Origin of the sequence: Natranaerofaba carboxydovora (assembly GCF_022539405.1) — a bacterium.
Taxonomy (GTDB): Bacteria; Bacillota; Natranaerobiia; order Natranaerobiales; family Natranaerofabaceae; genus Natranaerofaba; species Natranaerofaba carboxydovora.
Map to the genome: position 1 here is coordinate 2,501 of NZ_CP054394.1, position 230,686 is coordinate 233,186.

Genomic DNA, 230,686 nt, shown 5'->3' on the forward strand with positions numbered 1-230,686 from the left:
AGGTCAGTAGGCCACCTTGAATAGTATGTAGAGTGGAATCAGACTGGAAGGTCTAGCCGTAGAGGGTGAAAGCCCCGTACACGTATATGTATTATTCAAGGTAGGTATTAGCCCGAGTATTACCGGGCCCGTGAAACCCGGTATGAATCAGGGAGGACCACCTTCCAAGGCTAAATACTACCCGGCTACCGATAGCGTCAAGTACCGTGAGGGAAAGGTGAAAAGCACCCCTGACGGGGAGTGAAATAGAACCTGAAACCGTATGCCTACAATCAGTGGGAGCATCACTTATGTGATGTGACCGCGTACTTTTTGCAGAACGGGCCGGCGAGTTACGGTCTATAGCGAGGTTAAGGGCCACAGGTCCGAAGCCGCAGGGAAACCGAGTCTTAACTGGGCGCATAGTTATAGGCTGTAGACCCGAAACCGGGTGATCTACCCATGGCCAGGGTGAATCTCGGGTAACACCGAGTGGAGGCCCGCACCCACCGACGTTGAAAAGTCGGGGGATGAGCTGTGGGTAGAGGTGAAATGCTAATCGAACCCGGAGATATCTGGTTCTCCCCGAAATAGCTTTAGGGCTAGCCTCGGGAGTTTAATAATGGAGGTAGAGCACTGATTGGGCTAGGGGCCCTATCCGGCTACCGAACCCAGTCAAACTCCAAATGCCATTATTTAAAATCCCGGGAGTCAGACTATGTGGGATAAGCTTCATAGTCGAGAGGGAAACAGCCCAGACCGCCAGCTAAGGTCCCAAAGTATAAGCTAAGTGTAAAAGGATGTGGGTCTACTTAGACAACCAGGATGTTGGCCTAGAAGCAGCCATCATTTAAAGAGTGCGTAACAGCTCACTGGTCGAGTGGACCTGCGCCGAAAATGTAAGGGGGCTCAAGCTTATCACCGAAGCTGCGGTACGTGCATAGCACGTAGGTAGGGGAGCGTTCCTATTGGGTAGAAGTCAGGCTGAGAGGTCTGGTGGACTGATAGGAAGTGAGAATGCCGGCATGAGTAACGAAAAGGCAGGTGAGAAACCTGCCCGCCGAAAGCCTAAGGTTTCCTGAGGAAGGCTTGTCCACTCAGGGTAAGTCGGGACCTAAGCCGAGGCCAAATGGCGTAGGCGATGGATAACCGGTTGAGATTCCGGTACCACCATATAGCGTTTGAGCGAAGTGGTGACGCAGGGGGATAGGCCGAGCGCAGTGTTGGTTATCTGCGTCCAAGCGTACGAGGCAGCATAGCCAGGCAAATCCGGCTATAGCGATGATCTGAGTCGTGATGGGGAGTGAAATTTAAAGTAGCGAAGCGGCTGTGTTCTAACTGCCAGGAAAAGCCACTAGCGAGTTATATGGTGCCCGTACCGCAAACCGACACAGGTAGGCGAGGAGAGGATCCTAAGGCGTCCGGGCGAACCCTTGTCAAGGAACTCGGCAAAATAGCCCCGTAACTTCGGGAGAAGGGGTACCCCGCGTAAGGTGTATGGCTACATGCTGTATGCCTGAGGGGGTCGCAGTGACCAGGCCCAAGCGACTGTTTACCAAAAACACAGGCCTCTGCTAAGTCGAAAGACGACGTATAGGGGCTGACGCCTGCCCGGTGCTGGAAGGTTAAGGGGAGAGGTTAGCACTTATGGTGCGAAGCTTCGAACCTAAGCCCCAGTAAACGGCGGCCGTAACTATAACGGTCCTAAGGTAGCGAAATTCCTTGTCGGGTAAGTTCCGACCCGCACGAAAGGCGCAACGACTTGGGCGCTGTCTCGACAAGGGGCCCGGTGAAATTGTACTACCTGTCAAAATGCAGGTTACCCGCGGCAAGACGGAAAGACCCCGTGGAGCTTTACTGCAGCTTGATATTGGATTTTGGTGTCACATGTACAGGATAGGTGGGAGGCTACGAACCCGGGGCGCCAGCTTCGGGTGAGCCGTCCGTGGGATACCACCCTTGTGTCACTGAAATCCTAACCACGAGCCGTAATCCGGTTCTGGGACATTGTCAGGCGGGCAGTTTGACTGGGGCGGTCGCCTCCCAAAGAGTAACGGAGGCGCCCAAAGGTCCCCTCAGCGCGGTTGGAAACCGCGCGCAGAGTGCAAAGGCATAAGGGGGCTTGACTGCGAGAGGGACACCTCGAGCAGGTACGAGAGTAGGGCTTAGTGATCCGGCGGTTATTTCGAGTGGAAGAGCCGTCGCTCAACGGATAAAAGCTACCCCGGGGATAACAGGCTTATCTCCCCCAAGAGTCCACATCGACGGGGAGGTTTGGCACCTCGATGTCGGCTCATCGCATCCTGGGGCTGGAACAGGTCCCAAGGGTTGGGTTGTTCGCCCATTAAAGCGGTACGTGAGCTGGGTTCAGAACGTCGTGAGACAGTTCGGTCCCTATCTGCCGCGGGCGCAGGAGACTTGAGTGGAGCCGTCCCTAGTACGAGAGGACCGGGACGGACAGACCTCTGGTGTATCAGTTGTCCCGCCAGGGGCACAGCTGAGTAGCTAAGTCTGGAAGGGATAAGCGCTGAAGGCATCTAAGCGCGAAGCCCACCACGAGATAAGGTCTCCCTCCCTCACAGAGGGTTAAGACTCCAGATAGAACATCTGGTAGATAGGTCAGAGGTGTAAGGGGAGCAATCCTTTTAGCTGACTGATACTAATAGGTCGAGGGCTTGACCTACCGGTTCAAATTTGGATCTACACTATGTGCAGCTTTCAGAGAATAAATGTGGCTGTATCTAGTTCAATTTAAAAATCAAGCGGCTTTTATTGATACATCTAAGGCTCATACCTTCGCCAAGATGTATTAGCAAAAAACCCTAAAGATTTTAAATTGAACTAGATACAGCCTGAAAAAAAGCCAAAAACAAGACAATGTAATATTGATATGACCTTTGAATCTAAGGGTCCGGTGAAAATAGCGGAGGAGACACACCTGTTCCCATTTCGAACACAGAAGTTAAGCCCTCCTGCGCCTATGGTACTGGGAGCGAGAGCTCCCGGGAGAGTAGGTCTTTGCCGGACCCTTTAGTTATTTCTGAGATTTTGTTATTGATTAAATTCTTAAACCATCAAATATAAGTAGTTAAATAAGAATATTAGTTAAAGGGTTAAAGTGGCGGAAGGTAGAAGACTATTAAGGGTATTAGTTAAAGCTGTTGAAATAATAGAATCTAATTGGAGGAATCCTGTTATGTCACTCTATTTTAATAAAAAAGATAGTGCGGTTTTGGTTATTGATCTGCAAAAATCAGTTAGTTCTGATAAAGATTCTTGGGCTGTTGAAGATTATGATACAGTGCTAAAAAATGCAGAGACTTGTATAGATGCTTGCAGAGAGGCTGACATTCCTATCATTTATGCAGCCTATGAGTTAGATCCAAATGGAATGGATAAGATGAAATACGAGCCTGTAGATAGCACTGGACGTCCCCTTCACAGTGTACGTGGAGACAAGGAAACAGAAATATGTGATGAAGTTAAGCCTGAAATAGACGATGTTATTTTTACAAAACAGAAATTTTCTGCCTGGTATGGTACCAAACTAGATATTATTTTAAGTAACTTGGGTATAAACCATCTTATAGTATTTGGCATTTGGACAGAGGCCTGTTTAGAGACAACTGTGTGGGATGCAATCTGGAGAGATTATCAAATTACTTTGGTTAAGGATGCATGTGGTTCTGCGACTAATGATATGCACAAAATTGCTGTACTAGATATGGCAAACTGGCTTTATGGTGGCTCAATTATTAATTCTACAGAACTTTCTAAAGCTCTTAATGGGCAGGATTATAAAGTGTGGCATTTTGAAAAGCCGGCCCAGTTTTTGTATACTCTTGATACCGTTAACTCGATGTACAAATCCTTGGATGACAGAATTAGTTTCCAATGATTATATTACTTGACAAATTATCAAGAGCAGATATTACGCTAAGACAAGCTAAATGGCTTGTCTTATTATTCTGTGGGCTTGGGAGATTGGATATTTTTAATGTACAACTCCCGAACTGGCCTGAGATATCTACTTCATGAATGTTGTTTTTTACATTTGGGTCACAGATTACTTTTACCTTTGTTTTGTCAGGTCCTAGGCCGGCAAGGGACAAAATAGCTGCTACATTAACATTTGCCGGATAAGCCTTAACTGCTTCTCTAGCACTTCCATTGAACACTACTTTTTCCTTTGCTTCTTTTGCTGAAGATTCAACATCTAAGCTTTTTGGTGGTTTTCTTGTTGTAAGTTTAACAGAGTTTAGACCTGTTAACTTTGCTGTTTTTATAAGGTCTATCCCTCCAATAGCCCCGGAAGGGATATAGATCTTAGAGTTATTTTTATTGCTTATGTCTTTTAGGTTAGAGTAGAGCTTATCATCAGTTAAAGCTCCAACGCTCATAATGAGTAGGTCAATATTGTTATTTAGGATAATTTCAGAATATTTATAGACAGCATTTTGTGAAGCTGCTTCTACTACTAGATCAAGGGGTATTTTTGTAAAGTTATAAATTTCTGAGGTTGCAGAACAGCTATGCTTGTCTGCAAGTTTTTTGGCTCCTTCTAAGTTGTGGTCTCCAATGATTTTTAAATTTAACCCCGAAATTCCCCCGTTTATAATTGCATCCGATAATGTTTGTCCAATAGAACCTGCACCAATTAATCCTACTTCTATCACGTAACTTCACCTCAACTTAAATAAGTAATTATCAATTAAAAAAGATTATCTCACTGCCATTCTGTAATGTCAAGTGTCTTGACACTAGTGTAAATAAAAAAAGTCACAGTTTGATAAAGGCTGCGACTTTTGTAGGGAGATCTCTAATTTTAAATTTATAACCCTAATTGGTTCAAATTATCTTCTAGTTCAGATGAAATGTTATCATCGATAAGAAGTCTATCCTGAAAATATGGATGCCTCTCATCTTGATAAAGTCCTACAAATACGTATTCGCCGTCTGACTTCTCATCTTGATGGCGAAGAAGTGAAAGAATTTCTTCAATCACTTGAGGGTCTCTTATTTCTACCTGTTTTTGTTCTAGGTCTGGAGATCTGCGTGTATTTTCTAAAACCACATAGTTTATATCATCGGGTGAGACGACGAATCTTTCGTAATAATTATTTTCTTCTAGCCACTTAAAGATAGAATTATAACTTTCTTTTAGGCTGAGCCGAGTTGGGGTCCCATCTGGTTTTGTAATTGTGGCATAAATATATTCTCTACCACTATCTATCAGGTCTTCATAAGATAGTCCTTTTATTTCTTCTTGTAAAAGGGTTGCAAATTCTTCTGTTTCTTCATCATCCAAAAATAAAGTTTTCTCATCAGGGGCCCTTGTATCTCTAAGTTCAATTCTGTTTATGTGGGCAGGGTCTTGTTCTAACATTGGATACCTGTTTATTTTGTATTCCATGGACTCGTAAATTGGTTTTAGTAATGAAGCATGCCTTTGGTCGTCTATTCTATATTCCCTGATTAGATGACTTCCATCCTCTAAGGTGTAGATAATATGCCTGTAACCTCCTGAATCGGTTTTTCCTTCTTCTATCAATTCCTTATGGAGGTTAATGATATTATCAATATTTTCTTTTTCTTTATATAAGTTTTGAAAATCCTTTGACTGCTCTTTTTTTACATCTTGAAAGTGATGTAGGCCATGACCAAAATAAACTGACTTTACTTCTTCTGGCTCTGGCACTCTACCTACAAAACCAATTACGTCAGCTTGAATACCAGTAAATGCTAATAAAACTATCACAATATAGACCAAATAACCTTTGTAAGCACTTGATACTTTATAAGATTTTTGGATTAACATCTCCGCTATGAAATAACCAAGTAATGAACTAAATATATAGCCAAAGAATACGGTTATGAAACCTCCTGTGGAAATGCTTGTAAAATAAGCCCCGCCAAGAAGCATTGAGCATAAGGTTACACCGTATTTGAAAATTGGTTTTACAACCTGAAAAGATATGACATCTCCTGCCACTTCAATATTTCTGAATTTATAGCTGTAATATGAACCTATAAAGAAAATTGTTGTAAAAATCAAATACCAAATAATTAATTCATTCAGGTCTTTACTACTAGTAATGGCGGCAAATGGTATATTTTCTAAAAAAGAAGGTTCATTTAGTGAACTTCGACTATAGCCGTGAAGTATATGGGTTATATTAGCCTGAAATAGAATGAAAACACCCAAAGGAAGCAGGTGTAATATATAATTAAAAGCTAGTTGAGCGATTGAATTTCCTGTAAACATTCCTATAAAGACTGAAAAGTTATACATTAAAAGTAGAAAGAGTAGACTATACCCTGCCCAGCTAAATACATCTGAGCTTGAGTAAATTTCACCCAGGCTTGTAGTTGCCTGAAAGATAAGCAAAAAGATTCCATTAAAAATTATGGGAAATGCTATTAATACAAGGCCAGAGAAAGCCTGGTTGAAAAAAATGTCCTTTCTTGTAAAAGGTAGACTATGAATCATTGAAGCAGCATAGCCCTGCTGTAAATAGCGAAAAACTAATACACCAACAATCACAGGCACTATAAAAATAAGTAGAATTTGAATTTGGTTTTGGGATAAGGTTAGATCTAGGGAGCCTTGAATATTTCTTCTTACCCATTCTTCATGTATAACATCTAACTGCATTATAAGTCTTAAGGGAAGTGCGAAAAACAGTAGTATAGTATATAGTGCACTGACCCACCAAAAACGTTTTAGATTACTTGTTATAAGCCCTTTATTAAACGAATTATATAATGACGTTTTGTGCTTCATAACCCATTCCTCCTAACTCATAGATGAAGATTTCTTCAAGGGTAAGGGGGAGGACATCAAGGACGATGGGATTGGTGCTATTTAAGTTAGAGAGGACATCTTCTTTGTTTCCCCTTACAATAAGCATAGTAACGCTGCCGTTTTTGGAATTGTGTAATACCTCAAATCCGTCTAAAAATATTTCGGGTACTTCACCTTTATAAGCTACCTGGATTTTGTGGATGTCGGATTTAAGGTTGTCTAATTCTCTTTGAACTACAATCTTTCCATTGTGAATAATCCCGATATGATCGCAGACATCTTCAAGCTCTCGCAAATTATGTGAAGATACAAGGATTGTGGTGTTTCTTTCGGCAACATCCTGCAGCATTAGGTTCCATACTTTTTTTCGCATGACAGGATCAAGGCCGTCGACGGGCTCGTCTAATATCATTACGGCGGGCATAGTGGATATACCTAACCAAAAAGCTACCTGTTTTTGCATGCCTTTTGATAGCTTGGTGATTCTCTTCTTGATATCTATGGGGAAATAATCCCTTAACCTTTGAAATCTATTTTCATTCCAGCAAGGATAGATGCTCTTATAATAATATGCTGCTTCTTTGATACTGTACTGAGAGAAAAAGTATAAGTCGTCTGGAATATATATTAAGGACGATTTAATTTTAGGATTTTCAAAGACAGGTTCTCCTGCTATTTTTACTTCCCCTTTATCCTGGCGATATACCCCTACAAGATGTTTTATAAGGGTGGTCTTCCCGGATCCGTTAGGCCCTAAAAGACCGTAGACAGATGACTTTTTAACTGTAATACTTAGATTATCAAGTGCATTAAAATCTCCAAAATTTTTAGTTAAGTTTGTAACTTCAATCATCTAATGCCCCCCTTTGTTGATAGACCTCTTCAATATATTGATGTAGCTCCTCTTTTGGTACGTTTAAGTATATTAGTTCTAGCGCAGTTTTTTTGAATTCTGTTAAAAGCTCATTCTTTCTTGCGAGGTTTGAAGTTTCATTTAAGGGAGTTACAAAACTACCCTTGCCGCGGATTGAGTAGATAAACCCTTCTGTTTCTAAATCTTTATAAGCTTTTTGTATTGTGTTGGGATTTATAGTAAGCATCCCGGCAAGCTCACGGACAGAAGGTATCCTCTCGTCGGGTTTTAAGGCGCCGCGTATGATCAAAAACTTTAGCTTTTCTTTGATCTGTTCGTATAGTGGGCGACCGTCTGTTAAGTCAAGTTGGATCATGTTAACCTCCTGACTGTATTATTTATACTAATACACTTATTACACTTAGAATACACCAGGTCTTATAATAAGTCAATAAAAAAATTCTCCGTTATGGAGAATATAATTAGAGGATAATAAAAGGTGAATAATTATGCTGTTAGTGCGTTTTTAATTTATATTTTTTGCTTTAGATTCTCAAGGAGTTTGATGTATTTATCTCTATTTGCTTGATTTTCAGAACTGTTTTCAAATTTATCAACCTGATTATTAAATTCTTCCAACTTATTTGGTCCTAATGTATTTTTAGAATGTTTAAATAAAGCATTATCTTCTTTATCAATATGACGCACTAATAAGTTTGTATATCCTACTGCATTACCTATAATGTCTAGCTTAGCAGCTTTATTTCCTTTGTTATATTCATCAAGGGCCTTTTCTAAATCCTGTAGAAGCAACCTTCCCCAGTTATGTTCTATTTCCATTGCATTTATCAAATTCTTTTCTAAATCTCCACCAGCTTCTTTTAGATAATCAAACAGAATCTCCTCTTCTTTGCCATGGTGGTGTTTGTCTGCATAATTTCTAAAAAATATTAAGGCATTGTTAAAAAAACTGGTGTCAACAAAATTTTCATCAACTATTTTTAAACACGCCTTTCTAGTAAGTTCTATCCCTTCCTTGATATATTCGTGTTCTTTAACCATCAAGTCAATGCCATCCATGAAAATCACCCCTTAAATTATTTATAAATCTCTGAAATTATCTAAATCCGTTTAACATATCTCAAAATGCTTATGTGAAGTACCGCTAAGTAATAAGCTTTCATAATATAAAGAAACTTAAAGAGGAGGAATTGTCATGTCATATTGGAAAAAGCCTAATTCTAATATTGAACACAACCATCACCCCGATCCACCCCAAAATGATTGTCCAAGGGAACCAGGTACTTTAATTCGCATTTATATTCCTGCGGGAGCTGAAATAGATCTTGGACCACTTAGAATAAGCTCTCCCGATGGGATTTGCCTGATTATAAGTATACCCTTTCTTGGCGAACTGACTGGATTAAATATTAACGAAATAATGGATGCAATTCAAAACGCGGGCGGTAGTGTTCAAGTTGAAAAAACAGAAAACCAAGGTTAAGGTATAAAAATTATTGTTGTTATTTTTGCCGGGGGACTATAAGTTTCCCGGTTTTTTGTATTATAACCTGCTAAATAAAATAAATGTAAATGTCTTCGGCAATATTAAAAATAAAAAAGATCTTGTATTTAACAGTATTAATAGCAAACCAATGGTTATGGTTTATTTTATGACTTCATCTGTCTCAGGGTCTTTAGTTGTAAATAAGATAACATCAAGCGGCAAACTTAATACTCCACGAACACAGAGAGCTTTTTGGGCAATATTAAAATAAACTAAAAATAAAAGTATTGAAGTATTGCAGAATAATCTTAAAGTCTTTATTAAATAATAAAAAAAAACAATATGAGGAGGTTTAATAAAATGGCAGTACTAGAAATTAGCATTTTACCCCTTGGAACTGATTCTCCAAGTATTAGCAGTTACATACAAGATGCAGTTAGAGAAGTTGATAGAAATGGTTTTAAGTACACTATCACACCTACTGCTACTGTGATAGAGGGTGATGTGGATACCTTGATGGAGATATCAAAAACTCTTCATAAAAAGACTCTTGAAAGAAGTGATAGAGTAGTAACGAATATTCAAATAGATGATAGAACTGACAAAGATGTTACCATTGACCATTTAGTAGAAACAGCCAAACTTGGAGAATTAACAGGTTCTAATACTTAGTCAGGGCAGCTAATCTGACAGTTCCAGCAATAATAATAACAGCCAGTCATGAAATTTTGCCAGAGTTCTCTTGTAGTACCATCTCTAAGAAGATTCTTTCTTTTGTCTGGATTAGAATTTATAATATTTTCCATTTGGTCAGAATATTTTCTAAGTCCATAAGCAAAGATATAATCTCCACATAATTTTTTGTTGGTAGAATAATCGCTTAAAGCTTCTTTTGGACAATTTTTCTGGCAATTAGTGCAAGAATTACATTTTGGATGTGTTAACAATTCTCTATTTTCACTTTTAGTATTGATGGGGGGATGTTCTGTAAGTAGTCCTCCTATTCTTATTCTAGGGCCAAAAGGTTCTGTTATTAACAGATTGTTTTTACCGATTTTTCCAAGTCCTGAAGCTACTGACGCTGTTCTCCAGCAGATTTCTCCTTTCATTCCCTTTCTTTCGCTCATCACGTCTAAAGGGATAAAAGCCGGGACAGCAGCGGCATTGTAGTCCTCAAATTCCAATTCTCTTGTTAGCTTCATCGAAATATCTCTTACTCTTTCATAGGTATAAATGGTATCGTACTGTTTAACCTGATTATTATCCGAAATAAGGGCCCCCTTGCTGTGAGAAGCTATAACCACTATAAGTGATCTTGCGGAAGGTAATATTTTGTTTATATTATCCTGAAAACTATCTAAAAGAGGGTTATCTATTGAACATACACCTACTAGAAGGTCTTTTTCGTTATTTGTATCCTCTAATAAATTACTTAATAAATTTGTCACCCTAACACTCCTTTATAAAAATTAGTTTGAGCTAGTGCTAGCATGCTGATAATCTTTTAAAGTTTGATAAGTAACAGTAGAAAGTATAGCTCCTACTATAGGTGGAAAATCATCAAGAGTTAGGTTGACATTAACTCCTATGATTTTGCCTCCTAGGCGGCCGGTTATACTTTCTTTTCCTGGGGATAGTTCTTGTGAGATAGATAGATTGACATCAAAGCCTACTCTTTTCCCACCTACACGGCCTGTTATTTCGTTTTTTCCTTCTAGCTTGATGTCATTACCTATAGTGTCTCCACCAAGTCGCCCTGTGACATTATAACTGCTGCTTTCATCTTCTTTTATGTCTGCTTTTAAGTCGTTTCCAATAACGTTACCGCCGATTCTACCTGTTAACTTTTCACCATCAGGAGATAGAGTTAGGTTAATATCATTACCAGAAAGCTTTCCGCCAAGCCTGCCAAATATATTTCTACTAGAGTCAATCTCTGCACTTAAAGAAAATCCCATAAAAGTCCCACCGATTCTTCCTTCTATATTTCCCAATTATATCACTCCCGATAGATTTGGCATATTGATAAATTCAATACTGTTTATCTTTCTACCTTTAAGTATATGAGAATATGTTTGTCATGTCAGTGATTTCTTTTTTTAAGAACTACGTTTAAGAAGGTTAAATAAACTAATTAGAAAGAGATTAATGAAAGGGGTAGATAAATTGGGTGCATATTCTAAATACGAATTTAAAAGTAAAAAATCAAATTGGATGAAGAGAAGAACAACTTCCTATTCTTCTCTTGATATTAAGACGTTAAAAGCTGCTATTGATACTGTGTTTCCTGGTGCAGTTAAAGCCAATGTTAATAACTATATTGAGGGGTTACTAAAAAGCTCAGATGAAGAAAGTTTAAAAACTTATGAAGAAGGACTTAGAGATTTAAATAGGCTTTCCTGGAGTTATTATGAGACTTTGTTTGCTAATCTTACTGTAAAAAATCGTATGGTTATACTAGAGACGATCGAAGAAACTAATTTTTTTGAGCAATTAAGACAGCATACAATGGAAGGGATGTTTGCCGATCCGATATATGGAGGTAACAAGGATAAAATAGGTTGGAAATTGATAGGATTTCCAGGGGCACGCTTTCATCCGATCACGCATCTTAGTAGTGGGTGGAAAGCTTCTAAATTTGTTAGTCTAGAAGATAAGGAGAGGTTAAGAGAAAATGAGCGTTAATAAAAAAGATGCTAATGTAATTATTGTTGGGTTTGGATGTGCAGGTGGGATTTTGGCTAGAGAACTTGCTGAATCTGGGTTGAAAGTCATAGCCTTAGAAAGAGGGCCAAATATATCTTCTGCACAGTACTCTATGGATGAATTGAGGTTTCCTATCCGAAATAAAGTGTTATGGGGACCTCAGAATGAACCTCAGTATACCTGGCGTCCTAATAAATCGATTGAAAGAGAAAGAATTATTGAAGGTTTAGGAGGTTGGGGACCAGGTGGAGACCATCTTCACTGGGGAGCTAATTCCTGGAGATTTCAGCCGGAAACTTTCAAGGCAAAAACAGTTTTTGGTCAGGTAGAAAACGGGGCTATGATTGATTGGCCAATATCATATGAAGATCTTGAACCATATTATCAACTTTTTGAAGAAAGAATAGGGGTTAGTGGTGATCATACTAAAGACCCTTATCATCCACCTAGAGACAGATCTTATCCAATGCCTCCAACTGTTCCGGGGTATGCTACTAGACACTTTGTAGATACAGCAAGTTCTATGGGTTATCAACCTTTTCCAGTGCCTGCAGCTATAAATTCAGTTGATTATGATGGCAGGCACGCGTGTGGATACTGTGGCTTTTGTCAGAGCTTTGGTTGTGTTGTTGAAGCTAAAGGAGATGTTGGGCTTACTGAAATCAGAAAAGTTATGGCTAACCCTAACTTTGAACTTCGCACAAATAGTACTGCGACAAAGATAACTGTTGATAATACAAACCGTGCTTCAGGTGTTAATTATATAGATAGTGAAGGGTGTAATCGTTATGTTAGTGGAGATATAGTCATAGTTGCATCTCAGTACCTTCAATCGACCAGATTACTTCTCATGTCAAAGTCATTTAGTTTCCCAAATGGGATAGGAAATAATAATGGGCAGGTAGGTAGATATTTTGTTCATAGGGCAATTAATCAAATAATTGGACTTTTTGATGAACCTATGAATGCTTTTCTGGGCCCTACACCTAGATATGCTGTTAATGCTTTTGCTGACAATAATTTTGATCCCAGGGATTGGGATCAAAACTTTATCATGGGAGGAAATATGACAGGGGCAGAACCTTATGGCCTTGCCGGCCAGCCAATAGAGTTTACCCAGGCCCCTACTCCTGAAGGGATTCCTTCTTGGGGAGAGAAGTACAAAAAATTTATAAGTGAAGCATATACGCACCACTATACGATAAGGTTTTACACAACTGAACCACCTCAGTTAAATAGCTTTATTGATTTAGATCCAAAAATAAAAGATAGCCTGGGTTTACCTGTTCCAAGGGTTACTTTTGATTGGCATCCTCAGGCTAAAGAACAGTTTAGTTTTTTACAAAATAGAGCTTATGAAATTCTTAGTGCAGCAGGAGCAAAAAAAATATGGGGAGAAGAGATGCAGGAGCCATGGGTGCTATCAAGTCATGCAGGAGGTTCTACTAGAATGGGTGAAGACCCAAACAATTCAGTTGTTAACCGATACTGCCAGTCACATGAAGTCCCTAACCTATTTGTAGTGGGAAGCTCTTCAATGCCAGTAATAGGTGCTTATAATCCTGGCGAAACTGTAGGTGCCTTAGCTTACTGGGTTGCAGATTTTATCCAAAAAGAAACACGAAGCGGTAAACAATTATAGGTTTAAAATGTTTAAAATAAAAAGATTAATACACTTCCTGCCATTACTACTAAGCCACCTATTAATAAACGTGGGGTGATTATGTCATGTTTTTTTAGCATGACTGCACTAAAGATAATTGCACCAAGGGGTTCCATTGAAGCTAATGAGTTTACTATTGATACAGGGGCAAGGTTTAGTGCTGCAAAGATGGTATATAATGCAAGACTGCTCCATACCCCAACTTTGACATAAGCCCAGCTTATGGTTTTTGGGCTAAGAGTGTATCCAAATCTGATATTTATTTTTTTGACAAAAATGAAAATATAACAAGAGTGATTAATGAAACAGCACTGCCGATTACCACACCTAGAAAAGGACTGCCATAAAAGTCGGTTCCTAATTTTCGAAAAACATTACCGGAACCAAGGGACAACCCTGCAAGAATCCCTAAAATTATTCCGATCTTAGCCTTGCTATAATTAACACTATTTAATTTAACTTTTTCTTTATTATTATCGTTCTGCTCACTGGATTTATTTTTGTTCATAAACCTCTGTGTATCCTGTGAAACAACTAAAACCCCGATTAACACTACAGCGATGCCTAAAAGTTCAAACGGACTAAGGTTTTCGTTAAGAACCGTGACGCCTAAGATTACAGTAAATACTGGAGCGGTTATCTTTAGAACTGTTGCTCTAGAGGCCTTAATCCTTTCTATACACTCAAAAAGAAGGTATCTTCCTAAAAATGAGGTTAGAAAACCCGCGATTATATATGCCATTATGCCATGAAAATTATAAGATGGAACTGACATAAACAAAATATAGAAAGGTAGAATAGCTAAGTTTAATATATTATTAACTACTACACTGACAAATAATCCTTCATATCTGCTGTAATCACTTTTAATCATGCCCTGATTAGCGAATATATTACTTACCGCAAATAAAAAAGCTGCAATGATTGCTAAAAATTCTCCCATTTTTTATCACCTATTGTTAAAGAATTTGTAAGATAATACGTCCAAACCATTATATCAGTTTTTTATGGAGTGGAAAAATAATTGTTTGACTTGTAAGAATTAATTAAATGATTACAGCTTTGCCCATCTCTTAACATTATGTTAACAAAATGAAGATAATAGAAGAAAACAACTAACGCTAAGTCTCTAGTTTGCTCATGCTAATATAAAAAGTTTGTGCAATATAGTACTAACTGCTATAATCCACGATGTTGAGATTATGTAAACTAATCGGTTAAAAGGAGGCTTTGATTTGTTACAATCAAACAGAAAAATTCACTTATTTAAAGTTACTAAAGCTTTAGGAATACTTACATTAGCGTTAGTTATTCTTGTATTACCTATTATGAGTGGGGGAGTAGGTGCTTCAGACGATTATAGGCGACTAGAAGTATCAGATTATGAAAGAGATCTTATGGCCAAAGCAGTTTACAGTGAAGCAAGGGGAGAGCCTTATGAAGGACAAGTGGCCGTAGCAGCAGTGGTTATTAATAGAGTGCTAGATGATCGGTGGCCAAATGATGTTGAAGGAGTAATTTTTGAGCCCTGGGCTTTTACTGCAGTTCATGACGGACAGTTTTGGTTAAGCCCAGATCAAACTGCTCATGATGCAGTAGAAGATGCCATAAAAGGATGGGATCCTAGCAATGGTGCGCCATTTTACTATAATCCTGTGACAGCGACATCACAGTGGATTTTTACAAGAGATCCTGTAACAAGTATTGGAAAACATGTTTTTGCATATTAACAAAGGCTGGCTTTGATCGGACGGCCTAAAAGTGATAAACTTCACTTTTAGGCCGTCCTTTTTATTTAATTCGACAAAATAAGACTATAGTCGGTATTAAAAATATATTTTACATGGTACTATATGAAAGTATAATTTCAATAAGAGAGGTTTGAAGCTTGTTCAAACATTTATTTAAAGGACAAGCTTAAAGTAATTTAAAGAATAAATTGTCCCTCAAATTAACAATAGAAAATTAGTAATTTTTTACTCCTAAACGTTGAGAATAAAGTGCTTTTCTACTAATTGTTAGAAAAGCCTATTTATTTTTAGATCAAAAATTAATAATGTTCAGTAGGTTAACAAAATAAAGATAAGTTTTAATAATTAATAAGGAGGAGTTTATTTATGAGTATAGGGAGGAAGTATTCAATATTAGTAGTTGTATTACTTTTAGTAGCCTGTGTTTCTATAGCTATTTATAGTTATATTACAAGTAGTAATACTGTAACAGAAGCTTCAGAAAATACTTTGTATAGATCGGCATACATAGCTTCTGAAAGGCTTGACGAGTGGCTTGATAATAGAGTTAATGTTCTAAATGAGCTTAGCAGAATGGAAGGTCTAGAGGACATGGATATTGAGGAGCAGAGAGAAGCCCTTCAGGGAGAGGCAGAAAGGCTTGGCTTTCTTGACATTGGAATAGTTGAACCTGACGAAACTGGCTATACGCAGTACATAGAGGACGAAGAAGCTGATGCTGAGTTAGGAGATAGAGATTATGTTCAAACTGCTTTAGAAGGTGAACCAAATAGTTCAAATGTAATTATTAGTAGGGTGATCGATGCACCTGTCTTGATGCATGCAGTTCCTATATATGATGAAGCCGAAGAAATAGTGGGTATTATGATCGCTAGAGATCTTGCGGAAACAATTCAAGAAGTTACAGATGGTTTAGGTTACGGTGAAACAGGGTATTCTTATATTTTTGGTGAAGATGGAACTTTTTTTGCACATCCAGATATGGAGCTTGTAATGGAGGAAGTTAATATTTTTGAAGATGAATCTACTCAAGATTTTGGAAGGGCAATCGAAGAATTAGACGGTGAAGATGGTGTGGTTAGCTATGATTATGAAGGAATTACTAGATATCAAGGTGTCTCTAGGATGGATAATGGCTGGTATGTTGCTGTGGGCATGGAAGATGTAGAGTTTTTGGCCCCAATTTATACTATGAGAAACGCAGTTATTGTCTTTACAGCTATATTAATAATTGTGGCAACAGGTATAAGCTTGTATGGAGGCAGAAAGATGATTTCTCCAATTAGCAAACTAGATAGTATGCTAAATCAAATGGCAGATTATGATTTTTCTCTGAATAGTGAAGAACTTTCGGGATTATCAAATAAAAAAGATGAAGTTGGTTCTATTGCAAGCTCTATGATAAAGATGCAGAAAAATGTGGTTAAATTAATAGACAATATTAATGACAAATCAGAACAGGTAGCTGCATCTTCACAAGAGCTTAGTGCAAATACAGAGGAAAACAAAAATGCTGCTGATGAAGTTTCTAAAGCGGTAGAACAAATTGCTGAAGGGGCTAGCAATCAAGCAGAGAGAACAGAGCAAACTTCTATTAGCACTGAAGAATTTGGAAATATGATAAACAATGAACAGCAATATGTAAAAGAATTAAATACCAAGGCTGATGAGACAGATGAATTAAAAGAAGAAGGGCTTAAAGTAGTTGAGAATTTGTCTAAAAAGACAGCAGAGAGCAATAAGGCTTCTGAGTCAATTTATAATACAGTTATAGCAACGAAAGAAAGTGCAGATAATATAGGCCAAGCTGTGGATACTATAAAAGACATTGCTGAACAGACAAACTTGCTGGCTCTTAATGCAAGTATAGAAGCCGCTAGAGCAGGAGAGACAGGAGCAGGTTTTGCTGTAGTGGCAGACGAAATACGTAAACTGGCTGAGAATGCTAATGAAAATTCTGAAAAAATTTCGGATATTGTACATGATTTAAATGAAAAATCCAATCATGCAGTAAATACTATGAAAGAAGTTCAGGGAATAGTTACAGAACAGAACCAAGGTGTAGAAAATACAAGATCTAAATTCAATGATATAGCTAATAGTATACAAAATGTAAAAGAGATTGCAAAGGTTTTAACTGAAACGGGACAACACATGCAAGAGAAGAAAAAAGAAATAATTGATGGATTGCAGGATTTAGCGTCTGTTGCAGAAGAGAACTCTTCAAGTACAGAAGAAATTTCTTCTTCGGTAGAAGAACAAACTGCTTCGATGGAAGAGATATCAAGGGCTAGTGAACAGTTGGCGAATCTTGCTGAAGGAATGCAACAAGAGATATCAAAATTTAAATATTAAAAAAAAGAACCCGGCGTTTTGCCGGGATGGTGGTAACCTTGTATACAAATTAACCCCCTGGTACAAGGCAGGGGGTGAGTTTGTATACAGCAGTTAAAATAAATGACAATGATAATATTCCTGAATACAGGAGTGTATAAAAATTAAATCCCCGGCATAGTCGGGGATAATTTTTTGGTATACAATATATCACCTTCTCTATACCTCGTAGAGCGGTAGTGAACCTTAAAACAGGCAGGTGTCCTGGCTTGAGATCACAGCAAAACCTTGCGCCTTCCCGGGGTTGTTTATTTAGTACCCAGTGGCATATTGCAAGCTTGCTCCCTCTTACAGTGGCGGGACCGCACCGGAATTTCACCGGTTTCCCTATTAAGTCCAAAAATGGACCACCTGTTTTTAAGCGCTATTTACTTTTGTTAAATACTATCAGAACCTGGATAGAATGTCAAGTGAAACAAAATAGGAAATAAACTAGATAGTAAAATCAACTTTGACATTAATTTGAATTTGTTTCTGGTTCGATTCCCGCTAATTTCATTAAATATGCTGCATTGGTAGTAGGTGACAGTCCTTTTCGAAGAATATAATCAAATTTTATTTCATCGTTTTGGTAGTATTCTCTAAAGTGATAATTTTTGAGTTCTGATTGTTCTTTTTCTAAATTTCCAAGCTCTAAGTCATGGGTGGAGACAAGGCCTATGGCATCTTCTCTTTGAAGTTTTTTTATTACTGCTTTAGCCCCGGTGTGTCGATCCCATGAGTTAGTACCTTTAAATATTTCATCTAATAGATAAAAAACTGGTTCTTGTTCTGCTAGCTTTATAATACTTTTGATCCTTAATAGCTCAGCATAAAAAGATGAAATATTTTTTTCTAAGTTATCACTAATTCGCATACAGGTATAAACATTCATCAACGATGCTTTGAAAGATTTGGCACAGATTGGTGCTCCTATATAAGCCATTACGAGATTAATTCCTGCTGTTCTAAGTAACGTGCTTTTTCCTGACATATTAGAGCCGGTAATTAATAAGGTGTTAACAGGTTTTTTGAGCTCAAGATTGTTGCAAACCCTATTTTCAGTAATAAGCGGATGTCCAAGATCTTCTGCTTCAAAAAACTTTGGCTCTCCTGTAATTTCAGGCATCACCCAGTCAGGATTATCAAAATTGATATTACTTAAGCTTGATAAGGCCTCGATTTCCCCAAGGATATTAAACCATAATTCTATATCTTTTCCGGATTGTTTTTTCCACTTTTCTAAAGCAATTTGCCATCTGTAATCCAAAAGAAATAGGATATTAAAAACTAAATATAGCTGATTAAAACGATGAGATATTGCATCAACTATTTTTTCTAGTTGATTAATTTGCTGTGAAGCATTTATCTTTTTATTATGATTTGTATTTGTTAGACTATTTAAAGTAAATTGTAGTTTTTTAAGCGGCTTTGACTTAAAGTTTTCTGATTCTACTAAACCTAGCATTTTTTTGTATCCTTTAAGGATGTCGATATATGCTGTGATAGCCATAAAATCATTTATGCGCCTTGAATAGTCATACACCAGGATACCTATATGTAAAGCTATCATTACAGCAGGAAAAAAGTAAGACATATCCGTGAAGAAAGCCGATAATAAAAGCGCTATAGTAATCAAAGGTAAAACCTTTACTGCTAAATTTACAAAAGGGTAAAGATATATTTTATTTTGATTTTTGGCCCATGAAAAAAGTTTTTCGGTGTTTTTATTTTGTAAGCTTGTTTTCTTGTTATCTTTATCATTTATTTTCCTACCTTCAGTCATTAATTCTTGTCGCCACTTGAGCTTTTTAGAGAGTTCTTCTATAGCTTCTTGACGGTTATGAATATCTTCTATTTTCTCGCAAGGTTTTTTTAGGAGCTCTTTTAGTTTTTTACGTCCGTTGAAAGTTGTTGTGGTATTTATCCATTGAAATAGTGATCCTTGACCAAAGATATCTAAGTCATGAGTATATGGGTGTTCTTCATCTATGAATTCGCTTCCTTTATCTTCAAAAGAGTCCCAGTTTCCATTTGATCTAAGTATGGCTTCCTCGTTTATTTGACTTAGGATAAGGGCGTGGGTTCTCTTATCTTGAAACTGTCGATGCTTTGCCACAAGTATAACAAAAATTATCAAGAATATTGCTAGGATAGCTATGCTAGCAAAAATATTAGCAGACATATATAAATATATTGCTCCTGCTATACCTATTAGTGCTGTTAATAGTCTTAAGTTTGATGTTTTGTTAGCTTTTTTAAGGTATTCTTGTGCGGTTTTTGATTGGTGTTTTATTCGGTTATTGTATAGTTCTTTTGCAGTTTGGGGTTTTTTGTCTTGCATGTCATCTTCCTTTCTTCTAATGAAAACTAAAAGCCCTTAAAGAGTTTTTCCTTTTTCTTTGGCCATTTTAATAGTTTGGTCTTTTTTATTTTTTGGTGGAGTATAAATTTTGTCTCGTCTAACTAGAAGGATAGCGTTTTTATTACATCCATCAATACAAGCTCCACATCCGATACATAAGTCTTCAATTATTTTGGCTGTTTTGCCATTTTTATTTGCTTGTGATTGTTCGATAATCTCTACAGCGTTTATATGACATTTTTTACTACAATTCCCACAGCCATTACAATTTTGGCTGTCAATATGAGGAATGAAATTACTCGGAATAACAGAATGCACTTCGTGTTCGTTAATTGCACGTAATACTCCGCAGCAGCAGCCGCAGCAGTGGCATAAATAAAAAGGATTTTTTTCTACATTATCAACTAGATGAACAAGTCCTTTTTCTTGTGTTTCGTCTAAGATCCTTAAGAGCTCATCAGTCCCTGCAGGACGGCCAAAGCCTTTTTCAACAACCCATTCTGCAGCACTTCCAAGAGAAGTACAAACATCCATTGGAGCATCACAATTTTTCCCTAAGTGCCAAGCTTTGTGACGACAACTGCATGTAGTTATTGCTCCCTTGCCAGCATCTTTTATTAAATCAGCAGCTTTTTCATAGTCAAAAACTTCAGTCTCTATCTCCAAAGGAATATGCTTTTGATGAGTAGAAGCCCTGAAGAATTTTGTTTCCCCGCCAAAAATTTCTTGGACTACTTCTTTGTTAGTTAGATACTCTTCGAATAGCTCTGACAAATCCTTAAGAGGAAGGTTAGAAGTGGTTCTCATAAAAGTGTATTCAAAAAAACCTACAACCATTGGAGTTAACATGTAATACTGATCATCCTTACCTTCAGCATTTAGATCTGTGACTAGCCCCTTATTAATCATGTTGTTAAGGTGCTTTTTTAACTCGCTTTGACTTAGAGAAGTTTTTTTCTGTAGGCTGTTAAAAGAGCTAATGAATCTAGGGAATTTAGCACCTAAGCTAGCTTCCTCTTCGGTGTAAAGGCATTTTAAGATATGTAACAAAGTTTCATTATTAGGTGCTCCCGGTGGATGACTGTCTATTTTTTTGGCTAGTGCTTTATATACTGCTTCTTTATTAGTACCTAAATGACCCATAACTATTCTCCCCTCTCCCCAAATTTTTCATGTTTTATTTAATAAGCCTGAAGTGTAATTTCAATACACTGAGGTAAAAACCTGCTAATTTAACAATCTGAATTCCTCTATGAATTCCTCTAAGATACGCTATTAATGCCTGCAACATATCCGGTGGAAAAAGCTATTTGTAAGTTATACCCTCCAGTTAAGGCATCCACATCCAAAATTTCACCGGCAAAATAAAGCCCTTTAATTAACTTTGATTCCATGGTTTTGGGGTTTACTTCTTTAGTATTGATACCACCTGAGGTGACAGTCGCTTCTTTAATATCTCTTAGACTTTTGACTGTGATGTTGAAATCTTTTAGTGAGTTGATTATTTTCCCTCTTTCCTTTTTGGTTAGCTGGTTTAAACTAGTATTATTATCGACTTCTAGGTTTTCTAGTAGTTCCTTTACAAAATTTTTGGGTAGATAATCGGTTAGGAGGGTAGAGACTTGTTTGTTACTATATTTTGAAGAAGTGAAGATTTCTTTTAATTCTTCATGAGGTATATTTGGCACAAAGTCGATACTTATTGAATGACCAATTAATTTTTGCTTGCGAGACTTTGTGCTTGATGGATCTAACTTGTTTAAATAAGAGCTTAGTTTTAACACTGCTGGTCCAGAGATTCCGAAATGAGTTATCAAAAGGTCCCCCTGTATTGTTTTTAGCTTATTTGCGATTTTGGTCTTAACCGCAACATTTTCAAAAGACATGCCGGATAATTTTGTTATCCATTTTTCTTTTATCTCAATTGGCACCAGGGCAGGTTTTAATGGGGTGATGGTATGGCCCAAATTATTTGCTATCTTATGTCCAAAACCTGTACTACCGGTGCCGGGATATGAGACACCTCCAGTAGCCAAAATCACACTATCACAGGCTATAATGTTATTCTCGTTAATTTTAACACTTTCGATCTTATTATTTTTTATCAAAATCTCTTCTGTACTCTTTCCAAGATAAAGCTTAACATTGTTTTTTTTAAGCAAATTATAAAAAATATTTATAACGTCGCTAGAATTATTGCTTTTGGGAAAGACACAACCATCATCTTCAATTATAACAGGGCAGCCATTATCCTCCATAAACTTAATCAAGTCTTGGCTTGTAAAAGCCTCTAAGCTTTTATATAAAAACTTATTATTTGTAATAACCTTGTCTATAATTTCAGCTGGTTCTTTGTCATTTGTTAGGTTACATCTGCCTCCACCTGTTATTTTTAATTTTTTACCCAGCCGAGAATTTTTCTCTACTAAAATCACGTTATTACAATGTTCTCCTGCTGTAATAGCTGCCATCATGCCAGCAGGGCCACCGCCAATTATAACTACTGTTTTATCCTTCATAGATTCAACATCCTTTAAAAATATTTCTACTTATTTTCTACTTATATTTTAACTCTTTTTCATAAAAAGAAACACCAAAAATTCATTTCTACATAAAAAAAGCTCCTTTTTAAGGAGCAACTAGTTAAAGAAATTAAAATATTAAGACGTCTGCCAATTCTTTATTATCTTCTTTAGATAAATCTATTATCTCATGATCGGTTCTTATCACAGGGTTATGTAAATCCTCTTTGTAAAAATAAACTATTTCACCTTTTTCCCCCGTATTTAAAACAACATTAGAACCCACAAAAAACGATAAAATATTGTCAATAAATAACAGAGATATTTTGGGATCTAAATTTTTAAAAGCACCAGCTTTTATTTCATTTAAAGCATCGAAGGGTGAGTACCGTTGGTCGTAACTACGTTCAGAAGTCATAGCATCAAAAGTATCTGCAACAGCTATGATTTTAGCGAAATCAGTTATTTTGTCTTCTTTTAATCCTAAAGGATAACCACTTCCATCGGTCCTTTCATGGTGTTGAAGGATAGCAAAAGCTATATTTTTCCCTAATCCTTTAGTATTAAAAATAATTTCGTAACCATACTCAGGATGTTTTTTTATCTGTTCGAATTCTTCGTCACTTAGCTTGGTTGGTTTATTCAAAATTGTTTCAGGCACTTTCATTTTTCCGATATCATGTAAGAGGGCAGCCATACTCAATTCTTTAATAGTATCAAGGTCGTAGTTTAACCATTTACCAATTAAGGATGAATAAACCGCTACATTCATGCTATGCTGAAATGTGTAGGAATCTTTAGATTTCATTTCATTGATTAAGCTAGCATGATTTCTTGTTGATAGTGTATATGTAAGTAATTCTTCGGTTATATTTTCTATTTTACCTATTTCCAAATCATCAGAGTATTTTATCTTTTTCATGAAATTAGAAATTAGATCCTTTGAGGCAGAAAATTTTTTTCTTAATTCTTTTTGGTCCATGAAAAAATTTTTGTCCTTCTTTACTTTTTCTTTTGCATAAACAATACCCCAGGATTGCAATAATTCAATATGTTTGGGTGTTAACTCAGTTTCTTTTGGGAGTATTATTGCTCCATTTTTGTTATAGACATCTGTTTCTAATTTCATACCTGAAACAAAATCTTTAACACTTAACTTTTTCAAAATATCCCCCCTTTATCTAGTTAAGTCTTTCTACAGTCCAATTTATATAATATTGTTATAAATACTAATTATCATATATTTCTAATTTTATCTAAATGAAATACAAAATGCTGTCGTTTATTGTCGAGTTTTAAAAGAAGTTAAAAGTAAATTTTTATATAGGTAATCTGGACGATGTAATGATTGGAAGGGTAAGAGAAGAAAATGTAGAATTAAAAAGTATAATTAAATTAGAAACTATTTAAGTTAATGTAGTGTTTACTATTGACGAAATTATATAAACAAAGGGGGAGGAATAGTGAAGATATTAGCTATTTTTGAAGGGGCTTATGGAGAGAGAATAATAAATAACATTGAAAATAATATGCCAGAAGATTGGTGGGTAACAAGCTTTACACCACCGGATATAGCTGAGCCAGTGGTTGATTACCCTGAAGAATACTTGCCACAAGAACTACCACAGGTAGATTTAATTTTACATATGGCAGAAAACAGCCAGGCGCCTCAGCTTTTGCCTGAAATTGTAGATATGAGCGGGGCTAAGGGAGTGATAGCTTCAATTGATGATTCTTCCTGGATACCACCAGGACTTCGTAACCAACTAGAGAAACAACTTGGCAAAAAAGGGGTTGCCATAGTGTTTCCAAAGCCTCTTTGTTCAATAAATGAAGGAAGTTGTGGATTTGAAGATAGTTATTATGAATATGAGAGCGAAATAATAGAAGAGTTTTCTAGATATTTTGGCAGGCCCAAATTTGATGTGACCTTGGATGAAGAAAACAAAATAAAAAAGGTTGAAGTACTAAGGGGAGCCCCCTGTGGAGCAACTCATTATACAGTAAAGAAGATAAAAGGAATGAGCGTTGATGAAGTGACTCCAAAAGCTGGCCTTATGAGCATTCATTACCCATGTCTTGCTTCTATGGAATTTGAAAAAAAGAAAGAAGGTAATATTGATACTATAATGCACATATCGGGTAAAATTTTTAATGAAGAGTTGGATAAGGCTATGGGGAAAGATTGATTTTTAGAACACATCCTCACTCAAAACAATTGATGAAATTAACGGTGTTGTCATCACAGCACCGATTTTTTTCTTTTAATATTTAATTGAGCCCCCAAAAATCAAAGTATTTTTCGAATTTATATTTAAGAGGGTGAAATATATGGAGAGCTGGCAGCTAGATCTATTAAAAACTGCCAAAACAGGAAACGAAGAAGCTAGAGAAAAGTTAATTGAAAGCTATACATCGTTTATTAAACAAGCTGCCTCTAATTATTGCAAGCGAAAACTAGAATGGGAAAATGATGATGAGTTGAGTATTGCAATGCTTGCATTTAATGAAGCCATAGACAGTTATGATCTTAATTCTGAGAAAAAATTTGAAAACTATGTTCGGATGGTGATGAAAAACCGTTTGATAGATTTTTACCGCAAGGAGTCAAGACACAACAATTTGTCTCTAGAAAATAATAATGAAGAAGGTATAGATAATTCTACAAATTCTAAGCAACACTCACAAGATACTAGCTACTTGGAAGCAAAAGTTTCTCTAGAAAGATATCGAGAAAAGAAAGCCGTAGAAAATAGAAAAGAAGAAATGGAAGAATTTGAAAAAGAACTTAATAAGTTTGGTCTTTCGTTGGAAATGCTAGAAAAAAGTGCTCCAAAACACGAAAAAACTAGGAATAAACTTGTTGAAATAGCCCAGTACATAGCTTCGCAGTCAGATCTTTCTGGATATGTAAAAAAGAAAAAAAAGCTGCCATTAAAAGAAGTGGTTCTTGCTACAGGGATAAGTAAGAAGGTATTAAAGAGAGGACGTCAATATATATTAGGGATAATGTTAATAATGATGGATGAACGCTTTAGTTACCTTCGCTCACTTTTTACATTGCCTTTGATTGGAAAAGATAATAATGAACATAATATAAGATCCTTTTATAGCCGAGGCGAAAGTGCGGCCTCGAAAGGAGATGGTCAAGGTGAATAAAAATAAAATAAAGGCAGTGGTGATGAGAATAGAAGGAGATTATGTAAAAGTTGCTACAGAGGACAGAAGATTTTTGACACTATCTCTTCCAAATGAAGGGACTGAGGTTGGAGAAGAGATCTGGATAGATCCCGCTGAAGTAGACAACAAGAAAAAAACTTCACTACTTGGGCATACTAGAGCTATTAGTGCTGCTGCAGTTATCTTAATTATGATAGTTGGCATTGTCTATTCAACAGTAGCTCCTACCAGCCCTACCGGGGAGGCAGCGGCTTATCTTGCTATCGATATAAACCCTAGCATCGAACTCGCTATAGACTCTGAAAACCAGGTGGTTGATATAATTTCTTATGATACGGAAGCTGAAGAACTAACAAGAGATATTTCGCTAGATGAACTAGATAACAAAAATACTTTTACTGTATTAAAGGCTTTAGTTAATAAGGCAAAAGATAAAGGTTATATACATCCCGGGGATGAGAATTTATTTTTAATAACTCTTGTAGGTGCTAATAATGATAGTGAAAATATAGATTCTGTTGCTTTGGCTGAATTAACTTCAAGGATAGTAAAAGAAGAGCTAACTAGCCACCTGCAAGATTTGGAAATATTCGGCAGAGTGGGAGTGCAGCAAGCTACTTTAGATGATAGGGTAGAGGCCAAAGGACAAGAAAGAAGTATTAACAATTATGTTTTACAAAAAAAAGCTTCTAAGGAAGTGGGAGCATCTAAAGAAGAGCTTAGAAACCTTGAAAACAGGGAGTTAATAGATGAAATTGCCAAAAGAGATTTGCCTGCTAGGAGAGTTTTTGATGAATTTGATGAATCAAAAGGGCCTGAAGGTGAAGGACCACCTGAGGTGCCACCGGGGCAAAGAGAAAAACCCCCGGGTCTAAGAGACGAACCTCCTGGTCTAAGAGATGACCATCCTGGTCGTGGAGAAAAACCTCCTGGCCAAAGAGATGAGCACCCAGGAGAAAGGCCTGATGATGATCGCGATTCTTCGGGTAGGGAATTTGAGCCAGGTCAAGAAGAGCCTCCTGGACAAAAAGATGCGCCAGGGCTAGAGGAAGACCCATGGGAAGTAGATCCTTCGGAGAAAAATCAGGAACATGTTCCTCCTGGTCAAAAAGAGGTACCTCCTGGAAGAGAGGATGAAAGACCTGAGAAAGATGATGAAATATCTGAGCAAGATGACGATGAACTCCTCGAGAAAGAAGATGGTGATACTAGGGAAAAAGATCACCCCAGAGATAAAGTGCCCGGACAAGAAAAGCCTCCGGGTCTAGATGAGGATCTGCAGGAAGAAGATTCTCCAGAGAAGGGCCAAGAAGATATTCCTCCAGGTCAAAAAGAAGTACCACCTGGAAAAGAGGATGAAACATCCAAAAAAGGGCATTAAGCGGTTGCTAGCCAAAAGGAGTTCACAATCGTATGTAGAATTAAATAAAAATATAGAAAAGATCACAAAATGAGGAGGAAAAATATTGAAAAAAGCGACTATTGAAACAGAGAAAGGAACAATGGTAGTGGAATTATACGAACAGAATGCACCAGGAACAGTAGAAAATTTTGTTAAATTGATTAAAGAAAACTTCTATGATGGACTTACATTTCACCGGGTCATTCCAGGCTTTGTAAATCAAGGTGGCTGTCCTAAAGGAACAGGAACGGGCGGACCAGGATATACAATTAAATGTGAAACTGAAAATAACCCCAATAAACATGAAAGAGGGAGTCTTTCCATGGCTCATGCCGGTAAAGATACAGGAGGGAGTCAGTTTTTTATCTGCCATGCCTCTCAGCCTCATTTGGATGGGAAACATACTGTCTTTGGTAAAGTGATAGAAGGAGACGAGGTAATAGATAAGATATCAAAAGGAGATAAAATTATTAAAATGACAGTGGAAGAAAATTAATAAATTAGCTAGAAAGGCAGGTTATTAGATAATTGCTTCAGGAATTTAATTTAGGTGGACGGATATTAAAGACAGCTGTTGCCGTTACTATAGCAGTTTTTGTAGCCCAACATCTTGTGGGATACAAAGAAGTAAACTTAGCTGCTATAGTAGCGCTATTTACGGTTCAGAAAACTTTTTATCTCTCTTTGATGCAAAGCATTGGTAAGGTGGGTAGTGTCCTGCTAGGGGCACTAGTTGGGACAGGCCTAGCAGTGTTATTAGGGAACCATGCTTTGACCTTTGGTCTTGTTACACTGATAGTTATACTATTGTGTTTAAAACTTAATATTCAGTCCCAAATAACAATCACTTTTGTTATAGCTGTTTTTATGATTATGCCTCAGGCAGATAGTTTTGAAGTTCATATAATTATTGAGCAGGTATCTTTGGCTTTGATAGGTTCGGTCTCTGCATTAGGAGTAAATTATTTTTTCACCCCTGATCATAAACAAGAGATTAAAGAAAAAGTCAAGCTAATTGACGGCGAATTAAGGGACAAACTCGAGGAGTTATCCGAAAAGATAATACATCCAACATATGAGATAGACTCGAATTTTTTGGATGAACTTTCTAACCTAAGAAGTGAAGCCTCTGAAGGTTTACAGCTAGCTAAATCATTTAGAGAAGAGCAAAGATTTCATTTTTCTGAGGATACTTTGTCGGATATATATAGGGCTCAATTTAGAACATTTAAATCTTTTATTGATTACATGGAAGAGATTTATAGGCTTACGGTTAGGATGACTAGCGAAGTGCCTCAATCAATACAGATAGCAAAGCTTACAAAAGTATTAAAAAGGATGCAAAAGAACGCAATTTACAACAGAAAAAATCCATACGAAGTTGTTGATAAAACTATTAAAAACTTAGAGAGAGAATATGAGAAAATGGATCTGCCTACGACAAGGGAAGAGTTTGAAAACAGGGCGTCTCTCTATCATATCTTTAAAGAGTTAAAGAGGTATTATAGGAGAATCAAAGAGCTTCCCTCGTTAAAAAGGTCTACTTTTTAAAAAACTTAATATCGGAGGTAGGTTATTAATGATGATGAATATTTTGGTGGGAGGGAAAATTTTTGATGGTGAAGATGGACTGATAAAAGATAATGAGATAATAATAACTAGAAACAATAAAATATTTAAAATCATTAAAAAGAAAATTGATATAGAAGGGCTGAAGAAAGTATACCCACATGGAAACTTTATATTTTTGGATGACAAAAATGTAATAATGCCCGGACTTATTGACTGTCATGTTCATGTAGGTTTAGAAGGTTTGCCAAATACATATGAAGAAAATTTGGTGGATGATAAACTTCGAACTGTTAAAGCCGCCTCCGATATGGAAAAAACTTTGATGGCTGGATATACTACTGTTAGAAATGCCGGCAGCGTAAACTGGATAGATTTAAGTATTAAAGATGCGATTAAAAAGAGGTATATCCTAGGGCCCAAAATTATTACTGCTGGCAAAATAATATCTATTACAACTGCTGGAGCAGAATATTTTGAAGGCCTATATGAAGAAGTTGATGGCCCTGAAGGTTTTAGACATGCTGCAAGAATACAACTCAAAAAAGGTGCCGAATTAATAAAAGTGATGGCTACCGGAGCGATAATGAATCCAGGTAGTGTACCTGGTGCTGTTCAGGCTGACGAAGATGAGATAAGAGCTGTTGTTAAAGAGGCTAGAAAATTAAATAAACGTGTTGCAGCCCACGCCCATGCTGCTGAAGGTATTAAAAATGCGGTTAAGGCTGGAGTTAATACAATAGAGCACGGTACCTTTGCTGATGAAGAAGCCCATGACTTAATGTTAAGTGAAGATGTATATTTAATACCGACATTGTCACCGGGGTATTATATGGATAAATATGGCTCGGCGGGTGGAATTGCTCCTCATATGTTAAAGATGATTAAAAAAAGAAGACAAACACGCATTGAGGCTTTGCAAAGAGCTATAGAAAAAGGCGTAAAAGTGGCCTGCGGTTCTGATGCTGGTACACCTTATAACTATCACAAAAATAATAACATTGAAGCGCGTCTTTTTGTAAGGTTAGGGCTTATGACTAGCGCTGAGGCGTTAACTGCTAATACAAAGTATTCTGCTGATGCCTGTGGGTTACTTGACGAAATAGGAACAATCAAAGAAGGGAAAAGGGCAGATATCATAGTTGTTAAGGGAAATCCAGTAAAAGATATTCAGTTACTAGCAGATGAGAATAATGTTCAGGTGGTTATTAAAGAAGGTGAAATTGTTAAGAATTTGATTTAAAAAATTGAAATCAAGCTGAAAATTTGATATATATTTATGGGGACCCATTAATATTTACAAGTATAAGGAAGGAAGGGGGAAGCTATCTTGGCTACAAAAGAATTTCAGGCGGAGACGAAAAGGCTATTGGATATAGTGATTAACTCGATTTATTCAAATAAAGAGATTTTTCTGAGAGAGTTAATTTCTAACTCTAGTGATGCAATTGACAAGTTATATTATAAGTCTTTGGCAGATGATACGGTAACTTTTAACAAAGACGATTATTACATTAAGATAACTTCGGATAAAGAGAATAGACTTCTTAAAGTCTCTGATACAGGAATTGGTATGACAAAAGAAGAACTAGAAGATAATCTGGGGGTTATTGCTAGGAGTGGTTCTCTTGACTTTAAGCAGGATATAGAAGTAAAAGACGGGCATGATATAATCGGTCAGTTTGGAGTTGGATTTTATTCTGCATTTATGGTAGCTGATGCAGTTACTATTATAAGTAAGGCCTATGGAAGTGATGAAGCTTATAAATGGGAATCTACTGGTGTTGAAGGTTATACCATTACCCCCTGTGAAAAGGATTCAGTTGGTACAGATGTTATCTTAAAACTTAAAGAAAGTAGTGAAGATAATGATTATGATCAATTCCTTGATGAACACAGGATAAAATCTATTGTTAAGAAGTATTCTGATTTTATTAGATACCCTATCAAAATGGATATGCCAAAAACCAAACCTAAAGAGGAAAACGAAGAGGAATATGAAGAGTATATAGAGGAAGAAACAGTTAACAGCATGGTTCCTATCTGGGATAGGAATAAGAACGAGCTGACAGAGGAAGATTACAATAACTTTTATAGAGAAAGGCACTACGGATTTGATAACCCTATAAAGCACATTCATATTAACGCTGAAGGAACAGTGAGCTTTAAGGCTGTCTTATTCATCCCAGAAAAGCCTCCATTTGATTTTTATACCACAGAATATGAAAAGGGGCTAGAGCTTTACTCTAACGGTGTTTTGATCATGAACAAATGCCCTGAACTTTTGCCTGATTATTTTAGCTTTGTAAAAGGTGTAGTGGATTCAGAGGATGTGTCTCTAAATATTTCAAGAGAAATGTTACAGCAAGATCGCCAACTTCAATTAATTGCAAAGAATATCAAAAACAAAATTAAAAAAGAATTAAAAACACTGATGGATAATGACCGAGAAAAATACGAAACGTTTTTTAGTTCCTTTGGAAGACAACTAAAATTTGGAATACAAAGTGATTTTGGACAAAACAAAGAAGACTTAGAGGATTTACTTTTATTTTATTCCTCAAAAGAGAATAAAATGGTTTCCCTTGATGAGTATTTGTCGAGAATGAGTGAAGATCAGGAGTATATCTACTATGCTACAGGAGAATCCGTAGATAGGATAGATAAACTTCCACAAACTGAATTTGTAAAAGATAAAGGTTATGAAATACTCTATCTAACTGAAGATGTAGACGAGTTTGCTATTAAGATGATGGGCACATACCAGGACAAAGAATTTAAGTCGGTTTCAAGTAAAGATCTTGGTATAGATTCAGAGGAAGAAGAATCTAAAGAAGAAACCGAAAAAGAACATAAAGAAATGTTTGATAAAATGAACGAAATCCTATCAGATAAAATAAAAGCTGTAAGAGCATCTGAACGACTAAAAAACCATCCGGTTTGTTTAGCAAACGAAGGTGAAATATCAATCGAGATGGAAAAAATACTAAAGTCCATGCCTAATAACCAAAACGTAGAGGCAGAAAAGGTCTTAGAGATCAATGTTAATCATGAAGTTTTTGATTCTCTAAAAGAAGCTTATGAACAGGATGAAGATAAATTTAAGCTTTATACCGATCTATTATACAATCAAGCCTGTCTAATAGAGGGATTACCTGTAGAAGATCCAGTAGAGTATACAAATAACATATGTAAGATAATGAAATGATTTTATGAGAAAAAATAATTTCAAAATACCGGGGGATATGCCTCGGTATTTTTTTGTGGTTTTAAAGGTTTGTCACTAAAAGGGGTTAAAATATGTCGAAAAGTCATCTGGTAACATAGATTAATTTAACCGTGAAGGTGGAGGTGAAGTGTCATGGCAAAAACACCAGATGAACTAAAGAAATTAGAGAATAATATAATAGAATTACGTACCGAATTGGAAAATACTAAAGAGTTAGTAAAAAAGCATAATGAGATTAGAAAAGATATGATGGAATTATTCGAGAGATTAAAAGCAATTGAAATACGAGAAGAAGAAAAAGAAAAACAAATAAGTTCTAGTAGAGCAGAAACATCAATCAAGCAGGAATGGTTTGCTGTAATTATATCAAGTGTTGCGGTGCTTATAACATTAGTTAATGTAATTTGGGGATAAGCAAACATTCATAACAACAATAGATTCTATAATAGCTTTTGAAATTTTTATAAAAATAGGCCTGATTTATCTAGGTCTATTTTTAATATTCTGCGCCATGCATTGAGGGAGTATAGAGACTACAACAGGGATTGTATATAATCCTGGCTATACATTTGTGCCAAAAGGGTGTAGAATAGGATGAGCACAGTCTTATTTTTAAGTACAAAAAAGGAGTAGATTATTTATGGAATTACCTTCGCTAAACATTGGAGAACTACAGGCTAAAGTACCAATAATTCAAGGGGCGATGGGGATTGGGGTTTCGTTATCAAATTTGGCAGCAGCAGTAGCAAATGAAGGAGGAGTAGGGGTTATATCAGGGGTCCAGATAGGCTTTGATGAGCCAGATTTTAAAGAAAATACTGAAAGTGCCAATGTTAGGGCATTAAAAAATCATATAAAAAAGGCAAAACAATTGAGTCATGACGGACTTCTAGGTGTAAACTTGATGACTGTCATAAGTAATTACAAAGAAATGGCAAAAGCAGCTGTTGAGGAGAAAATAGATTTAATCTTTTCAGGTGCGGGGTTACCAAAAAATTTACCTGAAATGGTAAAGGGGTCGAAAACCAAAATATCCCCTATAGTCTCATCTGGTAAGGCAGCTTCTTTAATAGCCAAAATTTGGGACAAAAAGTACGATTATACACCGGACATGGTTGTTGTTGAAGGTCCTAAAGCAGGAGGACATTTGGGATTTCATGTGGATCAATTACAACAAAATCATATGCCAAGCCTGGACAAAATAGTTATGGAAGTTATTGAAGTGCTAAAACCATATGCCAAAAAGTATAACAAATCTATTCCAGTAATTGCAGCTGGCGGGGTTTTTACTGGGCATGACATTTCTAGAGCTATTGAGATGGGGGCAAGTGGAGTACAGATGGGTACAAGATTCGTTGCGACAGAAGAGTGTGATGCTAACTTAAAGTTCAAAGAAGCATATATAAATTCCGTCCAAAACAGTATACAGCTGATAAAAAGTCCTGTAGGTCTGCCAGGAAGAGCGATTAATAATAATTTTATTAAAAAACTAGAAACAGAAAAAGTACCAATAAAAAACTGTTACAATTGCTTGAAAGCTTGTAAACCAAAAGAAGCTGATTACTGTATATCAAATGCGTTGATAGATTCAGTTCAAGGCAACGTAGATGATGGTTTGATATTTGCTGGTAGTAATGCTTATAGGATAAATAAGATGACTACCGTCAAGGAATTGATGTCAGAGCTAGCTGCTGAAGCAGCAGTACCGAATGAAATTAGATCTGCTACGTACTGAAAGCATAAGTATATTGCTTTTGATTTGATCTAATAGCATTTATTTCAAAAAAGTAGTGTATCCTCATATAGTAGTATTAGGGGCTGACCTAAGAAAGATATTTTAGTACAGCCCCTCGTTAGTTAATATTACTAGATATTGCTTTTAACTTGGAGGTGGTTTTGGCAGTGGATTTTGTGGGTTGTTCTTTAGGTATGGATATGTCTTGCCTTCTTTGATACCCCATATATCACTAAAGCCCCACCCTATAAATGTTTCCTGTTTTAGCATTTCCGAAGTTTCTTTGCCCTCTCCGTTAGTGCCGTCTATCTTACCTGAAGTACCTTTGTCCCAGTAGCTGTTTATGATTGTTGGATCATCGCCGCTACCTCCAATTAGACCGCCGGGACCTATCACACGACCTGTACTATAACTATTTTTGACAACGAAATTACTGTTATCCCCTACAAGTCCTCCGGCAGCAATAGTCCAAGCACCACCTCCAGTTACAGAACCTGTGTTGTAGCTATCTTCTATTCTACCCTCGTTACGTCCTGATAGGCCTCCAAGAAAGGTATCACCTGTTAATGCCCCGGTGTTATAACATTCTTTGATAGTACCGTTATTGTCACCAACTAGTCCTCCCACATGTCTAATATGACCTGTCACAGCACCAGTGTTGTAACTTTTTTTAATAACTCCGTCGTTTGCGCCAACTAGCCCTCCTATGTAACCAGGATCACGATTACTTGTATAAGTGGTTTCTACATAGTTTGCACTATAGCTGTGTTTGACTGATCCAGTGTTTTGTCCAGCTAGGCTTCCTACGTACTGCCAGCCCTTTATGTCGATGTTTTCTAATCCAATATTTTCAATTACTGCATCTGCGGATGTTGAGGCAAATAAACCTATATAATTATCCTTCGGAAAATCAATTGTGCCATTATGAATTTTGTATCCTCTTCCATCAAAGGTCCCGCTAAACTCTGTAAAACCATTCCCACTTTCATATCCAATGGGTTCAAAATTTATTTGGTTTAGGTCGATATCGTTTACCAGGAAATAGTTTTTGTGATATCCTCCCCTGTACTGGCGTTGATAGCTTGTGCCATAGCCGAAAGTGTTTTCACTGTAGCTTTCAATTTGTTTTAGCTCATCTGCGGTGGCGATGGGGATTAATTCTACATCAAAGCCAACTTTTACAATCAGGTCTGAGTCGAGCTCTTTAATGGTTAAAACATCCCCTATTTCATCGCTTACTTCATCATTTATAGTCCAGTGGGCGGCTTGAAGTCCGGCATCAGGAGATGCAGTGAAAATAATAGTGCTGCCTTCTGCTATAACATCGCCAGAATTAATTGTTGTACCGTTTATGCTAGCTTCTATTAAACCTCCTTCACCTTCAGTATCAAAGTTCACCTTATGGACGGGAATTACAACAATATCCTGAGCTGTGGTTCTGTCACTTTCTGGGTGGGTGATGATTAATTCTTTTATTCCCCTAATAAGTGGTGTGCCATCAGCCAAATCCGTTGCTATACCTTTTGTGTCAAACTCCCAAAACTCAACCACCTCTGTACTGTCATCAGTCTTGTTTAAAATTACTGTTAGGCCATCTAACTGAAGATTTTCTCCTTCAATGTAGACAGTTTTGTTTGGAGGAGAGGAAATTACTATATTTTTCACAATTACTTCTTTATACTCGGCGGTGATTATCATATCTTGGGTAATGTTAGTTAAGTCAGAAGGTTCCCACCTATAAAACACATACCCTTTTCGATTAGGTAGAGGTGGTGGAATAGCATTATCTCCATGTTTTACCTTTTTTGCTTTGAGTTCTGTATTATCATAATCTTTAAAGACAACAGTGTATTCCTGTCTAACGAAGTTTGCTGTTATGTGTTTAGTTTCATCCATTGTAACTATTACTTCTAACTCATCACTTTCCAAATCACCCTGCCAGCCGTCAAACTTCCAACCTTTTAGAGGGGTAGCCAAAAGCGCTATCTCTTCACCATTTTTATAGGTATGTAATATTCCCGCTTCTAGGTTGGCTTGGCCTTGTCCGTTAATTGTTAGAACCAGATCATAATACTGATGATTAATAACTTTTTCTAAATCTATCTCTACATAAATATCTTTGTCAAGGTTTTCATGAGTTTCAAAAAATTTGCTATAATCCTCTGCAACAGCTTTTATCGTGTAAGTACCAGGGTTTAACCCTGATACATAATAAGTTCCATCTTCCTTTGTTATTGTTTCGATATTAGACCCATTAGCATTTTCAATGTAGATGAGGGCACCTTGAATGCCATTGCTTGTTTTCTGATCTACAACTTTTCCACTAATGCTTAAAGTGATTGGCACGTATTCCTCTTTTTCTTCTTCTTCAACTTCTTCTTCTGTCTCTTGAACTGTTTCTTGGAAAATTGCCGTTATTGTTACAGGCTTATCTGGCATTTCAAAAGTCGAAGCTAGTGAAAAATTATCACTAAAAAAGACACCGTCAGAATTCCACTTTGAAAACTCAAAGCCTTCTTTGGGTTTTGCTTTAATTGTTACTAGCTCGCTTTCTTCAAATAATCCAGGACCTTTGACTATTAAGCCTGTTTGTTCCGGGAAGGTCTGTCCATTTACTGAATACAAAAATGTGCCTATGACATTATCACTTCTATAGTCGTTACCATTTCCAGTTATTATCACATTTCTCCCAACGCTTGAATTGTTAATTTTGTTATTACTTCCCTGTAAAGTTAGGTCATTTTGAATAACGGTGTCCTTAACTGTACCGTTATTTCCGGCTAAGATTACATTACCGCCTGGACTATTGGAATTAACACTAATATTTTCCATCGTGTTGCCGGTGCCATTATCCCTTAAGTTGCCTAAAACGTTTAAGTTTTTTATGGTGATGTCATCTGCTTCTATTGTAAAATCACCGTTAAGTATTTTGCCATTTCCTTCAACAGTCTGAGAACTAACAGATACTGTAAAGTCATCATTGCCTATATCTTCTTTAAAGCTTATAATCTTGACATCAATGTCATTTAAAGCATTCTTTAGTGAATTTTTATCTTTTACTTCTGTTATTTTGGCAATGTAAGGGTTATGTTTCCTGGCAGTTCTTTTGTTCCTAATAGACCTTGGTTTTTCTTCAGATATTACAGTACCGACAGGAATTTTCAAAGAGGAACAGCTATGATAATAATTGAAGAAATGATTTAACTGGGAAGGAACTAACGAACTTATAAATGAATAGGGGATAAAAGAATAACGGTACCCTAAAGAGCCCATTATGTAAGGGGTTAAAGAAGGAAAACTTTTATTGATGGTTTCATTGCTGCCATCTTCTAAAGTCTCAATAGAAGACGGTGCCGAAAGCACTGATGAAAAACTAAAAATTATGGTTATAACTATGATTTTTAAAGCAAACATTACTTTTCTAGATTTTACTATGTTCACCTATGCCTCATCTTCCTTTCTGTTTTTTCTGTCCAACTTCCTATAAAATACACCCCCTATCATTTTCATAGTAACTAGCCGCATAAGTGACATTGCTCACAATTTTCTGCCTTTAATACATAAGGCCGGATGCTCAAAGTCACTTTAAATATTATATAATGTTTTGAAGTAGTTTGGCAATATGGTTTTAGAAAGTTAATTGGAGTGACCACTCTAATATTGCTTCTTTAAACTCTTCAGAATTATAACAACAATATTATTGTAGGGCTTGATTACCACTTTCTCTTCATGATGCTTTAAAGTCACATCAAACATGGACTTCACCAAATAAAATAGAAAACTAGATTTTGTACTATATTCACTTAAAGAAGGGTCTTTTAAATGTCTTTTATTCGGCAAAAAGGTTAAAAACTGACACAATATTACGACTGCAGTTCTACTATATCTCGATCCTCTAAGACATGGTCCTTAGCCACTGCCTGTCCATCGAACCGGGCAGAACCCCAGACCAGAGCACTTTTTAATTTTTGAGGAATATCCTTGTGTATTGCTTCAGCAAAATCCAAAACGGTGCTTCCTTTTCTCAGTATGAAGGGGTTATCCCTATCGGCTGGTTTGCCGGCAGGCTTACCATAAACCCTGATGACTTGCAGAATCCTGAAAAGCTCTTCTTTTAGTTCCTCAAGCCCTTCCCCGCTAGCAGAAGCTTCAAGAATTCTTAAGTCAGGCTTGTAGTCCCTTAATAGCTCTAAGTTTTCCTTAGCTTGTTCAAGGTCTGTTTTCATAGCTAGCACAAGGAAAGGAATAGGAGCAACTATTTCACCTTCCTTGGATAAATCAATAATACTTTTGTCTAGAAGTAACTCCAGGGATCCATCTATTTGTTCTAGGCAATCGTCTGAAGAGGCATCAATTACGATTAAAATCGCATCGGCACTTCTAATTGTATTAACTAGTTCTGAAGGAGTACTTCCTAGCATGATAGGTGGTGTATCTACCAATTGAACCCATGTATCTTCGTAGGGCATCATACCGGCAATAGGAAGAGAGGTAGTATATGGATAGTCGGCAATCTCAGCTTTCGCTCGGGTCAAAGATGTGATAAGAGATGACTTTCCAGTATTAGGATATCCAACTAAAACAACCTGCCCGGCCCCTTGTTTATCAATTTTAAAAGGATTATAAGTACTTTTAGAGGACTTCTTTTTCTTTTCTTCATCTTCCCGGAGGCGAGATATCCTCTTTTTTATATCAGCTTGAAGTTTTTCTGTGCCCTTGTGCTTGGGGATCTCTTTTAACATCTTTTGAAGGGCTTCCATTTTATCTTCAGGTGTACTTGCCTTTCGGTATTTTTCTTCAGCTTCTTTATACTGGGGTGTAAGATTAGCAGACATTTTAAATTCCCCCTGAGAAAATAAAAATACTTTATAATAAATTCTATAAAAGTAGACTCAGTAAATCAAGAAAACTCAATAGTATTATAAAAAAGGTTTTGAGGGATAAAAGATGTTTATACCAGTGCATAGAAATGTAAATAAATTAATAATTTTAATATATATTGATTTAAAATATTTTAAATGTTTATGTAAATTATATCAGAATAATAAATGAGGGGAGACTTGATTATGAGAAAGTTGGTCAGCTTTGAAGATTTTCTAGAGGAAGCTTCAGAACTTCCCCCTTTAAAGACGGCCTTGTTGGCTCCTGAAAATGAAGAGGTAGTGACAGGGGTGAAAAGAGCAGTTTTGAATAAAATTATCGAACCGGTTTTTATTGGTAACAAAGACAAAATACAATTAGCTGCCCAAAAAATAAACTTTGATATTAGTAAATTTAAAATTCATGAAATAGAAGAAAGAATGGAAATAGCAAGAAAAGGTATAGAACTTTATTATAAAGGTGAAGTTTCCCTGGCTTGTAAAGGGCAAATTCCTACAGCGTACATTTATAAAGCAATAATCAGAAAAGAAAAAGAGCTTCAATTAAATAATCGGATTGCAGTTTATTCTGTCTGGGATTTAAAAAATCCAGAACAGCTTGTATTGTTAACAGATACAGGGGTAAATATTTATCCTGATTGGCAGGCAAAAACAGAAGTATTAAAAAAAGCTGTAAATTTTATGAAGTCACTAGGTTATAAAGATTTAAAAGTTCTTGCATTAAGCGCTGCCAGGGAAATAAATAAAGAGGTTAGCTCGATGAATGATATCGAAAAAATTAAAGAAGTTTTCGATAGAGAACAGGTTCCTTGTCGATTTAAACATGGTAAAAATTTGCAACCCTTCTTAGATACTACTTCACAAGATAGTTTTCCGGATATCATTTTAGTACCAAATTTAGAAACTGGAAATATAACAGTTAAGCTTGATTTTCTTTTGGATATTGAAAGATATTCTGCAGTAATTTCTTCTAAAGGGCCTGTTATAGTGCCTTCTCGCTCTGATAATGCCGAAAAAATATACAGGCAGCTTGGTTTTGGAGCAGTGATTTCTAATCGGCTCCACCGTCAGCAGGAATCAAGTAAAAGGAGTGAAGTATATTGAGAGCAATAAGTAGCTTTTCTGAGATGATCAAATCTGCCCCAAGAAAAAGAATTATAGCTGCCCCCGAGCCAGGTGAAAAACTAGATAAAGTTTTTGCTGAAATGGATAAAGATGGTTTTAATATTGATTGCCAAAAAGATGTCGATTCAGAAGAAGCGGTAAAAAATGCTTTTATCAAAATGAATAATAGAGAAGGAGACATATTAGTGCAGGGAGATATTTCCCTGGAGCTATTCTGGACATTGATGCAAAAGGAAGGGCTGATCACAGAAAAAACAAGCTATGTTTCGATCTTAGAAAGTAAAAAGCTTAAGAAGCTTCTCATGGTTACTGATTCGTATGTTAATGAAAATCCAGACTTAAAGAAAAAAATTAATATTCTTGATGAAGTTTTAGCCTTTGCAAAAAATCTTGGCCTTGATAGCCCAAAGGTAGCGGCTCTCTCGGCAATAGAAAGTGTGAACCCCGCAATACTTTCAACAATAGAAGGTGCTGCACTTTCCAAAATGGCGGACAGAAAACAGCTTAATGGAGATATAGAAGGACCACTCGATATTGATACTGCCCTGTCTAGTGAAGCGGCTAAAAGAAAAGGAATAGAATCTCATGTTCCTGGAGAAGTTGATATATTTCTCACCCCTGATATTGAGGCAGGCTATGCTCTGTCTCAGTTTATGAGTTTTCTAGGCAAAATGCCCATTATTGGAGTTTTGCTCGGGACACCTTATCCAATTGTGATTCATCCATCTTTTGTTCCGATTAAATACAAAAAAGCAGAAATATGTGCCGCAGCTTTTAATTTATAGCCATTAGTTAATTAATTATTTAGTTCTTGGTAGAGATGACAATTTCATACCTTACAAATATCTATCTCATTCTCAGAATATTCTTTATGTTTTTTAATTAATCTTCTAACTCTGCACCCGGTTTTGATAACCTAACTGACTTATCAAATTCATCAAGGATCTCTTCAGAAGGTTCTTTATCAATTAAGCTAAAGATTATAATAGCTATAAATGAAAGGATAAATCCAGGCACAATTTCATAAAGTCCCAGTGGTGTTCCGATAATATCCCACAATATAACGGTTAGACCACCAACAATTATACCAGCTAACGCGCCATTTCTAGTAGTTCTTCTCCAAAATAAAGACATAATAATTAAAGGACCAAAAGTAGCTCCAAAACCAGCCCATGCATAAGCCACAAGCTCTAATACCTGCCCTTCAACCCAAGCTAAAGCATATGCTATTATAGTTATTATTAATACGCAAATTCTTCCTCCCCAAATCAGTTCTTTTTCACTTGCTTCTTTTCTTAAAAATCTTCTATAGAAGTCCTGAATTAAAGCACTAGATGAAACTAATAACTGAGAATCTACTGTACTCATTATTGCAGCCAATACTGCAGCTAGTAAAATACCTGCAATTAATGGATGAAAAATCAACTGTACAAGTTCAAGAAAGACCCACTCTGAATCGGGAAGGGGATTGTCCATACCAAAGACACCAATACCCATAAATCCTACCATTGAAGCTCCAAGTAAAGTTAAAACCACCCATACTATAGCAATTAAACGGGAACTTTTAATATCTCTAAGAGAGCTAATTGCCATAAAACGAGCTAATATATGAGGTTGGCCAAAATAACCTAGCCCCCATGCTAGAGCCGAAATTATACCTATAAAGCCTATGGCTCCGGTAGAATCCCAAAATACACCTTCTGAAAAGTTATAACTAACTCCTCTTGTAATGTCTAGTAAATCAATATTAATACTACCAACTTGTGTTAAAACACCCTCGAAACCTCCAAGATGGTTAATAACACCTATTGGGGTAATTACTAACGCTAAAAACATTAAACTTCCATTGACAAAATCAAGCCATGTAACTGCGATAAAGCCGCCGATTGCAGTATAGATTAGAATAACAATTGTACCTATAGTTAAAGCTACTAAGTATTCAACTCCTAAAAAGGATTCAAATAACTTTCCTCCTGCAACTAAACCAGAGGCGGTATAAAAACAGAAGAACACTACAATAAAAATGGCCGAAACTATTCTTAACACTTCACTATTATCTCTAAATCTATTTGAGAAAAATTCGGATAATGTAAGGGAATTTCCAGAAAGCTCTGTATAAACACGAAGCTTTTTGGCTATATACTGCCAGTTGAACATTGTTCCTGTAGCAAGTCCAATACACATCCATATACTCCATTGTCCCATGCCTGAGGCATAAGCAGCGCCTGGTAGACCTAAAAGAAGCCAGCCACTCATGTCACTAGCCTGTGCTGATAAAGCAGCGACCCATTTATTAAGTCCTCGACCTGCTAATACATAGTCATCAAGAGTATGAGTCTTTTTATAAGTTATGATACCGACAACAATCATGAATATTAAATATGCCAAAAAAGTAAAAACAATAGAATTCACTGCTCATGCCTCCTTTCTATAAAATAACTGATGATTGCCCAAACTATTAATAACGGCATGGGAACCAACAACCAAAACCAAGTTGCCGTAGTTAAGGTGTATTCCATCAAACCACTCCTTTTTTTGATTTGTAATTATTATCACAAGACATTAAGACACAAGCTAATTTTACTTTGGTAACCAACAAAATGTCAATTAATAATGATAAAAAAGTAATGGGCTTCGTAATGTTTAAAAAAACAGTTAAATCACCCATAAGGGTGATATTTTTTTTAGTAACCAATGCTACGATGAGAGAAAGTGATTTCAGTTAAACTGAAAAGAGGGTGGGGAAAATGCTATGGCAAAGGAGCCGTAAGAAAATACTAATGGCAGCAGGTCTAATGGTAATATTTTTTACCCTATTAGCAATAATTATATTGCCAGGATTTGGAGATAGAACCAGAATAGATGAGATATATCCTTTAGAAGGGCCGGTGGGAACCACAGTTACTGTTACAGGCAGGAACTTTGGTGATTCACCTGAGTCAAACATCGTATTATTTGGTGATACCGAAGCACGCACGCTATCGTGGAGTGATACGAAAATTCGTGCCAAGGTGCCCCGAGATGCACAAAGCGGCCTGGTAACAGTAATAAAAGATGAAGAACATATTTCGGGGGAAACTTTCAACATACTGGCGGTAGAGGTGGAACCCCTGGGAGAAAAAGCTATTATCCCTACCGATGATTACCAGGAATTGCTCCAGGAAGAGATAGGAGTATTTTTGCCGTCGGGTTTTACGGAGGAAGAACTCCATCTTAAAATCGGTCGAGTAGCCAACGCACCGGGTTATGATGAAGAAATGTATGCAAAAACACCCGTATACCAGATCACCATGGGTGAAAAGAGACAATTCGACGACCACATAATGATCCGGTTGCCTTTGGACGAGGAAATGGCTGGAAATGGCCCCGTGAGGTTAACTTACTGGAATGAAGATACCTTGGAATGGACCCCCCTGCCCACTGAAGTGGATGAAGAAGAGGGCTTTGTTTACGGTTATACTGATCACCTGAGCTTATTTAGAACCACTTACATGATTAGAGGGTATTGGTTTGTTGCAAGCAATCATTTTATGGTGGGTGTTGACCCGAATGATGCCATTGACCTTAAAGATGGGAGCATGGACAGCTTGCAAGATCTTGCAAGAGAAACAGGAAAACTGCTTGATCAGCAGTACCTAAGATACAAAGATGAACTCGGGGAGGATTACTCACCGGATTACTTTTATGGCGAGCGGAGCTGGTGGGACCGGGCTACTGGTGGTAAGACTGATACGAGGCCCATTGTTTGGCTTTTGTCTAACTATAATGAGGATGGGGCCGAATATAGCTGGAAGACAAGGCGCATCTATTTGCCCACCCAATATACTCACTACGAGGAGCTTGCGACTACGATTGGGCACGAACTGTTTCATGCATTTCAGCACGATGGACGCAATAGAAGTAAAAGGTTAACGATTGCAGAGATGGCCGGGGAAAGGCGCTGGCTTATGGAAGCTACTGCTGAATATGCTGCTCACTATGTGGCCACTGATATAGGGTTAGACAAACTTCATCGACATGCAAGGCCGTATTACCATTTAGAATATTTTAGCAACCGGGGCCAAGGACATGAATATGCTATGGCTGCTTTTATTCACTTTTTGGTAATAGAAAAAGGAGCAGATTTTGGTGCCATGTGGCGTGAGATCGTTGATAACAGACCCATGCTACAAAAAGCTTTTCAAGATTATACCCTTAGAGTATCAGGTGGTATTACTGTCACCCTTTACCGGGAGTTCTGGCATCATGTACTGACAAACAGTAATATGCCGGATGTAGATCATATGCGAGATCTCAGTGCGCCTATGGCTTTGATCCCTGCAGACGATGAAAATCTTTCTGTCAATAGATCCATGCGTATTAGGCGGGACTATTCTATGGATTTACTTTGGTTTAATCCGGTTACCCTTAATTATGATGATGACGGCAAAGCACTGATAAACATAGAGCCGGCAAACCAAATACCAGAAGGTGTAAGGATAGATGCATTTAAGCTTAGTGACTTTGCATATTATACGGATGATGATGGCAATCCTTTTACTACCTACAAAAGAGTGCAAGGGGGAAAAGAACCGCATGGTTCAATGTTTGATGATACAGTAAGGGAAGCAGCACGAATGGAAGGTAGCCCATACTTGCAGTTTGAGATGGACGAAGAAGCTGATGAGATACTGGTTATTACCGCATACGGTTCTCGAGGTGGATCCTCCTTTGATATTAAAATAAGCCAGATGGTACTGGGGCTAGCTCCCCACGAACTGACAGAAGTAGACCCGGAAGAAGAATATGAATTCACCGCCACCATAAAAAATGTCCCTGGTGGTATCTCCGATATTACTTTTAGATGGAAACTTGAAAACGGAGAAACCATAAGCGTGGAAGAGTACAGCAACGACAAGGATCAGATAAGTGACACTATAGAATTTAGCTTTGAATATACTATGGGCCCCACAGAGAAACAAAACTTGGAAGTAGAGGTGCTTAACTCACAAACCGGAGAAGTTATTAAAACAGGTACTGTAATTCTAGAAGAAGATCCTGAAGTTATTATTTTGGGAGACAGAAAATACCAGATTCCTTTGCGCAGTGCTGGGGATGAAGACGAAGAGAGCTTTGAATATGAACATAATTTTGAGGCCATAGTAGAGCCCGGAGATGGAGAGGTGTATCTATTTGACTGGGATTTCGATGATGGTAATGTATACCAAGAAAGAGGAGAAAACTCTCGTTACACTCATACCTACAGGGATATAACAGAAGAAGATGTATTTAACCCCAAGGTTAGCATCACGCCGGTCAAAGAAGGAAAACTAGCAAGAGAAACTGTATCTGAAGATAGTATTCGTATCGAATTTAGCACAGAACCGGAAGGCCTAGAAGGGGATTTCTCTGGCTATCTTGTTATAGAAGAAGCAGACAAAATTAGGGAGTATGCTATCGACTTGTTTACTCCGTTTGGTGTTATAATTGCTCGAGCTTTTGGGAGTGATATCAGCAGGGAAGAGGTTCGTGATATTGTGGCCGATTCCATTGAAGAAACCGGTATAAATCGACAGATTGGTTTGTCCATCAATATAGAACTTCAGGAAGACGGCAACTACCTAGTGCGCGGTTATATACAGGGAGAGGAAGGATGGGTAGAGTACTCAAATATTGGTGTTTATGAGAATGAGGTACTTTCTTTTAACCTGGATGATGAAGACGGTAGCACGCTCAAAATGGAAGGTAGATTAATAGACGAAAATCATATAGAAGGGACTCTAAGTATTGATGCCTGGAGTTTCTGGGGTTTGTGGAGTTTTCTAGATAATGCAGCTAGCGGTAGCTGGTGGGTGGAAAGAGAGTAATGAGTGTTTTTGTGGCAGTTGCAACCTTATTATCCGTTCCTTTTATGGTCATCAACCTTTTTATTGCTGCGATGGCTATAAGCTAAAAACAATCCAAACAGCAAAAATGATATTGATTTGTGTGTTGTAGTAGATGTTGACACAAAAGAGTTTTTGTTAAAAGAGTTTGAAAAGCCTTAGAGGGCATTAAGAAAATACAAAAATAAAGACCTAAGACAAAAAGAAAATGGTGCCTGGGCAAGTGCGGTGAAAGAAAAACATGAAAATAGCTGATGCAAATATAATTTTGAGACCCTCTTAGAATCTTAAACATAAAACATTGTTTTAGAAATTATTAATAACCAGCCTTGTAAAGGTTAACTTTATATAGGCTGGTTATTTTATGTTCAGTTACAAAATCATCAAAGTAATTAGGATAATCAACTTGTGGAGCAATTCGATCAAATAGCAAAAAAGTTATGATTCCGTTACTATAGCCCTTAATAGAATTTATCTCCAAGTATTTGTCCATACATCTTTTGGGGAATTTTCATTGACACTAACATACTGATTGAAACAAAAACCATGGTCAAATCTTTGTCGTGGTATTTACAGCGCTAGGTGACGCATGATTAATGATATTGCAACATTAGTGATATTTCATTAGTTGATATTTCATTTTTTTCCTAAATTAAGAAGGAAATTAAAATGACAGAACGAAAGTAAGCTAGTATGATTAATTGTAATAATAACTTCTTTTATATTAAAAAATGCAGTAGTGCAAACGTAGAAGTGCTCGGAACTAATCCTGTTAACGAAAAAGGAGCTACTATGGCTAAGAAAGTAGGTATGGTATTTCAGGCCGGGTTAATATGTATTTTATTAATAAAAAAATAGCTAAAAGTGATTGACTAAAAGGAGGTGGTTTCAATGTTCTCAAGCTGCGAAAATAATAATTCTTGCCGGGGCCAATTTATGCTTGATTCTTTAAGCGCTATGGTATGTCTTCTGGATAAAAATAAAAATATTATCGGGTTTAATAAAGCTTGGTCTGAATTTTTTAAGGGAATTGGAGAAAGTATAAGTGAAGGCGATAATAGCTATAATTATTTGGACATTTGCTTAAATAACAAACTTATGGGAGAAGAGACAGTTCAAAAAATTAAAATGGGAATTGAAGCTGTGGTTAATGAAGAACAAGATTTTTTTGAATGTGAATTTACTTATGAGTTTGATAAGGAACGTTGGTTTGTAGCCAGGGTAACACCATACCTTGCTCCTAAAGAGGGGTCTTACGGTAGAGAAGTGGTAATAGCGCATGAAGAAATTAGTGACAAAAAGAAGACCAGCGAAAATCAAGCTAAAGCTGATGATTTTTTGGATAATGCAGTAGAGTTAATTACTTTTCAGGATAATGATTTGAATATAGTTTGGGCTAACCGTGCTGCTAGAGAAGCTTTTAAAGAAAAAACTGACGAATTGATTGGTAAAAAATGTTATGAAATTGCACAAGGAAGATCTACCCCATGTGAGGATTGTCCTGTTATACGGGCGATAAATTTAGGTCAACGCTGCACTGAAGAGAAAGTTACACCTGATGGACGATATTTTAGTATCATAGGCTCACCTGTAAAAAATGAAAATGGTGAAGTGATTGGCGCTGTAGAAACTGCACTAGAAATAACTGAAAAAAAACATTTAGAGATCAACTTAGAAGAGCGTAATAAAATTTTAGAAGGTATAGTAAACAGTGTTGATGATGGATTAACGGTGCAGTATCCTGATTTGACAAGGGAATTCTGGAACCCTGCTGCTTATAAAATTTTTGGTTTAACAGAAGACGATTCTGTTGAAGGTGAGAAATGCTACAAAGCTTTAGGTTATGAAAATGAATGTAAAATCTGTGCTAGTAAAGAAGTATTAAATACTGGTGAAGCTGCTGAAGTTGAGAAATATCATTCACACCTTGATCTTATATTGAAATGTAAAGCCCATCCTGTTTATGATAAGAAAGGAAATGTCATCAGGATAATTGAGCATTTGAAAGATATTACTGAGCAAAGGACATGGGAAAAAAAGTTAGAAGAATATCAAAATAGGCTTAAAGATTTAACTAAAGAATATGAAACAATTTTGGAGAATACTTCAGATGCCATTTTTTTCATTGAAGTGGAAGAAGGAATAGTGGATAATACTTTTAAGTTTTTAAGAAATAACGTACAGCATCAAAAATTAACAGGCCTTTCCATGGAAAAAATTAGGGGCAAAACTCCCTATGAGGTGTTGAATAAAAAAACTGCTGACTTTGTCATCTCAAATTATAAGCACTGCTGCCAAGTAAAAGAAACAATAGAATATGAGGAGACTCTTGACCTTCCCAACGGAAAGCGCACATATCATACATCTTTAACTCCGGTCCTCGAGAATGGAAAGGTAGTTAAAATTGTAGGATCCAGTAGGGATATAACCAGGCGAAAAGATATGGAACGAGCGTTAAAAGAAAGTGAAGAAAAGCTAAGAACTTATATTGAAGAAGCACCGGTAGGAATATTTGTTATCGATGAAAATGGCTATCATCTAGAAACTAACCCTGAAGGGTGCAGGTTAAGAGGGGCTTCAAGAGAGGAATTAAAGAAGTATAAAAACTTTGATTTCGTGCACCCGGATTATAAAGATAAAGCATTAACTAATTTCAAGAGAATAAAAGAAGAAGGTCGAATTCACGTGGAACTATTGGGTATTAAGTTTGATGGGACACCTATTTGGTTGAATATACTTGCCGTTAAATTGAGTGGCAACCGTATTATAGGTTTTGTGACTGATATTAGCAAGCAGAAAAACACTGAAGAAAGGCTCCGCCAAAGCGAGCAGTTTTTGGAAGGTATTTTGAACTCTATCCCCGATGTTATAGGCATTCAAAGACCAGACCATACTGTGGTCAGGTATAATGAAGCCGGATATGAATTTTTAGATATGTCCCATGAAGAAGTTTCGGGAAATAAATGCTATCAGCTTATTGGTAGAACAACTCAATGTAAACCCTGTGCGACAAGTAAAGCTCTTGAAACAAAAAATCTAGAGCAGGTAGAAAAATATATACCGGAATATGATACTTATCTTGAAACCCGGGCCAACCCTTTGTTAGATGAAAATGGGAATGTACACTATATAATAGAACAGCTTAGAGATATAACAGTTTATAAGAAGACTTTAAATGCTTTGAAAGAAAGTGAACAGAGGTTTAGATCCATTATAGAAGCGGCTAAAACTGTTTCTCTTATTGTTACAGATTTAAACTCCAATGTAGTAGAATTTAGTCCAGGTGCTGAAGAAATTTTTGGCTACAACAGGAATGAGATTATAGAAAAACATGTTGGGATGCTTCATACAGCCGAAGACATAAAGAAATTTCCTGCTTTAATTGAAAAGTTAATCAAATTTAAAGAAGGGTTTACCTTAGAAACTGAACTGGTAAAAAAATCAGGAAAAGTTTTTCCTGCCCTTTTTTCTTTGCAACCCCTTTTTGATTTTGAAGGAAATGTTAGCGGGACCCTTGGAATTACAGTGGATATTACAGAATTGAAAGAAACTGAGGAAAAGCTGCGCAAAAGTGAACAAAAGTTTAGAAGCTTTGTTGAAAAAGCATTTGACCTTATATTTACAGTTAATGAAAAGGGCGAAATAACTTATGTTTCACCGAACTGTAAAGAACTGCTTGGTTACGAGCCCGAAGAAGTTTTAGGAGGTAATTACTTAACAGGTATTCACCCGGAAGATTACGATAAAACAGTTCAACACTTTTATAATATTTTGAAGAAAAATTATATTGAGGAAGAAATTGAAGGGAGGATTTATCATAAGGATGGTGAATGGCGCTGGTTTGCCACCAGAGCCGCTGTTATAGATAGAAGTAAGGAAGAAACAGTTATTTTAGGGATTTCCAGAGATGTAACTGAGCGTAAACAGTTCGAAAGGGCACTAAGGAATAGTAATGAATTATTAAATGGTATTTTTGAAAGTATACAGGATGGCATGAGTGTTTTAAATCCTGATCTTACTATACGTCATACCAATTATATAATAAAAAGCTGGCATGAAAGTGAGCTGCCCCTGGAGGGTAAAAAGTGCTATCAAGCTTTTCATGGGCTTAGTAAACCGTGCAAAGATTGTCCCACTTTGCGATGCCTTGAAACCGGTGAAATGGAAAATGAAGAGCTTACTGTAAAAACTGAACACGGGGAAAAATGGATTGAACTTTATAGTTACCCTATGTTTGAAGGAGAGAACAATGAAGTCTCCGGTGTAGTTGAGTTCATTCGTGATATCACTCCAAGAAAATTATATGAGATAGAACTAGATAATCAGAAAAATCAGTTTGAAGCTTTATTTAAAAATACTTCTGATGCAGTAGCGCAGATAGACCATAACAATAGTATAGTAGACATTAATGAAAAATTTACTGAACTATTTGGTTATACTGTTGAAGAGGCAGCAGGAAAACAGTTAAGCGAATTAGTTTTAAAGAATAAAAATGAAAAAAACCTTCAGAAAGAAGTTTTATATGAAGGGAAAACTGCAGAAGATGAGGCCACCAGGTACAAAAAGGACGGAGAACCGGTAGAAGTAATAGTAAAAGGAGTACCTATATTTATTGATAATGAAGCTGTGGGTGGCTATGCGGTTTATACAGATATAACCCAGCGTAAAAAGGCGGAAGAAAGAATACGTTATCTAAGTTTTCATGATAGTTTGACTGGACTTTATAATAGGGCTTATTTAGAAAAAGAAATGGAAAGATTAGATACCAAGCGTCAGCTCCCTGTAAGTATTTTAATGGCTGATGTAAATGGCCTGAAATTGCTTAATGATACTTTTGGTCATGATGCAGGAGACGAACTTTTAATGAAATCTGCTGATATTTTGACTAAATCATGTAGGAAAGAAGATATAATAGCCCGCTGGGGTGGTGATGAGTTTGTTATTTTACTCCCCCAGACAAATGGAAGTGAAGCTGATGTGATAGCAGAAAGAATAAGGGAAGAAAGTAAAAACTATTACGTACACTCAGTACCGGTTAGAATAGCTGTTGGATGTTTTACCAAATATAATCCTAAAGAATCAATGGAAGAAGTGCTAAATGAAGCAGAAGACCGTATGTATAAAAATAAGCTTATGGAAAGAAGTAGTACCAGACAGGATATAGTATCAGCATTACTAAAGACCCTAAAGCAAAAAAGTAATGAGACTGAAGATCATTTAAAGAGAATGGGTGAATTAAGCTATGAATTTGGCCGGGCTATAGGATTATCTGAAGAAGATTTGGAAAGATTATACCTACTAGCGACTATGCATGATATTGGTAAAATAGTTATCTCGGAAGAAATACTAAAGAAGTCATCGTCACTTAATCAAGAAGAATGGACCTTGTTAAAAGAACACCCTAAAAAAGGAGAATATATTGCCCGGGCTTCTGAAAATTTAGTCCATATTGCTGATGAAATCGGAGCTCATCATGAAAGATGGGACGGCAAGGGTTATCCATGGGGATTAAAACAAAAAGAAATACCTTTGCTATCTAGAATTATTGCAATAATTGATACTTATGATGTGATGACTAATGGCACTTATTATAAAAATCCTGTGTCTAAAGAGGAAGCTTTAAAGGAGATAAAAAACTGTGCTGGAACCCAATTTGACCCTGAGTTGGTGGAGGAGTTTTTGAAAATAGTATGATCTCATAAAACAGTGTTTTAGAAATTTTTAATAACCAGCCTTTGTAAAGGTTAACTTTATTTAGGCTGGTTATTTTGTGTTATAACGGTGTATTATATTTTAAATAACAGTATAATGGTGCCGAAGGTGGGTATGATGGATATTTAATAAACTTTGAGTTTATCAGTGAATCTGAAAAGTTTATTTTATCTAAGAAAGCGAATTTTAGTTTGACTTGAAAAAAACAATTAGATACTGATATAATTATGTTACCTAAAAATGTAAATATGTGAGGTGCTTCTTTTGTCAATTAAAGAACGAACTAAAAAGGATATAGATAGATTAGTTAAAGGGATTAGAGAAAAATTTGGACCCCAGAAGATTATTCTGTTTGTCTGGACTTTGAAAGACCGGTAGATTTAATTTTATATACATCAGAAGAATGGGAAACTAATGTAAAAGATTCTGCTACTTTTGCAAGTTTAATTGAAAAAAAAGGTGTGAAGCTATATGGATGGTACAAAACCTGGAGATTGGCTATATAAAGCCAAACAGGACCTAGAATCTTCATGGATATTACTTCAAAACGATGGTCCAGAAGAAACAATTGCTTTTCATGCTCACCAGGCTATATGGAGCTAATATGAGGGGAGGAGAATAGTATGCTTTGAAACTATAAAGTTGCGATCCCACTGTTAGTGGTGATTGGTCTTTATTTGGTTGTGAGTAATATATTGGGGTAATGTATTACTTAAATGGTTTTTTTTTCTTGTTAACGAGAGAAGATACAAAGGCTGCAGGATTCAAAAAGATGGATTTTCGAATTTAAAGGAATAAATGTTAGTCTGTGGTATAATTTAGGGAGTTGTTAAATTTGTATAAGAACCTGGAGGTGTATAGCAATGAGTACTACCGAATCAAAAGAGTTTTTGTTAAAAGAATTTGAAAAGCTAGATGAAGAAGGCCAGAAAAAAATCCTTGATTATGTTAAAAGACTATCTCGTGCTCAGGAATATACTAATAGTAAAACTCCGAAAATCCTTAGGGGTGCATTAAGAAAATATAAAAATAGAGAGCTAAGACAAAAAGAAAAAGGTGCCTGGGCCTGCAAATATAATAATTTTGAGATACCTGCTAGATGATGATGAACTATCCAATAAAGCTGCTGACTTAATAAAAGATAATAAAATATTTAATAACCAGCCTTGTAAAGGTTAACTTTATTTAGGCTGGTTATTTTATTTTGCAGTTTTATATTATATATTAAATAACAGTATAATGGTAATGGTGCCGAAGGTACGTATGGTGAAGAACCCACACTGGAAAATTACATGATTAAGATTTTGAAAGATTTTACTTTCAGGATTGAATAGAGACGTTAGTCCAGCCCAGCAAGGTGATGTACCATCAGTGCATCGGAGTAAACGTTTATTAAACCTACAAAGAGATCTCTTTATATAATCTTTGATTTAGGAGAGGAATTTTTTGTTTGTAGGCTTTTTTTAAGAACTGACAAGACTAAAGATAGCTCCACTCACATTCTCCCTCTGCCACAGATATAATTAGGCAGTGGCTACGATACAAAATAATCACTGCTTAAGTTATTAGAAATAAATCGTTCAAAAATAGAACTGTTTAAAGCTATTTTATTGAGATTGAAAATATTAACTATAAAAAGAAAAATATGAAAATTGATTGTTTGATCTTGCTCATGTTACTATATCATTTGTTTAATATTTAAGTATGAGAACGCTAACTTTAAATGAACTAATTTAGATACTATAACCTCTTTTTAGCTTAAGAGCTAATTAGGTAGCATTCCTCAATTTACTTTTAAATCTTCCTTATACTATTCACTTTCTGTAAACTTTCCCTATAAGAATTAAAATATAAAAGAAAATAAAAAATTAAAACCAGATTGTAACGTAAAACATGCTCTTAAGTCTCCCTGGCATGTTTATTATTTTTCGCCCAAGGGGCCTTTTAAATTTTCTTAAGGGAGTGATTTTGTTGAGGGTTATCACTAGAAAAAGAATGGATTGGGATACTTTTTTGGAAGAGATAGTATTGAAGGTAAAGCGAACTTCTCTTCCTAAGGTGGTATGGAAAGACAGAAAGCATGTAAGTTTCGAAGAAGTAGAAGATTTTATTCTTGGAACTAGGAATAAAAAATGGATGGTTGTATATTATGACTGCATGATTAAGGCAAAGCCTTATAACTTAAGTAAAATAGTCGTGGAAATTTGGTTTTAGCCCCGTAGCCTGTGAAGGTTACGGGGGATATTTTTTGGCAACAAAATGTAAGCGTCATCGTGTGTCCTGAAAATTGATCGGCAAAAAAGTAACATGATTTTTGTTAATGGGATTTATAGGTTTTCTATGTCTAAAGTTGATAATGTAGTTGACAAGATAAATAAAGATTAAAGTCATTAAAACATCAGTGGAATAGTATTAAAAATCATCAACGTAATCAGGATAATCAATTTGTGGAGCAATTCGATCAAATAGCAACTATCAAACTTATAATCTTAATACCAGGATTTTCACTCATGTAAGACCTCCTAAGTCATTTTTACACTAACTAATTCTCATTTTTACTTTCTATTAAAATTATACTATACCTATACATTTTTCTTTAAAAGGTTCTAATGAATTTAGAAATGTTTAGCAGAATTAATAAGTAGCTGATATTTTAAGTGAATAATAAGTATAGAGTTGCTAAAATAGTGATTAAAGAAAAGGGGTGTAACCTCCGGCTGGCATATAAGGAGGGGAGGCTACACCGTTTGTTTTATCGTACTTTTGTATCGTTATAATAGTGGCGGTTATAAAAACGATAACCTTCCATATTGTTGGCTTTATCTTTTGTTGCTTTACTTATATCTTGAATTAATCTTTTTACTAAAAACCCGTATCTATGTTTATATTCAATTTTTTTTGTAATTTTACCGTGAATAAGTAGATAATCATTAAGCATTACTTCCCAATTAATTCTTTCCATAGGGATAAATACATCGACTAAATAGTTTACAGTGCCTTCAATCAACTCTTCCATCATTCCTTGGTCTCTCATATCCTTGACTTTTTCACCTACATATTTGTCCGCTTCATCTTCTGTGTAAATTTTTTTGTTTCCTTCATCTTTATAACCTAAAACAAAGATATGATTCTTTTTCGGACTAGGTATTCTTAATTTCAAACTTTCGTCAACCCAGTATCTAACCGGAAAAATTCCATTTTCATATATGACTGTTTTGTCAAGTACAACTTGAAAAATCCCAGGTTTATTTGAAGTTAGAATTTCCACTGCTTTTTCAACAAAAACTTCCCTGGTAACAACAAAAGGGCTATTTAAATCCATTAAAAAAATCACTCCTTACAGTATTATAAAAGGTGACTTTTTACCCTTCCTAACCCCATAAAGAGTTTGTCGTCTTTTTAGATAAAATGTTTTAAAGCTAATGAGTAATAAAAAACTTTGTGACGGGATAGCCGAATTTTCTGAAACAAAAATGAGAAATAATCTTTTAAGTTAACGGGGTTTCATTATTAAAATAAAAGGAATGCTCCTTTGTTAGTAGAAATAAAGGCCAAGGAGTCGTCTGCTCATTTCTTATAGCTGAAAAGCTATTCTTTTTAGTTTAGTTGTTTTTATTTAGGAAGTATTAAATCAAGATACTTGCTTGAGTAAAGAAAAATTATTAGAGAGGGAACATTAGTATTTCTAGGGAAGTTATTACTTTGAAATTCTTTTAGGAGAAATTTAAGGTGTATGGCTTATGATAAGTAAATCGCCTGACTATTTTACCATTAAAAAGTTAATTTGGCAATATTTTTATAGTAAAGAAATTTACTTCTAAATTTTTGGGTTGAAAATTTAATTAGTTTGAAGGAAATATTATACAAATTATAGAACAAAGAACACTGATAATTTTGAATTTATAGTATGTATAATATTAGCTCAAATTGCTAGAAGTATTACTAAGATTAAATTAGGAGGAGTGAAATGAATTTTATCGATTGGCTAGATACTTTTAAAGAAAAATTTTCAAAGAATTTAAAAGTTAAATATGATACTGAAAAGGAATATGCAAGAAAAAATGAGGTTTTAATTGGCTTAGGAAAGAAGGATTATGGAGGAATAATTATCAATTATAATTTAGATGAATCAAATTCTGAGAAATATAATTCAAATAGTAGTTTAATATACAAAAAAAGTAAAGGAATATTTAATAATAGACTTAACAAAGACATGGAAAAAGTAATTTATTATATTAAGGATCTTTCAACGGATACTTGTTTAAGTTATATTTTATTTAATTATTTTTCTGAATATCCTGAGAAAAATTTACAGAGTTTTGATAAAGAATGGTTAGAATATATAGATAGATGGAAAATTGGCGACTGTAGAAGTACTGGAAAGCTGTTTGATCATGGGGAAGTTTACATAATGCTTTGTCTCATGCTTACATTGAATATGATGATAAAAGCGGAGATATAAATCAAGAAAGAATAAAAGAAGGTTTTATTAGATGTGTTAACTTTGTTATTCAATTAATCCTAAAAGGAATTAAGCCGTATAAAGTTCCCGCTTTACCTTATGTTGATGAATATCATAATGCAGTTGCTTTTTTAAAAGAAGAGTACAATCAGTATAAACAGTCTTTTAGTTATGCAAGAACACTGCAATTGGAACTACCTTTAAAAAAATCAAGTAAAAATAGACTTGTTGATGCTTATTTTGTTTCAGAAAATGATCCACTTGGTTCATTAAAGGTTTTTTTAAGAACTGATGACGAATACTCTTTTTTAAAAGACGGTTATGCTCTAATGGGAATTCATCGCCCTCAAAAAAATGATCAATATCATATAACAATTTCTGTTGATCCCAACAAAAACATACACCTTGAAGATTTGTGGTATAAATTGGAACATTTAGAAGAAGTAAAGTGGAAAAATAAGTACCCACCTGCAAGAATTGCAGAGAGAGGGAACTGGCATGATGAAAAAGGTAAATATACTATTATAGGTTCTCCTGATACAGGTACAGAAATTTCGTGGGGAGAAGTTCTTGAACTTATTTGGGAGCTATACAATCCTGTTAAAGCAGTAAAGGTTCGAGAATTTAAGAAGGACAGGAAGGATGAAATAAAGTTTATACATGAATGTTCACCAGATGTTGAAGAAAGTGTAATTGAAACGAAAAAGAAATTTATTGCTGCAAAATGGGACGCTTCAAATGATAAAAGGGCTTTGTTAGTTACTCCTACTGTATTAAAGTATTTTGCTGCTTGTATCGAAAACATAAATCCTGGAAATATGCCTGGAATCAAAGACTTGCCTTCTATAAAAAGCTTTGATTATATGGAGATGCCTGGTGGGTTAGCTGTTATTCACACTAAAGGTGTATTTTTATTAGATGATTGGAGTAGTTTTACATTACCAGTGGAATCTTATAAATCTGAATTTTGTAAAATTCTTAAACGGTACAAAACCATTTGTAAAAACCAAAAAGAGTTAAAAGGCAGAATTAAACAAATTAAAAAAAATTTAAACAATAAAAAGATATTTAACAGGAAAGAAGTCATAAATCTTAGTGACGAAATGGCTGAAATAAAAATGGAGTTGAGACAAATTAATTTAGAAACAATGCAAGAAACTGGAGATTATAACGTTAAAAAATTTAGAGATTTGTTAGAAAAAAGATGGGGAATAAACACTCAATTAGAAGATTTATATGATTCAGTGCAAGAAATAGAACAAATTATTAATAATTACACAGATACTAGAATAAATCGTGCGATCAATAATATTTCGATATACGGATTTCCTGTATTACTTTTTGCTAGTTTATTTCAGTTTATATTTGCAAAAATACCAAGGCCAATAGATTGGTTTGGGGTTCATTGGTTAGGTTTGTTTTTATTTTTAGCGTTAATAATTATTGGTATTAAAGTTGTGAAACTTTTTTTAATTGATGATACAACTTAACATGTATAGTTTATTTGTATCTAAATCAGTAAAGGCTAACATCAAATTAGTAGCTAACTTTGTTTGTGTAAGTGGAGGTGTGGTAATAAGTAAACTTCCTAATCGAGAAGAGTTGATTAGCTCTCAACCAGATACGGAAGTCCTGGAGATAGCCAAAGTATAGACAAAACATCAGTTAAACTAAATGGTAAAAAATATAAAAATTAAATACAACCTTATCGTAAAGTTCACTGTATGATTAACTTGTATAAGATTATTATGAAAGCACTTGGTTTTATAACGGGGAGTTATTTAAAAGGGGGGTAATGTATGATCACAATAGGTCTTGATGAAGTTGGTCATTTTAATCCAGAGATAAGTGATAACAATAATGTGAATTTTGTAGCAGGTTTTATCTATAAAGGTTTAGATTATGAAAATGAAAAAAGAAGAATTGATTTATTCCTAAAAAACATATGTAATGAATTTAATATTCGATATCCAAATGATTTACATTATGATAGAAGAAAAACAAACAGAACTAATGTAGAATACTTTGAAAATAATATTGAAGGACACTTGAAAGATTATCTAAGAAAAAATGGGAACTATCATCTTACATGTATGATAAAAAGTAAGGAAGAGAGAAAAGATTTTAAAAACATTAGTAATTTATTGGATGACAGAAAAGCAAATAATTTATATGAGCATATGATATGTGGTTTACTAAACAATTTAATTTTTAAAAATTTAGATATGGAAAATGAAAATGAAGTAAACTTAGAAATCCCTACCAGAGTTTCGGTGCTGTCCTCTGATGACCCTAAAATAAATGAATATTTTCAATTTGGATATCCGTACAAAGTTAATCCAAATGGCACTTATAGATTTTTTTCTACAGATCAAAAAACATTTAAAACAGCTTTGGCTTATCAAACAATAAACTCTAAAAAAAGCTCAATTCTAAAATTTTACAATATCAATATTCAACCAATAAATTATAATGAAGCAAGTATGGACATGCCTTTTTTATATTTAGCAGATATAATATGTAACTGCTTTAAAACCAAATTTTTAAAATATACTTATCAAAACGATTATGGTATTAAGAAAGTACATGATTGGGCTTTCGATTTCACAGGTGACTTTCCTTATTTATGGGCTTATGACGACATAGACAGCATTTATAATGATTTGTTAGATAAATTTTTAGGCAAAGAATTTATATCAACTGTTGAAACTCTTTATAAAGCTAAGGATTTTAAAAGTGATTTTACTAATTATTATAACGAAAATTGGTTTGAAGAAGTGGAGAGTAAATTGGATCATGCATTTGATTTGAATAAAATCGATGTTTACACTTCGGAATTGGATAATTTTTATAAACAAAATGTTATAAATTTTGACAAAGGTCTTGAAATATTTGAAAAATTATGGGATATGGTTGAGAAATACAATGATGACATTTCCAATTTGATTAAATATAAAATAGCAGACATAGGAATAAGAGCTAATAACCACACTGGCAAATCGACATATAATAATTCTTTTTATGAAATAGTTGAAGAATTAAAAAATGAGGTGCCTATTGAAATGTATCTGGATACTTTAAACAGAAAAGTTCAAACACATGCCAATGAATTTGACTTTGATAAAGCTATAGAGCTTCAGGAATATAACTTAGAATGTATTAATATTTTAAATGAAGCCAGAAAAGATATATCTAAATTACAAGAAGCAGATAATATAGAAACTACAAGGCTAACTGCTAGAGGAAGAGCATTGAGCTCTCTCGGTCAAATGTATGCTTTTAAAAGAATGGATGATGCACTAAAATACTTTGAAGAGGCTTTAAAAGAGTTTCATAACGATCCAGGAAACAGAGAGATTACCATCTCACATATATTAAACTATGCTAGTGATCATAATAATAGATATTTATATAAAAAATATGCTAAAGAATATTATAACGGAGCTTCAGAACTTAACGACCAATTTAACTTTGTTTTGTCTAGTAAGGATCCGTTTAAAGTTTATACGTTTTTTAAATCTATTAATAATCTCTATATAACTGAGATAAGTAATGATTTTCTAAACAAAATTAATTCAGTTGATTTTGATGATAAAGGGTTTAAAGTAAATAGACACCCCTGGGAGCTGATTTATAAGAATTTAGGAATTATTTTCTATAAAATTAATCTGAACAAACAAGCGAGAAAATATATGAAAAAAGCAGTTAACTGTGTTGAAAATCGTAATGAGACTATTGAAGCCATTAATTATTTTACTAAAATTCAAAATGCATACTACCAAAATAACGAAAAGGAAATGGAAGTTCATATTAATGAATTTAGAGATTGGATAAAAAATAATGAAGCAATATATAAATATTTTCAAAATGCATTTTGTGAAGAACTAAATAAAATTTATTTTAATTTATGTGATAAGTTTACTTTTACTTATACGTAATAAAAAAAATAATATATTTGGCAATAAATGGTTGAAATAGACTTGGAGTGAGGCAAATTTATGTAGAAATAAATTTATTAGAATTCTTAATTAGTGATTTAACTTATAGTATAACAGAGGGAGGTTAAAAATGATTAATTGTAAATGTGAGTATCCCACCGATATTTATGTGTTAGAAAACGATATTCTTTGTAACGGTTGTGGTGGAAGGGTAGGTATTAAAACTAATATTGGATATAACGATATGATGTTGTTGGAAGATGATAATATATGGTATTCGGAAATATTGGACAAAAACAAGGAAAATGATTTCCCTCCAATATTAGCACATGAATACCAGCGGTTATATTCATTATTTAATGAAAAAAATGTTTTTGGTTTAATGTTACAAGTGAAAGATGTATTTGAACTGTTATTAAAAATGCCTGTTCTCTTAGCTGGAAACATAACGTATCATAAAGTAGATAAAAGTATTGATGAAAAAAAATTTTTATATAAGTTTTTCAAGCCATTAAGCTTGAATAATTGGCTTGAGGAGCTGGCTTCAGAGATATTAAAGCATGAAAAGTTACCAGATTTATTAAGGAATCCATTGGAAGATATTAAGCAAAAATATGAAGATAATAAAATAGTTGAATGGCGCAACGAAACAATCGGTCATGGTGCATTAAAGTTCGAAAATGATTCAGAACTAGCAAAAGATATTAACGAAAAATTAAAGATAATAAGTGAACATATTAAATCTTATTCTAAAAACTATAAATTGTTGAAGATTTATCTCAAAAACACACCAATAGTTGGGCCAAAATCAGTTTTAGAGTTGAATAACTCTAGTTGGAATGAGCTTTATTTTGTAGTAGATGATGAATTTGAACCCGCTTTTCCTTTTGTAATTTCTGAGAAGGAAAGTATATATTTTTATGACAGTTTTAAAAATTCTAAAGCTTACTTTCTTAATTATTTAAATGGAGATAAAATTGAAAATACTGCGGAAGTAAATATAACACTTAAAGAAAGCCATGCTAATTTAAAGAAAGAAATCGGAAAATATAAAGAAGTAGAAAATAAAATAATAGATGACAAATCAGCTGTAATTCAAAAAACGGGGACATTTAAGTTGTCTACTGAAGATAAATATCTTAAAAAATTAGATGTAGATGATTACCTAACGCCAGATCATATTTTAAACTGGTTGAAAAAACAAATTAAAGATAATAGCAAGGGTATATTATTATTACAGATGGCTGGAGGGTTAGGAAAAACAACTTTTGCTCGTGCATTAGATCCAATCGGGTTGAATAAAGAAAATTTAATAGAGCACAAATGTTCAATTAGGACCTATTATATCAATGAAATCTATTCTTATGATATAGAAAACTTTATGGCAAAATTGTATGATGTTATGCGAGCTAAGCCAGATCTCAAGAATCCAGATATAGAGATTAACAAGTTATATTTCCCTAATTTGAAGATTGATCCTAAAATAGAATTTGCCAAATTTTTAGAGAGCTGCTTAAAAGAACATGACAATCATTTTAGAAAATTTAACAAAAATAGGCCCGTAGAAAAATTATTATTAATAATTGATGGAATTGATGAAATCCCCAAAACTAAACAAACGATTTTAGATATTATTCCTGAAAATGACTCTCTACCAGAAGGTGTATATATACTTTTAACAAGCCGTTTAGATAATGAATTAAAAGAGAAGAATAAGACTTTTAACTTAAAAAAATTACAACGGCTTCGTAATACTAAAACAATAACTAATGAGTTGCACATAAAACACTATGATGATAATAATATAAAGCTACTTAAAAAATATATTAATGAAAGTATATTAGATAAGGAAAATGATAAAATTTCAACTTATTTAGTTGATAAAGCAGATAAACGTTTTCTATACTTAAAAGCTTTAAAAGAGATACTAGATATAAGTAAAGAAGGTGTTGATTTAGAAAACCTAAATGATTTAGAAGATTTATTTGTTGAATATCTTGAAAAACTTAAAGAGATTTATGGAGATAAATATTTTCAGTATTTATTGAATATTTTAATAGTAGTAGCGACTGCTCCCGAGCCTTTAACTATTTCAGAAATATTATATTTGATTAATGAACCGCATGAGGAGGAAACAATAAACTTTAAACTGTTGGGTTGTTTATCTGATATAAAAATGTTTTTAAAAGAGGATCGGACTGCAAGGGGAAGTTGCATATCAATTTCCCATCATGAATGGAGAACAGCTATTGAAAATAATTATCACAAAAAAATAGATGAATTAATACAAAGTTATTATAATAAAGCTTTAAACTGTAATTTAGAAGAAGAATTAAAAAATCGAGAAAATGAAAGTTTAAAGAATTGGGATGGAGAAACTTATATTTTATCATGGTTAATTTTCTACTTTCCCTGGCCATTCCAACAACAAAAGGTAAATGAAAAGGATGTTATAAAAATAATTAATAATTTTAAACAAAATGGTATTGTTTTATATAGTCGCATAAGTCACCCAAAGTCTGCACCTATATATTTAAGAGAGAGATTAGAGAGAATTTTAACGTATCCTATAATGCTAATTGAAGAAGATATACAACTTATCCCAGATAAAATAGTGACTAGTGAGATCTACTACTTTAGAAGTTTAGTTAGAACAGATTTAAAACGTTATGAAAAAGCGTTGAAGGATATTGATGAGTGAGCGTCAAATAGCGCCCACCTTGAAATAAAGATTACTTTTGGATTTTACACTCTGAAGGGATAGCATCAGACCATGGTAGTAACTCATCAATAGCTTCTTGGTCTTGAAGATCAATATTAGGAAGGTTTTCAAACAGGAATTTGAGGTATTCAAATGGTTTCAAACCGTTTTCTTTGGCTGTTTCTACAATACTGTAAATTGTAGCACTGGCCTTAGCACCCTTAGGAGTATTGGCAAACAACCAGTTTTTTCGACCCACTACAAAAGGCTTGATGGAACGCTCAGCTCTGTTGTTATCTAACTCTAAGCGACCATCTTCTAAAAACTTCACAAGTTTAGGCCACTGATTTAAACAGTAGTTGATAGCCTTACCAAAGGCACTTTTAGGAAGAACTTTAGGTTTTTGTTCTTTAAGCCATGCGTAGAACTCTTCTAATACCGGCAAACTACGCTCGTGCCGAATTTTGTGACGCTCTTCGGGCGTTTTATCCCGAAGGTCATGTTCTATGGCAAAGAGTTGGTTGCAAAACTCCAGTCCTTTCTTAGCACTTACTTGAGCATTTTGTTGGTCTTTTGGGAGCGCTTTTAATGCTTCATCAAATTTACGCCTAGCGTGAGCTAAACACCCAACAAGGCTGATATCAGATAAATCATTGTACCCTGAGTAGCCATCAACCTGTAAGAATCCTTCAAAATCAGCCAAGAACTTTCGGGGGTGCTTACTTGCCCTGGTGGTTCTGTAGTCATAAAGTATTATTGGTTCATCTTCTCGTCCGGTACGGTAAAGCCAAAGAAATGATTTATTCTTTGCAGACCTACCATCTTCACGAAGTACCTGAAGATTGCTCTCATCAGCATGCAAAATGTCTTTTTCAACTAATAGTTCATGTAATCTATTGTATAAAGGAGTGAGCCAGCGATTTGAGCATTCTATCATCCAGTTAGCCATAGTCTGTCTTGACAGTTTTATACCCAAACGAGATAACTGTTGTTCCTGACGATAAAGGGGCAGAGCATCTACGTATTTTTGGTTCATGATATGAGCTACGGCAGAAGAGGATGCTACACTGCCGGGTAAAACCGGGTTAGGCATGGAAGCTGTAATTATGGAGTTCTCAGTGCCTTCCTTATCACAGCGGCGACAAGCATAAACATAGCGTACATGTTTAACTACGCTTGCCTTAGCAGGAATGATCTTTAGTTCTTTTCTCTCTTCTGTACTCATTTCATGAAGCTCGTCACCACAGCAGGAACACACCTGCTCCTCGGGGGAAAGGCGGTGCTCGATAGTCTCTTCAGGCAAACCGTCAAGCTGGTCTTCACGGTGCCCTTTACTTTTACGGCGCTTGTATGTAATTTCCTCCAGTTCGGGTTCTTTAGAATTAGAATCAGATTCTTTTTCAGCTTCGTTAAAGAACTGCAGCTGATCTGGAGGGGTGGCTTCACTAGAACTTCCAAACTGCTTTTTTTGCTTAAGACGAAACTGTTCCTTTAGCCAGTCGTTTTGTTCTTTTAAATCAGCATTTTGGCGTTCCAGTTGGTCACATCTATTTTTTAATTGGTTAATGGTTTCTGATTTATTTTCCATATTTAATTAATTCTACTTAAATGGTAAAAAGCCCTTTAATATCAGGGCTTTTTGGAGAAAAAAATTTATAATATTGTTCTTGCCTTTACTTCTTTATGGGCATCACCCTGATCAAGGGAGAGGCCATCCAACAGCCAGCGTAGCTGGCGGTAGGTTATTTTCATAGGAACAGGAGAACCTTCATCTGGCCATTTAAACTTGCCTTCTTCTAAACGCTTATAATATAGCCAAAAACCGTTGTTTGACCAGTGGAGTATTTTTAATTTATCTTTTTTCCTGTTGCAAAAGACAAAAAGGCAGGGAGAGAAGGGATCTAAATCAAAGGATTCTTTTACAATTACTGCTAAGCCATCAATTGATTTTCTAAGATCCGTTTTGCCCCTTGCCAGGTAAACTCGTTCTATGGTAGCTTCATTTAACATAGTCCAGACAATGTATTAACTAAGTCTTTTAAAAGACTTTTATCATAGCCAGGTTTTACTTCTATTGAGGCTTTACCTACTTTTACTGTAATATTACTTTCATCTGAATAGTCTACTTCTACTGGTGACCATTTAGTTTCTTTGGAAGGAGCATCTTCTTTGTATTTTCTACACCAGTAGCGTAATCGATTGAGTTTAACACCATTAGCCTTGGCCCAATCTTTTGCTGTTTGGCCGCTGGCCCGAAATGCTGAGACTCTCTCTTTCCACTCAGCTCTTAACTGTTCATTTGTTTTTGCCATAAAAAATCATCCCCTTCGTGGTTATTTGGGGAAGATTATGGCATATTGTATGAAGAAAATCTAGGTGGGTACTGTTTGACGCTTACATTGATGAAGCTATCTATTTAACTGATGAATCGGAGTGGCGGTTCCCAGTTTTTTTGAATCAAAGAGGTGAGATTTTACTTCAACAAAACTATACTGAAAAAGCAATAGAATTTTTTTTAAAAGCAAAAAAAGAATTAGAAAAGTCGAATGACAAAGAAAAAAGGATACCTATGAGTGAAATAGATCAAAACTTAGCAAGAGCATTAGGTGATGTCGATAGAACTGATGTCGCATTGACTTTATTAAATGAATGTGCAGACGTTATAAAAGGACGAGAATTAGATGAATTAATATATTACTATAATTATGCAGATATATTTTATAGAGACGGTGATTTGCCGAATGCAGAAGATAGTATCAAAAACGCTATTAAAACTTGTGATCAAGACAAAGAGGAATTCAAGCTTATTTTTGCGTTAGTTTGTCGTAAATATGCTGAAATATTAGTAGCTAAAAACGATTTTGATGCTGCTTTAAAATACTCAAATAAAGCAGTAAAACACCTCAGAGAATTAGTCGAAGAGGGTAAACCGGATCAAATTAAACTTGCTTTTGGATTAAGTCAGCAAGGGTTGATTTATTATGAACTAGCTTATTATGAAGAGTACTTTAATTACGAAAAAGCACAAGAAGCCCTGAATAAATTTGAAAAAGCTTTTGAAATAATTAATTCTTTTGATTTATCTACTTTAACTTTTACAGATAGAATGGTAATAGCAAGCTATTCATATTACAAGGGGGTTCTCTATGCAGAATTATCAAGAAAAGAGGGTTCAGAGTATTATATCAATTGTTTTCTGAATGATTTTAAAAGAGCTATAGATATTTATTCTGAAATGGTGATTGAAGAAGCTAGTACTGCAAAGGAAATTATTGAAGAATTAAAACTAATCTTACTAGAGCTATGGAATTTAAATAAAAACAAAGAAGTATTTTTTGATAATGTCCTAAATATCTATGAAAACATAATTTATATCTTGGAAAATCTAAAAGAAAAAAAATTACTTAAAAATGAATTAATTTTAGCAGAAACTTACAGCCAATTGGCTGTTGAATTGTCAATGCATGGTGATCCTAATCTAGGCAAAAGCTATATTGATAAAAGTGTTGAAAATTTAAAGGAAACTGATGAAAACCAAGGGTTAAGTAACCGTTTAGAGTTGGCTAAAACATTAGCAGATCGTGCAAATATTGCTAAAGAAATAGATTTTGAGCAACATAAAAAGAAAATAATTGAAGACTATGAAGAAGCACATAATATATTTAATGAACACAGTTTATCTGATTCCATAGATTTACTATCTAAAGCTAATGTTTTATGGGAAAAAGGGAAATTTTATGCAACTCTTTCTCTTAATAATTATAAATATGATGATGAAGCATTAAGAGATATTAATGAATCTGCAAAAATTAAAGATCGTTTGATAAAAGAAGGCATAGTTGAGAAGAAAAATATGGTGACAGATTTTTTAAATATTGGAAATATAATATTTGACCTAGGTTTTAAAAAGCGGCAAGAAAATTATCTTTATAAAGCTATAAATTATTATAAAAAAGCATTACAATATAAAAATGACATAATTCAAAGCAAAGATAATGACCCAATTGGTTTCTCGTATATTCATGTGAAATTAGGTGAGATTCATAACCTCCTAGGAGAAGTTAATGATGCTTATAAACAATTTAGTGAGGTGATTTCATTAAATGAAAATAAAAAAGATGAAAATGGAAGAGATAAATTACTAATAGAAGCGTATCATGGCAGAGGGTTAACTAAGTACGAAAAACGTGACTTTAACGGTGCTCTAGGTGATTTTGAAGCTCTTATAAAAACACTTAAATTTAGTAACTGTAGTGAGTTGAAAACACAATTTTCGTCAAGTGATAAGTTTCAAAATTTGATCATAGTCATAAACGAAATTTTAGAGCGGACTTTAGAAGAAAATGTTAGACAAAAAGCAATTGAAAGTTTAAGGGAGATTTTGGACCTTTAAAGATTATCCCTAAATAAAACCAAAATTTAAATTACAAGAAAAGAGATAAAAGATTTAATTGATGAACTAGAATAAAAATTAATATTACCTGTACTATAGGTAATTTCAGCGGACACCATGAACGAGATTTTAGGAACGTCAATAAATTAAGCTCCCTGAAGGGAGCTTAATTTTTGAAGGCTTCATTTTCATAGTCTTTTAAATCTGTGCTAAACTTTTTTCATCACTTTTTTCTCTGGATTTTTTTAATCTTTTTGCTACTGCGTACTTAATTATACTTTCTATATTCTGTTCCATGTTAATAAGATCTATATTTAATGCATAATAGAAATACCGAATTGCAAAGTAGAAATCCCTGTAGTTGCAAACTAAAATTCCCTGTTATTGCAGAAAGCCATTGCAGTATCCCCCCAAAACCCTTACCCTTGTAATGTGTGAGAAAACGAGGGGAGGATCAAAGGAGGATGCTAACAATGGCTCAAGTAAATTATATCAGGGAAATGTACTATGAGAAAGGCATGAGTTATGCAGAGATATCAAGAGCAACAGGTCATGATGCAAAAACAATAAAGAAGTACATTAATAAGGCAAATTTCAATACACCACCTAAACCGCCAAAAAAGTTAGGCTCAAAACTAGACCCTTACAAAGAAGAAATTGATACATGGCTTAAAGCAGACAAGCATGAACGCAGAAAACAGCGTCATACTGCCAAAAGGATTTACAACCGGTTAAAAGACATTTATGCCGAAGAGTTTGATTGCTCTTACCGCTTAGTAGCAGCATATGTAAAAGAAAGAAAACTAAAGATTTACAATGGAGAAGGAGATTTTTATTTACCCCTTCAACATATACCGGGGGAAAGCCAGGTAGATTTTGGACAAGCAGACTTTTATGAAAGAGGGATTCGCCACATGTGGGAAGAAAACGATATAGTGTTGCTAAGTGTTTGTCGCAAAGAAAAAAATAAAACTCCCAAAAGGGATATAAAAGCAAAAAATAGAATGAATGATTGGATTAAACATGGGCACGAAAGACAAAAAGATCTTTAAAAGGAGGGTAAAAATTTTGAACTGGAAAGATCATAAAGAAGAAATCAAGGAATTTATGCCGGAGATAACAAAAGAAATGGATATTATAGTTGAGCTCGTTGCACGCAGAAAAGAATTAGGTCTAACACAAAAAGATTTAGAGAAAAAAACAGGGATACACCAACCAGCTATAGCCACGATAGAAACAGAAGGAGTGGCCCCGGGAAATTGATACTTTAAATAAAATTGCAAAAGCACTAGGCATGGAAATCAAACTAGAAACTAAAACATAATTTAAATTTAATGAGTAACTAGTTTTTAAAAACCACCTAAAATTTATAAGGTGGTTACCCGAAGACAAAAGGTTTTGGTTTTTGATTGAAGAAAAGTATAGAGAGATTAGGAAACTCTTGCTGTCTGATTATTTTTATCAAAATTATATGTAGTGCCAGGCCATGGGCCTGGTTTTTTACATAATCTTTTTTAAAAATTTCAGTATTTTAATAAACTGCTTTCTGTTGATAATGACTTCTTTGAATTATTTAATTATAGTTTTAATGTCTAATTTTGGGGTTAATGTTCAATATATTTTTAAATGCTGCAGTTTAAGACACGTAAATCAGATGGTGGAAAATTTAATCAGGTTTTTTTGACTCACCCTTTAAAAGTTCAATTATTTTGTCTTGCTTTTTATCAATCTTAAATATGGTAAAAGTTATTTTTACAATGGTGTAACTGATAAAATCAAATAGACAGATTTCGTTAAATAGTACTGTACAGAATATACCATAACCTTCCTCCATCTGTTAAGATGAACTGGAAATATTACTAACAGATGGAGAGGAGAGCTTATGGAAGAAAGGAAAAAATGGCTTATGTATGCAGAGATTCAAAGATACAATGAAATGGGGTTAAAGGTAACCCAAATAGCTAGGAATTTGAATATTACAAGAACCACCGTTTACAAGTACTTAGAACTTACCCCGGAGGAGGTGTTATCCCTAAACGAAGGAAACAGAAAAAAGAAATTAGATGAATATGAAGACATAATATTGGAGTGGCTAAAAAAATTCCCTGACCTTTCAGCAGCTCAGATTAAAGATTGGCTATTAGATAATTACGAATATAGGGATGCCTGTGAAAGTACCATAAGAAATTTTGTTAGGAACTTACGAAAGACTCACAACATACCCAAAAAAGCAGCACCAAGAAGTTATGAAGCTATTGTAGACCCTCCTATGGGAAAACAGGGGCAAGTAGATTTTGGTGAAAAGAAGTTTATTGACCAGTACGGAAAAACTGTTAAGAAGTGGTTTATAGCCTTTGTCCTTTCCCATGGCCGGCATAAATACGTAGAGTGGTCGGACAAGCCCTTCACTACTGCCAGCACCATTAAAGCCCATGAAAACGCATTTAAGCACTTTGAAGGGATGCCAAAAGAGCTGGTCTATGACCAGGACAGATTGGTACTGGTAAACGAAAACTACGGCGATTTGATTCTAACTTATGAATTTGCTGCCTACCAAAAAGAAAAAGGCTTTAAAATCCACATGCTGAGAAAAGGTGACCCAGAAAGTAAAGGTAGGATAGAAAATGTGGTAGGTTTTGTGAAAGACAACTTTGCTAAACACCGTACTTTTTACAGCATAGAAAAGCTAAATGAGGATTGTCTGGCATGGCTTGAGAGGACTGGTAACGGCAAGGTAAATGAAACAACAAAAAAAATACCGGCTGAAGTACACCAGGTAGAAAAACAGTACTTACAGCCAGTAGGAAAAAATTTCACCATAAATTGTAACTCCAGTATAACAGCCTTGATAAGAAAAAACAACACCGTACTTTACAAGTCTAACCGTTATAGTCTCCCTTTCGGGACTTATGATGGTACCACCAGATATGCACAGTTAGAAAGAGATGGTGAAATTCTCATAATTAAAGATGAAGCAGGTGAAGAAATTACTAAACACCAAATCTGTTACGGTAAAGGTGTATTGATTAAAAATAACAATCATGAAAGAGACCGTAATAAGGGAATTAAAGAATACAAAAAAACAGTAGAAAAAATGCTGGGTGGCGGAGAAAAAGCTAAAGAATATCTTTCAAATATACACAAGGAAAAGCCCCGTCATATACGTGATCAACTGCAACTGATCAAACAATTGATAGAAGCTCAAGATATAACAGTTATTGAAAAAGCTCTAAACTACTGTCAAAAATACAGGCTCTACAGTGCTTCATGCTTTAAAGATGCACTGTCACATTTTCAAAAAGATGAACCAACAGTAGAAGAATCATCCCCCATAAAACCTTCAAATGAAGGTTCTATTAACTTAAGAACCAGGCCACAGGTCAGGGATTTGAAGGTATATCAAAACATTGCATTGGAGAGATACCATGAACACTGATGAATTAAAAACTAAGATGAAAACTCTTAAGATAGGTGAAGCTGCAGATATCGTTGATGATCTTCTCATATCCTCAAAAGAGAAAGAGCTAACCTACAAAGAATTCTTAGAAAAGCTTGTAGACCATGAAGTAAAACGCCGGGAAGAAAAAGATTTTCAAAAAAGGCTGAAATGGGCAGCTTTTCCGGAGAAAAAATACCTGGATGATTTTGATACTAAGTTTCAAGATTCCATTAGCCAAAAAGAACTAAACCAGTTAAAAGAACTAGTGTGGCTGGATCAAGTTTATAATCTAATACTTTTAGGGCCGCCGGGCGTGGGGAAGTCGCATTTAAGCATAGGGCTTGGACTTGAAGCTATTCACAAAGGTTACAAAGTGAGCTTTGTGCAAATGGATGATCTGATTAAATTACTAAAAACTGAGGAGATCACTAGAACATCCAGGACAAAAGTTAAGAGAATAGTATCTTCAGACCTGGTGATTATCGATGACCTCATGTTTATGGCCATGGAAAATGAAGAAGCAAACCTATTCTTTCAGTTTATCAACAAACTGTACAACCAATCTTCTATAATTGTCACTTCTAACAAAGGCCCAAAAGATTGGGGCGATATTTTAGGAGATCAAGCTATCACAACAGCTATTCTAGATAGAATCATGCATAGGAGTGAAGTGATTAACCTTACAGGGAAAAGTTACAGGATTCAAAACAGGGAAACCATTTTTGGAAAATCGTAGGTGTCCAAAACTATTTAACGAAAATTGTTCAAAACTACTTGACGGTCACAAATGGCAAATACTACAACTATTAATGCGATAATATTTAACAACATAAAAGGAAACCCAGGACCGAATTCGACCATTCTATCCCTTCTTTAATACTCTGTAAATATAAACTTGTACTACATACATCAGATAAGTGGAAATTTATTTCAGTTATTTAATGATAAATACAATTAACCACTTTGATTTTCAAGAAAACTTTTTACTGCAGTTTTAAGTTCGGGCAATTTATTTTGAACTACATCCCACACAATCACTAAATCTATATTTGCATAATCATGAATTAAAACATCTCTAAATCCAGCAATTTTACGCCATTCTATATGACTTTTCTTGTTTTTTACTTCATCAGGAAGCTTCTTAACGGCCTCACCAATCACTTCAAGATTTCTGATTACTGCGTCCTGAGCCATCATAAATGATATAAATTCATCAAAATTTAAATCCTTGGTATATTCTTCTATTCGATTTATAGAATCAATAATGTCGAGTAAATATGCTTCATGATCACACATATTCTACACTCTCCATAATGGTTTTATTATAAGCGGGCTTTATTGATTCTCTGGTTACTAAATCTATTTCTTTTTCAAAAGTATCTTCCAAAAAAAACTTCAAATCCATAAAATTATCAAATGTTTTGTGCCCCTCCATGAATTCTACTATAAAATCTATATCACTTTCTTCATTTTGAGAATCTTTTACATAAGAACCAAACAATCCTATTTTTTTAACTCCGAATTTTTTTAGTTCACTCTTATTTTGTTTTAGTTTTAATAAAATTTCATCTTTTTTCATTGAATCACTCCTCAAAATAAATTAAACAAATCAAATACTGTTCGCTAATTTGCAGTATATTTATTATTTACTACTTCTATATAAGTTATATTTTTCCTCTTGCCCCTACATTATAACCTTTGAAGAGAGTAATAAAATATTTTAGTGCAAAATGCTTTGGTTTTATCAAATTGAGAAAAATACAAGGGAACTAGGGAACTTTTGGGGTACCAGGCTATAAACAATAACCAAAAGTTGTTCTTTATAATTTAGATTTTACTGTAACTCTAAATTTTTAAAACTCAGTATTATCAATTTGTAAGGCACATGGACCGCAATATATCTTATAATCACTATCGAAATCTAATAAATCTTCGGTTAAGTCAGTTTGCCAGCACAAAGTTCCACATTTATGGCACTTAATTTGTTTTGTAGCTCTATTTGGCTTGTTTACTGGCAGACTTAAAATGTTTTCGTCGCTTTATATTCTACATTTATGCTCACTATACTTTTTTACTTGATCCTGCCAAGAAACCTGACCTTTAGAATTAATGTATGTATCTAAAGCTATTTTAGGGATAATATACCTAGTATCTCTTTTAGTGTATAATACTTTTTCGTCTTTTAATAACTGGGATATTTTTGCTGTACTAATTCCTAAATATTTAGAAGCTTCTTTTTTATTTAATACTTCTTTTTCTTCAAGCTTTTTCTCATGTTCCTTAGTTTCAAATTTTTTTGAGTTTTCATTTTTGCTTAATGATTTTGCCATGTTTTCAGCCTTGCTTTCTCTTACTTTCTGTGTATGTCTTTTAGAATCTTCCGAAGCTACGTTTTCTTTATAGTTATTTATTCCTCCATTTTTAATCCATTCTACAAATTTGTCCCTTGGTATCTTAATTTGATTACCTATTTTAAAATGTGGGAAAAACTTGCCGTGGTAAACTCTGCACATTTCATAGACGGTATGCGTGCTAACTCTTAAAAATTCTGCAGCTTCTTTTACTGTTAAAATGGGAGGTAAGTCAAAATATAAGTCATCATTTTCCTCTGTATAAGGTTCATCTTGAGATTCTTCTACTTCGCCAGCTAAAAACACCCCCTGAGGTCATGAATTATTATCACGAGAGGTGATTTTTTATTTTTGAGGATCGAAGTACATAGTGATTCTCAGTATATATACCTTAACTATACATGGTAAAAAGACTTTTGTATCGATACAGCAAAATTTTCTTTTGGGAGGTTAAAAACAGCCTAAAAATATCTACACATTTTTAGAAAAAACTAAGAAAATCTGTATTTTTTTCTGAATTTAAGTTGATTATCCTGGGTAAAAACAGTATAATATATATAGAACATTAGTTCGCAAACACTAACCGCCATAATAAAATTGGAGGCTACAAAATATGAAAACCACCAGGATGCTCAAACTTAAAAACATTTCCCCGCAGTTCAAGGTTCGGTTAGATAATTTAATGAGGGAATTCTGTGCAGCAAAACGCTACAGCTATAACAGGTTAATAAATGGCCTAGATCAAAACGAGACAAACAAATTACTTCAGCGGGTTTTTCGCCTAAACAAACGCTACTCAGAAGATGCTACCCTTCAGGCAAAAACTATCATAGACAGCCAAAAAGAGCTTTTGGCTCTGTATCTAGAAGAAACCAAAGCCAAGTTAATAAAAACCCGCCGTAAAATCGAAACTTACAAAACCGGCAAAAAAACACCCCAAAAAGTTGACTTAAAAACCTGCCTAGAAGGACTAGGGTTTAGAGTAAAAAAACTAAAACAAAAACAAACAGAACTTCAAAATCATATAGATAATCACACTATCCCACCAGCTATTTTTGGTGGCAAGAAAAACTTCCGTGCAAGAACAAAAGGCCATATAACAAACCAGGAATGGAAAGACCTTCGAACTAACCAGCTCTACTCCAGGGGTGACAAAACTAAAAAAGGTAACCTAAACACAAGAATAACTGAACAAAACGATAGATTCTACCTTGAAATAGCAGACTCTCTAAACATAAAACCAAACAATAGAAGTCCGCGTATCAAAGCTGAACTAGAAATACCAGACAAATATTTTGATGAAATCTTAGACGCTACCTATCCTGACTCCAAAGGCAATTATCATCCCTACAGCATAGAAATCAAGCGAAAAGATGGAGAATACTATGTTTATCTAACTTACGAAGAAGAAGTACCAGGGTCATGCTTAAAACCAAAACAGCCAATTAATGCTCATCTCATAGCCGGGATAGACGTAAATATTGACCGTACAGCCGTTACCATTATGACAAAACAGGGTAACTTCATAAAATCCAGGGTATTTTACTGCCACGAGATGGAGTATGTCTCATCCAACAAACGAGAAAACTTAGCAGGAGAGCACTCGAAAGAGATAATAGACTACCTACTCCACGAAAATGTAGGAGCCATAGTAACTGAAAAACTAAACTTTAGAAACGACCACGACACAAACAAAAGATACAACCGTCTAACTCATAATTTTACCAGGAAAAAACTCCTACAAGGGATTACAAGAAGGAGTCTTAGAAACGGATTTGAAGTAAAACAAATAAACCCTGCTTACAGCTCGATTATTGGCAGATTTAAATACTCTAAAAAATACGGCCTCTCAGTTCACCAGGCTGCAGCCTTGGTAATTGGCCGCAGGGGTCTAGGCTACAGTGAAAAGCTCCCGGTGGAGCTAATTCAAAAATTACAAGAACTAAAACCATATTTGCAAAATCTTATTGGATCAAAGGAAGAATCCAACAAGATAAAATATTTAAAAGATATTATCCAAAAGATAGATAACTTTAAACATTATCATCTCTGGACATTGTGGAACATGGCAAATAAGTTTTTGGAATTTAATCTGAGCGATCATAAACTAAAAAGACAGGAGGTGAAACCCCTGAGTTACTAAAATTCTTTTACTGCGATAGGTTAATACCATGGGAAGGAAAGGCCTATCGCATCTGCCGTCCCTAACAGGGAGTCGCCGGTTTGTCTTCTACTTTAGGTAGATGAACCTATACTGGCGAAACAGAGTGAAAATCTCTGCGGTAAGTCGTCTTTTCTTGGTTCGGCGGCGGTGGTTTTAGGGCACAATGTTTAGTTTTGTGCATATTTTAGTAACCAGGTATTAGAATGGCTTCTTAAAGGAAGATTTCCAAAAAGAACTCAATAAAATATTTAGCTCGGCAAAAGAGGCAGGAAAATCAACCATTGATATAAAGTCGGGAGATTTACACAGAAGAGCTGGAAATTATTCAGGTAATCACAGGATGCCTGTATGCTGCGATGTCATGAGGGAAAATATGAAATCTAAGATGAAATTATAGAACAACCACCTAAAGGAAATGGTGCTTCTCTAGTTGTCCGTTATAATTTACCAAATTAACAGTTACTGAAAAGAGTGGTTAACTTTCTTGGTCCGCCTCCTGTTGTGAAATGCTTTGGATTTCAAGGGGGGTGGATAGGAAATTGGTTTAATTGGAGAGAAAAGTTAAATTCTAATAAAGATATAATATGCGATGATGAACGAGGAAGAGGTTTGATAATAGCGAAAATGTTCTGTAATAATTATTTTATAATAAAAAAGGCAATAAAGCTTTTTGATTTTAAAATTTGATTTTAAAAGATAATAAAATATAACCAGCCTTGTAAAGGTTTACTTTATATAGGCTGGTTATTTTATTTTGGAGCCGTATATTATATTTTAAATAACAGTATAATGGTATAATGGTGCCGAAGGTACGTATTATGGAGAACCCACACTGGAAAATTTTTTGATAAAGGTCTTTAAAGATTTTACTTTCATGACCTGGATCTATAGTTTGCTTAATGGTGAACAAACTCAATTTGTTCCATTAAAAGTCTAAGTTTTAATATACCTCTTTTCTACAAAATATTGATAGGACTAAACTTTGATGCAGGAGTAGAGGGAACCTCTAACCTTGCATTTGCAGCTTTTACAGCTGTTTTTAGAGTTGAAGTACATGTCAAGATTTTCTAAAAATCCAAAAGAAAGTAATATTATGATTTTATAAAGGAGTATTAAAATGAGTGACTTAAATTACTAACATGTTTAATTTTTATTCAATGTCAAATGAATAAAAACATTTAATTTCTTACACTATTTGATGTAAATAAAGGTTTGATTTTAAGTTAGAAGTTAAGCAAATATTATTTTGAAAATTTTACTTTGAAGATGAGGTGTTATATTAATTTTTTCGATAATAATTATAATATCTTTGATTTTAGGATTTTTTATATATATCGGCTGGAGCATTCTCATGAAGAAGCTGTTTATGCAGTGGATGAAATTGAAGTTGATTGGAAAGAGCAAGCGGCATTAAAAGCTGAGGATTACTTGGATTATTCGTCATTTTCACGAGAGGGGCTAATTGAGCAATTGGAATATGAGGGATTTACCCGTGAACAAGCTGAGTATGGTGTGGAAGCTGTTGGATATTAAATGGTGAACTTCAAAAAACAGTATAACAAAACATATTGTGTTAAACCCATTAAATTAAAGTCTGGGCTATTATTTTCTAAGGGGTTTGATTTTTTTGAAGTTGAAATTTAAAAATCACAAGCAAAATTACACTAAAATTCACATGGTAAATCACAAGTTTTACACATTAAAAAAATGGGCAGTTCTCTTTATTAAAATTGAGAACTGTCCCATTATCATTAAGGCACATAAAATCGGAAAATGTTCAATACTATGTTAAAGGCTATTTGTTAGTCGTATTCTATTATCTCCATCAAAGCCTATTACTCTTTCATCTCCAATAATTACCTCCGTCCGGAAGTCAATTTTTTAGCCATAATACCAGCCTAGTAAAAATAATAAACTTTTGATAGGCTGGTTATTTTGTTAAAAGCCATATACTTGATTATTATGTTCTATATTAATGGTGTAATGGTAGAAGATTACAGGGATAATTTTCTAATAAGATTTGATTAGTTTGACTTGAGAAGATATAATAAACATATAATGGGTTTTTAAAATTTAGGGTGGTGGTTAAAATGTCTGACCTGGAAATATCTAAAAAAGAACTAAAGGATTATAAAAAACTTACAATTATTGAAGAATTAACTCCGCTTAAAGAGTATGTAAAAATTTTGGAAAGCAAATACAAATGCAGCTTTGAAGAATTCGAGAAAAGAGTGAAAAAAGAGACCGAAAATTATGAGTTCTGGGACGTTTATATTGAATGGAAAGCCTATCATGAAAGGATAAAGGAACTCGAAAAGGAACTTGGAGCTGTCAACGATGCAGAAGATATTAAATTTACTAAATAGTTCCAGGATTGTGGTGAACTATGAAATTTTTGATTTTAAACAGGGGAAAAATTTTTATTTTGTAAAAGCCAGGGCAGAAATTATCGATAACTCATATCTGCACATAAAAATATTCAATTCTACAGGTGAATATTTTTATTCTTTTCATTGGCAGGATTACAATAACGACTTAATAGTTAGATGGGACAATTCACCGCACCATGAGTATATTAAAACTTTTCCTCATCATAAACATATCGGAGGCAAAATAACAGAATCTAACGAAATTACCTTAGGTGATATACTAAAATATATTGAAAGAGAGTTTGCTTAGCAGAGATTTTTGGATGCTAGGTTAAATTTGTATGAGAACCTGGAGGTATATAGCAATGAGTACTACCGAATCAAAAGAGTTTTTGTTAAAAGAGTTTGAAAAGCTTGATGAAGAAGGCCAGAGAAAAATCCTTGACTATGTCAAAAGATTATCTAGTGCTAAGGGAGATACTAATAGTAAAACTCCTAAAAGCCTTAGGGGTGCATTAAGAAAATACAAAAATAAAGATCTAAGACAAAAAGAAAATGGTGCCTGGGCAAGTGCGGTGAAAGAAAAACATGAAAATAGCTGATGCAAATATTATTTTGAGATCCTTTTAGAATCTTAATCATAAAACAGTGTTTTAGAAATTATTAATAACCAGCCTGAGTATTTATATCTAGTTTAGAATAAGCTGGTTATTTTATTTTGCAGCTGTATATTATATTTTAAATAACAGTATGATGGTATAATGGTGCCGAAGGTGGGATTCGAACCCACACGCCAATGGCACACGATTTTGAGTTTATTCTAAAAACTTGCCGCCCGCCACCTAGCACGGAAACAGATTTATAGGGAATACATAACTTGGCGACCTTATAACTTTATTTATCAGTTATCTATATTTTAGCGTGGTATGTATTGGTAGTCAATAGTTTGATAAAGACATAGTTTAATAGAGTTAGAAAATATAATTTATTCAATTTGAAGATACAGAAAAGTGCATTTAACCTGACTCAGTTCAATTAATTGATTATATCATACATATATTTACTTGTTGAGTTATAAGGTATATATCCTATTCTATAAGATAATAAAATGTTTATATTATTAAAAATTTTAATAAATAACTTATCTTTATTTGTAACTAAAGCTTTTATCCAAACATTCCTACTAATTAATATGCCTTTTATTTTATCTTTTCCTGACTGAACTTTTCCGTAAGCTTTGTGATTTCCATCAATAATAAAAAACGGCAAACCACTTGGATTTAGTAAAGTAAAGTCTCCGCATATAACTGGATCCTCTTTGTTAACACATTTCATTGCATACGTTTTATCTATTTTACTTTCATCCATAATTCTCTTTAAAAATTCTTTATCGAATTCTATATTAATCAAATCTTCTTCTATGTTAGATAGTTTTGCTTTAAAAGCTTTCTTATAATCTTCATCATTTTTGTTGATTGTTTTTGTGTCTCTATATATAAGTTGGTTAAGCAAGTCAATATTAATTCCAATTACATAACTATCATTTCCATAAAGCTCAAATGGTAAAGAATATACTTGCTTTCCTAGCTTTGGTGTTTCCTTTCTATGGTTTTTTAATACTGCCTGATATTCTTTAATTATCTTTTTAAAATTAGGGTATTCATATTTTAATTGTAGGTCGGCTTCAATATTTGAAGATAATAAATAATTAAAAAAATTTTGTAAGTTGTACATAATTACCCCCATAATATTTTATATATAAATTTATATTCAGTTATTTTAAAAATTATAAATAAAATAATTCTTAAAGTTTAAATTTCTATCAAATAAAAAAAGGAGGCAATGCCTCCTGGTATGAATAAAATTTAAATTTATGTTATTATCATAAAAATTCCTTAACTATTAAAATGAGATCACTGCTTTTCCTCCATTAGATTTTCGATCATACGTCCTATAGGATCTGCAATTCTAAGTACGGTATGCCCATTATTACTTTCTATATTGCTACAAAATTTCAAGTATGCTTTTTGTCCAGGATCTACTAATAAAATATGATCTATAATAGTTTCTACCCCTTCATTTTTAAATTTGTACATATTTGGTCCCACATGGCTAACATAATACCTTTTTAAATCTTGTTCAAATTCTTTGTTTAATTTAATTTCTTTTTTGGAAACAGGTGTGATATCCTTGTTTTCTAAAACACAATCTAAAGATTTATTATCTTTTATTAAATCAAATGAAATATCAAAGCCTGCTTCAGTAAGAATTTCATAAAGGGTGGAGGGACCTGTTCCAGAATAACCTGTTGCTAAGCCACATTTAATTTCCATTCTTTCTTCATCACGACTATATAAAATTAAAACTGTTTGAACTATATTATATATTTCCTCTTCTTTAATGTGAGCTTTATAAAATAAGTCGAGATGTTCTTTGTTATTTCTAAAAAAACCTATTGCATCAGAGGAGGTTCCTCCTTTAATAACTAACTCCATATTGTTCCTCCTTATAAATTGAGATATTAATATTTATTTACTTATTGTAGAAATATGATAGCATTTATTTAATAAATAAAGAGACGATCACAAAATCTTATTTTTGTTTAGTACTATAATTGGGTTGTAACTAAGTTAACAAAAATTTAATTTTTTACTATATAACTTAAATTTACAATTTTAGTTTAGTAATGTTACTTAAGTTCTTTGAAGAAGCTATAATATGATGTCTCACCATACAACGTAAGGGGGAGAAGGGCGCAAGGATACTTGTTTGAAATACCTCCAGACTTGGCAAGTTATTTAATATCTGTAATTAGATAAAGAAAATTTATTAAATGAGAAAACAAAGCTAAAAAATGAAAAAAAGAAGAGTGAAGAGATATCTATAGAAGAATTAAGTAATCTTTTGAATAAAGTACTCGGAACACTGAAAAAGAACGGATAGTAAAGGGGCGAATAGGTCAAGGATTATTTAAAAACAAGTTACTGGCATTATAAGATAAATGTGTGATTTGTGGTTTATCCAAAATAGACTTATTGATTGGTAGTCATATTAAACCTTGGAGATATAGCAACGATGAAGAAAAATTGGATGAAGATAATGGGTTATTGATGTGTAATGTCCATGACGCCCCTTTTGATAAAGGTTATATTTCATTTGAAGATTCAGGAAAGATTATAATTTCTTCAAAACTTAATAAAAAAGATTGTAATTTACTAGGAATAAATGAAAATATAATAATAAAATTACGGCCAGAACAAATCAAATATATTAAATGGCATCGTGAAAATATATTAAAGAGTTAAAATAGTGTAGGGGCGGAAGCTATTATGATCTAAATGAAAAGTTTTATTTTTTACACTTTTTCAAAACAATTAGATTTATGCCAATCCAAATACTTTTTACTCTCAGTTGGTAAATTGAAGAGCAAACTATCATTATCTTTTATGTTCATTAAATTTTTAGTTGTTTGATCTAAATTGTTCGAGACAATTATAGAGCCGTTGTCTTCAAAAGAAATAAATCCATTATCAAACAGAGCATCATGGGTCACACAAAGTAATAACCCATTATTAATATCTAATTTTTCGTGGTTATTTGAATGTGACCAGGGTTTTATATGACTTGCAACTAATAGTCTTTCTTCATCCAGGCCACATAAGCAGCACTTTTTATATTTATTTAACAATTTTTTTCTAAATACACCTTGTTTCACCCTATTTTTAGTTATGGATTCAATCTCAGGATTGCTTATATATTCTAACTTAGACTCTCTAACTTTTGACGTTTCTGTGTTTTCAGGCCAGGAATATATATGATTATCGTAATATAAAACTTCGAAATTGTTTTCAGTCAATAGCTTTTCTATAAAATCTTCGCTAGAAATATACGGTTCTAATTTCCATTCTCTAAACATATTATATCCCTTATGCCATATCCTTGAGTCAACGCCTTTTAAATTAGATACTATTTCATTTTTTTTACTTAATTGAAAAGGAGGCGTAAGCTTTATAAATTTATCAAATATGACAATATTCTTATATTTTCTCTCGCCCCAAAATGCCATACTTAAATTTTCGTCAACAATTTTTTCGCAAACGTATCCAATTCCATCTATGGCTTGGTAACCATAAGTATCATTAATCCTGAATAATATTAAATCATTGGCTTCAATATTTTCATATTGTCTTAAGTTATATTCTCCATCTTTAACTCCCCAGGCTCCTCTTTTTTTTGTTGTATTATTTAAAACCTTTTCTATAGCTATATCATCATGAGCTTTTCCGTTTACAACTGAATTATTATAGTTTTTTAAGGTTTCATTGTTTGTAACTGGGAAATAAAATACTTTGATAATAATCCCTCCTTTATGATATTATCTACAGCTTTATTTTTGTCTTTCTATAGTTAGTTTTTGTATTGCTTTTTAAATCGTTTTCAATGAGACTATCATTTTCTAAGTAGTCTTTATTGTTATAAAAAAAATTTGTTTTTGAGTTTTTGTTTTTTCTTGGTGCATGTACTGGTTCTACGTAAAATTTCCCTTTGTTTTCTATATGTTCTTTCAAAATTTGTTTTAGTTTAATAGAGTTAAAGTCATTTTTGTCAAATTTAAACATCTTTTCAGCAGGTATATCTGGACATTTAATATTAAAGTGTTCACTATGATAAAAACCAAGGACTGGATCAATATTGAAGTTTTTGTGTTTATTAGGTATTAACTTATTTAATCCTTCAATTTGGTAATAAAAGTTATTATAAGAACCATTATTTTGTAAGGCGTAAAATTCATTTGTGTTCAGACCTTTTAAGGATAATAACATCTCGACTTTAATTTGCTTAAAACTATTTAGTAACAAAATATCCTCTTCTTTTATTTCACGTTTTCCAATAGTAATTCCATTGGTAAATATCTTTACTTTAAACTTATCATCCGTTTTTAAAAATCTTAAGTTGTCCCTTGCTAGTTCATTATTTTCAATAATATATTTATCTAACTTATTTAAAAAATTTACTAAAAAATGAAAACGCTCTTTATTTAGTAATGGTTCTCCTCCAACTATCTGTAACCCCTGTATTTTAAAGAGTTCTGGATCTTTTTTTGGGGGATTGATTTTTGTAATATATTCTAGATTAGCATGGAGACACTGGCTAAAATACTGTAAACATTGATCTTCGCTTAACAATTGATAACTATTATTATCATTTGACCAACAAAGTTTACAGTTTAAATTACATTTATCGAAATCTATTCTAAGTTCTCGCATACTTTTGTATAATTTATTAAATCCAAGTATACATTTTTCAGCGAATTTACAGTTAGTTTTTTTACAAAAATGGCCTGCTGAATTGAAATCATTAGGAAATTTTAACTCCTGCATTTAACCAACAACCCCTTTTATTAGCTATTTTTTTATTATAACTTACTGAGTAAAGGTAAAAAAGATAATTATATGATATAAAAAAACTCTTAGTTACAGATCAATTATGTAGTTTTGTATAGAGGATGGTATAAAAATATTTTGGACTTATAAGAAGCTTTGGATTGTAACACTTAATTAGACAGTTTTTTTATTTTCTCACTAGGAGAGATTTTTGTCAGTTGTGAGGAGCTATAAATGATGAATTCCCCCAGTAGACGAAAGTTTCTCTTTATTGTGAAGAAATGGGGAGTAGCGTTTTATGTAACAAAAATTTTGCGAAATCTGGTGCGATTTAAGGAGGGGGTAAATGGTTCATACAATATTTCTTATTAAACTGTATAACACAAAGGCAAAAATATATGTTTAATTAAATTTATTTTCAAACTCTTTACCTCCCCACCTTTAAACACCTGCCGATAAAATAGTCTATACAATAAAAATATACCTCCTAATCGGAAGTATATTGAAAATTACCTAAAATATGATAAAATTTCCATTAAGGAGGGGGTGACATGAAACTTGTTATAATAACCTCAATCATATTAACTATTCTAATGACAATTCCCACAATCTATTATGACGACATTTTTGAAAGTGATGCTGGATTTATAATGTCAACATTAACTGGGTTCATTGTTATAACAGTAATAGTTACAATTTACCTTATTCCTACCCTAGTAGCAGAATATAGAAATCATAGAAATGTAAAAGCAATTTCAGTATTAAACCTCTTTCTAGGATGGACTTTCATATTTTGGGTACTAGCTCTTGTTTGGGCTTTTCTAAATAACCAGGAAGAACCTGCTCAAGAAACCTAAACCATTTGCCTATGGAGGGGATAACATGGAAACGATAATGTCTATTATAAGTGCATTAATTATTATAACAATTGCTGTTTTAATTTATTTTGCTCCTGCTTTTGTAGCAGAATATAGAAATCATAAAAATGCTAGAGCAATTTCAGTATTAAATCTCTTTTTGGGATGGACATTTGTATTTTGGGTACTGGCTCTTGTTTGGGCTTTTCTCAGTAATCAGGAAGAATCAACTGAAGAAACCTAAACATTTACCTATGGAGGGGTGGTATACATTGTTAGACATTATTACATCTGGATTATTTATAATATTCATTTATTTCCTTCCTACTATATTAGCAGTATCTAGAAAACACAAAAATGCTTATGCTATCTGGCTTTTAAATTTCTTCTTAGGATGGACTTTTATATTTTGGGTATTAGCTCTTGTTTGGGCTTCCCTCAATAGTCAAAAAGAATCAACAAAAGAAACTTAAATTATTCTCCTATCATCTTTTTTAAAATATCGCCTTATTCTATTTAAAAATGTCATAAATTCTGCCCTGCTCGCCCAAGCGTCAGGTCTAAAATGAATAACAGAGTCTCCGTCCCTGGTAAAAACAGTAATAAGACCTAATAATTTTTAGAGATAACAGGTGAAGACCGAGAAACTGTACCTAAATGGATAAGAGCTATAACTTTTGTGACTTTGGATATAGCTTTTTGATTGCAGGTTGACTATTGATGATTTGGTGAACCTGGCTATTGTTAGTGGCGGAGGAGAAAATATATATTTTAGTTTACTTGGGAACAACAGCTTGGCATATTTATTGGTTGTTTATACATTGAAATGTATCTCCTATCTTTATTAAAGGATGGGAGATTTTTTATGTTTTTAGATCACCTATTAATTCATATCCTCTCACAATTAAAAGAGTTCATAAAAATCTCTAAAAAAGCCTTTTAATAATCTATAAAGGTATAACCATAACCCTCCCTCCCCTCCGAAAATCCAATACAGCCAAATTACTAAAGCCTATTGATACACTCAAATTAATATATTAGAATATTTGTAGAAGTTGGCTAAAATCCAACCTTAAAATTATGCAACAAGGAGGGGTTATTTGGCAAATAAAGTTATTGCTTATTTGATTACCGATGGGAAAGTGTCAAAGATTAGTTTAAACAATATGGGTAAAACAAAATACCCAGAAATGGCTGGTAAAAGTGCTTTGATTGTTTGCATAACCTTTGAAAAGGAAGAGTCATTTCAGTTAAAAGATGTTGACATTATATCTACGATTTTTGACAATGAAGGAAGATGTGAAATTGACAAAAATCAAAAAGAAAGACTGAGGATGTTTGTTGAAGAAAATTTGCCTTTTTTTGAAGAGAAAAGTATGGGTGATGGAAATGTAAAGTATAACTATTTTAGTCCAAGACTAAACACAAAACAGAAACAGATGCTAAAAGAAAGGATAGTAAAAGACTTTAATAAGACTTTTTAGAGAAAGTTATCAGGATTGTATAAAGAGATCTTTGTTTAAACATTTTCTCCCGCCACCTTTAAGATTTAAGGTGTGCGGAAATTTTTTCAACTTAGAGTTCCTATAATATGAATTATGAGAACTAAAAAGCTAACGTAGGACTCCTTAAAAGAAAAGGAGTTTTTTTAATTTTTCACTAGGAGAGAAATTTGCCAGTTATAAAGGGGTTGTGACTGATAGTACCTTTTAGCCGCCCCCCAGTAGACGGAAGTTAACTTTTTAAATGCTAAAAAACGGGGAGTGGCATTTTATGTACACAGGAAAATTTCTGAGAACTGGTGCACTTACATAGGGTGGGCGGGGCCTAATTGGCCTAGCTGAAGTATTTTCTAAGGAGGAGTAGGATGAAAAAAAACATGGGAAAAAGGATTAGAATGGAAAGGGAAAGACTAAAAATGAACAGAAAAAAATTTTCAGAGCATACAGGACTATCAGAATATTACATAGGTCAAATAGAAAGAGGAGAAAGAAAAATGAGTATAGACAGCCTGCTTAATATATCAAACTGTCTTCACCTTTCAGCAGATTATATTCTAAAGGGTAAAGAAAGAACAGAAGAGAAAAAACATGAAAACGAAATATACCAGCTGCTTAATAGATGTGAAGATAAAGACTTAGAATTAATCAAAGATTTAGTAAAGCTTATTTTACCCTATCTAAAAAATTAAATCCCCCCGCCCCCTCTTTTACGGATAAGGGGGGGCGAGAAAATTTAAACTCATTACCCCTTAATTTTTAATATACAAACAAATAAAATAGCATCTTCTTTTTTAAAATTCTTTAGTATCTTCTATATTATTATCTTACTTTAATTAACATCAATGTACGTTATTCCCTGCTTTAGGTTTGGGCAGGGATTTTTATATTGCTTTTAGTGAAGATAAACCCTGAGTTCATTATACCTATTATTTAAATGAGATAAAAATCGGTGCGAAAAATTAATTATTTACTAAACAACTATAAGCCTGTTTCGTACATGAATTATAGGAAGCGATAAAGGATAAATAAAATTTCCCCTAAGGAGGTCTTAAGTCATGAAAAAATATGTAAAAGACTACTTGAATTCTGGTTATTCAATAATTCCAATAAATCCAAAGTCTAAAACTCCAATTATTGAATGGAAAGAATATCAAAACAAAAGACCATCTGAAGAGGAACTTATAAAATGGTGGAGAAAGTGGCCAAATGCTAATATAGGTATTGTTACTGGCAAAATAAGCGGAATATTTGTACTTGATGTAGATGGAAAAGAAGGAGAAAAATCTTTAGACGGATATGAACTACCAGATACTGCAGTAGCAGAAACTGGTGGTGGAGGTAGACATTATTTCTTTGAACACCCAGGATTTATATGTAAAAACTTTACAGGCATATTACCCAATGTTGATATTAGAGGAGATGGTGGCTATATTGTAGCACCCCCCAGCCTCCATGAAAGCGGTAATAAGTATAAATGGTTAAATAAATCTCAAATTAATAAAGCACCTGAGTGGTTATTAGAAAAACTAAACTCAGTTAGTAAAACTTACAGAAAAATAACTGCAGAAGATTTTGCTAAAGAAATCAAGGAAGGGGCAAGAAACAATGAGCTTACAAGTATAGCTGGTTCCCTTTTAGGGCATGGTGTATCTTTGGAAGAAACTTTAACTATACTGAAGTCAATAAATCAAACAAATTGCTGCCCCCCACTTCCAGAAAAAGAAGTGGAGAAAATAGCTGAAAGCATAGCAAAAAGAGAATATGGAAATGATCATATGCCTGTAACAAAAAACAACTATAACTATGATGTTTCCAGGTTTTTTGATGGAAGTACGTTTATTCCTAAAAAAGTTGCTAATGAAATAACCACTAACTACAGTATTATTAAAGCATACGGCAAATTATACTATTATCAAGATGGAATATACAGAGAGGGCGGGGAAGAATTAATTAGAAGAAAAGTTAGAGAATTACTAGACGATAAAGCAAAAAATAACCGAGTCAATGAAGTGTTACAACATATAAAAGACACCAGTAATCAAGTTAGTGATTTTCACCCCCACCCTGAATATATCAATGTAACAAATGGAAGACTTAACTGGCATAAAGACAATTTAGAAGAACACAATCCAGAAATATTTGAACTTATGCAGCTACCAGTTCAATACAATCCAGAAGCTGACTGTCCTAGATTTAAAGGATTTTTAAATGAAGTATTAGATGACGAAGTTATTTCGCTAATACAAGAAATGTTTGGGCTAACCATCGCCCCAGATATTACTGAAAACGGCAGCAAAAAATTTCACAAGATGTTCATACTAACAGGCGAAGGAAGAAATGGTAAATCAGTCTTATTATCGACATTAGAAACATTACTGGGTAGAGATAACGTAAGCAATATATCACTACAGGAACTAGAACACAATAGATTTAAAAAAGCGGACTTACTAGGTAAACTTGCAAATATATTTGGTGATATAGATAGTAAGTCACTAAACTCCACAAGTGCTATTAAAACACTTACGGGAGGCGATACAATAGCAGGTGAAAGGAAAAATGAGCACCACTTCTACTTTAAGAATTATGCGGAGCTAATTTTCTCAGCCAATGAACTTCCAAAAGCCAATGATAAAAGCAAAGCTCTTTACAAGAGATTAATAATTGTACCATTTGAAAGAACATTTAGTGAAAACGAAGCAGATAAAAATCTTCTTAGTAAACTTACTACAGATGAAGAACTAAGCGGAATACTAAACTGGGCTATAGAAGGCAGGAAAAGATTATTTCAAAAGGGCAGCTTTACTATTTCACACCAGGTGGAGGCTTTATTAGAAAAATATAAACAAAAAAACAATAACGCACTAGAATTCTTGAATAAATTCGTTGTAGAAGACACAGATGGAATAATAAGTAAAAGCGATTTATACCAAAAATACCATACCTGGTGTGAAGAAAACAATATAATTCCAGAATCACAGCAAAGTTTTAATCAAACTATCAAAGAAAATTTCAATGCAAAAGAGTATAAACCTGGAAGTATTAGACTTTGGAGAGGGATAGCTATGAGTGAAATATAAATACACCAGGTTTTTACCAGGATTGCACCAAGTTTGTTACCAGGTTTTTGTAGTAGTTACCTATATGACTCTAGGAATACCAGGGTTTATAAAATCTTAAGTGAAAAAGTAAAAGTATAATAATATATATCATAAAAAGTTATTATGATAAAACCCTGGTAAAGTTGGAGTTATGAAGGTGTTAAGTATAAAAAGTCTGGTACTAATCCTGGGCTAAACCTGGTATAACCCTGGGAATAAACCTCCCCCCTCCACTCGAAAGTGGGCGGGGGCGGGTTTTATTTATGATCCTGAGCTTCTTCAATAATCTTATCTTCAAACTCAGAATTTAAAATTTGTTTGCAGTATTTAATTAATAATTATCTTATACATAACCAATCCAAACTATGACAAGAAAAATAAAGAATTGGATAGAGATAAATAGGTATTTCCCCCGCCTGCCATAAAAGGATAGAGTTAGCTTAGGAGTAGGGAGTGTTGGATTAACTAAGAAGGAAAATGTGGGAAGGATTCTAGAGTTATCGCCCCCCACTTTTGCTGGCGGGTGCGAATAGGTAGTATACAAATTATGCAGGGAGTATGCCCTGTTTTTTTAGTTAAATCAAAGGTTGCCTTAGTTTATCTGCTTTTCTAAAAAAAGAAAAAATTAACAGGGATAATTTGTTGATGTATAGAATAATAATATTGGTTATTTATAAGAGTTTTAAATTGGGAGGTGATATTACAAATAGTATGATGTTAAAGCAAATATTCCATCAAGTAATACTTTACTTACATGGAGGGAAAAACATATGTCAGGAAAGAAAATTATATTATTAGTATCTGTTTTTGTAGTAATTTTCGCTGTTGCTGTTGCAGGGTTTACTGCATTTTTTATTTCAATGCAAACATCTACTCCTCAAACTCAAGGAGGATCACAAGTTAGTAATGAAAGTGATAATGATACAGAAGTATCAGCATCTGAAAAAATAATTGGAGTTTGGCGGGGCGAAGAAGTTGATATCGAACTTTTAGAATTTTATGATGATAATAATTTTCAGTTATATTACGAAAATGAAGAAGGAGGGGGCACTTACTTAGAAGGTAACTATTCTATGAGTGGAGATAGCAGGTTGCGTATCGAGCTTGATGATGGAAGAGTAGAAGGAAAGACAGGAGATATTGATTTAAGAAGTGTTTCAAGTCAATATACGATTGATATAAATTTAGAAGAAGATACATTAGAATTTTTAGATGAAGTTGATTTAGCAGCAAATACAGTTTGGAAAAGAGAGTAAAGTATTAAAAGCCAATGGGGATACCTTTGTATGCTGTCCGCCCTTAATAGCGGGGGCGAATATATTTTTAAACTAAACTTATTAATTATTGTTAAATATCCCTGCAAGAGTGATGATGGGTATAAAAGAGGCTCTTTAGTTAATAAAGTCCACCAGGGTTATGATATGCTCCTCCTTATGATAAACAGTTTTTCTTATTTAAACTGTCTACCACAAGGGGAGCATATCAAAATATTGGTGGGCTAATATTTATATTACGATTGTAGAGAACGATAATGAGAAAGTTTGAGACATTAGAATCTTATGTTTATTATATGGCTTTAATTAAACCAGCTACCACTTTGCTTTAGGTGTGGATGGGCGGGGACTTCATTTAGATTTCTCCACATCTTCTATTATTTCATCCATAAGTTTAGGGGTGACAATCTGTTTCACATTATTTAATTCTCTGATCAATATATCTATGTCTTCTCCGAAAGTATTAAATAATATATATTTCATATCTTCCTGCTTGACCCTGCCAGCTTTTCCCATAGCTAACACAGACATTATTATTTCAAAAGGTTTGTAGTTGTTGTTTTGGTAATGCTTTTTTAAAGTTTTACAAATAGTTTTTATATTATAAGTTTTAGGCATATTACACTCCTCCTTTGTTAACTTAATAAAATTTTGTGTTAAACTTTATTAATTGGGTTAAATATCGAGATGATTTAAAGGATTATATTTTTCGTTTTGTTCTTTTAGATTAGTCCCATAAATGTTCACATAGTTTTTTGATATGCTAATGTCCTCGTGTCGGAGAAGACATTGCAAGGTAAAGGCATCACATCCTTGTTTTACTAAATTAATTGCAAAGGTGTGGCGAAATCTATGGCAATTTACTGATAGATCTTTAAAATTCATAGCTTCGTTTAACCTTTTAAAGATACTTTGAGCTCCATACTTACTAAGCTGCTTATTATTTTTGTCTACAAATATAAATTCAGATACTTCACCAAAATATTGCTTACAGTAGCTTTTATAATATGCGATTTCTTTTTGAAGTTTTTGGGTGAGGGGGAGGGTCACAGCTTTATCTCTTTTGCCGTAAATGTAAATAGTACCTTTTTCAAAATCTATATCCTCCCATTTAGCATTTCTAAACTCATTTAATCTAGCTCCAGTACCCAACAAATAAAGTAATAAAACATAATTTCTCAGATTAGTAAAAGAGTTTCTACGTTTAATTGACCTTTTATAATAATTTAGCATTTGTCTAATGTGGTAATCTGAAAAAGGTTTTTTCTGACTTTTAAATTTTATTGGTTTAATATCTTTAATCGGGTTATTTTTAGGGTCAATAATATCTTCTTTTTCTAAATAGTTAAAGAAAACTTTTAGGTGTTTTAGTTTTGTATTGAGGGTGGCGGGGGCGTTTTTTCTTTCTTTTTTGCAATAAGATAAAAATGATTTAATCAAATTAGGCTTAACATCTTGTACATTTAAAACTTCATTTTCCTCACAAAACTTCATAAATTCATCTAAGTACTTCCTGTAATGGTTTACCGACCACTCTGCTAGATTTTGAAGCTCCTTTTCATCTAAAAACTCATCAGCAGCAAATCTTAACAACATAAAAAAGACCACTCTCCTTTTTTAAAAATTAGGGAAGTGGTCGCCATAGTTATGTGTCTCCCGAAAGAGTTTTTGTGGTCATTCAAAACCACATGACTCCAATTAGGGATCATTTTGTTTATGGAAGTCTATTCCTATTCGTGAACCCCTGTGTGGGCGGGGGTGAAATTATTTTAGAAATAAAAAATGGTGCCGAAGGTGGGATTCGAACCCACACGCCAATGGCACACGATTTTGAGTCGTGCGTGTCTGCCAGTTCCACCACTTCGGCACATCTTAATTGCAATATAGATTATAACAGATGTGATTTAGCTTATCAAGCTCTACTCCAAAGTAAATTTAACCTTAAAATTCCTCAGTTTGATCCTCCATAATTAGATCCTCTTCGCTTAAATCTTCTTCGTTCTTATTTTCTTCATCCATTTCATCCTGGGGTTTGTTTAATGCTTCATTGGCATCTGCAAGAATTTTGTAGCCTTTGTCAACGCTTAAACTATAATTGTACATATTAAGCTTATCAAAGTTATCCTTTGCTTCTTTTATGACTTTGTTTAAAGCATTTTTGGGTGCTACCACCGGGTAATTAACTTTGTAAAAATGATCTTTTAACTCATTCAAATAAGCGTTATCAAAGGTTATGCATGACCTGCCCCAGTGGATTACATGGTGGCATTTTTCGCAGACACACAATATATCTTCAAGTATTTGTTTCTTATTTTCCCTATCAAACTCCCATTTTTCATGAGCTTGTAATGACTCCGGTTCTTTTTTGTAGTTTCTGTTACAAAGTTGGCATGTATAATTATTTTTTTGTCTCAAATAATGTGTTATTCTACTCCACTGAACATCAGAAATTTCGCTTCTAAAATTTTGCCCCCATGCTGTCCTAGGAATGAGTTGTGGTTTTAGTGGTATGTAGTCACTATTGGGAACAGCTTCTTTCACTTGTTTGTGGCGCTCTAGCACAGGTTTCCCCCAATGATAGACAGCGGTTCCAGCGATGAGAAGGAAAACAGCTAGAAAATCATCTAAAAAGTGAAACGCAAGAAAAAAAAATAACAATAGTCCAACAAAATATGCCCTGTCCCCGGATTTTACAAAAGGGCCTTTTAAAATATCTACCATAACTTATCACCTCTGAAGTCTAAATTAACAAAATGAAAAATCATAACAAATTTATGTTTATTTTTATTATAGCGCATTTAATATTATCTTTCTACATTATATGTTTGAATCCTTTTGTTTGATTCGCTTAATTTTAAGAAAAGAGAATAATAGAGTTTATAACGGCCTGGTCAAAGCTAGAAAAGATAAACTATTTTTATAAATATTTACAATCTACATATTTTATTTTAAACTTCTTCTGGTTATGGTAAGATATATTTGAGTAAGATGGAGTAAGGTAAAGGAAGAGGGGTCTAGCCTTATGAATTATCCTGGAGATGAATTGCTTGTACAGCGATGCAAAAAAGGCCAACTTGAGGCCTATGAGAAACTTATAAAAAAATATGAAAACAAGGTGTATTCACTTTGCTATAGATATTCAGGTAACTACGATGATGCTAATGATCTTGCACAGGAGGCATTTATAAAAGTTTTTAATTCTATAGATAAGTTTAAGGGAAAATCTGCTTTTTCTACCTGGCTATACAGGGTGACAGCAAATGTATGTCTTGATGAGATGAGAAAAAAGAAAAAAACGCCAATATCTATTGATAAACCACAGGAAACGGAAGAAGGAGAAGTATATTTTAACCTACCTGATCAAAAGTATAATCCAGAAATAATTGCTGAGAAAAATGATTTGAAACAACTAGTACATAAAGGAATCTCTAAGCTACCCAAAGAGCAAAGAATCATAATTATCTTACGCGAAATGGAAGAATTAAGCTATGAAGAAATATCTGAAGTATTAGAGATTTCTATTGGTACTGTAAAATCAAGACTAAATCGTGCTAGAAAAAATCTTAAAGAAATTTTGAGCCATAATGCGGAACTTTTTCCAACAAATACACATCTAAAGAATAAGGAGGTGTGATTATGGACTGCAATAAAGTATTAGATAACTTGTCGTTACTGATAGACGGACGTCTGTCTAATTTGGATGAAAAACAAATAGAAAAGCATTTGAGTAATTGTTCTGAATGTAGGGAAGAATATAACACGTTAAAGGAAGTAAGTGAACTTGTTAGTTCTTTAGGCGAAAAAACCCCTCCTGAGGGTTTCTCTGATAAAATTATAGAGCGTGTAAAACATGATCAAGAAGCTGCAGAGAAAGATGAGGTTGTAGATGCTACAGGCGAGGTTTCAGCTAAGGATACAGTTAGTATTTATACCTTGAGAAAAGTAGCCGTAGCTGCTGTGGTATTTTTCTTTTTACTTGGAAACAGTTTCATCTGGGCTATATCAGATGGTGCAATGGCAACAGTTGAAGAAGATGAAGACGTTAATATTAAGGTAGATATGAGGCTTGCTGGTCCAACAATCCAGGTGAGAGATGCTGGAGAGGATGTAGAGAAGTCCACTACGGAGGGTTTAACGAACGAAGTTGAAGAAGATGGTTTGCTCTCATGGATCGATGAGTATTCTTCTTTTTTAGTCTTCAATGGCATATATGTTCCGGTTGCTGCCGTGGCAATATTATTTATGAGAATGAAGAATGATGATGTAGAAGATGAAGAGGCTGACGACTAAAAGCTATAAAGGCTATGATACAAAAAAATTAGGAGGATCAGAAATTGAACGATAGACTAGAAAAAGAGAAATTTGTACTCATTGATGGTAACAGTTTGATGAACCGCGCTTTTTATGCCCTGCCTTTGTTAACAACAAAGCAGGGCTTTTTCACAAATGCGGTCTATGGTTTTGTATCGATGCTTGTTAAAACCATAGAAGATGAAAAACCAAATTATCTTGCAGTCGTATTTGACAAAGCCCTACCCACTTTTAGGCATGAAAGATACCCTGAATATAAGGGCCATAGGGAAAAGACCCCTGAAGAATTGAGGGGTCAAATTTCTTTGTTAAAAGAACTTTTAGAAGCGATGGATATTTTCTTTTATGAGAGAGAAGGTTATGAAGCTGATGATTTGATTGGAGCAATAACCAAAGAAGTTGAAGAAGAAGAGGACAAAGAAGTTTTGATTATAAGTGGTGATAAGGATTTATTTCAGCTTCTCTCTAATTCTACTAAGCTGCTGCTAACAAGAAAAGGGATAACTGAATTTGAGCTTTATGACAAAAATAAAATCTCTGAAATGTATGACTTGGATGTAGAGCAGTTTGTAGATCTAAAAGCATTAATGGGAGATAAAAGCGATAATATCCCGGGGGTTCCTGGTATTGGAGAGAAAACAGCTTTGAAACTTTTAAAGGAGTTTAATAGCCTGGAAGAAGTAATGGAAAAAATTGATGAAATCTCAGCAAAAAAAGCGGCGAACCGCTTAAAAGAACATTCAGATAAAGCATATTTGAGCAAAGAACTAGCAAAAATATATCGTGATGTGCCTTTGGAGTTAAACTGGGAAAAGTTAAAAAACTTCAATATTAGTTCAGATGAAGCGCTAGAACTTTTATCCGAGTGGGAGATGAAAAGTATAATAAAGCGTCTCTCGAACGAAGAAAGTGAATCAGATTTATCAAAAGAGAATCGTCAGGCAGAAAATGTATTTAATGTGGATTATAATTATATTGAAACTGACAATTGGGACTACAAAAAAGATGAACTAATTGAATGTCTCAAACACTCAGGTGAAATAGCTTTATATTATTATGACCATGATGAAGCCCCTGTTCAAAAAACAATAGATTCCGGAGAGTTTGGCCTTGGTGTAGTATTCTCGCCTTCAAAATGCTATTTTGTAACAGAGGAAATAGTATCTGATTTTATAATAGAAGTACTTCATCCATATTTTCCAAATAAAATTGTAACTCACAGAGTTAAGAAGCTATGGCACTTGTTTTATGACGAGACAGGTGTAGACTTATCGAATATTAATGATTTAAATATTAATAATCTAAAAATAACAGATACAGAGATTTGTGGCTATATATTAGACCCTACAGGAGCGCCCCATACACCAAAAGACCTTTCTTTTCAGTATCTTGGCTATGAACTAAAAAACAACAATGAAGGGTATCAAGGTGTAATTGAATGGGCATATTCTCTATTGGAACTAGAAAATCATTTGAGAGAAAAATTAAAAGAAGAAGATCAGCTTGATTTGTATGAGGGAATTGAGCTACCCCTAACTTTTGTCTTGGCCAAAATGGAGCATAGAGGAATAACCGTTAATAAAGATGAATTAGATAGAATGGAAAACGAAATAGACGTTAAGGTAGAAAATTTTAAAAATAGGATTTTTGAGCTTGCAGGAGAAGAGTTTAATTTAAACTCGCCCAAGCAGCTAGGTAGAATTTTATTTGAAAAACTTAACCTACCGGTTATAAAAAAGACAAAAACCGGATATTCCACCAGTGCTCAGGTTCTTGAAACATTAGCTAATGAACACGAGATCTGTCGTTTGATTTTGGATTATAGACAACTTTATAAGTTAAAAACGACTTATTTGGTCGGGTTAAAAGATTTGATATCAAAAGAAACTGGCAAAATACATACAACCTTTAATCAAACAATAACCGTTACAGGTAGGTTAAGCAGCACAGAACCGAACTTACAGAATATACCTATAAGACTTGACGAAGGCAGGAAAATCAGAAAAGCTTTTGTTACAAGTAGTAAAAGCTATAATTTCTTGGCATGTGATTATTCCCAGATTGAACTGAGAATATTAGCTCATGTTTCACAAGATGAAAAGTTGATTGATGCTTTTCTTAAAGGGGAAGATTTTCATACACAAACTGCTTCGCTTATCTTCAATGTACCTGCTTCAAATGTAGATAGTACCATGCGTTCTCATGCTAAGGCTGTAAACTTTGGTATAGTATATGGTATAAGTGATTACGGTCTTTCTACCCAGCTAAATATAACTAGAAAGCAGGCAAAAAGTTATATAGACAATTATTTTTCTAGGTTTTCTGGGGTTAAAGAATATACAGATAGTGTAATAAAAAAAGCAAGAGAAGACGGATATGTCAAAACTCTTTATCATAGAAAGAGAAAGCTCCCAGATATATTACATAACAATTTTAACATAAGGACTGCTGCAGAGAGAACTGCAATAAATACCCCCATTCAGGGGACGGCAGCTGACATCATAAAAAAGGCTATGGTAGAGGTAGAAGAAAAATTAAAGGACGAGGGATATTTGGATCAGGCAAAACTATTACTACAAGTGCATGATGAACTTGTCTTGGAAGTAAACAATGAAATTTTTGATGAAATTGCTTTGCTTGTAAAAGATATAATGGAGGGTGTAATTGAACTAAAAGTTCCTCTGGATGTAGATTTAAAGAGGGGGACTAACTGGTATGATATGTATGACTATGAAATAAAAAAATAAAAATAGTAAGAAGAGGGTGGTCACTTGCCTGAACTTCCAGAAGTAGAAATTATAAAAAATAGTTTGGCTGAGAAAACAAAAGGAAAAAGGATTTTGTACGTAGAAATTTATAATGAGAAAATGGTTCAGCATCCTAATAAAAATAAACTTGAAAATGAGGTACTAGGAAGGAAAATTGAATCTGTTGATAGAAGGGGAAAATATCTTATCATAAACCTTTCTGGGGAAAGATACCTGGTGCTTCATTTGAGAATGACAGGTCAAATTGTAGTTAGAGAAAAAAAGGAAAATGATAAATATTTAAGAGCCAGATTCAAATTATCCGGAGAGCATTATATGGATTTCTGTGATAAGAGAAAATTTGCTACAATTGCTTTTTTGGACAAAAAGGAGTTAAACTCCTGGAAAAGTATCTCAGAGCTCGGACCAGAACCATTGTCAAAGGAGTTTACTTTTAATTATTTTAAGAAAAGTTTATTAAAATCTAAACGCCCGATTAAGACCTTAATTTTAAATCAGAAGGTGATAGCAGGCCTTGGTAATATTTATGCAGATGAAGCACTGTTCAAAGGAAAAGTAAATCCATGTAAAACTTCCCGTGATTTAACAATACATGAAATGAGTGCTTTGTTTTTTGCTATAAAAATGGTCCTAAATGAAGGTATTAAGTTTAATGGAACTAGTTTTAGTGATTATATCGATGCTAACGGTCAAAGTGGAAAATATCAAGAAAAACTTAATGTTTATCAACAAAATGGCAAAGAATGTGTAGATTGTGGGGCAGAAATTAAAAAAATTAAGCTTTCTGGCAGAGGAACTTTCTTCTGTCCGAGATGTCAACCCGAAAATGAAGGCGGTTAAAAAAAACAGTTTTTTCTTTCTTCACTTATTCTTTTTTCCTCCCATATATTGAAATTAGGCTAAACTATGTTTAGATGGGAGGAGAAAAGTATGGGGACTTTATCATTAATAATTTTGGCTTTTGCTGTAAGTATTGATGGGTTTGCTGCGGGGCTTGCTTACGGCATCAAAAGAATAAAAATTCCTGTAAATTCATTACTGTTAATAAGCATAACATCTGCTCTTGCTATATGGGTTTCAATGTCACTTGGAAGAATAGTTGCAGTAATTGTTACACCTAATTTGGCAGAGATTATAGGTGGAATTATACTTGTCATCTTAGGGGGTTGGTTAGTAGCACAAAATATAAATATCTTAAATTTCAAGGGTGACGATAACCCGCCAAGTAACAAACTACAAGAAATTTTGTCTGAGCCAAGTAAAGCAGACTTTGATGGTTCTGGAGTGATCTCTGGCAAGGAAGCATTGATACTGGGTATAGCCCTTGCAATGGATGCTATGGCTGCCGGTTTTGGTGCTTCGCTTATTGGTTTTCATTCGTTGTGGACTCCTCTTTTTGTTGGGGCTTGCAAATTACTTTTGATACCTTTAGGCATAAAACTAGGCAGAGAATTGATATCAGTAATATCAAATAAAGTTATAGTATTTTTACCTGGATGTATCTTGATACTTCTTGGAATAGTTAATTTTGTAGCTTAAATTAAATAGAATAGAGGTTTGATAATATGCTTATTGGATTGACCGGAGGAATTGCATCAGGAAAATCGCTTGTTGCGACAATTTTGTCTGAGCTGGGAGCAAAAATAATCGATGCTGATTTGATTGCAAAACAATTCACCTCTCCCGGCTCTACGATATTATTTGAGATTTGGGAAGAATTTGGTGACGAAGTCATGACACCAGATAAAACTTTGGACAGAGAAAAACTGGGTAATATTGTTTTCTCATCGCCTGAGAAAAAAAAGAAGCTAGAATCCATTCTTCATCCTTACATAATCACAGAGATAAAAAGAAAAGCAAATGAATTCAAAGAAACAGATCCTAACACAATTGTAGTAGTGGATGTTCCATTATTATTTGAGGTTGGCCTGGATTCTTTGTTTGATTATGTTTGGGTTGTCTGGGTGGATGAAGAGACCCAATTAGAGCGACTAAAAATGCGCGATAATCTTGAAGAAAAAGGAGCACTTGATAGGATAAGGGCCCAAATGGATTTAGATGAGAAAGCTAAAAAAGCTGATATTGTAATTAACAATACGGGATGTCATGATGAGACTAGAAAACAAGTTGAAAAAGCTTGGAATAATTTATTCGTCAATTGACGCAATTAGTCAATTGACATAGGCGAGTGTTCGGGTTATAATCTATATTGCTTTTGGTATATCGTTAACATGCGGAAGTGGTGGAACAGGCAGACACGCAGTCTTGAGGGGGCTGTGCCTTATGGGCATGCGGGTTCGAGTCCCGCCTTCCGCACCATATATTTTGGTTAAGACATAAGTTACCTCGGGTGAGCTTGTGTTTTATTTTTATATGGAGGTTTTAATTTTATGAAAAAAATATATAAATTAAAGATTTCTTTTTTAATAACCTTATTAGTAGTTATGACACTAGCTACTGCCTGTGTTTTAGGGGATAAAGGATTGGATAAATCTAAAGGCATATTTTATGAAGTTAGTGACGGGAATAATAAGGCGTACTTATTTGGCTCTGTACATGTGGGTTATGAGGATATGTATCCTTTAGATGATACTGTGTATGATGTTTTTGATGAATCAGAGGTTCTTGCTTTAGAAGTGGATTTGACAAATATTACAGACATTCAAATTGGGGAAAAGTTTGCACAATATGGTATGTATCATGACGGTAGGCAGATGACCGATATCGTTTCTGAGGATACCTTTGAAGAAGTTTCAAAACTAGTACAAGATTTAGGAATTAATCCTCAAATGTTAAACCAGTTTAAGCCCTGGTATGCAGGATTGATTGTTTCTGAAATATCAGTGGAAAAAGCGGGGCTATCAGAAGAATACGGAGTTGAAAACTATTTTATAGAAAAAGCAGAAGATGAAGATATGAAAATTATTGGGCTAGAAACGGTCTCTGATCAGATTGCACCATATACTAAGCTATCTAGCGAATCCCAGGTTTTGTACTTGGAAGAAACTTTGGATGAAGTGGACGAAGCAGAAGAGAACTTGGGGGAGTTAATTGATTTTTGGAAAAAAGGTAAAACTGATATCTTTGAAGAGAGTAGATATGAATTAATATACGAGGCTAAAACTGACTCTTTAGGGGAATACCAAAAGGCAATGATGGATGGACGTGATAAAGAGATGGCAGGGGAGATAAGTGAGATTTTGGAAGAGGAAGATAACTATTTTTTGGTCGTAGGTTCTTTACATCTAGCTGGAGACAACAGTATAGTCTGTCAGTTAAGAGACAAAGGATATGAAGTTGAAAATGTTTATTAGGAAAAAATATTGCAAAAAATAAAATGAAGGACTGTCCCTCATACAATATATAGACTTTGATGAGAGACAGTCCTTTTTTGGTTTCAAATTCAACTCACAAATACCTCTGCAAAAAATATTATAGAATGAAGAAATAAATAAAGGACTTTGGGAATCATATTAAATGACAAATAAAATATTATTTGATTTCAGAGGTGGTCATATGTATGAAGAAGATTATGAAGTCTATAAAGCAACGACTACAAAGAAAGCGATAATATCTCGTCTTCTTCAAGATGAATTTGAAACCATATTTGTAAATAATTCAGATTATAGTATTTTTGATACAATTAACTATTTAGAATATCTAGGTGAAACGAAATGGAAACTAAAAGACAACGGACTGGTTTGTAAAGCTGTTAATTATCAACCAGCACTATCGGAAGTTACTGTTATTGAATTATGGCGATAGCCCTGTTTATTAAGGTTTAACGGCTTTCAATAAATAGTTTTACTGCAGTTCTTTCTTCGCCTTCTATCTCTACATCAGTAAATCCTGGTATGAAAATTAGGTCGATCCCGCTTGGAGCAACATATCCTCTTGCGATTGCTATAGCTTTAATTGCCTGGTTTACAGCCCCTGCACCTATGGCTTGCACTTCAACTTTCCCCTTTTCTCTCATCGATCCCGCTATAGCTCCTGCTACTGAGTTTGCATTAGACTTAGCTGAAACTTTTAATACTTCTGTCATTAATAGCACCTCCTGATTTAGTAACTCTAAATGTTATAATACTACATTCTACCGGTTTATGTAAAAATTCTTCATTAAATTAATTTTTCCTTTATTAAACAAAAAACTTTTAGAAAAATTTTATTCTGGTAATTTTAGAATTATAACTAACTTAGCTCATTTCTTTTTCCACAATTTCAATTTCTTCTTTGTTTAACCCATATAGATCATAAACCATTTGGTTTAACTCATTATTAGTATTCTCAATTTCTTTTTTTATGTTTTCTCGTTGGTTTTGATTTAGTGTATTACCATAAAAATTTTTATATAGGTCTATCATTTTTTGAGACTTCTCTGATATAAGTTTATTTTGTTTTTCATTAGGACAGACAAATGGTAGCGTACGTAGATATTTGATTTTTACCTGAGGGAAAGTTCTTTCTTTTTCAAGTACCTTTTGCTGGTAGATGAAATTTATATATTTCGAGTTTAACAAAGCAAGGGCGTAAAGCAGGCTAAAATCAACATTACAATTAACACTACTTTCTTCTTTCTTTATTGCCCCATGCAAACTTTTGCCAAAAAACCCTTCGAAGTCCATATAAGCAGCTCTTATTTTATCTGAAGTTTGCCTCCAGATGATTTTTTCGGGAGCTTTAAATATTGTTTCATTAAAGCGAACCCATTCTTTACCCTGTAAAATATTTTTGTACGAACTTCTAAACCATTTAGTTATATTATTGTCTAAATACCATCCTTCTGGTTTGATATTTTTTCCTATGTAAAAAGGAGTGTCATATATATCATCTTTATACTCACTAAAAAGCCTTTGCGGTAGATCGCTTTTTCCTTTGCCTGCTTTGCCGGCACCGGGTGATGCATATTGAACGCCTGCATCTTTGATTAAAAGTACATCATCGAAGGTTACACCAGTGTTTTTTATGACATCCATTTTTTTCTTTACATCATATTTTTGACTATAATCTATATTTAAGATTAAATCAGGCAATTCTTCTCTTGGTTTAATACTGTAATCAATTATCAATGGAATAATAGTATTATTTGCAGTTTTTTTAAGAGTCATAATACAACAGGGAAGTTCTACATTGCTAAAAATATCTTCCCCGAGGTTAACTATGTAATGTTCATACTTTAGTACCATTTCTTTTATATCTTCATATTTAGATTGGTACAAAAATGAGTTTGGAATTACAAATCCCAAATAACCAGAGTCTTTAAGCAGTGATATAGAAAGATCGATAAAGATTTTGTAGGTATCTTTGTGCCCTCTGGTAGACTTTGGGTATCTTTTCTTGAGCCAGCTGCTTATATTATCAATGTTGGCTCCCCAGGGGGGGTTGCCAATCACTACATCGAATCCTTTTTCCCCTATATTAGAAAACTGTTTGTTCCATTCAAAGGCTTTATCCCCTGCTATTTCCTGGTCATCAACTAGAGCATCCCCGCATTTTATGTTAGCATCAAGGGTTAGAAGTTTTTCCCGGGTTGGAAGTTTTTCTCTATTATTGGCTATCTTTAACCAAAATGTTAATTTAGTTATTTCAACTGATTCTTTGTTTACATCGACTCCATAAAGGTTATTACAGAGAATAATATCCTGATAGGCGCATGTATTAAATACACTTGAGTGATCCTTTTGCAATCGAGAGACCTGCTCATGTATCCACCTATACTCTTCTAAGAGAAAATCAAAAGTTTGAATCAAAAAGGCACCTGAGCCACAGGCTGGGTCAAGTATTTTAACCTGTTTTAACTTTTCTTCGTAATCTTTATAAAAATCAATTAGCTGCTTTCTATAATTTTCTTTTGTTTGCAAACAATCTGTCGATTCAAGTTTTAGTAGAAGCTTTTCTAAGCCAAGATCTTTTTTGATTTCATCAAGATACTTGCCAAGGGAATTTTTTACTATATATTTGGTTATGTATACAGGAGTGTAATAAATACCGTCTTTTTTTCGCTTTGATTGCTGTTTGTCGTAATCTTTGTTTTGGATATCAGCTTTAAGCTTTTCTAGATCTGAAATAGATTGCTCAAAAATATGTCCTAATACATCAACATCAAGGTCATTTTTAAAATCATAGTTTATAAGGGTATCTATCTTATTGAAATATCGGTCTCCATCATTTATATTTAATTTGTTCAAAGCTTCATCGGGTCTAAAAAGTTTAAAAGCGCTATTATTAAGTGCCCCTAGATCCTTGCAAAAGCTAAAAAATATTGATCTATCTAAATATTTTTGTGCCTTCTCAAGAAGAAGAATTTCGTTGTAGTCCGGGTTATTTTCCTTGAGCTCTTCAAACAGTTTGATTCTTAAATCCCTATATCTGTTGTAAAATTTGACAGGTATGCTCATATTTGCACATTTTGCTCCTTTTTATCTACCTTTTTGGTATAGAGACAGCTAGAGACAGCTCGCGTTTGTCTCAACTTGCTATTTAGCGGTAGTTTTCTATTTTCTGCTGGTTTTAGATAATTCTATTATTATATGTCATTTTCCTCTATGTTTTTTGTAAGCTGATAAAAAAAATATTAAAAAAAAGCAGCAGTTTAAATCATGGGATTTTACTGCTGCTTTTAAATATTTTTTGAGTTTTTATGTTGGAATTATAATGATTTTATGATTAGGACTTTCTTTTCTTTGGGAACCAATCTTGAGTTTTTAGACATAATTGAACTAAAATCAGCATAATTGGTACTTCGATTAGCATACCCGTTACAGCTGCAAGGGTTGCCCCTGAATCTATACCAAAGATAGATATAGCCATAGCAATAGCTACTTCAAAGTGATTACTAGCAGCAATCTGGGCAGTAGGTGCAGCATCTTCATAGGTAAGACCAATTTTCTTAGAGACAAAATAACCGATCCCGAATATAGCAAATATCTGAATAGTTAATGGAATTAAAATAAACAGTACAAGCATTGGACTAGAAAGAATGATCCCTGATTGAGGTGCTATAATTGCTACAATAGTAAATAATAAGGCCGCAGGGGATACGTAGTGGAGTTTATCTGTGAATTCTTTAAAGGCCTTTTCACCTTTTGTGTACAGCAACCTTTGCCTGGTATAATATCCTGCAACCAGGGGTATACCTACATATGCCAAGACGCCAAAGGCCACCCTGGCAATCGGGACTGGAACATCAGCTACTGGTAGCAATAAAAGGGCAAGAGGTCCGTAAAGAACCACCATTGTCAGTGAGTTGATAGCAACCATTACTACCACGTGACCCATGTTACCTCTTGACAAGTACCCCCATACCAGAACCATGGCTGTACAAGGGGCTATCCCCAAAAGAATCATTCCTGCCATGATTTCGCCGCCTAGCTCATAACCAACAACTCCACTTAACAATACTCTGAAAAAGAACCAGGCTATAAAAGCCATTGTAAAGGGTTTTACTAACCAATTTAGAATCAGGGTAGTGGTAAGGGGTTTGACTGATTTGCCAGCCTTGATAATTTCCTTAAAGTCCGTCTGGACCATAATAGGATAGATCATTAAAAATAGTGCAATTGCTACTATAGCAGGGTAGCCTGCTATTTCAAAAGCCTCAAAAAATGCCGCTATCTGTGGAAATGTTTCTCCAAGGATTAGTCCTAATATAATACATATACCAACCCAGACAGTGAGATATCTTTCAAAAAAAACCTAAGCCTTTTCCTTCAGACATTTTTGATCCTCCTTCGCTAGTTATTTTTGTATTTTGAGAGTTAAGAGTTAAAACACACCTTGCCGTTTTTTAAGTCATCGCAGGTATATCCTTTGTCCTTGTAACTAGATAGCCTTTTGTAATCTTCTTGACATTGTTCAAGCTTGCTAGAGGCAGAATTTAAAACTTGTTTGACAAAAGGATATTCTTTAGTCTTTTCTTCGTTTATGTTGTAATAGACATATTTGGCCGCTTTGTAATATTGAAGGATACCTGCATTGGTCAGCTTGTTAAGATGTCTTGATACATTTGACTGGCCTATCTCCAACAAAATTTCTAGTTCACAAACACAAAGATCACCGTATTGTAGCAAATTAAGGATACGTAAACGATTTTCATCTGACAAAGCTTTCAATATTTTCATTAAATTTGATTCCATCACATACCACCCCTCGTATGATCGTTTGATCATATTGGCCTCTGATAATATATTACTACTAGTCTTAGTCTGGTGTCAACCCCCCGTTTGAAGCTTGTTTTATTGCTCCTTTCCTAATCCTCATACAAATGACAATTTTTGAATTGAATCCACACCAGTCTTTGTGTTTACACACTGGACATGGCTGATCTGAAGAAACTTTTTGCAACGGTTCCCTAATGAGTTATGTATGAGGGGGCAAAGGTATGTAAGCGGAGATTTTATATGAAGTTAAAAGAATTGTTACTATTTCGTATGTAATTTATAATATTATTGATATATTTTTAGGGGGGAGTGTAATGAAAAAACATGAAGTAGAGACAGAACTTATTCTTGAAGGCAACATAACAACTAAAGAATATATAGAGTTTCGTTATTTTAATCAACGACGACTTCTTTTAAGTGTAATTGCAGCTTTTACATTATTAATATTTGTTTTATATTTATTATCAACTGCAGGCTTATTTAGAAGTTTAATGATTTCAATTTCTTGTATGGCAGTTATGTATATTGCCATGCGGTTACTGTTTTTATATGTTCCAAAAAAGGAACTAGAGAAAGATAAACTGTTACGAGAAAAAATGCAATATGTGATTAACAAAGATGGAATAATTCAAAAGGTTAAGGATAAGTCTCGTACTGATTTAACCTGGAAAGATCTTAGTTTTATTAAAGAACTATCAAATTCTTTTGTAATATACTTACCAAGAAAACAGGCTTTTTTAATACCTAAAAGTTTTTTTAAGTCGAAGCAAGAAGAGGATATTTTTAGAGAAATTGTTCAAAGAAATTTAAAAATTATGTAAGCCACCACGTGTCTTTTGAGTAGAGGAAAGGTGATAACAATAAAACAATAAAAAAGAGACGGTTCTAAACCGTCTCCCTCTAGTATACTATGTATTTATTTTTGTGCCATATTTGTGGCATAGTTTCACTGAAGAATATCTTCTTAACCCCTATTTTTTTACAAAAAATGCGAGCCTCAAATCGGTTTGAAGCCCACCATAATAGACTTTATCATGGTGCGCCTGGGAGGATTCGAACCTCCGACCTACGGATTAGGAATCCGGTGCTCTCTCCCCTGAGCTACAGGCGCACTGGCATTTCTCTTCATATTATAACTACTCCGTATATAGTTTGCAAATAAGACATAAGACCACTTAACTTTGGTGCTTAACTTTGCTATATCAGTCAATGTTTTTATTATCTCACTTTTTTTGTTCGCTGGCATATTCTATAGTGAAACCAACAAAGTGGAGGTGTAATAAAATGAGTTATCATAAGAAGCGCCCAAGAAAATGCGACGGATTTTTATATACAGTGAAACCAGGAGACACATTGTTCTTAATCGCTAAAAAATTTAGTGTTAGCTTAAATGATTTAATCAAAGCTAATCCTCAGATAAAAAATCCTGATATGATTTTCCCTGGGCAGGAGATTTGTATACCTAAAGAAGAACCAGAACCGGATGAAGTGCCAGAAGTGCTGTCTGTCGAATTTTTGGATAGGAAGGGAAGGGAACTTCCTGAAAGAAGAGGTTTTGTAAAATTAGATAAAAGAACCACCGTTGTTGTAGAATTCTCTAAACCTGTAGACGAAGTGTTCTTCCTCTTCATTCCTAAATATGAAGACAATATTGAAGAGATCGTACTTCTTGAATCCGTAGATGCTATGGGCGAAGAAGTTGTAGAATTTGAATGGGAAGTTCCTGACAAGATCAAAGGATATTTATTCGTGATTGGCTGTCAGGATGATGTATGTGGAAGATCAGAAAACTTTGGAGTAATAAGAAAGAGGAGAAGAAAAAGAAGGAGAAAAAGAGATAACCCAAGTGGATTAGAAGAAGATGTAATGGACGACTTTGATTACGAAGATGGCCTTGACTACTAAGATGATTATTAAAAATTAGTTCAAAAATAAAGCAGTTACTTTATCCAAACCGCTTTTATATTAATTTTAATATAAAAGCGGTTTTTTGTTGTTTAAAATTGATATTATTAACCTTTTTAAAAAAGGAATTTCTAAAAAAGTGCAGAATAAGTTATTTAGTCTATATTTATCTAATCAAAAACTAATATGGAAAAGGAGGAATAAGATGCCGAGTAAAGTGTTAAAACCTTCGGTCATAGCTGGCCTTATTTTGGTCTTCTTATTTAGTAGTATGGGATTTGCACAAACGGGAGCAGATTTAGAGATAAGGCTTGATGGGGAAGTATTAGATGTTGAGGCAAATGTAACAGATGGTAGAATGTATGTTGACAGCGATCAATTAGCCGATGAAACAGGCTTAGAAGTCGACGAGCAACCAGAAGTAGCACTAAGAAGTTTCTTTGAGGACAGAGGAGCTATAGTTGTTTGGGATTCAAGAGCAAGGGCAGCTAATATTTACTATAATGTAGATGATTATAGTGCAACCGAGCTTTTGGCTGCTAGCTCTGAAACAATGCTAGCCAAAAACACATTCCAGATGAGTTCAGAAGGAGAAATAGACTTTGAATTTGACACACCTACGGAAGAGTTATCTTGGCCTCAGGACTCAGCAGGATTTAGCCTTGATGCTTCCTTTAGCTATGATCCCTTTGAGATGTACATGCAGCAAGGAATTAGTCATAACGAATTTGGTGATATCTCCTTGGAAGTTGCTTATGAAGACGGCATTTCTTATCAGAGAAGTCCGATGTTGACAGGTGACGTGTGGTTAGCTAGTGAAGACGATACTGATGAAGTTATGGAAATGATGGAGTTAGTAAACCAGATGGACCCAAGAGTTCTTATGCAGTTGGCAGAAGATTTTGGAGCAAATGTTTATTTTGGTGACTCTGAAGAGATTGATGGTGTAGAATATAAGGTTGTTAATGTAGAACTTGATGAAGGAGTAGTAGAATCTATAATTGATGAAATGATAGAAGATGATGAACTGGCAGAAGTTCACAGAGCGATGCTAGAAAATTTAGATATTACATCTTATGATGAGTATTTGATAAACTCTGAAAATTTAGTGGTAGATTATATAAGGGAAGATGCTGAAGTAAACTTTTCCTTTGACGGTTCTGATCTAGAAGAGATGATGGGAGCAGAGCTTGGCTTAGATGGAGATGTTACAGGTTACTTTGGCATATCTGCCCAAAGCGAGATATTTGGTGTAGGAGATCCAATTGAGATGCCAACTTTTAGAGATGTAGTTGATGCTGAAGATTTTGTTCATGAGGTAGAATAAGCAAGACTAGTAAGTTAAGTAAAAATATAAGTGAAAATTTAATAATTGTGTCAATATAAAGTCCTCGTTTCATAGAACGGGGACTTTTTTTGTCTTATTTTACCTCGACAAAGGAAAATACTAAATTTAAAAGAAAATATAATATTACTTTTAGAACTGCGTTCTAAGAGTCAAGCATGTATACCAGTCATGCGCATTAATAAAAATAAAACTATGCAACAGTGTGTTGTAAAAATGATAGGGGGGGTAGAAACTATGATTGATTCAATTAAAAATCTTTTGAATGAAAGGTTAGGCTTAAGATTAATGGTTATGCTAATCTTTATTTCCCTGGTTATATTTTCAGGAAACTTTGTAATTTCTAAGTTTTGGTTATCTGTTGCTGAAGCTGATGGCCAGAAAGAACCTTTTGGAGAAAAAGATATAGAAGCTGTCGGAGTTGAAATTGGTATGGAAAGCGAAGACATAAAAAACAATCTAGGTACTCCAAAGAGTATAGAAATGTTCAATTATCGGCTTGGGGAAGGAGAGATATGGGAGTATGAGTTTGGTGAGCTGATCCTATATTACTGGGAGGATAATATTATTTTAAATAATATTATAGTAAACAAACCAGGGTTTGAAGGGCCAAGGGATATACAGGTAGGAGATCACAAAGATGAAGTAATTAACAGATTCTTGCAGGACGGCTCTAACTCATCAGCAAATACCAAAGATTTGCCATCTACCAAAACTTTGTATGGCGACAGTGCACATAATTCTACAGGAGGAACTATATATTATGATGAAGACGGTATAGTAGATAAAATTATCTATGTAAAAGCAAATTCAGGGGAATGGCCATATGCTTTAATTATTGACTTTAATGAGCAGGAAAAGGTGAATTCATTTACTATAAATGTTGAGGTGATATAATATCTGACATAATTGAAAATAAGTTTACAATTGGGGTAAAAGATGGTAAAATATAAACAACACCAAATTTTGATTCCTCAGGATTAATATCTATTCAAGGGTTTTCCCAAGATAATTTTAAAATTAAATATACAGAAAATATAGAATACTCCACCGATGTTATTAATATATTATTCTCGTAATCAAGTATTAAACAGGTTATAAGATGAGGCCACTCCTCATCTTTTTTTGTCTTCAACTCTTAGTAGGAAAGGGGAGTAGGAATGTGGTGGTGCATATTACCTCCAGTTTTGAAGTTGATGTTGGTAAGCTAGAAGAGGTAAGTAAGATATTTACTTACTCAACGGGAATTAATAGTAAGGTGTTTAATTATAAAGGAGAGGTGCTTGCGGCTACCACATACAGAGATCAGATTAATTTTTGTGATTTGGTGTGGAACCAGGGAAAGGATAAAGAAGTATGTAAACATGCTTATATACATGGTGGTTTTCAAAGTGCAAAAAAAGGAGACGTATATGTATATTTTTGTCCATATGGTATGGTTAAACTTTCTGTAGCAGTCTTAAAAGGGGAGAATATGTCATATTTCCTTTGTGCAGGTCCTCTATTAGTACATCCTGTTGATGATTTGATGGTTGAAAGGGTAATAAATAGAAACAATAAGTTAAAAAATTATAGTACTTATGTTAGAAATTATCTTCAGGAAATAGACTATGTTGACAGTGACAGGATATACTGGCTGGCAAAGCTTTTGTACAATTTGGTACAGGGTTCTTGCTTTGAGGAGTCACAAAGACTAGAGAGCAGCGAAAAGCCAAAAGCTTGGGTCAATTCAAGGCTTTACCAACACGAGGAAGAGAATATTAAAAAAGAGGGTTTTGATGATAATTTTTTAAAAAGCTTATTGTATAGAGAGAAAAAGTTGTTAGAAAAAATCGAGTTAGGTGACAAAAAAGGGGGTGAAAAGCTTGCAGATTGGCTAGTCAATAACTTTGCTTCTTCTGATGGTGATATAGAGCTTTTGAAACTAAAGGCAGTTGAACTGGTAGTTATATTATCAAGGAAGGCCATAGAGTTGGGCTGTGATATAGAATTGATTTTTGAAAAAGAGTATGTATATTTTCAAAAAATACAGAAATGTGAGGATAAAAATGAACTTTGCGGTTGCTTGAATGAGATTATAATGTTTTTCGTAAAAGAAAGTAACTTGGATTCGGGGAAAAGAAAAAGTAAGGTAATGATAACTAAAGCTATTGATTACATTGAAAAGAACTACAAAAAAGAATTGAAACTAGAAGATGTTGCAAAGGAGGTAGGACTTAGCTCTGCTTATTTTAGCAGGATATTTAAGCAGGAGACGGGACTCTCTTTTACCGAGTATGTTAATAGAGTTAGAGTTAAGCTTAGCAAAGAAATGCTAAAAGATTACAGCTCTCTTGCAGATGTTGCATTGAATGTAGGTTTTAGTGACCAAAGTTATTTTTGCAAAACCTTTAAGAGAATAACTGGTCTTTCACCTGGTAAGTACAAAAATGCAATTTATAGCAATTTGCCAGATGAGATATCTAGAGAAAGTAAATAAAATACAAATATATCAAAAGAAACTACAATAAAAAAAATGGTTTATCTGCTAATATCTTTAAGGGTAGGATAAACAGACCAAATTAAATAAGTTTGGAGAAACAAGGAGGTAGATTTTATTGACGAATGAGAAAAATGGAAATGAAAAAGATGTTCTTCAAGATTGGCTAAAGACTCAAGAAAAGCTTTTAGATACTTGGAAAGAAAGTGTAGCTTCTTTTCAACCTGAAAGCGTTAAAAATACTTTTGGGGAACCTTTTGAGAAAATGCTTGAAGAATGGCAAAACAATCAAGAAAAAGTCCTTGAATTATGGAAAGGAACATTCTCTGATTTTGGTCCGGATAAAATGTTTAATCCATTCGATAGTGAGATAACTAAAAAAATAAATGACTTTTATGAGAACTGGTACGAAAATTACGAAAAAATGTTTAACGACATGACGAAGATGTTTCCGTCACAGGTAGGAAAAGAAACATTTGAAAAAATGTTTCAGGGAGGAAAAGCATACTCCAATCTTTTTGACTTTTGGAACAAATATGTAAGCAATTTTGTACAAATGCCCAATTCTTCGATGCCAGAAAAATTTAGTGAAATGCCAAAAGAGTGGATGGAAGACTACAATAAAGTTTTAAGAAGTTTTTTTCAGCAAGGTTTGGGAGAGCCATTTAATGACTTTATCAAATCTACGACTGAATTAGCTGATGCATACAAGCAAACTATGGAAAGCTTTATTGGTCCCTGGATGGAATCCTCTGATGAACTGAAAGAGAAAGCTATGGAAGCAATGAAAGGCGACAAAGAAGCCTATATGGAATTTTTAAAGGACTGGAATGAAGCTTTTCATGAATCATATGGTAGATTATTTAAAGCTCCTGGGTTTGGCCTAAGTAAAGAGCATTCAGAGAAATTATTACAAAGTATGGACGCATATATGGAGTACACAACAGCTGTAAATGAATTCTCTGCTTCTTTATACAAAGTTGGCTATGATGTTATGGATAAGATTATGAATAAAATAATGGAGCAAAAAGAAAAGGGTGAAGCTCCAGAGACATTTAAAGAGTTTTATGATATGTGGATAAGCACCAATGAAGAAGCTTTCCTTGAATTATTTAAGGAGGATAGCTTTGCCAAATTGCTAGGAAGGGTAGTAGACGCTGGAGCTACTTTTAAGAAAAAATATGACGAAGTCATGATAAAAGGACTTAAAGATTTACCTATTCCTACTAATGAAGAAATGGATACAGTTTATAAGAATATGTATGAGCTAAAAAAAGAAGTTAGGGAGCAGAAAAAAGAAATAGAGGAAATAAAGAAAAAGCTGGATGAAAAATAGTAAATAAAGTGAGGTGAATGTAATTAATGTTTTTTCCGATTGACTATAAAAAATCCATGGAAGAATTAGTGGATTTGAATAAAAAAATGATTAAAGGTACTGATATTATGCTTTCTCTTGAAAAGAAAGATGTAGATGTTGCTCCAACCCCAAAAGAACTTATCTATCAAGAAGATAAAATGAAACTATATCATTATAAGCCAATAAAAAAGGATGTAAACACCATCCCAACAGTGATTGTCTATGCCCTTGTAAATCGCCAGTATATGATGGACCTTCAAGAAAAGAACAGTGTAATAAAAAGATGGTTAGAACTGGGATTAGATGTTTATATAGTAGACTGGGGTTATCCGGACAAATCAGATAAATATATAACAATGGAAGACTATATTTATGGTTACATGGATAATGCTATAAACAAAGTAATGGAAATAAATAATGTAGATGAAATCAACTTACTTGGAGTTTGTCAGGGTGGAACTTTTAGTGCTATATATTCTGCGCTTTTCCCAGAAAAGATCAAAAATCTAGTTACAATGGTGGCACCTTTTGACTTTGATACAAAAGATGGACTTTTATTTCACTGGAGTGACTACATGGATGTAGATAACTTAGTAGATGCTCATGGTGTTATTCCAGCAGATTTTATGAATTTTGGGTTTTTGATGTTAAGGCCTTTTAGTTTGACTATGGATAAATATGTTGGATTTTTAGATAATGCTGATAATCCAGAAGTGGTTAAAGATTTTCTGAGGATGGAAAGGTGGATTTTCGATAGCCCAGATCAAGCTGGTGAAGCTTTTCGAAAATTCATCAAGGAGCTTTATCAGGAAAATAAGCTAATCAAAAATGAGCTGCAGCTTGGTGGCCGCACCGTAGATTTAAAAAATATTGATATGCCCCTTTTAAATGTTTATGCTGAAAAAGATCACCTTGTTCCACCTGCGGCAAGTAAGCCATTAAATGATGTAGTTTCTAGTAAAGACAAAGAATTAGTATCTATTAAAGGTGGTCACATAGGAATCTATGTAGGTTCAAAATCTCAAAAAGAGGTGGCGCCTAAGGTTGCCGACTGGTTAAATGAGCGTTCTACAAAAAAAACAACAAAAAAATCAAGTTCTAGCGCTAGTTCTAGTGGAAGTTCAAGTAAGGCAAAATCTACTTCAAGCAAATCCACTTCAAGTAAATCAAGTTCTAGCAGCAGTAAATCTACGAGTACAAATAGTTCTACTAGCAAAACTAGTTCAGGTAGTAAATCTTCAAGTTCCAAGAAAGGTAGTGAGGAGGAAAAGTGATAGTAACGTAGGGTGAGTTTGGCAGTTAAATATTTTATTAAATAAATTGATTTTCTAAAAAAGATTTCATGAGGAGGTTAATGCAAGATGGCAGTTTTAGAAAGAGTTGACTATAGTCTTCGCCCGATGCCTTTGGAGGATAAGGTGGCGATTGTAACCGGAGGAGCAAAGGGAATTGGTGCAGCTGTCTCAGAGCAGCTTGCTACCTTAGGTGCAAAGGTGGTTGTTAACTATAATAGTAGTTTTAAAGAGGCGGAGAAGATAGTTAACAAGATGAAAAGTAAAGGAGGTCAGGTATGTTGTTTGCCAGGCAATGTAGCTGACGAAGAACACATGGAAAGAATTGCCAAACTAACCCGAGAAAGATTTGACAAGATAGATATACTAGTAAACAATGCTGGTATCACACAGGATAACTTGATGGTTAACATGACTTCTGAAGAATGGCGAAAAGTAGTAGAAACAAACTTAAATGGTGTATTCAATAGTACCCATGCTGTACTGCCTGCAATGAAAGAGCAAAATAGTGGTTGTATAATTAATATGAGCTCAATAATCGGTCAAATGGGTGGAGTAGGCCAGGCTAATTACTCTGCTGCTAAAGCGGGAGTAATTGGCTTTACTAAAACATTAGCCCAGGAGATGGCACGCTATAATATCAGAGTGAACGCGGTATGTCCAGGATTTATAGATACTTCAATGACAGAACAAATACCAGAAAAGGTAAAAGAAAAACTCATGAAGAAAATCCCAATGGGAAGATTCGGAGAAACTCAGGAGGTAGCCAAAACTATAGCTTTTCTAATATTACATGGAACTTATATAACAGGTCAAACGATAAATGTTAACGGCGGAATGTACATGGAATAAAAAATATAGCGAAACACCTTTTCTCTATCTAAATCGAGGAAAGGTGTTTTTTTGTCAAATCAAGTTAGATTAAAAAGATAGATAAAATATGTTATAATTTAGAAAAAGGGGTGGCAAATTAATGCAGTTAAAACATATTAAAGGAAAATGCTTTTATATTCCAAACCCTGCTAATATAGGTGTTATAAAGGGCGAAACTGGTGTAATACTTGTTGATACTGGCTTAGATGACGATACAGGCAGAAAGATCATTAAAACCCTTGAAGAAAATGACTTATCTCCTTCTGCAATAATTAACACACATTCTCATGGAGATCATTATGGTGGCAATTATTTTATCAAAAACAAAACTAATGTCCCGATTTATGCCCCCTTTTTGGAAGCAGATATAATAGAAAATACCTACCTTGAGCCATATTTTTTATTTTCTGGTGCTCATCCTATAAAAGACCTTCAAAATAAATTTCTCATGGGAAAACCAACATGCATAGAAAAAGTCATAAAAGATGAAGAAGCAACGATAGATGGCGTGGAATTAAAGATTTACTTTTTGCCCGGCCATTCTCCAAACCAAATAGGTGTTAAAGTAGACGATGTTTTTTTTATTGGGGATGCTGTTTTTTCTACTGTTGCTCTAAAAAAGCACAAAATCCCTTTTTATATAGATATAGATAAGCAAAAAAACACCCTTGATTTTCTTCGTCAAGTTAATGAAAGTAATGAGTGTGATTACTTTTTGCCTGGACATGGTGAATTATCAGAAGATATTTCCCTTGAAATAGAAGCAAATCAATCAGCAATAAATGATATTGAGAAGGACTTAATCAGTTTACTTAGTGACAAAAAATCTATTGAAGAGACGATGAAGGAGATTTTTTCGAAATATAACATCAAGGTTAAAAGTGTGTATCAGTATTTTTTAATGAAGACAGCAGTTATGGCTTATCTAAGTTATTTCCATCACCTAGGTAAGGTTAGTACAATATTAGATGACGGGTCGTTATACTGGCAATCTTCAGACTAAATAATCAGATGATTAGATAATAAAAATGATCTAATAAATAATTTAAGCGTGTTAGGGGGAGGAAATATGCTAGAAAATGAGTTAAGAAAAAACTGTGTTGAAGAAAAACTAGCAGACAATAGTCCAATCAACCTGTTATCAGTAACAGATGAGGCAAATATTTCTAAAAAAATGAATGTAAGCCACAAAGATATTCAAAAAAAAGCTTTAGAATCAAAGATTTTTCCAACAAGATATTTAAGAAACTATGGTACTGTTGGTTTTGATGGTCAGCTAACACTTCTTAATTCCACTGTAGGGGTAGTTGGGGCAGGGGGTCTTGGAGGGTATATTGTTGAGTTTTTAGCGAGAATGGGAATAGGTAATCTTGTTGTTATTGATGATGATACCTTTGAAGACAACAACCTGAATCGCCAACTTCTTTCGACTGAAGAGAACCTGGCAGAATATAAAACCAGTGCCGTGTCTCCCCGGGTCGATATGCTTAACAAAGGAGTGGATGTAAAAACAATAACTAACAGATTAACTGAAGATAATGGGGAAGAACTGCTTGGGGAATGTGATGTTATTGTTGATGCCCTTGATAATTTGCCATCAAGATATGCCTTAGAAGAAACTGCAAAATCAATGGGAGTGCCGATGGTACATGGCGCGATAGGAGGATTTATTGGGCAGGTTATGACAATTTTCCCTGATGATACAGGTTTGTCGGCTATTTATCCCAAAAAAGAAGATGCTCCTGATAAGCTGATTGAGGTAAGTCTTGGTAATCCAACTGCAACTCCTCCTATGATAGCATCCTGGCAAGTGCAGGAATGTGTTAAGATTTTAACGGGGTTAGGTGAGCCTCTTAGAAACTGTCTTCTTTACTTTGATGCATTAGAGGGTCAGGTAGAAACAATAAAAATAATTTGACTGAACTTAAGAAAGGTGTGTTCATTATGGTTGCTGATAGGTCTTATACATCAATTAATATTGGAGATAAAGAAAGTTTTAGTAAAACAATAAGCGAAAGTGACATATATAATTTTGCAGGAGTTACAGGGGACTTTAATCCTTTACATGTTGATAAAGAATACGCCAAAAATACCAGGTTTAATGACAGGATATCTCATGGGATGCTTTCTGCATCCCTAATATCTACGGTAATTGGAACAAAACTACCTGGAGCAAATACAATATATTTGTCCCAGGATGTAAAATTTGTTGCGCCTGTCTATATAGGTGACACCCTTACTGCTGAAGTAGAAGTTACAGAAAAAAGAGATGATAAACAGATAATTGACCTAAAAACAGTTATATATAATCAAGAGGGTACTATAGTAGTTGATGGTACGGCGAAAGTTATGAAGATGAAAGAGAAAGTTGTAAAAATGACTAGTCAATAATTACTATTTTTGGGGAGGAAAATATTATATGAAACTTAAAGATAAAGTGGCAATTATTACAGGTGGTGGAAGTGGTATTGGCAAAGAGACTGCATTATTATTCGCCAAAGAAGGAGCCAAAATTGTTATAGCAGATTATGAAGAAGAGGCTTCACGACAGACATTAAATGAGATAGTTGATAATGGCAGCAGCGCAATTTTTGTAAAAACAGATGTGAAAGAAATTGAAGAAGTAGAAAAAATGATAGAAAAGACCTTGGAGGAATATGGCGAGGTAGATATCCTTGTTAATAATGCCGGAATTACCAGGGATGGACTACTTAAAGACATCTCTAATGAACAGTGGAATAAAGTGCTAGAGATAAATCTTACCGGAGTTTTTAATTGTACCAAAACTGTTTCACAGGTAATGACAGAAAAGGAAAGTGGCGTGATTATTAATGTTTCCTCAGTAGTAGGGATATATGGTAATGTTGGCCAAACAAATTATGCTGCTACTAAGAGTGGTGTGATAGGTATGACTAAAACATGGGCAAAAGAGCTTGGCAAAAAAGGTGTCAGAGTAAATGCAGTTGCTCCTGGTTTTATAAAAACAAACATGACGGCTAAAGTACCAGAAAAAATATTAAATAAGATGGAGCAAAATGTGCCCCTTGGAAGACTTGGAGAACCTATAGATGTAGCTAAAGTATATTTGTTTTTGGCATCCGATGAAGCGGATTATATCAATGGTGCAGTTATTGAAGTTACAGGAGGACTAACTTTATAATATTATTGGAGAAAGGTAGCTAGCAGTAATGTAATAAAATACATTTATTTACTAAAAATATAACTTCAAGAAAAGAGGTGATAGGGATGATGGAGATTCTTGATCAAAAAACTTTGGAAAATTTGATCAAAAAGAGGGGGGAAGGGCCCTGTGTATCTATTTATATGCCTACTGTAAGGGCTGGTGATGTTAGTCAAAACCCAATAATGTTCAAAAATTTAATTTCAAAAGCTGAGGAAAAGTTAAAAGACAAAAACTTACGGACACCTGAAATCAAAAAGCTATTGGAGCCTGCTGAGAAGTTAGCTGATGACAGTGTTTTTTGGAATAATCAAAGTGAGGGCCTTGTGTTATTTCTCTCTGATGAATTTTTTGAGTATTACAGGATGCCAATAAAATTTGATGAGACTGTAGTGGTTACTGATTCCTTTCACTTAAAACCAATTATTCCTGTGCTGGTTGAAGATGAACAGTTTTATGTTCTTGCACTGAGCCAAAAAGATGCCAGACTTTTACGTGGGACCAGGGACTTTGTAGAAGAGATGGACCTTAGTGATGTAATCAAAAGATTTGAGGATAAGTTTGGGGAAGAGCTACCCGAACAATACTTACAATTTCATACAAGGGCGCCCAAAAAAGGAGAGACCAGGGCGGCAGTATATTTTGGGCACGGTGGAGATATTAGTAGTATTAAGAAGGAAAGGTTGATGCATTACTTCAGATTTTTGGATAACGAACTTTATTCCATGTTATATCATGATGGTTCTCCATTAATACTAGCGTGTGTAGACTCTTTATCACCTCTTTATAGGGAAGCTAACAATTATCCGAATTTAATTGATGATAGGATTAAAGGCAATCCAGAAAAAATAAGCAACGGAGAACTGCATAAAAAAGCCTGGGAGATAATAAACCCTATTTTCAAACAAAAAAGAGAAAAACAAAAAAATCGCTATGATGAACTAAAGGGAACAGGAAAAACTTCAAATGAAATTAGAGAGGTGTTGCCAGCTTCCTTTCAGGGTAGAGTTGAGACACTTTTTGTTCCCTTAGGAGTTAAAGTTTGGGGCAAATATAATTTGGAAAATGATAGTTTAGAAGTTAGAGATAGTGAGCCCATGCCTAATGATGAAGATTTATTTGACCTGGCTGCTGTTGAGACTTACTTAAATAATGGAAATGTTTACGCTGTGAATAGAGATGAGATGCCCCAAAAGGATAAGATTGCAGCGATATATCGATATTAGAAATATATAGAATTTAGACGAAAGTATGGATTTATGTAAGCCGCTGATTTATAATACGAGATATGAATAACTAATAATGGAGGCCATTTTGATGACAAATAAGACTAAGCTCATATTACTTTTGTCAGTTTTTGCTGCATTAATTCTAGCCTGGAATGTAGTAATAGAAGATAACTATCACTTACTTATATCAGAGGAAGAAGATAAAGAAAAAGAGGAAAAAAATATCGAAAAAGTTGACCCAGTAGATAAAAACGACGAAAACGAAGATGGTGAAAAAGAAGATGATGAAATAGAAGATGAACTAGACAATGAAGAAGAAAAAGACACACACAAGGATGAAGCTAAAGAAGATAAAGCAGATGAAAAGAAAGAAGAAAAAGATCAAGATGTAAGTTCATATGATTCTAAATATGAAAGAGAAGAACTTATAGAAAAACTAGAACACCATGAATCCCCCGTTGAAGGGGCTAGTATAACCAGGCGTGAAAGCCAACTGCCAGGTGCACCGCGAGAATACAGGAATGGAATACACGAAGGGGTGGACTACTATCACGGCTTTGTTGATGTTCCAATTGAAATGGGGACCCCTGTACTTGCTTCGGCAGATGGTAAAGTTATAAGAGCAGATCATGATTATCAAGAACTTACTAAAGAAGAGCGTGAAGAGATACTAAATGAAGCTAGAGCTGCTGAGATTACACCTGAGGAGATTTTGGACAAACTAAGAGGGAAACAAGTTTGGATAGAACATGAAGATGGTATTGTTACAAGATACGTTCACCTTGACTCTATCCCTGAGGATATAGAAGAAGGTGTTGAGGTCTTGCAAGGTGAGCATATTGGAGGAGTAGGTAATAGTGGTACAAGCCACGGAGCAGAAGGGACAAACGGTGGAGCGCACCTTCATTATGAGATATGGATAACTGATGATTACTTTCTCGGTAAGGATATGGAACCGATGGAAGCGAGAAATATTTTGGTAGAAATCTTTCAATAATATTTTTCGATAATAATGAAGAAATAATGAAAAATTGGGGACTATAAAGGTATGGATTTTCATGATTACTTGGCTAAATATTACGGCGAACTGTTTAACCCGAGCAAAGACAAAATCGATCTAATAGCAAGATATTTTTCAAACATACCAGGTAATAAAGTTTTGGATATTGGTTGTGGTACAGGTGAGTATATTGAAGGTCTATTAGCTCGTGGATTTGATGTTTACGGAATTGATTTTAGCTACAAGATGGTTGATATTGCTAGATCAAAAGTAACGGGAGATAAAAAAGATTGTATAAAGGTAGGTGACATGAAACAGCCCTATCCTTTTAATTTGAACCTTTATTTTGATGGGATATATTCTATAGGGAATACACTAGTACATTTAGATGATTTGGATCAGGTGAACGCTACTATTGGATTAGCTTATAGTAGACTAAATAAAGACGGTAAACTTCTTATTCAGATTATTAATTATGATCAGCCGGAGGTTTTGTACAAAAAATTCCCAGTACTCGAGGCTGAAGAAGGACTGGTTAAGTTTTATAGAAGCTATGAACCAGCTGATAACCCAAAAGATGTTTACAAAGTTTTATTTAAAACAAAACTAGAACTCACAGAAAAAGAAAGAAATGACAAAAAAGTTTTAGAAGATACTAATAAACTGTTAATGTTAAAAAGAGGCGAACTAGAAAATATTTTAGAAGAAGTTGGATTTAGGGATATAAAATTTTATGGTGATTTTGATTTTAATACATGGAGTAAAACTTCGAACAATACAATAGCACTAGCAACTAAGTAAAAACTGCCCTGTAGCAAAATAGGGCAGTTTTTACTTTTTATTGTGCGCCATGCATGGCGATTAGCTAGGTGGTGCAAGTCCACTATGGGGGTTTGTAGTTACCAACCATTAGCCAAGAGCAAGGGTGCCCACCGTGAGGTGGGATCTGAAGGAAGCTTAAGGCAAAATTCCGACCCAAGGCACACGAACATCATCAGGCACAAGGTATGGGATGAGTTTGCAATACAAAACGAAGTCCAATTAACTACACGGACATACCAGTGTAAATGATGTGGGTACATGGAATGAAAGTTAATCGTCTTACCGTGGGAGGTCTCATGGACGTGGTAAGATGAATTTCGAGCCACGGTTGAAATAAGATTTGTCATGAGAAGTCAGCAGATACCATAGTACTTGATGAGGTCGACATCATCAAGGAAGGGTTGAACCTAGGAGGAGATCAGTAAATGACTGTTACCAACAAAGGAGCGAAGTGCCGCCAACTTCTGACAGGCGAAAGCTGTAAAGAAGGCTCACCGCAGAAGAATAGTGCGGAACACGAAGGATATGCGGGAGTGCACAGTCCTTTAAGGATAACTGAAAACAACATCTCCAATGCAAACTTGTCGAAGGAGAATTTGCTAGAGGAAATTTTGGATAGAGACAACATGAATAAAGCATTCAAGAAAATAAAATCCAACAAAGGCTCTCACGGGACTGATGGGATGAAAGTAGATGAACTTCTACAATATCTCAAAGAAAACGGAGACCACCTCAGGCAAAGAATCCTGGACGGTAAATACCGTCCTAATCCCGTCAGAAGGGTAGAGATACCCAAAGAAGATGGGAAGAAAAGAAAATTAGGCATACCTACAGTGGTAGACAGGGTAATCCAACAAGCAATAGCCCAAGTACTATCTCCAATATATGAGGAGCAATTCTCAGATAGCAGCTATGGCTTTCGTCCTGGACGCAGTACTCACGATGCAATTAAGAAAAGTCAACAAAACATAAATGAAGGATACAAATATGTAGTAGATATGGACTTGGAGAAATACTTTGACACAGTAAACCAGAGCAAATTGATAGAAGTACTATCTAGGACAATAAAAGATGGTCGAGTAATATCTCTTATCAACAAATATCTAAGAGCAGGAGTAATGATAAAGCATAGCTTTGAAGAAACAGAAGTCGGTGTACCACAAGGCGGACCGCTTAGTCCTATTCTTAGTAATATAATGCTTCACGAACTAGACAAAGAACTTGAGAAAAGGGGGCACAGATTCGTCCGCTATGCGGACGACCTGCTAATCTTTTGCAAAAGTAAAAGAAGTGCCAGACGCACCTTGAAGAACATACTACCCTTCATCGAAAATAAGCTATTTCTCAAAGTAAACAAAGATAAAACTGTAGTTGCCTATGTAGGAAAGGTAAGATTTCTTGGGTTTGGCTTTTACAGACATAAAGGAAAAGCCAGATTAAGAGTTCATCTTAAATCAGTTGCAAAGATGAGAACTAGAATAAAAGAACTCACATCTAGAAGTTATGGAATAAGCAACGAAGCCAGAGCAAAGAAACTTAGCCGATACATTATGGGTTGGGTTAATTACTTTAAACTAGCTGATATGAAGAACATGTTAATAAATACTGATAGATGGATGAGAAGGCGTATTCGCATGATTTACTGGAAACAATGGAAGAGAGTGAGAACAAAATTTAAAATGCTCAAATCCCTTGGAGCCAGTAAATATAAGGCATGGGAATACGCAAACACAAGAAAAGGCTACTGGAGAATCTCCAATAGCCCTGTCTTATCCAAATCCCTTGGAAATGATGTAATCAAAGGATTTGGTTTCCTATTCTTTTCGGAATATTATCGACAAGTTAAAGCGTAAACTAGGAACCGCCGTGTACCGAACGGTTTGCTCGGTGGTGTGAGAGGTCGGTAGATAAAATAATTATCTACCTCCTACTCGATTTAGTTTTTATGATTTTAGGTCTTTATTTATCACCGGCCTAAAATTATCAAGCACACCGAGTGCTACGTGTGCAAGACCAAAACCTGTTATTACAGATCCTGTCCTTCCACCAATTAATGCACCAATTCCTGTAACTGCTGCGCCTATCCCGGCTATCCAGATTCCAGTAGAAGTTTTCAGCTGCATTTTCTTCACCTCCTAAGTTTTAGTGTATCGCTGGTAACCTATACTTATGATTTGATTTTAGTAGCTTTTGGATACACTAAATAGAAAATTGAATTTATATTTAATTTTCCAAGGAGGTAATTTATATATGAAACTGGCAATTGCTCTCGGAGGAAATGCACTGATTAGAGACAAGGAAGGAAATTCTTATGGTAAGCAGCTAAATAATATTTGGCTGGCAGTTACACAGTTGGCAGATTTGATCGATAAAGGCTACGATATAATCTTGACTCATGGTAATGGGCCGCAAGTAGGTGATCTAGTGATGCAGAATGAAATCTCTAAAGACCGGGTCCCAGAGATGCCCCTTGATGTTTGCGTTGGAATGACGCAAGGACAGATTGGTTATATGCTTCAGCAGCAATTAATTAACGAATTAAATAAGAGAAAAATTAAAAGAAATGTAGTTAGTCTTGTGACACAAACAGTAGTAGATAAAGATGATCCATTATTTAAAAAAGCTACAAAGCCTATAGGCCCTTTCTTTTCAAAAAGTGAAGCTTATAAATTCATGAGAGAAAAAGGGGAGACTTTGGTTGAGGATTCTGGCAAAGGATGGCGAAAGGTTGTGCCCTCACCTGAACCAATTGACATAATTGAAAAGGAAACTATCAAAAAATTGTTTGAGCAGCTGTATATAGTAATAGCCAATGGAGGAGGAGGTATACCGGTAATTAAAAAAAATGGTGAATATAAAGGTGTAGAAGCTGTGATTGATAAAGATCTGTCCGGAGCTTTGATAGCCGAGATTATAGGAGCGGATTTGTTCTTGGTACTAACTAATGTAGCCTCTGTATCAATCAATTATGGTAGGTCCAATGAAAGAAAATTAGACGATGTTGATGTAGAGGAATTAAAATATTTTGAGCAAAAAGGCCACTTTGGTCAGGGTAGTATGGCTCCTAAAGTGAATGCGGCTATTAATTATGTTGAAAATACGGGTAAAAAAGCGATAATCTCATCTTTAGATGATGTATATTCGGCTCTTCAAGGTAAAACAGGAACCCATGTGAGACTTAGAAAAAAGGTGCCAGAAAGAATAAGATGATAGGAAATAAAATGATGATTTTATAACTAAATGAATTTAATAATAACTTTTTGCTTGTGTAGCCGTCTGTATTTATAGAAAAGTGTGCCAAGTAAAATTTGAGATTTGGGGAGGCTGGCTTTTTATGAAAAAGATTTTGTTAATTAGTATTATGGCTGTTTTAATACTTTTTAGTTCAGTATTTGTTTTGGGAGGATGTGAGGAAGATTTAGAAGACAACAAAACAGAGGACGAGATAAACAATGAGAATGATGAAGAGAACGGTGAGAAAGATGAAAAAGAGAAAGGAAATGGTGCCAAAAACAAAGACAGTAAAGAAAATGGTAAAAGTGAAGGAAGTGACGAAGATAAAGAAAGTGATAGAGGAAAAATTGAATTTGAAAGTTCTGAAGAACTTGTAGAAGAAAACATGGATAGAATTATAGAGGCTCTAGAAGAGAATTGGGAAGTTAAAGGAGGAAAAGATCTTAGCTATCCTGAGGATATTGAAATAGACCCTGATGATTTTGATGAAATTTCATCTACATTTATTTCCCCTGATGAAAATTATGTAGGTTTTGTCCTGCTTGGTCCTTATCATGTTTTGACGGATAGTTCAGCTGCAGGCTTGATTGATCTAAGAACTGATGAGATAATAATAACAAACATTTTTAACTGGCAGTTAGCTATGGATGAGCCACTTTTTGATAATGAGGTTAATTATTTTGCTTATACTGTTGTTGAAGCCTCTAGTGCAGGGAGTCTTCATATTGATAGCATTAAAGAAGAAAAAAATATAAAAACAATCGATAGAGAAAAACTAGATGTGGATGAAGAATTGATAGCTTTTGCTAATTTGGAATGGAATGACGATAATGAGCTGTTGTTTTCGACTTATGATGTCGACTATCAGTTAGATGATATTAAGAAGGAAGACAGTATGATGGAGTGGAAGTATAACCCAGAAGAAGATGAAGTCAAAAAACGTTAAGTCTGAGACATAAAAAAGCTTATTTAGTAATAGTTTTGAAAGGAGAAAGAAACTTTGCAAAAAGATTCCTTGAAAGCTAAAGTTACAATATTAGAAGAAGTACTACACAGTTTGAATAATTTTGTGCTGGCTTTTTCTGGGGGAGTTGATAGTAGTTTACTAGCTGTAATGGCAAAAGAGGTACTTGGTAGGGAGAATTTTTTGGCGGTTACTGCAGCTGCACCAATCTTCCCTCAGTTTGAGATTAATGAGGCAAAAGAATTTGCTGAAATCATTGGTATAAAACACCAATTTGTATACCCTAAAATCCTTGAAAAAGCTAGTTTTGTAGAAAATCCTCCAAATAGATGCTACTATTGCAAAAAAGTTATTGCAGAAGAGCTGTTAAAAATTGCAGCAGAAGAGGGGTATAATCATGTTGTTGATGGCACAAATGCAGAAGATGCTGCAAGTGATTTTAGACCGGGGATAAAAGCTGCAAAAGAATTAAAAATAAAGAGCCCCCTTAAAGATGCTGGTTTTGATAAAGAAGATATTAGACAGTTATCTAAGGAAAAAGGAATTGTCAACTGGGATAAGCCATCAAATGCCTGTCTTGCTTCTAGGGTTCCTTACGGTTCAATAATAACCAGTGAAAAATTATTAAAAATTGAAAAAGCCGAGGATGTTTTAAGAAATCTAGGTACCTTTCAGGTTAGAGTTAGGCATCATGATAATATAGCTCGGATTGAAGTTTCTAGGGAAAACTTTGAAACAATTTTAGAAAACAGTAATAAAATAACTGTTGAATTTAAAAAATTAAACTTTAAATATGTAACACTAGACTTAGAAGGTTATAAAACAGGAAGTCTCAACACAGAGGTAAAAAATGACAGTGAAAAATGAATTAATTAGCTCTTTTTTCAGAAGGAAATCAGATTTTTTGACAGAACTATAATATTACATCAAGATTGGATTGCTCATTATATTCTTAATATTTTTAAAAATATTATTTGAATTAAGGTTAGTTTAAGGGAGGGATCTATCCTGTTTAATAAGGACTCATTTTTTCAGACGGCGTTTGTTTTTGTTGATAGTATTCCTGAATCAAAGGAAAAAGGGGATAAGGAAGAACAAGATTCTAGCAAAGAGGCAGATTTTGATACTATAGAAGAAGGGGAAGTTTTCATGGTTGTAGGTGATAAGCTATATAGATTTTCATTTGATGAGATGATCTAATATGTGATTAGTAAGACTAGATGGAATTTGGGTAGTTTAAATTAGTTCCAAAAGGGTTTATCTTTTGTGCTACAGACAAAAGATAAACCCTTTTTTATAATACAGCTTCTATTTTACAGCGCGCATTTTTTTTGTTAAATTAATATTAACAAAATACAACACTGTATCCAAAATTTTAAATTAAATAGGGGATCGGGGGAGAGCTGTAGAATATGGGAATCTTAGAGTTTTTAGAAAAAAAAGATATACAATTTTCACTTCGTAGATACGGCATAGATGCACTAAGTTATATGGCCCTTGGCCTTTTTGGGACATTAATAATTGGACTTATATTGAGAGTCATAGGTGAAAGAACAGGGATAGGGTTTTTGGAAGAAGTGGTTTGGCCGATGGCCAACGATATGATGGGGCCAGCTATAGCTGTTGCAGTTGCTTATGGTCTCAAAGCTCCGCCGCTTGTTATATTTTCATCTACTGTGTCAGGTATGGCAGGGGCAGATTTAGGAGGGCCTGCAGGTGCTTTGATTGCAGCAATTATTGGAGCAGAATTTGGTAAGCTTGTTTCTAAAGAAACAAAAGTAGATATAATTGTTACCCCGGCAGTGACAGTAATAATGGGAGTGCTGGCAGGAACCCAGATTGGACCTGGAGTTAATTGGGTAATGTTAAGATTAGGAGATTTTATTATGCTTGCGACAGAACTTCAGCCAGTACCAATGGGTATTATTTTGGCAGTTGTTGTTGGGCTTGCTCTTACTTTCCCAATAAGTAGTGTTGCCCTAACCATGATGCTGCAGTTGGAGGGGCTAGCAGCTGGTGCAGCAGCCGTTGGGTGTGCTTCTCAAATGATAGGTTTTGCTATTATAAGTTATCGGGAGAATGGATTCGGAGGCCTTATTGCCCAGGGACTTGGGACCTCTATGCTTCAGATACCAAATATAATCAAAAATCCTTTAATACTTATACCTCCTACAATTACAGCTGCTATTTTGGGGCCTCTTGTTACTACAGTTTTTATTATGACTAATGGACCGGAAGGAGCAGGGATGGGCACAAGTGGACTTGTAGGACAATTTGGAGCCGTTGCGGCTATGGAAGGGATGAATCTAGGTGGACCTGATATGTTTATTAAAATAGCCATGTTTCACTTTGTGTTGCCTGCTCTTATCAGTCTTATTATAGGCATTACAATGAAGAAAACAGGATTGATTAAAGAAGGTGACCTAAAATTAGACGTATAAACGATGTATAAACAAAAAACTTCCAGCTGGCTCAGGAAGCAAACTGAAAGTATATTTTATAAAAATATAAAGTGTTTTTATTCTATACATTGATATCTAAGTTACTACCAAGATGAGGGTTAACTAAGGAATCTAGCTCTTTAATTTGATCCACAGTTGCGCTATCTAGTAAGTCCAAAAACTGATCTTTTGAATTTTCCATAAGATCCATGGACATCTTGGTGATAGAAGCATTGACCTCCCTATGAAGTTCGGCCTGGCTTAGAGCAGTAGACAGTGCAGGTATATCCATTTCATTCATCCCCTTATCTCCTTATTAGCTTTAGTATAAAATACCTCAATCTTTATACCTTACTACCCAATATCACAATCTGAGTTCTAGTGTTAGTTATAGTTATTTTAATTGTAATATTATTACTTCATTACTTCTAACTTGGACTTTTTAAATCCTTCTTTTGGTTAAACTTTTTTAATAAAACGACAGAGATTTTTTAAAGACTAAATATAAAGTAAGTAATTAATCCACGGGAGTGAGTTTACTTGAGAGACCAATTTAGACTAATGAAGATTACAGTTACATTATTAATTATTTGTGGTTTGCTTGCATCAAGTATTTTCAGCAGTAATACTCTTATAGCAAACAATGAGAACGATGTTGTAAATACTGATGAAAATTCTCGAGAATTTGATTTGGTTGTTATTCCCATTGAAGGGACAATAACGGCAGGCACGACAAACTTTTTGGAATCAAACTTAGAAAAAGCAATAGAAGGTGAAGCGGATGCAGTATTATTAAAGATCAACACTCCCGGAGGCTTAGTGGATGCTACTATGGATATAATAGAAAAGATGTTAAATTCTCCCACCCCTATAATTACCTACGTATCACCTTCTGGTGCTATAGCAGCATCAGCGGGAAGCTTAATAATGTCTGCAGGCCATATAGCTGCTATGGCACCGGGGACTACCGTTGGAGCTGCTATGCCGGTGACAATGGCACCAACAGGAGAAGAACCACAGCAAGCCGATGAAAAGACTGTAAATTTTTTGGCTGAATATGCTGAGAGCATCGCAAGAGAAAGAGGTAGACCAGAAAATATAGCCAGAAGATTTGTGACAGAAAATTTGACTTTGAGTGATAGTACTGCAGAAGAAAAAGGGTTTATTGATGTTAGGGCTGCCAATATGACAGGTCTATTAGAGATGCTTGACGAGAAAGAGATAACAGTTAATGGCGAAGATGTCACTTTGTTAACAGAAAACGCCAATATAAAGGAAGTCGAAATGGACACCAGGGACAGACTCATTCATTTTGTTAGTAACCCTCAAATAGCGTTTTTGCTTTTCTTAATCGGGTTGTACGGCATTATATTTGGTCTTAATATGCCAGGAACTTTTATTCCAGAAGTAGGAGGAGCCATAGCTTTAATTCTTGCTTTATTTGGTCTTGGCATGTTTGAAGTTAACACCCTTGGTTTGATTTTAATAGTTTTATCAGTAGCTTTTTTTATCATAGAAGTGTTTACCCCGACTTTTGGAGTTATGACGACCTTTGGAGTGATCACATTAATAATAGGAGGATTAATGCTTCCCTTTGAACCTATGCTACCTACGGAGTGGTTTAGGGCTTTTAGGTTAACTGTAATAGGTATGGGCCTTGCTACAGGAGGGTTCTTCTTCTTTGTTATTGCTAAAGTTGTTAAGTTAAGAAAGAAAGAACCGTATATGACTAAGCACGGCATGTTAGGTTATACGGGAAAAGTAATTAAGGAATTGGCTCCAGAGGGTCTTGTCAAAATAAGAGGAGAATTATGGCGGGCAAGGAGCAAATCCGGGGAAATAATACCTATAGACGTTGAAGTAACTGTAAAGGAGGAAGACGGGATAGTTTTAGTTGTTGATAAAATAGGAAAAAACACACAAAGGGAAGATTAAAAATATGATTAAATCAGGAAGGGGGACATTTGATGTTTGGTAATCAGATTGGTATTCTTGGAATATTAGTAGTAGTAATACTCCTCTTAATAATGGCGATCAGAATTGTAAAAGAGTATGAAAGGGGAGTAGTATTTAGGCTTGGAAGACTTGTAGGTGTTAAAGGGCCAGGGCTTATCTTCATTATTCCTTTCATTGACAAGATGATAGTTGTTCCACTTAGAATTGTGACTTTTGATGTTCCTGTGCAGGAAGTTATAACAAAGGATAATGTAACCTGTAAAGTAAATGCCGTTCTTTATTACCGGGTGGTAGAACCCTCAAAAGCTGTAGTAAATGTTCAATATTATCATGATGCAACTACGCAATTAGCTCAAACTACACTTAGAAGTGTAGTAGGCCAGGCAGAGCTAGATGAACTTCTAGCAGAGCGTGATAAGCTTAATCAAAGGCTGCAGGAGATAATTGATGATGCGACAGACCCTTGGGGTATAAAAGTTACCACTGTAGAGATAAAAGATGTGGTTATACCAGATAATATGCAAAGAGTAATAGGAAGACAAGCAGAAGCCGAGAGGAGAAGAAGATCTATTGTTATCCAGGCAGAAGGGGAAAAACAAGCAGCGATCAAACTAGCCAAAGCAGCTGAGATATTATCAAAACAAGCAGGAGGACTTACCCTTAGAACACTTCGAACAGCGTCAGAGATATCTGCAGAAAAAAGTTCAACGTTATTTTTCCCTTTACCAATGGAGATAGGAGATATATTTTCTAAACACAATTTAGGAGATTTATTAAAAAATAACCCGGATAAAGATGCAAGTGCAGAGGATAATGGTAATGAAGATACTGGTGATTCTGTTGATGAAAATATAATACCTGAAGCTGGGGAAGAGTTAATTGAAGATGACAATATGCTAGATAATGAAACAAATATTGATGATAAGACGGATGACAAATAGTGTGAACCTCCCATAAAAATATATATTAAAAGTACATATGTTGATATTTGACAGGAGGTTTTTATTATGAGGATTTTGCTAATTCAGCCGCGGCGTTTAGGAATTGGCTTTAGAAGTCTTATGCATATTGAACCTCTTGGACTTGAGATGTTGGCAGGAGCCTTGGAAGGTCATGAGCTAAAGATTCTAGATTTCATGAGTCCTGAAGAAATAATTAGGGAAGCAATTACTTTCGAACCGGATATGTGTGGTATTTCGTGTTCATTTACTGTAGATTTAGAAAATGCCTTGAGTATTGCTAGAGGTATAAAGGAAAACTTGCCATCAACATTGATTTTTGTAGGTGGTCACCACGCAGCAACGAACCCTCAACATTTTAAAGATTTGTCTGTAGATGTGATAGCTTTGGGGGAGGGAGAAGAGATAGTTAAGGATTTAGCAGAATATCATGCTGAGGGTATAGATCTAAAAAAGGTTTCCGGGATAGTTTTGAATGAAGATGACGGAGACGGGATAAAGCAGCGTTATACAAGTTCTAGGCCCTTGATTTGGGATTTGGATAGACTTCCCCATCCACGAAGAGATCTTGTGTCAGCTTATAGAAAGAATTACTATTTAGGTTTAAGACGTCCTGTATATGCTCTAGAAACCGCACGCGGATGTCCTTATAAATGCAAATTTTGTAGTGTATGGCATTTTTATCGAAGCAGTTACAGGATGAAAAGTGCAAAAAGAGTGTTTGAAGAAATTGTAGACATACCAGGGGATACTGTATTAATTACAGATGATAATTTCTTTGCAAATATAGATCGTGCTTACAAAATTGGTGAACTTCTAAAAGAAGCAGGGGTGAAAAAATATTATAATGTTCAAGCTAGAAGCGATGACATAGTTTCTAATTTAGAACTAATTGATTTGTGGAGGGAAGTAGGCTTATCTTCTGTGTTTATTGGTTTTGAACAGATTGATCAAAAAGGATTAAATGATCTTAACAAAAGAAATAGTATAAAAAACAATGAAAAAGCTCTATACGAGTTAAGAAAAAGAGGGATGGGGGTTACTTCATCCTTCATAGTTGATCCATCTTATGATGAAAAAGATTTTGATGTAATGCTAAGCTATATAAAAGAAAAAGGAGTAAAAACACCATCTTATTCTATTTTAACTCCCCTACCAGGTACCGTCCTCTATGAAGAAATGAAAGACAAAATAGTAACAGAAGACTGCCAGTTATATGATCTACTTCATGTTGTTTTACCAACTAAACTTCCCTTAGAAAAATTCTATAAAGAATTTGCCAAGCTGTGGAAAAAAACCTATATTGAAGGTGTGAAAAAACCGTGTGTTAGATCTGTAAAAGACGTGGCTTTTAATCCTGCTATGTGGTTTCATTCACTAAGTTTACTAAAAGGCATGAACCGCTTCTTTAAAGCAGAAAATTATTTAAAATCCCATGAATACAGAAATATTTAAAATAAGCGATAAGCATAGTTGATAATATTATCTATATTGTTGACATATAATTTTAATCGGGAAAGAGGTTAGAGGTTTTCAGATTGATTGGAGGTTTTCCCGGTTGAATTATATTGAAGCTATTATTTTAGGGATTATTCAGGGGATAAGTGAGTTTTTGCCTGTATCTAGCACTGCTCATTTGATAATTGCTGAAAATGTATTAGGAATTACATTTCCAGGCCTTGTTTTTGAAGTTTTTTTACATTTCTCCTCAGTTTTGGCAGTAATAATATACTTTGCTAAAGATTTAGTCAAACTTATTAAAGGGTTTATTAGTTATACTTTTTTGGGTAATAAAAATTATATTTTTGAATTTAAACTTGGATTATACTTGGTATTAAGTACAGTTGCCACTGGTGTATTAGGGATATTACTAGAAGGGATTTTGGATGAGCACCTTAGAGGAACGGTTTTGATCTCATTAGGCTTATTTGTAAGTGGTATATTATTATGCCTGGTTGAAAGACATCAAAATTTTTCTATTAAAAAAGGTAAGAACCAAAAACATATAGATGAGATAGGATGGATAGATTCAGTGATCATTGGGATATGGCAGGGTTTTGCTGTGATCCCGGGGATATCACGCTCAGGGGCGACAGTTGTTGGGGCTCTCTGGAGAAGCTTAGAAAAAGAAAGCGCCCTATTTTACTCTTTTTTTCTTTCTGTCCCTGTTATAGTAAGCTCTTCAATTATCAAACTTCCTGATATAGATGGGGCTCTTTTGAGTAATTACCCCGGTGAAATGTTTATTTCCTTTGTTACTTCTTTTGTATGTGCTTTGCTTGGAATAAAATTTTTGATCTATCTAGTAAAGCAGAGTAAGCTAACCCATTTTTCTGTTTATTTATTTATTCTTTCGAGCTTAACTTTAATTTTTATTTAGTCGCAAGAATTTGCTAAAATTCTAGCAAAGTAAAAGCTCATTTATGGTAGCAAGGCAGGTGTTTTTAATAAATATCAATAATGAACTGTAACAGAGCTCTTATTTAATAATAGTAGTAAATACTAATGCTATACTCCTAAATAAAATGACTAAGATTAGTAAATTAGAAGGATAAAATATAGGAAGAGTGCATCAATAATAATTATTCTTTTTTGTGTTAAAATTTGTTATAAGAACATTAATAATAACAACATTCATTAGAAGCACCTCAGAGGTGCTTCTAAGTTAAACAAAAAACATTATAAAAATATTGTTATACTGGGGGAATTATTGATGAGCAAGATTTGAGAGAAAAAGAAAATTTTAGTATCGATGGAGATATTGTAGAAAAATGTACTAAACTAGACAAAAGCTTTTATATGAATTTAATGAATAATTTAGGCTGTTTTTCTTTTTCTTTTGATAAGATCTGTAAAAGCCTCAAGTCTTGTTACAGTACCTGCTTCACCTGTCTGTTCATCAAATATCATTGACAAAACAGGAAGATTAAAGTCTTCGCTTACTATAGGGAAAACACTTTGAGCTGTAGTTTCTGGCATACAGGTAAAGGGGGCAACATGAATAATACCATCATAACCTTCGCCTGCGTATATCACTGCTTCTCCTATGGATTCTCTTCCGTGTCCACCGACAAAGTGTTTGATGTATGGTTTTGCTTTTTCTTCGATTTTCTTTTTCTTTTGTTTATATTTTTGCCTGCCAAGCGGATGAATGTTTTGGCTGACCCACTCACTCAAATACACACTTCTTTTGACTTCACATCCCATTTCACCAAGTCTTTTCTCAATATCAAAATTAGCAAAAGATTCGAGAACCATGTATATTTCTCCAACAATAGCTACTTGAACAGGATTCTTTGGTCTTGGGGCCAGGCTTAGATTGTCTATTCTGTGGTCAATTTCTTCTTTGACTTGATATATTTTATTTAAATCCTCTTCTTTATCAACCATTTTTACTATTTGATCTTTAATATTATCGCAACCATCTTTGTTTTTAGAACTTATAATTTCATATGGACGAGTCTTGCTTAATTTTTTGTCTAGGTAATCTAACACATGCATTTTTGCCCAGGCTTTTTGAAGCGCTGTTTTCGTGTTTTTTATAGAAGAGCCATTTTTTACTTTCCATATTTTTGATAGCATATCACTAATACTTACCACCGGAGGATCAATAATAACTGCATCAATATCATATCCTAGGTCATTAAGTATCTCTTTTTGGATGTGTCCGTATAAACCAAATCGACAAGGGCCACCGCCACCCGCCATAAAAATTGTATCTGCTCCCTTCTCAGCTGCCTCAATAAAATTGCCAAGGGTTACTTTTAAAGGGAAACAGGCGAATTCAGGGGCATAGGTAGTACCTAGTTCTAGGGTTCTCTTTGTATTTTTTGGTGGCACAATAACTTCATGGCCCAAATTTTCAAACAGGGTTTTCCCCATGACAGATATATTGCCCATGTGTGGGAAAGCTATCTTCATTAGTTAGTAATCCTCCTTTCTAGAAGGTCCATAAATGCTTCTAGTCTTGTAAACATACCAGCTTCCCCTGTATGTTCATCGAGGGTAAGGGTAAGATTAGGTATAGAACTTATTTGTTTTACTTTTCTTTCGATTAATTCACATACTATGGAATCAGGCCCACAACCAAAAGTGATAACCTGCACAATTCCGTCTACAAATCCATTGTTTGCTAAGTAAAGAGCACTCCCAAACAATCTTCTGTTTAAGGTCCAGTATAACTTTTTGTCAATATGTTTGTTACCTTCATCGATATCTTTGTTACCTATCATATTAGAGGTGATTATATCATAACCTGCTCCTTCGATTTTCTTTTGTATGCCGATTCCTGTAATTTCGTCGTTAATTATATAATCGCGGCCGATAAGGGCGATCTTTTTGTTATCTTTATTTAACTTATCTTTTAGCTCTGCCTGTTGGTTTTTAATAGTTTGTTTATGTTTAAGGCTTGCTTTCAGAAATGCCTTGTAACATTTTATGTAAGGTATATTGAGTTGATTACCAACTTCTAGGGCAGCACTTTTCCAGGTTTCTTTGTTATTATAATTTATTGTAGGAACAATTAAAGGTGGAAGATCTGAAATATTTTGCTCAACTGTATCTGGCAGCCCCATAAACCTTGGACACAAAAATTCTTTTTTATTTATACTAACCAACCTGGGTACAAATATATAGTCTACTTTGTCAGCTAATTCTAATACATGTCCGTAATAAAACTTAACTGGCAAACATGTTTCAGACAAAGCAAGCTTAGTCCCTTCATTTAGGACTTCTTTATTAGAAGGACCTGTAACCTTTACTTTAAAACCTAATTCTTCAAAAAAAGTTACCCAACCATCATTAAACAAATGAAAAAATAAGCCTCTTGGTATTCCTATTACGGTATTAATTTTATCATACCTCCAAGTTTAGTTGAAACACTTTGTTAAATTATATCTCATTTATCACAAAATAACTACTTCTATAAAGTTGTGGAATTTCCTTTGTATAATTTTATAAAAAGTAATCAGATTTAACATACTAAAAAAGTAAGTAAATATGACAAGGAGGTAATTCTATGATAAAATCCAAAAATATGGTACATAGAAAAGATGGCAGAATTAGTGTCCATGATTCTGTGCAGGAGATGTATGAGAAGCTTTCTAAGGAAGGTCTTACTAACACCTTTGATAGATTTGACCCTATGGAAAGGATAAGGTGTAATTACTGCAGGCAAGGTATAAGCTGTCAGTTATGTACGAATGGCCCCTGTAGAATTTCTGACAAAGCTGACGTGGAGCTAGGGGTTTGTGGAATTGACAGAAATGCTATGTCCATGAGAGATATGCTTCTTAGAAATGTGATGGGAGCTTCAACTTATGCTCACCATGCTTATGAAGCTTTTAGGACCTTGAAGTCAACTGCCAATGGGAAAACACCTTATGAGATAAAGGACACAGACAAACTATACAATCTGGCAGAAATCTTTGGCCTTAATACTTCAGGCTCAAAAGAAGATGTGGCTGTTAGATTGGCTGAATTTTTCATGGAAGAATTGCATCATGATTATGATAGACCAAGTGAAGTTGTAGAGAAATTTGCCCTAAGGTATAGGAAGATAAAGTGGAGAGATCTAGGTATTTATCCAGCAGGATTGATGCATGAGATAAAAGATGCTACAGCTAGCTGTTTGACAAATGTTGACGGGGATCATGTGTCTATGGCAAAGAAAGCTATGAGGCTTGGAATTGCTACTATATATGGGGCACAGCTTGGATTAGAGATGGTTCAGGATATAATGTTTGGAACTCCCATGCCTCATGAGGTTGACGTGGACTTTGGGATAATGGATCCTGATTACGTTAATCTAGTGTTTAATGGCCATGAACCCTGGATGGGTGCTGCAGCAATAAAAGCTGCCAAAGACCCAAAGAATCAGCAAAAAGCTAAAGATGCAGGTGCCAAAGGAATAAGAGTTGTTGGTTCTATAGAAACTGGGCAGGAACTGCTTCAAAGATTTCCTATGGATGATGTTTTTGTAGGACATATTGGAAACTGGCTAGCCATTGAGCCCCTCCTTGCAACGGGTACTGTAGACGTATTTGCTATGGATGAGAACTGCTCTCCACCTGCTCTTAAACCTTATGCGGATAAATACCAGGTGACCCTTGTGGCAGTCTCTGATTTGGTTAGAATGCCCGGTGTGGAAAAGATATTAGATTATAAGCCTCCAGAAGTAGCCCAGATGGCCCAGCAGTTAATTGATTGGGGTATTGAAAATTTCCAAAAAAGAAAAGATACAGTGACTCCTCATGTTCCAAATAAAGTGACAAAGGCTACAGCAGGTTTTTCTAGTGAAGCTGTGTTAAATGTCCTTGGTGGATCAATTGATCCACTGCTAGATGTGATTAAAGAAGGTCACATAAAAGGAATTGTAGCTATAGTAAACTGTACGACCCTTTCGAACGGACCTCACGACTATATGACTGTTAATCTGGTTAAAGAGCTAATTAAAAAAGATATACTTGTAATTGCAGGTGGATGTGGATGTCATGGACTAGAAGTAGCAGGATTAACGAATACAGAGGCTATAAACCAGGCTGGTGAAGGGCTAAAAGCTGTCTGCAACAAACTTAATATACCTCCTGTCTTGCCCTTTGGAACATGTACAGATACCGGTAGGATTTCAATGCTTGTGACACATATAGCTGATGCTTTGGACGTTGATGTTTCTGATCTACCAATTGCTGTGAGTGCTCCTCAGTATTTAGAACAAAAGGCTACAATAGATGGAGTGTTTGCTCTAGCTTATGGGACATTAACACATCTATCTCCAACCCCTCAGGTCACTGGTGCACCTGACCTGGTAGAACTTCTCACTGATCAAGTAGAAGGACTTACAGGCGGAAAGATTATGCTTGGCGACGAACCTACTGAAGCGGCCAAGAAGATAGCTTCGCATATTAATAGCAAACGGGAAAAACTTTTGGCTCCACAGGGAAGTTAGTTTCTCCGTGAGAAGTTAGCCTCAACAGATATTAGATAATTTTAATAGTAAGATAATAAACTTCAGCCCCCCTGTTGGGGGCTAAATTGTTTATTTTGATGATTCTACTGCAAAAAGTCATATGAGCATGTGAGTAGACTTTTTGCGGTAGAATCAATTTTAGTTAAACTTCAAAAATTAATTAACAAGTGGTAGAATGTTATACAGGCATATAATATAGTAGTGGTGATCTAATGGTTAATAGAATAAATGACCTTAAAAATAGAATAATCAACATAATGAGTATGACCGCTACGCCTCAAAAAATAGCAATAGCAGCAGCTATCGCAGTTTTTTGGAATTTCATCCCTTCTTTAGGAGTAGGGCCTATCTTGACTTTTATGGCAGCTAAGCTATTAAAAGGGAATGTTGTAGCTGCGGTAACCTTAAATATTGGAACAGGTTTTTTTATACCACTCTTTTATACCTTGAATTTGATTACAGGCAGAGCTATTACCGGAAGGTCTGCTAATAATAATGCTTCGAGTCCGGGTGAGGGAGAGTATGTGGATTTAGACACTTTTTCTATAGATAGAATAAGAGAACTTTTTGAAGCACCAAAAGGTGTGATTTTGGATACAGTTCAAACATTATCTTATGATTTTGTTATTGGTTCTGTTATTAATGCTTTTGTTGCCGGGGGCTTTTTATATATTTTATTTTTATTTATTCTTAAAAGAAGAGAAGCTAACAAAAAACAAAATATGGATGGATGATATTTGGATTTTATGATAATTTTTAAGTAAGACATTGAAAGGGGATGAAAGGAAATTGAAAATTACTCTAATTGAGCCAAAGTCACCGGGAGTGCACGTGTACAGCAGGGTGATGTTACCCAGGTTAGGGCTTCCGTTGATTGGAACAATTTTAAGAGATTTGGGCCATGATGTTAAGTTATTTGTAGAAGAGATTGAGCAGGTTGATATGGAAAGGGTCAAAGAATCAGATCTAATAGGCTTTTCGTCAACAACTTCCACTGCACCTAGAGCATATCGCTGGTGTGATGAGATTAAATCAATTAATCCTGAAATACCAATTGTTATTGGAGGAGCCCATGTAAGTTTTTTGGTAGAAGAGGCATTAGAACATGCTGATTACTGTGTTATGGGAGAAGGTGAGGCTCCAATACAGCAGTTGGTTAAAGCGTTGGAAAATAATGAAAAACCAGTTGATATTCCAGGGCTTGCGTATAAAGATGAAAAAGGTGAAATACATAAGCCAGATAGAGCAGCCTTTGCTGAAGTTAATAACTTTCCCCATCCTGATCTGAATTTAATAGAAGGCAGCGAGAAGATGAGTATTAAGCCTGTGATTGGTTCAAGGGGATGTCCTTATGGATGTAATTTTTGTTCGGTGATCCAGATGTTTGGTCGAAAATACAGGTTCTGTGATATTGATGGTGTGATAGATCAATTAGAAAATACCTCGGCAAGGCATGTATTTTTCTACGATGATAATTTTGCAGCTAATGTAGAGAGAACCAAGGAAATGCTTAGGGAAATGATTAGAAGACAGATTAAAGTTAGCTGGTCTGCTCAGGTTAGGGTTGATATAGCTAAGGATCCGGAGCTTTTGGATTTAATGAGAGATGCGGGCGCTAGCATGGTTTATATAGGTTTTGAAAGTGTCAACCCGGAAACATTAAAAGAATACAAGAAAGGCCTAGAAATTGAACAAACGATAGAAGGTATTAAAGCAATTAGAGAAAGAGGTATTATGATTCACGGAATGTTTGTAATAGGTGGAGATAATGATGACATAAATAGCCCTAAGAAAACTGTAGACTTTGCCTTGGAGCATAAGATAGACACTATTCAGTTATTGACGTTAACTCCACTGCCTGGGACACCCTTTTTCGAACAATTAAAAGAACAGAACAGATTAATAAACACCGACTGGGAGTATTATGATGGACATCATGTGGTTCATATGCCAGCCAAAATGACCCCTTATGAACTACAGGTTCAGCTTATGAAGCAGATGGCCAGGTTTTATTCACTTAAGCGCTGTATGCAGGTGGCATGTCGTTTGAACTTGATAAGATTATTTTTTAGGTTTTATGGATTCAGGACTGTAAAAAGATGGATATCTGATAAAACCAGCCAGGACTATGTTCAGTATTTGAAGGAGAGTTATTCTACTTAATAATTTTATACACATACCAAAACTTACTTTGTTTGCAAAGGTCTATTCCGCATTAATAGGCAGACGGGGATGTTTTTTCTCCGCCTGCCTATTTTTAATATTTTTACCTTATTGTTTTTTTAAAGATGTCCTTCTCAGCGCCACATTATCGGTAGTCCTTTAGTACTATTTTATAATTATCAAATTATCAGAAAAAGCTTTGAAGGATAATACTTATTAAAAAAAGAACAACTATATATTAATACAAATTGTAATAGGAACAAAACTAAAAGAATTTTTTTTGAATACTTAATAACTAAAGAAAAAGGAATGTGGGGGTTATCTTTAATAGTAGCATTCCTAATAATATTTAGCTTTTTAATAACTGCAGATTTCCTAATAATAGCTAGAATGAGTTTAGTTTTGTTGTTAACTTTTGTTATAACTTATTACTTTAATTGGTTTAGAAAGAAAGGTTAAATGAACAAAACTGTTTGATGTTATTTCTAGAGGGGGGACATCGAGTGGTTAATACTTCACTTTTAAAAGATAACATTTCAGATGCATATGCTTATCATAAGGTGGTTTTAGATAATGGACAAGTAGTAGACTATATTTTTATAGATATAAATGATAAGTTTACTGAATTTACGGGGTTAGGTGAAGAAATACTAAACAAACGAGCAACCGATGTTCTGCCTGGTATAGAAAATTCAAGTTTTGATTGGATAGGCATATATGGTGAAATAGCTCAAAATGGTGGCAAAAAAACCTTTAGTGCTTATTCAGAACCTTTGGGGAAGTGGTATGAGGTTAAAGTATACAGTGACAAACAGGATTATTTTGTGACACTATTTCAAGATGTCACCTATCATGAAGAAAAAAAATTATTAGATAAAATTCTAGACTATACTATTAAATGTCAACATTTATCGGCAGAGGATTTAGATTATGACTTTTTTACCAAGTCAATTAAAGAAATAACAGGAGCAAAATATGTCGTTTTAAACCTGGTTTCACAGGAAGACTATAATGTAACTATAACTAAGTCTGTCAGTGGTATTTCTGATAAAATAAAAAGATCGCTAGAAAATTTTGGGTTCCAGCCTAAAGGGGCAAAATGGAAAACTAATCACGAAGGCTTAGGTATTAAGGATAAGCTAAGTCGCGTTAATGATATTGTTGCTTCTGAATTTGTAGGAGATTATTATACTATGGAAATGAGTTATTTAGATGACATCCTGGGTTCTGTATCAATTATTATGCCTAAAGGTGCTAGTTTAAAATATAAAGAGGCAGTTGAGATGTATATCAATCATATAGCATCAACGCTTAAAAGGTTACAATTAGAACAAGATTTAATTGAAAAAGTTAAGGAACAAGAGCTGCTGTTAGATAATATAGAAACTCAAGTATGGTATCAAAAAGATATAGAAACATATGGGAATATAAATAAAGCACATTCAGAATTTTTGGGTATTGAAAAACACAAACTAGAGAACAAATCATTATGGGAAGTACTGTCTAAAGAAGAAGTCGAAGTTTGCTTAGAAGGCAATCGGCAGGTCTTTGAAGAGAAAAGACAGATTAAAACTGAGGAATGGGTTGCCAATAAAAATGGTGAAGAAAGACTTTTAGCAATTACTAAAACTCCCAAGTTGAATAAAGACGGTGAAGTGGAATTTGTCATATTTTCAGCTGAAGATATAACAGATAGAAAAGAATTAGAAGAAGAATTAAAATTACAAGCCCAAATGCTCGATATAGCTCCGGGTGCTATCATGGTGCATGACTTTCAAGGAAATATACTCTATGCAAATCAAAAGACATTTGAAATACACGGTTATGCTGAAGAAGAATTTATGAATAAGACTCTACATGAAATAGATACACCTGAAACCCAAGAGCTTATTCCTTTGCGTATGGAAGAGATTAGAAGAAAAGGGGAGGCTTTCTTTGAAGTAGAGCATTACCGTAAAGATGGCTCAACTTTTCCTATGGAAGTATATGTGAAACTAATAAACTGGCATGGAAGGTCAGCTATGATCAGTGTAGGTTCTGATATTAGTGAACGAAAAAAGGTAGAAAAAGAACTGCAAAAAAGCAAAAAGAAATACGAAAAATTAGCTGAAGAGGCTCCTATTGGAATAATGACTTGCGATAACCTGGGTGATTTGAATTATATAAACAACCAGATGTTAAGGTACCTGGGTTCTCCTGATGAAAAGAAAACAAAAGAAATAAATCTTTTGGAATTTCACTTGTTAAGACAATCTGAATTTTCAAACAGGTTAAAGGAATGTCTAAACAGCGGAGAAATAAAAGATTTTGAAATGGAATATACATCTTTTTGGGGTAAACATTTATGGGTTAAAATCTATATCTCTCCTCTTCTAGAAGATAACGTAATAACAGGTGCCCAGATCATTGCAGATGATATAACTGAACGTAAGCAGTACGAAAACAAAATACAATTTTTAAGTTTTCATGACAGCCTTACGGGTCTTTACAACAGGGCTTATATAGAGGAAGAAATGAAGCGGCTAGATACTAAAAGACAACTTCCTATTTCTATGCTTATGGCTGATTTGAATGGATTAAAATTGGTTAATGATGCTTATGGACATAAAACAGGAGATAAAATGATTAAAAAGGCGGCAGAAATATTAAAAGATTCTTGCAGAAAGGAAGATATAATTGCCCGTTGGGGTGGAGATGAGTTCGTTGTATTACTACCAATGACATCAAAGAAAAGCGCTGAAGAAATTGCTAAACGAGTTTTGTGTAACTGTGAAAATAGTTTCATTAAAACAATACCTGTTTCAATGTCTTTAGGGTATGCTACTAAAGATAGCTTTGAAATAGATTTGGAAGATGTTTTAGTCAAAGCGGAAAATTATATGTACAAGCAAAAAATTGCTGAAAGTAAAAGTAAAAGCGGCAGCGTTCTGCTTGCTTTGCTGAGAACTCTACAAGCTAAAAGTTTTGAGACAGAAGAACATGTTCAGCGTATGCAGAAAATCGGGCTTAAGATAGGCGAAAAGATAGGGCTGCCTAATGAAGAATTAAACAGGTTGAAAGTTGCAGTTAAATTGCATGATATTGGCAAAGTTAATTTGCCTGAGGAAATTTTAGTAAAACCAACTTCTCCTACTGAAGAAGAATGGGAAAAGATTAAGGAACATCCAGAAATAGGTTATAAGATAGCACGAGCAACAGAAGAATTTAGCTATGTAGCTGAAGAAATCTTAGCTCATCATGAACGTTGGGATGGCAAGGGCTATCCCAATGGGTTGAAGGGGGAAGAAATTCCTTTATTGGCGAGGATAATTGCAATTGCTGATACATTTGATGTAATGGCTAATGGAAGACCTTACAAAAAAGCTGTATCTGATGAAGATATTTTAGCCGAATTTAGAAGATGTTCAGGGACTCAATTTGACCCTAATTTAGTTAAAGTGTTTACCAATATTTACAAAGACGTTTGAAATAAATTTAGTAAAAAGATTATTAATGAAAATTCCAATTAATATGTCACAGTTGATTTTTGTGAATAATTGTTTTGAGAAGGGTTGCATTTGGGTATTGACAATTGAGCATAATAGTAGTATGCTTTGAAATAACTAAAATAAAATAATTAACACCCTGGTTAAAGGCGAAGACTGGGAAGAGTAGCTGATAAGTTTTCTTTTACAGAGAGCCGGGCTTGGTGAGATCCGGCAAAGAAATTTACAGTGAATGGCCCCGGGAGCTACAAACCGAAATCTATATATCATAATGACGTAATGGTAAATGGAGAGTAGGCTTTGTCGGAGAGCTCTACCGTTAAAAGGAGCAGGGTATCGGATAGCTATTAAAGTGATTTTTTAGATGTATGTTAGTTGTCCCGTACCTCCAAGAGGGGATCGCTTTAATAATATTTTGGACTTAATTATATTAAAGCGATTAATTAAGGTGGCACCGCGAAAGTAAACCTTTCGTCCTTATATTTATATAAGGATGAAAGGTTTTTTTATTTTATAAAATTATGCTTATAGAAAGCTTATACAAAAAAAGGAGGTTAAAAAATGGTTAGTCCAAATTTTGAAGAGTTTAAAAACTTAGCAGAAAACTACAGGATTGTGCCTATATATATCTCTGAAGTAGCCGATAGAGAAACTCCTATTACTATCTATGAGAAGTTAAAAGAAGAGAACCCGGTGTTTTTACTTGAGAGTGGTATGGGAAGAGAAAAGCTCGCGAGATATTCTTTTGTCGGTTGTGATCCTTTTATGGCTTTTGAAAGTTATTCTGATGAAGTTATTATAACCCAAAATGGCGCCAAAACAAGACAAAAAACTAATCCACTAACGGCTCTAAAAGAACTGTATAAAGAGTATACTTCTCCACAATTAGAAGATTTGCCTAGATTTTTTGGTGGGGGTGTAGGTTATTTTGGCTATGAAATGATTAACTTTATTGAAGAAAACAAAAGCTTCTCCAAAAGTCAGGAAGATAGGCTAGAAACCCCTGATATTAGTCTTTTGTTTCCAAATTTTGTGATGATATATGATCATTTGTTTCATAAACATACCGGGGTGTTAAACATTGATGTCAAAGGACTATCAGTTGATGAACTTAAAAAAACCTACTATGAAAAAGTAGATAGGCTTAAAGAAATTATGAAGAAAGCTACTACTAATGAAATTAAAAATAATCCGCAAGATGCAGAAGATGTAGTAAAGGAAAATAAAAGTAAAACAAAAATGAGCAATAATTCTAGTGATCGTAACTTTATACAGTCCTTTTATTCTCCTGAAAAGTTTAAGGAAGATGTGAAAAAGGCTAAAGATTACATCCTAGAAGGCGATATCTTTCAGGTGGTTTTGTCTAGATGCTTAGAGATAGAATTAGATCGTACCTCCTGGGATATCTACCGAGTGCTTCGTACAGTTAATCCTTCCCCTTATATGTACTATATGGATTTTGAAGAATTCTCTGTAGTTGGGGCATCGCCGGAGATGCTTGTAAGACAGGAAGGAAGGGATGTGTATACCAGGCCGATAGCAGGTACTAGACCAAGAGGCAAAAATGAAAAAGAAGATCAAAAGCTTGCAGATGACTTAGTTAATGATCCTAAAGAAAGAGCAGAACACCTGATGCTTATTGATCTTGGCAGAAATGATATCGGCAAAATATCTTCCTATGGAAGTGTCAAGGTTACAGAGGAATTTGGAATTGAAAACTTTTCCCATGTGATGCATATGGTTTCTGAAGTTCAGGGTGAAGTCGATGAAAGTTACGATATGATTGATGTGTTGAAAGCCTGCTTTCCTGCTGGGACCGTTAGCGGGGCACCAAAGATACGTGCAATGGAAATCATAGATGAACTAGAGCCGGTCAAGAGAGGCCCTTATTCAGGTGGTGTTGGGTACATGGCCTTTAACGGCAATATGGATGTAGCCCTAACTATAAGAACTTTGGTTATTAAGGATAATAAAGGCTTCATTCAAGCTGGAGCGGGGATAGTTGCTGACTCGGTACCCGAGAAGGAGTATCAGGAAACTCTCTCTAAAGCTAAGGCACTATTAAAAGTAATAGAAAAAGCTCATGGGGGTGAAAGCCTTGATATTGGTATTGGATAATTATGATTCATTTACGTATAACCTGGTGCAGTACCTGGGACAGATTGATAGTAATATAAAGGTTATTAGAAATGATGAAATAACCTTAAAAGAAGTAACGGAATTAAATCCAAGCAGGATTATTATCTCTCCTGGTCCTGGTAGACCCGAGGATACAGGGATAGTGCCAGGTGTAATAGATCATTTCTCAAAGAAAGAGGTGCCTGTTTTGGGGGTATGCCTGGGGCATCAGGCTATAGGCCTCGTATTTGGGGCCAGTGTAATAAAGGCTGATAGATTAATGCACGGCAAAATTTCTACTATTAATCATGATGAAGTTGGGATTTATGAAGGAGTATCGCAAAACTTCGAAGCTACCCGTTATCATTCTCTAATAATTGATAAAGAAAGTGTACCTATGTTTTTGAAAATAACTGCTAGTACTGATGAGGGTGAAATCATGGGGATAAGGCATCGTAACTATCCTGTGGAGGGAGTTCAGTTTCATCCTGAGTCATTAAAGACTTTTGAAGGAAAGAAGATTCTTTATAACTTTGTCAAGGAAGGGGTGAACTGTGATGAAAGATCAGTTGGAAATTAAAGGATGTATCAAGAAAGTAACAGAAGGCTCTAACCTGACAGAAAAAGAAAGTGAATATCTAATGCGTAAAATTCTTGCTGGAGAACTTACTTCGGCTCAGCTAGCTTCGCTGATAGTAGCTATGAAAATGAAAGGTGAAACAGTTGATGAAATAACGGGTTTTGCCAGGGTGATGAGGGAGAAAAGTAAGAAAATAAACTTAGATCATAAAACTTTTGCTACAAAAGAGGCTGATGTAGAAGGTGGTCTAAGTGACAGTGTTATTGATACATGCGGTACAGGCGGAGATATTAGTTCAACATTTAATATTTCAACAGCTTGTGCAATAGTTGTCTCTGGTTGTGGCCTAAAAGTTGCAAAGCATGGCAATAGAGCGGTTTCTAGCTCGTGCGGAAGTGCTGATATTTTGGAAGAATTAGGGGTAGAAATCACAACTTCTCCTGAAAAGACGAAAGAATGCATTGAAAAAGTTGGACTGGGATTTTTGTATGCCCCGATTCATCATGAAGCGATGAAACATGCCAAAGAACCTCGCAGGGAAATGGGGATAAAGACTGTATTTAATGTTCTTGGTCCCCTGACAAACCCAGCCGGAGCCAAAAGGCAGCTAATAGGGGTTTATGACGAGAGTTTGACAGAGGTAATGGCTGAGGTGCTAAAAAAATTAGGTTCCAAAAAAGCATGGGTAGTTCACGGACTTGATGGGATGGATGAGATTACAATGTGTGAGAAAACCAAAGTGACAGAGCTAGACGAGGGGGAAATCACTACTTTTTATCTAAATCCTTCTGATTACGGGAAAGATATGGTTTCTCCAGAAGAACTTGCAGGAGGAGATAAGAATTATAATGCTGGCTTAATATTGGATATCTTGAATGGGAAAAAAGGCCCCTCAAGGGATATAGTTGTCTTAAACTCTGCGGCAGCTCTTGTGGTTGGAGAAAAAGCCAAAGATCTAAAAGAAGGAATGCAAATTGTAGAAGCACAAATAGATAAAGGCGCCCCCCTTGAGAAGTTAAATATGCTAAAAAGCATGAGTAAGGAGCGTGGAGTGGTTTGATCCTAGACAAAATAATCGAGAAAAAGAAAGAAAGAGTAGAGAAAGCTAAGATGAAAACAGGCTTTGAAGAGATGAAGAAAAAAGCAGAAGAAATGATTTGTAATGCGGAGCAAAAAAACAAAAGTGAAAAAAATAAGAGTGAAAAAAATAAGAGTGAAAAAAATAAGTTTTTATTAAAAGAGCATGAAGAATTTATTATTATATCTGAAGTAAAAAAAGCTTCACCTTCTAAGGGGAAATTTGATTTTCAGTATGATATACCAGAACTTGTTTCTCATTATGAAGAAGGTGAAGCGGATATCATCTCTGTGGTTACTGAAGAAGATTTTTTTCTCGGAGGTGTAGAGCTGTTTGAAGAAGTAAGGCAAAGTACTAAACTGCCTCTTTTGAGAAAAGATTTTGTCATAGATTCTTATCAAATATATGAGAGTAAAGTACTTGGAGCGAAATTTATTTTGCTTATAAGCTCAGTCCTCACTGAAAATAAGCTAAAGGAGTTTATCAATATAAGTCTTAGCCTGGGTATAGAGCCCCTTGTAGAAGTTCATACAAAAGAAGACTTGCAAAAGGCCCTTAATGCAAATGCCAGAATGATTGGGATAAACAATAGAAATCTAAAGGAGTTTAAAACTTCTTTAGACAATACAAGAAATATCTTGCCTTTGATCCCAAAAGACAAAGTAGTCATAAGTGAAAGTGGTATAGAAAATAGTGAAGATATTTTGGAGCTTAAAAAAATAGGGTCTGATGAGGTTTTTGTAAATGGGGTTCTAGTTGGAGAAGCCCTTGTTAAAAACAAAAACCCGGCAGAAAAAATAAGAGAACTAAAGTTAACAGATAAAATAGATAAAGAGATAACTTCAGGGGGTGGCAAGGAGGGCAGAAAGAATGGCTAGAGTTAAATACTGCGGCATCACAGACTTAGAAACAGCAAAGTATGCCCAAACTCTAGGGGTTGATGCCCTTGGTTTTGTATTTGCCAAAAGTAAAAGGCAAGTTTCTACAGATAAAGCAAAAGAGATCGTAGGAAGCCTTGGGCCTTTCGTTAGTGTGGGTGGAGTATTTGTGGGTGAAAGTGAAAATAAAGTAGCAGAAATTGCTAGTTACTGCAGATTAGATTATGTTCAGCTGCATGGTGATGAAACTGAAAGTTATATCAAAAGCCTTTGTAAGATATTTGACAATCTTAATTTGAATGTTGATATAATCAAAGCTTTTAAAGTCAAGGATGAGAGCAGTGTTTCGGAAATAATAGATTTTGCTAGTGAAAAGTATTCTTGTAGGTATCTAAGTGGCTATCTTCTTGATGCTTACAGCAAAGATGGGCACGGGGGGACAGGTAAGACCTTTAACTGGGAGTATTTTGACAGGGTCAAAGATAATATAGATAAGCCCCTTATACTGGCTGGAGGTCTTAACCCGGATAACATTTATGAAGCCCTACAAAAAACAAGTCCTTACGGGGTGGACGTTAGCAGTGGTATAGAATCAAATGCAAAAAAAGATAAAGAAAAAATGAAAGAATTTATTACACAAGTGTGGAGGTGGCAAAAAGATGTATTTCGGTGAATTTGGCGGCAGATATGTGCCAGAGACTTTGATTGCTCCCCTTAATGAATTGGAAGAAGCTTATAACAGTCTTAAGGATGAGCCTGATTTTAAGAAAGAACTGAATGAAGTTTTGCAGAACTATGTAGGTAGGCCAACAGCTCTATATTATGCCAAGAGGTTTTCTGAGGCTCTAACAAAAGATATAAAAGAAATGGATAATAATATTGATAGTGATTTTGATATTAATCCGAAAGTATATCTAAAAAGAGAAGACCTCTCCCATACAGGGGCTCATAAGATTAATAATACTGTAGGCCAGGGAATCTTGGCCAAAAAAATGGGCAAAAAGAAGATAGTTGCAGAGACAGGAGCCGGCCAGCATGGTGTTGCAACTGCTACTGTAGCTGCAAGGCTTGGTTTAGAATGTACGGTATTTATGGGTGAAGAGGACATTTCCCGTCAGGGGCTAAACGTGTTTAGGATGAAACTTCTAGGTGCCAATGTAGAGCCTGTCAAGACTGGCAGTAAAACACTTAAGGATGCTACAAATGAAGCCATCAGATACTGGGTGAGTAATGTATCTGATACTTATTACTTGCTTGGATCTGCTGTAGGGCCTCATCCTTATCCGACAATAGTTAGGGATTTTCAGAAAGTAATCGGCCACGAAACAAAGACACAGATAAATGACGTGGAAGGAAGAAATCCTGATTATATCGTGGCCTGTGTTGGTGGAGGCAGTAATGCCATTGGCATAATGCATCCTTTTATAGATGATGATGAGGTAGAACTAATAGGAGTAGAGGCAGGAGGCGAAAAAATAGAAAGAGGCTGTCATGCAGCTGTATTAAATTACGGCACTGCAGGGGTTCTTCACGGTAGCAAAAGTTATCTGCTTCAAGATAGGGAAGGTCAGATTGAACCTGTTCATTCTATCTCGGCAGGTCTTGACTACCCTGGTGTTGGACCAGAGCATTCATATCTAAAAGATATCAATAGGGCTAAATATGGTGTAGTTGATGATAAAGAAGCTTTAGATGCCTTCAAACTTCTTTCAAGTACAGAAGGGATAATCCCTGCCCTAGAAAGCGCTCATGCTATAGCATATACCAAAAAAATGGTTCAAAGCAAAGAATTTTTAGATGAAAACCTGTATAACAAGAAAAATAAAGAACCTTTGATTGTAATAAACCTTTCAGGCCGTGGTGATAAAGATGTAGAACAAGTCTCAGATATGGGGGTGTTACTAGATGGATAAATATATTGAGTATGATAATAGTGTAATCGAAAAGTATTTTGCCACCAAAAATAAAAACAATGAAAAAGTTCTCATACCTTTTATTATGGCAGGAGATCCGGATCTATCGACAACTGAAAAGCTAGCACTAGAGATACTAGATAATGGAGGGGACATATTGGAGATAGGACTGCCGTACTCTGATCCCCTTGCAGATGGCCCTGTAATTCAGCAATCGGCTGAGAGGGCAGGCAATGTAAAAATCGCACAAGTACTTGAACTCATAAAAAAAATAAGAGCCAAAACTGACAAGCCCTTGGTTTTACTGGCTTATTTTAACCCAATATATAATTATGGCACAGAGAAGTTCATAAATGATTTTTGTGAAGCCGGGCTTAATGGTCTTGTTATCCCCGATCTTGCCTTTGAAGAAAGAGATGGACTGGAAAAACAAGCTAAAGATAAACTTGACCTGATATCTTTTATCGCTCCCACAAGTGACGAAAATAGACTTAAAGAAGTGGCCAAAAGGGCAAAAGGTTTTATCTACTGCGTATCTGTTGCAGGTGTAACTGGTGTTAGGGAAGGTTTTGATTATCAGGTAAGAGAAGCAGTTGAAAAAATTAAAAATTACACTGATGTTCCCCTGGCAATAGGCTTTGGGATATCAAACCCTGACCAGGCCAAAAAAGCTTCTGAACTTGCAGATGGAGTTATTGTTGGAAGCGCAATAATCAAAAAAATAGAAAGCCTCCCAAAAAAACCTGACAATAAAGACTTTACAGAAATCATAAACTTTATTAAAGATTTAAAGGCTTCATTAGTGTAGTAATTCAAGGGTAATTTAACCCTTGTTTAAGTAAAAATTTTTTTAATGACTTAACTTATGTTATAATGTAAGCAACCAATAAATTACAGTTAAAAGGTATTGTATGCTAGTCAGAAAGGGGTGTTGATATGGGCGAGGGCTTTAAAAACAATGAAGAAAATAAGCATGGACATAAAGTACTATCTATCCCTGAAAATGTTTACTCAGCTATAAAAGTCCCAGATAAACAAAAAGAAAAGGTCATTCTTAAAGAGCTAGCAGTCACTTTTTATAAGCAGGGATATTTATCTTTTGGAAAAGCAAGAGAACTTGCTAATATGTCAAAATGGGAATTTCATGAGGAATTAGGTGAAAGGAGAATAGAAAGACATTATGACTCAGAAAACCTAGAGGAAGATTTAGAATATGGAAAAAGTTAACCCTGTTGTTTTTAACTCATCACCTTTAATAAATTTGTCTAAAGCAAAATGTTTAAATATAATTATTGATTTGTTTGGTCAAATAATGATACCTGAAGAGGTGTATAATGAGTTAATAATAGAAGGAAAGGATAAAGAGGGTGTAAATAAGATATCAGAACTTGTTGATAAAAATCACATCTTGGTTGAAAAAGTATCGAATATACCGTTGTTAATCGCTCTTAAAAGCCATCTAGATATAGGTGAAGCTGCTGCAATTGTCCTAGCTTTAGAATTTAAAGCTGATCTTGTAGTAATTGATGAGAAACAAGCAAGAAAATATGCAGGGGATTACAATCTAAACAAAACCGGGGTAATAGGATTACTGATTCAAGCTAAAAACAAAGAGTTAATTAGTGAAGTTAAATGTTACCTTGAATTAATTATCAGAAAAGGATTTTATATAAATGAAAACTTGTACTATGAAATATTAAGACATGAAAATGAATTAGATTAGCTATATTAATTATGTGCCCATGTAGGGCTTTTTTTTTGGATAATTTTAATTCAAAAAGCACAGTATAAATGGAGCGAAATAATTAAATGTAGGATGACGGAGGTTTAGAATGATGAGAATACTTCTTGTTAGAGTCAATCAAAATAGCACCATGGGTTTTAGAGATCTTATGCAGGTGGAACCTCTAGGTCTATTGATGATTGCAGGAGTTCTTAAAGAGCATGAAGTAAAGATAGTAGATTTTGCAAATCCAGGGGATATTAAGAGTATAGTAACTGATTTCCAACCGGATATGTGTGGGATCTCATGCTCCTTTACCGTAGATTATGATAAGACTATAACGATAGCTAAAGAGATAAAAAGTGAGTCTAAGGAAACTTTTATATTTATCGGAGGCCATCACGCAGCAACAAAACCAGAACACTTTGCTTCTAATTATGTTGATGCCCTGGTAATTGGTGAAGGGGAAGAAACAATTAAGGAATTAGTAAGTACGTATGAAAATAAAAAAGACTTTAAAGCACTTAAAGAACTTAAAGAAGTTAATGGGCTAGTAATAAACGAGGGAGGAAGTAAAAATCAGCAGTATCATACTACTCCTCGCTCTTTGATAAAGGATCTAAATAACCTTCCATATCCAAGGCGCGATCTAGTAGCAGAATATCGACCTTATTATTACCTTGGGCTAAGACGGCCTGCGTATGCTCTAGAGACAGCCAGGGGATGTCCATATAAGTGCAAATTTTGCAGTGTATGGCGCTTTTACCGAAGCAGCTACAGGCTGAAAAGTGCCAAGCGAGTCTTTGAAGAGATCGTGAGTATGCCTGGAGATACGATTTTGGTTACAGATGATAATTTTTTTGCCAGTATAGAACGGGCATATCGAATTGGTGAGCTGCTAAAAGAGGCTGGAATCAAAAAGTACTTTAGCATTCAGGCTAGAAGTGATGATATAGTTCGAAATATCGACTTGATAGATCTATGGCGAGAAGTTGGATTATCTTCTGTTTTTATAGGCTTTGAACAGATTGATCAACAGGGTTTAAATAATCTCGACAAAAGAAATACAATCAAAAATAATGAAGAGGCGTTATTTGCTCTTAGAAATAGAGGCATAAATGTGACTTCTTCATTAATAGTCAACCCCTCTTACAGTGAAAATGATTTTGAAGTGATGTTAAGCTACATAAAAGAAAAAGAAATTAGGGCCCCTTCTTTTTCAGTACTTACCCCCCTTCCTGGAACGATTCTATATGAAGAAGAAAAAGATAGGATATTAACAGAAGATTTTCGTCTTTATGATCTGCTTCACGTAGTACTACCAACCAATATGCCCTTAGAGAATTTTTATCAAAATTTTGCAAGATTATGGAAAGAATCCTACAAACAAAATATTCCTCGAATAAGGCTTAACTCAACAATAAGGGATGTATTACTTACTCCTTCTAACTGGCTTCATTCGGTAAAACTTCTAAGAGGGATGAAATGTATGTTTGATGCAAATAACTATCTATTAGATCATAACTAATCTAGATGATAAAACTAATATCGTAGGTGATATATCATAGCTGCTAGAAGTAGACCCTGCCGAATAAGACTCTGCTGAATAAAACTTGTTGTATTGGCAAAAACTTAAAATAAGTTACTGAACTTAGCTAAAAAGGGGGCTTATATATATGGCCATTATGATAGAGGGAAGCGTTAGGGAACGGGCCAAACAGTTTATGGGTGATAGAATATTTAAAAAAGCTTTAAATTACATGGAAAAGGCCCCATATAATAACTTGATTAAGACAATGGAAATGATACAAAAGGCTCCTATAGCTTCTCATCACCATAAGATGATACAAGATGCCAAATATCAACTACAGACTGATCAGGTAAAACAAGAGTACTTAAAAAGAATCTTCGGAAACGTTAGTATAAATGTGCAGCAAAAAGGGCTGGTTAATCTATTTCTGAATGCTATGTTGATGGGTGTACCCAAACAGAATAAAATGGCTGAGGAATTAGGGGTTAGTGTACCGTTTTCTATTCTGATAGACCCGACTAGTAAGTGTAACTTGAACTGTTTTGGCTGCTGGGCAGGGGCATATGAGAAACACAATTCTCTTAAATTCGAAGAAGTTGACAGAATAATAGAAGAAGCAAAAGAGCTTGGAATATACTTTATAGCTCTTTCTGGCGGAGAACCTTTTATGTGGCCGCGTCTTTTTGAGCTGTTTAGAAAGCACGATGACATGGCGTTTATGGTCTATTCAAATGGGACCTTGATAAATGAACAGATTGCCGAGAAACTTGAAGAGATTGGCAATGTTAGTGTAGTTTTGAGCCTTGAAGGAAAAGAAAAGACAACAGATGATAGGCGTGGGCAAGGGGTCTTTAATAAGGTTATGAAAGCTATGGATAACCTTAGAAAAGTCGGGGTGCCATTTGGTTTTAGTGTAACCCTTACAAGTGAAAACTGCGAAGAAGTCATGTCAGATGAGTTTATCGATCTTATGATTCAAAAAGGAGCACTATATGGATGGTCATTTCATTATATCCCCGTTGGTAGTGACCCAGATTATTCCTTGATGTTAACAGCATCTCAACGCAGCTGGCTTATTGAAAGGGTGAGGCAGATAAGAACAGAGAAAACCCTGCAGATGGCAGACTTTTGGAATGATGGCTCACTGCCTCAAGGCTGTATCGCAGGAGGGCGAAGATACTTCCATATAACTGCCAAAGGCGATGTGGAACCGTGTGCTTTTATTCATTTTGCTGCGGATAATATAAAAAGGAAATCATTAAAGAAAATCTTAAATACCCCGATATTTAAAGCTTATCAAAAAAGACAGCCTTTTAGTGACAATATGCTTCGTCCGTGTCCCCTTATAGATGTTCCGGAAGCTTTGAGAGAGATTATTCAGGAGTCAGGGGCAAAACCGACTCACCCGGGAGCAGAAAAAGTTCTTGAAGGGCTAGAAGCGCATAAGATGGACGAGATTGCTAACAATTGGAAGGAAAAAGCTGAAGATAAGTACGAAGAGATAAAAAAGGCCTGATGACCTTTTTTATGAAGCTCTTTTTAGTATAGCCTTAAGCACCTGTCTATTACCAACGTGTTGCAAGAATTTGCTAAAAAGCTCACTTTTGGTAGCAGGCAGGTGTTTTTAATAGATATCAAAAATAAACTATAACGCATCCTTTTATTAATCAATTTCACAAATCGGGACCAAAGCCTCAGGAAAAGTTTTGTCTATTTAGTAAAATAGAATCAGTGATTAATTTCAATAATTGGTTCCTATTTAATTCTTAGGGGGATGATAAAAGTGAAAGAAACAGATTATAATTATGATTTTGATAAAGATATGGTTTTATCAGAAGAAGAGATTGATGAAGTACTAAAAGAGCTAAAGACTGATATAGTCGAAAATGATTCAATTAAGCTTGATGAAAACACTTATGAAGAAATAAATCAGATGTTAGAATAGCAAATGGAATATAAATTTATAAGTACAAGGTTTATATAATAAGTTAGTTGTTGACAATACTGTATTTTAAGTGTATATTATAGGCTAAATATTTATTTAGTGAATTCGTTCATACGAAAAGTATATAGCGTTTCCTTATCCAGAGAGGCTGAGGGACTGGCCCTATGACGCCCGGCAACCAGCGAAAATGACCCGTTAATTGATTTTCGCAAGGTGCCAATACCTGCGGTACCGGTAAATAGGTACCGGTACCGGATGATAAGGTTTTTTGGAGTTACCGGTGGATAATAGGCAGTTAACAGCCTCCTGGATAAGAAAATTAAACAGGAGGTTTTTTTGATGGTTGAATTTAATGAATCAGGATTTGAAACTAGACAGTTACATGCAGGTCATGAACCGGACAAAGAAACGGCTTCTAGAGCTGTTCCTATCTATCAGACAACTTCATACGTGTTTGAAAGCCCAGAATATGCTGCCAAAATTTTTGCTTTAGAGCAGGAGGGTTATATATACACAAGAATTACAAATCCAACTCTTGAAGTATTAGAAAAAAGGCTTAGTTCCCTTGAAGGTGGTGTTGGAGGGCTTGCCGTTGCATCTGGGCAGGCTGCGATAACATATTCTTTACTTAATATTGCCGGGGCAGGAGATGAAGTGATATCCTCTAGCCATTTATATGGAGGGACCCATACGTTATTTACTAATACCCTGCCTAAGTTTGGGATCAAAGTAAAATTCCTAGAGGATCCTAACGATACTGATGAGATAAAAAGATTAATTAATGATAAGACAAGGGCTGTATTTGCAGAAACTATCGGGAACCCCAAAGGAAGTATATTAGATATCGAAAAGGTTGCCAAAACAGCAAATGATCATGGTCTGCCTTTGATTGTAGATAATACCTTTGCAACCCCTTATCTATGCAGGCCAATTGACTATGGTGCAAATGTCGTCATTCATTCAGTGACCAAGTTTTTGGGAGGGCATGGAACTTCAATAGGCGGTGCTATTGTAGACGGTGGTAATTTTGAATGGAATAAAGAAAGATTCCCTGAGTTTAACGAACCTGATCCTTCCTATCATGGTCTGGTATATAACGACATAGGTGAAGCTGCTTATATTACAAAAGCAAGGGTACAGCTTTTGAGAGATGTTGGTGCCTGCATGAGTCCTTTTAACGGCTTTTTGATTTTGCAGGGCATTGAGACTCTATCCTTAAGAATGGAGCGCCATGTTGAGAATTCTCTTGAAGTTGCTAGATTTTTGGAAGAACATTCTTGTGTTGAGTGGGTAGAATATGCTGGACTAAAGAGCCATAAAGACCATGAACTATCTAATAAATATTTGAATAAAGGGCCAGGAGCGGTATTTACCTTTGGTATCAAAGGTGGCTCTGAAGCTGGCGAAGAGGTTATAAAAAACGTGAAGGTGTTTTCTCATCTTGCCAATGTAGGTGATGCCAAATCCTTAATCATTCACCCGGCGAGCACAACCCATCAGCAGTTATCAAAGGAAGAGCAGCAAAAAGCTGGAGTGCTACCCGAGCTTATCCGTATTTCTGTTGGACTTGAAAACGTAGAAGACCTAAAAAACGATCTAGACCAAGCATTAAAGAAATCATGCAGCTAAATATATAGTTTAAATACAGTGATTTACATTGACTGAAGAATATAAAGATTGATTAAAAAAAAGATAGATTAATTTAAGAATAGATTGTAGATTTTAGTAAGATTTGATTATAAAGGAGTAGATCTTTTGTGAATACATCATATTATGAACTAAAAACTCCTTTTGAACTTGAAAACGGAGACATACTTGAGAATGTTCAGATAGCTTATGATACTTATGGAAAACTAAATGATAGTGGTGATAATGCCATCCTGGTTTGTCATGCTTTGACAGGAAGCAGTCAGGCAGGGGTAGAAGGTGGTAGTGATAACCTGGAGGATGGTTTTTGGGCACCTATAATTGGCCCGGGAAGATTATTTGATACCAACAGATACTTTGTTGTCTGTATGAATATTTTGGGCAGTTGTTATGGGACCACGGGGCCTATGTCGAAAGATCCAAATACAGGCGAACCTTATGGTCCTGATTTCCCCAAAATAAATATCAAAGATATTGTCAAATTACAGCATGAAATGATGGATGTTTTGGGGATTAAAAGGTGGTATGCGGTAGCTGGTGGCTCAATAGGTGGTATGCAGGCGTTAGAGTGGGCCATAATGTACCCCGAAAAGCTTGAAAAGACCATCGTTATAGCAGCACCATTTTGGCTAAACTCCCACGCTATAGGGTATAATTGGATAGGTATTAGGGCAATTAAGCAGGATAGAAACTTTCACCAAGGTTACTACTATAAATATGGTGTAAGACCTGACGAAGGGTTGGCCCTTGCAAGGATGGCGGCGATGCTCACGTACAAAAGTGGTGAGCTTTTGACAGAGCGTTTTGATAGGCAGGGCAAAGATGTAAGATACGGGGAAGCAGAATATGAGGTGGAAAGTTATCTAGAACATCAGGGCGAAAAGTTCATTAATCGATTTGATGCTAACTCTTATCTTACTCTTGTTGATGCCATGAATTCTCACGATGTTAGGTTGCCTTATAATGGTGATTTGAAAAAAGCTCTTTCTAGGATAAAAGCAAAAGTACTGCTTGTAGGTATAGAAGAAGACTTACTCTATCCGCCATCACTAAAAGAATACATGAAAGACGAACTTAGAAAAGCCAGTGTTGATGTAGAACATGAAGAGTTTAGTTCACCACATGGGCACGATGCTTTTCTTGTGGAATTTAACAAGTTAGCAAAGGTGATAAAACCTTTTTTGGAAAAAAAGTCGATATCTGATGTAAAAAGCGGTATCTTTTAGTTTTTATCAGAATGTATGAATCGGAATGTTTGAAGAATTTGAGAGATAGCAGTGATCATTAAAGTTGTGATCGTACCTGTTGTCTCTTTTTTATACCTTCAGTTTACTGAATTTTCTTGATTTTTTTCTTCGATTTATGTAGAATTGATGAAAAGTAAATATGTACAAGCCTTTAATATCTAACTTTACCTGGATTTTTATTAACTCTTATGAGAGGAGGCAGCAGGATATTGTTTGATTTTGTTAAGAAGAGCTGAAATGATAATGCACCCTTTTTCTCCTGATCTAGAAGGTGAAAATGTAGAAGACATGGAGGACCCTGACGGGGTGTATTTATTTCAAGAATTTGTTGATGTTGCCACAGAAGAAGGGGAGGGGCACGTAGAATACCAGTGGCAGTATTATGATGATGAGGACAGGATTGAACCCAAGATATCATATGTAATAGGGTTTGAACCCTGGGGTTGGATTGTAGGGACAGGTATATATGTAGAAGATATTAACCCGCTGGTTATGAATAGAACTTTGGTAATATTAGGGTTGATTGCCGGCACAATAGTTATATCAATTGTATTAACTAAAATAGCGGCAAATAAAATGATTTTAACACCGCTCAAAAGTCTTGTTGATGGTGCAAAAGAAATTGGCAAGGGTAACTTGAACAGAAAAGTTGATGTACAGTCAGCTGACGAGATTGGACAGCTGGGGCTAGCTTTTAACAATATGACAGAAAATGTAAAAAATTTGATAAAAGATATAAATGATAGTGCTTCTACACTATCAGAGTCAGCTGCTCAAATGAATAAGGGCATTGAAGAGGCTAACTCCTCTATGTCGGAAATTAGCAGTGGTATCGAAAGAGTCTCTGAAGGGGCAAGTGAAAATGCAAAGGCACTTAAGGATACTAATGCATCTGTAGAAGAAGTTTCAAAAGCTGCTCAGAGTATAGCAGAGTCAGCCCAAAATGCTGCTGAGGAAAGTGCAAATACAAATGATAATGCTCATAAAACTTTAGAAACTGTGGAAGATGTATCTCAAAAAATGCAAAAGGTAGACGAAGGAAGAACTGAAGTGGAAAGTATAATTGAAGAGCTATCTAGCGCGGTAGCAGAGATTAATAGTTTTGTTGATACTATCTCTGATATAACTGAACAGACTAATTTACTTGCTCTTAACGCTGCGATTGAGGCGGCAAGGGCAGGAGAAGAGGGAAGCGGCTTTACTGTAGTGGCAGATGAAGTACGCAAACTATCTGAAGAATCGTCTAACTCTGCTAAAGAGATTGAAAGGATAGTGTCTAATATTAGGGAAAATACTGACAAAGCCCTTACCTCCACCACTGAGGAAGGCAAAGAGATCAAGGCATCTGTTGAAGCAGTAGCTGATGTTAAAGAGAAAATTAATGAGATAGTAAATGCAATTGAAAGAGTTGATGGACAGATACAAGATATTGCTTCTGCATCTGAAGAACAATCTGCAGCGAGTGAAGAGACGAGCTCTTCAGTGGATAGCGTCCTTGAAGTTGTTGAAGACACAGCCAAAAATGCTGATACAATCTCAAGTGGAACTCAGCAGCAGGCTTCAAGTTTAGAAGAGATGAGTGCTAGCATGGAAGATGTAGAAAGGATTGCTAAGGAATTAATGGAGAAAGTAGATAAATTTAATGTAAATTAGATTATGATTCTAGTGCAAATAGTCTATTCACATAAGTATAGTGTTTTTTATAAACCTATAATGTGTACTAAAGCCCTTCTATGGTAGAATAGAGATAAATGTCTACTTATAGAAGGGCTTTTTGTTGTTACAAAACTTTGTTAATATGAATCTTTGCACCAGAATCAATTTTTGCTATTTTGACGGACTGGAGGGATACTTATCTTTAAAAATATCATCAAAAGTATTTTAATTCACCCTGAGAGAGGGGTGAGGGGTGGATGGAAGCTAGCTTTAATAGTGGTTATTACCCTTGTAATGTTTAATATTTTGGGCATGTTGGTTGGTCAGATTTTGACAGCTGTAGGAGATTTTGAGTTTGAAGAGTTTATATTAAGTCCTGCAGCCGACACTATCTACTTTTATATTTTCATGTCTATACAGCACATAAGTATTTTACTTGGAATATTGCTGGTTCTAAAGTTAATCGACAAAAGCAGCATTGCTGAGATTGGTTTAGATTCTATACGGGATAATTTTCGCGATCTTGTGTCTGGACTTATGCTTGGGGCGTTGTCCATAGTACTCATATTTACATTTTTGTTTACGCTAGATCAAATATCTATTGAAAAGTCACTGTTTCAGCCTGAATTTACACCTCATATATTTTATGGGTTGTATTTATTCGTCCTTGTAGGTGTGATTGAAGAGGTCTTTGCCAGGGGATACTGTATGAAAAAGGTGTTAAATCACGACAATGTATTGGTTCCGGTGATCGGATCATCGGTTATTTTTATGGTGATGCATCTAATGAATCCAGATCTTTCTTTTTTGGGTCTTTTTAATATTTTATTAATTGGAATTTTATTTGCGTATATGTTTATAAAGACGGGGAATCTCTGGATGCCTATTGGGTATCATATTACATGGAATTATTTCCAGGGTAATATTTTTGGTTTTTCTGTAAGTGGTATGTCGATGGAGGGAATATATAATGTAAGCTCGATGGAAGAGAATATAATGACAGGAGGAGGATTTGGCCTAGAAGGAGGACTACTTGCAACTTTTGTTATTTTATTAGGCTTTTTGGCTGTGAAGAGATATTAGCGAGGACGGTGCTGCTGCATCCTATCAGAGAAAGTATAAGAAGAACAAAATCGCACGGGGACGGCTATACTGCTATTTTTTTTGCAGTAGAACCGTCCCCGTTCTTCGTTTCCAAAAATTAAAAGTCAAATAAACTTATTAAATTTACAGTTTTTATAAATAATAAAAAGACCTGGTTATTTATAAAAAAAGAAACTGAAAGGAGCAAATTATGAATAAGATAAAAGACAGGTTAATTGCTGGTGCTTTAAGTGGGATTGCTGCTAATGTGGTCAAAATTGGTATCGAACATGCATCGAAGACATTTGGTTATACTGAAGAGACAGGGATGGATAAAGCAGCAGGATTTTTCTTATCTCCAAGTAAAGTAATGACTCCTAAAGGTAAGTTAATCGGTTTTATAGGCGATACTACTATAGCAGGCGCTCTTGGAGTGTTTGCAAGTTATTTGATGACTATCACTGGTAAAGACTATTATGCCTTAAAAGGGCTAACTATTGGAAATATGTCGTGGAGTACTATGTATGGAGTTATGGCCTCACTTGGATCTACAACTACAAAGTCTGATGAACCTAATACCTATCTAACCTCTTTAATATCTCATACAGCATTTGGCATTACAAAAGCTTATATTTTAGTAAATATAGCTGATTCTGGGATTTTTAAGCCTCATTATCAAGCACTGGGAAAGCCAAAAGAAGAATCTGATTCTGCTAGTGTTAAGTCCTCAAATAATAGTTGAGGCAAATTAAGCAAGATAAAAAGGCTAAACTTAGCTGGTCTAACTAAGTTTAGCTTTATATTTTAGTTTGTATAGTTTTTACAGACATACTTGAAATCTTTAGAGAAAGAATAAAGCATAACAATAACAAAAAGCAGCTCAAGAAAAAGGGGCAAAAATTTAGATGCGTTTTATGAAAAAATTAAACGAACTAAAATCAAAATTAAAAAGTAAAACCCAAAAAAAAGACAGCCATTACTGGTTAAAAGATGATTATAACCTTGAGAAGCGTCATGAACTTATAAATAAAGAAAATGTTAAAAAAAGCTTGGACGAGAATATTGAAAATATAAGGAAAATACTCGGAAAAAGTGATGACCTGATTATAAACAGCCTGGAACTAGGCGATAAAGATATAAAAGCTGCTGCAATTAATATTGACGGTCTACAAGATTCCAGGGGAGTGGAGAGGATTTTTGCCGATATAACCGGGGAAATCCATAAAACTAACCTGCCGGCTTCATCAAATGAAGAAATCTTTGAAACCATCCATAAAAAAATCAGCAGTAACGAAGAAGTAACTCCAGAAACAGAATATGAGAAGATATTCGATAAACTTCTTATAGGTGAAACTGTCATATTAATCGACGGCATTGATAAGGCCTTAATATTTGATACTAAAAGCTGGGATGTAAGACAGGTAGAGGAGCCAGAAACTGAACGTACCATTCGGGGATCAAGAGATGGATTTGTCGAATCGGTCAAAGTGAATACAGCCCTTATTAGGCGAAGGATAAGAAGTCCTAACTTTTGGATTGAAAGCATGGATATAGGAAGGGTTACAAAGACCAAGGTTTCCTTTGCTTATCTAAAAGGTTTGGCAAATGAAGACTTGATTAATGAGGTTAGAACCAGGCTGCAAAAGATCGATACAGATAGAATTCTAGAAAGCGGTGAAATAGAGGAGTTTATAATGGATACTCCTTATACTATATTTCCCCTTGTTCACAAGACAGAGAGAACAGATATAGTAACATCTAATATTTTGGAAGGGAAAGTAGCTATATTTACCCAGGGTACACCAATAGTCCTTTCGGTACCTAATGCTTTTGATGAGATGCTTCAAGCACCAGATGATTATAATGAAATTTTCCCTATAGGTTCATTTATTAGACTGGGCAGACAATTAGGATTTTTAATTTCTATGCTTTTGCCAGGTTTTTATGTAGCTATATTTAATTTTCATACAGAGCTTGTTCCAACTTCACTACTGTTAAGGGTAACTGCAGCAAGGCAGGGGGTGCCCTTTCCCAAAGTTATAGAAGTGCTTCTTATGGAGTTTGCATTTGAATTACTTAGGGAAGCAGGGCTAAGGCTTCCGGGAATGATAGGGCCGGCAATTAGTATTGTAGGAGCTTTGATCCTTGGAGAGGCAGCTATCCAGGCGGGAATTGTATCTCCTGCAGTGGTGATAATTGTTGCCCTGACTGCTATAGCTTCTTTTATGACCCCTTCATTTAGCCTTAGCATTTCCGGTCGAATTTTAAGATTTGTGATAATTTTGGCTGGGGCTACTATGGGGCTTTTTGGAGTGCAATTTATTTTTATTCTGGTGGCGATCCATCTTGCATCTCTTAGATCCTTTGGTTATCCCTTTTTTGCTCCTTTGGCTCCTTTGATTATATCGGATTGGGGTGACTTTTTGGTTAGAATTCCCTGGTGGGCCAAAAAAGTAAAGCCAAAACTAACTACTGGGCGTTCTCCTAATAGGTTTAAAGGTAAAAAACAGTTCATGCCTTCTGGACTTGAAACAAGAGATGAACCCTATTCTTTAAATGAAGACAAAAGAAATGAAGAAGGTAATAACGGTAAACAAGGAGATGAGTCTTAATGGCTGTTGAAAAAATCCATAACCGCCAGCTGCTTATAATGACTTTTATTCTTCGCACTACTGTTGCATTTGCTTTTTTGCCAGTGCTGACTACAGGTACTGCAAGACAGGATGCCTGGGCATCAAGTATTTTGATGTATATTGGAACAGTAGTGCTTTTACTTATAATCGTAGGACTTGCAGTAAAATTCCCCGATAAAACTATCGTTCAGTATAGTGAGATACTTCTTGGTAGTGTCCTTGGGAAAGTGATAAGTTTTCTGGTATTATGGATGTTTTTACACATGGCGGCGACAGAAGCAAGGATATATGGGGAACTTATTAATATAGCGTTCCTCACAAGGACGCCGGTATTTCTAATACAGGCAGGAATGATTATCCTAGCAGCTATAACAGTATATCTGGGGATAGAGGTAATCGGCAGAATGGCAGATTTTGTGCTGCCCTGGTTTATAATTTTAATATTTGTTACCATTATATTTTCTCTTGTTGATGTTACTCCAGAAAATTTTGAGCCTATACTTGCAAGGGGGATGGCCCCGGTTATTAAATCTTCTCTGACCCCTATAGCCATTGCAATACAGATCTTAACTGTTGCTATGATTTTACCCCGGACGAATGAGCCGAACAAAGGTATAAAAACAGTCTTTGTTTCTATAACCTTTGCATCTTTTATGGTTTTGGTGGTGTCTGTCGTAGTAGTGCTAGTAATAGGGCCTGAGTTAGGGAATAACGCTGTTTTTCCTTTTTTGTTTACTATTAGAAACGTTGAAACTGGTGAAGTATTAGAAAGGATAGAGATTTTTACTGTGCTTGCCTGGGGTCTTGGTATATATATCACTCTTTCTGTATACCTTTACTGTGGTGCCAAAGGCATTTCTCAGTGGCTTAACCTTGAGAGCTATCGCCCCTTAGTCTTCCCCATGGCAGCAATATGGACGGCTCTTTCAATTCATTCCTTTGATACAGTATATCAGTTAGAAAGTTTTCTGGCACCTGAGATAATTTTTCCTTATGCAATGACAGCTATAGGTATAATATATGGCTTCTTATGGGGTGGATATTTATTTAAAAAACTATTTGTTAAACGAAAAGGAGGAAACTTAGAAAATTGAAGCTTTGTATGTTTAAAGATATATATTTGTATCTAATTATGATTATTATGATAATATCTGTGTTTGCTATTTTTTATGGTGCTGGATGTTGGGATAGAAGAGAACCAGAAGATTCAGCCTTTGTACTTGCTATGGGTTTTGATTATGATGAGGATGAGGAACTATATGAGATAATAGTGCAAATTCCTGATCCCCAGGGAGCGGCAGGAGATCCAGGCGGTGCAATGGGTGGTGAAAGTCCTGGTGTAAAGGTGGCAAGTGGGAAAGGAGTAACCCCTTTTAAAGCTGCAAGAAATTTGCCGGCTACCAGGGATGTATTTTTTGGTCAAAATAAAATAGTTATTTTTTCCGAGGCTGCAGCAAAAAATGGGTTAGGTTCTATATATGACTTCCTTGCCAGGGAACGCCAGGCAAGGCTTGTTGCTACTCCAGTTATACTAAAAGGTGAAGAAAGTATTACTCAGTTTTTACGTACAGAGGTTCCATTAGATGAAGTTTTGGCAGATGCGCTAGAAAGACAGTTCTCTCTTATAATTGAACAGAGAGGGATTTTTCCTCAAAAATCCCTGATTGATATATTTGATATGTATACTATTGTAGGCAAGGAGCCTGTAATGGGAAAAGTAAAACTAGGAGAACAAACAGAAGAAGATATGATCGGGGAAGATAAAGAAGCTGTAAAAGCATCAATAGAAATTGAAGGAAGTGGATTTTTTGAAGGTGATAGTTTGAAGGGATGGTTAGACCCTGATCAGACTGAAGGATACCTTTGGTTGAGAGGTGATCTTCTAAGGGGCCTTACAGTTATTAAATGTCCTGTACATGATGAGCATCCAATAAGTATCGAAGTATTAAACACTGATGTTAATAAGATACCTGTAATAACCGAAGAAGGAGAAGCAGAAGTGCACCTGGAAGTAAAAGCTGATGGAAGGATACAACAGCAGAACTGTCCTGCTACATATGAGCGCCATGGTGAGCTTTCTGAAGCTTTAGATAGAAGATTTGCAACAGTTATAGAAAATAATATAAAAGAGACTATAGAAGTAGCTCAAGAAAAAAATGTAGACTTTTTGGGTTTTGGTAATTTATTTTACAGGAAGAAGTATAACGAATGGACAGAAGAAGACATTGGAGAAAACTGGGAAGAAATATTTGAAGACTTGACGGTCAAAACAGATATAGATGCTAATGTTAGAAGGGCAGGATTGATTCAGGCACCTATAATTAGGGAATAATAGATTTAGATTGAATAGATGATGTTATTATGGCTTTAAGCAAATAAACAAATTATTATGGTGGTTAAATTATGTTAGTTATATTGATTTGGTTTGTTATGATAACAATTGCAATAGTAGAGTTTTTAAAGATGAAAAAAGAAGGGCAAAAAAAAACTATGATAGCTTTCTTTCCTATTTGGTTTTTTGCGACTATTTATGCAACCTTAGTATTTCTTGAGGTGCCTATACCAAATCCTACGGATGTTTTAATGTGGATAATACCGATAGTTCTTGAGATTTTTGGCTATAATATATGATGGCAAAGTTTTTCTGAGTCTAAATTTTCTGCTAAAATATACCTATGACAGGAAATATAAAACGAAAGGATGATTAAGATGCCAACTATTTTCTTTTATGGGCCAGAACTAGACAAGGACAAAAAAAGAGAGCTCATCGACAGCTTCACCAAAAAGGCAAGCGAGCTGACTGATATTCCAGAATCTGCATTTGTAGTATATCTTCAAAGTTCGACACCAGACCAAGTAGGAGTGGGAGGGAAGCTATTAGAAGACAAGCAGAAAGAATAAATAATAAAGAAGAAAAAAGGCTTAAAAACAAATTTATAATTTTAAATTATACCTCCTGAAATAGTGTTTTAGGGGGATTATTTTTTTATAAAATATTTTTAACAGCTAGTATTTTATATCATAGTCTTAATTGATAGAGAATATTATACATACTATAAGACAACTTTTTTAGGGGAGATAGTTATGTATAATTCTTTTTTGTTAGAGTCTGCTTTGAATGCTGCTTATAATGGGATTATTATAGTTGATAAAGACTCCAAAGTAGTTTTCTGTAATGATGCAGCAGCCAAGATGATTGGTTTAACAAAGAATGAAATGTTTTATCAGGACATAAAGAAAGTTAACCCTCATACCCAAATTGAAGAAGTTTTAAAAGAAGGGAAAGAACATCTCAATAAAAAAGTAAAGTTAAATTCAAAAGTAGTTATTACAAACCGTTCTCCAATATTTAAAAATGGAGAAATCGAAGGTGCTGTTGCTGTTTTTCATGATATAACAGATTTTCAAAAGACACTTAATGAACTTGCAAACACAAAAGATGCTTTAACTAAGCTTGAGACAGGCTTAGAGCAGGTCTCAGATGGGATAGTAATGGTAGATAATAAGGGATATATAACAAGGATTACTGAAAGCTATTGTGAATTCTTAGGTACAACTTGTGAAAAAGCAGTTGGAAAACATGTGACAGAAGTTATAGAAAACACCCGGATGCATCAAGTTATAAAGACAGCTAAAGCTGAGCTTGGACATATCCAGTATATCAATGGAAAACAGGTCGTGGTAAATAGAATACCTATTGTGATAGAAGGAAAAGTTGTAGGTGGGATCGGGCAGGTTATTTTTCAGGAAGTATCAGATCTATTGAAACTTGTCAGGCGTCTTGACATTGCAGAAAGTAAGTTGGAATACTATGAAAAGGAAGTTAAACGCCATAAGAGAACCCGTTATTCATTAAACAACATTATTGGAGAGAGTGAAAAAACCAGTCAGATGAAAAATATGATTAAAAAAGTAGCCAAATATCCTTCGACGGTCCTTGTCCGGGGGGAAAGTGGAACGGGGAAAGAACTTGTTGCCCATGCTATTCATGATGAGAGTAATAGAAGGGATGGCCCCTTTGTTAGGGTTAACTGTGCTGCTATGCCAAAAGACCTTTTGGAAGCTGAACTGTTTGGGTATGAAGAAGGGGCATTTACGGGGGCAAAGAAAAAAGGAAAACCCGGGAAGTTTGAACTGGCTGAAGGAGGGACAATATTTTTAGATGAAATTGGAGATATGCCCTTGGAGATGCAGGTAAAGCTGCTTAGAGTTTTGCAGGAAAAGGAAATAGAAAGGGTCGGGGGAACAAATTTAAAAATAATTGACGTTAGGGTAATTGCTTCTACTAATAGAAATTTAGAAGAATTAGTAGCTAAAAAATTATTTCGCAAAGATTTGTACTATCGTTTGAATGTAGTAACCTTAAAAATCCCCTCATTGATAGAGATACGTGAGGATATGAATAATATAGTTTTTTATTTGTTAAAAGAGTTAAATAGTGAATACGGTACTGCTGTAGAAAAAATTTCACCTGAAGTTGAAGAATTATTTTTAAATTATCACTGGCCGGGTAATGTCAGGGAACTTAGAAATGTGCTAGAACGGGCCATTAATATTATGGATGGAATAGTTGTTAACTTAGAAGATCTTCCCATGTACATACAGGAGTATAGTTATAAGAATAATGCCAATGATACCTCTAACTTAAATAAAACATTACAAACTTCTGAAAAGAGTACCATAATAAAAGCTTTAAAAGCTGCTGGAAATAATAAAAAGAAAGCAGCAAAGATTTTGAATATACATAGGACTACGTTATATAGAAAAATTGACAAATACAATATTAGTGTTTAACGTAACGAGAGTTAGCAAAATATTGTGTTGCAACATGTAGCGAGGATGCAACATTACTATAATAAGCTTGTTTTCTTGTCAATCTTTTAGAACGGTATTATTGTGTTGCACTGATGCTACAACAAATTTTCAAATAAGTAAATTTAAATAAAGAATAATTAGAGCTTTTTTTGCCGCTATGAAGATTTTTTGAAAATTTGATCATGGATAAACTTATAGTTGGTACAGAACTTGCTTTTCTAAATGAATAGCAAGTTTTTTTAATTACAAAGGAGGGGTACTTTGAGAAGGTTTATTACTGCTAAAAAGTTGTTGGCTCTTGGTCTTTGTTTAATCTTAGTATTTTCATTGCTAGGGTGTGCAGATGTTGAAAAGGATGAAGAAAATGCTGAAGAAAATGATGAGGCCGCAACTGCTGAAGCAGATCCAGATGAGGTTCACGAATGGACAATACAAACATCATGGCCTACTGGAATATTGCTGCATGAGATGGCAGAAAAGTGGGCAGAGAGAGTTGAGATTGCAAGTGGAGGAAGGATAGAAATTGAAGTTCTTCCTTCAGGTGCAATGGTAGGGGCTATGGAAGTGTTGGATGCTACTCATGAGGGGACGATCGATGGAATGCACAGCTGGTCTGGCTATTGGCTAGGAGATCATGATGCGGCACCACTTTTCTCGTCTATTCCAATGTTATTTGAGACCCAGTCTCACGTGCTATGGATGTATGATAGAGGGCTTGAGTATCAAAATGAGATTTATCAAGATGAAATGGGCTATAATGTCAAAGCCTTTTTGGGAGGAGCTACTCACCCTGAGATAGGTGCACATTCTAATGTGCCCCTTGAAGAGTTAGAAGACTGGCAGGGTACTAACTATCGCGTTCCTGGCTGGATGGCAGAAATCTTAACTGACATGGGAGTATCTGTTGTTACGTTAGAAGGTGATGAAGTATATCCTTCTCTTGAGAGAGGAGTAGTTGATGCCGCAGAATTTAGCTCTCCTGTAGTGAATCATGAGTTAGGTTTTCAAGAGGTTACAGATTATTATACTGGTCCTGGTATCCACCAGCCTAGCTGCTTGTTTGAAATAGTATTAAATAAAGATTCTTACGAGGCGCTTTCTGATGACTTAAAGGAAATAGTAGATCAAGCCACCTATGCTGTTACTATGGAGTCCTGGACAGAAGACGTAGTTGGCGGCCAGGAAGTTTTGGATACTTGGGAAGAAGAATATGATAATGAACCTGTCGAAGTTTCCGAGGAAGCACAGCTAGAATTTCGAAAAGAAGCCTGGGATTTCATTGAAGAAGAAGTAGATGGTGCTGCTCAAGAGGTTTGGGATGATGCTCGTGACTTTTATATAGAATTTAATAACTATGATGAGTTTATGAACCCTAGTAGAGAAATACCAGAAGAATGGGAAGTTGAAGATTAATAGTTGATAAAACTTGAGTGTAAAAATTAATTTTATAGAGCATCCCCAGTGTTTACCCAGTTTTGGGGCATCATAAAGCTCTGTGGATGCTCTTCCTTAACCAATAATCTTAAATATAATTTATCCCGGTAGGGGGTGATGTGGTTGGGAAGATTAACAAGGATAATCGGTGTGATTGACAAGATAAATGATTATGCGGCAAGGGCTGTGCAGTGGTTTGTGCTTATCTTGGTCGTAACTTTGGTGTATGAAGTGATCATGAGATATGTTTTTAATAGTCCTACTTTGTGGAGTTTCGATGTTTCTTATATGAGTGCTAGTATATTTTTGATGCTTGGTATGGGTTATACTTTAAAGGAAGGCGGGCATGTAAACATTGACATAATTGTAGGAAATCTAAGCAGGCGTAATCAAGCAATCCTCAATTTGATTTTCTTTGCGATACTTTTTTTCCCCCTGTGGTTTTCTGTACTTTATGCATTTACTCCTAACTTGATCAATTCCTGGGCAATAGGAGAAACAGCTGCAGTTGGAACATGGCGTCCTCCGATCTACCCATACAAAACATGGTTGTATGTAGGAATGTTCTTGCTTTTAATTCAGGGGATATCAGAGTTTTTGAAGGAACTATTGATTATTTTTAGGGGGGAAGAATAATAATGGTTCTAAGTGCAGAACTTGTGATACTTTTAATGGTTGCTGTACTGCTATTGTTAATCGTGCTTGGACATCCGATTGGCTTTGTACTTGGTGGGGTTGCAACTATATTTGGCCTGGTGTTTATTGGTAATCAAGCGATGCACATGTTTTATTTGAGATTAGTGTCTGTGTTTCAGGACTACACTTTAATTGCTATTCCCTTGTTTGTATTCATGGGTATAATTATAGAGCAAGCTGGGATAGCAGAAAAGTTATATGAAGCAGTGAGAATATTGATGGGTCGTCTAAATGGTGGGCTTGCAATCACCGCAATACTTACAAGTACGATTTTTGCTGCTGCTACAGGTGTAATCGGAGCTTCTATTGTAACTGTAGGAATTTTGGCTCTTCCCTCAATGAAAAAATATGAATATAATAATTCTCTTTCGACGGGTTCTATTTGCGCAGGGGGAACCCTTGGAATTTTGATTCCTCCTAGTATCTTAATACTGGTTTATGGCCCAACGGCTGCTATTTCAGTAGGAGCATTATTTGCGGCAGCTATAATTCCAGGGCTTTTGTTATCTATGATGTACATGATTTATATAGGTGTTCGCTGCAAGATAGATCCTTCTTTTGGGCCTGGTATGAGTGCAGAGGAATTAGCCCAGTACACAACAAATGACAAGGTCAGACTGTTTCTTACATCGGTAGTTCCGGTAGCTATTATAATTCTTGCAGTATTAGGAGTGATTGTGGTTGGAGTGGCAGCTCCGACAGAGGCGGCTGCAGTTGGTGCGCTTGCAGCTATGATACTTGCGGCATTTAATAAAAAGTTAACTTTAGAAGGTGTTAAAGAAGCTTCTCTTAGAACAATCAAAACCAGCTGTATGGTATACATGGTGCTTATAGGGGCTAACTTTTTCACCGGAGTTTTTATGCGCCTTGGTGGTGGAGATATTGTAAAGGAATTGGTAATTGGCCTTCCTTTTCCAGATTGGGGACTTCTTTTAACCATGTGGTTTGTGATTTTCATCTTAGGGATGTTCATAGATTGGATTGGAGTAATTATGATAGCTATACCTTTATTTACTCCAATTGCTGCAGAATTAGGCTATGATCCCATTTGGTTTGCGATGATGAATATTGTCTTGCTTCAAACCTCTTTTTTAACACCGCCCTTTGCATATTCGATATTTTATGTCAAAGGGATTGCACCAGAGGGAATTACCACCGTGGATATATACAAAGGAGTTGTTCCTTTTGTAGGCATTCAGCTTGTAACCTTAGTGATCCTTGGAGCTTTTCCACAAATTATAATGTTCTTACCTAAGGCTTTTGGATTATAGGAGGGATAAAAAAAGAGCCCTCTGATGTAAAACTAAAGTTTGAGCTCATGGAAGAAATTGTGAAAAGTATTAATGGTTGGCCTGAGGTTTTTGAAGTATCCTTATTTGATAATCCCTAAATTACTCCTTATTTTCTTTTTATATGCTTTTAATACTGATTTCTTGATTCCTCGTTTTTCAAGCATGAAATTAAACCGAAGAGTCTTTTCATTTAATCTTTTTCTGTATGTTTCTTTTTCCTCTTCATCATGGCAGCTTTCAATTAATTTTTCGAGGTTTACCATATCTTTTTTTAGTTCAAGCTCCTCTGGTAGATGGCCTGAATTTTTGAGTAGGATATATCCTGTTCTTAAATCTTTGGGTACTTGGGAAAGATCATCTAATTTGAGGGGCTTTCCTTTGTTTTCAAGATTATCAAAGGCGCCTTCACGTTTGGCTTTTTTTATCTCTTCTTCGCAAAGCTGGTGGATAAGGTCCATAATAATCCTCTCCTATTATTATAGTTTAACTTATAAAACAGCTAGCTAACTTAAGTTATGCTTTGTTGCAAAAGTTATAGAACATGATATAGAACACGACATGCTTAAGTTTTAATGTCAATGTTATTATATAAAATTTAATTATAATTCACAATATAACAGCTATAATAACTTCAGTAACTAAGAAATAACAAAAAGCCACTGGAAAAATCCAGCGGCTAAAGAGTAAACTAAAGCTATCAAATTTAATTTTATTATAAAAGATTCTTGATCAAAATCAGCGGTGTTCCTGCATCAGCAGAACCGCTTATTAGGTCAGCAAGACTTGCCATTAAGTCCTGGGCCTGTCTTGGTGTTGTACCTTCAGTTTCGATTTCGTCGTAGCTTCTTTTGCTATTAGCTTCTTTATCAAGAATTTCTGCAATTTCTTCTTCTGATTTGCCCTGATTGTGATAAAGATCAACTAAATACTTGTATTTGACACCTTCTCTGAAAGTGTTTTTAAGTCCAGGTGTTGTACCAAAGGCGGGCTTTGGATCAGCAAGTTCATAGATGCCGCTTGTAGGGTCTTTGTATGCTCCATCACCACTAACAAGGACTTCTACCTTTTTACCGGTTTCTTTTTTGACTTCATCCTGCACTGCACATGCAAAGTCATCGGCATTGTATGGTGCAAGTTTTAGCTTGTCATCAGAGGACATATTGCTTCCTAGAAGTCCCCACTCAGACCAGACTTCTTTGCTGCTGTCATTAAATAGGTCCTGAAGGGTGCAGGTTTTAACTTTCTTTTCTAGTTTCTTTCTGTTCTTTTCTCTGGTGTGTATATCCGCAGATACTGCAGCGTCAAGATTATAATCAGTCATAGCAAGGGGATCATTAGATAGAATTATTTCGTAATCAGCACCAGTTTTTTCGATGACATCCTTATACAGCTGTAGGTAATTAACACCTGTGATTGGGTGCAAAAGATCTTCTTGATTTAGTTCATCTTCAGTAATGACCTTTTTGCCAGCTTCATCAAATTCCTCTGCTAGCTCTTCTGGTATTAGCTGATTACCTACTTCATCATCAGGATAAGAAAGCTGTACAATTACTTTCCCATTAGGAACAGCCATTGCAATACCTTCCATCATCATGGAGAAACGGTTCCTACTAAGGATAGGGAATAGCACTCCAATAGTTGCATCATCTGAAATATTAAGTTTACTTCTAACTTCTTTTGCAATGTCGTCTGTTGTAATGTAATTCTCCTGAGCTCTTGCAAGAACTGACTCTGTGATACTAAGAGCATCACCATCATCTAGAAGAGAGTCATTATTTATTTTTCTGACCTCTTCCATAATCATACTTTTTAGATCGCTTCCTGGAAGAACCACACCCATTTTAATTCCAAAGGCGCATGGTCCTACATAGTCTGGTAATTTAACCAAGATTTAGCCTCCTCAGTATATGTTTTTTAACCTTCTGAACTTATTAATTGAACTTAATTTATTTGTTAAGAAGGTTAGTTATCTTAGTATCAATTTCATCAAGTATACTTTTTACATCCATTAATTGAAGTTCTTTATCCTGCACTAACTTTTGCCCATTGACCATAACCATGGTAATATCATCGGCTCTTGCGGAGTATACAATGTTTGCTATAACGTCGTGTGTTGGTGCAAGATGTGGCTTGTTTAGGTCAAGCATTATGAGGTCTGCGCACTTTCCTTCTTCTAGGCTGCCTATTTGATCTGCAAGGCCTAGTACCTCAGCACCGCCTCTTGTTGCCATGTATAATGTTTGGTAAGCGGGCATGACTGTTGGATCTAATGTTTGAACTTTTTGTAGAAGTGCTGCGCTTCTGGTTTCTTCAAGCATGTCTAGATTATTATTACTTGAAGCTCCGTCTGTACCTATACCTAACTTTAATTTTTTATCTAACATCTTTGGAATTGGAGCGATTCCACTTCCAAGTTTCATGTTACTTTCTGGGTTGTGAGCAACACCTACATTATTGGCTTTCAGTATATCCATCTCTTCATCGTTGACATGGACACAGTGAGCTGCAAGAACCGGAACTTCAAAGAGTCCAAGGTCATTTACGTGCTCTACTGGTCTCTTTTCGTACTGTTCTTGAATCTGATTAAGCTCATCCAAAGTTTCAGCAAGATGAATGTGTATACTTGCTCCCACATTTTTGGCTGATTCAATAACTTTTTCCAAAAATTCAGGAGGGCATGTATAAGGTGCATGGGGTCCATACATTATATTAATACGGCCATCTGAAGTGTTGTTCCAGTTCTTAAAGAGTTCCTCGTTTTCTTTTAGTGCATCTACTGCATTATCCTGAAGCCCTATCATACCTCTAGATAAAGAAGCTCTTATGCCTGTCTCTTTAACTGCTAAGGCTACCCCGTCCATTTTGTCGTACATATCAGCAAAGGTGGTAGTGCCAGATAATAACATTTCAGATATGGCAAGGATGGTACCCCAGTAAATATCATTTTCGTCTAACTTGCTTTCTAAAGGCCAGATTTTTTCTTCTAGCCATTTCATCAGGGGTAAGTCGTCTGCATAACTTCTAAGAAGGGTCATTGCAGCGTGAGTATGGCAGTTGACAAAACCGGGCATTACAACTTTATTTTTGCCGTCGATAACCTCATCTGGGGTCCAGTATTCTGGGATATTGCCTGGAGGTGATATTGCAAAAATTTTGCCATCTTCTATAGCTATGCTTCCTTTGTAAAAATTATCATCTTTATTATCTTCAGGCTTGTTTGTCATAGGAACTAAAAAACAATCTTTAATCAAGACTTTATTATTTTGTACCACTGCCTAACACCTTTCTTTCAATTAAAATATAAAATAATATGAGCAGCTATATTATATAGCCTCTTTAGCGTTTTTTACTACTCCTTCTAACTCTTCATCAATATTATCAAGGTTAAGGCTTTCAGTATCTATTTCAATTATTTTGCTTTCTTTCTCATTTTCCATTATACTTTTTACATGTTCCTGATAAGCTTGGTATAGTGCCCACCAGTAGTCTTTGCCAAGTCTTAATTCATCTTCTCTTCCTCTTTCTTCAATTCTGTTCATTACCTCATCGAATGAACATGTAAGAATTATCATGCATTTTGGCTTTTTTATTGTTTCCATCAAGGTGTTAAAAAAAGTTAAATAATTATTGTATTCTTTTTCTGATAGATGACCAAACTCATAAAAAAGTTTTGCATAAACGGGATCGCTGAATATACTTCTATCCAAAATATACTTTTCGTTATCTGAAGCTACTGTATATTGTATAAAACGAGTCATTAAAAAATTTAGCTGCATTGGGTAACACCATTTGGAATCTTGAGAGTATTTATTTAGAAGGTCGTAAGGATCTCTAAATTCCTCTGGCATTACTTCCAAATTAAGTTTTTCGGCTAAATGGTTTACTAAAGTACTTTTTCCTGTTCCTGTCATTCCATCAACTACTACTGGTACTTGTCCCAATTGATTCCCCTCCTCGAAAAAAATATACCACATAAAACTAATATTCCTATTGATTGTGTAGGGCTTAACCTTAACGGTTAAGCCCTAGATTTAATTAAATTTAATTAATAATATACTATTTTTTCTTAGCTACAAATAATCCCCAGTTGATTTTTCCTTCGCTTGCTTTTTCTACCCAGTATTTTAATCCCTGTAGAGCGTTATTGATTGGCTCTTCTGGCAGATTTCTGTCATTAATTAGATAATCTTTCTTTTCATCTAAGATGTCGTGTACAGACTTATAAGATTTACCTAAATTTGAGCTCCCATATTCAATCACTTCTACGACTTCAAAACCTGCGTCTTTTAATTTTTCTTTATAGAATTCAAATGTTCCAAGATCAGGGACGTTAACTCTGTCATATACTTTTTCTGCTTCTTCCTGTGTTAGTTCTGGCATTTGAAGTATGTCAGAAAATACAAAAGTACCACCTTTTTTAAGTACTCTATTGCATTCTCTTAATAGATCTGCTTTGTCAGGGCTGTGCAGCATTGCGTCCTGACTTACCATAATATCAAATTCCCCATCATCAAAAGGCATATTGTTAAAATCGCCTTCGTAAACATCGATTTTGTCTCCTAGGCCTTCTTCTTTATTTTTGTTTCTTGCGTATTCGTTTTCCTTTTCTGATATGTTTAATGCTACTACTTTTTCACATTTGGTATTCTTTGCAATATAGCGTGGTAGGCCGCAGAACCCACTACCTATATCAATTACTTTATCTCCTTCTTGAATTTGTAGCTTTCTTAAAAGGTTTTCGTTCGCCTTGTCAGCTGCCTCATAGAAATCATCAGTGTTATCAAAAAGTCCTAAATGGTGGTTTTCTCCACCCCAACATTCTAAATAAATGTCATGCGCAGCACTATTATAGTACTCCTTTGCAATCTTAGCATACTCGTTACTGGCCACAAGTTAGCCTCCTTTTAGTGTTTTCAAAAAAAATAGTAATTCTAAAATATTACCGTCTCTAAAATAGTAATCCCTGAACGAAAAAATATCAAACCTGTTATTTATTCATCTCAGGGGCTTATAGGCAGTCTCACGTGTAACAAAGTAAATAGCTAGAGTAGTCTTACAATGATTAGCTCTGATAGTGGTTATACTACGGCAAACGTTAGTTGCGATATTATTGATATATGTTACACTTGATATATCAGCAGGTTAAAGGATTAAAAATCCAAATAGGTTGGAAGTGCTTTTTTTGTGTTTTAAAATCCAAAAGGAGGCAGGTTTAATTCTAATGATTAATTTTACACAAAAGAAATGTAAATTTAACATTGTACAGAAACATATAGGAGGTGTAAGAAGTGGCTATTAAGGATAGACCTGATAAAGAGATGGAAGAAGAAAACCGTTATCTAATTACTTCTGAATCTGTTACAGAAGGTCACCCGGACAAAATATGTGATCAGATATCAGATGCAGTATTAGATGCTATCTTAGAGAAGGACCCTGAAGGAAGGGTTGCATGCGAAACTGCTATAACTACTGGGCAGGTTAACATCTTAGGAGAGATAACTACTAAAGCTTATGTGGATATCCCTACTATTGTAAGGGAGACAATTAGGGAAATTGGTTATGACAGAGCAAAGTATGGATTTGACTGTGACACCTGCGGAGTTTCTGTTTCTATTGATGAGCAGTCTCCTGACATAGCTATGGGGGTAGATGATGCTTTAGAAAGCAGGACAGAAGAAGATGAGAAAGACACAGGTGCTGGAGACCAGGGAATGATGTATGGCTATGCTGCAAATGAAACTCCAGAGCTAATGCCAATGCCTATAATTCTTGCACACAAAATGTCTAGAAGATTGTCTGAAGTAAGAAAGAATAAAGAGCTTGATTATTTGAGACCAGACGGAAAAACTCAGGTTACAGTAGAATATTTGGACGGAAAGCCGGTAGCAATCAAAAATGTAACAGTATCAACTCAGCATAGTGAAGATGTAGATAATGAAACTATAAGGAAAGATATGATAGAAAAAGTTATTAAGCCAACAGTTCCAAGCGAGCTTATTGATGATGAAACTGAATACCTGATTAACCCAACAGGAAGATTTGTTGTTGGTGGTCCTCAAGGTGATGCAGGTCTAACAGGAAGAAAAATAGTTGTAGATACTTATGGCGGTGTTGGCCGCATGGGTGGAGGAGCTTTTTCCGGGAAGGACCCATCAAAAGTTGATAGATCTGCTGCTTATGCAGCTAGATATGGAGCTAAAAATATAGTTGCAGCTGGCCTTGCTGACAAATGTGAAATTCAGGTTGCTTATTCAATTGGTGTAGCAAAACCTGTTTCACTATGGGTTAATACCTTTGGAACTGGGAAAGTAAGTGAAGCTAAATTGTCTAAGTGGATTGCGGAAGTATTTGACTGGAGGCCATCAGCTATAATGAAGTCTTTTGACTTGAAGCGTCCGATTTATAGGCAAACTGCAGCATATGGACATTTTGGCAGAGAAGATTTAGACTTGCCATGGGAGAAAACTGATTTAGTAGATAAACTTAAGAAAAAATGGGAGGAGGACAAATAATTTATGTATGATAAAGAATTAGCAAGACAAGGGCAAAACAAAATCGAATGGGCTAGTAACAAAATGCCTGTTCTTGAAAGTATTTCAGAGAGGTGGAAAAAAGACAAGCCTTTATCAGGAGTAAGGGTGGCAGCATGTCTTCATGTAACAGCTAAAACTGCTAACCTTTTGATCACCCTTAAAGCTGGAGGAGCTGAGGTGGCTCTTTGTGGATCAAACCCTCTAAGTACTCAGGATGATGTAGTTGCTGCGCTAAATGATATATACGGGGTTGCTACCCATGCCAAAAGAGGCGAAGACACAGAGTCATTCTTCCAGAGAATTAAAGACGTGCTTGAAATAAAGCCGCATGTTACAGTGGATGATGGTGCAGATTTAATAAATGTTGTTCAAAGTGAAAAGAAAGATCTGATTGACAACATTGTTGGAGGAACAGAAGAGACTACAACCGGTGTTACACGTCTTAAAGCTATGGCAAAAGACGGGGTGTTACCTTTCCCTGTTATTGCTGTTAATGATGCTATGACAAAGCACATGTTTGACAACAGATATGGAACTGGTCAGTCAACTCTTGATGGGATTATGAGGGCTACTAACTATCTGTTTGCTGGTTCAAGCTTTGTAGTAGTTGGCTATGGATGGTGCGGCCGTGGTGTTGCTAAAGACGCTGATGGACTTGGAGCAAGAGTTACAGTTGTTGAAGTAGACCCTGTTAGAGCTCTTGAAGCTTCATTAGATGGATTTAGAGTAACCACTATGGAAGAAGCCGCTAAAGATGCTGATTTTGTTGTAACTACGACAGGTAACAAGAATGTGATTGACAAGCATCATCTAGAAAATATGAAAGATGGGGCTATTATCTCAAATGCAGGACACTTCAACGTAGAGATTAATATAGAGGCTCTTGAAGAGATGTCAACTGAAACAAAAGAAGCACGACCAGAAGTGATGGAGTACAATACAAAAGATGGAAGAAAAATTTATGTAATCGGTGAAGGTAGACTTGTTAACCTCGCTGCAGGAGAGGGTCATCCGGCAGATGTTATGGATATGAGCTTTGCCAACCAGGCTCTATCTGTAGAGTATCTAGCCAAAGGTGAGGACAAATTAGAGAAGAAAGTTTACCCTGTGCCAGAGCATCTTGATGGAGAGATAGCTGCTCTGAAGTTAGAGCGTATGGGAATGAAATTAGAGAAGCTAACCAAAGAACAGGAAACTTACTTGAATTCTTGGGATGTAGGAACTAGCTAATAAGATAACAATAAAGAATAACCTATATAGAATAACTATGTAGCAACAATATAGTTCGTATAGAAATAGGAGGAAATTAATTTGTATTCTAAAAAAATCTTAGTGTTTATATTAGTAGCTGTTTTTGCTATTGGAACACTGTTTGTTGGTTGTGGAGAAGAAGCAGGTGAGGGGTCAGTAGATATAGCTTATGTTAACTGGGCTGATAATGTGGCGGTAACATATCTGGCTCAGGCAGTATTAGAAGAAGAGATGGGTTACGATGTTAATGTAACTATGGCCGATGCCGGCGCAATTTATGAAGATATAGCAGGAGGAGACCATGATGTTTTCCTTGCTACATGGCTTCCTATAACTCATCAGGATTACTGGGAACAGCACGGAGATGATATTGATCAAATAGGACCAAACTTTACTGAAGCCAAGATAGGTCTTGTAGTGCCTGAATACGTTGATATAGACAGTATAGAAGAAATGGACGATTACGTTGATGAATTTGATGGTCAGTTAATTGGAATTGACCCTGGTGCTGGTATTATGCAGGCTGCTGGAAATGCTCTAGAAACATATGATAGTCTTTCTGAGTATGAGCTTTTGGATAGTAGTGATGTAGGTATGACATCAGAGCTATCCCAGGCTGTGGAAGAGGAAGAGTGGGTAGCAGTTACAGGTTGGATACCGCACTGGAAATTTGCTAGATACGATCTTAAATTTTTAGAAGATCCAGAAGGAGTTTTTGGTGAAGCTGAAGACATATATAATGTTGGTAGGATGGGACTAGGTGACGATATGCCAGAAGTGAGAGAATTCTTTGAAAACTTCTATCTTGAAGATGATGAATTGCATGAGTTAATGGTTATGATCGAAGAAACAGGAGATGAAGAAGGTTCTGCTAGAGAGTGGATGGAAGATAACATGGATATTGTAGAAAACTGGCTCCCATAAACGATGTATAAAAATCTTTAATGGTTACAGTATGATATTTAGGAAAGTATAAAAACTAAGGGGCTTAGTGCCCCTTGGTTTTATTTTTAGTTAGGGAGTGATAATATGGCAAAGAAAAAACTTACCGGTGAGATTGGTGCAATAGGTAGTCTGCCTTTTGAAGATACAGATAAAGCAATTGATTTTGTCTTCAAATATTTAAAAAATTTCCCCCATTGGCCTCAGCTGCCTAATTTGGGCGAAAAAGAGGACTTCATTCAGCAGTATGTTTCTAACTTGATCGATCGCGATTTTTTATACAAAAATGAAAAAGGATATTTAAGGGCCAGAACAGGATCAGATGATAGTGAGTTTACCAATAAGTTAACAGACTTTATGGAGATAACCCTTCAAGTGGAAGAAGGTGATGACAGCTTACTTAGTGAATTTGCTTTTCCAAGAGAAAATGCGGAAGGGTTTTATAAATTTTTGGATATTTTAAACAATTCTAATAATCTAGATTTTGATTTCCTTAAAGGCCAGGTCAGTGGTCCCTTGACCCTAGGGTTAGAGTTAAAAGATGGTGAGGGAAGAAGCGTATTTTTTGACCCACAGTGGCAGGAAATTATATCCATGAATCTAGCTAACAAAGCAAAGTGGCAGACCAAGGAACTAAATAAGTTTAATAAAAATACCGTTGTATTTTTTGATGACCCTGGGCTAACAGCTTATGGTAAAAGTTCCTACGTTGGCCTTGACAGAGATGATATTGTTAGATGTTTTGAGAGAATTGTTAGAGGAGTTAGGTCAGAAGGTGCTTATGCAGGTATACATGTTTGTGCGGGAGCGGATCTTTCAATACCCCTTGATGCAGGGATTGATATTCTTAACTTTGATGCCTATGAATTTTTCAACTCTGCCCTACCCTATACTGACAAACTAAATAGCTTTTTGTCTCATGGTGGTTATATTGCCTGGGGTCTTGTACCTTCCGATGAAAGGATCTTTGATGAATCTGCTGATTCTTTAATAGATCAATTAAATGAAAAAATTGAAAAGTTAGATAGCATGGGTGTGTCTTCTGATTTGGTGAAAAAACAGTCTTTTATAACTCCTGCATGTGGTCTTGGAAGCAGGAGTGAAGATGTAGCTGTTAAAGTATATGAAATGTTAAACGAGATTTATAATAAAAAGGTATTGGGATAATATCTAAATAAAAGCCGGGTTCTAATGAAAACTTTTTGGAACCCGGTTCTTTTGGTTTGCTAGCATGAGTTAGATAAGTTAGCTTTTAATTGCGAAATTTTGATTCTGGTGCAAAAAGTCTATTCACATAAGATAGAGTTTTTAATTGATACATCTAAAACTCGTCAGCGGTCGAAATAAGGCTTCCAAATCAATGAACTCATCCTGAGTTCGATTAGCTAATGACATCCTGTCATTAGACCTTATTTCTCCCGCTTCCTCGTCAAGATGTATTATAATTAAAAACAAAACTTTGCTCATATGACTTTTTGCACCGGAATCAATTTTTAGTTAATTCTAGCGATAAGTTAGTAGCTAGCTAGGCAGGTGTTTAGTCATCAGGGTCATCGCTGCTTAAAGTTTTAAATAACTGCTTGAATTTTTTCTGGTCTAAGATTTTCATCTGTTTTTCATGGGTGAATTTAACCCCTTTAATTAGAGAAAAACTCATTAAGATCAGAATAATTGACAGTGGAAGACCTGCACTTATGACTGCAGTCTGTAAAGCCATTAAGGCTTTTTCACCACCAATTAATAGCAGTGTGGCGGCAAGTAATCCTTCGATAACAGCCCAGAAAACCCTTTGTTGTCTGGGTGAATTTATAACACCTCCGGATGTTAGCTTGTCTACTACCAGTGAACCTGAATCCGAAGAAGTTATGAAATATGATACGACTAGGGTTGTAATCAAAACAAACATGATGACACGTATAATCTCTGTTAAGAAAGGTATGTGCAATAAACTGACCATTTCAAATAAAGCGACAGGGTAGTTTTCCTGTACTGTTGAAAAAAGTGCACCATCAGAGCCAACATCCAGGAATATGGAAGTGCCTCCAAATACAGTTAACCAGAAAAATGACAGTAGTGAAGGTACCAATAAAACTCCAAGAACTAGCTCTCTGATAGTCCTTCCTTTAGAGATTCTTGCAATAAACATTCCCACGAAAGGCGACCATGAGATCCACCAAGCTAAGTAAAAAATAGTCCAATCTGCTTGCCACGCTGAATTATCCCCTATGGCAACAAAAGATGCATATTGTATGATGTTACTAAAATATAAACCTAAAGAGTTAGAGAATAACTGAATTATATAAAAAGTCGGCCCTAAAATAAAAATAGCAACCATAAAAACAAAAGCCATTTTGATGGTGAGTTCTGATAAGAATCTAACACCTTTATGAATACCTGCCATAACGGAAATAGTAGCAAGCAAAGTTATAATAACTATCAATCCCACTTGAATATTTACACTAAAACCAATTCCTAGCATGTAGTCAAGACCACTATTAATTTGCTGCGCACCTAGTCCTAAAGAGGTTGCTAGTCCAAACATAGTTGATATGACTGCAAAAGTATCTATTATATCTCCTGTAACACCATAAATTCTATCCTTTATAAAAGGATAAAAAACTGACCTTAATGACAATGGAAGCTTCTTATTAAAAGAAAAGTAAGCAAGTCCCAATGCTAGAAGTGCATATATTCCCCATGGATGTAGTCCCCAGTGATAAAAGGTTGAAGCCATGGCAGAAGCAGCAGGATCGGAACTCTCAAATATGGGAGTTTCATTAACAAAATGTGTAAGTGGTTCACCTACAGCCCAAAACATTAATCCAATACCCATTCCAGCTGAAATAAGCATAGAATACCATGCAAGATTTGAGAATTCAGGCTTGCTATATATACCACCTATTCTTACATTTCCAAGCTTTGTTAAAGCTAAATAAAAACAAACAATTACGAAAAAATTACTAGATAAAATAAATAACCAGTCAAAATTTGTAACAATACTTTCATTCAAAAAGTTTAACATTCTGTTAGCCTGGTCTAAATTTAAAAGCGCATAAATGGTAAAAATTAAAATAAAAATTGTACTCGTAAAGGAAACTACAGGATTCATATTAAGTCCAAATTTCGTAAAGTTTCTTTTTGATTCCACTAATATCTCTCCCTTTCCTCATTGTAGGCTAAGTACACAGTTTCTATCTGGTATTAAAAAATCCTGTCAATCATAATAAAAAGTGTGTTATAGATTATATTATATGAATTGTGAGACTTACATGAGGGAAAATAAAATAAAACGCTTATATTAATTGTTTTAGGGAGGGTTATAATGACAACGATTTCGGATAATCACCTGCATTTTGACTTAATTCAACTAAACGAAAGGCTTATAACTTTAGAAGTAAATCTTGAAAAATCTCTTAGAGATTTAACAGATCAATTTCATAAAAATAAACAGGAAATGATATCTTTACAAAACAAAATCTCCAGGTTTAAAAGTCAAATTTCAAATAAATTCAAAAATTTGGAGGACAAAACCACATCGGTAGAGAAACTTGACGCAATAATAGGGAAAACTTTTCCTCTAAAACATGATATTATGCAGGATAAGTTTACTTTAAATGAAGAATGTTCAAGGATTATACAGTTATTAAGCGATTTGATTCAAAAACAAAATAATATAGGTTACAAAATTCAAGAGATAAACATTAATCTTCAATCCTTAAAGGCAATTAGAAGTCTGTCTATGCAGCTAGAAAAAAATTTGGGCAGTAAAATTAGTCCCGAAGAATTCATGGTAAGTCCAACTATAGATTATCAGCCTTTATATATGATTCAAGAAGTATTGGATAAATTAAATGAGTATGAAGATGTCTATTTGAATGATAGTTACTATTAGATAGTTTTTATGGGAAAAAAAACCTTACATATATAGCTCTAGCACGGGAGAAATTATTAATGCAGGGAAATCACCTGCAAAAAAATTCGGATAGGAGGAGGCCTTATCCATGACAAAAAGAAAAGATAAGGAAAGCGCTTTGGAAAGGCTGACTAAAAGAAGGTCGGATGAGGAAATATCAAGAGAGTTTTCTGGAGTAGATCAAGGCACTAATAGCTCAAGCAATCAACAATCAAGTGGGCAAAGTAGTGTAAATAGTCAGCAGGATTACAGTCAACAGCAGCAGAATCAGAATACGACTCAGTATCAACAAAACAGTCAAAACCAGCAGAACAGTCAAAACCAGAATATGCAGCAATCAAGTGGGCAACCAATGCAGCAATCCGGACAGCAGTATTCTCAGCAGCAAAACCAAGCAGGGCAGAGTCTTACTGACAAATATCGTCAAGGATTAAGCCAGCAGCTGCAGGTGAGCGGTGGTTTTAATAACCAAATGCAGTCTGGTTCTAATTATCAAAGATCCCAAATGTATGCAACACAGGCGGGAGGACAGCAGTCGCAGCAGTACCCTCTTTCTCAATTTCCTCAAATGTTAGGTCAGTTGAAGAGGCAAGCGCAGCAGCAGCAGATAAAAACTGACTCAGAAGTTTCAAAGGCACTTCAATCTGCTATGAGTGCAATAAGCCAGGCGCAGCAGTTAATCAAGAATAACCAGATTTACAATCAACTAAACCAGGTTATTGAGCAGTCAAACGCCCAGCTTCAAAACGAAATTGGTCAATTAGGCCAAACGCAGCAACAAGAGACAGCGCAGGCAATGCAACAACCACAGCAGACACAACAGCAGTTGCAGCAGCAAGCACAACAACAACCACAACAACAGCAGCAGCAACAACAGCCACAGCAAAATCAGATGCAGTAGATTAAGCGCCAATCATACCTTAACAACACAACACCTAAAATCAGTTTAGAAGGACTCCTCCCTGAACTGTTACGGGGCTGCCACAAAAGATATATACTTTTGGGCAGCCCCTTTTTGTATTTAATGTAAGTAAGTGCAAAGGATTGATTAGTATGATAAAATAATAGCGATTCTTATTTGATAAAAATTTTATTGCAATCAAAAACAAAAGTTTGTTTATATGACTTTTTGCAGTTGAATCATGTTTAAATGGAATGGAAGAATTGGAGGAATGTAACTATGAAAAACAATTTTAATTTAAATATGGATTTTCCTCCTAAAGGAGATCAACCAAAGGCTATTGATGAGCTTGTTGATAGTATAGAAAAAGGTGACAAAAATCAAACACTTCTTGGTGTCACAGGCTCAGGCAAGACCTTTACAATGGCAAATGTAATTCAAAAAGTACAAAAACCTACTTTAGTCATAGCACACAACAAAACTCTTGCAGCTCAGTTATGCAGCGAATTTAAAGAGTTTTTTCCTGAGAATGCAGTGGAGTATTTCGTTAGTTACTATGATTATTATCAACCAGAAGCTTATATACCACAAACAGATACCTATATAGAGAAAGATTCTTCGATTAATGATGAGATAGATAAGTTAAGACACTCAGCTACAAATGCCATTTTAGAACGGCGCGATACCATCGTTGTTGCAAGTGTCTCATGTATATATGGCCTTGGGTCGCCGGGAGATTACAGCGACCAGGTGCTATCTTTACGGAGAGGGATGGTCAAGGATAGAGACGAGATAATTAAAAGACTTGTGGAAATTCAATATAGTAGGAATGATATTAATTTTACCCGGGGGACTTTTAGGGCTAGAGGAGACGTGCTTGAAGTTTTTCCGGCTTCTTTTACCGAGAGAGCAATACGAATAGAAATGTTTGGTGATGAGATTGATAGTATGAGTGAAATTGATACCTTGACTGGTGAAATTATGGCTGAGAGAGAACACGTTGCAATCTTCCCTGCGTCTCACTTCGTCACCGGTAAAGACAGGCTAAAGCAGGCTATTTCGAGTATAGAAAAAGAACTAAATGAAAGACTTCAGGAATATAAAGAACAGGGTAAGTTAGTTGAAGCTCAAAGATTAGAACAAAGGACAAATTATGACCTTGAGATGCTTCAAGAGATGGGCTTTTGTCAGGGAATAGAGAACTATTCACGGCATCTGACAAATAGAGAACCTGGCAGTAGACCATATTGTTTACTTGATTTTTTCCCCGATGATTATCTAATAATAGTTGATGAGTCTCATATGACACTGCCCCAGATTAGAGGGATGTATCAGGGGGACTATTCCAGGAAAAAGACTTTGGTAGAACATGGATTTAGACTACCATCTGCTTTGGATAACAGGCCGTTAAAATTTGAGGAGTTTGAGAAGATGATAAATCAGGCTCTGTATGTTTCTGCTACACCTGGTCCATACGAAAAGGAAAACAGCACAAGAATTGTTGAGCAGATAATTCGTCCAACAGGTTTACTTGACCCATCTGTGGATGTAAGACCGATAAAAGGCCAGATAGATGATCTTCACAGCGAAATCAAAAAAAGAGAAGAAAGAAAAGAAAGGGTTCTTGTTACCACTTTGACTAAAAAGATGGCTGAAGACTTGACTGATTACCTTAAAGAACTGGGTGTTAGAGTAAGGTACATGCACTCAGAAATAGATACTATAGAGCGAATGGAAATAATAAGAGATTTGAGACTAGGAAATTTTGATGTACTTGTTGGTATAAACCTTCTAAGAGAAGGGCTTGATCTTCCAGAGGTAAGTCTTGTGGCAATTTTAGATGCCGACAAGGAAGGTTATCTGCGCGACGAGAGATCTTTGATACAGACAATGGGAAGAACTGCTAGAAATGAACAAGGCCATGTTATAATGTACGCTGACGAAATTACTGACTCAATGCGAAACGCAATTGATGAAACTTATAGAAGACGTAAGATTCAGCAGGAATTTAATGAAAAACACGGAATAACTCCACAAACTATTCAAAAAGATGTCCGTGAAGTGATAGAAGCTACCAAGACCGTTCAAAATAGCAATATCAAAAATTTGAAAGACAAAAAGCTAGACAAGATTAACAAAAAAGATGCAGATAAAGTTATTGAAGACCTAAAATCTGAGATGAAAGAAGCTGCAAAGAACTTAGAGTTTGAAAAGGCAGCGGAACTTCGTGATATAATAGCAGAGCTAGAGTTAAAATCAAAGGGAAAGAGTAGTTATGCATAGATTTGGAAGGTGATGATTATGAAGGAAAAATTAATCATAAAAGGTGCAAGAGAACACAATCTAAAAAACGTCAGTCTGGAAATACCAAGGGACAAACTTATAGTTATGACTGGGATCTCAGGTTCTGGCAAGAGTTCTCTTGCTTTTGATACTATATATGCCGAAGGGCAGCGCCGGTATGTGGAATCTCTAAGCGCTTATGCTAGACAGTTCCTTGGTCAGATGGATAAGCCTGATGTAGATTATATTGAAGGGTTAAGTCCGGCCATATCTATTGACCAAAAATCCACCACCAAAAACCCTCGTTCAACCGTTGGTACAGTAACAGAGCTATATGATTATTTAAGACTTTTATTTGCCAGGATTGGCCTGGCGCACTGTCCCCACTGTCACGAAGCAATATCACAGCAGAGTGTTGATCAAATGGTGGATCAAATAATGACCCTGCCTGAAGCAAAGAAGTTTCAGATTTTGGCCCCTGTGATTAGGGGAAAGAAAGGTCAGCATGTAAAGCTGCTAGAAGAGATCAAGAAAAGCGGTTTTGTCAGGGTCAGAGTAGATGGTGAGATAAGGCTTTTGTCTGAAGAGATTAATCTTGATAAAAATAAAACCCACACCATAGAAGTAGTAGTTGATAGATTAAAGATGAAAGAAGGCCTTGAGAATCGTTTGGCAGATTCACTAGAAAGTGCTCTTAGTCTAAGCAATGGCCTTGTAAAAATTCATCTAATTGAAGAAGATGAAGAAATGAGTTTTAGTCAAAAACATGCCTGTATTGACTGCGGTTTTAGCTTTGAAGAAATAACACCAAGGATGTTTAGCTTTAACAGTCCTTATGGCGCATGCCCTAAATGTGATGGTCTTGGTGCCAAAAAAGAGATAGATCCAGACCTTATTATACCGGATCAAAGCCTTAGCTTATCAGAAGGAGCTATAGTCCCCTGGAGTAGAAATAAAGGCTATTACTATCAACTTTTAACCTCCTTTTGTAATCATTTTGGGATAGATATGAATAAGCCCTTTGAAGAGTTATCAGATGAAGAAAAAAATGCAATCTTTTATGGCTCTACTGAGGAAAAGTTTTTGTTTAGTTATGAAAACAAATGGGGGAGAGTAAAAGAAAGAATGAGATACTTCGAGGGAGTTATCCCCAACTTAGAGCGTCATTATATAGAGACTTCATCGGATAATTTTAGAGAAGAGATTGAGAAGTATATGACCTCAAAAAACTGCAACAGCTGCAAAGGAAAAAGATTGAGGGAAGAAAGTCTTGCTGTAAAAATAGATGGTTATGATATTGGTGATATAACTGAGATGACAGTGGATGAAGCTATTAGATTTTTTGATGAACTAGATTTAACAGAAAGAGAATACAAAATCGGAGAACTTGTCCTAAAAGAGATAAATGAAAGACTTGGTTTTCTAAAAAACGTCGGCTTAGAATATCTTACCCTAGAAAGGGCAGCTAGCACTTTGAGCGGAGGTGAGGCTCAAAGGATAAGGCTTGCTACCCAGATTGGCTCTAGCTTAACAGGGGTGCTTTATGTTCTAGATGAGCCAAGTATAGGACTTCATCAGAGGGATAATGAGAGATTAATCAGAACCCTTGAGAACCTCAGAGATCTTGGTAATACTTTGATCGTTGTAGAGCATGATGAGGCTACTATGAGAAGGGCTGATCACATTGTTGATATTGGTCCTGGCGCAGGTGAAAAAGGCGGAGAAGTTGTTGCTGAGGGTACTGTTGAAGAGATTATGGAATATGAAGACTCTATCACAGGCAAATATCTTAATGGCAAAAAAGCCATCTCTGTTCCTGAGAAAAGAAGAAAACCTAATGATAAATTTTTAGAGATCAAAAAAGCAAGAGAGCATAATCTGAAAAATGTTAATGTGAAAATTCCCCTTGGAGTCTTTAATTGTGTCACCGGCGTATCAGGGTCCGGTAAGAGCACCTTAATAAATGAAATACTCTTTAAAGCATTATCTCAAAAACTTCACAGGGCTCAGAAAAAACCAGGAGCTTATAGCGAGATTAAAGGGATAGAACATCTAGAAAAAGTAATAGAAATTGATCAGTCTCCAATAGGCAGGACTCCAAGGTCTAATCCGGTGACTTACACGGGTGTATTTGATGCTATTAGAGAACTTTTCTCAGAAACACCTGAAGCTAAGATGAGAGGGTATAAACCTGGCAGGTTTAGCTTTAATGTCAAAGGAGGAAGATGTGAATCCTGCAAGGGTGATGGGATAATAAAAATAGAGATGCACTTTTTGCCGGACGTCTATGTTAAGTGTGAAGTATGTAAGGGTAAAAGATATAACAGAGAGACATTAGAGGTCAAATACAAAGGTAAGACAATAGCAGATGTTCTTGATATGACAGTAGATAGCGCTCTAGAATTTTTTGCATCTATACCAAAGATCAGAAGGAAACTGCAGACCCTTTCGGATGTTGGTCTAGGTTACATTCGCCTTGGCCAACCTGCAACTACTTTGTCTGGTGGTGAAGCCCAGAGGGTTAAACTTGCATCACAGCTTAGCAGAAGAAGCAACGGAAAAAGCCTGCATATTCTTGATGAGCCTACAACAGGACTGCACATGGACGATGTTTATAAACTTATTAGGGTCCTTGAAAGGCTTGTAGAAGAAGGGGATACAGTGGTTGTAATTGAACATGACTTGGATGTAATTAAGAGAGCGGATTATATTATAGACCTGGGTCCTGAAGGAGGCGAAAAGGGAGGAAGGCTTGTAGCTTCAGGTACACCGGAAAAAATTGCAGAAAATGAAAAATCATACACAGGAAGGTATTTGAAAGAAATTTTAGATACAAATGCTCTAAAATTAGAGCACAAAAAGCAGGAACTTGCATGAGTTTTGTAGTTTAATTGTGATATAATTTAATTCACCCTTCCTTCTTCAGTGAAAAAGGAGGTAACTTGTTTTGGAGCTTCAGGACAAACTTGGTACTCTTCCGGATAAACCAGGTGTATATCTAATGAAAAATGAAGCGGACAAGGTTATTTACGTTGGCAAAGCGATAAACCTGAAAAACAGAGTAAGATCTTATTTTGGCTCAAACCAGACAATTAAAGAAAGGGTTTTGGTGCCAAAGATTGCCGATATAGAGACAATAGTAACAGATTCAGAGCTTGAGGCTTTGATCTTGGAGAGTAACTTAATTAAAAGATACAGGCCTAAATATAATATAAATTTGAAGGATGATAAGAATTATCCTTATCTTAAAATATCGACAGAAGAAGATTATCCAAGGCTTTTGTTAGAACGGGAGATAAAAAAAGAGGGAAAATATTTTGGGCCCTATCCAAATGCCGGGGCTGTAAGGGAAACCATAAAGCTTCTTAGAAAATTATTCCCCATACGGTCCTGTAAAAAAGAAGTTCCAAACAAAAAATATCGCCCTTGCTTAAATTATCATATAAAAAGATGTATTGCTCCCTGCAGTGGCAAGGTACCTAAAGAGAAGTACAGGGAGATGATAGACAATATTATTATGGTGTTAGAAGGCAAAGAAGATGAGTTAATAGACGAGCTACAGCAGAAAATGGACGAAGCTTCCACGAACCTAGAATTTGAAAAAGCTGCAGAGTACAGGAATCAACAAAATGCCTTGAAAAGAATAGTAGAAAAACAAAAAATAATCTCTGGTCGAAGAGATGATCAGGATTATTTGGCTATCTCATCAAATAACGAAAAAGAAGCTATAGTTCAAATATTCTACGTAAGGGGAGGTAAACTTGTCGGAAAAGACAGCTTTTCTGTTTTGCCCGGGAAAGCAGATTCCCCAGGGGAAATATTGACCGGTTTTGTAAAACAGTATTATAACCAGGCAGCGGTTATTCCCGGGGAAATATTTATCTCTCATCCTATTGGTGATCACTCTATAATAGAAAGTTGGCTAAAAGAGAAAAGAGGGGCCAAAGTTACTATTAAGGTTCCAAAAAGAGGAGAAAAGTATCAACTAATGAAGATGGCTCTAAATAATGCAAAGCTAGAGGTCGAAAAGATTAGAGCAGATGAAGAAAGAGAAGAAAAAGAAGAAAAAATGACAGGTGGTGCCCTAAAAGAGTTAGCAGGGTACCTGGAATTAGAAGAGCTCCCTGTAAGGATTGAATGTTATGATATTTCTCATATTAGAGGGAGAGAAACTGTAGCATCGATGGTAGTTTTTGAAAATGGACGGCCCAAAAAAGAAGACTATAGAAGGTTCAAGCTTCGAGACGTAATAGGAATAGATGATTATGATTCTATGAGGGAAGTATTGTCAAGGCGCCTTAAAAGACTAAAAAGAGAGAGAACAGATGAAGAAGATATTGACAGCTTTGATATTGTTCCTGACTTAATAGTCATAGATGGTGGTAAGGGACAGCTAAATGCAGCCTATGGGGAATTAGAAGAGCATGGTTTTAGTTCAAACATAACTGTTATTTCTCTTGCTAAAGAGGAGGAGAAAGTTTTTGTTACAGGGAAAAAGGACCCTGTAAAATTACCAAAAAATTCTGAAGCGCAGTATCTTTTGCAAAGAATTAGGGATGAAGCTCATAGATTTGCTGTTACTTATCACAGGAAAAAAAGAAATAAATCCGGCCTGTCTTCAGAACTTGATGATGTCAAGGGAGTCGGACCAAAAAGAAAGAAAGCTCTTCTTCTTAACTTTGGATCTCTTGACAAATTAAAAGAAGCATCTCTTGAGGAGCTAGAGAAAGTTCCTGCCATGGATAAGAAATCTGCGCAAAATTTGTATGATTACTTTCATAAGAAAGAGCAGGGGTTAAGTGATGAGTAAAGAGTTAATAAGCGGCCTAAAAAAAGTGGATTTATTTTCCCATCTTGAAGAATCCGAACTTAATATTTTAGTAGAACTTGCAGAGTATCAAGAATACAAACAAGGGGAAATTATATTTTTTGAAGGCGAACCTGGTGAGGCTATGTATGTAATCGAAAAAGGAAAAGTGAAAATTTTGAAAGACAATGTGGAAGGCAAAGAACAGATCTTAAACGTGGTACAAAAAGGGGATGTGTTTGCAGAGGTAGTAATTTTTGATGACCGCCCTTATCCTGCAACTGCTGAAGTTGTAGAAGACTCTTTGATAGCTGCGATCAAGAAGGAGAGCTTTGATCAGATGCTTTATCTAAATCCACAAATTGCAGTCAAAATGATGAGACTAATGGGAAAAAGACTAAGAGAAGCCCAGGGGAAAATAGCTGATCTTGCACTGAAAAATACTGATAAACGGGTACTAAGTACTATTTGTAAACTAGCAAGAAAGCACGGGAGAGAACTTACTGACCAAAAAGTGAAAATAGAACTATCTCTAACTCACCAGCAACTAGCCAATATGGTTGGGAGCAGTAGGGAAACGGTGTCAAGAATTTTGAGCAAATTTAAGAAAGAAGGCCTAATTGATTTTGATAAAAGCCATATAATAGTTAATAATTTAGGACAATTAGAGGATGAATAGATTTAATAGAACTATTTTAGGATATTTTTTCGTTTTACAAAGGAGCATATATATGCGGCCTAGAACATAATAAAGGCTTATATTAATTTGGAGGAAAATTTGGAGGGAAAAGAATTGAAGTATGAATTTGTTGCTATAGATATAGATGATACACTATTGAACAAAAATTTGGAGATACCAGAACAAAATAAAACTGCTATAAAAAAAGCAGTAGAAAGCGGAGTGATGGTGACTCTAGCAACAGGGAGAATGTTTTGCTCCGCTGTTTCTTATGCCAAAGAGCTAGAGCTTGACCTGCCGTTAATTGCTTATCATGGTGCACTTATAAAGAATACTAAGGATAATGAAGTACTTTATCATAATCCTGTGCCTGAGGAGACAGCAAGGAAAATTGCCGGCTTTTGCCAGGAGAAAGACTTGCAGCTAAACGTGTATATTGATGATGTATTGTACGTTGCTAAAGAAAACGAACTGACTGATTATTATATAAAGATAGCAAATGTACCCTGTAGAGCAGTAGGTGATCTTGTAAAATTTATTAATAAACCACCGACAAAGCTGACAGTGGTAGTGCATGATGGTGATATGGCTGACTCGGTTACAGAAGAATTGAAAGCAAGGTTTGAAGATAAAGTTATAATTACCCAATCTAAGAAAAGATTTGTTGAAATTATAAACAGTGAGGTTGATAAAGGTAAAGCTATAGAAATATTGACCAGGAAGTTTGGTAAGGAGTTAGATAAAACAATGGCTATAGGGGATAGCCTTAATGATATTCCCATGCTTTATAAAGCAGGTCTTGGAGTATGTGTAAAAAATGCCAGGCCCCAGGCAAAAGAAGCCTGTGATGTTGAAGTGGCTGCTAATGATGATGCAGGAGTAGGAGAAGCTATCCATAAGTATGTCTTGGAGAATCTATAGGAGGGGAGCCAAATGCAAGTAGATGAAATAATGGAGCGGGCCAGGAAAAAACTATCTCCTATATGCAAGGTATGTGCCTTGTGTAACGGGTATGAATGCAGTGGTGAAGTCCCTGGAATAGGTGGGATAGATTCGGGGAAAAGTTTTATAAATAATTTTTATGCTCTAGAAAAGTACCAACTTAATTTACGTACAATGCATCAAGCTGTAAGTCCTCAAACTGAGCAGGTGCTGTTTGGCAAAAGGGTTCTAACCCCTATACTTCCGGCTCCCATAAGCGAAATGGAAAAAAATTTTGACGGTATCGTATCGGAAAATTACTACACTGAGAGCATCGCAAAAGGCTCTTCTTTGGCTGGAACAATACCTACATTTGGTGATGGCGAAGGAAAACAAGTATATGAAGCAGGGTTAAATGCGATGAAAGATGAAATAGGCTATGGTATATGTTTTATAAAGCCCAGGTCTGTTGAAGAGATTATTGTTAGGATAAGACAAGCTGAAGAAGCGGGTGCTTTAGCGATTGGAATTGATGTTGATGCTGCTCTTTTTAGCATGGGGGAGAAAGGGATTCCGGTAGGCCCAAAGTCCTTTTATCAAATGCGAAGACTTGTGCAGAGTACATCTTTGCCATTTATAATAAAAGGGGTTATGACAAGACAGGAAGGTGAGATGGCTGCTGAGATGGGGGCTGCTGCTATTGTTGTTTCTAATCATGGAGGAAGGGTACTAGACCATACTCCTGGCACTGCAGAAGTTTTGCCTGAGATTGCCGAAAAAGTAAAAGGTGAAATAATTGTAATGGTTGATGGAGGTATAAGAACAGGCTTGGATGTTCTAAAAATGCTTGCTTTGGGTGCAGATTATGCTTTGGTAGGAAGACCGATTCTTAGAAGCGTGTTTGGCGGCGGAAGTGAAGGGGTCAAGATATATATTGAAAAATTATCTACCGAATTAAAACAAACTATGATTCTGACGGGTTGCGCCCATGTGAAGGCAATTGATGAACGAGTAATATTTTGATTTGTCTTTAGACAAATCTTCTGCAAATGGGGATAAAAGGTCTAAAGACTAATTACAGGGAGGTTGAAGCATAAAATGAGATTTAAGGAATATGGTAAAGGTAGACGTTTTTTAGGTAGATTAGATTATGAGAGTGATATTATTGAAGAGATAGAGGGATTTGCCACTAGTATGGATATAACTACAGCCTATGTACAGGTAATAGGGGCTCTAAAGAAAGTTAAGATAGGATATTATGATCAAGACGAAAGGGTATATAAAGAACTGAACTTTGATAGACACCTTGAAATTATACAATGTGCAGGTAATCTCACCTTAAAAGATAATAAACCCAAAGCTCACTTACATATAACTTTAGGGGATGAAGAAGGGAATACTTTTTCGGGTCACTTAATGGAAGGTAGTGTGGTGTTTGCAGGGGAAGCTTATTTTGATGAGCTAAGAGGAGAACCGCTTCATAGAGGATATGACGAAACCACAGGATTGCCATTATGGGAAAATATCTAATGGAGGTGCTATTTTGACTAAGAAAAAAGTTTATATTACTGGTGATATACCAAGAAACGGGATAGATATGTTAAGAGAGAATTATCACGTAGAGGTCTTTGACTCAGAGGCTCCTATAACTGAAGATGTGTTAAAAGAAAAAATTAAAGGTTGTGATGGCCTTGTATCAATGGTTGGGGACCCTGTCACAAGTGACGTAATTGAGGAGTCAGGCAACTTAAAAGTAATAGCTAATTATGGTGTTGGTTATGATAATATCGATGTTGATAGAGCTACCCAAAAAGGGATTAAAGTTACAAATACTCCTGGGGTACTTCATGAAACAACTGCAGACCTTACATTTTCTTTGATTCTTGGAGTTATGAGGCGTACTGTAGAATCTGACAAATTTCTTAGAGATAATAACTTCAAAGGTTGGAAACCACAGCTTTTTTTGGGCAATGACGTATATGGCAAGAGGCTTGGCATAATTGGAATGGGAGAAATAGGGGAAGCCGTTGCCAAAAGAGCTAGAGGGTTTGAGATGGATGTTCTGTATAACAAGAGAACACCCCTTTCTGGTGAAGAAGAAAATAGGCTAGGGGTAAAATACTCTGATATTGAAGATATAGTCAAAACTTCTGATATAATCACACTTCATGTTCCGCTGACCAAAGAGACCAAGCATCTTTTCACCAAAGAGGAGTTTAAAAAAATGAAAGATGATGCTTATCTGATTAATACTGCTAGAGGTCCTGTTGTAAAAGAAGATGACCTTGTCTGGGCTCTTGAAAACAGGGAGATAAAAGGTGCAGGATTAGATGTATTTGAAGAAGAACCGAAAGTCCATCCAGGTTTGATGAATAGGGAGGATTGTGTACTTTTGCCTCACATAGGAAGTGCTACAGAAGAATGCAGACAGGAGATGGCAGAAATAGCCTGCAAAAATGTTATTAAAGTTTTAGAAGGAAATAAGCCCATTACACCAGTAAATTAATTTTTGATTACGGGTTTTACCTAAAGGTGGAGGGAGTTTACTAATGAACTTAGTTGCAGATTTACACATCCATTCCATTTCAAGCGGGCATGCTTACAGTACAGTGTTAGAAATTGTCGAAGCTGCAGCAAAAATGGGACTGTCAATGATAGCCATAACTGATCATGGTCCAGCTATGCCTGGAGGGCCTCATCTTTATCACTTTGGAAATTTGAGGGTTTTACCATCTACCCTGTCTGGGGTGAGGGTATTAAAAGGTGTAGAAGCAAATATAATTGACCATGAAGGAAACTTAGATATACCTGAAAGATATCTCAAAAAATTAGATTGGATTTTGGCCGGGTTTCATCCGATCTGTTATCCCGGTGGTACCAGGGAAGAAAATACCAGGGCTATGTGCAGGGCTATAGAAAATCCTATGGTAGATGCAATAGTACATCCAGGTAATCCTCAATTTCCTGTCAATAAAGATAAAGTAGTAAAAACAGCGAAAAGGTTTAGCAAGATGATTGAGGTAAATAACAGCAGTTTAACAATATCTAGAGAAGGAAGCAAAGAAAACTGTGAAGAGATTGCTAAATTAGCTGCCCAGTATAATACCGGGATAGTAGTAGGTAGTGATGCACATTATGCTGGTTATGTGGGGGATATGGACGAAGCTACCAAAATACTGGTGGATGCTGGAGTTAAAGAAGAACAAGTTATTAATACTTCTCTTGAAAAAATTGAAAAATACATAAAAAATAGAAATTAAAAAAAGCCTTTAAAAAGGCTTTTTTTTGTATGTATTAATATTCTTTTGGAGATAAAACTAATATGAGAGAGATTTTAATATATCGCTTCAAGGGGTGAAATATAACTTGGTTTATTATAACGAACTGATTAAACACTCGGGTAACTCCCATCTGGTTGAAGCTTCTGAAATAGCTATTCTCTCAATTCTTAAGGAGATTCCTTTTCATCTTCATGCTGAGGGTCCTAGAGGAACTGGTAAAACTACTATACTCAGAAGTGTGAAAAATGTACTTCCAGAAATAAAAAGAATAAAGGATTGCGAATATAATTGTGATCCGAATATGCCTCACTGTCCTTTACACAAGAATCTTACAGAAAAAGAAGTAGAAAAGATTGGGTATGAGTATATACAGATTCCATATTTTGAAATCTCACATACAGCTAAACCGGGAACAGTGGCTGGTAGTATAGATCTAAAAAAGTTAACCGACAGCAAAAAACCTCTAGCAGCTCTTTTGCCAGGTATAATACCCAGGGCACATAGAGGTATAATATTTGTAGACGAAATAAATCGTTTGGCTGATACTTCTCCTGAACTTGCTGATATTCTCCTTGATGTAATGGGGACAAAACCAGGAAAGATTCAGATCGAAGAAACAGGGCTCGAAAAGGTAGAATTACCCGTCAACGTTTCTGTTTGGGCCGCTTCAAACCCTGATGAAGATCCAGGTTCTTTAGAAGACATCAGAAGACAGCTATCAGATAGATTTGATTTTTCTGTCCTTGTGGAAAGACCGAGAGAAAAGGAAGTAGTTGAAAAAATACTTCAAAATAAAAACTTTCTGGATACAAATATATATTCAACAGCAAATCAGGATACAAAGACGAAAAATGATTTACTTAGCGTATTGTCCTCGGATAAAAACAGTTTTGAATTAGAAAAAAGTGTAGAAAAAAACCTTGCTCATATTTATGTTAATTATAAGCTTGAAAGTCTTAGGGCGCTTAAAGCATTAAGATTAGGATCAATATTAAAATCGGCTGTAAAAGGCAAGAAAAGAGGAGAACTCCAGGAACTATTAGAGGTGACTCCGATGGCTTTAAAGCACAGAGTAGACAAAAAAACCCTTTCGAATATTATAGATTACCTAAAAAAGGAAAAAGAAGAACCTACAACTACAGAAGAAAAATTAGATTATCCAAGCAAGAATTACTTTAATGAAAACAACGATAAAAAAACTAATACTAGAAAGAATTTTATTAAATCTCTTTTAGACAAATTTAAAATGCCGGGGCCTACTTCATCAAAAGGAACGGGTGATCAAAGTAATAAAAGCTGCAGTCACAATAATACTGCCAAAAGTAAAAGTAATGCTACGGGAAATAGTGACAATAATAGCTCTAAAAGCTGTCAGAGCGGAGGCAGCGGAGTACAAATGAAACCTGATGAAAATAACATGAGAGCACCAGAAGTTGATGCAAAGCCTATTTCAGAGCTGGTGGAAAAAGGTGAGCTAATAAAAAAAGGAGAGAAGGATGAATGAAAACTGTCGGCAGAGTAGATAGCTTAGAAGAAAAAATTTTTGATGCCCTGACTAACCGGGAAGGACTCAGGGTAGGAGAAGCCTCTGTTGTAAGTACGCAGGTACATACTGTAGACCCAAATGAGCCAGATAAAGTAGTTACAGTACCACAAGATGCAGGGCAAACATTTTATCATAGAAAGAACCCAGGAGAGATAATTCACATTGATTGTTTTCATGAAATAGGTCGTCCCGATCAAAAAAAATTAGCCAGGGACATATTACATTATATTAATGATTTGGAAGATGAGGTAGATGTCCCTGGATGGCTTAAGGATTATATTGATATTCAGACGGGCAGTGGAGGTGGCAGGTTAACTGGAACATTAGAATATGGTCAAAAAAAGACTCTAAGAGATGCACATCTAAATCATGTTCATATAGCCCTATATTTGATCCCTGATAATTATTGCTTGATTTTACCTTTGATTGACGGACTAGAAAGAGGGATAATTAAGCAGGGGTATAAATTAAAAAAAATTGAAAGAGTTATTGTTAAAACAAGCAAAAAAGATGATGGCGATGACAATGAAAATGAGTCTTCGTTTGATACAAGTGATTATGCAAGTGACGCCGATACATTGTTAAAAGAAGAGAATAATAATAAAAGTGGCAAGCCATCAAATGAGGATTCAAATGCTACCGGTGAAGATGAAGATATAGGAGACCAAACTGAAATTAAAGAAGACCAAAGTGATAATATAGAAGCCCAAAGTGAAAATATAAATCCTTTTGAAAACGGAAAATATAGCTCTGAAAATACCAGGGACCTATCTGAAATTAGAAGTGAATGTCTTGATGATCCTGCCAAAGTTCAAGATTTTGTAGAAAAGCTAAATAAAGGATATCCTAAAAAAAGTATAGAAAAGGAATATCCCAGGGTATACAATGATATGGATAATTTGTTGAAAAAAAATATTCTCAAAGAGAAGGATGGGAAGTTATATTTAACTGAGCATGGAAAAAATATAATGAAATATATGCAAAGGCATCTAAAGGATATAGAATTTAATTTGAAACGATTGGCAAAAAAGTTACCTGATGCCCACGGTGCTCTTCCAAAGAAAATTAAGAAAAAAGGTGATGGTCTTACAAGAAACTATTTTGGAAAAGGCGAAGTGAAAAAAAGAGAAGGTAATGAATTAGGGGGGCCTATCGCAATAACAGAAACGGTTGTAAGAGGTGCTGTTAGAAGTTATAATGAAAAAGATTATTTCACAATAAAACCTGAAGATGTGCATGTAGTTAAACCTCAAAAATTCACCTCTCTTGACCTGTGTCTACTGATAGATGCGAGCGGCAGCATGACTGGAAGAAGAATGAAAGAAGTCAAGTTTTTGGCAGAACATCTACTTGTTACTACTAGAGACAAAGTATCAATAATATCTTTTCAAGAAGACAGGGTAGAAATAAAAGTTCCCTTTACTAGAGATAGATCTGAGATGAAAGAAGGGTTAGCAAGTCTAAAAGCTGCTGGGTTGACCCCTATGGCCTATGGAATAAAAGAAGGAAAAAGATATATGGAAAGAGAAGGCAGAAAAAATTCTATGCTGCTACTGATAACCGATGGCTTACCCACAATATGTGGTGGAGGTGCTGACCCTTTTTTGGAGACGCTTCGCGCTGCAAAAGAGCTTTCCAAAACAAGTTATAAATTTACCTGCATAGGATTAGAGCCAAATGTCAGTTTTTTGAGAAAGCTAACTGATGAAGCTGGAGGTTCATTATACGTAGTTGAGGAATTTAACAGGGAGTCCTTACTTAAAGTAGTAAAACAAGAACGTCAGGAAGTATAAAAATGAATGGGGTGTATATTTTATGAAACATGAACTGGTTATTATTACAGGCTTGTCAGGAGCCGGTAAAACTGAAGTAGTTAGATGTTTCGAAGACCTTGGATATTTTTGTGTGGACAACCTTCCGCCGACTTTTATCCCCAAATTTGCAGAGCTAATTTTACAATCTGAAGGCAAGGTTGATAAAGTAGCCCTGGTTTCTGATATCAGAGGGGGGGAGTTTTTTGATTCTCTTCAGTGGGCCCTAGATGAATTGAAAAAGTACGAGATATCTTATGAGATATTATTCTTAGAGGCCGAAACTTCGATTTTAATAAGACGTTATAAAGAAACTAGAAGACGACATCCACTATCTGATGAATATAATATCGAAGAGGCGATCAAAAAAGAAAGAGATAAATTACAGCAGGTAAAAGAAAAGGCGGACAAAATTCTTAATACCGGGAGTTTAACTCCAAGGGACTTGAAAAAAGAAATAACCAGTATGTACACCCAAAAAACAAGGGACGATTATATATCTATTACTTTGATGAGTTTTGGTTATAAACACGGCCTACCTATGGATGCAGATCTTGTTTTTGATGCGAGGTGTCTACCAAACCCTCATTATGTGGAAGAATATAGGGAAAAGACTGGCGAAGACATGGATGTAAGTAATTATGTATTTAACTCAGAGATAGCGCATAAGTTTTTAGAGAAAATAAGTGATTTAGTTCATTTTTTGATTCCTTGCTTTGTTGGAGAGGGAAGAACTCAAGTTGTTATAGCTGTTGGATGTACAGGTGGACGTCACCGTTCTGTAGCTGTTATTAACTGGTTAAAAAAAGACTTTTTGGATAAAGGTAAAAATGTGATTATCTTGCATCGGGATAAAGATAAATAGGGGTTGGTAGTAAAATGGCGAAACTGAAATGGCTTTATCCAGGACTTAAAGTAAAAAGATGGTTGTTTTTAGCTTTCCTGGGTTTTATTATGATATTATCAGGGGTAACAGTAGTTATTGGACCGCTTAACCTGGCTTCTATTAGCCGTGAAAGTTTTATAATTTTAAGCGAGTTATTTGGAATGCATTCTAGATATAATGGATTAATAATTGCTTTGATTGGGCTTTTTTTCGTGTGGCTTGGAATAAAAAAAGCTTTTAGATCAATTATAAGTATCCTGTTACCTCAGGATGAGGGAAGACTTGCCGAAATCTTGTATAATAGGAGACAGATGAAAAAAGGGCCTAAAGTTCTAGCTATAGGTGGTGGAACAGGGCTTCCGGCAGTGCTTCGGGGGCTAAAGCCATATACTGGAAACATAACGGCCGTGGTAGCAGTTTCAGATGATGGAGGAAGCTCCGGTAAGTTGAGAGGAGAGCTAGATATGCTGCCTCCGGGGGACGTCAGAAACTGTCTTTTGGCACTTGCAGATACTGAGCCTTTATTGGAACAAATATTTGAACATAGGTTTACAAAAGGAAAAGAACTTGCAGGTCATAACGTAGGAAATTTAATTATTGCAGCTCTAAATGAAAACCTTGGTTTTTTGGAATCTATTAAGGCTCTTTCAAAAATACTTGCTGTAAAGGGGAAGGTGTTACCCGTTACGGACAAGCCGCTGACTATAGAAGCATTATACGAAAGCGGGCGAAAAGAAAAAGGAGAAAGTCAGATACCAAATCCCGGGGAAAAAATAAAGAGTATAAAAATAAAGGATGATAATGTTAAACTTCTTCCTGAAGTTATGGAAGCTATACGGGAAGCTGATGCTATTATAATTGGTCCAGGTAGCCTCTATACCAGTATAATACCCAATTTGCTTGTTCCTGGTATAGTAGAAGAGATAGAAAAATCTAAAGCTCCAAAAATCTGGGTAGCAAACATAATGACCCAACCAGGTGAAACTGATAATTATTCTTTGTCCAATCATCTAGAAGTATTTAAAGAGCATACAGGTTCATACCTGGTTAATACAGTTGTAGCTAATCGTCACAAAAAATTTAACCAGAAAGCCTTGAAAAAATATCAAGAAGAAGGGCAGGTGCCGGTGAAAATAGATAAGGAAAATTTGAATGAGCTAAATAAAATAAAAATTTTAAGCGGTGACTTTGCTCTAGACAGTTCACTTATAAGGCATAACCATGAAGCCTTAGGTCGTGCAATAATGAAAGAGATAGTGTCAGAAAAACTAAAAAGTGACTTAAATCTATCTACTCTTTCCCTTTCAGGTTTAATTAGAGCAAATGATAAAAAGGCATCTAATTTTTTAAGGAGATGAGGGGATGAAAGGCTTATGTCTTTTGCAAGAGATAGTAAAGAAGAAGTAACAAGAATAAAAGTAGACACACAGTGTTGTCTTAAGGCCGAACTTGGAGCCTATATATTTATAAATGGTAGTATGAACTTAGGTAAAAAAATATACCTGGAACTAAACTCCGAAAATGCTGCAGTAGCTAGAAGGATGTTTTCGCTACTAAAAGAAGTTTTTGAAGTAGAAGCCCAGATTGTTGTTAGACAAAAGACTAGATTAAAGAAAAATAAGGTATATAATTTAAGAATAGAAGGAAGAGAGAAGATACTAAAAATACTTCAGTCGATAGGCCTTATCAAAGAAGGTATAGAAGGTTTGATGTTAAATGAGAATATAAATCAAGAAGTAATCGAAAATGAATGCTGTAAGCGTAGTTTCCTACGGGGTGCTTATCTTGCTTCTGGCTCAATGACTGATCCCGACCTTTCATACCATCTAGAGATAATAACGGAATATAAAAGTAAGGGCAGAGATTTGGTCCGGATTATGGATTTTTTTGACCTTAAACCAGGCTTGATGGAGAAAAAAAATGGTTATATAGTATATATTAAAGGAAGCGAAGAAATTTCGACTTTTTTAAATGTTATTGGAGCTCACAAAGCCCTTTTGGATTTTGAAAATGTTAGAGTTCTTAAAGGCATGAGAAACAAAATAAATAGGCTTGTAAACTGTGAAACAGCAAACTTACAAAAAACGGTTGTTGCGTCTTTAAGGCAGGTAGAAAATATTGATATAATAGACAGAGCGATTGGTATATCTAACTTGCCTCCTGATCTTAAAGAGATAGCTATTAAAAGAGTTAATTATCCAGAAAAAACTTTAAAAGAGCTTGGAGAGGAACTTAATCCACCTCTTGGCAAATCTGGAGTAAACCATCGAATAAGAAAATTAGAGAGGATGGCAAAAAAAATAAAAAAAGAAATCTAATTTTGTCTTTTTTTGAAGGAACATTTAAATCTTTGTAGTAATAGAATACTTAGGAGAAACTTTCTAGTCCCTGATTTTTTTGGCCGAGGCTGGATAAATATTACCCGGTCGGGACAAATTTGCCTCGCTAGTTTATTTTTTATTGGTTTATACTAATCCTTTGTATTAGCCGGGAGTGAAATTCAGTTGGAAAAAGAATTAGAATTTTTACATCAATTAACGCCTGAGATTGATGAGATGATTCATTTAAGGTACAAAATACTTTCCAACATTTCCTATTTTCAACCAATAGGTAGAAGAAATCTTGCTAATAGGTTGAAAATAAAGGAAAGAAAACTAAGGAATGAACTTGAGATCCTAAATGACAGACATTTTGTTCAAGTATCTGCTAACGGGATGTATTTGACACAGCGGGGCGAGGATATGGTTAATAAGGGCCGGGATATTATCCGGACTTTAACTGGACTGTCAGAGCTGGAAAGAGAATTAAAAATATTGTTAAAATTACAAGAAGTTATAATTGTCCCCGGTGATTCTTACGAAGATGAGGTCATAAAACAAGAACTAGGAAGTGCTGCTTCAAAATTATTTAGAAGGTTGATTGATAGTAACTTTACAAAAGAAAAATGTAATGCTAAAGAGAAAGATAGCAAAGTAATAGCTGTTACTGGAGGGTCAACCCTTGCAGCTATGGCTGAAATGTTGCCCTCTAACTTGAATAAAGAAAACTTAACTGTGGTTCCGGCTAGAGGTGGTCTTGGTGAAAAAGTAGAACATCAGGCAAATACAGTAGCTTCTCAGATTGCCAAAAAATTAAATTGTGCATATCGAATGCTTCATGTACCGGACCAATTAAGCCAGGAGTCTGTTAAGAGCTTATTGTGCGAACCAACTATTAAAGAGATAATAACTCTTATTAAACAATCCCATATACTTTTTCATGGGATTGGAAGGGCAGAAGTTATGGCCAAGAGAAGAGGAATAAACGAAGAAGAAAGAGGATTTCTTGAAAGAGAAGGTGCGACTGGCGAAGCCTTTGGATTTTACCTAAACAGAGAGGGACAGGTAATTGAGAAAGTTAATACTGTAGGACTGACCCTTGATGATCTTGATGAGATACCTACAGTAGTAGCAATTGCAGGAGGCAGGGATAAAGCTGAAGCAATTCTAGCAATGATAGAAACAGAACACGATGACATACTAGTGACAGATGAGGGAGCTGCTAGAAAGATTATTGAATCAATAAAAATTTGACTCAACTGCAATTAAAAACAAAACTTTGTCCATATGACTTTTTGCAGTTTGAATTCAAAAGTTAGAAAAATACACAAAATAATTTGGAAAGGGGTTTTAACTTATGTCAATTAAAGTTGGTGTGAATGGTTTTGGCAGGATAGGGCGTGCTGTAATTAAGCTTTTACTTGATAAAGAAGGGGTGGATCTGGTTGCTATTAACAGTACAAGGGACCCGGATCTATTGTGTCATCTTTTGAAATATGATTCCCTTTATGGTATCTGGGAAAAAGAAGTTAAGCCTGGGGAGAAAGCTATCTATGTGGATGGCAAAGAGATAAAAATTTTGGGAGAAAGAAATCCAGAAAAGCTTGAATGGGACTCTTTGGATATTGATGTTGTAGTAGAGGCTACAGGACAATTCAGAGAGCGTGATGAAGCTTCGAAACATCTGGGTGGAAGTGTCAAAAAAGTCCTGATAACAGCACCTGGGAAGAATGAAGATTTGATGATTGTAATGGGTGTAAATGAAGAAGATTATGACCCAAACAAACATCATGTTGTATCAAATGCATCTTGTACCACAAATTGTGTAGCCCCACTGGTAAAAGTTTTGAATGATCAATTTGGGGTAAAAGAAGCTATGATGACTACAATTCATGCTTATACTAATGATCAAGTTTTACTAGACAATTCTCACAAAGATAAAAGAAGAGCTAGAGCTGCTTCCATGTCAATAATTCCAACGACAACTGGTGCAGCTCAAGCAGTGTCTAAGGTTATACCTTCCCTTGATGGTAGGATAGATGGAATTAGTTTTAGAGTACCAACTCCTACCGTGTCTACTGTTGATTTAGTTGCTACCCTAGAGAAAGATGTATCTGAAGAAGAAATAAATAAAGCTTTTGATGAGGCTGCTAGGACTTCTATGAAGGGGATACTAGATTATAATGAAGAGCCTTTAGTTTCGATCGACTATACTGGTAACCACCATTCCGCGATAGTAGATGCTGACAGTACTATGAAAGTTGGCAAGGAAATGGCAAAGGTTGTGGCATGGTATGATAATGAATGGGGTTATTCAGTACGTGTGGTGGATTTAATTGAGTATATGGCAGATAAAGGGATATAAAAATATAATATATATTGGAGGAATGAAACGTTGAAGAAGACAGTAAAGGATGTGGACGTTTTAGGAAAAAAAGTTTTTGTTAGAGTAGACTTCAATGTTCCTCTAGAGAACAGAAAAGTTGTAGACGATAGCAGAATAAAAGCCTCTATCCCGACAGTAAAATATCTGGCCAAAAATGGAGCAAAGACTATATTGGTTACACATCTTGGTAGACCTAAAGGCAGGGTTGTAGAAGATTACCGAGTTGATCCTGTAGCAGAGAAGCTTGAAGAATTAATAGGCATGAAAATTAAAAAACTTGATTATGTTGATCCTCATTATATAGAAGAAGATCTAGAAGAAATACAGCCCGGCGAAATAGTAATGCTTGAGAACGTTAGATTTCTTGCTGGTGAAGAAAAATGTGATGAAAACCTGGCAGAGGGTTGGGCTGATTTGATTGACATCTATGTGAATGATGCATTTGGTACTGCACACAGAGCTCATGCATCTACTTATGGGGTGGCCGAGAAAGTAGATGGGTATGCAGGTCTTTTGATGGAGAAGGAGCTTAGATTTTTTGGTGATCTATTAGAGAATCCAGAAAGGCCTTTTGTGGCTATCCTTGGAGGAGCCAAGATAAGTGACAAAATTGGAGTTATAGAATGTTTGATAAGAAAAGTGGACAAAATTTTGATAGGCGGAGGAATGGCAAATACATTTTTGGCAGCTCAAGGGTTTGATCTAGGCAATTCCTTTGTTGAAGAAAAAGTAATTGATACTGCTGAAGATCTACTAAAAAAGGCAGAATACAACGGTATTCAGATGGTGCTTCCTTTTGATTTGGTTGTAACCGATAACCTAAAAAATGGGACGCATCGCCGTCAGGCTAAAGTTGGTGAAATTGAAGCAGGAGAAATGGCTGTAGATATAGGTGATGAAACCGTGGATATCTTTTCTCACATTATAGAAGATGCAAGGACTGTAATAATGAATGGGCCAATGGGAGTTTTTGAAACTCCCCCTTATCACGAAGGAACAGTTAAGGTTGCAAAAGCTCTAGCAGATTGTGATGGTGTTACTGTAGTAGGCGGAGGAGATTCAGCAGCAGCTATGAAAAAGGCTGAAGTTGAAGAAAAAATATCACATATTTCCACTGGTGGTGGAGCAACCTTAAAATTTTTACAAGGAAGTAAATTGCCTGGTGTAGAAGTACTTTCAAGTAAATGATTTTTACTGCACTATCTAAATAGGTTGGGAGGATTGCAATGAATATGACAGTATATATTGCTGGTAACTGGAAAATGAATAACTCTCCAAATGAAACTGAAGATTTTATGACAAATCTCGGGCAATTTAATATAGATGCAAAGTCTTATGGTTTAGATAATAGTATTAAAGCTATTGTTTGTCCGTCATCAATAGCACTAGAAAGGGCATCTGATAAGAAACCAGCCTGGTTAGAGCTAGGTGCTCAGGATTCATACTTTGAAGAGTCAGGGGCATATACAGGAGAAGTATCTCCTTCAATGCTAAAAGACTTTGGGGTAAAATATGTAATAGTTGGTCATTCTGAAAGAAGAAATATATTTGGAGAAGTAAATGAGGATATTAACAAAAAAGTTAAGAAAATACTGGAATTAGATATGATTCCAATACTATGTGTAGGAGAAAATGATACAGAAAGAGAACAGGGGATTACATTTCCTGTGATAGAGATTCAGATCAAAAAAGCTCTGTGGGGAATAGATAAAAATGAGCTAAATCGTATTATAATCGCCTATGAACCTGTATGGGCAATAGGAACAGGCAAAGCTGCAACTCCAGAAGATGCCGAAGAAGTGGGAAGCTATATCAAAGAAGTTCTAGCAAATATTGATCAAAGAAATGGAGAAGCTGTACCTGTTTTATACGGGGGAAGTGTCAACCCTGATAATATAGCAGGATTTGTAAATATGGGAAACATAGATGGAGCTCTAGTTGGTGGTAAAAGCGTAAAATCTGATTCTTTTGTAGAGCTAATAAAAAAAGTGAGTGAAATAATTTGATAAATAAAGAGAAAAAACCAGAAAAACCAGTTGCTTTAATAATATTAGATGGATATGGAATGTCAGATGAAAAAGATGGGAATGCCCCGGCTCTTGCAGAGACCCCTTATCTTGACAGTTTGTTTAATGACTACAAATGGTTAACCCTTAAAGCAGATGGTTTGAGTGTAGGCCTTCCTGAAGGTCAGATGGGTAATAGTGAAGTGGGGCATATGAATATAGGAGCAGGGCGAATAGTTTATCAGGAATTGACAAGAATAGATAGAGAAATTGAAACAGGTGATTTTTTTAAGAATGAAGTACTGACAAGTTTGATTGATAAGTTGGTTAGTAAGAAAAAATCACTACATATATGGGGGCTTTTGTCAGACGGTGGAGTGCACAGCCATATTGAGCATTTATTTTCCCTTCTTAAATTAGCTAAGGAAAGAGGTTTGAAGGATGTATATATCCATGCTGTGACAGATGGAAGAGATGTTCCACCCAAAATAGCAAAAAAATATATTGACCAATTAGAAGAGTTTATACAGGATCTAGGAGTTGGAAAGATAAAGACTGTTATGGGTAGATATTATGCTATGGATAGGGACGAGCGTTTTGAAAGAACTGAGAAAGCTTATAAGGCATTTAAGGGAAAAGCTGAGATCAATGTGGATACTGCTTCTGAAGCTGTGGAAAAGGCCTATGAGCGTGACGAGCTAGATGAGTTCATTGAACCTACAAACATTAATAATTCAGACAAAGATGATAAAGACGATAAGAATGATAAGAATGAATACGTAAGCCCGGGTGATGGGGTTATCTGCTTTAATTTTAGACCTGATAGAGCTAGGCAGATGACAAGGGCTTTTATCGATAAAGAAGATGTAGATTACGTTTGTTTTACCCAGTATGATAATGAGTTTGATTTGCCTGTAGCCTATCCACCTCAAAAGCTAATAAACATAGCGGGAGAATATTTGGCAGAGAAGAAAAAATCGCAGTTTAGAATTGCAGAAACAGAGAAATATGCTCATGTTACCTTCTTTTTTAATGGTGGGAAGGAAGAAGCCTATGAATTAGAAGACAGGGTGCTTATACCTTCTCCTAAAGTCGATACCTATGATCAAAAACCCGAGATGAGCGCTTATCAGGTAACAGAAGAGGCCATTAGCAATATAAATGAAAAAGACTATGACTTCGTATTAATAAACTATGCAAATCCTGATATGGTAGGCCATACAGGAGATCAGGATGCATGTATAAAAGCTCTTGAAGCTCTAGACAAGTGCCTGGCTAAATTTGTACCAAATATCTTAGAAAAAGGCGGAATAGCTCTTGTAACATCAGACCATGGAAATTCAGAAATGATGATAGATCCAAATACAGGAGGAGCTCATACCGCCCATACTAATAACAACGTTCCATTTATACTTGTCGATAAAAATAAAAATTATGAACTAAAAGATTTAGAAGAACCTAAATTAGCAGATATTATGCCAACTGTAATTGAACTGCTTAAACTTGGTCAACCTGAAGAAATGACAGGAAGAAGTCTAATAAAGGAGGCAAATTAATAATGAGAGAAATATTGTCGGTAGAGGCAAGAGAGGTTCTTGATTCAAGAGGAAACCCTACAGTTGAGGTAGATGTCGAAACTGCATCTGGTGCAGTAGGAAGTGCAATGGTGCCGTCAGGAGCTTCTACAGGTGCATACGAAGCTGTAGAATTGAGGGATGATGATAAGGGAAGGTACCTGGGAAAAGGAGTTCTTAAAGCTGTTCAAAATGTCAACCAGGTTATTGCCCCGGAAATTATTGGCCTTGATGTTACTGATCAAGTGGAGATTGACAAAACTATGAATATGCTTGATGGTACTCACAACAAAGGAAATATCGGCGCCAATGCTATTTTGGGTGTATCTATGGCAGTATCAAGAGCAGCAGCTATCAACCTACAGCTACCTTTATATCAGTATTTAGGAGGGGTTTCTGGGCGAACACTGCCGGTGCCGATGTTAAATATCTTAAACGGTGGCGAACATGCAGATAACAATGTTGATTTGCAGGAATTTATGATAATGCCAGTAGGTGCTGCTGATTTTCCAGAAGGACTTAGAATGGGGACAGAAGTGTTTCACGCGCTAAAAAAAGTACTTAAAGAAAAAGGGCTTGCAACTTCAGTAGGGGATGAAGGAGGATTTGCGCCAGATCTAAAGTCAAACCAAGAAGCCCTGGATATGCTAATGGAAGCGGTGAAAAAGGCCGGTTATACGCCTGAAGATGATATTAGATTTGCAATTGATGCTGCAGCTGCTGAAATATATGACGATGGAAAGTATAACCTAAAAGGTGAAGGAAAAATTATGGATAGTAACGAGATGATAGAGTTTTATAAAAAACTTGTTGACGAATACCCTATTATCTCAATTGAAGATGCCCTTGACGAAGATGACTGGGATGGCTGGCAAAAGCTAACCGAAGAGCTTGGAGAAAAAATACAGCTTGTAGGTGATGATTTATTTGTAACTAATACTGAGCGCCTACAAAGAGGAATTGACAATAAAATAGCAAATAGTATATTAATAAAGCTTAATCAAATAGGTACCGTAACAGAGACCCTAGAAGCAATCGAAATGGCCAAAAAAGCGTCTTACACTTCAGTTATTTCCCATAGATCCGGAGAAACTGACGATAGTTTTATAGCTGATTTGGCAGTAGCTGTAAATGCCGGTCAAATAAAAACAGGCGCACCATCACGTATGGACAGGGTGGCAAAATATAATCAACTTTTAAGAATTGGTGAAAGCTTGTCTGAATTTTCAATTTATAGTGGAATGGATGCTTTTTTTAACCTTCAAAGGTAATGAGGGTGTGTAGAGATATTTGGTTTTGTTGCTTTTTTAATAAGCATTGTGTTAAAATGTTAAATGTCGTAATTAGAATTCAGTAATAAAAATCAAACTGTATGATTTATAAGGGGGTGGATGAGTGTACATTTTCCTTGTAATAGTGCATGTTATCATCGCTATAATACTTATTGCTTCAGTGTTACTACAATCAGGTAAGAGTGCTGGTTTGTCTGGGGCTATAGCAGGGGGAGCACAGAGCTTTGTTGGCAAGAAAAAAGGGATCGACGATTTGTTAAGCAAGGTAACAACTGTCACGGCAATTTTATTTATTGTCAACTCTATTTTGTTGGCAGTAGTATAGTGGCGTGATTGTCGTTATTTCAGCAATGGGGTTAATGCTGTTGGGTTAAAGTAATTCAAATTAAAAGTTTTAAAATTTAAGGGGGGAACTTGATAATGGATATGGATCCAGCATTATTTTCAACCTACTTATGGATCGCTCCTATTTGTGGTATCATCGGGTTATTGTTTGCTTTTTACTTAATCGGTAAAGTTAAAGCGAGACCTCAAGGTACTGAAAAAATGAAAGAGCTTTCTGAGGCGGTCCAGGAGGGTGCTTCTGCATTTTTAAGAAGAGAGTACACTAATTTGGCTGTATTTGTAGCGATTTTATTTGTAATTATTGCAATACTTATCAACTGGCAAACCGGTGTATCTTTTATTGTAGGAGCAGTTTTTTCAGGTTTAGCAGGTATTTTGGGTATGAACATTGCTACCCAAGCAAATGCTAGAACAGCTAATGATGCAAGAAGTAGTTTGAATGAAGCTTTAAGAACTGCTTTTTCTGGTGGTTCGGTAATGGGGCTATCAGTTGTAGGCCTTGGTGTATTAGGTCTAGGTATCTTATTTTTGATTTTTGAAAGTCCTGAGATTGTAAACGGTTTTGCCTTGGGAGCTAGTTCTATTGCTTTATTTGCACGTGTTGGTGGCGGTATCTATACAAAAGCTGCTGACGTGGGTGCTGACCTTGTTGGTAAGGTAGAAGCAGGAATCCCTGAGGACGACCCTAGAAACCCTGCTGCAATTGCAGATAATGTCGGAGATAACGTTGGTGACGTTGCAGGAATGGGAGCAGACCTTTTTGAGTCTTTTGTTGGTTCTATAATTGCCGCTTCTAGTTTAGGTTTAGCTATTTCAGTAGCTAATGATGGAGCTGGCTATGAATGGGTTTTACTACCAATCATAATAGGTTCTGTAGGAGTTTTAGCAAGTGTTATAGGATACTTTTTTGTAAATGTAAAAGAAGGGCAAAAGCCAGCTTCAGCCCTTGAAAGAGGAACGATAGTGAGTGCAATTATACTGCTTATAGCTGCTTTTTTCTTAACTGATTTTTTACTTGGAGAGTTAGGACCTTTCTTTGCAATTATCGCTGGACTTATAGCAGGGATACTTATTGGTAGGATTACTGAGTACTATACTTCAGATCATTATTATCCAACACAAAGTATAGCTGAACAATCTCAAACCGGAACAGCAACAAACATTATTGGCGGTGTTGCTGTTGGTATGAAGAGTACTGCCCTTCCAATTATAGTTATTGTTGTAGCGATATTTATAGCACACAGCCTTGCAGGGTTATATGGGATAGCAATTGCTGCTGTTGGAATGCTTGCAACTGTTGGAACTACTATTGCTATTGATGCTTACGGGCCGATTGCTGACAACGCAGGTGGTATTGCTGAAATGGCTGATCTTGAACCTGAGGTTAGAGATATAACTGACGAATTAGACTCAGTAGGTAACACAACTGCTGCGATCGGTAAAGGATTTGCAATTGGTTCAGCTGCACTAACAGCTCTAGCTCTATTTAGTGCATATACAGAAGCTGTTGGCTTAGAATATATTGACCTTACTAGTGCGACTGTTATTATTGGTCTTCTAGTAGGCGGCATGATGCCTTTCTTATTCTCAGCTATGACTATGGAAGCTGTTGGTCGTGCCGCTAATGAGATGATTGAAGAAGTTAGAAGACAGTTCAAAGAAAAACCCGGAATCATGGAAGGAACAGATAAGCCTGATTATACAAGATGTGTTGATATCAGTACTGCTGCTGCACTTAAGCAGATGATTGTTCCCGGTCTTATGGCAGTGATTGTGCCTATTGTTATAGGACTTTTACTTGGTGCAGATGCTCTTGGTGGACTTCTTGCTGGGGTACTTGCCTCCGGTGTTATGATGGCTATATTTATGGCTAACGCTGGTGGTGCATGGGACAACGCTAAGAAGTACATTGAGGCAGGTAATTATGGTGGTAAAGGAACCGAAACTCATGCTGCTTCAGTTGTTGGTGACACTGTTGGTGACCCATTCAAGGATACTTCTGGCCCAAGTATAAACATACTGATCAAGCTTATGAGTATTGTTGCTTTAGTTTTTGCACCGTTATTCCTATAAATATCAATCTGTTAATCTATGTAAACATAGAGGTCGTGACATAGCTTGTTGCGGCCTCTATTTTATTAATCTACAAAAATAAAACTTTGTTCATATGACTTTTTGCAGTTGACCCATATTTACATAAGATATAAAAAAGATAGTCAAAAGTATTTAATAAAAGAAAAGGGGGAATAACAATGAATAGGGAGGAAGCTTTGAAATTTTTGAAAGAAAACGTTGAAAATGAAAACTTAATAAAACATTCATTGGCAGTTGAAGCAGTAATGAAAAAATTAGCTAATAAAATGGACAAAGATGCCGAGAAGTGGGCGCTTGCTGGATTACTACATGATGTAGATTACGAAAAAACAAAAGACGAACCTGAAAAGCACAGTAAGATTAGTGCCGAAATGTTAGAAGAAAAAAATGTAGACGAAGATATCTGCTATGCTGTTAAAGTCCATAATGATATCCATGAATTGCCAAGAAATAGCGAGATAGATAAAGCCTTATATTGTGCTGATCCAGTGACAGGCCTAATAGTAGCTGCTGCTTTGATACATCCCGATAAAAGCCTTGGTTCAATTGACTTAGAATTTCTTATAAACAGATTTAATGAAACTTCTTTTGCAAAAGGTGCTAAAAGGGCTCAAATAGCAGCCTGTGAAGAGCTTGATATGGAACTAGAAGAATTTTTGGAACTGTCGCTAGAAGCGATGTGTGATATATCGGATAGTATTGACCTATAGACCAATTATAGTAAGTTTGTTTGTAGTGGAAGGAGGATTTAACTGAGTTATTATGACTTTTAGAGATAATATAATTTCATACTTGAAAGATGAAGCTTCAAGGCCTGTAAGCTTTGAAGAACTTAAAAAAGCATTGAAGGTGAACAAAAAGAAGCAGACAAAAAGGCTGAGCAAGATTGTCGAAAAATTAATAGAAGATGGTAGTCTGGTGAGAACAAGACACGGATACTACGGAGTGCCAGAAAGAATGAATTTGGTTGTAGGTATGGTACAGGGGAACTCAAAAGGTTTTGCTTTTTTGATACCTGAAGAAGCTAGTAATCCTGATATATTCTTGAGTCCTAATGATCTACATGGTGCACTTCATGGGGACAAAGTTGTTGCAAGGGTGCACAAGGAAGGTGGTAGCGACAAACGCCCGGAAGGAGAAGTAGTAAGAATATTAGAAAGAGGCTCAAAAGAAATTGTAGGTACTTTTGAAAAAAGTAAAGCATATGGTTTTGTTTTACCTGATGACAACAGGTTTTCAAAAGATATATTTGTGGGAAAAGATGAAATGAAGGATGTAAAACATGGTGAAAAAGTAGTTGCAAAGATTGTTGAATGGCCTAAGAATGATAAGAAAAGTCCCGTTGGTGTAATAGAAAGAATTATTGGTGACCCTGGTGATCCTGGTGTTGATGTGGAATCTATAGTCTACAAATATGGAATGTCTTTAGATTTCCCTGAGAAGGTCCAAGAACATCTGGAAAAAGTTCCTGATGAGATTAGACCGGAAGATAAAGAAGAGCGTCGAATGCTTCAGGATTTGGATATAGTTACTATTGATGGTGCAGATGCTAAAGACTTAGACGATGCAGTATCTCTTGAGAGATTAGATAACGGAAATTACAGACTTGGGGTACATATTGCGGATGTAAGTTATTATGTCAAAGAAGGAACCCCTCTTGATCTTGAAGCAAGGGAGAGAGGAACAAGTGTATACCTGGTTGATAGGGTACTGCCTATGTTACCTCCTAAGCTATCTAACAATATATGCAGTCTAAACCCTAAGATCGAACGTTTATGTATGAGTGCACTTATAGAAATTTCGCCTAAAGGTGAAGTATCTGGTTATGAGTTCACCCCTAGTGTTATAAAGACTAACCACAGATTAACTTATGATGAAGTTAACGAAATTTTTGCAGGTGAAGACAAAGAATTAGAAGAAAAATATTCCGATGTGGTAGATATGCTCTGGGATATGAAGGAACTTGCAGAAACATTAAGAGAAAATAGGTTTACTGAAGGTGCAATAGATTTTGATTTCCCAGAACCTGAAGTATTATTAGACGAAAGCGGTAAACCTACAGAGATTAGAACAAGGCCTAGAGGCCACGGTGAGAGACTTATTGAAGAATTCATGCTCGCTGCCAACAAAGTAGTGGCTACCTTTTTTTACGAAGCAGACTATCCTTTTGTTTATCGTGTTCATGAAGAACCTGATGAGGATAGAGTAAGTGACTTTAGAACCTTTGTTCAAAAACTAGGCTACAGCTTGCCCAAAATAAAAGGTGAGATGCGTCCAATATATTTTCAAAAGCTTCTAGAAGAAGTCAAAGGCAAGAAAGAGGAGAAGGTCGTAAGTCAAATAATGCTTCGTTCAATGAAACAGGCAAGATATGCTACAGAAAATCTAGGGCATTTTGGTTTAGCATTCAAGTATTATACTCACTTCACATCACCAATTAGACGGTATCCTGACTTAATAGTACACCGGCTAATTAGGGAAAAATTAAATACCAAAGAACTAAAAAAAGCTAGAAGAAAAAGATTAGAGCAAAAACTAACCAAAATTGCTTACCACTCATCTTTAAGAGAGCAGGAAGCAACTGAGGCTGAGAGAGAATCCGTAGATCTAAAGATGGCAGAATACATGGAACGACATATTGGAGATGAATTTGACGGGATAATAAGCAGTGTGACTTCATTTGGTATGTTTGTAGAACTTCCAAATCTTGTGGAAGGGCTTGTACACGTGAGTTCAATGACTGATGACTATTATAATTATGATGAAAATACACATTCCCTTGTAGGAGAACGAACCGGAAAGATATTCAGGGTTGGAGATGAAATTAAGATTAGAGTTACTAATGTAGTAAGAAGTGAACAGAGCGTTGACTTTGAACTTGTTTGAAATAACTAGAACCGTTGCAAAAGGCCTCTATGGAGGTCTTTTTTTTATAAATACAAGTTATAGGTATAGCAAATTTAAATTGGTACTATAATAACTCGTTTTACTAGGTACAAATGTCCCTGATTTTATTTGGCTAGACTCCTAATGAAACCTTTCACAATACGCGCTGGTAAACGAATAATTAACCCTGTCAATTGTTGAAATTGGAACTTTCTTTTAGTAACTAATTGACCGGGCTATATAATGGTGATATTATTTTACTAGGTTAGTTGTGAATTTCACAACCAACTTTTGGGAGCCGCTTATTTTAATAACATAACGGGTGGATAAGATCTAGTGTATAAAGTGTGCGCACACTTTTATATACGTATTAAGTGGAAAGCTTATACGTAGAGTTTAAATTTAACTAAAATTTATTAGGGGGTATAAGTTTATGAAAAAAGCAGGACTTTTATTGCTAATCTTTGTATTTGCCTTTGGGACTTTAGCTTTTGTTGGATGTGCTGTAGAGGATGAGCCTGTAGCAACGCCAGAGGAAGATGTAGGAGAAGCAGCTTTTTACTGGAGCAACGGGGAACTAGCAGATGGTGACTACAGAGGTGCCTATACTCATGCGGGTGGTGACCGTGACTTTGTAATTGTACAAATTACAGTTGAAGATGAAGTGGTAGTTGATACATCTGTAAGAGATATGACATATCGTGGAATAGTATGGGACCCAGAAGGTTCTCACATGCCAGACGGCTCGGAGGTACCGGAAGACAATCAATGGATGCAATATGCAGGACAAGAGGGAATGGATCTAATTGCAGAACAGCATTATCAAGCTCTTTATTATTTAGAGGGAGCAGAAGGCCTTGAAGAAATTAGAGAGCGTACACAGGAGATGGAAGGAAATCCAGGTTATGATACGGATTTATATGAGTTTATCGAGCCCAAGGAAGTAGAAGGTGAGCAAATTGATACATTTTCTGCTGCTACAATTAGATCCGATAAGGTTGGATCCGCTATACGTGACGCCATTAATAGAGGGGTATATAGATAATAATTCTATAAATAAACCTATTAATTTGTCAGCTTAAAATAATCCCCCCGGTTAAATAAATACAATTTAATCGGGGGATTATTCATTTTGATTTATTTTAAATTAACATACTTAAATTAACATACTTGCTTACAAGTTTTTTTTATGTTATATTGTAACTTGTTAAAGAATTATAGGGAGTAAAAATCGATGTTAGATGTGGGGGCGTAGCTCAGCAGGGAGAGCGCCTGAATGGCATTCAGGAGGTCAGGGGTTCAAGTCCCCTCGTCTCCACCAATAAGAAAATTAACACCGCGGAATTATAATAGCCGCGGTTTTTTATATTGAGGAGCTTTTTATTTTGTAGTTTTATAACATAACTTTTGATATAATTCATTTGAAGTTATGTTATTCAAAATTATAGTAAAAGAGGAAGAATTTCAAGGGGAGGATTATTTTGAAAGATTCAAATTATATGGAAGAATATGAAATTATTTTTAATAATACCCAAGATGCACTTTTTCTAATAGATGTGACTAACACTAATGAGTTTAAGTTTAGAAGGCTGAACCGAACTCATGAACAGATTACGGGGCTAAAAACTGAAGACGTACAAGGTAAAACCCCTGTAGAAGTACTGGGGCCAGAATTTGGTGCTGCTGTTGAAGCAAAATACAAAAGTTGTCTTGATAAAAAAGAATCCATTACTTATGAAGAATTACTTGATTTACCGACCGGGGAAAAATATTGGCAAACACAGCTCACCCCTGTTATCAAAGATGGTAAAATTACAGCGATAGTTGGTTCTAGTACTGATATTACAGAAAAGAAAAAAATTGAAGAAGAACTAAAAACAATTAATGAACGCTTTGATACTGCAGTTAGTGCTGCTAATATTGGAGTATGGGAATGGAATATTATAGATGATAAACTTATCTGGGATAACAAGATGTATGAACTATATGGAACTACTCCTGAAAAAACGGAGGAAAAGATGGAAATGTGGGCAGAAAGTATACATCCGGAAGACCGGGAAGAAAATAAAGAATTATTGCTAAAGGCTAAAAATGGCGAGAAAAACTTTGACACACAATTTCGGGTAATTTGGCCAGATGGGACAATTAGATACCTTCGGGCTTTTGCTGAAACAGTTCATGATTTTAAAGGATATCCAGAAAAAATGATAGGGATTAACTATGATACTACAGAACAAGTTTTGTCAGAAGAAAAGCTAGCAGAAGCAGAGAAACGTTATCGGACATTGTTTCAAGATGCTCCTCATGGTATTGTGATTATAAACCCCAATACAATGACAGCTGAAGAGTTTAACGATGAAGCTTGTGAAATGCTTGGTTATACTAGGGAAGAATTTAAAAAAGTGCAAATAAATGACTATGAAATTATAGAAGACATTGAAGCGACTAAAGCAAGAATTGAAAAAATCCTCCAGGGTTCTAAAGAAGAATTTGAAACTAAACATAAAACAAAAAATGGTGAAATATTAGATGTGTATGTCATAGCAAAAAGTATAGAATTAAAAGGTTCGAGTTATATATTTGCTCAATTTATGGATATAACAGAAAATAAAAGGGCGCAAAAAGAGCTAGAAGAACAAAAAGAATCTTTTGAAAAAGTACTCAATACTGCTCCTGACGCTATTTTTATAAAAGATAGAAATAGCAGATATAGAATGGCAAATAAAGCTTTAGAAAAAGTATTTGGAATGAAAGCTGAAGAAATAGTTGGCAAATCAGATTGTGAGCTAAGCCCTACAGATGAAGAAAGTGAAGACTTCATTAATGATGATTTAGAAGTTTTGAACGGTAAAGAAAAGCTGGATTTTGAAGAAAGATTGACTGATTCAGAAGGAAATATAAGATGGTTTCAAACTCAAAAAGTGCCGATAAAATACAGAGGGATGGACTGCATTCTAGGGATAGCAAGGGATATAACCGAGAAAAAAAGAGCCGAGGAAAAAATATATGCTTACGCTAATGAAATGGAACTTAAAAACTTAGAACTTGAGCAGGCAAGAAACGAAGCCATGGAAGCATCAAAAGCCAAATCAGAATTCTTGGCTAATATGAGTCATGAGATCAGAACCCCGATGAACTCTATAATTGGTATGGCTGAGTTGTTAACAGAAACAGAATTAGATGTAGAACAAAAAGAATATATAGAAATTTTTAAAAATGCCGGTGAGAGTTTACTAACTTTAATTAATGATATCTTAGATTTGTCTAAAATTGAAGCTGGTCAAATAGAATTAGAAAATGAGAATTTTAACCTTGCTAATATGATTGATAGAATAGCTGAGTTGATGGCCTTTAGGGCGCAGCAAAAAGGACTAGAGATGCCAATTAGGATAAAGCAGGATGTACCTAATTATCTCATAGGTGATGTTTCAAGGCTAAGGCAGATTATTATAAATTTATTAGGGAATGCTATTAAATTTACTGAAGAGGGTGAGATTGTATTAGAGGTTGGTGTTAAAGAAAAAGAAGCAATTAATGACAAAAGAAAAGCAGAACTTATTTTTGCTGTTAAAGATACAGGTATAGGTATAGCTAAAGATAAACAAGAAAGGATTTTCGCCAGTTTTACCCAGGCGGATTCTTCTAGTACCAGGAAATATGGTGGGACAGGCCTTGGTCTTACTATATCTCAAAAACTCGTTGACTTAATGAATGGTCAAATTTGGGTAGAAAGTGAGCCCGGCGAGGGAAGCATTTTTTATTTTACTGCATGGTTTGAACTTCAGGACTCCCCTCCTAAAGAAGACATTATTGAAGATAAAATTATCAATCTGAAAGATGTTAATATATTGGCTGTTGACGATAATCCTACCAACCTTCTTATTCTGAAAGAAACATTGACATCCTACGGGGCTAAAATTACCTGTGTTGAAGGAGGAAGACAAGCTATAAAGGAGCTAAGAAGTAAACTAGAAATAGATTCAATGTATGATCTTATTTTACTGGATTATATGATGCCAGAAATGGATGGTTATCAATTAGTAGAGTTTATCAGAGATAATTTAAAATTACAAGAGCCTAAAATTATATTACTATCTTCAGAACTAATAAAAATTGGCATCAAATCTGAAAAGAAATATTTTAATGAATTTTTGTTAAAACCAATCAGAAAAAAGAAATTGCTTAGTACTATAAAGAATGTATTATCTAGCACTACACGCCAGAAAAAACTAGAAGAAACTAATGAGGAAAACAAAATTGAGGAAAGTACTAAAGAAACTTCAAGTGAGATAAATGAAAATACTTTTGAAGCTAAAACACTTGAAGAGTCGGCTGAGGCAGGTAGAATTCTTTTAGTTGAAGATTCTAAGGACAACCAGATGCTTGTAAAGACTTTTTTAAAATATACAGAGTACGAAATAGATACTGCAGAAAATGGTGAGGAGGCTGTAGACAAATTTAAAAATAATAATTATGATTTGGTTTTAATGGATGTCCAAATGCCTGTGAAGGATGGATATACAGCTACAAGTGAGATTAGGGAATTTGAAAACATAAACAGTTTGACGAAAACGCCTATTATAGCTCTTACTGCTTATGCTTTAGAAAGCGATATTAAAGATGCTATGGCAGCAGGCTGTGATGCACATTTAGCTAAACCTATTAAAAAGAAAAAACTTTTGTCAGTTATAGAAGAATATATAAAGATAAGCTAAAGAGTTTTTGGAGGAATGAATCTCATTTAATTAAGGAGAATTTCACATGCAAGATATTAAAAATATTTTATTGGTCGAAGATGAGCCTTCAATGTCTCGGCTTATATCTTTTAAGTTGGAAAAGGAGAACTTCAAGGTTGATGTTGCTGCTGATGGTGAGAAGGCACTTCAAAAGTTTTTGGATGAAACTATTAGTTATGATGCAATTATCCTTGACTTAATGCTTCCTATTCTTGATGGAATGCAGGTACTTAAAAAAATTCGAGAAGAAAATAAAGAGATCCCTGTCCTGGTTTTGTCTGCAAAAAGTCAAAAGAAAGATGTGTTAGATGGTTTAAATAAAGGTGCAGATGATTATCTTACAAAACCTTTTAGGCCAGAAGAACTAACCCTTAGGTTGAAAAAATTGCTAGGAGAAAGCTAATGTCTATGTTTAATTCATTGTTAATTTTAATTGTTATTATGACAATTGCAATAATTGGTCTCTTGTTATTTATTTTGCTTAATCATTATCTGCTATGGAGAAGAGAAAAAGTTTATCAACAAAATAAAGATGAATGGGAAGATACACTATATAGTTATCTTGCTGATGATATATCTATAGATAAAGCAGCATTAAAAATGAAAGGTGATTATTATAATTTATGGCGTTTATTAACTCCTTACCTTACAAACTTAAAGGGAGATGATAGGGAAAAGATAGTAGAATTAGTAAAAGAAATTGGTATGACAGACTATTTTTTGAATATAGCTAGGAAATCAAAAAGAAGGAAAAAGAGGGTGTCAGCAATCTCTGCCTTAGGAAAAATTGGTGAGAAAAGAGTAAGTCCTTTTCTGAAAAATATGCTCAACTCTAAAGATACTATCGAGATGACTTTTGCAGCAAAGGCCATTGCAGATATTGGGGAGACAAACTTAATATTGCCGGTTTTTAGGAGAATGCTAACAGATACTTATACAACCTTTGAAGGAATTACTGAGATAGCGGTAAGGTTCGGTGAAGATATTTGTCCACCAATCAAAAATATCATTCAAGAATGGTTTGATGGTAAAAGAGACTTAGAGGAAAGTTTTGGGGTTTCAATAGATCAGAGTTTATCTCTTTTAGTTGATATCCTCGGTTATTATAGATATACAGTAGCGGGATTACAGCTTGAAAAGATATTGGAAAAAAGTGATAACAGTGAAGTTATTATTCATGTTTTAAAAGCACTGTCAACAATGGGTTATCCTGTTAAGATATCGCTAAACCCATTTATTGATCATGAAAATTGGATTATAAGAAGTCAGGCAACAAAATATATAGGAAAAATAAAAGAAGACACATACAAAGAAAAAATAAAACAGCTTCTTGATGATGAAAACTGGTGGGTAAGGTTTTATGCAGCCCAGGCATTATACAACTTAGGAGAAGTATCTTATCTTGAATCAAACAGCTCTTTTGAGGATAGAAAGGGAGAAATAAGTAGGTATATACTTAGTAAAGCTTGATGTCGAGATTAATATTGATAGGAGTTTTTTAATGGATTTTACTAACTTGTTATATACTGTAGATTATATTGCTATTTTTTATTTTTTCATAGTTAATAGTACATATATTTTTCTAAATTTAGCTGCTTTTTTTACAATAAGGCGGCACTGGTATTTGAACCAAATAACTGACTTTGACAAAACTTTTCAAAGTGAATTTTATAAACCTCTTAGTATTATAGTTCCTGCTTTTAATGAACAGAGCACAATAGTACAGAATGTAAAATCTATTATATCTCTTGCCTACCCGGAATTTGAAGTAGTCGTGGTGAATGATGGATCTACAGATGATACAATCAATGAGCTAAAAAATAGTTTTAATCTTATAAAGTCAAGCAGATCCTTTGAAAAAATTCTTGCTACTGAATCAATTAATAATGTATATGATTCATTAGATTATGCTAACCTTGTAGTAGTTGATAAAGCAAATGGTGGAAAGGCAGATGCACTTAATGCCGGTATAAACACATCGCAATATCCCCTTGTTTGCAATATTGATGCAGATTCTATAATAGAAGGACAGGCTTTACTTAGGATAGTAGAGCCCTTTGTACAGGATTGGAGGGTAATAGCTGCAGGGGGAACTGTAAGAGTTGCCAATGAATGTACAATTAGAGGAGGTTTCATAGAAAAGGTAAGACTTTCATCTAATTCTATAGTCAGAATGCAGGTAGTGGAATATTTGAGGGCGTTTTTATTTGGAAGAGTTGGTTGGGCTTCTATTAATAGTTTGTTAATAATATCTGGTGCTTTTGGAGTTTTTAGAAAGAAGCACTTAATAGATGCAGGTGGATACAGCAGAGATACTGTAGGAGAAGATATGGAGCTAGTGCTTAGATTAAATCGTTTTCTAAAGAAGTCTAAAAGGGAGTATCGAGTGGTTTTTTTGCCGGATCCGGTATGCTGGACCCAGGTTCCTGAAGACATTGGTAGTTTAAGTAGACAAAGACGTAGATGGCAGAGGGGTCTTGGTGAAAGTCTATCTAAGAATAGAGAGCTTTTTTTCAACCCCAAATATGGACTTTTGGGGATAATAGCTTTTCCTTTTTTCTTATTCATTGAGTTTTTGGGGCCAGTTTTTGAACTTTTAGGTTATATAGTTTTTGCTGCTACAATATTTATCGCTTACTTTTTAGGATTTCCTGGAAGAGAAATTATTTTGTTATTTTTTGTCACAGCAATACTAATGGGAGTATTATTATCTACACTATCTGTAGTTTTTGAAGAGATGACTTTTAGAAAGTATACACGTTTAAGGGACAAAATCATACTTTTTTTATTTGGTATCTATGAAAACTTCGGTTATCGACAAAGGCATACTTTTTGGAGAGTGCGAGGGATTTATGATTTTCTGCGCAAAAGAAAAGGATGGGGAGAAATGAAAAGAATGACTTTTGCAGGTCAGGAGAGGATGGATAACAATGGCGATACTAGTGATTGACGATGAACAAGATATAAGGTTTTTAATAGAAAAGTTTTTAAATAAAGCTGGTTTTACCGATTTGTACTTTGCATCTTCACCGGAAAAAGCTTTTGAAATATTAGGTATAGACGAATATGAAGGGAACTCGCAAGTTGAATCTTCTAAGATAGAACTGATATTATTGGATATTATGATGCCAGGAACTGATGGAATAGAAGTATGTGAACGGATTAATAATTACCCTGAGATTTCAAATATTCCTATAATTATGGTTACAGCTTTAACTGACCCTGAAACCTTGGAAAGAGCATTTAATGCTGGTGCCATGGATTATATTACAAAGCCTATCCGAAGGGTCGAGTTAATCGCCAGGGCAAGCTCTGCAATAAAGTTATATAGGGAAAGACAAACTCGTATTAAACGCGAAATAGAGCTAGAAGATGCTCTTCACCGTTTAGAAGAAACTAATAAAAAACTAGAAAAAATTGCAACAATAGATGAACTGACAAAGCTTCCCAACCGAAGGCTATTAGATGAAACTTTGAAAAATGAGTGGAAAAGAGCAAAGCGAAATCGGAGTTTTTTATCCGTTATTATGCTAGATATTGACTATTTCAAGAACTATAATGATACTTACGGACATCTAAAAGGTGATGAATGTCTCCAAATGATATCCTCCAAACTAAAAGATCTGATGTTTCGTCCAGGGGACTTTGTTGCCAGGTATGGAGGGGAAGAATTTATCGTGATCTTACCCGAAACTAACCTTGAAGATGCTTTGATAGTGGCTGAAAGGCTTAGAAAGGGTGTGGTAGAATTACAAATTCCACATGTAGACTCCAAAATTTCAGATTATGTGACTGTTAGTTTGGGCGTTACAACTATAAAATTTGGTGACAAGCTTAAAGATATCCTTGATGAAAAAGATGCTAGGGAGGAAGAATTAATAAATAAGTTTGTTGAGACTGCAGATGAAGCTCTTTATGAAGCAAAAGAAAAAGGCCGAAATAAAGTAGAATCCAAATATTTTACCTTGAGAGCGTAACTTAGAATGGAGGGGATTAACAAATGAGTAAAAATACTGTTTATGTAGATGAAGATTTAAAGGAACTAATACCAGATTTTATGGAAAATCGATATGAGGATATTAAGAAATTAAAAAGTTCTATTTCAACAAAAGATTATGAAGACATTAGAAAATTAGGACATACCATAAAAGGTGTAGGAGGAGGATATGGTTTTGATTATGTAACTGAGCTGGGTTACAAAATAGAAGAAGCTGCTAAAAATGGTGATGAAGACTTGTTGAACGAACTGATTTTTGAATTAGAAAACCATCTTGATAATGTGGAGATAGTTTATGAGTAGTTGTGGTAGGTAAGTTTATAATATATAATTAAACTGCAATTATAGGAACTAGTTATAAGTTGGGGGAGAGCTCTGTTATGGATGGATTATATTCACAGTTAGCAGAAGAGTTTTCTTTTATAAATTATAAAGCCTTTAGAAAGTCATCAATGCTTGCTGTAAGTCATGCTATTGAGGATTTAATTTTAAGCTTAAGTATTGATGCAGAGATGTTTGTTACTTTTCAAAAATTTGAGTTTTTTGAAGAAGAATATGATAAATATCTTGAACTTGATAAGTTTGGCAAAAATATTTTTATTTTTGCCAAAGATATAGATAGAACGAAATTAGATAAATTCAAAAATACCACATTTGTTGAAATAGATGATTCAGATGAACTGATAAAAGAATGGGATATTATTGTTAATCATCCAGAGTATCCTATTACTTTTTCTTCTTATGAAGTTAGTGTTATGGACAAACCTGAAAGGACTTTTCTAGGTTTTTTGAGCTTTTATCCAGCAGTAACTGCAAAGGCGGTGAAACACTTTTCAAATGAACTAAAAAAGAAAGATATATATTATTATCCTGAAACTGATAAGTATGAACCATTAAGTGATAGGGAAAAAAGATTCGGTAACATACTTGAAAAATTTATTAATAATACTTTGGATGAAATTGAGTTGAAAGATACAATCAGAGAGCAGGGCCAATCTATAGAATTAATCAAGCGATTATGCTACGCGGCTGAATACAGGGATATTGAGACAGCTTTGCACCTTGTGAAAATAAGTAAGTATATGACCTGGTTTTATGATAAACTAGATATAGATATATCATCTTCAGACAGTAATTCTATTGGTGTGGCTTCTCTAGTCCATGATATAGGGAAAATAGGTATTCCAGACAATATTTTATTAAAGCCAGGAAGGCTAACGGGCAAAGAATATGAAATAATGAAAAATCATACAAATATAGGAGCATCGATCTTAAAAGATCCATACACAAATATGCTTAAAACAGCTAAAGATATAGCCCTATATCATCATGAGAGATGGGACGGGCAGGGTTATCCTACTGGTAAGAAAAAAGAAGAGATCCCCCTAACGGCTAGAATGGCAGCGATAGTGGATGTATTTGATGCCTTATCATCTAAACGGGTGTACAAGGATAGTTATTCCGTTAATAAATGCATTGATATTATGAAAGAAGAAAGAAATATGCATTTTGATGGTGAAATGTTAGATATTTTTTTAGCTAATCTTAACGAGCTAATAGAGTTAAAAAATGAATTAGAAGAAAAATCCAAATTGTATTCAGAAGAAGATATGTTAGAGGAAATTATTAAGAAGTACTAAGTTTAAAATATAAGAGGGTGTTATAATTTGCAGGAGCTTATTAATCTTATATTAGAATCAGGAAGTTCTGGTATTGATTTGACCTTATATACAATCGTACCTATTATGGTAGTAATGATGGCAGTGATGAAGCTACTAGAGGATATAGGTTTTTTAAACAAAGTTGCTTTGTTTATGGCCCCGTTACTGGGGGTTTTTGGGCTTCCAGGGTTAGGTGTGTTTGCAATGCTTCAGTGTATGTTAATAAGTTTTGCTGCACCTATAGCAACCTTGAAACTTATGGACAAGAGCCCTCAGATAAGTGGCCCAAATATAGCAGCTACCATGGCAACAGTGCTTACTATATCTCAAGCAAATGCTGCTTTTCCTTTAGCGGCGAGTGGACTTAGTTTGACAGTGGTTTTTGCAACATCTGTTGTGGGAGGTCTAGTTGCAGGCTTAGTCGCTTATAAAATTTCATATAGGTTTTATAATATTGATACGAACGACAGCCATAATTTGGCTGAGTCGCAGAAAGGTTCTAATCAAGTAAATGGCGAAAATAGTGATAAAAAAGAAGAAAAATTCAATGTATTTCTTAGCCTATATAATGGAGCGGAAGAAGGGTTTTGGACTGGAGTCAAAGCTGCTCCAGTTTTGATTTTGGCCTTATTTGTGGTTGATGTTCTAAAAGAAACAAGTGTAATATCACTATTAGAAACAATACTTACCCCCGTATTTACCCAGATTAATATACCGGGGTCTGCTGTACTGCCAATTGTTACTAAGTTCTTAGCAGGAGGAACGGCAATGATGGGGATAACAATGGATGTAATGGCTGAAGGAAATCTTTCTGTTCAAGAACTAAATCGAATTGCTGGAATTGGTATTCACTCAATCGATCCTGTGGCGATATCTTTGTTTGCAACCTCTGGTTTAAGATTAGCGAAGCAGATAAAACCAGCTATTATAGGTGGTGTTGTGGGAATAATTTTTAGGGCTATTTTTCATATAATATTTTTCTGAAATCAAATCCTTCTAAAAAGGAAAGGGGGAGAGGATAAATATAATGTCTAACACTATTGATTATTCAACAAGGCAAGAAAGGATAAAACAAGAATGGGAAAAGTTTGTTAATGGTGAAGAGGTAAACCAAGAGATAGTGCTACCTATGATTTATAGATCCTGGAAGAGAAGTAGAGATTATGGAATAGATCCTTATAAAAATGTTGAAGGAAATATATTGAAAGATGATAAAATGGTCGATGAACTTACAGACTGTTCGGATTTGCTACAAGAGTACGGTCAGATTATTGATGTTATTCGTGAGATGGCTGGTGAAATGGGGCTTATTTGTAGAATAAGTGATCAGAAGGCAAAAACCCAGAAAATAATCGCATCTCCTGAGATAATAAAAGATAATATAAAAAAAGGTAATTTTTTTGCCCTTGATGCATCAGAGAAATTAATGGGGACTAATGCACTTTCTCTAGCGATTAGAGAAAGAAGGCCTGTGCAGGTTTTGGGTGCAGAACACTATAATTATTACTTTCATAATATTAATTGTTCAGCTGCGCCAATTCATAATGAGAAAGGCGAAGTTGCCGGGGTAATAAACATATCCACAAATAATATATTAAATACTACTATCCAAACATTAGGTTTTGTCATTAGTATAGCAAAAGTCCTTGATAACAACCTTTATATTAACTCAATGCTAGATAGATTAAATATTAAGAATGAAACCCTTTCTGAAATTATGGAAAGGCTTCCTTCGGGAATTGTTTATTATGATTCTCATGGTAATATCCAGGGTTTTAATCAAGAACTATTAAAATTATTAAGTTTAAAAAACAAAAATGAAGATTTGGTCAAAAAAGAAATTATGGCCAAGATAAAGGCGTTAAATCTAGGGAGTGATTCATTTAATAATAAAGAGATGTTCTTAAAAGTAAATAACAGAAAAAAATCATTTTTAGTCTCCAAAAAAGAGATAGGATCAAAGGATAGTAAATCAAATATATTACTTCTAGATCCCACAAGTAGAATAATGAAAATTCATGATACCATAAAGAGTAACTCTTCTATTTATAATTTTGATGACATTCAAGGTGAAAATGGTCAACTAAAAAACGCTATTGAAATGGCGAAAACTGTTGCAGACTCAGATTCTCCAATTGTTATTTATGGTGAAAGTGGTACAGGCAAAGAGTTATTTGCCCATTCTATACACAATGCTAGTTCAAGAAAAGATGGGCCTTTTATAGGTATTAATTGCGGGGCTATTCCATCTGAGCTTATAGAAAGTGAATTGTTTGGTTATGAACCAGGTGCTTTTACAGGTGCATCAAACAGGGGAAAGCACGGAAAGGTTGAAGTAGCATCTAATGGAACTTTATTTTTGGATGAGATAGAAAGCATGCCTTTGAATGTACAGATCAAATTATTAAGGGTTCTATCTACAAATAAAATAACTCGTATAGGGGGAAATGAGGAGATCCCAATCGATATACGATTAATATCTAGCACTAAGAATGATCTCTTAGAAGAAGCAGAAAAAGGCAATTTCCGAGAAGACCTTTACTACCGTATAAATGTATTTACCCTTCAAATTCCTCCGTTAAGAGAGCGCTTAGACGATATCCCATTACTAGTGAATCATTTTATAAGTATGTTAACAGAAAAAGAAGTTGAAGTAGATGATAAGTTTTATGATGCTCTAACTAGTTATTCATGGCAGGGTAATATTAGAGAACTAAAGAATGTGATAGAAAGGGCGATTGTTCTTCAAGGTGATAATGATAGATTAACCTTTGATTACTTGCCTGAAAATATTAAAGAGAACTACCTGAATACAGACTTGAAAGAGAATTTAAATACTGCCCTGATATCTACACAAAAGAAGCCACAGGGTACAAAAACAGAAGAAGATGAAGGATTACTAAAAAAAGCTGAAGAACTAGCGGTAAGTTTTGCATTGAAAAAAGAAAAAGGGAACTTAACAAAAGCAGCCAAACTGCTAGGTATTGCTAGAAGTACCCTTTATGAAAAGATTAATAAATCGAATAAACTTCAATACGAATTAGAATTATATAAATAGTAATAGGTAAAGAATAAAAGATTTAAAGGGGGCGAAGTATGAAAGCACTTATAACAGGTGGTACAGGATTTTTGGGTTCGTATCTTGCAAGAGAATTAGTGGGCCGGGGAGATGAAGTGGTATTATTTGATGTTGCGTTTAACGAAGGCCTTATTGATCAGGTAAAGGACAAGGTTGAATTTGTTAAAGGTGATCTTTCTTGTTGGCCAGAGGTACTTGACGCGATAAAACGAAGCGAAGCAGATATTATTTATCATTGTGGAGCTTTGCTCTCTGGTAGTGCGGAAGAACTTCCTCTAAAAGCGTACGAAATTAATACACTTGGTACATGGTATATCTTAGAAGCGGCAAGGCTATTCAATGTTGATAAAGTTTTATTTACCAGTACTGTAGCTTCTTTCGGAGATCATATAAGTGATCCTGTTGCAAATACTGCTCCTCAGTATCCAAAGACCTTGTACGGGGTAAGCAAAGTTTCCTCTGAAAGGTTAGGAGAGTATTATAAAGGTAAGTTTGGAGTGGACTTTAGAGGAATAAGATTTCCTTCGGTGATTGGGCCGGGAAGAGGCCCCGGGGGAGCCTCGGCTTATTCTTCATTGGTGTTTGAAAAACCTGTATTAGGAGAACCTTATGAAGTCTATGTAAAACCAGAATCTTGTATTCCAATACTGTACGTAAAAGATGCTGTTAAAGCCTTGATTCAATTGGGTGAGGCTGATGAAAACAAATTAAAGTATCGTATGTATAATGTAAATGGGTTTTCGCCAAAAGCGAAAGAAATTGTGGATGTAATTAAAAAGGAGATAGCTGGTGCAGATATAAAGTTTGAACCAGTTAAAGAAATGGTTGATATAGTAAATAGTTGGCCTGACGCTTTAGATGAAAGTGAAGCAGTTAGAGACTGGGGTTGGCAAAGTGATTTTGACATAAGAAAAACAGTTATGGATTTTAAAGAAGAATTAAGTTAAAAATTTAAAATAATATATTATATTATTTTAAAAGCAGCTTTTTCATTTGAGTTTTACTCTTAAATGGAAAGGCTGTTTTTTTATTAGGGCGGATTTTACCAAAACCTTTTATTGCATTTTTACCACCAATCATAATAGTAGTGGTGTTTAATATAATTGGTTTGCCAGTAGAAATAGCAGTAGCCATCGGAACTATAGCTGGAATAGTCTTAATGTATAGATACTTGGATACACCTAAAGAATGGATTGACACACTTAATAAAGGAACTACAAACTCCGCTATTGCAATATTGAATACAGCAGCCGTTGTTGGTTTTGCAGGTGTAGCTAGGATAACTGATGGATTTGATATAGTTATTGACAGGCTAAAAGGAGTAGATATGAATCCATTATGGTTTGTTGCAATCACATCAGCTATTGCAGCAGGAATTGCAGGGTCGGCTTCAGGAGGATTGTCCGCTGCTTATGCAGCTTTGTATGACACATATGCTGCTCTGCCAATTCCAATGGAGTATGTTCACAGAATCTCAGCTATTTCTGCAGGAGTAATGGATACTTTGCCGCACCAGGGTGCTTTAATAACATTATTGTATTTAACAAAATTAACACATAAAGAAGCATACTATGAAGTAGCGATCACACAGATTTTAATACCATTTATTGTTCTTGCCTTGGTAGCTATACCATTAGCTTCATTGGGTTTGTAAACTAGAAGTCAGGACACATAATTGCCAATAATTTGGTTTTGTAAGATTTGGCATAAATCTTGCGCAATGTTAAAATTATCTTTTACACTATTTGTACAGGGGGAGTAATAAATGGAAGAATTATCAGTAGGCAACATAAAGCTTAACTGGCTCAAAAATGGTGTCACAAATCTAGATGGTGGGGCTATGTTTGGAGTGGTACCCAAAAAACTGTGGAGCAATAAGTACCCGAATGATGAAGAAAATCGTATCCCGCAAAGATGTGATCCCATCTTAGTTCAGAGTAATCAAAAAAATATCTTGATAGAAGGTGGGATAGGAAAGGGTAAATTTAATGAAAAACAGAAAAAGATTTTTGGGCTTATAGAAGATGGAGATATCGAAGAATCACTTAAAGAATTAGGTTTATCTCTAAAAGATATTGATATTGTTGCATGTACACATATGCATTACGATCATTTTACTGGGATAAGTCGATACAGTGGGAAAGAACTGATTCCTACATTCCCAAATGCAGAGATTTTTACTTCTTCTCTAGAGTGGCAGGAAACGAAGGAACCTACTGATCGTTCAAAAAATTCCTATTGGGAAGA

The 230,686-nt window shown here is 35.3% G+C and carries 198 protein-coding genes, 4 tRNA genes, 2 rRNA genes, 2 riboswitches and 1 other annotated feature (2 of these 207 cut by a window edge); of the genes, 157 read left to right on the forward strand and 47 right to left on the reverse strand.

Annotation, left to right across the window (positions count from 1 at the left end; all coding sequences use genetic code 11):
* From ACONDI_RS00020 to ACONDI_RS00030, 3 genes are all read left to right on the forward strand, one after another.
* Positions 1 to 2,662 (forward strand): 23S ribosomal RNA (locus ACONDI_RS00020); it begins 340 nt to the left of the window's first position.
* Between the two features lie 227 nt (positions 2,663 to 2,889).
* Positions 2,890 to 3,006: ribosomal RNA gene (gene rrf / locus ACONDI_RS00025) — 5S ribosomal RNA — on the forward strand.
* Between the two features lie 169 nt (positions 3,007 to 3,175).
* Positions 3,176 to 3,877 (forward strand): cysteine hydrolase family protein, encoded by a 702-nt coding sequence (locus ACONDI_RS00030; RefSeq protein WP_241079457.1) that lies wholly within the window; start codon positions 3,176 to 3,178, stop codon positions 3,875 to 3,877.
* On the opposite strand, the gene ACONDI_RS00035 is transcribed toward ACONDI_RS00030, so the two are convergent.
* The 5 genes from ACONDI_RS00035 to ACONDI_RS00055 form a co-directional block, all read right to left on the reverse strand.
* On the reverse strand, positions 3,864 to 4,655 hold the full coding sequence (locus ACONDI_RS00035; protein ID WP_241079458.1) for an aspartate dehydrogenase: 792 nt from the start codon (positions 4,653 to 4,655) through the stop codon (positions 3,864 to 3,866). The genes ACONDI_RS00030 and ACONDI_RS00035 overlap by 14 nt on opposite strands.
* Before the next feature lie 155 nt (positions 4,656 to 4,810).
* Complete coding sequence (locus ACONDI_RS00040; RefSeq protein ID WP_241079459.1) at positions 4,811 to 6,763, reverse strand: DUF6449 domain-containing protein; 1,953 nt, start codon at positions 6,761 to 6,763, stop codon at positions 4,811 to 4,813.
* Positions 6,738 to 7,637 carry an ABC transporter ATP-binding protein gene (locus ACONDI_RS00045; RefSeq protein ID WP_241079460.1) on the reverse strand — a complete coding sequence of 300 codons (900 nt, stop codon included), beginning with the start codon at positions 7,635 to 7,637 and terminating at the stop codon, positions 6,738 to 6,740. The genes ACONDI_RS00040 and ACONDI_RS00045 overlap by 26 nt, the downstream gene beginning before the upstream one ends.
* Positions 7,630 to 8,013, reverse strand: coding sequence for a GntR family transcriptional regulator (locus ACONDI_RS00050; RefSeq protein ID WP_241079461.1), 384 nt, complete (start codon positions 8,011 to 8,013; stop codon positions 7,630 to 7,632). Before ACONDI_RS00050 ends, ACONDI_RS00045 begins: the two co-directional genes overlap by 8 nt.
* A gap of 155 nt (positions 8,014 to 8,168) precedes the next feature.
* Positions 8,169 to 8,717 (reverse strand): hemerythrin domain-containing protein, encoded by a 549-nt coding sequence (locus tag ACONDI_RS00055; protein WP_241079462.1) that lies wholly within the window; start codon positions 8,715 to 8,717, stop codon positions 8,169 to 8,171.
* Between the two features lie 136 nt (positions 8,718 to 8,853).
* Here ACONDI_RS00055 and ACONDI_RS00060 point away from each other — a divergent pair, with 136 nt between their 5' ends.
* The 3 genes from ACONDI_RS00060 (at position 8,854) to ACONDI_RS00070 (ending at position 9,816) form a co-directional block, all read left to right on the forward strand.
* On the forward strand, positions 8,854 to 9,141 hold the full coding sequence (locus ACONDI_RS00060; RefSeq protein WP_241079463.1) for a hypothetical protein: 288 nt from the start codon (positions 8,854 to 8,856) through the stop codon (positions 9,139 to 9,141).
* Between the two features lie 157 nt (positions 9,142 to 9,298).
* Positions 9,299 to 9,415: a BCCT family transporter gene (locus ACONDI_RS00065; protein WP_277397825.1), complete on the forward strand. Its 117-nt coding sequence runs from the start codon at positions 9,299 to 9,301 to the stop codon at positions 9,413 to 9,415.
* Between the two features lie 89 nt (positions 9,416 to 9,504).
* Complete coding sequence (locus ACONDI_RS00070) at positions 9,505 to 9,816, forward strand: MTH1187 family thiamine-binding protein (RefSeq protein ID WP_241079464.1); 312 nt, start codon at positions 9,505 to 9,507, stop codon at positions 9,814 to 9,816.
* Here the strand turns inward: ACONDI_RS00070 and ACONDI_RS00075 are convergent.
* Positions 9,813 to 10,592, reverse strand: coding sequence for a hypothetical protein (locus tag ACONDI_RS00075; RefSeq protein ID WP_241079465.1), 780 nt, complete (start codon positions 10,590 to 10,592; stop codon positions 9,813 to 9,815). The two genes, ACONDI_RS00070 and ACONDI_RS00075, sit on opposite strands and share 4 nt — an antisense overlap.
* 21 nt (positions 10,593 to 10,613) lie before the next feature.
* On the reverse strand, positions 10,614 to 11,138 hold the full coding sequence (locus ACONDI_RS00080; RefSeq protein ID WP_241079466.1) for a hypothetical protein: 525 nt from the start codon (positions 11,136 to 11,138) through the stop codon (positions 10,614 to 10,616).
* 172 nt (positions 11,139 to 11,310) lie between these two features.
* On the opposite strand from ACONDI_RS00080, the gene ACONDI_RS00085 reads away from it, so the two are divergent.
* Together ACONDI_RS00085 and ACONDI_RS00090 are read left to right on the forward strand one after the other, a co-directional pair.
* Positions 11,311 to 11,829, forward strand: coding sequence for a gluconate 2-dehydrogenase subunit 3 family protein (locus ACONDI_RS00085; RefSeq protein WP_241079467.1), 519 nt, complete (start codon positions 11,311 to 11,313; stop codon positions 11,827 to 11,829).
* Positions 11,819 to 13,492 carry a GMC family oxidoreductase gene (locus tag ACONDI_RS00090; protein WP_241079468.1) on the forward strand — a complete coding sequence of 558 codons (1,674 nt, stop codon included), beginning with the start codon at positions 11,819 to 11,821 and terminating at the stop codon, positions 13,490 to 13,492. The genes ACONDI_RS00085 and ACONDI_RS00090 overlap by 11 nt, the downstream gene beginning before the upstream one ends.
* Before the next feature lie 11 nt (positions 13,493 to 13,503).
* On the opposite strand, the gene ACONDI_RS15785 is transcribed toward ACONDI_RS00090, so the two are convergent.
* The gene (locus tag ACONDI_RS15785; protein WP_420848166.1) at positions 13,504 to 13,875 is read right to left on the reverse strand and encodes an EamA family transporter; all 372 of its coding nucleotides are present in this window, start codon (positions 13,873 to 13,875) and stop codon (positions 13,504 to 13,506) included.
* Entirely contained in the window at positions 13,773 to 14,456 is a 684-nt protein-coding gene (locus tag ACONDI_RS00100) for an EamA family transporter (RefSeq protein WP_241079470.1), read from the reverse strand. The genes ACONDI_RS15785 and ACONDI_RS00100 overlap by 103 nt, the downstream gene beginning before the upstream one ends.
* 292 nt (positions 14,457 to 14,748) lie before the next feature.
* On the opposite strand from ACONDI_RS00100, the gene ACONDI_RS00105 reads away from it, so the two are divergent.
* Positions 14,749 to 15,243: a cell wall hydrolase gene (locus ACONDI_RS00105; protein WP_241079471.1), complete on the forward strand. Its 495-nt coding sequence runs from the start codon at positions 14,749 to 14,751 to the stop codon at positions 15,241 to 15,243.
* Positions 15,244 to 15,630: 387 nt separating this feature from the next.
* Entirely contained in the window at positions 15,631 to 17,619 is a 1,989-nt protein-coding gene (locus ACONDI_RS00110; RefSeq protein WP_241079472.1) for a methyl-accepting chemotaxis protein, read from the forward strand.
* 216 nt (positions 17,620 to 17,835) lie between these two features.
* Positions 17,836 to 18,028, reverse strand: a riboswitch (cobalamin riboswitch).
* Between the two features lie 87 nt (positions 18,029 to 18,115).
* Here ACONDI_RS00110 and ACONDI_RS00115 read toward each other — a convergent pair.
* The 4 genes from ACONDI_RS00115 to ACONDI_RS00130 form a co-directional block, all read right to left on the reverse strand.
* On the reverse strand, positions 18,116 to 19,981 hold the full coding sequence (locus ACONDI_RS00115; RefSeq protein ID WP_241079473.1) for a MutS family DNA mismatch repair protein: 1,866 nt from the start codon (positions 19,979 to 19,981) through the stop codon (positions 18,116 to 18,118).
* 36 nt (positions 19,982 to 20,017) lie between these two features.
* On the reverse strand, positions 20,018 to 21,145 hold the full coding sequence (locus ACONDI_RS00120) for a 4Fe-4S dicluster domain-containing protein (RefSeq protein ID WP_241079474.1): 1,128 nt from the start codon (positions 21,143 to 21,145) through the stop codon (positions 20,018 to 20,020).
* Between the two features lie 119 nt (positions 21,146 to 21,264).
* Positions 21,265 to 22,521 carry a BaiN/RdsA family NAD(P)/FAD-dependent oxidoreductase gene (locus ACONDI_RS00125; RefSeq protein WP_241079475.1) on the reverse strand — a complete coding sequence of 419 codons (1,257 nt, stop codon included), beginning with the start codon at positions 22,519 to 22,521 and terminating at the stop codon, positions 21,265 to 21,267.
* A 133-nt stretch (positions 22,522 to 22,654) separates the two neighbouring features.
* Positions 22,655 to 23,689 carry an HD-GYP domain-containing protein gene (locus ACONDI_RS00130; RefSeq protein ID WP_241079476.1) on the reverse strand — a complete coding sequence of 345 codons (1,035 nt, stop codon included), beginning with the start codon at positions 23,687 to 23,689 and terminating at the stop codon, positions 22,655 to 22,657.
* A gap of 298 nt (positions 23,690 to 23,987) precedes the next feature.
* On the opposite strand from ACONDI_RS00130, the gene ACONDI_RS00135 reads away from it, so the two are divergent.
* The 9 genes from ACONDI_RS00135 (at position 23,988) to ACONDI_RS00175 (ending at position 33,639) form a co-directional block, all read left to right on the forward strand.
* Positions 23,988 to 24,713: a DUF166 domain-containing protein gene (locus tag ACONDI_RS00135; RefSeq protein WP_241079477.1), complete on the forward strand. Its 726-nt coding sequence runs from the start codon at positions 23,988 to 23,990 to the stop codon at positions 24,711 to 24,713.
* Between the two features lie 142 nt (positions 24,714 to 24,855).
* On the forward strand, positions 24,856 to 25,683 hold the full coding sequence (gene sigI / locus ACONDI_RS00140) for an RNA polymerase sigma-I factor (protein WP_241079478.1): 828 nt from the start codon (positions 24,856 to 24,858) through the stop codon (positions 25,681 to 25,683).
* Positions 25,676 to 27,085 (forward strand): anti-sigma-I factor RsgI family protein, encoded by a 1,410-nt coding sequence (locus tag ACONDI_RS00145; protein WP_241079479.1) that lies wholly within the window; start codon positions 25,676 to 25,678, stop codon positions 27,083 to 27,085. Before sigI ends, ACONDI_RS00145 begins: the two co-directional genes overlap by 8 nt.
* Positions 27,086 to 27,170: 85 nt before the next feature.
* Entirely contained in the window at positions 27,171 to 27,602 is a 432-nt protein-coding gene (locus ACONDI_RS00150; protein ID WP_241079480.1) for a peptidylprolyl isomerase, read from the forward strand.
* Positions 27,603 to 27,634: 32 nt separating this feature from the next.
* On the forward strand, positions 27,635 to 28,657 hold the full coding sequence (locus tag ACONDI_RS00155) for an aromatic acid exporter family protein (protein WP_241079481.1): 1,023 nt from the start codon (positions 27,635 to 27,637) through the stop codon (positions 28,655 to 28,657).
* A 28-nt stretch (positions 28,658 to 28,685) separates the two neighbouring features.
* Positions 28,686 to 29,918, forward strand: a complete 1,233-nt coding sequence (locus ACONDI_RS00160) for a metal-dependent hydrolase family protein (protein ID WP_241079482.1) — start codon at positions 28,686 to 28,688, stop codon at positions 29,916 to 29,918.
* Between the two features lie 87 nt (positions 29,919 to 30,005).
* Positions 30,006 to 31,883, forward strand: coding sequence for a molecular chaperone HtpG (gene htpG / locus ACONDI_RS00165; RefSeq protein WP_241079483.1), 1,878 nt, complete (start codon positions 30,006 to 30,008; stop codon positions 31,881 to 31,883).
* 153 nt (positions 31,884 to 32,036) lie between these two features.
* The gene (locus tag ACONDI_RS00170) at positions 32,037 to 32,318 is read left to right on the forward strand and encodes a hypothetical protein (RefSeq protein ID WP_241079484.1); all 282 of its coding nucleotides are present in this window, start codon (positions 32,037 to 32,039) and stop codon (positions 32,316 to 32,318) included.
* A gap of 226 nt (positions 32,319 to 32,544) precedes the next feature.
* Entirely contained in the window at positions 32,545 to 33,639 is a 1,095-nt protein-coding gene (locus tag ACONDI_RS00175; protein ID WP_241079485.1) for an NAD(P)H-dependent flavin oxidoreductase, read from the forward strand.
* Positions 33,640 to 33,783: 144 nt separating this feature from the next.
* Here ACONDI_RS00175 and ACONDI_RS00180 read toward each other — a convergent pair whose 3' ends face one another.
* Together ACONDI_RS00180 and ACONDI_RS00185 are read right to left on the reverse strand one after the other, a co-directional pair.
* Entirely contained in the window at positions 33,784 to 37,080 is a 3,297-nt protein-coding gene (locus ACONDI_RS00180; protein ID WP_241079486.1) for an InlB B-repeat-containing protein, read from the reverse strand.
* 422 nt (positions 37,081 to 37,502) lie between these two features.
* Entirely contained in the window at positions 37,503 to 38,474 is a 972-nt protein-coding gene (locus ACONDI_RS00185) for a GTPase (RefSeq protein WP_241079487.1), read from the reverse strand.
* Between the two features lie 231 nt (positions 38,475 to 38,705).
* On the opposite strand from ACONDI_RS00185, the gene ACONDI_RS00190 reads away from it, so the two are divergent.
* Positions 38,706 to 39,623: a phosphate acyltransferase gene (locus tag ACONDI_RS00190; protein ID WP_241079488.1), complete on the forward strand. Its 918-nt coding sequence runs from the start codon at positions 38,706 to 38,708 to the stop codon at positions 39,621 to 39,623.
* Positions 39,620 to 40,429, forward strand: coding sequence for a phosphate acyltransferase (locus ACONDI_RS00195; protein ID WP_241079489.1), 810 nt, complete (start codon positions 39,620 to 39,622; stop codon positions 40,427 to 40,429). Before ACONDI_RS00190 ends, ACONDI_RS00195 begins: the two co-directional genes overlap by 4 nt.
* A gap of 97 nt (positions 40,430 to 40,526) precedes the next feature.
* Here the strand turns inward: ACONDI_RS00195 and putP are convergent, their stop codons facing one another.
* The gene (putP, locus tag ACONDI_RS00200) at positions 40,527 to 42,056 is read right to left on the reverse strand and encodes a sodium/proline symporter PutP (RefSeq protein ID WP_241079490.1); all 1,530 of its coding nucleotides are present in this window, start codon (positions 42,054 to 42,056) and stop codon (positions 40,527 to 40,529) included.
* Positions 42,057 to 42,391: 335 nt separating this feature from the next.
* On the opposite strand from putP, the gene ACONDI_RS00205 reads away from it, so the two are divergent.
* The 6 genes from ACONDI_RS00205 to ACONDI_RS00230 all read left to right on the forward strand — a co-directional run bounded on the left by ACONDI_RS00205 (position 42,392) and on the right by ACONDI_RS00230 (position 53,434).
* Complete coding sequence (locus ACONDI_RS00205) at positions 42,392 to 45,490, forward strand: IPT/TIG domain-containing protein (RefSeq protein ID WP_241079491.1); 3,099 nt, start codon at positions 42,392 to 42,394, stop codon at positions 45,488 to 45,490.
* 711 nt (positions 45,491 to 46,201) lie between these two features.
* Entirely contained in the window at positions 46,202 to 46,366 is a 165-nt protein-coding gene (locus ACONDI_RS00210) for a hypothetical protein (protein WP_241079492.1), read from the forward strand.
* Positions 46,367 to 46,399: 33 nt separating this feature from the next.
* Positions 46,400 to 51,202, forward strand: coding sequence for a PAS domain S-box protein (locus ACONDI_RS00215; RefSeq protein WP_241079493.1), 4,803 nt, complete (start codon positions 46,400 to 46,402; stop codon positions 51,200 to 51,202).
* A gap of 489 nt (positions 51,203 to 51,691) precedes the next feature.
* Complete coding sequence (locus ACONDI_RS00220; protein ID WP_241079494.1) at positions 51,692 to 51,823, forward strand: HEPN domain-containing protein; 132 nt, start codon at positions 51,692 to 51,694, stop codon at positions 51,821 to 51,823.
* A 260-nt stretch (positions 51,824 to 52,083) separates the two neighbouring features.
* Entirely contained in the window at positions 52,084 to 52,323 is a 240-nt protein-coding gene (locus tag ACONDI_RS00225) for a hypothetical protein (protein ID WP_241079495.1), read from the forward strand.
* 868 nt (positions 52,324 to 53,191) lie between these two features.
* On the forward strand, positions 53,192 to 53,434 hold the full coding sequence (locus ACONDI_RS00230; protein ID WP_241079496.1) for a hypothetical protein: 243 nt from the start codon (positions 53,192 to 53,194) through the stop codon (positions 53,432 to 53,434).
* A gap of 538 nt (positions 53,435 to 53,972) precedes the next feature.
* Here ACONDI_RS00230 and ACONDI_RS00235 read toward each other — a convergent pair.
* Entirely contained in the window at positions 53,973 to 54,542 is a 570-nt protein-coding gene (locus ACONDI_RS00235; RefSeq protein WP_241079497.1) for a hypothetical protein, read from the reverse strand.
* Positions 54,543 to 55,187: 645 nt separating this feature from the next.
* On the opposite strand from ACONDI_RS00235, the gene ACONDI_RS00240 reads away from it, so the two are divergent.
* From ACONDI_RS00240 to ACONDI_RS00260, 5 genes are all read left to right on the forward strand, one after another.
* Positions 55,188 to 55,682 carry a hypothetical protein gene (locus ACONDI_RS00240; RefSeq protein WP_241079498.1) on the forward strand — a complete coding sequence of 165 codons (495 nt, stop codon included), beginning with the start codon at positions 55,188 to 55,190 and terminating at the stop codon, positions 55,680 to 55,682.
* Entirely contained in the window at positions 55,637 to 57,172 is a 1,536-nt protein-coding gene (locus ACONDI_RS00245; protein ID WP_241079499.1) for a hypothetical protein, read from the forward strand. Before ACONDI_RS00240 ends, ACONDI_RS00245 begins: the two co-directional genes overlap by 46 nt.
* Position 57,173: 1 nt before the next feature.
* Positions 57,174 to 57,335 (forward strand): hypothetical protein, encoded by a 162-nt coding sequence (locus ACONDI_RS00250; protein WP_241079500.1) that lies wholly within the window; start codon positions 57,174 to 57,176, stop codon positions 57,333 to 57,335.
* Positions 57,336 to 57,481: 146 nt separating this feature from the next.
* The gene (locus tag ACONDI_RS00255) at positions 57,482 to 59,620 is read left to right on the forward strand and encodes a hypothetical protein (RefSeq protein WP_241079501.1); all 2,139 of its coding nucleotides are present in this window, start codon (positions 57,482 to 57,484) and stop codon (positions 59,618 to 59,620) included.
* A 130-nt stretch (positions 59,621 to 59,750) separates the two neighbouring features.
* Positions 59,751 to 62,321 carry a hypothetical protein gene (locus ACONDI_RS00260; protein ID WP_241079502.1) on the forward strand — a complete coding sequence of 857 codons (2,571 nt, stop codon included), beginning with the start codon at positions 59,751 to 59,753 and terminating at the stop codon, positions 62,319 to 62,321.
* A gap of 31 nt (positions 62,322 to 62,352) precedes the next feature.
* Here ACONDI_RS00260 and tnpC read toward each other — a convergent pair whose 3' ends face one another.
* The 3 genes from tnpC to tnpA all read right to left on the reverse strand — a co-directional run bounded on the left by tnpC (position 62,353) and on the right by tnpA (position 64,633).
* Positions 62,353 to 63,909, reverse strand: coding sequence for an IS66 family transposase (tnpC, locus tag ACONDI_RS00265; RefSeq protein ID WP_241078390.1), 1,557 nt, complete (start codon positions 63,907 to 63,909; stop codon positions 62,353 to 62,355).
* A gap of 65 nt (positions 63,910 to 63,974) precedes the next feature.
* Positions 63,975 to 64,331: an IS66 family insertion sequence element accessory protein TnpB gene (gene tnpB, locus ACONDI_RS00270; protein ID WP_241078389.1), complete on the reverse strand. Its 357-nt coding sequence runs from the start codon at positions 64,329 to 64,331 to the stop codon at positions 63,975 to 63,977.
* Complete coding sequence (gene tnpA / locus ACONDI_RS00275) at positions 64,325 to 64,633, reverse strand: IS66 family insertion sequence element accessory protein TnpA (RefSeq protein WP_241078388.1); 309 nt, start codon at positions 64,631 to 64,633, stop codon at positions 64,325 to 64,327. The genes tnpB and tnpA overlap by 7 nt, the downstream gene beginning before the upstream one ends.
* A gap of 140 nt (positions 64,634 to 64,773) precedes the next feature.
* Here tnpA and ACONDI_RS00280 point away from each other — a divergent pair, with 140 nt between their 5' ends.
* The 5 genes from ACONDI_RS00280 (at position 64,774) to istB (ending at position 70,889) form a co-directional block, all read left to right on the forward strand.
* The gene (locus ACONDI_RS00280) at positions 64,774 to 66,714 is read left to right on the forward strand and encodes a tetratricopeptide repeat protein (RefSeq protein WP_241079503.1); all 1,941 of its coding nucleotides are present in this window, start codon (positions 64,774 to 64,776) and stop codon (positions 66,712 to 66,714) included.
* A 473-nt stretch (positions 66,715 to 67,187) separates the two neighbouring features.
* Positions 67,188 to 67,766 carry a hypothetical protein gene (locus tag ACONDI_RS00285; protein WP_241079504.1) on the forward strand — a complete coding sequence of 193 codons (579 nt, stop codon included), beginning with the start codon at positions 67,188 to 67,190 and terminating at the stop codon, positions 67,764 to 67,766.
* Between the two features lie 16 nt (positions 67,767 to 67,782).
* Positions 67,783 to 67,977 (forward strand): helix-turn-helix domain-containing protein, encoded by a 195-nt coding sequence (locus ACONDI_RS00290; RefSeq protein ID WP_241079505.1) that lies wholly within the window; start codon positions 67,783 to 67,785, stop codon positions 67,975 to 67,977.
* A 619-nt stretch (positions 67,978 to 68,596) separates the two neighbouring features.
* Positions 68,597 to 70,150, forward strand: a complete 1,554-nt coding sequence (gene istA / locus ACONDI_RS00295; protein ID WP_241079506.1) for an IS21 family transposase — start codon at positions 68,597 to 68,599, stop codon at positions 70,148 to 70,150.
* Entirely contained in the window at positions 70,140 to 70,889 is a 750-nt protein-coding gene (gene istB, locus ACONDI_RS00300; protein ID WP_241079507.1) for an IS21-like element helper ATPase IstB, read from the forward strand. Before istA ends, istB begins: the two co-directional genes overlap by 11 nt.
* Positions 70,890 to 71,107: 218 nt before the next feature.
* Here istB and ACONDI_RS00305 read toward each other — a convergent pair whose 3' ends face one another.
* The 3 genes from ACONDI_RS00305 to ACONDI_RS00315 form a co-directional block, all read right to left on the reverse strand.
* Positions 71,108 to 71,449: a HepT-like ribonuclease domain-containing protein gene (locus ACONDI_RS00305; protein ID WP_241079508.1), complete on the reverse strand. Its 342-nt coding sequence runs from the start codon at positions 71,447 to 71,449 to the stop codon at positions 71,108 to 71,110.
* A complete protein-coding gene (locus tag ACONDI_RS00310) occupies positions 71,442 to 71,732 on the reverse strand; it encodes a nucleotidyltransferase family protein (RefSeq protein ID WP_241079509.1) in 291 nt (96 codons plus the stop codon). The genes ACONDI_RS00305 and ACONDI_RS00310 overlap by 8 nt, the downstream gene beginning before the upstream one ends.
* A 460-nt stretch (positions 71,733 to 72,192) precedes the next feature.
* Entirely contained in the window at positions 72,193 to 72,810 is a 618-nt protein-coding gene (locus ACONDI_RS00315) for a helix-turn-helix domain-containing protein (RefSeq protein ID WP_241079510.1), read from the reverse strand.
* A gap of 307 nt (positions 72,811 to 73,117) precedes the next feature.
* Here ACONDI_RS00315 and ACONDI_RS00320 point away from each other — a divergent pair, with 307 nt between their 5' ends.
* The 5 genes from ACONDI_RS00320 (at position 73,118) to ACONDI_RS00340 (ending at position 77,639) form a co-directional block, all read left to right on the forward strand.
* On the forward strand, positions 73,118 to 74,647 hold the full coding sequence (locus ACONDI_RS00320; RefSeq protein ID WP_241079511.1) for an IS200/IS605 family accessory protein TnpB-related protein: 1,530 nt from the start codon (positions 73,118 to 73,120) through the stop codon (positions 74,645 to 74,647).
* Between the two features lie 1,392 nt (positions 74,648 to 76,039).
* Entirely contained in the window at positions 76,040 to 76,201 is a 162-nt protein-coding gene (locus tag ACONDI_RS00325) for an Ltp family lipoprotein (protein WP_241079512.1), read from the forward strand.
* A 557-nt stretch (positions 76,202 to 76,758) separates the two neighbouring features.
* Positions 76,759 to 77,034, forward strand: coding sequence for a hypothetical protein (locus ACONDI_RS00330; protein WP_241079513.1), 276 nt, complete (start codon positions 76,759 to 76,761; stop codon positions 77,032 to 77,034).
* On the forward strand, positions 77,006 to 77,347 hold the full coding sequence (locus ACONDI_RS00335) for a toxin-antitoxin system TumE family protein (protein WP_241079514.1): 342 nt from the start codon (positions 77,006 to 77,008) through the stop codon (positions 77,345 to 77,347). The genes ACONDI_RS00330 and ACONDI_RS00335 overlap by 29 nt, the downstream gene beginning before the upstream one ends.
* A gap of 55 nt (positions 77,348 to 77,402) precedes the next feature.
* Complete coding sequence (locus ACONDI_RS00340) at positions 77,403 to 77,639, forward strand: hypothetical protein (RefSeq protein WP_241079515.1); 237 nt, start codon at positions 77,403 to 77,405, stop codon at positions 77,637 to 77,639.
* Between the two features lie 433 nt (positions 77,640 to 78,072).
* On the opposite strand, the gene ACONDI_RS00345 is transcribed toward ACONDI_RS00340, so the two are convergent.
* Both ACONDI_RS00345 and ACONDI_RS00350 read right to left on the reverse strand, forming a co-directional pair.
* The gene (locus ACONDI_RS00345) at positions 78,073 to 78,771 is read right to left on the reverse strand and encodes a hypothetical protein (protein ID WP_241079516.1); all 699 of its coding nucleotides are present in this window, start codon (positions 78,769 to 78,771) and stop codon (positions 78,073 to 78,075) included.
* A 179-nt stretch (positions 78,772 to 78,950) separates the two neighbouring features.
* Positions 78,951 to 79,532 carry a hypothetical protein gene (locus ACONDI_RS00350; protein ID WP_241079517.1) on the reverse strand — a complete coding sequence of 194 codons (582 nt, stop codon included), beginning with the start codon at positions 79,530 to 79,532 and terminating at the stop codon, positions 78,951 to 78,953.
* 510 nt (positions 79,533 to 80,042) lie between these two features.
* Between ACONDI_RS00350 and ACONDI_RS00355 the strand changes: the two genes are divergently transcribed.
* Positions 80,043 to 80,342 carry an HNH endonuclease gene (locus tag ACONDI_RS00355; RefSeq protein WP_241079518.1) on the forward strand — a complete coding sequence of 100 codons (300 nt, stop codon included), beginning with the start codon at positions 80,043 to 80,045 and terminating at the stop codon, positions 80,340 to 80,342.
* A gap of 50 nt (positions 80,343 to 80,392) precedes the next feature.
* Here ACONDI_RS00355 and ACONDI_RS00360 read toward each other — a convergent pair whose 3' ends face one another.
* Both ACONDI_RS00360 and ACONDI_RS00365 read right to left on the reverse strand, forming a co-directional pair.
* The gene (locus ACONDI_RS00360; RefSeq protein ID WP_241079519.1) at positions 80,393 to 80,953 is read right to left on the reverse strand and encodes an HNH endonuclease; all 561 of its coding nucleotides are present in this window, start codon (positions 80,951 to 80,953) and stop codon (positions 80,393 to 80,395) included.
* Positions 80,954 to 81,416: 463 nt separating this feature from the next.
* Positions 81,417 to 82,418, reverse strand: coding sequence for a 4Fe-4S cluster-binding domain-containing protein (locus ACONDI_RS00365; protein WP_241079520.1), 1,002 nt, complete (start codon positions 82,416 to 82,418; stop codon positions 81,417 to 81,419).
* A gap of 554 nt (positions 82,419 to 82,972) precedes the next feature.
* On the opposite strand from ACONDI_RS00365, the gene ACONDI_RS00370 reads away from it, so the two are divergent.
* The 7 genes from ACONDI_RS00370 (at position 82,973) to ACONDI_RS00400 (ending at position 89,134) form a co-directional block, all read left to right on the forward strand.
* Complete coding sequence (locus ACONDI_RS00370) at positions 82,973 to 83,278, forward strand: superinfection immunity protein (protein WP_241079521.1); 306 nt, start codon at positions 82,973 to 82,975, stop codon at positions 83,276 to 83,278.
* A gap of 25 nt (positions 83,279 to 83,303) precedes the next feature.
* A complete protein-coding gene (locus tag ACONDI_RS00375; RefSeq protein ID WP_241079522.1) occupies positions 83,304 to 83,522 on the forward strand; it encodes a superinfection immunity protein in 219 nt (72 codons plus the stop codon).
* Positions 83,523 to 83,550: 28 nt separating this feature from the next.
* Complete coding sequence (locus ACONDI_RS00380) at positions 83,551 to 83,751, forward strand: superinfection immunity protein (protein ID WP_241079523.1); 201 nt, start codon at positions 83,551 to 83,553, stop codon at positions 83,749 to 83,751.
* 627 nt (positions 83,752 to 84,378) lie between these two features.
* Positions 84,379 to 84,762, forward strand: coding sequence for a hypothetical protein (locus ACONDI_RS00385; protein WP_241079524.1), 384 nt, complete (start codon positions 84,379 to 84,381; stop codon positions 84,760 to 84,762).
* 383 nt (positions 84,763 to 85,145) lie between these two features.
* Entirely contained in the window at positions 85,146 to 85,469 is a 324-nt protein-coding gene (locus ACONDI_RS00390) for a helix-turn-helix domain-containing protein (RefSeq protein ID WP_241079525.1), read from the forward strand.
* Between the two features lie 366 nt (positions 85,470 to 85,835).
* Positions 85,836 to 87,857, forward strand: coding sequence for a phage/plasmid primase, P4 family (locus ACONDI_RS00395; RefSeq protein ID WP_241079526.1), 2,022 nt, complete (start codon positions 85,836 to 85,838; stop codon positions 87,855 to 87,857).
* 791 nt (positions 87,858 to 88,648) lie between these two features.
* Positions 88,649 to 89,134: a hypothetical protein gene (locus tag ACONDI_RS00400; protein WP_241079527.1), complete on the forward strand. Its 486-nt coding sequence runs from the start codon at positions 88,649 to 88,651 to the stop codon at positions 89,132 to 89,134.
* A gap of 369 nt (positions 89,135 to 89,503) precedes the next feature.
* On the opposite strand, the gene ACONDI_RS00405 is transcribed toward ACONDI_RS00400, so the two are convergent.
* From ACONDI_RS00405 to ACONDI_RS00420, 4 genes are all read right to left on the reverse strand, one after another.
* Entirely contained in the window at positions 89,504 to 89,770 is a 267-nt protein-coding gene (locus tag ACONDI_RS00405) for a hypothetical protein (RefSeq protein WP_241079528.1), read from the reverse strand.
* A gap of 57 nt (positions 89,771 to 89,827) precedes the next feature.
* On the reverse strand, positions 89,828 to 90,748 hold the full coding sequence (locus ACONDI_RS00410) for a tyrosine-type recombinase/integrase (RefSeq protein ID WP_241079529.1): 921 nt from the start codon (positions 90,746 to 90,748) through the stop codon (positions 89,828 to 89,830).
* Between the two features lie 187 nt (positions 90,749 to 90,935).
* Positions 90,936 to 91,019 (reverse strand) — tRNA-Leu (locus tag ACONDI_RS00415).
* A 74-nt stretch (positions 91,020 to 91,093) separates the two neighbouring features.
* Positions 91,094 to 91,873 (reverse strand): hypothetical protein, encoded by a 780-nt coding sequence (locus ACONDI_RS00420; protein WP_241079530.1) that lies wholly within the window; start codon positions 91,871 to 91,873, stop codon positions 91,094 to 91,096.
* Positions 91,874 to 92,174: 301 nt separating this feature from the next.
* Between ACONDI_RS00420 and ACONDI_RS00425 the strand changes: the two genes are divergently transcribed.
* The 9 genes from ACONDI_RS00425 to ACONDI_RS00465 all read left to right on the forward strand — a co-directional run bounded on the left by ACONDI_RS00425 (position 92,175) and on the right by ACONDI_RS00465 (position 99,996).
* Positions 92,175 to 92,786 carry an RNA polymerase sigma factor gene (locus ACONDI_RS00425; protein ID WP_241079531.1) on the forward strand — a complete coding sequence of 204 codons (612 nt, stop codon included), beginning with the start codon at positions 92,175 to 92,177 and terminating at the stop codon, positions 92,784 to 92,786.
* Between the two features lie 2 nt (positions 92,787 to 92,788).
* On the forward strand, positions 92,789 to 93,442 hold the full coding sequence (locus ACONDI_RS00430; protein ID WP_241079532.1) for an anti-sigma factor family protein: 654 nt from the start codon (positions 92,789 to 92,791) through the stop codon (positions 93,440 to 93,442).
* A 44-nt stretch (positions 93,443 to 93,486) separates the two neighbouring features.
* Positions 93,487 to 96,210 (forward strand): DNA polymerase I, encoded by a 2,724-nt coding sequence (polA, locus tag ACONDI_RS00435; protein WP_241079533.1) that lies wholly within the window; start codon positions 93,487 to 93,489, stop codon positions 96,208 to 96,210.
* Positions 96,211 to 96,234: 24 nt separating this feature from the next.
* Positions 96,235 to 97,071 carry a DNA-formamidopyrimidine glycosylase gene (mutM, locus tag ACONDI_RS00440; protein ID WP_241079534.1) on the forward strand — a complete coding sequence of 279 codons (837 nt, stop codon included), beginning with the start codon at positions 96,235 to 96,237 and terminating at the stop codon, positions 97,069 to 97,071.
* 90 nt (positions 97,072 to 97,161) lie between these two features.
* Positions 97,162 to 97,770: a sporulation membrane protein YtaF gene (gene ytaF / locus ACONDI_RS00445; RefSeq protein ID WP_241079535.1), complete on the forward strand. Its 609-nt coding sequence runs from the start codon at positions 97,162 to 97,164 to the stop codon at positions 97,768 to 97,770.
* 26 nt (positions 97,771 to 97,796) lie between these two features.
* Positions 97,797 to 98,393 (forward strand): dephospho-CoA kinase, encoded by a 597-nt coding sequence (gene coaE / locus ACONDI_RS00450; protein ID WP_241079536.1) that lies wholly within the window; start codon positions 97,797 to 97,799, stop codon positions 98,391 to 98,393.
* 71 nt (positions 98,394 to 98,464) lie between these two features.
* Positions 98,465 to 98,550, forward strand: a tRNA-Leu gene (locus ACONDI_RS00455).
* A 71-nt stretch (positions 98,551 to 98,621) separates the two neighbouring features.
* Positions 98,622 to 99,545 (forward strand): TraB/GumN family protein, encoded by a 924-nt coding sequence (locus ACONDI_RS00460; protein ID WP_241079537.1) that lies wholly within the window; start codon positions 98,622 to 98,624, stop codon positions 99,543 to 99,545.
* 202 nt (positions 99,546 to 99,747) lie between these two features.
* Positions 99,748 to 99,996 (forward strand): hypothetical protein, encoded by a 249-nt coding sequence (locus ACONDI_RS00465; RefSeq protein WP_241079538.1) that lies wholly within the window; start codon positions 99,748 to 99,750, stop codon positions 99,994 to 99,996.
* A gap of 16 nt (positions 99,997 to 100,012) precedes the next feature.
* Here the strand turns inward: ACONDI_RS00465 and ACONDI_RS00470 are convergent, their stop codons facing one another.
* From ACONDI_RS00470 to ACONDI_RS00485, 4 genes are all read right to left on the reverse strand, one after another.
* A complete protein-coding gene (locus ACONDI_RS00470) occupies positions 100,013 to 100,276 on the reverse strand; it encodes a stage V sporulation protein S (RefSeq protein WP_241079539.1) in 264 nt (87 codons plus the stop codon).
* 151 nt (positions 100,277 to 100,427) lie between these two features.
* Positions 100,428 to 102,629: an N-6 DNA methylase family protein gene (locus tag ACONDI_RS00475; RefSeq protein ID WP_241079540.1), complete on the reverse strand. Its 2,202-nt coding sequence runs from the start codon at positions 102,627 to 102,629 to the stop codon at positions 100,428 to 100,430.
* Positions 102,630 to 102,897: 268 nt separating this feature from the next.
* A complete protein-coding gene (gene arsB, locus ACONDI_RS00480; protein ID WP_241080906.1) occupies positions 102,898 to 103,890 on the reverse strand; it encodes an ACR3 family arsenite efflux transporter in 993 nt (330 codons plus the stop codon).
* 98 nt (positions 103,891 to 103,988) lie between these two features.
* Positions 103,989 to 104,366, reverse strand: a complete 378-nt coding sequence (locus tag ACONDI_RS00485; RefSeq protein ID WP_241079541.1) for an ArsR/SmtB family transcription factor — start codon at positions 104,364 to 104,366, stop codon at positions 103,989 to 103,991.
* Between the two features lie 338 nt (positions 104,367 to 104,704).
* On the opposite strand from ACONDI_RS00485, the gene ACONDI_RS00490 reads away from it, so the two are divergent.
* A complete protein-coding gene (locus tag ACONDI_RS00490) occupies positions 104,705 to 105,211 on the forward strand; it encodes a YcxB family protein (RefSeq protein ID WP_241079542.1) in 507 nt (168 codons plus the stop codon).
* Positions 105,212 to 105,425: 214 nt separating this feature from the next.
* Here ACONDI_RS00490 and ACONDI_RS00495 read toward each other — a convergent pair.
* Positions 105,426 to 105,501 (reverse strand) — tRNA-Arg (locus tag ACONDI_RS00495).
* A 173-nt stretch (positions 105,502 to 105,674) separates the two neighbouring features.
* Here ACONDI_RS00495 and safA point away from each other — a divergent pair.
* The 15 genes from safA (at position 105,675) to ltrA (ending at position 121,726) form a co-directional block, all read left to right on the forward strand.
* Positions 105,675 to 106,295, forward strand: a complete 621-nt coding sequence (gene safA, locus ACONDI_RS00500) for a SafA/ExsA family spore coat assembly protein (protein ID WP_241079543.1) — start codon at positions 105,675 to 105,677, stop codon at positions 106,293 to 106,295.
* Positions 106,296 to 106,500: 205 nt separating this feature from the next.
* Positions 106,501 to 107,622 carry a hypothetical protein gene (locus ACONDI_RS00505; protein ID WP_241079544.1) on the forward strand — a complete coding sequence of 374 codons (1,122 nt, stop codon included), beginning with the start codon at positions 106,501 to 106,503 and terminating at the stop codon, positions 107,620 to 107,622.
* A gap of 255 nt (positions 107,623 to 107,877) precedes the next feature.
* A complete protein-coding gene (locus ACONDI_RS00510; RefSeq protein ID WP_241079545.1) occupies positions 107,878 to 108,537 on the forward strand; it encodes a hypothetical protein in 660 nt (219 codons plus the stop codon).
* Between the two features lie 265 nt (positions 108,538 to 108,802).
* On the forward strand, positions 108,803 to 110,119 hold the full coding sequence (locus tag ACONDI_RS00515; RefSeq protein WP_241079546.1) for an AraC family transcriptional regulator: 1,317 nt from the start codon (positions 108,803 to 108,805) through the stop codon (positions 110,117 to 110,119).
* 118 nt (positions 110,120 to 110,237) lie between these two features.
* Complete coding sequence (locus ACONDI_RS00520) at positions 110,238 to 111,455, forward strand: poly(R)-hydroxyalkanoic acid synthase subunit PhaE (protein WP_241079547.1); 1,218 nt, start codon at positions 110,238 to 110,240, stop codon at positions 111,453 to 111,455.
* 26 nt (positions 111,456 to 111,481) lie between these two features.
* Entirely contained in the window at positions 111,482 to 112,750 is a 1,269-nt protein-coding gene (phaC, locus tag ACONDI_RS00525) for a class III poly(R)-hydroxyalkanoic acid synthase subunit PhaC (protein ID WP_241079548.1), read from the forward strand.
* Positions 112,751 to 112,876: 126 nt separating this feature from the next.
* A complete protein-coding gene (gene fabG, locus ACONDI_RS00530; protein ID WP_277397826.1) occupies positions 112,877 to 113,620 on the forward strand; it encodes a 3-oxoacyl-[acyl-carrier-protein] reductase in 744 nt (247 codons plus the stop codon).
* A gap of 121 nt (positions 113,621 to 113,741) precedes the next feature.
* On the forward strand, positions 113,742 to 114,644 hold the full coding sequence (locus ACONDI_RS00535) for an MBL fold metallo-hydrolase (RefSeq protein ID WP_241079550.1): 903 nt from the start codon (positions 113,742 to 113,744) through the stop codon (positions 114,642 to 114,644).
* Positions 114,645 to 114,710: 66 nt separating this feature from the next.
* Positions 114,711 to 115,559: a HesA/MoeB/ThiF family protein gene (locus ACONDI_RS00540; RefSeq protein ID WP_241079551.1), complete on the forward strand. Its 849-nt coding sequence runs from the start codon at positions 114,711 to 114,713 to the stop codon at positions 115,557 to 115,559.
* A gap of 26 nt (positions 115,560 to 115,585) precedes the next feature.
* Positions 115,586 to 116,032, forward strand: a complete 447-nt coding sequence (locus tag ACONDI_RS00545; protein ID WP_241079552.1) for a MaoC family dehydratase — start codon at positions 115,586 to 115,588, stop codon at positions 116,030 to 116,032.
* Between the two features lie 28 nt (positions 116,033 to 116,060).
* Positions 116,061 to 116,801, forward strand: coding sequence for a 3-oxoacyl-ACP reductase FabG (gene fabG / locus ACONDI_RS00550; protein ID WP_241079553.1), 741 nt, complete (start codon positions 116,061 to 116,063; stop codon positions 116,799 to 116,801).
* 86 nt (positions 116,802 to 116,887) lie between these two features.
* Positions 116,888 to 118,048 (forward strand): baeRF3 domain-containing protein, encoded by a 1,161-nt coding sequence (locus ACONDI_RS00555; RefSeq protein ID WP_241079554.1) that lies wholly within the window; start codon positions 116,888 to 116,890, stop codon positions 118,046 to 118,048.
* Between the two features lie 91 nt (positions 118,049 to 118,139).
* Positions 118,140 to 119,048, forward strand: a complete 909-nt coding sequence (locus tag ACONDI_RS00560) for a M23 family metallopeptidase (RefSeq protein ID WP_241079555.1) — start codon at positions 118,140 to 118,142, stop codon at positions 119,046 to 119,048.
* Between the two features lie 51 nt (positions 119,049 to 119,099).
* On the forward strand, positions 119,100 to 119,852 hold the full coding sequence (locus tag ACONDI_RS00565) for a class I SAM-dependent methyltransferase (RefSeq protein WP_241079556.1): 753 nt from the start codon (positions 119,100 to 119,102) through the stop codon (positions 119,850 to 119,852).
* 446 nt (positions 119,853 to 120,298) lie between these two features.
* Positions 120,299 to 121,726, forward strand: a complete 1,428-nt coding sequence (gene ltrA / locus ACONDI_RS00570; RefSeq protein ID WP_241079557.1) for a group II intron reverse transcriptase/maturase — start codon at positions 120,299 to 120,301, stop codon at positions 121,724 to 121,726.
* Between the two features lie 90 nt (positions 121,727 to 121,816).
* On the opposite strand, the gene ACONDI_RS00575 is transcribed toward ltrA, so the two are convergent.
* Positions 121,817 to 121,996 carry a hypothetical protein gene (locus ACONDI_RS00575; protein WP_241079558.1) on the reverse strand — a complete coding sequence of 60 codons (180 nt, stop codon included), beginning with the start codon at positions 121,994 to 121,996 and terminating at the stop codon, positions 121,817 to 121,819.
* A gap of 127 nt (positions 121,997 to 122,123) precedes the next feature.
* Here ACONDI_RS00575 and arcC point away from each other — a divergent pair, with 127 nt between their 5' ends.
* The 4 genes from arcC (at position 122,124) to ACONDI_RS00595 (ending at position 126,512) form a co-directional block, all read left to right on the forward strand.
* The gene (gene arcC / locus ACONDI_RS00580; protein WP_241079559.1) at positions 122,124 to 123,083 is read left to right on the forward strand and encodes a carbamate kinase; all 960 of its coding nucleotides are present in this window, start codon (positions 122,124 to 122,126) and stop codon (positions 123,081 to 123,083) included.
* A gap of 124 nt (positions 123,084 to 123,207) precedes the next feature.
* On the forward strand, positions 123,208 to 124,053 hold the full coding sequence (locus tag ACONDI_RS00585; protein ID WP_241079560.1) for a hypothetical protein: 846 nt from the start codon (positions 123,208 to 123,210) through the stop codon (positions 124,051 to 124,053).
* Between the two features lie 54 nt (positions 124,054 to 124,107).
* Positions 124,108 to 124,938: an ATP-dependent sacrificial sulfur transferase LarE gene (gene larE / locus ACONDI_RS00590; RefSeq protein WP_241079561.1), complete on the forward strand. Its 831-nt coding sequence runs from the start codon at positions 124,108 to 124,110 to the stop codon at positions 124,936 to 124,938.
* 545 nt (positions 124,939 to 125,483) lie between these two features.
* Positions 125,484 to 126,512, forward strand: coding sequence for a PTS sugar transporter subunit IIC (locus ACONDI_RS00595; RefSeq protein ID WP_241079562.1), 1,029 nt, complete (start codon positions 125,484 to 125,486; stop codon positions 126,510 to 126,512).
* Between the two features lie 82 nt (positions 126,513 to 126,594).
* On the opposite strand, the gene ACONDI_RS00600 is transcribed toward ACONDI_RS00595, so the two are convergent.
* The gene (locus ACONDI_RS00600) at positions 126,595 to 126,813 is read right to left on the reverse strand and encodes a YjfB family protein (protein WP_241079563.1); all 219 of its coding nucleotides are present in this window, start codon (positions 126,811 to 126,813) and stop codon (positions 126,595 to 126,597) included.
* Positions 126,814 to 127,052: 239 nt separating this feature from the next.
* Here ACONDI_RS00600 and ACONDI_RS00605 point away from each other — a divergent pair, with 239 nt between their 5' ends.
* The 4 genes from ACONDI_RS00605 (at position 127,053) to ACONDI_RS00620 (ending at position 131,807) form a co-directional block, all read left to right on the forward strand.
* Positions 127,053 to 128,447: an NfeD family protein gene (locus ACONDI_RS00605; RefSeq protein ID WP_241079564.1), complete on the forward strand. Its 1,395-nt coding sequence runs from the start codon at positions 127,053 to 127,055 to the stop codon at positions 128,445 to 128,447.
* A 32-nt stretch (positions 128,448 to 128,479) separates the two neighbouring features.
* The gene (locus ACONDI_RS00610) at positions 128,480 to 129,409 is read left to right on the forward strand and encodes a slipin family protein (protein WP_241079565.1); all 930 of its coding nucleotides are present in this window, start codon (positions 128,480 to 128,482) and stop codon (positions 129,407 to 129,409) included.
* A 66-nt stretch (positions 129,410 to 129,475) separates the two neighbouring features.
* Entirely contained in the window at positions 129,476 to 130,882 is a 1,407-nt protein-coding gene (locus tag ACONDI_RS00615; protein ID WP_241079566.1) for a B12-binding domain-containing radical SAM protein, read from the forward strand.
* Positions 130,883 to 130,985: 103 nt separating this feature from the next.
* Entirely contained in the window at positions 130,986 to 131,807 is an 822-nt protein-coding gene (locus tag ACONDI_RS00620; protein WP_241079567.1) for an undecaprenyl-diphosphate phosphatase, read from the forward strand.
* 437 nt (positions 131,808 to 132,244) lie between these two features.
* On the opposite strand, the gene ACONDI_RS00625 is transcribed toward ACONDI_RS00620, so the two are convergent.
* Both ACONDI_RS00625 and ACONDI_RS00630 read right to left on the reverse strand, forming a co-directional pair.
* The gene (locus tag ACONDI_RS00625) at positions 132,245 to 133,348 is read right to left on the reverse strand and encodes an acyl-CoA dehydratase activase-related protein (RefSeq protein ID WP_241079568.1); all 1,104 of its coding nucleotides are present in this window, start codon (positions 133,346 to 133,348) and stop codon (positions 132,245 to 132,247) included.
* Positions 133,348 to 134,277 (reverse strand): acyl-CoA dehydratase activase-related protein, encoded by a 930-nt coding sequence (locus ACONDI_RS00630; RefSeq protein ID WP_338086476.1) that lies wholly within the window; start codon positions 134,275 to 134,277, stop codon positions 133,348 to 133,350. The genes ACONDI_RS00625 and ACONDI_RS00630 overlap by 1 nt, the downstream gene beginning before the upstream one ends.
* Before the next feature lie 167 nt (positions 134,278 to 134,444).
* On the opposite strand from ACONDI_RS00630, the gene cooS reads away from it, so the two are divergent.
* The 30 genes from cooS (at position 134,445) to ACONDI_RS00780 (ending at position 170,290) form a co-directional block, all read left to right on the forward strand.
* Positions 134,445 to 136,373 carry an anaerobic carbon-monoxide dehydrogenase catalytic subunit gene (cooS, locus tag ACONDI_RS00635; RefSeq protein ID WP_241079570.1) on the forward strand — a complete coding sequence of 643 codons (1,929 nt, stop codon included), beginning with the start codon at positions 134,445 to 134,447 and terminating at the stop codon, positions 136,371 to 136,373.
* Between the two features lie 233 nt (positions 136,374 to 136,606).
* Positions 136,607 to 137,128: a DUF2062 domain-containing protein gene (locus ACONDI_RS00640; protein ID WP_241079571.1), complete on the forward strand. Its 522-nt coding sequence runs from the start codon at positions 136,607 to 136,609 to the stop codon at positions 137,126 to 137,128.
* Between the two features lie 55 nt (positions 137,129 to 137,183).
* The gene (locus ACONDI_RS00645; RefSeq protein WP_241079572.1) at positions 137,184 to 138,557 is read left to right on the forward strand and encodes a B12-binding domain-containing radical SAM protein; all 1,374 of its coding nucleotides are present in this window, start codon (positions 137,184 to 137,186) and stop codon (positions 138,555 to 138,557) included.
* Positions 138,558 to 139,060: 503 nt separating this feature from the next.
* Positions 139,061 to 142,024, forward strand: a complete 2,964-nt coding sequence (locus ACONDI_RS00650) for a PAS domain S-box protein (protein WP_241079573.1) — start codon at positions 139,061 to 139,063, stop codon at positions 142,022 to 142,024.
* 161 nt (positions 142,025 to 142,185) lie between these two features.
* Positions 142,186 to 142,524: a binding site (T-box leader), on the forward strand.
* 79 nt (positions 142,525 to 142,603) lie between these two features.
* Positions 142,604 to 144,160 carry an anthranilate synthase component I gene (gene trpE / locus ACONDI_RS00655; protein WP_241079574.1) on the forward strand — a complete coding sequence of 519 codons (1,557 nt, stop codon included), beginning with the start codon at positions 142,604 to 142,606 and terminating at the stop codon, positions 144,158 to 144,160.
* On the forward strand, positions 144,141 to 144,740 hold the full coding sequence (locus ACONDI_RS00660) for an anthranilate synthase component II (RefSeq protein ID WP_241079575.1): 600 nt from the start codon (positions 144,141 to 144,143) through the stop codon (positions 144,738 to 144,740). Before trpE ends, ACONDI_RS00660 begins: the two co-directional genes overlap by 20 nt.
* The gene (trpD, locus tag ACONDI_RS00665) at positions 144,718 to 145,800 is read left to right on the forward strand and encodes an anthranilate phosphoribosyltransferase (protein WP_241079576.1); all 1,083 of its coding nucleotides are present in this window, start codon (positions 144,718 to 144,720) and stop codon (positions 145,798 to 145,800) included. Before ACONDI_RS00660 ends, trpD begins: the two co-directional genes overlap by 23 nt.
* Positions 145,797 to 146,696, forward strand: coding sequence for an indole-3-glycerol phosphate synthase TrpC (gene trpC / locus ACONDI_RS00670; protein WP_241079577.1), 900 nt, complete (start codon positions 145,797 to 145,799; stop codon positions 146,694 to 146,696). Before trpD ends, trpC begins: the two co-directional genes overlap by 4 nt.
* On the forward strand, positions 146,689 to 147,369 hold the full coding sequence (locus ACONDI_RS00675) for a phosphoribosylanthranilate isomerase (RefSeq protein WP_241079578.1): 681 nt from the start codon (positions 146,689 to 146,691) through the stop codon (positions 147,367 to 147,369). The genes trpC and ACONDI_RS00675 overlap by 8 nt, the downstream gene beginning before the upstream one ends.
* The gene (gene trpB, locus ACONDI_RS00680; RefSeq protein ID WP_241079579.1) at positions 147,356 to 148,609 is read left to right on the forward strand and encodes a tryptophan synthase subunit beta; all 1,254 of its coding nucleotides are present in this window, start codon (positions 147,356 to 147,358) and stop codon (positions 148,607 to 148,609) included. The genes ACONDI_RS00675 and trpB overlap by 14 nt, the downstream gene beginning before the upstream one ends.
* Entirely contained in the window at positions 148,602 to 149,417 is an 816-nt protein-coding gene (gene trpA / locus ACONDI_RS00685; RefSeq protein WP_241079580.1) for a tryptophan synthase subunit alpha, read from the forward strand. The genes trpB and trpA overlap by 8 nt, the downstream gene beginning before the upstream one ends.
* A 128-nt stretch (positions 149,418 to 149,545) precedes the next feature.
* Positions 149,546 to 149,836 carry a UPF0175 family protein gene (locus ACONDI_RS00690; protein WP_241079581.1) on the forward strand — a complete coding sequence of 97 codons (291 nt, stop codon included), beginning with the start codon at positions 149,546 to 149,548 and terminating at the stop codon, positions 149,834 to 149,836.
* Entirely contained in the window at positions 149,823 to 150,332 is a 510-nt protein-coding gene (locus tag ACONDI_RS00695; RefSeq protein WP_241079582.1) for a PIN domain-containing protein, read from the forward strand. The genes ACONDI_RS00690 and ACONDI_RS00695 overlap by 14 nt, the downstream gene beginning before the upstream one ends.
* A gap of 109 nt (positions 150,333 to 150,441) precedes the next feature.
* Positions 150,442 to 151,860 (forward strand): B12-binding domain-containing radical SAM protein, encoded by a 1,419-nt coding sequence (locus ACONDI_RS00700; protein ID WP_241079583.1) that lies wholly within the window; start codon positions 150,442 to 150,444, stop codon positions 151,858 to 151,860.
* A gap of 148 nt (positions 151,861 to 152,008) precedes the next feature.
* Positions 152,009 to 153,379 (forward strand): radical SAM/SPASM domain-containing protein, encoded by a 1,371-nt coding sequence (locus ACONDI_RS00705; RefSeq protein WP_241079584.1) that lies wholly within the window; start codon positions 152,009 to 152,011, stop codon positions 153,377 to 153,379.
* 267 nt (positions 153,380 to 153,646) lie between these two features.
* A complete protein-coding gene (locus ACONDI_RS00710) occupies positions 153,647 to 153,808 on the forward strand; it encodes a hypothetical protein (RefSeq protein WP_241079585.1) in 162 nt (53 codons plus the stop codon).
* 132 nt (positions 153,809 to 153,940) lie between these two features.
* Positions 153,941 to 154,073: riboswitch (SAM riboswitch) on the forward strand.
* Between the two features lie 74 nt (positions 154,074 to 154,147).
* A complete protein-coding gene (locus ACONDI_RS00715; RefSeq protein ID WP_241079586.1) occupies positions 154,148 to 155,437 on the forward strand; it encodes an O-acetylhomoserine aminocarboxypropyltransferase/cysteine synthase family protein in 1,290 nt (429 codons plus the stop codon).
* A gap of 128 nt (positions 155,438 to 155,565) precedes the next feature.
* Positions 155,566 to 156,681 (forward strand): homoserine O-acetyltransferase MetX, encoded by a 1,116-nt coding sequence (gene metX, locus ACONDI_RS00720; protein ID WP_241079587.1) that lies wholly within the window; start codon positions 155,566 to 155,568, stop codon positions 156,679 to 156,681.
* Between the two features lie 234 nt (positions 156,682 to 156,915).
* Positions 156,916 to 158,355 (forward strand): methyl-accepting chemotaxis protein, encoded by a 1,440-nt coding sequence (locus tag ACONDI_RS00725; RefSeq protein WP_241079588.1) that lies wholly within the window; start codon positions 156,916 to 156,918, stop codon positions 158,353 to 158,355.
* A 249-nt stretch (positions 158,356 to 158,604) separates the two neighbouring features.
* Positions 158,605 to 159,441 carry a CPBP family intramembrane glutamic endopeptidase gene (locus tag ACONDI_RS00730; RefSeq protein ID WP_241079589.1) on the forward strand — a complete coding sequence of 279 codons (837 nt, stop codon included), beginning with the start codon at positions 158,605 to 158,607 and terminating at the stop codon, positions 159,439 to 159,441.
* A gap of 211 nt (positions 159,442 to 159,652) precedes the next feature.
* Positions 159,653 to 160,183 (forward strand): hypothetical protein, encoded by a 531-nt coding sequence (locus ACONDI_RS00735; protein ID WP_241079590.1) that lies wholly within the window; start codon positions 159,653 to 159,655, stop codon positions 160,181 to 160,183.
* A 163-nt stretch (positions 160,184 to 160,346) separates the two neighbouring features.
* Positions 160,347 to 162,053: a spore germination protein gene (locus ACONDI_RS00740; protein WP_241079591.1), complete on the forward strand. Its 1,707-nt coding sequence runs from the start codon at positions 160,347 to 160,349 to the stop codon at positions 162,051 to 162,053.
* On the forward strand, positions 162,053 to 163,168 hold the full coding sequence (locus ACONDI_RS00745; protein ID WP_241079592.1) for a GerAB/ArcD/ProY family transporter: 1,116 nt from the start codon (positions 162,053 to 162,055) through the stop codon (positions 163,166 to 163,168). The genes ACONDI_RS00740 and ACONDI_RS00745 overlap by 1 nt, the downstream gene beginning before the upstream one ends.
* Positions 163,165 to 164,406, forward strand: coding sequence for a Ger(x)C family spore germination protein (locus ACONDI_RS00750; RefSeq protein WP_241079593.1), 1,242 nt, complete (start codon positions 163,165 to 163,167; stop codon positions 164,404 to 164,406). The genes ACONDI_RS00745 and ACONDI_RS00750 overlap by 4 nt, the downstream gene beginning before the upstream one ends.
* Positions 164,407 to 164,477: 71 nt before the next feature.
* Entirely contained in the window at positions 164,478 to 164,705 is a 228-nt protein-coding gene (locus ACONDI_RS00755) for a hypothetical protein (RefSeq protein ID WP_241079594.1), read from the forward strand.
* A 78-nt stretch (positions 164,706 to 164,783) separates the two neighbouring features.
* Complete coding sequence (gene dmpI / locus ACONDI_RS00760) at positions 164,784 to 164,975, forward strand: 4-oxalocrotonate tautomerase DmpI (RefSeq protein ID WP_241079595.1); 192 nt, start codon at positions 164,784 to 164,786, stop codon at positions 164,973 to 164,975.
* Between the two features lie 183 nt (positions 164,976 to 165,158).
* On the forward strand, positions 165,159 to 166,868 hold the full coding sequence (locus tag ACONDI_RS00765) for a sigma 54-interacting transcriptional regulator (protein ID WP_241079596.1): 1,710 nt from the start codon (positions 165,159 to 165,161) through the stop codon (positions 166,866 to 166,868).
* A gap of 282 nt (positions 166,869 to 167,150) precedes the next feature.
* Positions 167,151 to 168,302: a TRAP transporter substrate-binding protein DctP gene (gene dctP, locus ACONDI_RS00770; protein WP_241079597.1), complete on the forward strand. Its 1,152-nt coding sequence runs from the start codon at positions 167,151 to 167,153 to the stop codon at positions 168,300 to 168,302.
* 144 nt (positions 168,303 to 168,446) lie between these two features.
* Positions 168,447 to 168,959: a TRAP transporter small permease subunit gene (locus tag ACONDI_RS00775; RefSeq protein WP_241079598.1), complete on the forward strand. Its 513-nt coding sequence runs from the start codon at positions 168,447 to 168,449 to the stop codon at positions 168,957 to 168,959.
* Positions 168,960 to 168,961: 2 nt separating this feature from the next.
* Positions 168,962 to 170,290 carry a TRAP transporter large permease gene (locus tag ACONDI_RS00780; protein WP_241079599.1) on the forward strand — a complete coding sequence of 443 codons (1,329 nt, stop codon included), beginning with the start codon at positions 168,962 to 168,964 and terminating at the stop codon, positions 170,288 to 170,290.
* Positions 170,291 to 170,391: 101 nt separating this feature from the next.
* Here ACONDI_RS00780 and ACONDI_RS00785 read toward each other — a convergent pair whose 3' ends face one another.
* The 5 genes from ACONDI_RS00785 to ACONDI_RS00805 form a co-directional block, all read right to left on the reverse strand.
* Positions 170,392 to 170,769, reverse strand: a complete 378-nt coding sequence (locus tag ACONDI_RS00785; RefSeq protein ID WP_241079600.1) for a DnaJ family domain-containing protein — start codon at positions 170,767 to 170,769, stop codon at positions 170,392 to 170,394.
* Positions 170,770 to 171,023: 254 nt separating this feature from the next.
* Positions 171,024 to 172,199 (reverse strand): coenzyme F420-0:L-glutamate ligase, encoded by a 1,176-nt coding sequence (locus ACONDI_RS00790; RefSeq protein ID WP_241079601.1) that lies wholly within the window; start codon positions 172,197 to 172,199, stop codon positions 171,024 to 171,026.
* A 58-nt stretch (positions 172,200 to 172,257) separates the two neighbouring features.
* A complete protein-coding gene (locus ACONDI_RS00795; RefSeq protein WP_241079602.1) occupies positions 172,258 to 173,583 on the reverse strand; it encodes an amidohydrolase in 1,326 nt (441 codons plus the stop codon).
* A gap of 51 nt (positions 173,584 to 173,634) precedes the next feature.
* Positions 173,635 to 174,252: a deoxynucleoside kinase gene (locus ACONDI_RS00800; protein WP_241079603.1), complete on the reverse strand. Its 618-nt coding sequence runs from the start codon at positions 174,250 to 174,252 to the stop codon at positions 173,635 to 173,637.
* Positions 174,253 to 174,367: 115 nt separating this feature from the next.
* Positions 174,368 to 175,201, reverse strand: a complete 834-nt coding sequence (locus tag ACONDI_RS00805; protein ID WP_241079604.1) for a class I SAM-dependent methyltransferase — start codon at positions 175,199 to 175,201, stop codon at positions 174,368 to 174,370.
* Between the two features lie 428 nt (positions 175,202 to 175,629).
* On the opposite strand from ACONDI_RS00805, the gene metK reads away from it, so the two are divergent.
* The 4 genes from metK to ACONDI_RS00825 all read left to right on the forward strand — a co-directional run bounded on the left by metK (position 175,630) and on the right by ACONDI_RS00825 (position 180,204).
* Complete coding sequence (gene metK, locus ACONDI_RS00810) at positions 175,630 to 176,823, forward strand: methionine adenosyltransferase (RefSeq protein ID WP_241080907.1); 1,194 nt, start codon at positions 175,630 to 175,632, stop codon at positions 176,821 to 176,823.
* A gap of 3 nt (positions 176,824 to 176,826) precedes the next feature.
* A complete protein-coding gene (locus tag ACONDI_RS00815) occupies positions 176,827 to 178,074 on the forward strand; it encodes an adenosylhomocysteinase (RefSeq protein WP_241079605.1) in 1,248 nt (415 codons plus the stop codon).
* Between the two features lie 81 nt (positions 178,075 to 178,155).
* Positions 178,156 to 179,019, forward strand: coding sequence for a glycine betaine ABC transporter substrate-binding protein (locus ACONDI_RS00820; RefSeq protein WP_241079606.1), 864 nt, complete (start codon positions 178,156 to 178,158; stop codon positions 179,017 to 179,019).
* 105 nt (positions 179,020 to 179,124) lie between these two features.
* A complete protein-coding gene (locus tag ACONDI_RS00825; protein ID WP_241079607.1) occupies positions 179,125 to 180,204 on the forward strand; it encodes a uroporphyrinogen decarboxylase/cobalamine-independent methonine synthase family protein in 1,080 nt (359 codons plus the stop codon).
* 141 nt (positions 180,205 to 180,345) lie between these two features.
* Here the strand turns inward: ACONDI_RS00825 and ACONDI_RS00830 are convergent, their stop codons facing one another.
* The gene (locus ACONDI_RS00830; protein WP_241079608.1) at positions 180,346 to 180,504 is read right to left on the reverse strand and encodes a hypothetical protein; all 159 of its coding nucleotides are present in this window, start codon (positions 180,502 to 180,504) and stop codon (positions 180,346 to 180,348) included.
* A gap of 70 nt (positions 180,505 to 180,574) precedes the next feature.
* Positions 180,575 to 182,185 carry a BCCT family transporter gene (locus ACONDI_RS00835; protein ID WP_241079609.1) on the reverse strand — a complete coding sequence of 537 codons (1,611 nt, stop codon included), beginning with the start codon at positions 182,183 to 182,185 and terminating at the stop codon, positions 180,575 to 180,577.
* A 174-nt stretch (positions 182,186 to 182,359) separates the two neighbouring features.
* Here ACONDI_RS00835 and ACONDI_RS00840 point away from each other — a divergent pair, with 174 nt between their 5' ends.
* From ACONDI_RS00840 to ACONDI_RS01035, 40 genes are all read left to right on the forward strand, one after another.
* Positions 182,360 to 182,929 carry a hypothetical protein gene (locus ACONDI_RS00840; protein ID WP_241079610.1) on the forward strand — a complete coding sequence of 190 codons (570 nt, stop codon included), beginning with the start codon at positions 182,360 to 182,362 and terminating at the stop codon, positions 182,927 to 182,929.
* A gap of 109 nt (positions 182,930 to 183,038) precedes the next feature.
* Positions 183,039 to 183,851: a hypothetical protein gene (locus ACONDI_RS00845; RefSeq protein WP_241079611.1), complete on the forward strand. Its 813-nt coding sequence runs from the start codon at positions 183,039 to 183,041 to the stop codon at positions 183,849 to 183,851.
* A gap of 279 nt (positions 183,852 to 184,130) precedes the next feature.
* Positions 184,131 to 186,134: an excinuclease ABC subunit UvrB gene (gene uvrB, locus ACONDI_RS00850; protein WP_241079612.1), complete on the forward strand. Its 2,004-nt coding sequence runs from the start codon at positions 184,131 to 184,133 to the stop codon at positions 186,132 to 186,134.
* A gap of 15 nt (positions 186,135 to 186,149) precedes the next feature.
* The gene (gene uvrA, locus ACONDI_RS00855; RefSeq protein ID WP_420848167.1) at positions 186,150 to 189,011 is read left to right on the forward strand and encodes an excinuclease ABC subunit UvrA; all 2,862 of its coding nucleotides are present in this window, start codon (positions 186,150 to 186,152) and stop codon (positions 189,009 to 189,011) included.
* Between the two features lie 70 nt (positions 189,012 to 189,081).
* The gene (gene uvrC, locus ACONDI_RS00860; protein WP_241079614.1) at positions 189,082 to 190,944 is read left to right on the forward strand and encodes an excinuclease ABC subunit UvrC; all 1,863 of its coding nucleotides are present in this window, start codon (positions 189,082 to 189,084) and stop codon (positions 190,942 to 190,944) included.
* Entirely contained in the window at positions 190,937 to 191,620 is a 684-nt protein-coding gene (locus tag ACONDI_RS00865; protein WP_241079615.1) for a Crp/Fnr family transcriptional regulator, read from the forward strand. Before uvrC ends, ACONDI_RS00865 begins: the two co-directional genes overlap by 8 nt.
* Positions 191,621 to 191,734: 114 nt before the next feature.
* Positions 191,735 to 192,541, forward strand: a complete 807-nt coding sequence (locus ACONDI_RS00870) for a Cof-type HAD-IIB family hydrolase (protein WP_241079616.1) — start codon at positions 191,735 to 191,737, stop codon at positions 192,539 to 192,541.
* A 12-nt stretch (positions 192,542 to 192,553) separates the two neighbouring features.
* Positions 192,554 to 193,564 carry an alpha-hydroxy-acid oxidizing protein gene (locus tag ACONDI_RS00875; protein WP_241079617.1) on the forward strand — a complete coding sequence of 337 codons (1,011 nt, stop codon included), beginning with the start codon at positions 192,554 to 192,556 and terminating at the stop codon, positions 193,562 to 193,564.
* 75 nt (positions 193,565 to 193,639) lie between these two features.
* On the forward strand, positions 193,640 to 194,071 hold the full coding sequence (locus tag ACONDI_RS00880) for a PPC domain-containing DNA-binding protein (protein WP_241079618.1): 432 nt from the start codon (positions 193,640 to 193,642) through the stop codon (positions 194,069 to 194,071).
* A gap of 13 nt (positions 194,072 to 194,084) precedes the next feature.
* Positions 194,085 to 195,047, forward strand: a complete 963-nt coding sequence (locus ACONDI_RS00885) for a 2-hydroxyacid dehydrogenase (RefSeq protein ID WP_241079619.1) — start codon at positions 194,085 to 194,087, stop codon at positions 195,045 to 195,047.
* 43 nt (positions 195,048 to 195,090) lie between these two features.
* Complete coding sequence (locus tag ACONDI_RS00890) at positions 195,091 to 195,801, forward strand: phosphatase (protein WP_241079620.1); 711 nt, start codon at positions 195,091 to 195,093, stop codon at positions 195,799 to 195,801.
* A 106-nt stretch (positions 195,802 to 195,907) separates the two neighbouring features.
* Entirely contained in the window at positions 195,908 to 197,326 is a 1,419-nt protein-coding gene (locus ACONDI_RS00895; protein ID WP_241079621.1) for an ATP-binding protein, read from the forward strand.
* A complete protein-coding gene (locus tag ACONDI_RS00900; RefSeq protein WP_241079622.1) occupies positions 197,323 to 199,161 on the forward strand; it encodes a vWA domain-containing protein in 1,839 nt (612 codons plus the stop codon). The genes ACONDI_RS00895 and ACONDI_RS00900 overlap by 4 nt, the downstream gene beginning before the upstream one ends.
* Before the next feature lie 22 nt (positions 199,162 to 199,183).
* The gene (gene rapZ / locus ACONDI_RS00905; RefSeq protein WP_241079623.1) at positions 199,184 to 200,044 is read left to right on the forward strand and encodes an RNase adapter RapZ; all 861 of its coding nucleotides are present in this window, start codon (positions 199,184 to 199,186) and stop codon (positions 200,042 to 200,044) included.
* Between the two features lie 14 nt (positions 200,045 to 200,058).
* Entirely contained in the window at positions 200,059 to 201,423 is a 1,365-nt protein-coding gene (locus ACONDI_RS00910) for a gluconeogenesis factor YvcK family protein (protein WP_241079624.1), read from the forward strand.
* Positions 201,424 to 201,438: 15 nt separating this feature from the next.
* Positions 201,439 to 202,383: a DNA-binding protein WhiA gene (gene whiA / locus ACONDI_RS00915; protein WP_241079625.1), complete on the forward strand. Its 945-nt coding sequence runs from the start codon at positions 201,439 to 201,441 to the stop codon at positions 202,381 to 202,383.
* Positions 202,384 to 202,569: 186 nt separating this feature from the next.
* Positions 202,570 to 203,637: a sugar-binding transcriptional regulator gene (locus ACONDI_RS00920; protein WP_241079626.1), complete on the forward strand. Its 1,068-nt coding sequence runs from the start codon at positions 202,570 to 202,572 to the stop codon at positions 203,635 to 203,637.
* Positions 203,638 to 203,740: 103 nt separating this feature from the next.
* On the forward strand, positions 203,741 to 204,748 hold the full coding sequence (gene gap, locus ACONDI_RS00925) for a type I glyceraldehyde-3-phosphate dehydrogenase (RefSeq protein ID WP_241079627.1): 1,008 nt from the start codon (positions 203,741 to 203,743) through the stop codon (positions 204,746 to 204,748).
* A 30-nt stretch (positions 204,749 to 204,778) separates the two neighbouring features.
* Complete coding sequence (locus ACONDI_RS00930; RefSeq protein WP_241079628.1) at positions 204,779 to 205,957, forward strand: phosphoglycerate kinase; 1,179 nt, start codon at positions 204,779 to 204,781, stop codon at positions 205,955 to 205,957.
* Between the two features lie 38 nt (positions 205,958 to 205,995).
* A complete protein-coding gene (tpiA, locus tag ACONDI_RS00935) occupies positions 205,996 to 206,775 on the forward strand; it encodes a triose-phosphate isomerase (protein WP_241079629.1) in 780 nt (259 codons plus the stop codon).
* On the forward strand, positions 206,772 to 208,331 hold the full coding sequence (gene gpmI, locus ACONDI_RS00940) for a 2,3-bisphosphoglycerate-independent phosphoglycerate mutase (protein ID WP_277397796.1): 1,560 nt from the start codon (positions 206,772 to 206,774) through the stop codon (positions 208,329 to 208,331). Before tpiA ends, gpmI begins: the two co-directional genes overlap by 4 nt.
* 2 nt (positions 208,332 to 208,333) lie before the next feature.
* Complete coding sequence (eno, locus tag ACONDI_RS00945; RefSeq protein ID WP_241079630.1) at positions 208,334 to 209,620, forward strand: phosphopyruvate hydratase; 1,287 nt, start codon at positions 208,334 to 208,336, stop codon at positions 209,618 to 209,620.
* Between the two features lie 124 nt (positions 209,621 to 209,744).
* Positions 209,745 to 209,966, forward strand: coding sequence for a preprotein translocase subunit SecG (secG, locus tag ACONDI_RS00950; protein ID WP_241079631.1), 222 nt, complete (start codon positions 209,745 to 209,747; stop codon positions 209,964 to 209,966).
* Between the two features lie 95 nt (positions 209,967 to 210,061).
* Positions 210,062 to 212,059 (forward strand): sodium-translocating pyrophosphatase, encoded by a 1,998-nt coding sequence (locus ACONDI_RS00955; protein ID WP_241079632.1) that lies wholly within the window; start codon positions 210,062 to 210,064, stop codon positions 212,057 to 212,059.
* Positions 212,060 to 212,238: 179 nt separating this feature from the next.
* Complete coding sequence (locus tag ACONDI_RS00960) at positions 212,239 to 212,790, forward strand: HDIG domain-containing metalloprotein (protein WP_241079633.1); 552 nt, start codon at positions 212,239 to 212,241, stop codon at positions 212,788 to 212,790.
* Between the two features lie 52 nt (positions 212,791 to 212,842).
* Positions 212,843 to 214,966: a ribonuclease R gene (gene rnr / locus ACONDI_RS00965; RefSeq protein ID WP_241079634.1), complete on the forward strand. Its 2,124-nt coding sequence runs from the start codon at positions 212,843 to 212,845 to the stop codon at positions 214,964 to 214,966.
* Between the two features lie 433 nt (positions 214,967 to 215,399).
* Complete coding sequence (locus ACONDI_RS00970) at positions 215,400 to 216,011, forward strand: hypothetical protein (protein ID WP_241079635.1); 612 nt, start codon at positions 215,400 to 215,402, stop codon at positions 216,009 to 216,011.
* 200 nt (positions 216,012 to 216,211) lie between these two features.
* A tRNA-Ala gene (locus tag ACONDI_RS00975) sits at positions 216,212 to 216,287 on the forward strand.
* Positions 216,288 to 216,447: 160 nt separating this feature from the next.
* Positions 216,448 to 219,681 carry a PAS domain-containing hybrid sensor histidine kinase/response regulator gene (locus ACONDI_RS00980; protein ID WP_241079636.1) on the forward strand — a complete coding sequence of 1,078 codons (3,234 nt, stop codon included), beginning with the start codon at positions 216,448 to 216,450 and terminating at the stop codon, positions 219,679 to 219,681.
* A gap of 46 nt (positions 219,682 to 219,727) precedes the next feature.
* Positions 219,728 to 220,105 carry a response regulator transcription factor gene (locus tag ACONDI_RS00985; RefSeq protein WP_241079637.1) on the forward strand — a complete coding sequence of 126 codons (378 nt, stop codon included), beginning with the start codon at positions 219,728 to 219,730 and terminating at the stop codon, positions 220,103 to 220,105.
* Positions 220,105 to 221,172, forward strand: a complete 1,068-nt coding sequence (locus tag ACONDI_RS00990; protein ID WP_241079638.1) for a HEAT repeat domain-containing protein — start codon at positions 220,105 to 220,107, stop codon at positions 221,170 to 221,172. Before ACONDI_RS00985 ends, ACONDI_RS00990 begins: the two co-directional genes overlap by 1 nt.
* A 31-nt stretch (positions 221,173 to 221,203) precedes the next feature.
* Positions 221,204 to 222,652: a glycosyltransferase family 2 protein gene (locus tag ACONDI_RS00995; RefSeq protein WP_241079639.1), complete on the forward strand. Its 1,449-nt coding sequence runs from the start codon at positions 221,204 to 221,206 to the stop codon at positions 222,650 to 222,652.
* Positions 222,633 to 223,679 (forward strand): diguanylate cyclase domain-containing protein, encoded by a 1,047-nt coding sequence (locus ACONDI_RS01000; protein ID WP_241079640.1) that lies wholly within the window; start codon positions 222,633 to 222,635, stop codon positions 223,677 to 223,679. The genes ACONDI_RS00995 and ACONDI_RS01000 overlap by 20 nt, the downstream gene beginning before the upstream one ends.
* Before the next feature lie 23 nt (positions 223,680 to 223,702).
* Positions 223,703 to 224,002: an Hpt domain-containing protein gene (locus tag ACONDI_RS01005; RefSeq protein ID WP_241079641.1), complete on the forward strand. Its 300-nt coding sequence runs from the start codon at positions 223,703 to 223,705 to the stop codon at positions 224,000 to 224,002.
* A 77-nt stretch (positions 224,003 to 224,079) separates the two neighbouring features.
* The gene (locus ACONDI_RS01010) at positions 224,080 to 225,339 is read left to right on the forward strand and encodes an HD domain-containing phosphohydrolase (RefSeq protein ID WP_241079642.1); all 1,260 of its coding nucleotides are present in this window, start codon (positions 224,080 to 224,082) and stop codon (positions 225,337 to 225,339) included.
* Positions 225,340 to 225,366: 27 nt separating this feature from the next.
* Positions 225,367 to 226,344, forward strand: a complete 978-nt coding sequence (locus ACONDI_RS01015) for a nucleoside recognition domain-containing protein (protein WP_241079643.1) — start codon at positions 225,367 to 225,369, stop codon at positions 226,342 to 226,344.
* A gap of 43 nt (positions 226,345 to 226,387) precedes the next feature.
* Complete coding sequence (locus tag ACONDI_RS01020; RefSeq protein WP_241079644.1) at positions 226,388 to 228,418, forward strand: sigma-54-dependent Fis family transcriptional regulator; 2,031 nt, start codon at positions 226,388 to 226,390, stop codon at positions 228,416 to 228,418.
* 38 nt (positions 228,419 to 228,456) lie between these two features.
* Positions 228,457 to 229,386 (forward strand): NAD-dependent epimerase/dehydratase family protein, encoded by a 930-nt coding sequence (locus ACONDI_RS01025; protein WP_241079645.1) that lies wholly within the window; start codon positions 228,457 to 228,459, stop codon positions 229,384 to 229,386.
* A 161-nt stretch (positions 229,387 to 229,547) separates the two neighbouring features.
* Positions 229,548 to 230,093, forward strand: a complete 546-nt coding sequence (locus ACONDI_RS01030; RefSeq protein WP_241079646.1) for a hypothetical protein — start codon at positions 229,548 to 229,550, stop codon at positions 230,091 to 230,093.
* A gap of 111 nt (positions 230,094 to 230,204) precedes the next feature.
* On the forward strand, positions 230,205 to 230,686 hold the 5' portion of the coding sequence (locus ACONDI_RS01035) for an MBL fold metallo-hydrolase (RefSeq protein WP_241079647.1). Its footprint extends 361 nt past the window's final position; 482 of the gene's 843 nt are visible here — the first part of the coding sequence; it begins with the start codon at positions 230,205 to 230,207; its stop codon lies off the right edge, out of view.

Coding starts and splice junctions, on each gene's coding strand:
- ACONDI_RS00030 (WP_241079457.1), top strand. CDS start 3,176: ATGTCACTCTATTTTAATAAAAAAGATAGTGCGGTTTTGGTTATTGAT.
- ACONDI_RS00040 (WP_241079459.1), bottom strand. CDS start 6,763: ATGAAGCACAAAACGTCATTATATAATTCGTTTAATAAAGGGCTTATA.
- ACONDI_RS00045 (WP_241079460.1), bottom strand. CDS start 7,637: ATGATTGAAGTTACAAACTTAACTAAAAATTTTGGAGATTTTAATGCA.
- ACONDI_RS00050 (WP_241079461.1), bottom strand. CDS start 8,013: ATGATCCAACTTGACTTAACAGACGGTCGCCCACTATACGAACAGATC.
- ACONDI_RS00055 (WP_241079462.1), bottom strand. CDS start 8,717: ATGGATGGCATTGACTTGATGGTTAAAGAACACGAATATATCAAGGAA.
- ACONDI_RS00060 (WP_241079463.1), top strand. CDS start 8,854: ATGTCATATTGGAAAAAGCCTAATTCTAATATTGAACACAACCATCAC.
- ACONDI_RS00065 (WP_277397825.1), top strand. CDS start 9,299: ATGGTTTATTTTATGACTTCATCTGTCTCAGGGTCTTTAGTTGTAAAT.
- ACONDI_RS00070 (WP_241079464.1), top strand. CDS start 9,505: ATGGCAGTACTAGAAATTAGCATTTTACCCCTTGGAACTGATTCTCCA.
- ACONDI_RS00090 (WP_241079468.1), top strand. CDS start 11,819: ATGAGCGTTAATAAAAAAGATGCTAATGTAATTATTGTTGGGTTTGGA.
- ACONDI_RS00100 (WP_241079470.1), bottom strand. CDS start 14,456: ATGGGAGAATTTTTAGCAATCATTGCAGCTTTTTTATTTGCGGTAAGT.
- ACONDI_RS00110 (WP_241079472.1), top strand. CDS start 15,631: ATGAGTATAGGGAGGAAGTATTCAATATTAGTAGTTGTATTACTTTTA.
- ACONDI_RS00115 (WP_241079473.1), bottom strand. CDS start 19,981: ATGCAAGACAAAAAACCCCAAACTGCAAAAGAACTATACAATAACCGA.
- ACONDI_RS00120 (WP_241079474.1), bottom strand. CDS start 21,145: ATGGGTCATTTAGGTACTAATAAAGAAGCAGTATATAAAGCACTAGCC.
- ACONDI_RS00125 (WP_241079475.1), bottom strand. CDS start 22,521: ATGAAGGATAAAACAGTAGTTATAATTGGCGGTGGCCCTGCTGGCATG.
- sigI (WP_241079478.1), top strand. CDS start 24,856: ATGGAGAGCTGGCAGCTAGATCTATTAAAAACTGCCAAAACAGGAAAC.
- ACONDI_RS00160 (WP_241079482.1), top strand. CDS start 28,686: ATGATGATGAATATTTTGGTGGGAGGGAAAATTTTTGATGGTGAAGAT.
- ACONDI_RS00170 (WP_241079484.1), top strand. CDS start 32,037: ATGGCAAAAACACCAGATGAACTAAAGAAATTAGAGAATAATATAATA.
- ACONDI_RS00175 (WP_241079485.1), top strand. CDS start 32,545: ATGGAATTACCTTCGCTAAACATTGGAGAACTACAGGCTAAAGTACCA.
- ACONDI_RS00185 (WP_241079487.1), bottom strand. CDS start 38,474: ATGTCTGCTAATCTTACACCCCAGTATAAAGAAGCTGAAGAAAAATAC.
- ACONDI_RS00190 (WP_241079488.1), top strand. CDS start 38,706: ATGAGAAAGTTGGTCAGCTTTGAAGATTTTCTAGAGGAAGCTTCAGAA.
- ACONDI_RS00205 (WP_241079491.1), top strand. CDS start 42,392: ATGCTATGGCAAAGGAGCCGTAAGAAAATACTAATGGCAGCAGGTCTA.
- ACONDI_RS00210 (WP_241079492.1), top strand. CDS start 46,202: ATGATTAATTGTAATAATAACTTCTTTTATATTAAAAAATGCAGTAGT.
- ACONDI_RS00215 (WP_241079493.1), top strand. CDS start 46,400: ATGTTCTCAAGCTGCGAAAATAATAATTCTTGCCGGGGCCAATTTATG.
- ACONDI_RS00220 (WP_241079494.1), top strand. CDS start 51,692: ATGGATGGTACAAAACCTGGAGATTGGCTATATAAAGCCAAACAGGAC.
- ACONDI_RS00225 (WP_241079495.1), top strand. CDS start 52,084: ATGAGTACTACCGAATCAAAAGAGTTTTTGTTAAAAGAATTTGAAAAG.
- ACONDI_RS00235 (WP_241079497.1), bottom strand. CDS start 54,542: ATGGATTTAAATAGCCCTTTTGTTGTTACCAGGGAAGTTTTTGTTGAA.
- ACONDI_RS00240 (WP_241079498.1), top strand. CDS start 55,188: ATGAATTTTATCGATTGGCTAGATACTTTTAAAGAAAAATTTTCAAAG.
- ACONDI_RS00250 (WP_241079500.1), top strand. CDS start 57,174: ATGTATAGTTTATTTGTATCTAAATCAGTAAAGGCTAACATCAAATTA.
- ACONDI_RS00255 (WP_241079501.1), top strand. CDS start 57,482: ATGATCACAATAGGTCTTGATGAAGTTGGTCATTTTAATCCAGAGATA.
- ACONDI_RS00260 (WP_241079502.1), top strand. CDS start 59,751: ATGATTAATTGTAAATGTGAGTATCCCACCGATATTTATGTGTTAGAA.
- tnpC (WP_241078390.1), bottom strand. CDS start 63,909: ATGGAAAATAAATCAGAAACCATTAACCAATTAAAAAATAGATGTGAC.
- tnpB (WP_241078389.1), bottom strand. CDS start 64,331: ATGTTAAATGAAGCTACCATAGAACGAGTTTACCTGGCAAGGGGCAAA.
- tnpA (WP_241078388.1), bottom strand. CDS start 64,633: ATGGCAAAAACAAATGAACAGTTAAGAGCTGAGTGGAAAGAGAGAGTC.
- ACONDI_RS00285 (WP_241079504.1), top strand. CDS start 67,188: ATGGCTCAAGTAAATTATATCAGGGAAATGTACTATGAGAAAGGCATG.
- istA (WP_241079506.1), top strand. CDS start 68,597: ATGGAAGAAAGGAAAAAATGGCTTATGTATGCAGAGATTCAAAGATAC.
- istB (WP_241079507.1), top strand. CDS start 70,140: ATGAACACTGATGAATTAAAAACTAAGATGAAAACTCTTAAGATAGGT.
- ACONDI_RS00305 (WP_241079508.1), bottom strand. CDS start 71,449: ATGTGTGATCATGAAGCATATTTACTCGACATTATTGATTCTATAAAT.
- ACONDI_RS00310 (WP_241079509.1), bottom strand. CDS start 71,732: ATGAAAAAAGATGAAATTTTATTAAAACTAAAACAAAATAAGAGTGAA.
- ACONDI_RS00320 (WP_241079511.1), top strand. CDS start 73,118: ATGAAAACCACCAGGATGCTCAAACTTAAAAACATTTCCCCGCAGTTC.
- ACONDI_RS00330 (WP_241079513.1), top strand. CDS start 76,759: ATGTCTGACCTGGAAATATCTAAAAAAGAACTAAAGGATTATAAAAAA.
- ACONDI_RS00335 (WP_241079514.1), top strand. CDS start 77,006: ATGCAGAAGATATTAAATTTACTAAATAGTTCCAGGATTGTGGTGAAC.
- ACONDI_RS00340 (WP_241079515.1), top strand. CDS start 77,403: ATGAGTACTACCGAATCAAAAGAGTTTTTGTTAAAAGAGTTTGAAAAG.
- ACONDI_RS00345 (WP_241079516.1), bottom strand. CDS start 78,771: ATGTACAACTTACAAAATTTTTTTAATTATTTATTATCTTCAAATATT.
- ACONDI_RS00350 (WP_241079517.1), bottom strand. CDS start 79,532: ATGGAGTTAGTTATTAAAGGAGGAACCTCCTCTGATGCAATAGGTTTT.
- ACONDI_RS00360 (WP_241079519.1), bottom strand. CDS start 80,953: ATGTTTAGAGAATGGAAATTAGAACCGTATATTTCTAGCGAAGATTTT.
- ACONDI_RS00365 (WP_241079520.1), bottom strand. CDS start 82,418: ATGCAGGAGTTAAAATTTCCTAATGATTTCAATTCAGCAGGCCATTTT.
- ACONDI_RS00370 (WP_241079521.1), top strand. CDS start 82,973: ATGAAACTTGTTATAATAACCTCAATCATATTAACTATTCTAATGACA.
- ACONDI_RS00375 (WP_241079522.1), top strand. CDS start 83,304: ATGGAAACGATAATGTCTATTATAAGTGCATTAATTATTATAACAATT.
- ACONDI_RS00390 (WP_241079525.1), top strand. CDS start 85,146: ATGAAAAAAAACATGGGAAAAAGGATTAGAATGGAAAGGGAAAGACTA.
- ACONDI_RS00395 (WP_241079526.1), top strand. CDS start 85,836: ATGAAAAAATATGTAAAAGACTACTTGAATTCTGGTTATTCAATAATT.
- ACONDI_RS00400 (WP_241079527.1), top strand. CDS start 88,649: ATGTCAGGAAAGAAAATTATATTATTAGTATCTGTTTTTGTAGTAATT.
- ACONDI_RS00405 (WP_241079528.1), bottom strand. CDS start 89,770: ATGCCTAAAACTTATAATATAAAAACTATTTGTAAAACTTTAAAAAAG.
- ACONDI_RS00410 (WP_241079529.1), bottom strand. CDS start 90,748: ATGTTGTTAAGATTTGCTGCTGATGAGTTTTTAGATGAAAAGGAGCTT.
- ACONDI_RS00420 (WP_241079530.1), bottom strand. CDS start 91,873: ATGGTAGATATTTTAAAAGGCCCTTTTGTAAAATCCGGGGACAGGGCA.
- ACONDI_RS00425 (WP_241079531.1), top strand. CDS start 92,175: ATGAATTATCCTGGAGATGAATTGCTTGTACAGCGATGCAAAAAAGGC.
- ACONDI_RS00430 (WP_241079532.1), top strand. CDS start 92,789: ATGGACTGCAATAAAGTATTAGATAACTTGTCGTTACTGATAGACGGA.
- ytaF (WP_241079535.1), top strand. CDS start 97,162: ATGGGGACTTTATCATTAATAATTTTGGCTTTTGCTGTAAGTATTGAT.
- coaE (WP_241079536.1), top strand. CDS start 97,797: ATGCTTATTGGATTGACCGGAGGAATTGCATCAGGAAAATCGCTTGTT.
- ACONDI_RS00460 (WP_241079537.1), top strand. CDS start 98,622: ATGAAAAAAATATATAAATTAAAGATTTCTTTTTTAATAACCTTATTA.
- ACONDI_RS00465 (WP_241079538.1), top strand. CDS start 99,748: ATGTATGAAGAAGATTATGAAGTCTATAAAGCAACGACTACAAAGAAA.
- ACONDI_RS00470 (WP_241079539.1), bottom strand. CDS start 100,276: ATGACAGAAGTATTAAAAGTTTCAGCTAAGTCTAATGCAAACTCAGTA.
- ACONDI_RS00475 (WP_241079540.1), bottom strand. CDS start 102,629: ATGAGCATACCTGTCAAATTTTACAACAGATATAGGGATTTAAGAATC.
- ACONDI_RS00485 (WP_241079541.1), bottom strand. CDS start 104,366: ATGGAATCAAATTTAATGAAAATATTGAAAGCTTTGTCAGATGAAAAT.
- ACONDI_RS00490 (WP_241079542.1), top strand. CDS start 104,705: ATGAAAAAACATGAAGTAGAGACAGAACTTATTCTTGAAGGCAACATA.
- safA (WP_241079543.1), top strand. CDS start 105,675: ATGAGTTATCATAAGAAGCGCCCAAGAAAATGCGACGGATTTTTATAT.
- ACONDI_RS00505 (WP_241079544.1), top strand. CDS start 106,501: ATGCCGAGTAAAGTGTTAAAACCTTCGGTCATAGCTGGCCTTATTTTG.
- ACONDI_RS00510 (WP_241079545.1), top strand. CDS start 107,878: ATGATTGATTCAATTAAAAATCTTTTGAATGAAAGGTTAGGCTTAAGA.
- phaC (WP_241079548.1), top strand. CDS start 111,482: ATGTTTTTTCCGATTGACTATAAAAAATCCATGGAAGAATTAGTGGAT.
- fabG (WP_277397826.1), top strand. CDS start 112,877: ATGCCTTTGGAGGATAAGGTGGCGATTGTAACCGGAGGAGCAAAGGGA.
- ACONDI_RS00535 (WP_241079550.1), top strand. CDS start 113,742: ATGCAGTTAAAACATATTAAAGGAAAATGCTTTTATATTCCAAACCCT.
- ACONDI_RS00540 (WP_241079551.1), top strand. CDS start 114,711: ATGCTAGAAAATGAGTTAAGAAAAAACTGTGTTGAAGAAAAACTAGCA.
- ACONDI_RS00545 (WP_241079552.1), top strand. CDS start 115,586: ATGGTTGCTGATAGGTCTTATACATCAATTAATATTGGAGATAAAGAA.
- fabG (WP_241079553.1), top strand. CDS start 116,061: ATGAAACTTAAAGATAAAGTGGCAATTATTACAGGTGGTGGAAGTGGT.
- ACONDI_RS00555 (WP_241079554.1), top strand. CDS start 116,888: ATGATGGAGATTCTTGATCAAAAAACTTTGGAAAATTTGATCAAAAAG.
- ACONDI_RS00560 (WP_241079555.1), top strand. CDS start 118,140: ATGACAAATAAGACTAAGCTCATATTACTTTTGTCAGTTTTTGCTGCA.
- ACONDI_RS00565 (WP_241079556.1), top strand. CDS start 119,100: ATGGATTTTCATGATTACTTGGCTAAATATTACGGCGAACTGTTTAAC.
- ltrA (WP_241079557.1), top strand. CDS start 120,299: ATGACTGTTACCAACAAAGGAGCGAAGTGCCGCCAACTTCTGACAGGC.
- ACONDI_RS00575 (WP_241079558.1), bottom strand. CDS start 121,996: ATGCAGCTGAAAACTTCTACTGGAATCTGGATAGCCGGGATAGGCGCA.
- arcC (WP_241079559.1), top strand. CDS start 122,124: ATGAAACTGGCAATTGCTCTCGGAGGAAATGCACTGATTAGAGACAAG.
- ACONDI_RS00585 (WP_241079560.1), top strand. CDS start 123,208: ATGAAAAAGATTTTGTTAATTAGTATTATGGCTGTTTTAATACTTTTT.
- ACONDI_RS00595 (WP_241079562.1), top strand. CDS start 125,484: ATGGGAATCTTAGAGTTTTTAGAAAAAAAAGATATACAATTTTCACTT.
- ACONDI_RS00600 (WP_241079563.1), bottom strand. CDS start 126,813: ATGAATGAAATGGATATACCTGCACTGTCTACTGCTCTAAGCCAGGCC.
- ACONDI_RS00610 (WP_241079565.1), top strand. CDS start 128,480: ATGTTTGGTAATCAGATTGGTATTCTTGGAATATTAGTAGTAGTAATA.
- ACONDI_RS00615 (WP_241079566.1), top strand. CDS start 129,476: ATGAGGATTTTGCTAATTCAGCCGCGGCGTTTAGGAATTGGCTTTAGA.
- ACONDI_RS00625 (WP_241079568.1), bottom strand. CDS start 133,348: ATGAAGATAGCTTTCCCACACATGGGCAATATATCTGTCATGGGGAAA.
- cooS (WP_241079570.1), top strand. CDS start 134,445: ATGATAAAATCCAAAAATATGGTACATAGAAAAGATGGCAGAATTAGT.
- ACONDI_RS00640 (WP_241079571.1), top strand. CDS start 136,607: ATGGTTAATAGAATAAATGACCTTAAAAATAGAATAATCAACATAATG.
- trpE (WP_241079574.1), top strand. CDS start 142,604: ATGGTTAGTCCAAATTTTGAAGAGTTTAAAAACTTAGCAGAAAACTAC.
- trpD (WP_241079576.1), top strand. CDS start 144,718: ATGAAAGATCAGTTGGAAATTAAAGGATGTATCAAGAAAGTAACAGAA.
- ACONDI_RS00675 (WP_241079578.1), top strand. CDS start 146,689: ATGGCTAGAGTTAAATACTGCGGCATCACAGACTTAGAAACAGCAAAG.
- trpB (WP_241079579.1), top strand. CDS start 147,356: ATGTATTTCGGTGAATTTGGCGGCAGATATGTGCCAGAGACTTTGATT.
- trpA (WP_241079580.1), top strand. CDS start 148,602: ATGGATAAATATATTGAGTATGATAATAGTGTAATCGAAAAGTATTTT.
- ACONDI_RS00690 (WP_241079581.1), top strand. CDS start 149,546: ATGGGCGAGGGCTTTAAAAACAATGAAGAAAATAAGCATGGACATAAA.
- ACONDI_RS00695 (WP_241079582.1), top strand. CDS start 149,823: ATGGAAAAAGTTAACCCTGTTGTTTTTAACTCATCACCTTTAATAAAT.
- ACONDI_RS00700 (WP_241079583.1), top strand. CDS start 150,442: ATGATGAGAATACTTCTTGTTAGAGTCAATCAAAATAGCACCATGGGT.
- ACONDI_RS00705 (WP_241079584.1), top strand. CDS start 152,009: ATGGCCATTATGATAGAGGGAAGCGTTAGGGAACGGGCCAAACAGTTT.
- ACONDI_RS00715 (WP_241079586.1), top strand. CDS start 154,148: ATGGTTGAATTTAATGAATCAGGATTTGAAACTAGACAGTTACATGCA.
- ACONDI_RS00735 (WP_241079590.1), top strand. CDS start 159,653: ATGAATAAGATAAAAGACAGGTTAATTGCTGGTGCTTTAAGTGGGATT.
- ACONDI_RS00740 (WP_241079591.1), top strand. CDS start 160,347: ATGCGTTTTATGAAAAAATTAAACGAACTAAAATCAAAATTAAAAAGT.
- ACONDI_RS00745 (WP_241079592.1), top strand. CDS start 162,053: ATGGCTGTTGAAAAAATCCATAACCGCCAGCTGCTTATAATGACTTTT.
- ACONDI_RS00755 (WP_241079594.1), top strand. CDS start 164,478: ATGTTAGTTATATTGATTTGGTTTGTTATGATAACAATTGCAATAGTA.
- dmpI (WP_241079595.1), top strand. CDS start 164,784: ATGCCAACTATTTTCTTTTATGGGCCAGAACTAGACAAGGACAAAAAA.
- ACONDI_RS00765 (WP_241079596.1), top strand. CDS start 165,159: ATGTATAATTCTTTTTTGTTAGAGTCTGCTTTGAATGCTGCTTATAAT.
- ACONDI_RS00780 (WP_241079599.1), top strand. CDS start 168,962: ATGGTTCTAAGTGCAGAACTTGTGATACTTTTAATGGTTGCTGTACTG.
- ACONDI_RS00785 (WP_241079600.1), bottom strand. CDS start 170,769: ATGGACCTTATCCACCAGCTTTGCGAAGAAGAGATAAAAAAAGCCAAA.
- metK (WP_241080907.1), top strand. CDS start 175,630: ATGGAAGAAGAAAACCGTTATCTAATTACTTCTGAATCTGTTACAGAA.
- ACONDI_RS00815 (WP_241079605.1), top strand. CDS start 176,827: ATGTATGATAAAGAATTAGCAAGACAAGGGCAAAACAAAATCGAATGG.
- ACONDI_RS00825 (WP_241079607.1), top strand. CDS start 179,125: ATGGCAAAGAAAAAACTTACCGGTGAGATTGGTGCAATAGGTAGTCTG.
- ACONDI_RS00830 (WP_241079608.1), bottom strand. CDS start 180,504: ATGAGCAAAGTTTTGTTTTTAATTATAATACATCTTGACGAGGAAGCG.
- ACONDI_RS00840 (WP_241079610.1), top strand. CDS start 182,360: ATGACAACGATTTCGGATAATCACCTGCATTTTGACTTAATTCAACTA.
- ACONDI_RS00845 (WP_241079611.1), top strand. CDS start 183,039: ATGACAAAAAGAAAAGATAAGGAAAGCGCTTTGGAAAGGCTGACTAAA.
- uvrB (WP_241079612.1), top strand. CDS start 184,131: ATGAAAAACAATTTTAATTTAAATATGGATTTTCCTCCTAAAGGAGAT.
- ACONDI_RS00865 (WP_241079615.1), top strand. CDS start 190,937: ATGAGTAAAGAGTTAATAAGCGGCCTAAAAAAAGTGGATTTATTTTCC.
- ACONDI_RS00875 (WP_241079617.1), top strand. CDS start 192,554: ATGCAAGTAGATGAAATAATGGAGCGGGCCAGGAAAAAACTATCTCCT.
- ACONDI_RS00880 (WP_241079618.1), top strand. CDS start 193,640: ATGAGATTTAAGGAATATGGTAAAGGTAGACGTTTTTTAGGTAGATTA.
- ACONDI_RS00890 (WP_241079620.1), top strand. CDS start 195,091: ATGAACTTAGTTGCAGATTTACACATCCATTCCATTTCAAGCGGGCAT.
- ACONDI_RS00900 (WP_241079622.1), top strand. CDS start 197,323: ATGAAAACTGTCGGCAGAGTAGATAGCTTAGAAGAAAAAATTTTTGAT.
- rapZ (WP_241079623.1), top strand. CDS start 199,184: ATGAAACATGAACTGGTTATTATTACAGGCTTGTCAGGAGCCGGTAAA.
- ACONDI_RS00910 (WP_241079624.1), top strand. CDS start 200,059: ATGGCGAAACTGAAATGGCTTTATCCAGGACTTAAAGTAAAAAGATGG.
- whiA (WP_241079625.1), top strand. CDS start 201,439: ATGTCTTTTGCAAGAGATAGTAAAGAAGAAGTAACAAGAATAAAAGTA.
- gap (WP_241079627.1), top strand. CDS start 203,741: ATGTCAATTAAAGTTGGTGTGAATGGTTTTGGCAGGATAGGGCGTGCT.
- tpiA (WP_241079629.1), top strand. CDS start 205,996: ATGAATATGACAGTATATATTGCTGGTAACTGGAAAATGAATAACTCT.
- eno (WP_241079630.1), top strand. CDS start 208,334: ATGAGAGAAATATTGTCGGTAGAGGCAAGAGAGGTTCTTGATTCAAGA.
- ACONDI_RS00955 (WP_241079632.1), top strand. CDS start 210,062: ATGGATATGGATCCAGCATTATTTTCAACCTACTTATGGATCGCTCCT.
- ACONDI_RS00960 (WP_241079633.1), top strand. CDS start 212,239: ATGAATAGGGAGGAAGCTTTGAAATTTTTGAAAGAAAACGTTGAAAAT.
- rnr (WP_241079634.1), top strand. CDS start 212,843: ATGACTTTTAGAGATAATATAATTTCATACTTGAAAGATGAAGCTTCA.
- ACONDI_RS00970 (WP_241079635.1), top strand. CDS start 215,400: ATGAAAAAAGCAGGACTTTTATTGCTAATCTTTGTATTTGCCTTTGGG.
- ACONDI_RS00985 (WP_241079637.1), top strand. CDS start 219,728: ATGCAAGATATTAAAAATATTTTATTGGTCGAAGATGAGCCTTCAATG.
- ACONDI_RS00990 (WP_241079638.1), top strand. CDS start 220,105: ATGTCTATGTTTAATTCATTGTTAATTTTAATTGTTATTATGACAATT.
- ACONDI_RS00995 (WP_241079639.1), top strand. CDS start 221,204: ATGGATTTTACTAACTTGTTATATACTGTAGATTATATTGCTATTTTT.
- ACONDI_RS01000 (WP_241079640.1), top strand. CDS start 222,633: ATGGCGATACTAGTGATTGACGATGAACAAGATATAAGGTTTTTAATA.
- ACONDI_RS01005 (WP_241079641.1), top strand. CDS start 223,703: ATGAGTAAAAATACTGTTTATGTAGATGAAGATTTAAAGGAACTAATA.
- ACONDI_RS01010 (WP_241079642.1), top strand. CDS start 224,080: ATGGATGGATTATATTCACAGTTAGCAGAAGAGTTTTCTTTTATAAAT.
- ACONDI_RS01020 (WP_241079644.1), top strand. CDS start 226,388: ATGTCTAACACTATTGATTATTCAACAAGGCAAGAAAGGATAAAACAA.
- ACONDI_RS01025 (WP_241079645.1), top strand. CDS start 228,457: ATGAAAGCACTTATAACAGGTGGTACAGGATTTTTGGGTTCGTATCTT.